At 73.6% G+C, this 187,142-nt stretch carries 171 protein-coding genes, 1 pseudogene and 1 riboswitch (1 of these 173 only partly in view); of the genes and pseudogenes, 102 read left to right on the top strand and 70 right to left on the bottom strand.

What is annotated here, in order from left to right; all coding sequences use genetic code 11:
- Window positions 1-129: 129 nt before the first annotated feature.
- The gene (locus IF83_RS0106730) at window positions 130-1,176 is read right to left on the bottom strand and encodes an extracellular catalytic domain type 1 short-chain-length polyhydroxyalkanoate depolymerase (protein ID WP_051722504.1); all 1,047 of its coding nucleotides are present in this window, start codon (window positions 1,174-1,176) and stop codon (window positions 130-132) included.
- Between the two features lie 26 nt (window positions 1,177-1,202).
- On the opposite strand from IF83_RS0106730, the gene IF83_RS0106725 reads away from it, so the two are divergent.
- The gene (locus IF83_RS0106725; protein ID WP_030543120.1) at window positions 1,203-2,579 is read left to right on the top strand and encodes a PucR family transcriptional regulator; all 1,377 of its coding nucleotides are present in this window, start codon (window positions 1,203-1,205) and stop codon (window positions 2,577-2,579) included.
- A gap of 112 nt (window positions 2,580-2,691) precedes the next feature.
- Here IF83_RS0106725 and IF83_RS0106720 read toward each other — a convergent pair whose 3' ends face one another.
- Window positions 2,692-3,639 (bottom strand): alpha/beta hydrolase, encoded by a 948-nt coding sequence (locus IF83_RS0106720; protein WP_030543119.1) that lies wholly within the window; start codon window positions 3,637-3,639, stop codon window positions 2,692-2,694.
- Window positions 3,640-4,076: 437 nt separating this feature from the next.
- Here IF83_RS0106720 and IF83_RS0106715 point away from each other — a divergent pair, with 437 nt between their 5' ends.
- Both IF83_RS0106715 and IF83_RS35245 read left to right on the top strand, forming a co-directional pair.
- Complete coding sequence (locus IF83_RS0106715; protein WP_078843223.1) at window positions 4,077-4,898, top strand: polysaccharide deacetylase family protein; 822 nt, start codon at window positions 4,077-4,079, stop codon at window positions 4,896-4,898.
- Between the two features lie 88 nt (window positions 4,899-4,986).
- Window positions 4,987-6,342, top strand: a complete 1,356-nt coding sequence (locus tag IF83_RS35245; RefSeq protein WP_030543117.1) for an SGNH/GDSL hydrolase family protein — start codon at window positions 4,987-4,989, stop codon at window positions 6,340-6,342.
- Window positions 6,343-6,780: 438 nt separating this feature from the next.
- Here the strand turns inward: IF83_RS35245 and IF83_RS0106705 are convergent, their stop codons facing one another.
- On the bottom strand, window positions 6,781-7,014 hold the full coding sequence (locus IF83_RS0106705; RefSeq protein ID WP_030543116.1) for a helix-turn-helix domain-containing protein: 234 nt from the start codon (window positions 7,012-7,014) through the stop codon (window positions 6,781-6,783).
- A 202-nt stretch (window positions 7,015-7,216) separates the two neighbouring features.
- Here IF83_RS0106705 and IF83_RS31060 point away from each other — a divergent pair, with 202 nt between their 5' ends.
- The 11 genes from IF83_RS31060 (at window position 7,217) to IF83_RS0106650 (ending at window position 12,983) form a co-directional block, all read left to right on the top strand.
- Window positions 7,217-7,693: a DUF6907 domain-containing protein gene (locus tag IF83_RS31060; protein ID WP_030543115.1), complete on the top strand. Its 477-nt coding sequence runs from the start codon at window positions 7,217-7,219 to the stop codon at window positions 7,691-7,693.
- Window positions 7,690-7,839 (top strand): hypothetical protein, encoded by a 150-nt coding sequence (locus tag IF83_RS33630; protein ID WP_158711007.1) that lies wholly within the window; start codon window positions 7,690-7,692, stop codon window positions 7,837-7,839. The genes IF83_RS31060 and IF83_RS33630 overlap by 4 nt, the downstream gene beginning before the upstream one ends.
- A complete protein-coding gene (locus IF83_RS0106690) occupies window positions 7,836-8,114 on the top strand; it encodes a hypothetical protein (RefSeq protein WP_030543114.1) in 279 nt (92 codons plus the stop codon). Before IF83_RS33630 ends, IF83_RS0106690 begins: the two co-directional genes overlap by 4 nt.
- Window positions 8,111-8,923, top strand: a complete 813-nt coding sequence (locus IF83_RS34565; protein ID WP_078843221.1) for a DUF2637 domain-containing protein — start codon at window positions 8,111-8,113, stop codon at window positions 8,921-8,923. Before IF83_RS0106690 ends, IF83_RS34565 begins: the two co-directional genes overlap by 4 nt.
- On the top strand, window positions 8,920-9,294 hold the full coding sequence (locus IF83_RS0106680) for a DUF6251 family protein (RefSeq protein WP_051722503.1): 375 nt from the start codon (window positions 8,920-8,922) through the stop codon (window positions 9,292-9,294). Before IF83_RS34565 ends, IF83_RS0106680 begins: the two co-directional genes overlap by 4 nt.
- An 82-nt stretch (window positions 9,295-9,376) precedes the next feature.
- Window positions 9,377-9,565 (top strand): hypothetical protein, encoded by a 189-nt coding sequence (locus tag IF83_RS0106675; RefSeq protein WP_030543111.1) that lies wholly within the window; start codon window positions 9,377-9,379, stop codon window positions 9,563-9,565.
- Entirely contained in the window at window positions 9,565-9,939 is a 375-nt protein-coding gene (locus IF83_RS0106670; protein ID WP_030543110.1) for a RapZ C-terminal domain-containing protein, read from the top strand. Before IF83_RS0106675 ends, IF83_RS0106670 begins: the two co-directional genes overlap by 1 nt.
- A gap of 20 nt (window positions 9,940-9,959) precedes the next feature.
- Window positions 9,960-10,160 carry a hypothetical protein gene (locus IF83_RS0106665; protein WP_030543109.1) on the top strand — a complete coding sequence of 67 codons (201 nt, stop codon included), beginning with the start codon at window positions 9,960-9,962 and terminating at the stop codon, window positions 10,158-10,160.
- Window positions 10,161-10,178: 18 nt separating this feature from the next.
- On the top strand, window positions 10,179-10,385 hold the full coding sequence (locus IF83_RS0106660) for a hypothetical protein (protein WP_030543108.1): 207 nt from the start codon (window positions 10,179-10,181) through the stop codon (window positions 10,383-10,385).
- 1 nt (window position 10,386) lies between these two features.
- On the top strand, window positions 10,387-10,710 hold the full coding sequence (locus IF83_RS0106655) for a hypothetical protein (RefSeq protein ID WP_030543107.1): 324 nt from the start codon (window positions 10,387-10,389) through the stop codon (window positions 10,708-10,710).
- Between the two features lie 86 nt (window positions 10,711-10,796).
- Window positions 10,797-12,983, top strand: coding sequence for an FtsK/SpoIIIE domain-containing protein (locus IF83_RS0106650; RefSeq protein WP_030543106.1), 2,187 nt, complete (start codon window positions 10,797-10,799; stop codon window positions 12,981-12,983).
- Between the two features lie 217 nt (window positions 12,984-13,200).
- Here IF83_RS0106650 and IF83_RS0106645 read toward each other — a convergent pair whose 3' ends face one another.
- The 11 genes from IF83_RS0106645 to IF83_RS0106595 all read right to left on the bottom strand — a co-directional run bounded on the left by IF83_RS0106645 (window position 13,201) and on the right by IF83_RS0106595 (window position 20,094).
- On the bottom strand, window positions 13,201-13,434 hold the full coding sequence (locus IF83_RS0106645; RefSeq protein WP_030543105.1) for a hypothetical protein: 234 nt from the start codon (window positions 13,432-13,434) through the stop codon (window positions 13,201-13,203).
- Window positions 13,431-13,889, bottom strand: coding sequence for a hypothetical protein (locus IF83_RS0106640; protein ID WP_030543104.1), 459 nt, complete (start codon window positions 13,887-13,889; stop codon window positions 13,431-13,433). Before IF83_RS0106640 ends, IF83_RS0106645 begins: the two co-directional genes overlap by 4 nt.
- A gap of 486 nt (window positions 13,890-14,375) precedes the next feature.
- Window positions 14,376-15,041, bottom strand: a complete 666-nt coding sequence (locus tag IF83_RS0106635) for a hypothetical protein (protein ID WP_030543103.1) — start codon at window positions 15,039-15,041, stop codon at window positions 14,376-14,378.
- Window positions 15,042-15,049: 8 nt separating this feature from the next.
- Entirely contained in the window at window positions 15,050-15,457 is a 408-nt protein-coding gene (locus tag IF83_RS0106630) for a helix-turn-helix domain-containing protein (protein ID WP_030543102.1), read from the bottom strand.
- An 11-nt stretch (window positions 15,458-15,468) separates the two neighbouring features.
- A complete protein-coding gene (locus tag IF83_RS31055; RefSeq protein WP_051722502.1) occupies window positions 15,469-16,101 on the bottom strand; it encodes a hypothetical protein in 633 nt (210 codons plus the stop codon).
- Complete coding sequence (locus IF83_RS0106620) at window positions 16,098-16,535, bottom strand: NUDIX domain-containing protein (protein ID WP_051722501.1); 438 nt, start codon at window positions 16,533-16,535, stop codon at window positions 16,098-16,100. The genes IF83_RS31055 and IF83_RS0106620 overlap by 4 nt, the downstream gene beginning before the upstream one ends.
- Before the next feature lie 11 nt (window positions 16,536-16,546).
- Window positions 16,547-16,732: a hypothetical protein gene (locus IF83_RS0106615; RefSeq protein ID WP_030543099.1), complete on the bottom strand. Its 186-nt coding sequence runs from the start codon at window positions 16,730-16,732 to the stop codon at window positions 16,547-16,549.
- Window positions 16,729-17,145, bottom strand: a complete 417-nt coding sequence (locus IF83_RS0106610; RefSeq protein ID WP_051722500.1) for a hypothetical protein — start codon at window positions 17,143-17,145, stop codon at window positions 16,729-16,731. Before IF83_RS0106610 ends, IF83_RS0106615 begins: the two co-directional genes overlap by 4 nt.
- Entirely contained in the window at window positions 17,142-19,583 is a 2,442-nt protein-coding gene (locus IF83_RS0106605; RefSeq protein WP_244176880.1) for a DUF3987 domain-containing protein, read from the bottom strand. Before IF83_RS0106605 ends, IF83_RS0106610 begins: the two co-directional genes overlap by 4 nt.
- A complete protein-coding gene (locus IF83_RS0106600; RefSeq protein WP_030543096.1) occupies window positions 19,580-19,885 on the bottom strand; it encodes a hypothetical protein in 306 nt (101 codons plus the stop codon). Before IF83_RS0106600 ends, IF83_RS0106605 begins: the two co-directional genes overlap by 4 nt.
- Entirely contained in the window at window positions 19,882-20,094 is a 213-nt protein-coding gene (locus IF83_RS0106595; RefSeq protein ID WP_158711006.1) for a DNA-binding protein, read from the bottom strand. The genes IF83_RS0106600 and IF83_RS0106595 overlap by 4 nt, the downstream gene beginning before the upstream one ends.
- A 119-nt stretch (window positions 20,095-20,213) precedes the next feature.
- On the opposite strand from IF83_RS0106595, the gene IF83_RS0106590 reads away from it, so the two are divergent.
- Entirely contained in the window at window positions 20,214-20,774 is a 561-nt protein-coding gene (locus tag IF83_RS0106590) for a helix-turn-helix domain-containing protein (RefSeq protein ID WP_030543094.1), read from the top strand.
- Window positions 20,758-21,843 (top strand): site-specific integrase, encoded by a 1,086-nt coding sequence (locus tag IF83_RS0106585; protein WP_037678877.1) that lies wholly within the window; start codon window positions 20,758-20,760, stop codon window positions 21,841-21,843. Before IF83_RS0106590 ends, IF83_RS0106585 begins: the two co-directional genes overlap by 17 nt.
- Before the next feature lie 30 nt (window positions 21,844-21,873).
- Here IF83_RS0106585 and glnA read toward each other — a convergent pair whose 3' ends face one another.
- On the bottom strand, window positions 21,874-23,283 hold the full coding sequence (gene glnA, locus IF83_RS0106580) for a type I glutamate--ammonia ligase (RefSeq protein ID WP_030543092.1): 1,410 nt from the start codon (window positions 23,281-23,283) through the stop codon (window positions 21,874-21,876).
- 274 nt (window positions 23,284-23,557) lie between these two features.
- Between glnA and IF83_RS0106575 the strand changes: the two genes are divergently transcribed.
- Window positions 23,558-24,025 carry an RDD family protein gene (locus tag IF83_RS0106575; RefSeq protein WP_078843220.1) on the top strand — a complete coding sequence of 156 codons (468 nt, stop codon included), beginning with the start codon at window positions 23,558-23,560 and terminating at the stop codon, window positions 24,023-24,025.
- Window positions 24,026-24,250: 225 nt separating this feature from the next.
- On the opposite strand, the gene IF83_RS0106570 is transcribed toward IF83_RS0106575, so the two are convergent.
- From IF83_RS0106570 to lipB, 4 genes are all read right to left on the bottom strand, one after another.
- A complete protein-coding gene (locus tag IF83_RS0106570; protein ID WP_030543090.1) occupies window positions 24,251-24,940 on the bottom strand; it encodes a DUF4191 domain-containing protein in 690 nt (229 codons plus the stop codon).
- A gap of 10 nt (window positions 24,941-24,950) precedes the next feature.
- On the bottom strand, window positions 24,951-25,160 hold the full coding sequence (locus tag IF83_RS0106565; RefSeq protein ID WP_030543089.1) for an SCO2195 family GlnR-regulated protein: 210 nt from the start codon (window positions 25,158-25,160) through the stop codon (window positions 24,951-24,953).
- A 403-nt stretch (window positions 25,161-25,563) separates the two neighbouring features.
- Complete coding sequence (gene lipA / locus IF83_RS0106560) at window positions 25,564-26,535, bottom strand: lipoyl synthase (RefSeq protein WP_030543088.1); 972 nt, start codon at window positions 26,533-26,535, stop codon at window positions 25,564-25,566.
- Between the two features lie 269 nt (window positions 26,536-26,804).
- Entirely contained in the window at window positions 26,805-27,590 is a 786-nt protein-coding gene (lipB, locus tag IF83_RS0106555; RefSeq protein WP_030543087.1) for a lipoyl(octanoyl) transferase LipB, read from the bottom strand.
- A 321-nt stretch (window positions 27,591-27,911) separates the two neighbouring features.
- On the opposite strand from lipB, the gene IF83_RS0106550 reads away from it, so the two are divergent.
- Window positions 27,912-29,591, top strand: coding sequence for a hypothetical protein (locus IF83_RS0106550; RefSeq protein ID WP_030543086.1), 1,680 nt, complete (start codon window positions 27,912-27,914; stop codon window positions 29,589-29,591).
- A gap of 93 nt (window positions 29,592-29,684) precedes the next feature.
- Here IF83_RS0106550 and IF83_RS0106545 read toward each other — a convergent pair whose 3' ends face one another.
- Together IF83_RS0106545 and IF83_RS0106540 are read right to left on the bottom strand one after the other, a co-directional pair.
- A complete protein-coding gene (locus tag IF83_RS0106545; RefSeq protein WP_078843219.1) occupies window positions 29,685-31,184 on the bottom strand; it encodes an FAD-dependent oxidoreductase in 1,500 nt (499 codons plus the stop codon).
- A 130-nt stretch (window positions 31,185-31,314) separates the two neighbouring features.
- Window positions 31,315-32,208, bottom strand: coding sequence for a TIGR01777 family oxidoreductase (locus IF83_RS0106540; protein ID WP_030543084.1), 894 nt, complete (start codon window positions 32,206-32,208; stop codon window positions 31,315-31,317).
- A gap of 66 nt (window positions 32,209-32,274) precedes the next feature.
- On the opposite strand from IF83_RS0106540, the gene IF83_RS0106535 reads away from it, so the two are divergent.
- A complete protein-coding gene (locus tag IF83_RS0106535) occupies window positions 32,275-32,802 on the top strand; it encodes a GNAT family N-acetyltransferase (protein WP_030543083.1) in 528 nt (175 codons plus the stop codon).
- A 98-nt stretch (window positions 32,803-32,900) separates the two neighbouring features.
- Here the strand turns inward: IF83_RS0106535 and IF83_RS0106530 are convergent, their stop codons facing one another.
- A complete protein-coding gene (locus IF83_RS0106530) occupies window positions 32,901-33,425 on the bottom strand; it encodes a DUF4240 domain-containing protein (protein WP_030543082.1) in 525 nt (174 codons plus the stop codon).
- A 266-nt stretch (window positions 33,426-33,691) separates the two neighbouring features.
- Here IF83_RS0106530 and IF83_RS0106525 point away from each other — a divergent pair, with 266 nt between their 5' ends.
- Entirely contained in the window at window positions 33,692-34,609 is a 918-nt protein-coding gene (locus IF83_RS0106525) for an SDR family oxidoreductase (RefSeq protein ID WP_030543081.1), read from the top strand.
- Window positions 34,610-34,666: 57 nt separating this feature from the next.
- Here the strand turns inward: IF83_RS0106525 and IF83_RS29925 are convergent, their stop codons facing one another.
- From IF83_RS29925 to IF83_RS0106480, 7 genes are all read right to left on the bottom strand, one after another.
- Window positions 34,667-35,986, bottom strand: coding sequence for a helix-turn-helix transcriptional regulator (locus IF83_RS29925; RefSeq protein WP_037678943.1), 1,320 nt, complete (start codon window positions 35,984-35,986; stop codon window positions 34,667-34,669).
- Window positions 35,987-36,141: 155 nt separating this feature from the next.
- Window positions 36,142-37,923, bottom strand: coding sequence for a 2-oxoglutarate dehydrogenase, E2 component, dihydrolipoamide succinyltransferase (sucB, locus tag IF83_RS0106505; protein WP_030543080.1), 1,782 nt, complete (start codon window positions 37,921-37,923; stop codon window positions 36,142-36,144).
- A gap of 48 nt (window positions 37,924-37,971) precedes the next feature.
- Window positions 37,972-39,360, bottom strand: coding sequence for a dihydrolipoyl dehydrogenase (lpdA, locus tag IF83_RS0106500; protein WP_030543079.1), 1,389 nt, complete (start codon window positions 39,358-39,360; stop codon window positions 37,972-37,974).
- Between the two features lie 457 nt (window positions 39,361-39,817).
- Window positions 39,818-41,347 carry a leucyl aminopeptidase gene (locus IF83_RS0106495; RefSeq protein ID WP_030543078.1) on the bottom strand — a complete coding sequence of 510 codons (1,530 nt, stop codon included), beginning with the start codon at window positions 41,345-41,347 and terminating at the stop codon, window positions 39,818-39,820.
- A gap of 714 nt (window positions 41,348-42,061) precedes the next feature.
- A complete protein-coding gene (locus tag IF83_RS0106490) occupies window positions 42,062-42,817 on the bottom strand; it encodes an adenosylcobinamide-GDP ribazoletransferase (protein ID WP_037678940.1) in 756 nt (251 codons plus the stop codon).
- 757 nt (window positions 42,818-43,574) lie between these two features.
- Window positions 43,575-44,774, bottom strand: a complete 1,200-nt coding sequence (gene cobT / locus IF83_RS0106485) for a nicotinate-nucleotide--dimethylbenzimidazole phosphoribosyltransferase (protein WP_078843216.1) — start codon at window positions 44,772-44,774, stop codon at window positions 43,575-43,577.
- A gap of 270 nt (window positions 44,775-45,044) precedes the next feature.
- Window positions 45,045-46,247: a bifunctional adenosylcobinamide kinase/adenosylcobinamide-phosphate guanylyltransferase gene (locus IF83_RS0106480; RefSeq protein WP_030543075.1), complete on the bottom strand. Its 1,203-nt coding sequence runs from the start codon at window positions 46,245-46,247 to the stop codon at window positions 45,045-45,047.
- Window positions 46,248-46,444: 197 nt separating this feature from the next.
- Here IF83_RS0106480 and IF83_RS0106475 point away from each other — a divergent pair, with 197 nt between their 5' ends.
- Window positions 46,445-46,654 (top strand): hypothetical protein, encoded by a 210-nt coding sequence (locus IF83_RS0106475; RefSeq protein WP_030543074.1) that lies wholly within the window; start codon window positions 46,445-46,447, stop codon window positions 46,652-46,654.
- A gap of 220 nt (window positions 46,655-46,874) precedes the next feature.
- On the opposite strand, the gene IF83_RS0106470 is transcribed toward IF83_RS0106475, so the two are convergent.
- Complete coding sequence (locus IF83_RS0106470; protein WP_030543073.1) at window positions 46,875-47,612, bottom strand: methyltransferase domain-containing protein; 738 nt, start codon at window positions 47,610-47,612, stop codon at window positions 46,875-46,877.
- A gap of 119 nt (window positions 47,613-47,731) precedes the next feature.
- The gene (locus IF83_RS0106465) at window positions 47,732-48,325 is read right to left on the bottom strand and encodes a DUF3043 domain-containing protein (RefSeq protein ID WP_030543072.1); all 594 of its coding nucleotides are present in this window, start codon (window positions 48,323-48,325) and stop codon (window positions 47,732-47,734) included.
- A gap of 302 nt (window positions 48,326-48,627) precedes the next feature.
- On the opposite strand from IF83_RS0106465, the gene IF83_RS0106460 reads away from it, so the two are divergent.
- The 5 genes from IF83_RS0106460 to IF83_RS0106440 all read left to right on the top strand — a co-directional run bounded on the left by IF83_RS0106460 (window position 48,628) and on the right by IF83_RS0106440 (window position 55,654).
- On the top strand, window positions 48,628-49,461 hold the full coding sequence (locus tag IF83_RS0106460; protein ID WP_051722498.1) for a PspA/IM30 family protein: 834 nt from the start codon (window positions 48,628-48,630) through the stop codon (window positions 49,459-49,461).
- Between the two features lie 104 nt (window positions 49,462-49,565).
- A complete protein-coding gene (gene pspAA, locus IF83_RS0106455) occupies window positions 49,566-49,844 on the top strand; it encodes a PspA-associated protein PspAA (RefSeq protein ID WP_030543070.1) in 279 nt (92 codons plus the stop codon).
- Window positions 49,845-49,976: 132 nt separating this feature from the next.
- A complete protein-coding gene (locus IF83_RS0106450; RefSeq protein ID WP_078843226.1) occupies window positions 49,977-51,464 on the top strand; it encodes a sensor histidine kinase in 1,488 nt (495 codons plus the stop codon).
- A complete protein-coding gene (locus tag IF83_RS0106445) occupies window positions 51,461-52,186 on the top strand; it encodes a response regulator (protein WP_030543068.1) in 726 nt (241 codons plus the stop codon). Before IF83_RS0106450 ends, IF83_RS0106445 begins: the two co-directional genes overlap by 4 nt.
- A gap of 243 nt (window positions 52,187-52,429) precedes the next feature.
- Window positions 52,430-55,654: an efflux RND transporter permease subunit gene (locus IF83_RS0106440; RefSeq protein ID WP_030543067.1), complete on the top strand. Its 3,225-nt coding sequence runs from the start codon at window positions 52,430-52,432 to the stop codon at window positions 55,652-55,654.
- Between the two features lie 113 nt (window positions 55,655-55,767).
- Here the strand turns inward: IF83_RS0106440 and nadA are convergent, their stop codons facing one another.
- Entirely contained in the window at window positions 55,768-56,946 is a 1,179-nt protein-coding gene (gene nadA / locus IF83_RS0106435; protein ID WP_030543066.1) for a quinolinate synthase NadA, read from the bottom strand.
- 278 nt (window positions 56,947-57,224) lie between these two features.
- Here nadA and IF83_RS0106430 point away from each other — a divergent pair, with 278 nt between their 5' ends.
- A complete protein-coding gene (locus IF83_RS0106430; RefSeq protein ID WP_030543065.1) occupies window positions 57,225-57,581 on the top strand; it encodes a HesB/IscA family protein in 357 nt (118 codons plus the stop codon).
- Between the two features lie 151 nt (window positions 57,582-57,732).
- Here IF83_RS0106430 and IF83_RS0106425 read toward each other — a convergent pair whose 3' ends face one another.
- Both IF83_RS0106425 and IF83_RS0106420 read right to left on the bottom strand, forming a co-directional pair.
- Entirely contained in the window at window positions 57,733-59,406 is a 1,674-nt protein-coding gene (locus IF83_RS0106425) for a hypothetical protein (RefSeq protein WP_037678873.1), read from the bottom strand.
- Between the two features lie 155 nt (window positions 59,407-59,561).
- Entirely contained in the window at window positions 59,562-59,801 is a 240-nt protein-coding gene (locus IF83_RS0106420) for a hypothetical protein (RefSeq protein WP_051722497.1), read from the bottom strand.
- Window positions 59,802-59,978: 177 nt separating this feature from the next.
- On the opposite strand from IF83_RS0106420, the gene IF83_RS0106415 reads away from it, so the two are divergent.
- Complete coding sequence (locus IF83_RS0106415) at window positions 59,979-60,953, top strand: carbohydrate kinase family protein (protein WP_030543062.1); 975 nt, start codon at window positions 59,979-59,981, stop codon at window positions 60,951-60,953.
- A 206-nt stretch (window positions 60,954-61,159) separates the two neighbouring features.
- Here the strand turns inward: IF83_RS0106415 and IF83_RS0106410 are convergent, their stop codons facing one another.
- On the bottom strand, window positions 61,160-62,698 hold the full coding sequence (locus IF83_RS0106410) for a cysteine desulfurase/sulfurtransferase TusA family protein (protein ID WP_030543061.1): 1,539 nt from the start codon (window positions 62,696-62,698) through the stop codon (window positions 61,160-61,162).
- A gap of 300 nt (window positions 62,699-62,998) precedes the next feature.
- Between IF83_RS0106410 and ctaC the strand changes: the two genes are divergently transcribed.
- From ctaC to IF83_RS0106390, 4 genes are all read left to right on the top strand, one after another.
- On the top strand, window positions 62,999-63,961 hold the full coding sequence (ctaC, locus tag IF83_RS0106405; RefSeq protein WP_030543060.1) for an aa3-type cytochrome oxidase subunit II: 963 nt from the start codon (window positions 62,999-63,001) through the stop codon (window positions 63,959-63,961).
- Window positions 63,958-65,694, top strand: coding sequence for an aa3-type cytochrome oxidase subunit I (ctaD, locus tag IF83_RS0106400; protein WP_030543059.1), 1,737 nt, complete (start codon window positions 63,958-63,960; stop codon window positions 65,692-65,694). Before ctaC ends, ctaD begins: the two co-directional genes overlap by 4 nt.
- Window positions 65,691-66,089, top strand: a complete 399-nt coding sequence (locus IF83_RS0106395; protein WP_030543058.1) for a cytochrome c oxidase subunit 4 — start codon at window positions 65,691-65,693, stop codon at window positions 66,087-66,089. Before ctaD ends, IF83_RS0106395 begins: the two co-directional genes overlap by 4 nt.
- Before the next feature lie 110 nt (window positions 66,090-66,199).
- Window positions 66,200-67,453 carry a L,D-transpeptidase gene (locus IF83_RS0106390; protein WP_030543057.1) on the top strand — a complete coding sequence of 418 codons (1,254 nt, stop codon included), beginning with the start codon at window positions 66,200-66,202 and terminating at the stop codon, window positions 67,451-67,453.
- 10 nt (window positions 67,454-67,463) lie between these two features.
- On the opposite strand, the gene IF83_RS0106385 is transcribed toward IF83_RS0106390, so the two are convergent.
- Window positions 67,464-67,865, bottom strand: coding sequence for a hypothetical protein (locus IF83_RS0106385; protein WP_030543056.1), 402 nt, complete (start codon window positions 67,863-67,865; stop codon window positions 67,464-67,466).
- Window positions 67,866-68,163: 298 nt separating this feature from the next.
- Between IF83_RS0106385 and ctaE the strand changes: the two genes are divergently transcribed.
- The 5 genes from ctaE to trpD all read left to right on the top strand — a co-directional run bounded on the left by ctaE (window position 68,164) and on the right by trpD (window position 73,675).
- On the top strand, window positions 68,164-68,784 hold the full coding sequence (gene ctaE, locus IF83_RS0106380; RefSeq protein ID WP_030543055.1) for an aa3-type cytochrome oxidase subunit III: 621 nt from the start codon (window positions 68,164-68,166) through the stop codon (window positions 68,782-68,784).
- A gap of 71 nt (window positions 68,785-68,855) precedes the next feature.
- On the top strand, window positions 68,856-69,665 hold the full coding sequence (gene qcrC, locus IF83_RS0106375) for a cytochrome bc1 complex diheme cytochrome c subunit (protein ID WP_030543054.1): 810 nt from the start codon (window positions 68,856-68,858) through the stop codon (window positions 69,663-69,665).
- Window positions 69,662-70,729: a cytochrome bc1 complex Rieske iron-sulfur subunit gene (gene qcrA / locus IF83_RS0106370; protein WP_030543053.1), complete on the top strand. Its 1,068-nt coding sequence runs from the start codon at window positions 69,662-69,664 to the stop codon at window positions 70,727-70,729. The genes qcrC and qcrA overlap by 4 nt, the downstream gene beginning before the upstream one ends.
- The gene (gene qcrB, locus IF83_RS0106365) at window positions 70,726-72,357 is read left to right on the top strand and encodes a cytochrome bc1 complex cytochrome b subunit (protein ID WP_030543052.1); all 1,632 of its coding nucleotides are present in this window, start codon (window positions 70,726-70,728) and stop codon (window positions 72,355-72,357) included. The genes qcrA and qcrB overlap by 4 nt, the downstream gene beginning before the upstream one ends.
- A gap of 253 nt (window positions 72,358-72,610) precedes the next feature.
- A complete protein-coding gene (gene trpD / locus IF83_RS0106360) occupies window positions 72,611-73,675 on the top strand; it encodes an anthranilate phosphoribosyltransferase (protein ID WP_030543051.1) in 1,065 nt (354 codons plus the stop codon).
- 69 nt (window positions 73,676-73,744) lie between these two features.
- Here the strand turns inward: trpD and IF83_RS0106355 are convergent, their stop codons facing one another.
- Both IF83_RS0106355 and IF83_RS0106350 read right to left on the bottom strand, forming a co-directional pair.
- Window positions 73,745-74,026 (bottom strand): Lrp/AsnC family transcriptional regulator, encoded by a 282-nt coding sequence (locus tag IF83_RS0106355; protein ID WP_030543050.1) that lies wholly within the window; start codon window positions 74,024-74,026, stop codon window positions 73,745-73,747.
- Window positions 74,023-74,784: a rhomboid family intramembrane serine protease gene (locus IF83_RS0106350; RefSeq protein WP_030543049.1), complete on the bottom strand. Its 762-nt coding sequence runs from the start codon at window positions 74,782-74,784 to the stop codon at window positions 74,023-74,025. Before IF83_RS0106350 ends, IF83_RS0106355 begins: the two co-directional genes overlap by 4 nt.
- A gap of 195 nt (window positions 74,785-74,979) precedes the next feature.
- Between IF83_RS0106350 and IF83_RS0106345 the strand changes: the two genes are divergently transcribed.
- From IF83_RS0106345 to IF83_RS0106320, 6 genes are all read left to right on the top strand, one after another.
- On the top strand, window positions 74,980-75,219 hold the full coding sequence (locus tag IF83_RS0106345; RefSeq protein WP_030543048.1) for a hypothetical protein: 240 nt from the start codon (window positions 74,980-74,982) through the stop codon (window positions 75,217-75,219).
- A 19-nt stretch (window positions 75,220-75,238) separates the two neighbouring features.
- Window positions 75,239-76,606 carry an NYN domain-containing protein gene (locus IF83_RS0106340; protein WP_030543047.1) on the top strand — a complete coding sequence of 456 codons (1,368 nt, stop codon included), beginning with the start codon at window positions 75,239-75,241 and terminating at the stop codon, window positions 76,604-76,606.
- Window positions 76,607-76,927: 321 nt separating this feature from the next.
- On the top strand, window positions 76,928-77,956 hold the full coding sequence (locus IF83_RS0106335; RefSeq protein ID WP_030543046.1) for a C40 family peptidase: 1,029 nt from the start codon (window positions 76,928-76,930) through the stop codon (window positions 77,954-77,956).
- 203 nt (window positions 77,957-78,159) lie between these two features.
- A complete protein-coding gene (locus IF83_RS0106330; protein ID WP_030543045.1) occupies window positions 78,160-79,185 on the top strand; it encodes a C40 family peptidase in 1,026 nt (341 codons plus the stop codon).
- Window positions 79,186-79,275: 90 nt separating this feature from the next.
- Window positions 79,276-80,508, top strand: coding sequence for a hypothetical protein (locus IF83_RS0106325; RefSeq protein ID WP_051722511.1), 1,233 nt, complete (start codon window positions 79,276-79,278; stop codon window positions 80,506-80,508).
- 454 nt (window positions 80,509-80,962) lie between these two features.
- Window positions 80,963-82,093: a glycosyltransferase family 4 protein gene (locus IF83_RS0106320; protein WP_030543043.1), complete on the top strand. Its 1,131-nt coding sequence runs from the start codon at window positions 80,963-80,965 to the stop codon at window positions 82,091-82,093.
- A gap of 307 nt (window positions 82,094-82,400) precedes the next feature.
- Here IF83_RS0106320 and IF83_RS0106315 read toward each other — a convergent pair whose 3' ends face one another.
- Window positions 82,401-84,197, bottom strand: a complete 1,797-nt coding sequence (locus IF83_RS0106315; protein WP_030543042.1) for an AMP-dependent synthetase/ligase — start codon at window positions 84,195-84,197, stop codon at window positions 82,401-82,403.
- 293 nt (window positions 84,198-84,490) lie between these two features.
- On the opposite strand from IF83_RS0106315, the gene IF83_RS0106310 reads away from it, so the two are divergent.
- From IF83_RS0106310 to IF83_RS0106285, 6 genes are all read left to right on the top strand, one after another.
- On the top strand, window positions 84,491-85,270 hold the full coding sequence (locus tag IF83_RS0106310) for a metallophosphoesterase family protein (RefSeq protein ID WP_078843215.1): 780 nt from the start codon (window positions 84,491-84,493) through the stop codon (window positions 85,268-85,270).
- A 146-nt stretch (window positions 85,271-85,416) separates the two neighbouring features.
- Complete coding sequence (locus tag IF83_RS0106305; RefSeq protein WP_030543040.1) at window positions 85,417-85,866, top strand: SRPBCC family protein; 450 nt, start codon at window positions 85,417-85,419, stop codon at window positions 85,864-85,866.
- A 1-nt stretch (window position 85,867) separates the two neighbouring features.
- On the top strand, window positions 85,868-87,451 hold the full coding sequence (locus IF83_RS0106300; RefSeq protein WP_030543039.1) for an ArsA-related P-loop ATPase: 1,584 nt from the start codon (window positions 85,868-85,870) through the stop codon (window positions 87,449-87,451).
- Window positions 87,452-87,609: 158 nt separating this feature from the next.
- Window positions 87,610-88,149: a DUF5304 domain-containing protein gene (locus IF83_RS0106295; RefSeq protein ID WP_030543038.1), complete on the top strand. Its 540-nt coding sequence runs from the start codon at window positions 87,610-87,612 to the stop codon at window positions 88,147-88,149.
- 58 nt (window positions 88,150-88,207) lie between these two features.
- Entirely contained in the window at window positions 88,208-89,149 is a 942-nt protein-coding gene (locus tag IF83_RS0106290) for an ROK family glucokinase (RefSeq protein ID WP_030543037.1), read from the top strand.
- Window positions 89,150-89,182: 33 nt separating this feature from the next.
- Entirely contained in the window at window positions 89,183-90,058 is an 876-nt protein-coding gene (locus IF83_RS0106285; RefSeq protein WP_158711005.1) for an endonuclease/exonuclease/phosphatase family protein, read from the top strand.
- Window positions 90,059-90,319: 261 nt separating this feature from the next.
- Here IF83_RS0106285 and IF83_RS0106280 read toward each other — a convergent pair whose 3' ends face one another.
- Window positions 90,320-91,150, bottom strand: coding sequence for a hypothetical protein (locus IF83_RS0106280; protein ID WP_030543035.1), 831 nt, complete (start codon window positions 91,148-91,150; stop codon window positions 90,320-90,322).
- Entirely contained in the window at window positions 91,143-91,925 is a 783-nt protein-coding gene (locus tag IF83_RS0106275) for an alpha/beta hydrolase (RefSeq protein ID WP_030543034.1), read from the bottom strand. Before IF83_RS0106275 ends, IF83_RS0106280 begins: the two co-directional genes overlap by 8 nt.
- A 189-nt stretch (window positions 91,926-92,114) precedes the next feature.
- Here IF83_RS0106275 and IF83_RS0106270 point away from each other — a divergent pair, with 189 nt between their 5' ends.
- The 7 genes from IF83_RS0106270 to IF83_RS0106240 all read left to right on the top strand — a co-directional run bounded on the left by IF83_RS0106270 (window position 92,115) and on the right by IF83_RS0106240 (window position 98,758).
- A complete protein-coding gene (locus IF83_RS0106270; protein ID WP_244176877.1) occupies window positions 92,115-92,930 on the top strand; it encodes a lysophospholipid acyltransferase family protein in 816 nt (271 codons plus the stop codon).
- A 115-nt stretch (window positions 92,931-93,045) separates the two neighbouring features.
- Entirely contained in the window at window positions 93,046-94,332 is a 1,287-nt protein-coding gene (gene macS / locus IF83_RS0106265; RefSeq protein WP_030543032.1) for a MacS family sensor histidine kinase, read from the top strand.
- A complete protein-coding gene (locus tag IF83_RS0106260) occupies window positions 94,329-95,003 on the top strand; it encodes a response regulator (protein WP_030543031.1) in 675 nt (224 codons plus the stop codon). Before macS ends, IF83_RS0106260 begins: the two co-directional genes overlap by 4 nt.
- A gap of 212 nt (window positions 95,004-95,215) precedes the next feature.
- A complete protein-coding gene (locus tag IF83_RS0106255) occupies window positions 95,216-96,244 on the top strand; it encodes a 6-phosphofructokinase (RefSeq protein ID WP_030543030.1) in 1,029 nt (342 codons plus the stop codon).
- A 209-nt stretch (window positions 96,245-96,453) separates the two neighbouring features.
- Entirely contained in the window at window positions 96,454-97,476 is a 1,023-nt protein-coding gene (locus tag IF83_RS0106250; RefSeq protein ID WP_030543029.1) for a 2-hydroxyacid dehydrogenase, read from the top strand.
- A 161-nt stretch (window positions 97,477-97,637) separates the two neighbouring features.
- Window positions 97,638-98,333 (top strand): TNT domain-containing protein, encoded by a 696-nt coding sequence (locus IF83_RS0106245; protein WP_030543028.1) that lies wholly within the window; start codon window positions 97,638-97,640, stop codon window positions 98,331-98,333.
- 47 nt (window positions 98,334-98,380) lie between these two features.
- Complete coding sequence (locus tag IF83_RS0106240; RefSeq protein ID WP_030543027.1) at window positions 98,381-98,758, top strand: hypothetical protein; 378 nt, start codon at window positions 98,381-98,383, stop codon at window positions 98,756-98,758.
- Window positions 98,759-98,826: 68 nt separating this feature from the next.
- Here IF83_RS0106240 and IF83_RS0106235 read toward each other — a convergent pair whose 3' ends face one another.
- On the bottom strand, window positions 98,827-99,348 hold the full coding sequence (locus IF83_RS0106235; RefSeq protein ID WP_030543026.1) for a GNAT family N-acetyltransferase: 522 nt from the start codon (window positions 99,346-99,348) through the stop codon (window positions 98,827-98,829).
- A 278-nt stretch (window positions 99,349-99,626) separates the two neighbouring features.
- Between IF83_RS0106235 and IF83_RS0106230 the strand changes: the two genes are divergently transcribed.
- From IF83_RS0106230 to IF83_RS0106205, 6 genes are all read left to right on the top strand, one after another.
- Complete coding sequence (locus IF83_RS0106230; protein WP_037678865.1) at window positions 99,627-100,424, top strand: SCO2525 family SAM-dependent methyltransferase; 798 nt, start codon at window positions 99,627-99,629, stop codon at window positions 100,422-100,424.
- Window positions 100,425-100,514: 90 nt separating this feature from the next.
- Window positions 100,515-102,356 (top strand): SCO2524 family protein, encoded by a 1,842-nt coding sequence (locus tag IF83_RS0106225; RefSeq protein WP_030543024.1) that lies wholly within the window; start codon window positions 100,515-100,517, stop codon window positions 102,354-102,356.
- Window position 102,357: 1 nt separating this feature from the next.
- Complete coding sequence (locus tag IF83_RS0106220) at window positions 102,358-103,275, top strand: SCO2523 family variant P-loop protein (RefSeq protein WP_030543023.1); 918 nt, start codon at window positions 102,358-102,360, stop codon at window positions 103,273-103,275.
- On the top strand, window positions 103,272-104,237 hold the full coding sequence (locus tag IF83_RS0106215) for an SCO2522 family protein (RefSeq protein WP_030543022.1): 966 nt from the start codon (window positions 103,272-103,274) through the stop codon (window positions 104,235-104,237). Before IF83_RS0106220 ends, IF83_RS0106215 begins: the two co-directional genes overlap by 4 nt.
- Window position 104,238: 1 nt before the next feature.
- Window positions 104,239-105,210, top strand: coding sequence for an SCO2521 family protein (locus IF83_RS0106210; RefSeq protein ID WP_030543021.1), 972 nt, complete (start codon window positions 104,239-104,241; stop codon window positions 105,208-105,210).
- 47 nt (window positions 105,211-105,257) lie between these two features.
- On the top strand, window positions 105,258-106,235 hold the full coding sequence (locus tag IF83_RS0106205) for a DUF6879 family protein (protein ID WP_051722495.1): 978 nt from the start codon (window positions 105,258-105,260) through the stop codon (window positions 106,233-106,235).
- A gap of 254 nt (window positions 106,236-106,489) precedes the next feature.
- On the opposite strand, the gene IF83_RS0106200 is transcribed toward IF83_RS0106205, so the two are convergent.
- Window positions 106,490-108,568 (bottom strand): anthranilate synthase family protein, encoded by a 2,079-nt coding sequence (locus tag IF83_RS0106200; protein WP_078843213.1) that lies wholly within the window; start codon window positions 108,566-108,568, stop codon window positions 106,490-106,492.
- Between the two features lie 91 nt (window positions 108,569-108,659).
- On the bottom strand, window positions 108,660-108,734 hold the full coding sequence (locus IF83_RS35540) for a trp operon leader peptide (RefSeq protein WP_369404421.1): 75 nt from the start codon (window positions 108,732-108,734) through the stop codon (window positions 108,660-108,662).
- Window positions 108,735-108,868: 134 nt separating this feature from the next.
- On the opposite strand from IF83_RS35540, the gene IF83_RS0106195 reads away from it, so the two are divergent.
- Together IF83_RS0106195 and IF83_RS0106190 are read left to right on the top strand one after the other, a co-directional pair.
- Window positions 108,869-109,171 carry a hypothetical protein gene (locus IF83_RS0106195; RefSeq protein WP_030543018.1) on the top strand — a complete coding sequence of 101 codons (303 nt, stop codon included), beginning with the start codon at window positions 108,869-108,871 and terminating at the stop codon, window positions 109,169-109,171.
- Complete coding sequence (locus IF83_RS0106190; protein ID WP_030543017.1) at window positions 109,168-109,548, top strand: PIN domain-containing protein; 381 nt, start codon at window positions 109,168-109,170, stop codon at window positions 109,546-109,548. The genes IF83_RS0106195 and IF83_RS0106190 overlap by 4 nt, the downstream gene beginning before the upstream one ends.
- A 132-nt stretch (window positions 109,549-109,680) precedes the next feature.
- On the opposite strand, the gene IF83_RS0106185 is transcribed toward IF83_RS0106190, so the two are convergent.
- On the bottom strand, window positions 109,681-112,563 hold the full coding sequence (locus IF83_RS0106185; protein ID WP_030543016.1) for a glycosyl hydrolase: 2,883 nt from the start codon (window positions 112,561-112,563) through the stop codon (window positions 109,681-109,683).
- Between the two features lie 399 nt (window positions 112,564-112,962).
- Between IF83_RS0106185 and IF83_RS0106175 the strand changes: the two genes are divergently transcribed.
- Together IF83_RS0106175 and IF83_RS0106170 are read left to right on the top strand one after the other, a co-directional pair.
- Window positions 112,963-114,312, top strand: coding sequence for a class II 3-deoxy-7-phosphoheptulonate synthase (locus IF83_RS0106175; RefSeq protein WP_037678861.1), 1,350 nt, complete (start codon window positions 112,963-112,965; stop codon window positions 114,310-114,312).
- 272 nt (window positions 114,313-114,584) lie between these two features.
- Window positions 114,585-115,211: a sulfite oxidase-like oxidoreductase gene (locus tag IF83_RS0106170; protein WP_030543013.1), complete on the top strand. Its 627-nt coding sequence runs from the start codon at window positions 114,585-114,587 to the stop codon at window positions 115,209-115,211.
- Between the two features lie 89 nt (window positions 115,212-115,300).
- On the opposite strand, the gene IF83_RS0106165 is transcribed toward IF83_RS0106170, so the two are convergent.
- The 7 genes from IF83_RS0106165 to thiO form a co-directional block, all read right to left on the bottom strand.
- Complete coding sequence (locus tag IF83_RS0106165; protein WP_037678859.1) at window positions 115,301-116,224, bottom strand: deoxyribonuclease IV; 924 nt, start codon at window positions 116,222-116,224, stop codon at window positions 115,301-115,303.
- 132 nt (window positions 116,225-116,356) lie between these two features.
- A complete protein-coding gene (locus IF83_RS0106160; RefSeq protein WP_030543011.1) occupies window positions 116,357-117,541 on the bottom strand; it encodes a GDSL-type esterase/lipase family protein in 1,185 nt (394 codons plus the stop codon).
- A 75-nt stretch (window positions 117,542-117,616) separates the two neighbouring features.
- Window positions 117,617-118,240, bottom strand: a complete 624-nt coding sequence (locus tag IF83_RS0106155) for a TetR/AcrR family transcriptional regulator (RefSeq protein ID WP_051722494.1) — start codon at window positions 118,238-118,240, stop codon at window positions 117,617-117,619.
- A gap of 159 nt (window positions 118,241-118,399) precedes the next feature.
- Complete coding sequence (gene pknB / locus IF83_RS0106150; protein WP_030543009.1) at window positions 118,400-120,421, bottom strand: Stk1 family PASTA domain-containing Ser/Thr kinase; 2,022 nt, start codon at window positions 120,419-120,421, stop codon at window positions 118,400-118,402.
- Window positions 120,422-120,862: 441 nt separating this feature from the next.
- Window positions 120,863-121,606 (bottom strand): thiazole synthase, encoded by a 744-nt coding sequence (locus IF83_RS0106145; protein ID WP_051722509.1) that lies wholly within the window; start codon window positions 121,604-121,606, stop codon window positions 120,863-120,865.
- A 159-nt stretch (window positions 121,607-121,765) separates the two neighbouring features.
- On the bottom strand, window positions 121,766-121,966 hold the full coding sequence (gene thiS, locus IF83_RS0106140; RefSeq protein WP_030543007.1) for a sulfur carrier protein ThiS: 201 nt from the start codon (window positions 121,964-121,966) through the stop codon (window positions 121,766-121,768).
- A gap of 80 nt (window positions 121,967-122,046) precedes the next feature.
- The gene (thiO, locus tag IF83_RS0106135) at window positions 122,047-123,321 is read right to left on the bottom strand and encodes a glycine oxidase ThiO (RefSeq protein ID WP_078843211.1); all 1,275 of its coding nucleotides are present in this window, start codon (window positions 123,319-123,321) and stop codon (window positions 122,047-122,049) included.
- Window positions 123,318-123,430, bottom strand: a riboswitch (TPP riboswitch). Its footprint overlaps the gene before it by 4 nt.
- Window positions 123,431-123,686: 256 nt before the next feature.
- Here thiO and IF83_RS0106130 point away from each other — a divergent pair.
- The 5 genes from IF83_RS0106130 (at window position 123,687) to IF83_RS0106110 (ending at window position 128,549) form a co-directional block, all read left to right on the top strand.
- Window positions 123,687-124,958 carry an NAD(P)/FAD-dependent oxidoreductase gene (locus IF83_RS0106130; RefSeq protein ID WP_030543005.1) on the top strand — a complete coding sequence of 424 codons (1,272 nt, stop codon included), beginning with the start codon at window positions 123,687-123,689 and terminating at the stop codon, window positions 124,956-124,958.
- Between the two features lie 68 nt (window positions 124,959-125,026).
- Complete coding sequence (locus IF83_RS0106125; RefSeq protein ID WP_030543004.1) at window positions 125,027-125,392, top strand: Rv2175c family DNA-binding protein; 366 nt, start codon at window positions 125,027-125,029, stop codon at window positions 125,390-125,392.
- A 441-nt stretch (window positions 125,393-125,833) separates the two neighbouring features.
- On the top strand, window positions 125,834-126,502 hold the full coding sequence (thiE, locus tag IF83_RS0106120; protein ID WP_030543003.1) for a thiamine phosphate synthase: 669 nt from the start codon (window positions 125,834-125,836) through the stop codon (window positions 126,500-126,502).
- 142 nt (window positions 126,503-126,644) lie between these two features.
- Window positions 126,645-127,565: a methylenetetrahydrofolate reductase [NAD(P)H] gene (metF, locus tag IF83_RS0106115; RefSeq protein WP_030543002.1), complete on the top strand. Its 921-nt coding sequence runs from the start codon at window positions 126,645-126,647 to the stop codon at window positions 127,563-127,565.
- A gap of 30 nt (window positions 127,566-127,595) precedes the next feature.
- The gene (locus IF83_RS0106110; protein WP_030543001.1) at window positions 127,596-128,549 is read left to right on the top strand and encodes a hypothetical protein; all 954 of its coding nucleotides are present in this window, start codon (window positions 127,596-127,598) and stop codon (window positions 128,547-128,549) included.
- 43 nt (window positions 128,550-128,592) lie between these two features.
- On the opposite strand, the gene IF83_RS0106105 is transcribed toward IF83_RS0106110, so the two are convergent.
- The 4 genes from IF83_RS0106105 to IF83_RS0106090 all read right to left on the bottom strand — a co-directional run bounded on the left by IF83_RS0106105 (window position 128,593) and on the right by IF83_RS0106090 (window position 134,277).
- Window positions 128,593-130,146: a phytoene desaturase family protein gene (locus tag IF83_RS0106105; protein ID WP_030543000.1), complete on the bottom strand. Its 1,554-nt coding sequence runs from the start codon at window positions 130,144-130,146 to the stop codon at window positions 128,593-128,595.
- 468 nt (window positions 130,147-130,614) lie between these two features.
- On the bottom strand, window positions 130,615-131,241 hold the full coding sequence (locus IF83_RS0106100) for a TetR/AcrR family transcriptional regulator (protein ID WP_030542999.1): 627 nt from the start codon (window positions 131,239-131,241) through the stop codon (window positions 130,615-130,617).
- 47 nt (window positions 131,242-131,288) lie between these two features.
- Window positions 131,289-133,382 (bottom strand): YhgE/Pip family protein, encoded by a 2,094-nt coding sequence (locus IF83_RS0106095; protein ID WP_030542998.1) that lies wholly within the window; start codon window positions 133,380-133,382, stop codon window positions 131,289-131,291.
- A complete protein-coding gene (locus IF83_RS0106090; protein ID WP_030542997.1) occupies window positions 133,354-134,277 on the bottom strand; it encodes an ATP-binding cassette domain-containing protein in 924 nt (307 codons plus the stop codon). The genes IF83_RS0106095 and IF83_RS0106090 overlap by 29 nt, the downstream gene beginning before the upstream one ends.
- A gap of 290 nt (window positions 134,278-134,567) precedes the next feature.
- On the opposite strand from IF83_RS0106090, the gene IF83_RS0106085 reads away from it, so the two are divergent.
- From IF83_RS0106085 to IF83_RS0106075, 3 genes are all read left to right on the top strand, one after another.
- Window positions 134,568-135,110, top strand: a complete 543-nt coding sequence (locus IF83_RS0106085; RefSeq protein ID WP_030542996.1) for an SAV_6107 family HEPN domain-containing protein — start codon at window positions 134,568-134,570, stop codon at window positions 135,108-135,110.
- A gap of 84 nt (window positions 135,111-135,194) precedes the next feature.
- A complete protein-coding gene (locus tag IF83_RS0106080) occupies window positions 135,195-135,974 on the top strand; it encodes a methyltransferase (protein WP_030542995.1) in 780 nt (259 codons plus the stop codon).
- 276 nt (window positions 135,975-136,250) lie between these two features.
- The gene (locus tag IF83_RS0106075; protein ID WP_030542994.1) at window positions 136,251-136,649 is read left to right on the top strand and encodes a DUF3040 domain-containing protein; all 399 of its coding nucleotides are present in this window, start codon (window positions 136,251-136,253) and stop codon (window positions 136,647-136,649) included.
- Window positions 136,650-136,808: 159 nt separating this feature from the next.
- Here the strand turns inward: IF83_RS0106075 and IF83_RS0106070 are convergent, their stop codons facing one another.
- The 4 genes from IF83_RS0106070 to IF83_RS0106055 all read right to left on the bottom strand — a co-directional run bounded on the left by IF83_RS0106070 (window position 136,809) and on the right by IF83_RS0106055 (window position 142,436).
- Window positions 136,809-139,229 carry a transglutaminase TgpA family protein gene (locus IF83_RS0106070; protein WP_030542993.1) on the bottom strand — a complete coding sequence of 807 codons (2,421 nt, stop codon included), beginning with the start codon at window positions 139,227-139,229 and terminating at the stop codon, window positions 136,809-136,811.
- 27 nt (window positions 139,230-139,256) lie between these two features.
- Window positions 139,257-140,615 (bottom strand): DUF58 domain-containing protein, encoded by a 1,359-nt coding sequence (locus tag IF83_RS0106065; RefSeq protein ID WP_030542992.1) that lies wholly within the window; start codon window positions 140,613-140,615, stop codon window positions 139,257-139,259.
- Window positions 140,615-141,637, bottom strand: a complete 1,023-nt coding sequence (locus IF83_RS0106060) for an AAA family ATPase (protein ID WP_030542991.1) — start codon at window positions 141,635-141,637, stop codon at window positions 140,615-140,617. The genes IF83_RS0106065 and IF83_RS0106060 overlap by 1 nt, the downstream gene beginning before the upstream one ends.
- 256 nt (window positions 141,638-141,893) lie before the next feature.
- Window positions 141,894-142,436: a beta-class carbonic anhydrase gene (locus tag IF83_RS0106055; RefSeq protein WP_030542990.1), complete on the bottom strand. Its 543-nt coding sequence runs from the start codon at window positions 142,434-142,436 to the stop codon at window positions 141,894-141,896.
- A gap of 358 nt (window positions 142,437-142,794) precedes the next feature.
- Here IF83_RS0106055 and rsmH point away from each other — a divergent pair, with 358 nt between their 5' ends.
- The 16 genes from rsmH (at window position 142,795) to IF83_RS31705 (ending at window position 160,846) form a co-directional block, all read left to right on the top strand.
- Window positions 142,795-143,751 carry a 16S rRNA (cytosine(1402)-N(4))-methyltransferase RsmH gene (gene rsmH, locus IF83_RS0106050; protein ID WP_030542989.1) on the top strand — a complete coding sequence of 319 codons (957 nt, stop codon included), beginning with the start codon at window positions 142,795-142,797 and terminating at the stop codon, window positions 143,749-143,751.
- Window positions 143,748-144,233, top strand: coding sequence for a cell division protein FtsL (ftsL, locus tag IF83_RS0106045; protein WP_030542988.1), 486 nt, complete (start codon window positions 143,748-143,750; stop codon window positions 144,231-144,233). The genes rsmH and ftsL overlap by 4 nt, the downstream gene beginning before the upstream one ends.
- Before the next feature lie 31 nt (window positions 144,234-144,264).
- Window positions 144,265-146,250: a peptidoglycan D,D-transpeptidase FtsI family protein gene (locus tag IF83_RS0106040; protein WP_030542987.1), complete on the top strand. Its 1,986-nt coding sequence runs from the start codon at window positions 144,265-144,267 to the stop codon at window positions 146,248-146,250.
- Between the two features lie 178 nt (window positions 146,251-146,428).
- Complete coding sequence (locus IF83_RS0106035; RefSeq protein WP_051722493.1) at window positions 146,429-148,249, top strand: UDP-N-acetylmuramoyl-L-alanyl-D-glutamate--2,6-diaminopimelate ligase; 1,821 nt, start codon at window positions 146,429-146,431, stop codon at window positions 148,247-148,249.
- 62 nt (window positions 148,250-148,311) lie between these two features.
- Entirely contained in the window at window positions 148,312-149,739 is a 1,428-nt protein-coding gene (locus tag IF83_RS0106030; protein ID WP_030542985.1) for a UDP-N-acetylmuramoyl-tripeptide--D-alanyl-D-alanine ligase, read from the top strand.
- Window positions 149,736-150,806 (top strand): phospho-N-acetylmuramoyl-pentapeptide-transferase, encoded by a 1,071-nt coding sequence (gene mraY, locus IF83_RS0106025; RefSeq protein WP_030542984.1) that lies wholly within the window; start codon window positions 149,736-149,738, stop codon window positions 150,804-150,806. The genes IF83_RS0106030 and mraY overlap by 4 nt, the downstream gene beginning before the upstream one ends.
- Complete coding sequence (gene murD, locus IF83_RS0106020) at window positions 150,788-152,239, top strand: UDP-N-acetylmuramoyl-L-alanine--D-glutamate ligase (RefSeq protein WP_037678916.1); 1,452 nt, start codon at window positions 150,788-150,790, stop codon at window positions 152,237-152,239. The genes mraY and murD overlap by 19 nt, the downstream gene beginning before the upstream one ends.
- A 60-nt stretch (window positions 152,240-152,299) precedes the next feature.
- Complete coding sequence (gene ftsW, locus IF83_RS0106015; protein WP_030542982.1) at window positions 152,300-153,724, top strand: putative lipid II flippase FtsW; 1,425 nt, start codon at window positions 152,300-152,302, stop codon at window positions 153,722-153,724.
- Between the two features lie 6 nt (window positions 153,725-153,730).
- Entirely contained in the window at window positions 153,731-154,825 is a 1,095-nt protein-coding gene (murG, locus tag IF83_RS0106010; protein ID WP_030542981.1) for an undecaprenyldiphospho-muramoylpentapeptide beta-N-acetylglucosaminyltransferase, read from the top strand.
- A 46-nt stretch (window positions 154,826-154,871) separates the two neighbouring features.
- Window positions 154,872-155,672, top strand: coding sequence for a cell division protein FtsQ/DivIB (locus IF83_RS0106005; protein WP_030542980.1), 801 nt, complete (start codon window positions 154,872-154,874; stop codon window positions 155,670-155,672).
- A gap of 239 nt (window positions 155,673-155,911) precedes the next feature.
- Window positions 155,912-157,129 carry a cell division protein FtsZ gene (ftsZ, locus tag IF83_RS0106000; RefSeq protein WP_030542979.1) on the top strand — a complete coding sequence of 406 codons (1,218 nt, stop codon included), beginning with the start codon at window positions 155,912-155,914 and terminating at the stop codon, window positions 157,127-157,129.
- 13 nt (window positions 157,130-157,142) lie between these two features.
- Window positions 157,143-157,874 carry a peptidoglycan editing factor PgeF gene (gene pgeF / locus IF83_RS0105995; RefSeq protein ID WP_030542978.1) on the top strand — a complete coding sequence of 244 codons (732 nt, stop codon included), beginning with the start codon at window positions 157,143-157,145 and terminating at the stop codon, window positions 157,872-157,874.
- 2 nt (window positions 157,875-157,876) lie between these two features.
- A complete protein-coding gene (locus IF83_RS0105990; protein WP_030542977.1) occupies window positions 157,877-158,596 on the top strand; it encodes a YggS family pyridoxal phosphate-dependent enzyme in 720 nt (239 codons plus the stop codon).
- 123 nt (window positions 158,597-158,719) lie between these two features.
- Window positions 158,720-159,340 (top strand): cell division protein SepF, encoded by a 621-nt coding sequence (locus tag IF83_RS0105985; RefSeq protein WP_030542976.1) that lies wholly within the window; start codon window positions 158,720-158,722, stop codon window positions 159,338-159,340.
- A 58-nt stretch (window positions 159,341-159,398) separates the two neighbouring features.
- Window positions 159,399-159,683, top strand: coding sequence for a YggT family protein (locus IF83_RS0105980; protein ID WP_030542975.1), 285 nt, complete (start codon window positions 159,399-159,401; stop codon window positions 159,681-159,683).
- Window positions 159,684-159,730: 47 nt separating this feature from the next.
- On the top strand, window positions 159,731-160,846 hold the full coding sequence (locus IF83_RS31705; protein WP_030542974.1) for a DivIVA domain-containing protein: 1,116 nt from the start codon (window positions 159,731-159,733) through the stop codon (window positions 160,844-160,846).
- Window positions 160,847-161,092: 246 nt separating this feature from the next.
- Here the strand turns inward: IF83_RS31705 and ileS are convergent, their stop codons facing one another.
- The gene (gene ileS, locus IF83_RS0105970; protein ID WP_030542973.1) at window positions 161,093-164,275 is read right to left on the bottom strand and encodes an isoleucine--tRNA ligase; all 3,183 of its coding nucleotides are present in this window, start codon (window positions 164,273-164,275) and stop codon (window positions 161,093-161,095) included.
- A 627-nt stretch (window positions 164,276-164,902) separates the two neighbouring features.
- Between ileS and IF83_RS29915 the strand changes: the two genes are divergently transcribed.
- The 3 genes from IF83_RS29915 to IF83_RS0105955 all read left to right on the top strand — a co-directional run bounded on the left by IF83_RS29915 (window position 164,903) and on the right by IF83_RS0105955 (window position 167,457).
- Window positions 164,903-165,562, top strand: coding sequence for a TraR/DksA family transcriptional regulator (locus tag IF83_RS29915; RefSeq protein ID WP_078843208.1), 660 nt, complete (start codon window positions 164,903-164,905; stop codon window positions 165,560-165,562).
- 271 nt (window positions 165,563-165,833) lie between these two features.
- Window positions 165,834-166,436: a signal peptidase II gene (gene lspA / locus IF83_RS0105960; protein ID WP_030542971.1), complete on the top strand. Its 603-nt coding sequence runs from the start codon at window positions 165,834-165,836 to the stop codon at window positions 166,434-166,436.
- 79 nt (window positions 166,437-166,515) lie between these two features.
- Window positions 166,516-167,457: an RluA family pseudouridine synthase gene (locus IF83_RS0105955; RefSeq protein WP_030542970.1), complete on the top strand. Its 942-nt coding sequence runs from the start codon at window positions 166,516-166,518 to the stop codon at window positions 167,455-167,457.
- 92 nt (window positions 167,458-167,549) lie between these two features.
- Here IF83_RS0105955 and IF83_RS0105950 read toward each other — a convergent pair whose 3' ends face one another.
- Window positions 167,550-168,815 carry a mechanosensitive ion channel family protein gene (locus IF83_RS0105950; protein WP_078843207.1) on the bottom strand — a complete coding sequence of 422 codons (1,266 nt, stop codon included), beginning with the start codon at window positions 168,813-168,815 and terminating at the stop codon, window positions 167,550-167,552.
- A gap of 80 nt (window positions 168,816-168,895) precedes the next feature.
- On the opposite strand from IF83_RS0105950, the gene IF83_RS0105945 reads away from it, so the two are divergent.
- The 4 genes from IF83_RS0105945 (at window position 168,896) to IF83_RS31045 (ending at window position 172,123) form a co-directional block, all read left to right on the top strand.
- Complete coding sequence (locus IF83_RS0105945) at window positions 168,896-169,516, top strand: dienelactone hydrolase family protein (protein WP_051722491.1); 621 nt, start codon at window positions 168,896-168,898, stop codon at window positions 169,514-169,516.
- A gap of 432 nt (window positions 169,517-169,948) precedes the next feature.
- On the top strand, window positions 169,949-170,764 hold the full coding sequence (locus tag IF83_RS33625; RefSeq protein WP_030542967.1) for a hypothetical protein: 816 nt from the start codon (window positions 169,949-169,951) through the stop codon (window positions 170,762-170,764).
- Window positions 170,748-171,554 (top strand): radical SAM protein, encoded by an 807-nt coding sequence (locus IF83_RS0105935; RefSeq protein ID WP_158711003.1) that lies wholly within the window; start codon window positions 170,748-170,750, stop codon window positions 171,552-171,554. Before IF83_RS33625 ends, IF83_RS0105935 begins: the two co-directional genes overlap by 17 nt.
- The gene (locus IF83_RS31045) at window positions 171,554-172,123 is read left to right on the top strand and encodes a nucleoside deaminase (protein ID WP_078843205.1); all 570 of its coding nucleotides are present in this window, start codon (window positions 171,554-171,556) and stop codon (window positions 172,121-172,123) included. Before IF83_RS0105935 ends, IF83_RS31045 begins: the two co-directional genes overlap by 1 nt.
- A 7-nt stretch (window positions 172,124-172,130) precedes the next feature.
- On the opposite strand, the gene IF83_RS0105925 is transcribed toward IF83_RS31045, so the two are convergent.
- From IF83_RS0105925 to IF83_RS0105910, 4 genes are all read right to left on the bottom strand, one after another.
- Entirely contained in the window at window positions 172,131-173,729 is a 1,599-nt protein-coding gene (locus tag IF83_RS0105925) for a serine/threonine-protein kinase (protein ID WP_078843204.1), read from the bottom strand.
- Window positions 173,730-173,954: 225 nt separating this feature from the next.
- Window positions 173,955-175,556 (bottom strand): alkaline phosphatase D family protein, encoded by a 1,602-nt coding sequence (locus IF83_RS0105920; RefSeq protein ID WP_051722489.1) that lies wholly within the window; start codon window positions 175,554-175,556, stop codon window positions 173,955-173,957.
- Window positions 175,557-175,704: 148 nt separating this feature from the next.
- A complete protein-coding gene (locus IF83_RS0105915; protein WP_030542963.1) occupies window positions 175,705-176,547 on the bottom strand; it encodes a thioredoxin domain-containing protein in 843 nt (280 codons plus the stop codon).
- Between the two features lie 75 nt (window positions 176,548-176,622).
- Entirely contained in the window at window positions 176,623-177,306 is a 684-nt protein-coding gene (locus IF83_RS0105910; RefSeq protein ID WP_030542962.1) for a hypothetical protein, read from the bottom strand.
- 377 nt (window positions 177,307-177,683) lie between these two features.
- Here IF83_RS0105910 and dnaE point away from each other — a divergent pair, with 377 nt between their 5' ends.
- Window positions 177,684-181,226 (top strand): DNA polymerase III subunit alpha, encoded by a 3,543-nt coding sequence (dnaE, locus tag IF83_RS0105905; RefSeq protein ID WP_030542961.1) that lies wholly within the window; start codon window positions 177,684-177,686, stop codon window positions 181,224-181,226.
- Between the two features lie 99 nt (window positions 181,227-181,325).
- Here dnaE and IF83_RS34025 read toward each other — a convergent pair whose 3' ends face one another.
- Window positions 181,326-181,499: a hypothetical protein gene (locus tag IF83_RS34025; protein WP_167343573.1), complete on the bottom strand. Its 174-nt coding sequence runs from the start codon at window positions 181,497-181,499 to the stop codon at window positions 181,326-181,328.
- 261 nt (window positions 181,500-181,760) lie between these two features.
- On the opposite strand from IF83_RS34025, the gene IF83_RS0105895 reads away from it, so the two are divergent.
- The 4 genes and pseudogenes from IF83_RS0105895 (at window position 181,761) to IF83_RS0105880 (ending at window position 185,733) form a co-directional block, all read left to right on the top strand.
- Window positions 181,761-183,116, top strand: coding sequence for an NYN domain-containing protein (locus tag IF83_RS0105895; RefSeq protein WP_030542960.1), 1,356 nt, complete (start codon window positions 181,761-181,763; stop codon window positions 183,114-183,116).
- A 190-nt stretch (window positions 183,117-183,306) separates the two neighbouring features.
- A pseudogene (locus IF83_RS0105890) lies at window positions 183,307-184,182 on the top strand (ABC transporter ATP-binding protein); the annotation flags it as partial.
- 55 nt (window positions 184,183-184,237) lie between these two features.
- On the top strand, window positions 184,238-185,071 hold the full coding sequence (locus IF83_RS0105885) for an ABC transporter permease (RefSeq protein WP_394297301.1): 834 nt from the start codon (window positions 184,238-184,240) through the stop codon (window positions 185,069-185,071).
- Window positions 185,072-185,130: 59 nt separating this feature from the next.
- Window positions 185,131-185,733 carry a hypothetical protein gene (locus IF83_RS0105880; RefSeq protein ID WP_030542957.1) on the top strand — a complete coding sequence of 201 codons (603 nt, stop codon included), beginning with the start codon at window positions 185,131-185,133 and terminating at the stop codon, window positions 185,731-185,733.
- Between the two features lie 39 nt (window positions 185,734-185,772).
- Here IF83_RS0105880 and ybaK read toward each other — a convergent pair whose 3' ends face one another.
- The 3 genes from ybaK to IF83_RS0105865 form a co-directional block, all read right to left on the bottom strand.
- Complete coding sequence (ybaK, locus tag IF83_RS0105875) at window positions 185,773-186,291, bottom strand: Cys-tRNA(Pro) deacylase (RefSeq protein WP_030542956.1); 519 nt, start codon at window positions 186,289-186,291, stop codon at window positions 185,773-185,775.
- 87 nt (window positions 186,292-186,378) lie between these two features.
- A complete protein-coding gene (locus IF83_RS0105870) occupies window positions 186,379-187,116 on the bottom strand; it encodes an LON peptidase substrate-binding domain-containing protein (RefSeq protein WP_030542955.1) in 738 nt (245 codons plus the stop codon).
- An 11-nt stretch (window positions 187,117-187,127) separates the two neighbouring features.
- Window positions 187,128-187,142, bottom strand: partial view of a hypothetical protein gene (locus IF83_RS0105865; RefSeq protein WP_030542954.1) — the 3' portion only. Its footprint extends 1,188 nt past the window's final position; 15 of the gene's 1,203 nt are visible here — the last part of the coding sequence; its start codon lies off the right edge, out of view — the gene reads right to left on this strand; the stop codon is at window positions 187,128-187,130.

Raw genomic sequence — 187,142 nt, 5'->3', positions numbered from 1 at the left:
CTCCGCGGCGTCTGGTGCGTGCGATCGCAAGGCGGAGGAGGAGAGCGCAGCGTGCTGCGCCGACGATCGACAACGCGGCGAGCGTGCGTGCCAGACGCCACGGAGCAGGCGGGATTCGCCAGACAGGGCCTAGCGGGCGGAGGCGGCTCCGGTGCCGTCCAGGCCGAAGAAGGTGATCGCCCGCGCGGCCTGCCCGCCCTGCGGCAGGTTGTGGCCGGTGTTCGCGATGCTGATCGCCTCGACGGGGGCCTGGTCGCCGGTGCCGCCGTAGCGGGTGCGGGTCCAGCCGTTCTGCGGCTGGTCGGTGGACGACGGGTTCTCGCTCACCCCGTGGACGTTGGTCCACTGCTTGATCTGCTCCCCGAAATTCGGGTAGCGCAGGGTGCTGTCCTGGGTGCCGTGCCAGATCTGCACCCGCGGCCGGGCCCCGTCGTAGCCGGGGTACGCGCCGCGCACCAGGTCGCCCCACTGCTGTCCGCTGCGGTTGATCTGCCCGTTGGCGCAGGCGCTGTTCCAGCTGGAGCCGTCGGTGGTGGCGAAGCAGCTGTGCGGTACGCCCGCGAAGGAGGCACCGGCCGCGAAGACGTCCGGGTAGTTGCCGAGCAGGACGTTGGTCATCATCGCGCCGGACGAGGCGCCGACGACGAACACCCGGTCCGGGTCGACGTTGTTGCGCTGCTTCACGTAGTCGATCATGGACTTGATGCCCACCGGGTCGCTGCCGCCGTCGCGGCGCAGTGCCTGCTGCGAGGAGACGTCGAAGCACTGGCCGCTGCGGGTCGCGGACGGGTAGACGATGATGAAGCCGTACCGGTCGGCCAGGGTCTTGAACTCGGTGCCGTTGTGGAACGCCGGTCCGGAGCCGGTGCAGTAGTGCACGGCGACCAGCAGGGCCGGCCGGTCCGCGACGCGGTCCGGCACGTACTGGTGCATCCGCAGACCCGTCGGGTTGTTGCCGAAGTTGTTCACCTCGACGAGCTGCGCGGCCGGGGCGGCGGGCGCGGTGCCGGCCGCCGTCGCGGCGGGGGCGCCGGCGAGGAACAGGGCCGCCAGCAGCGGCAGGACGCCGCCGAACAGGGCGGCGACGAGCGTGCGCGGAGAGGTGCCGCGCGGCCGTCCTCGGCGTAACGGTCCTCCGCGGGACGGGACCGCGGGCGACGTGGGGGTGTCGGGCATGCCGTTCTCCTTTCTAGACTGCGGCTGTGAAGGGCTTGCTGCTGCGCTTGTCGGCACTGGACGCGGACGCGGCCACCGCGGTGCGGGTGATCGCCCACTTCGAGGCGCTGATGAGCGCGGGTTGCGACGCCGCGTCGCTGGTGCGGTCCACCGCCGGACTCGCGCAGTGCGCGGCCGGACTGGAGCGGACCGGCGGGCGCAGGGTGCGGTTCGGGCCCGGCGGAGCCGCGCTCCCCGGGGAGCCCGAACGGGTGTCCGGCAGCGCCCTGTTCGGCGACGCGGACTCCGGACCCGGCGGGCGGGTCTGGCTCGAGCGCCCGGGTGCTCCGGGCCCGTTCGACGAGCTGGTGCTGGAGTGGATGGCCATCGCCGCCCGGATGCTGGACGGACGGCGCCGCGCGGCCGAACCGCCCCACGCGGCCGATCCCGCGCTCGTCGAACTCGTGCTCTCCGAACGGGAGGCCGTCGAGGACCGTGCCCGGGCGCTGCGACTGCTGGGCCTGGTCCCCGAACTGCCGCTGCGGGTGGTGGCGGTGGCGTCGGCGGAGACCGGGGCGGCAGGCGCGCCGGGCGCACGTGCCGCCGCCGGTTCGCCGTGGGCCGCGCCCGGTTCCGCGGGCGGGCGGGGCTTCCAGGTGGCCGGCGGGGCCAACGGCGCGGGCGGAGTGAGCGGGGCGGGCGGCGTCCCGGACCCGCCGGGCGCGCTCCCCGGCCCCGGCCCCGTCCACGGAGCCGGCCCGGGCACCGGCCGGGGCCCCGCCCCCGACATCGGAGTGGAGACGGTCGCCCTGCTCGGGCGGACCGGTCTGCGGAGCTCCGTACGGATCGCGCGGCTGGGCCCGCTGGGAGCGGTGCTGGTGCAGCGTCCCGACGGCGACACCACCTCACCGGCGGAGGAGCTGCGGGCGGCGGCCGGCGCGCGCCCGGCCGGCCCGGACGCGGCGGGGGAGCCCGCGGGGCGGCCGGGATGGAGCGTACGGGCCGGGGTCGGCGGCCTCACCGACGCCCTGGACGCCGGCGTCTCCTGGCAGCAGGCGCGGGTGGCGCTGCGGTTCGCGGTGCCGGAGCCGCCCGGGGAAGCCGTGACGGACCACGACGCGCTCGGCCCCGTCGCGCTGCTGGCCGAGATCCCGGCGGATCGGCTGCGCGCCCGGCCGGAGGTCCGGGCCCTGTCGGAGCTGGCGGCGGGGGAGGGCGGCGGGGCGGGCATCGCGGCGCTGGCCGCGTTCTGCCGCACCGGCTCGCTGCGGCAGGCCGCCGCGGAACTCCATCTGCACCACAGCTCCGTGGCGGCGCGGCTGGCGCATGTCGAGGAGGTGCTGGGCCGGCGGCTGCGCGACCCGGAGGACCGGTTCCGCGCCCATCTGGCGCTGTACGCCTGGCGGTTGTCCGGCACGGAGTGAGTGCGGGCGGCCGCGCTGCCGCCCGTGCCGGAGCCCGCCGGCCCCGGGGCGTCCGGGGCATCTGACGGGGGCTCCGGGGAGACCGTCCGGCCGCTCGTCGTCCGGCCGCCCATCAGGCGAGGGCCCGGCCGAGCACGGCGGTGACCTCGGCGGTGATCCGCCGGATGACGGCGGCGTGCTCGACCGCGCTCGCGCCGTGGAAGGTCCCCGGGAGGACGTGCAGTTCGGTCGGCACCCCGGCGGCCAGCAGCGAGCGGGCGTAGTCGATGCCCTCGTCCCGCAGCGGGTCGAACTGCATCACCGTGATGTGCGCGGGCGGCAGCCCCGCCAGCCGGGTGATCCCGGCCCGCGCCGGGGCCGCGTACGGGGAGACGTCCTCGGAGCCGGGCGTGCCGGGGCCCAGGTAGGCCTCCCAGCTCAGCTGGGCGTTGCGCCGGTTCCACACCGGGGTGTCGGTGTAGAGCTGGGCGCTGGCGGTGCGCAGCCGGTCGTCGAGCGCGGGGGCGGCCAGGCACTGGAAGCGGATGTCCGGGCCGCCGCGGTCGTGGGCGAGCAGGGTGAGCGCGGCGGCCAGGCAGGCTCCGGCGCTGTCGCCCCAGAGCGCGGTCCGGTCGGGCAGGATGCCGAGTTCGGCCGAGTTCTTGGCGAGCCAGACCAGGCCCGCGTAGCAGTCGTCCAGCCCGGCGGGGAAAGGGTGTTCGGGAGCCAGCCGGTAGCCCGGGGAGACGACGAGCGCGCCGAGCTCGCGGCAGAACCGCAGGTTGCCCTCGTGGTCGGCGTCCGGCGAGCCCACGACGAAGCCGCCGCCGTGGATCGCGTAGACGACGGGCAGCGGGCCCCACGCGTCCCGGGGCCGGTAGAGCCGCAGCAGCAGGTCCGGGGCGCCTTCGGGGCCGGGGACGGAGACGTCCTCGACCACGACCCCGGTGGTGTCGGCCGCGGCGACGGTGGCGGACAGCTGCTCCGCCTGCGCGGCACGGGCCGCGGCCACATCGCTGATGTCGACCTCCGGCATCATCGCGACCGCCGCGGCGAGCTCCGGGTCGAAGGCGTAACGCATCCCTGGTCCCTTCGGTCCGTGCGGGTGTGGGGGGTGGGGTCGCACGGAACCCCCAGAACGGTGCCACGGAGGGTCCGGCGCGGTCATCAGACAGGCGTCGGAAGAACCGCCTCCGCCGCCCGACATCCGCGCGTGCCGCCCGATGCGACCGAAAATTTTTCGCCGCCCTGCGACCTGCCCCTTCCAGTGAAAGCCCAAGTCTGCTCGGAGATTGTCCATTCTCCAGCCCTTGACGTGGGGAAAGCCTCTTCCTAAGGTCTGCCCCGCCCGATCAGAAAATTCCGGAAAGTTTCGGAGCGGTCATCTGATCAGGTGGTGGCATGGGAGCAGGGGCCGACGGAGCCGCGTCCCGCTGTCCCTCCCGCCCGCGTCCCGCGCGGTCCGGGCCGGGACCGGGGACCGCCACGCGCCCACGGAGCGTCAGAAAGGGGTCAGCGATGACCAGATCCGCGACCCGGAACGAAGCCGGCGGGCCCGGCCGGAACGAGACCCGGGGGCCCGGCACGCCCCGGCGGACGGGACGTCCGCGCGCACGGCGCCGCCCGGCGGGCCCGCTGCCGCTCGTCACCGCACTCTGCCTGACCGCCGTGGCGGTGACCGCGGCCACCGCGCCGGCCGCGCAGGCCCACCGGTCCGGCCCGTCGCACGGCGGCAAGGCCACGGCGGCGATCGTGGACTCCACCCGGCACGGCGGCGACACCGTCGCCCTCACGTTCGACGACGGGCCGGATCCGGACGACACCCCGAGGCTGCTGCGGGTGCTGCGCGAGCAGCGCGTCAAGGCGGTGTTCTGCCTCTGGGGCGACCATGTCGAGGAACACCCCGAGCTCGTACGGAAGATCGTCGCGGGCGGCCACACGCTCTGCAACCACAGCATGCACCACGACGACATGGGTGCCTGGTCCGAGGAGGAGATCCGCGCCGACCTGCTGCGCACCTCCGCCGCCATCCGCAAGGCCGCCCCGGGCGCCCGCATTCCGTACTTCCGTGCGCCGTACGGCAGTTGGGGCAAGAGCCCGGAGGTCGCGGCGGGGCTGGGGATGCAGCCGCTGGGGTGGCGGCTCGCGGTCGGGGACTGGGACCCGCCGGGGACCGAGGAGCTGGTCAGCCGTCTGGAGGAAGGCATCACACCCGGGGCCGTCGTTCTTCTCCACGACGGCGGCGGCGACCGCAGCCAGACCGTGGAGGCCGTCGAACGGATCATCCCGAAGCTCCGCTCCGAGGGCTGGCGCTTCGACCGGCCCGCCCGGCGCGGCTGACCGCTGATCCGCCGCCCGCGGGCCCGCCGTCCGGCGGACCCGCGGGCCGTCCGGCGCTCCGCGCTCCCGATCCCCTGGAGAGAGACTCATGAACGACACCACCACCCGGCCCCGCGGGCCCCGGGGCGGCAGCCGGACCGGACCCTGGAGACGGGTACGGGCCGGGGCCCTGGCCCTGCTCGCCGGCACCCTGCTGATGGGCTCGGCGCCCGCCGCCCCGGCCGCCCCGGGGCCGCACGGCGGCGGCAGCGGCCCGGCCCGCACCGCGCCCGGCTGGACCGGCACCTGGGGCGCCGCCCCCACGACCGTACCGGCCTCGGACAACACGGTCTTCGAGGACCAGACGCTCCGTCAGATCGTCCGGGTCAGCCGGGCCGGCGAGACCCTGCGCGTCCGCTTCTCCAACGAGTTCGGCACCGAACGGCTGCACATCGGTGAGGCCCGCCTCGCCCGCCGGGCCGCCGGAGACCCCGGCTCGTCCATCGACCCGGCCACCGACCGGAAGCTCACCTTCGGCGGCAAGCGCTCCGTCACCGTCCCGCCGGGCGCCCCCCTGCTCAGCGACCCGGTGAAGCTTCGGGTGCCGGCCGGCACCGACCTCGTCGTCAGCATCCACCTCCCGCACCGCACCCCGGGCTCGACGGTGGCCGCCTTCGCCAACCAGACGAACTACGTCGCCGACGGCAACGTCACCGGCCGCCCGCACCTCGGCGCCACCGCGACCAACGACCGCTGGTACTTCCTCACCGGCGTCAGCGTGGCCACCCACCGGCCCGCCGCCGCCGTGGCCCTCGGCGACTCCATCACCGCGGGCACGAGCCGCGACGCCAACAACCGCTGGTCCGACGTCCTGGCCCGGCGCCTCCAGCAGACGCCCGCGCTGCGCGGCACCGGCGTCGTCAACAAGGGCATCAGCGGCAACCGCCTCCTCCACGACCCCAACCCGCCCGAGGGCAACCCGGCGGAGGCCTACGCGGCCTACTTCGGCGAGAGCGGCCTGGCGCGCTTCGACCGCGACGTGCTCGCCCAGCCCGGCGCGCGCTACGCGATGGTGCTGCTCGGCGTCAACGACCTCGGGCACCCCGGGAACACCGCCCCGGAGTCCGAGCGGGTCACGGCGGACGATCTGATCAACGGCCACCGCCAGCTCATCGCCCGCGCCCACGAGCGCGGACTGAAGATCTACGGCGGCACGATCACCCCGTTCAAGAACGACACCCTCGGCTTCTACAGCGAGGAGAACGAGGCCGCGCGGCAGCGGCTCAACCACTGGATCCGCACCAGCGGCGAATACGACGCGGTCATCGACTTCGACCGGGCCGTCCGCGACCCGGAGGACCCGGAGCGACTGCTCCCGGCCTACGACAGCGGCGACCACCTTCACCCGAACGACGCGGGACTGACCGCCATGGGACGCGCCGTCCCGCTGCGGCTCTTCCGCTGACGGGGCGCCCCGCCCGGCGGGCCGGCGCGCAGCCGCGCCGGCGCCCGTCCGCGGGGACGCCCGCACCGATGTCCTCGGGCGCCGGTGCCCGCGGGTGCCGACGAACCCGCGGTCCGAAGCCCGAGGCACAGGCCGAGACCCCCACCGTCTCCGGGGGTCTCAGGGGCCGCCACCCCCGCCCCCGGGGTGGCGGCCCCGTGGCCTTTCCCGGTCCCGGCTCTCCGGCTCCCCTGCTCCCCTGCGGACAAAGAAGACCGCCGCCCGCGCGGAGTGCGCGGACGGCGGTCGGGGACCGGAGGGCCGTGGAGGCCGGCCGTTCTAGATGTCGAAGTACATCTCGAACTTTTGCACTCTCTGATGAGCCTGCGGAAACGCCGCTCTATCGCTGTGACCTGCGGATTTGGTGTCTGATCCTGTCCCGTTGTAGCCGAACGTGTCCTATGATTCTGCGGACTCGCTGCGGACTGGGGGATCGTCACCGGTTGTGCTCGCCTTAACGATCCGCCGGACCTGCTGCCGGGTGTATCCCGTTGCATCGCAGATGTCCTTCTGTGGAACGCCGTCCGCGTCCGCTTGGCGGATCGCCACGGCGAGTTCTTGGCGCAGGACTTCCGCCCGGGCCTCGGCCTCTCTGAACCGGCGCGCCATCTGCGCCAGTGATCGCTTGTCCATGGCACACAGTGTTCCATTCGCTGTCATGGAACATGACGTTACAGAGATCGACGCCATTTTCCTAGCTCAAGCCACATTGACAATGGAACACGATGTTCCCTACGGTGAGTGCGTCGCCCCGAAAACGGGGCGGCCCCGGTCGGTGCGTCAACACCGGCTCCGGGGCCTAGATCCGAACCCCTCCAAGACAGGGAGTCGAACCATGTCCCACACCGTACCTGCCCGTGTCGACGGGCTTCCGGCCGTGCCGCTGCAGCGGTCGGCCGCCGACTGTGAGCCCATCCCGTTCGTGTTGACGGAGGCCGCCGAGCTGCTGCCGCGCCGGGTGCCGGTCGTCGTCCGCCGCCAGGTCGTGACGGTGGACTGCCCGCCGTGGTGCGTCGCCGGCCACACCGAAGAGCTGGTGAGCCTCACGGACCTGTGCCACGAGGGCGAGTCCATCGCCCTGGCGGCGCCGACGTTCTCCGCCGGCGCGCCGTCCTCGGTGCGGATCCTGTCGGCGTACATCGCGCAGTACCCGTTCTCTTCGGAGGCCGCGCCGCGGCTGGTGCTGGACGCGAACGACGACGGGGAGTGCGCCGAGCTCGACGAGGCCGCCGCGGTGGCGTTCGTTGACCAGCTGGTGGCGCACGGCGCCGGGCTCCGCCGCATGGCGCGTGTCCTCGGTGGCCTGTCGTGAGCGCCCGGGACTGGGCGGCCCGTGCCGCCGAGACGACGCAGGACGAGATGGCGCAGCAGCACGTCGACGCCGCGCAGCAGGCCGCCGAGGACGCCGAGACCGCCCGCCTGCAGCGCGAAGCACTGGAGCGGGGTGAGGGTCAGTGAACGCCCACGAGATTCCCGAGCCGGTGCGCGAGCTGCTCGCCGCCCTTGCCGACGCCGTCGACCTGCCGCTGCCCGACATCACCGACGCCGACGAACGCCGCGCCGGGAACGTCCTCCGCGACCGGGCCCGCACCGCCGTCGCCGTGGCGCGCGGCGTCCTCGACGACGACCACGACCCGGCCCGCGCCGCCGCGTACCTGCGGGAGCAGACCGCGGCCACCCCGGCCAACTACCGGCCCTGGCGCGACCCGCTGAACGGTGGTGAAGGCCGATGAACCGCCGCGTTACGCCGCTCTCCGCCCTCGCCGCCGGCGCGGCCGTCGTCACGGTCGCGCTCACCGCCGCCGCGTTCTGGCTCTCCTACGAGCACTTGCACGACGTCGCCGCGGCGCACGGCCTCGGGCACGCTCCCGAGCGGGCGTGGGCGTGGCCGGCCACCGTCGACCTGTTCATCGTCGCCGGGGAGCTGCTGATCCTCCGGGCGTCGCTGCGCGGCACCGTGGACCGGTGGGCTATCGCCCTGGCCGCCACCGGGTCGCTCGGCTCGATCGCCCTCAACGTCGCCGGGGTCGGGCAGCACGCGCACCCGCTCGACTACGTCGTCGCCGCGGTCCCGCCGGTCGCCGCGCTGCTCGCGTTCGGCGCCCTCATGAGGCAGGTGCACGACGCCCTGTCGCGGGCGGTCGTCACCACGCCCGAGGAGCCCGTCGAGGTGACGCTGCAGGTGACGCCCGAGCCCCGGCGGGAGCTCGCGCCGGCAGCAGCGGAATCGCTGGTCATCTGTGGTGGACAGACGGCGTTCACCCCGGCCGTCCCGCCCCGGGAGGTGGACAGCGAGGAGGACACCCCGCCGGACCGTCTCCCGGCCGACGAGGCACTGAACCGCATCCGGGTGTCGTGGGTGATGGGCAAGCCCGTCACCGAGGCGGCCGCGTGGTCCACCCGGTCCCGGTCCTACGTGCACAAGGTGTACACCCGCCTCGACGAGGAGCGGCAGGCCCGCGGCGACACCGACCGTGCCGAGGACGACGCATGGATGCGGGAGCAGGTCGCCGCCGAGCGGTCCGAGGCGGTGGCGTCATGAGCGAGCACGTTCACCACGCCGGATGCGGCTGCTACTCGCCCGACGCGCTGCCGGTGCACCGCCCGCAGCCGCTCCCCACCGAGCCGCAGCAGCAAGCCGTGCCGCAGGTCGTCCACGTGCACCAGGCGCCGCCCGACCGCACGCTGCAGCGGGTCGCACTCGGGGCCGGCGCCGGGGCTGGTGCGGTGGCGGCCGGGGTGTACTTCGGCCCGCTCCTGGTGGCCGCCATGACGTCGATGGCCATCAGCCTGGCCGTCGTCGCCCTGGTGGTCGGCGTCGTCGGCTGGACGGTCGTCTCCGTCGTCCGCGCGGTCGGCGGGCCGGAGGGCACGCAGGCCGCGAAGAACCTCAGCAAGCGCCGGAAGGGCTGACGGCTGCCTGTCCGCCCCGGGCCACCACCGGGGCGGGCGGGGAGCCGGGACAGACCCGGACCACCACCGAGAGGAGCCCGTCATGGGCCTGTTCAAGAAGACCAACAACATCGACGACCTGCCCGCCGACAAGGCCACGTGGGAGTCCCGCATCGGCCACCGGGCCGAGGTCCTCAAGGACGCCCGCGCGGAGGGTGACCAGACGTGGGTGGCCCGTGCCGAGCAGCGGCTCGACTCCGCCCTCGACGGCTACAACCGGGACGCCCGCTGATGGCCGCCGTCACCATCACCAGCTTCGGCTACCTCCACGCCGAGCCGCCGTCCGCGCACCTGGTGCTCGACCTCCGCCACCACTTCCGCGACCCGCACGTCGACCCGGCCCTGCGGCAGCAGACCGCGGCCGACCGGGCCGTCCGGGACGCCGTGATGCACACGCCCGGGGTGCTGGAGCTGACCGAGGCCACCGCCGCGGCGGTCCGCGCCTACCAGGCCGGCCCCACCGCCGGGCCCGTCACGGTCGCCGTCGGCTGCGCCGGTGGCCGGCACCGTGCCCCCACCGTCGCCCTCGCCCTGGCCGAGCTCCTCCACGGCCAGGACGTCGCCGTCCACCACCGGGACCTGTCCCGGCCCGTCGTCAACCGCTGACCCAACCAGAGGAGAACCCGATGTTCGGCAAGAAGAAGACGGCCCGCTACGAGGCCGAGGTCGACCTGCAGACCGCCGACGGCCGCCGCGTCACCTACCGCGGCGACGGGATCGGCCCGGCCGACAAGCCCGGCGCCGAGCTGCTCGACGGCGCCGAGGCCGCCGCCCTGGCCGCCGAGCCCGGCGCCCGCATCCTCCGCTCCCGCGCCCGCAAGGCCTGACCCCGGAAGGGACACGACATGGACCGTCACCACCTGCCGACCGGCCTCGACCTGCCGAACATGACCGGCCTGCAGCTGCAACACCTGCCCGCCGGCGTCTGCAAGGCGAAGGCCGCCGCGCTGCTGCTCAAAGCCGAGCACCCCGCGGAGAGCCACCGCCGCCCCGAGCTGGTGGCCGCGGCCGACGTCTGGGCCCGGCTCGCCACCGTCCCCCAGGAGAGCTGACATGCCACTGCCCGAACGCACCTACACCCCGGCCGAACGCCGCCGCCGCGCCGTGCTGCTGGCCCGCACCACCCGGCAGGCCCTGGCCGACGCCGTGAGCCCGCGGCTCGACGCCGAGATCGACCGCATCGACGCCGCGGCCGAGGAACGGGCCCTGCGCGAACGGCTCGCGATGGGCCGGGAGCTGGAAGCCGCGAAGGAAGAGCTGGCCGCCGCCCGGGTCAAGGAGCGGTGCGCCGCCCGGACCGACCGGCCCGCCGCGAAGCAGGCCCGGAAGACCGCCGAGGACCGGCTGCGCCGCGCCGAGCGGGCCGCCCGCAGGTAGAGACCCCCGGGGCGGGCGCACGGCCTGGCAGCTTGCCGCCCGCCCCGGGCCCCTGCCACCCGATTACGAGCACAGGAGATATCAGCATGACCGAGACCATCGCCGAGCACGTCAACGGCACCGCGGCCGCCGTCCCGCCGCCGACCGTGCCGCTCACCAAGCCGCCCGCCCCGGAGCCGCCGGCCGTCGACGTCGACGAGCACCAGGAGCCGCCGGTTCTCGAGAACCCGCGGCCTGTCGACGACCCGGAGCAGCAGCAGCCGCGGCTCGTCGACCTGCCCGAGACGACCGCCCCGGCCGGGGCGTGGCTGGAGCAGCGCCGCGCCTACATGGCCGAGGCGCCGCCGGTCGTCCCGTCGTGGCTGCGCCGCGGCGCCGAGCTGCGCGACGCGGTGAAGTGGACGACCGCCTACTACAGCCACGTTGCCGCGTTCCACACCGTGCGCACGCCGGTCTATCTGCTGCGGCTGGTGGTGCGCTCCCCGCGCGGCGCGGCCCGTCTGATCAGCCGGTGGGTGCGGTGGGTTGTCGACGCCGAGGCCCGGCCGGTGGAGGCGAAGGCGGCCGCGTCGGCGGACATCGAAGCGTGGCTGTCCCTGTCCCGGGAGCACTCCCGCCGGGTGCGGCCGCGCCGCGTCCTCTCGGCAGTCCTCGCCGCGGCCGGGGCCGTGGGCGGCGCGGTGGCCGCGTTCGCCCTGCCCGCCTGGTCCCTCGGTTCCATCGGCTGCGGTGCCCTGGCGCTCCTCGGCCTGGCTGGCACCCAGGAGGACAAGCCCGTCGTCACCCGGTACGTGTCCGTGACGCACCTGCGCGCGCTGGACAGTACCGAGGTCTTCGAGGCCCTGGCCGCCATCGGCATCGGCGGCGGACCCAAGGGCCGGACCGGTGTCTCCTTCGCTGCGGAAATCCAGCGGGACGGGCCCGGCTGGCGCGCCGAAGTCGACCTGCCGCGCGGCGTGGAAGCCACCAAGGTTCTCGACAAGCGCGCGGCCCTGGCCGCGGCCATGCGCCGGCCGATCTCGACGGTGTGGCCGGAGGCCGACCGGGACGCGCACCCCGGCCGCCTGGTGCTGTGGGTCGCCCAGCAGGACCCCGCGAAGGCCCCGCGCAGGCTGTGGCCGCTGATGAAGGCCGGCACCGCGGACGTCTTCCGCCCGCTGCCGTTCGGGTTCGACCCGCGCGGCAACCTCGTCTCCATCACGCTCATGTACTCGAACCTGCTGGTGGGCGGCATCCCCGGCTCGGGCAAGACCAGTTGTGCCCTGGCCATCGTTCTCGGTGTCGCGCTCGACCCCACGGCTGAGCTGTGGATTTACGAGCTCAAGGGCTCCGGCGACTTGGACGCGGTGAAGCCGATCTGTCACCGGTACGTGTCCGGGGACGACGACGAGGACATCGAGGCGACCGTGGCCGGCCTGCGCGCGGGGATCGCGGAGCAGCGGCGCCGGGCGAAGTTCATCAAGTCGCTGCCTGCAGAGGAGACGCCCGACGGGCGCCGCGTCACCCGGGAACTAGCGGAGCGGTACCCGGAGCAGCAGCTCGGGCCGCGCGTCATCGTCGTGGACGAGGCGCAGGAGCTGTTCACGCACCCGGAGCACGGGGACGAGGCCGCGGACCTGTGCACCAAGCTCATCAAGAAGGGCCGCGCCTACGGGGTGATCCTGATCCTGCTGACGCAGAACCCCGACGCCAGCTCGCTGCCGACGTCGGTGTCGTCGTCGGTCGGGACGCGGCTGTGCCTGGCCGTCATGGACTGGCGGGCCAACAACAACGTGCTCGGCACCGGCGCCCACGAACGCGGGCTGCGGGCCACGGACATCAGCGCCGGAGAGCAGGGAACCGGCATCCTCGCCCGGGGCCGCGAAGGGCTCACGGTCCGCGCGGCGTTCATCAAGCAGACCGAGGCCGAAGAGGTCGGCCGCCGCGCCCTGGCGCTGCGCACCGCGGCCGGCACCCTGTCCGGGCAGGCAGCCGGGCAGACCGTGACCGAAGAGGACGCCACCACCATCGTCGACCACCTGCGGGCCGTCTGGCCCGACGGTGCCGAGGCGGTCCACTCGCACCGCCTGGTGGACGCGCTGGCCGCGTACCGGGCCGATCTGTACGGGGTGTGGCTGGAGGAGACCGACGCCGCGGCCCGCTCCACGGCCCTCTCAGCCGCGCTCAAGCCGTACAAGGTCCCGACCCGTCAGCTCACCATCCGGGAGTGCTGCGGCGGCGCCAAGGGCGTCCGCCTGGCCGACCTCCCCGAGTCCGCCGAGGACGCCGACTAGGACCCGCGGGGCCGGTTTCGGCAAGGGTCGGTGGTTTCACCCCGACCCGAAACCGGTTTCGGCCCCGATATCGGCCCCGACCTGCGGTGATATCGAGTTTCGGGGGTCGGCCCGCAGGCCCCGGAACGGCCCTCAGAGGCCGTCTCAGAGTCACCCCGCACGCCACGACGGCCCCGCCCCGGGAAGCACCAGGGCGGGGCCGTTCCGCGTTCCCGGGTCAGCCGTACAAGCCCGGCCCGGGCGGGCGGACCTCCCGCGGCAGCGACCGCTCCGGCACCCCCCGCTCGGCCGCCCAAGCCCGCCGGGCCTCTATCCAGTCGCCGAGCCCGAGATACCACGTGCTGTACCAGGGGGACGGGTCGCCCGGCTCGGCCGGCGGCCGCCACTCCCGCCAGTCGAACCGGGCCAGATGCTCGGGCAGCCCGCCCCGGGCCGCCGTGCGGCGCCTCACGACACGTCACCGCCGAACGCGCGGCGGTAGTCCTCCAGCGCCGTAGTCGACGCCAGGCCCTGCCGTCCCGCGCCGGCCGCCCGCGGCCCGTGATGACGGATCACCGCCGCCCGCCGGCCCCGCTGCGAAGGCGTCAACCGCTCGCCCTCCTCCTCGGCCGGGGCCGCCGCCATCAACTGCCGCAGGATCCGCGTCACCGCCAGGCGGTGCGCCCGGATCTCCCGCAGCAGCGGAGACGCCGCCGGCTGCCCGCGCGAACCCTTCACCACCGGGCCCTGCTCGGCGAGCGCCGCCTCCATCACGTCGACGTGATCCACCAGGCGGCACGCAGCCTCCAGCAGCACCAGCTCCCCGGGCTCCAGCTCGTTCTCTGCGACGGTCCCAGACCACAGCTCCAGAGCCCTCGGGCCAAGCCCGTCAGGGGCCGGATGCGGGGCTTCCTGGCCGTTCTCCATGGTGTCCTCCCGATGGTCACCCTGACGTTTCTGCGATGCATGGACGGTCGCCTGCTATACCCGGCCGATGACTGAGAGGGGGGTATGGGGGCTATTCCCCCTATGCCCCTATCTGTCCGTTTCGGGTTGGTGGTTGGTGTCGGTCGTCCTGGCCCGCTGCTGCCCCGTCGTCCTGGTGCCGAGCGGACCGCCGAGCGGTGCGTGGCCGGCCGTCGTGGTGCTCTCGTTCGCTGCTGCTGTGTCGCTTGCTTCGCTTGATCGTTTCGCTTCGTTCTCTTCGATCACTTCGCGTTGATCGTTGCTCTGTCGGCGTTCGCTGGTGCTTGTGGTCCACATGCCGTGTGCCCCGACCCCCGGCCCCGGGGTGGGGTAGGGGGTCGGGGCGGCCGGCGCTGGCGTGCTCGGGTGTGGGCTTCCCTCACGCCATGGGTCCGCGTTCGCCATGGCTCGACGCGGTGCCGTTGACGCCGGGTCGGTGGTGCCTGGTCAGGGCACGTCCATGTCGCTGTCGGCGAGGGCGTCGATGGAGTAGTCGTGCATGCCGCCGAGCTGGGGTGGCTGGGCGACGCTGTAGGTCATGGCGTGCTGCAGCTTGAACGATGGGTCGCTGGTGTCGGGGAGCTGCCGCAGCTGGGTGATGGTGTCGGCGGTGTCGGGCCTGCTGCCGACGTACTCGCCGAGGACGTCACTCCATCCGAGTTCCGCGGCGTGTGCGGCGATGGCCCGCGCGAGGTGCTCGTCTCCGTTGCGTTCGGCCCGGGCCAGGAGCCGCGCGGCTTCGGCCGGCTTCTCCAACTGGGCGGCGCGGGTGTCGGCGTCGCGCCGGCTGATGGCCGCGGTCGGGTCGGCGGTGCCTTCCTGCCCGAACGCGCGGCGGGTGAGGGTGCGCCGCTGGGTCTCGATCTGCTCGATGGCCTGCTGGCCGGCGGCGGTGATGTGGTCGCGGGCTTCCCGGTAGGCGCGGGCGATGGCTACCCGCTTGGCCTGGTCGGAGAGTTCGCGCCGGGCTTCGATGCGCTGCACCGCGTCGGCGAGCCGCTGCTGTGCGTCGGCCACGCTGGTGGTGGTGTAGGTGGCGCCTTTCTGCCGCCACCGGCCGCCGCCGATGTATTCGGCGGCCACGGTCGGATCGTCGGCGTAGGGGTTGGACATGTGGGCTCCTATGCGGCTCGGGCCTGGTAGTGGGCGGCGGCTTCGCGGCTGACGCGCCACCGGCCGCCGACGTGTTCGGCATCGAGGCGCCCGGTTTCGCAGGCGAGCCGGACGGCCCGGTCGGTGATCCCGAGGACAGCCGCGGCTTCGGTGGTGGACAGCCATGGGCAGGGTGGCGCGGCTTCCGGCACGGGGGCGAGCGGGCTTCCGGTGGCGGAAGTGCGCCACGCTGCGGCGGCGGTGGCCAGGGCGACGAGCACGGAGTCGAGTTCGGCGTCTTGGCCGCGAACGCTGGTGCGCAGCTGGCGGAGGCTGAGGAGCTTGTCGAGCTGGGCTGCGATGCGGGCGGGGACGAGGACGACGGGCCCGCCGTCGTGCCCGTGGAGGTAGGCCGTGGGCGGCCGCGGGTGGGGCATGGGCTGGCCTTTCAGGCGGCGGCGGTGGCCGGGGTGTGCTCGGTGATGCGCAGCCCGCGGGTGTCGATGACCCACTCGACTTCCCGCGGGTGGGCGAGTGCTTCGTCGTTGATGCACAGCACCCGCTCGGGCGGGACGACGACGGCCCACAGCTTCCCGCCGCGTACCCGGGCGTAGCGCTCGGCCACGTACCGGGACGGGGTCCAGGACATGCCGCCCCGGTGCTTGTCGACGGCCCCGCGCCACAGTTGCTGGGGCACGGCCGGGGGGTCGGCCGGCTGGCCGTCCTCGGTGAACCCGGCCGCGCGGAACAGGGTGAACCACTTCTTCGCGGGCAGTCGGCGTTCGGGTTCCTGCGCCATGACCCACGCGGTCCCGACGTGAGCGGCGAGGGTTTCGGCGGGGATGCGGAAGCGCTGCCAGGCCGCGTACAGGACGACGGGCCAGGCGCGGCGTTCGGTGCGCGACAGGAGCGTGGCGAACACGTCGTCGGCGATGGGCCCGTGGCCGCGGGTGACGTACCGGCGGATCTCCTGCTGGAGTTCGCGGTCCGTCCAGTACCGCTCGCGCAGGTAGTCCTCTTGCCGGTGCGGGGGGATGGTGGCCGGGTCTATCCATTCGAGTAGGGCGTCTTCGAGGTTCACGTCTCCTCCGTTTCCAGGGCGGTGAGGATGGCGGGCCAGGCCGCGGCCAAGCCGGGGTGCAGCGGCAGGGTGGGGAGTTCGGCCGGGGTGCACCAGCGGTGTGCGAGGGCTTCGCCGTTGCCGGGGCGCGGCCGGAAGGGTTCGAGGGTGCGGGCGATGACGGTGTGGAACGTCCACCCGCCGTGCTCGTCGGCGAGCGTGGCCACGTGCTCGATGCGGGGCAGGCAGCCGAGTTCTTCCGCAGCTTCCCGGTGGGCGGCCCGCCGGGGGGTTTCCCCGGGCTCCATGGCGCCGCCGGGCAGGCTCCAGGTGCGTGCGTGCTGGACGCCGGGCGCCCGCTGCTGCAGGAGGAAGCGGCCCCGGTCGTACAGGAGGAGGCCGGCGGCGCGCGGGCCCCAGTGGCGGCAGCCGCGGGCACAGAAGACGTAGGGCACGGCACGGCCCCTCAGGCGGCCGGCGGCGGGCCGTCGTCGTCCCGCTCGGCCAGGTGCCGCAGCTTCTCCGCGTGCCGAGCCGGGAGCCCGTGCTCGCGCGCCTGGTCCAGCTCCTCGCGCTCCCGCTGCCGGCGGCGGCGCCGGGCCGCCGCCGCGGCGATGCGGCGGCGCACCAGCTCGTCTATGTACTCGCTCACGGGGCCTCCTCGGTCTCGGTCGGGTGGTAGATACGGGTGAAGTTGCTGACGGTCGTGGGGAAGTCCACGTAGGCGTCGCCGTCGGTGTCGGCCGGCTTCACGCTGCCGTCGTCGTAGACGAGCCAGGCGACGATGGGCGACGAGTGGACGCTGCCGTCGTCGTTGCGGTACTCGGCCCGCCAGCCGTTGCCCGGGAGAGCAGCGATGACCGCGGGTTCGCCTTCGTGTACTCCGGCGTAGTTCCGCCAGCTGCTGGCGTCCCGGAGCCTGCCGGTCTTCTCGTCGACGACGAGGGGGGTCCCGTCGTCGTCCCAGCCGACGACGGCCTTGCTCGTGTAGTGGGTGTGGGTCTTGCCGTCCGCGCTGCCTTCGTGGCGGTAGGCGGCTGCGAAGCGCTGATTAGGGACGATCACGGGGTCTCCTTCGGCGGGTTGTAGATCCAGGGGTGGACGTCGTACTGCGGGGAGGGCTTCTGTCCGCGCTGTCCGGGCTTGCGGGGCGGGGTGGGGATCTCGGCAACCCAGCCGAGTTCTTCGAGTTCGTCCATGGCGTCTTTGATGGCCTCGGCGTCGACGGCGCCGGCGGATCCGGTGGCGCGGCGCCCCTTGAACGATTCGCGGATCTTCCGCAGGGTCACGGTCTTGTCGTTGGCGAGGAGCTTCGGCAGGCGGTCGAGAATGTCCCGCAGGAGCTTGCGGCCGCCGTCTCCGTCGCGGGACATGAGGGCGAACGCGGCCCGGGCGTGCGCGGTGAGGTACGGGGCCAGGGCGACGCTGCGGGCCATGGCGTCTTCGCCGATCTCCGCTGCGGCCGGGTTGTCGTACAGGGTCAGGCAGGCGGCCAGGCGGGCGACTTGGCCGCACAGCTTGCCCGCCCACTCGGCGACGTCGTGCAGCGCGCCGCCGTCGGCCTTGTCCAGCTCGGTCTGGTTGTAGAACTCGGCGAACACCTTCCGGGCGCCCTCGGTGAGCGTGAGGGTGCGCACGTTCTCCGACGTCCAGACGTCATCGACCAGGTGGACGATGCGGTCGGCGTATTCGCGGGCGACGTCGGGCGGCACTTCGGGGGTGTCGAACGATCCGGGCGGCATGGGCGCCGGGAGTCCGTACAGGAAGCGAGCGAGGAACCCGGACGTCTTGAACTCCGGGTTCTCCTTCTCCATGTGCTCGACGATCCCCGGCTGAATGATCAGCGTCAGGGTCAGGGAGGTGCGTTCCATCCAGGAGTGCCCGCGCCCGACGCGGTCGATCTCGTGTCCGGTGCCGCTGTACGCCTTGAGGACAAGGCTGATGTCCGCGCCCCCGTTGCCGTAGAGGCCGGCGCAGGCCTTGAAGAACCCGGCCTCGGACTCCATGAGGGCCATGCGGCCGCCGTTCTCGCCCATCACTTTGCCGAGGGCTTCGAGGGTGACGTCTCCGACGAACGCTTTGGGCAGGCCCGGCTTGTCCTTGAGGTCCCGCAGGCGGGCCAGGGCGTCCCGTGCGGCTTCCTTCGGGTCCGCCGGGGGTGTGCTGGCCGCCCGGCTCCTGCGCTTCCTGCCTCCGGGGACCTCCTTGTCGTCGAACATGGGCGCCGTCTTCTCCTCGGCCTTTGGGGTGTGCTTGGCCGCGGCGTTCTCCAGGTTGATCAGTTCGCGCTCAGTGATCCGGATCAGCTGCTCGTTCTCTTCGACCCCGGCCTTCAGCTCCTCGCGCAGCAGGCCGACGCGCTCCCGCATGGGGGCGGTCGCCGCATCGAGGGCGGGTGTCTTGCGGGCCGAGGAGTCGGCCAAGCCCAGGCAGTAGAGACAGACGTTCTCCGACCAACCCGGCTTGACCGCCACGGCGGCGCGGCCACCCAGAGCCGCCGAGATGGTGCCGAGGGCGGAGAAGGCCAGCAGGTCCTCGGAGACGTTCAGCGACTCGCTGTACGCGCTCACCCAAGCGGCCAGGGACTCGCCGAGGAGATCCGTGGGGAAGGGCGGCAGGGTGTGCTGCGGCACGGGGATTGGGGGGTCCCAACACGGACCGCCCCCCTCTTTTTCCGTTCCACTTATTCCAGCGGACGCCTCTTCCGACCCCCGCACGGCTTCGCTGGAATTACTGGAATCGTTTTCCAGGGGGGCGGTCCGTGCTGCGGGCACCAAGTCGTCGTAGCCGAGCCCGGCGGCCAGGTGGTCGGAGACGTCCTTGCCCTTGGCCGGCTCCAGCACGCGCACGGGGATACCGGCACGGCTGACGGACGCGACAACGGCCGCCGCGTGCTGGCGGCCGGGCTCGTCGCGGTCGGCGATGACGACGACTTCCTTGGCCCCGCGCAGGGCAGTGGTGTAGTCGTCGCGCCAGCCCATGCCGACGCCGCCGACGTTGCAGGTGGCGGTGAAGCCGGTCCGCTCGCGCAGGTTGTCGACGTCCTTCTCGCCCTCGACCACCAGGACGGTCCCACCGGCCTGCGCGGTGGCCAGGACTTCCGGGAGCCGGTACAGCACCCGCCGGATGCCCTTGATGCCCGGGGTGCCGTCCGGCCGGAACTGGCGGAACGTCTTGCGCTGTCCGTCGTATCCGGGCTCCAGCCGGCGGACGACGTACAGCACCTGGCCGTGCTCGTCGCAGTACGGGTACTCCGCGACGACCTGCGGCCGCTGCGGACGCTCCAGCGGCTCGTCGAACAGATCGGCCATGGTGAGGCCGAGGGCGGCCACCACGTCCTCGGTGGCACAGCCGGCGTGGCAGTTCACCAGGACGCCCTTGGGGCCGCGGGTGACGGACAGGGACGGCGCCCGGTCTTCGTGGGCGGGGCACTGCCAGTTGGGGCCGCGCCCACGGCTGCCGTGGGTCTGCAGGGCCTCGGTGATGGTGTCGAGCGCGGTCACGCTGCCACCGCCTCGGTGCGCAGCTGCACGACGTACACGGCGCCGCACGGGGCGGTCTTGAGTACGGACCGCACGAGGGGCAGGGGTGCGCGGTGCAGGTGCGGGTGCCCGCAGCCGGGGCAGTGCTCGACCTTCACCTGCCGGTGCCACTTGCGGGACCGGGAGCGGTACGTGTCGAGCCTGCCCGCTACGCGCGGCGGGTCGCCCTGCGCTACGGTGGCAACAGACCCGCCGCCTTGCTGGTCGCCTTGCACAGAAGCCTCGGGGTGCGCGCCCCGGGGCTTCTTCATGTCCTGGCTCATGCGGCCCGCCTGTTCTGTACCTGGTCGGCGTCGTAGCTGTCGATGTCCTCCCAGCGGGCACGCAGGTACCGCCCGACCCTGAACATCAGCGGGCCGACGAATGTCTGTGTGTGGTGCCAGTACCGAACGGTCTTCTCCGGCACGCTGTAGTGCTCGGCAAGCTCCGGGACCGTGGCCAGGGGGCGCCGTGGCGGTGATGCCTGAGACACAGTGATCTCCAATCGCGCTGAAAGTTCTACAGGAGAACATCTTGATCCATGACGGATCTAGGTGTGGCCGATGATGCCCGAACGTTGAACGTTCCGCAAGCAACGCATACTGTTCCCGCATGGAACATTCCGAAGGGGAGAACCCTGTAACGGTCGTCGCTCGGAGGGTCAAGGAGCTGAGGGGCCGCAACGGCTTCACTGCCCAGCAGCTCGCCGAACGCCTCAAGAAGGACCAGGGCTTGTCGTGGGACCGCGGCACGGTCACGAAGCTGGAAACGGGGCGCCGGCAGAGTATTTCCGCCGTGGAGCTGTTGGCCCTGGCCCGCGCGCTCAACGTCGCGCCCGTGCACCTGCTCGTACCGCTGGATGACAGGCCCTATGAGGTCACCCCGCACGAGACCTACCCGGCGGGCCGAGTGCGCGACTGGCTCCGCGGTACGGCCCCGCTTCCTGGCGTGGACACCCGCATCTTCCGTAGCGAGGCGCCAGAGGACGAGTGGAGAGACCCGGACCTGCCTGACCAGGCGCAGGCAGAGAACGAGGTAAGCCGGCACCTGCTCGCCGGTATGTCGGCGGCCCGCCGCGCCGGCCTCACCGAGGAGCAGGTTGTCGAGTGGATCCGCGGGGCCTGGCGCCTCGCGGACAAGCTGGAGAAGGGGCCCGATGGCGAGCATCGCTAAGAGGCCGAACGGGAAGTACCGGGCCCGATACCGGGACGCCACCGGCCGGGAGCACGCGCGGCACTTCGTGCGGAAGCTGGACGCCCAGCGCTGGCTGGACGAGGAGACGGCGAGCCTGGTCACCGGGCGGTATGTCGACCCGAAGTCGCGGAAGGTCACCGTGGACGAGTGGTGCGACACCTGGCTGGCCGGCTACGCGACGAACCGGCCGTCCACGGTGCGGCAGGCGCGCGTCCATCTGGAGCGCATCCGGAAGGAGTTCGGCCCGCTGCCGCTCGGCTCCGTCAAGCCGAGCATGGTCCGGGCCTGGCTCGCCAGGCTGCGGAAGGAGGGGCGGAAGGAGTCCTACGTCTACGCCCTGCACAACCGGCTGGCGCAGCTGATGACGGACGCGGTGCACGACAACCTCGTGACCTCGAACCCGTGCTCGCGCCGGACGACGCCCGGGGGCGGGAAGCAGCGGCCGTATGTGGCGACCACTGAGCAGGTGTGGCAGATGCACGCCGCGTTCGATGAGCGCTACCGCCTGGCCGTGCTGCTCGGTGCGTTCGCCGGCCTGCGGGTGGGGGAGGTCTGCGGCCTGCGGCGCGCGGACGTCGACCACGACACCCGGGAGGTCCGGCCCGCGGTGCAGTACCCGGCCGAGCCGCTGAAGACGGAGATGAGCCGGACCGCCGTCCCCATCCCCGGCGCCCTGGCGGACGTGCTGCCGCGGCCGGCCGACGGCGGCCCGGTGACGGTCCTCGCTCACGACGGGGGAGAGCAGGTGAGCCCGTGGGCGATCGAGCGGCAGATGCGGGCGGTGCGCTCGAAGGTGCCGGGACTGCCGGAGGCGTTCCGTTTCCACGACCTGCGGCACTACTACGCTTCGCTGCTCATCGCCTCCGGGGCGGACGTGAAGGTGGTGCAGCACCGGCTGCGGCACTCGTCGGCGAAGACGACACTGGACACATACGGTCACCTCTGGCCGGACTCGGATGAGTCCACCCGGACCGCGGTGGAGGCCGCCATGCTGGGCAAGATCACAAAAGCTGCGGACCCCCTGCGGACTGGCAGGGGGTCCGAATAGCTCTCGCGCTGGTCAGCGCAACCGAACGGCTTAGATGTCGAAGTACATCTCGAACTCGTGCGGGTGCGGGCGGAGGGCCATGGGGGCGATCTCCTGGGTCCGCTTGTAGTCGATCCAGGTCTCGATCAGGTCGGCCGTGAAGACGCCGCCCGCCTGCAGGTACTCGTTGTCCGCCTCCAGGGCGTCGAGGACCGCGGGGAGGGAGGTCGGGACCTGGGCCACGTTGGCGTGCTCGTCGGGGGCGAGCTCGTAGAGGTCCTTGTCGATCGGCTCGGCCGGCTCGATCTTGTTCTTGACGCCGTCGAGGCCCGCCAGGAGGAGCGCGGAGAAGGCGAGGTACGGGTTCGAGGACGGGTCCGGGGCGCGGAACTCGACGCGCTTCGCCTTCGGGTTGGAGCCCGTGATCGGGATGCGCATCGCGGCGGAGCGGTTGCGCTGCGAGTAGACCAGGTTGACCGGGGCCTCGAAGCCGGGCACCAGGCGGTGGTAGGAGTTCACCGTCGGGTTGGTGAACGCCAGCAGCGACGGGGCGTGCTTGAGGATGCCGCCGATGTAGTAGCGGGCGATGTCCGAGAGGCCCGCGTAGCCCTGCTCGTCGTAGAACAGCGGCTCGCCGCCGGCCCACAGGGACTGGTGGACGTGCATGCCGGAGCCGTTGTCACCGAAGATCGGCTTGGGCATGAAGGTCGCGGTCTTGCCGTTGCGCCAGGCGACGTTCTTCACGATGTACTTGAAGAGCATCAGGTCGTCGGCCGCGGCGAGCAGCGTGTTGAACTTGTAGTTGATCTCGGCCTGGCCGGCGGTGCCGACCTCGTGGTGCTGGCGCTCGACCTGCAGGCCGGCCTTGTCCAGCTCCAGGGAGATCTCCGCACGCAGGTCGGCGAAGTGGTCGACCGGCGGGGCCGGGAAGTAGCCGCCCTTGTAACGGACCTTGTACCCGCGGTTGTCCTCCAGGGCACCGGTGTTCCAGGCGCCCGCCTCGGAGTCGATGTGGTAGAAGGACTCGTTCGCGGCGGTGCTGAACCGCACGCTGTCGAAGACGTAGAACTCGGCCTCGGGGCCGAAGAACGCCGTGTCGGCGATACCGGTGGAGGCGAGGTAGGCCTCGGCCTTCTTGGCGATGTTGCGCGGGTCACGGCTGTACTGCTCGCCCGTGATCGGGTCGTGGATGAAGAAGTTGATGTTGACCGTCTTGTCCCGGCGGAACGGGTCGACACGAGCCGTGCTGAGGTCGGCGCGGAGCGCCATGTCGGACTCGTGGATCGCCTGGAAGCCGCGGATCGACGAGCCGTCGAACGCGAGCTCCTCGGCCGGGTCGAAGACCGCGGCCGGGATCGTGAAGTGCTGCATCACGCCGGGCAGATCGCAGAACCGGACGTCGATGAATTTGACGTCCTCGTCCGCGATGAACTTCTTCGCATCGTCGGCGTTCTGGAACATGCAACTCCTCCTAGCCCGCCGTCCGGGGGGTGGCGGGATTGCCTGAAACGCGGCCAGTGCGGTGGCACGCTGGCATCGACCTTAGGTTTGGGGGATTTCCCGAGCGTGACCCATTTGTTTCGCCGAGGTTAACCGGCCGGTGGCCCGTTCTGCCTGTTGAAACCCGGGCCCGTGCTCGTCGCGACGGCGGTCCTGCGCCCTTCCGGGCCCGGCCCGCGCGGCGGGGAACGTATGCGGTCCCGGGCCCGCCGGCGGCCCGCAGTACCGTGGACGGGTGGACAACAGGCAAGCAATCGGATCGTGGATCTCGGGCCCCCGCGCGGCGGCCGAGGACATGGGTGTGGACTTCGGCTACCGGGGCGAGCGCCTCGGCCTGCCCAAGGCGGGGCCGGGCTCGGTCGCCGGCGTGGGGCGCCGGTACGGCGCCCTCCTCATCGACTGGGCGCTCTGCGTCCTGATCGCCTACGGGCTGCTCTCGGGCGGCGAGCTCAGGGCCGCGAACAACTGGGCGCTCGCCCTCTTCGCGGTGCTCAGCCTCACCACCCTCACCACGGTCGGGAGCACGCCCGGCAAGCGGCTGATGGGCCTGCGGGTCATCGCCGAGGACGGCGACCGGCTGGGCGCCGTACGGGTCGCCGTGCGGACGGTGCTGCTCCTGCTGGTCATCCCCGCGCTGATCTGGGACCGCGACGGCCGCGGCCTCCACGACCGGCTCGCCCGGTCGGTCCAGGTACGCATCTGACCGGCGGCCGCACGGTCCGCGAGGCGACGGCCCGGCCCGAACGGTGGTGTGAAGCCCCGAGCGGTGGCTGAGCGGTACGGAGCGGTATGCGCGAAGGGCCCGGATCTCCTGGAACACAGGAGATCCGGGCCCTTCGGCTGTACGAGTCGGCTGTACGGGTTCGGGCGTGTGCGGTGGGCCCGCCCCGGTGCGACCGGAGGCGTGGGACGGCCGCGGCGCGCCGGCTCAGCGCATCCGGCCGCCCTTGGGCATCCGCATGCCCTTCGGCAGGGGCCCCTTCGGCATCGGCATGTTGCTCATCAGGTCGCCCATCGCGCGCAGCCGGTCGTTGACGGTGGTGACCTGCGGGCCGGTCAGCACCCGGGGAAGCTTCAGCAGGTGGGTGCGGACCTTCTTCAGCGGCACCTGGCCCTCGCCGTTGCCCACCGTCACATCGTGCACCGGGACGTCCGAGACGATGCGGGCCATCTTCCGCTTCTCGGCGGCCAGCAGGCCCTTGAGCCGGTTCGGGTTGCCCTCGGCCACCAGCACGATGCCCGCCTTGCCGACGGCCCGGTGGATGACGTCCTGCTGGCGGTTCATCGCCACCGCGGGCGTCACCGTCCAGCCGCGCTTCACGTTCTCCAGGACCGCCGCGGCCGCCCCCGGCTGGCCCTCCATCTGCCCGAAGGCCGCCGCCTCGGCGCGCCGCCCGAAGACGATCGCCATGGCGAGGAAGGCCAGCAGGGCCCCCAGGATGCCCAGGTACACCGGGTGGTCGATCAGGAAGCCGATCGCGAGGAGGACACCGAAGGTGACAAGTCCCACAGCCGCGACGACGAGTCCGACCTTGGAGTCGGACCGCTTGGTCATCTTGTAGGTCAGGGCGATCTGCTTGAGCCGCCCGGGGTTCTCGGATGTTGCCTTCCTCGCCATGGCTCCGAGTTTACGTGGCCTGCGGAGCGCCGGTCGCCGCGGCCTCCAGTACGTGCTCCGCCTCGGACCGCGCCCTGGCGCGGCGGCGGTCCTCCAGGACGGCGGTCCAGGCGTTGCGGCGGGCGGTGAGCTGGCCGCGGCGCAGCAGAACGGACTCCACGGCCCGCAGTGCGCCGGTGACGGACGGGATCGCGGTGGCGTGGACGGGAGAGCCCTGCATGGTCTCGTTTCCCCTCGGAGCGTCGGACGGGAGGACGGTGGCGCGGGCGGTGCGGCGGCGCCGGGGGTTCACGCGGGCGGGCGCGGCGGGCGGTGGTCCGGCGGGCGGGGAAGGCGGCCGCGCCGGACCGGCGCGTGTGCGTTCGCGGTGCGTAAATCCAGCGTCATCCCTAGGTGTTACCAGGGGGTGACCGATCGGTCAAACGCAGCGAAACAATGTTCCGAAGCGGACGAACAGTGGTCCCGGCGCGGGGTCGTACGGCCCTTCGAGTGATGCCGCACGACCCCTTGACTTCGCGATCGGGAACGCGTGTGTGCGTCAGTGAACCCCCAGGGGCGGGGACGGGAGGGCGGGACGCCCCGGGCCGGCGCCGGGAGCACCGGCCCGGGGCGCGGCGCGCCGCTCAGGCGGACTGCCGGTCCGCGGCGGCGCCACCGCGCGCCGGGGCCTCGCCGCGCCGCTCCATCGCCTGCTGGTAGAGGCGGCCGGCGCGGTACGAGGAGCGGACGAGCGGGCCGGACATGACACCGGCGTAGCCGATCTCCTCCGCCTCCTGCTGCAGCTCCACGAACTCCTGCGGCTTCACCCAGCGCACCACGGGGTGGTGGCGCGGCGTCGGCCGCAGGTACTGGGTGATCGTGATCAGCTCGCAGCCGGCCTCGTGCAGATCGCGCAGCGCCTCGGTGATCTCCGCGCGCTCCTCGCCCATGCCCAGGATCAGATTCGACTTGGTGACCAGCCCGTCCGCGCGGGCCTGCCGGATGACGTCGAGGGAGCGCTCGTAGCGGAAGCCGGGGCGGATGCGCTTGAAGATCCGGGGGACCGTCTCGACGTTGTGCGCGAGCACCTCGGGACGGCTGGAGAAGACCTCGGCGAGCTGTTCGGGGACCGCGTTGAAGTCCGGGATCAGCAGCTCGACACCGGTGCCCGGCATCAGCGCGTGGATCTGCCGCACGGTCTCCGCGTAGAGCCAGGCGCCGCCGTCGTCCAGGTCGTCGCGGGCCACGCCCGTGATCGTGGCGTACTTCAGCTCCATGGACTGTACGGATTCGGCCACGCGCCGGGGCTCGTCGCGGTCCAGCGCCTGCGGCTTGCCGGTGTCGATCTGGCAGAAGTCGCAGCGCCGGGTGCACTGGTCGCCGCCGATGAGGAAGGTCGCCTCGCGGTCCTCCCAGCACTCGTAGATGTTGGGGCAGCCGGCCTCCTGGCACACCGTGTGCAGGCCCTCGCGCTTCACCAGGCCCTGGAGTTCGGTGTACTCGGGGCCCATCTTGGCCCGGGTCTTGATCCACTCCGGCTTGCGCTCGATGGGGGTCTGGCTGTTCCGGACCTCCAGACGGAGCATCTTCCGGCCGTCGGGTGCGACTGCGGACACGTCCGGCACTCCCCTTTTCTCAGCGTTGCCTTGCGTGGCTTTTCGAATCTTCGGCGAACACCAGGGTACGCCCGTAATTTCCACGGCCGCCGCGCCGGGGGGCCCGCTGCCCTCCGCACCGCCGTGCCCGCTCCCGGCGGTGCGCCGGGGAAGCGGTCCCGTTCCTTCGCCAACCGCCGCCGAGGGGGCGGGCATTCCCGGGTTCCCGGAAGGGCCGGGAGGGCGCGGCGGCGGCCCGGGAAGCCTGTCGGACGGCCCGCGCGAGCGCGTCAGACGGCCCGGGGGAGCGGCTCGGCCGACTCCAGCACCTCGCGCAGCCTCTTCTCCACCACCGGCAGCACCTCGGAGACCGGCACCGTGCGCCCCAGTTCGGCGGAGAGCGAGGTGACGCCCGCGTCCCGGATGCCGCAGGGCACGATCCGGTCGAACGAGGTGTTGTCCGGCTCGCAGTTGAGCGCGAAGCCGTGCATGGTGACGCCCTTGGCCACGCGGATGCCGATCGCGGCCAGCTTGCGGTCCTCCCCGCGCTGCCCGGCGTTGGACGGGGCGTACTCCGGGCCGGCCAGCCGGGGATCGAACTGGTCGTCGTTGAGCCGGGGGTCGAAGTCCAGGGAGAGCCCGCCGAGGGCGGCCGCCGGGGCGTCCGCCGGGTCGCCGAGCACCCAGACACCGCTGCGGCCCTCGATCCGGGAGGTCTCCAGCCCGAAGTCCGCGCAGACGCGGATCAGCGCCTCCTCCAGCCGGCGCACATGGGCGACGACGTCCACCGGGCGGGGCAGCTTCAGGATCGGATAGCCGACGAGCTGGCCCGGGCCGTGCCAGGTGATCTTGCCGCCGCGGTCGACGTCGACGACCGGGGTGCCGTCCAGCGGGCGCTCGCTGTCCTCGGTCCGGCGGCCCGCCGTGTAGACGGCCTGGTGTTCCAGGAGCAGACAGGTGTCGGGGATCTCGTCCGCGAACCTCGCCGCGTGCACCCGGCGCTGCTCCTGCCACGCGGCCTGGTACTCGACGGCGTCCGCCCCGAAGCCGAGGTGGACAAAGCGCAGCTCACTCACGGTGGCTCCTCTTCGAACAGCGGTACGGCACTGATGGCGCCCTCAGTCACTGTACGACCGGCACGGCACCGCGCCGCGCCGGGTGGCTCGCACGGGCTTCCGGATGCGGTCGGCTCTTAGCGGGCCACCGGGGGGTTCGTACCGGAATTCCGGTTCCGCTCACACGATCGGATGAACAAGGCGACGAGATGTCCGAAAACACCCTGTCTCCCGCTAAATTCGCGCCGGTCCAAGGAGGGCGATCGGGCGAGCGCGGGCTCCTCGGGCCTGTCGCGCCCCGCTCCGCTCCACGGGTCCGGAAGGCAGGAGACCGCACAACCGATGACGGATCGACCCTCCCCCGGGCTGCGTGACGGGACCATCCCCCAGCGCATCCCCAACCGCCGCCTGGCCGCTCTCATCGCCGAGGCCGGCTTCTCCAACGCGGGGCTGGCCCGCCGGGTCGACCAGCTCGGCCTGGAGCACGGCCTCGACCTGCGCTACGACAAGACGTCGGTGACCCGCTGGCTGCGCGGCCAGCAGCCGCGCGGCACGACCCCCGCGCTGATCGCGGAGGTCTTCACCCGCCGGCTGGGGCGCCGGCTCACCGCGCAGGACCTCGGGCTGGACGCCTGCGCGCCGGTCTACGCCGGCCTGGAGTTCGCGGAGACGCCCGCCGAGGCGGTGGACATCGTCAGCGGGCTGTGGCGGAAGGACTCCGGCAGCCACGCCGAGCTGCGGAAGATCGCCTTCACCCCGGCCGGGCTGGTGGTGCCGAGCCGCGACTGGCTGATCGGGCGGACGGACGAGAGGGTCGCCCGCCCCGGACGGCAGCCCGGGGGGAAGGACTCCGCCGAGTCCGGAGGGGGCGAGGGAGCGGCCGTGCCCGGGCCGCGCACCGGCCCGGCGCCGGGTTCCGCGCCCGGCTCCCCGTCCGGCGCGGCGCGGCTCCGCCCCGGCGCCGTCCCGGGGCCCCGCGCCGCTCTGCGTTCCGGCACCGGCACCGCGGTTCCCGCCGCCCCGGGCGTCCCCGGCGGACCGGGGACCGACGGCCGCGCGGTCACCGCACCCGGCCGGACGCCGCCGCTCCGCGGCCGTGAACGGCCGGCAGCCGGACCCGGAACCAAGGTGACCGCGGGGGACATCGCGGCCCTGCGCTCGGTGGGCGAACTCTTCCGCTCGCTCGACCACGCCTACGGCGGCGGCCACGCCCGGCAGGCCCTGGTCCGCTACCTCGAACACGAGGCCGAGCCCATGCTGCGCGGTTCCTACGGCGAGACCACGGGGCGGCAGCTCTTCGGAGCCGTGGCCGATCTGACCCGGCTCGCGGGCTGGACCTCGTACGACATCGCGGCGCACGGTCTCGCCCAGCGGTACTTCGTCCAGGCCCTGCGGCTCTCGCAGGCCGCCGACGACCGCGTCTACGGCAGCTACGTGCTGGTCACCATGAGCCGGCAAGCGGTCTATCTGGGCCACGGCCGGGAGGCGGCCCAGCTCGCCCGGGTCGCGCAGCAGGGCGTGGGCTGCGGCGCGCCCCCGGTGGTGCAGTCCCTGCTGCACGCGGCCGAGGCCCGGGCCCACGGCCTGCTGGGCGACGTCCGGGCCTGCACCGGGGCCCTGGCGCGGGCGGAACGCGCGCTGGAGTCGGCGCGCCCGGGCGACGAGGTGCCGTACTGGGCGCGCTTCTTCGACGAGGCGCAGCTCGCCGACGAGTTCGGGCACTGCCACCGCGACCTCGGCCAGTACCGGGCCGCCGCCCAGCACGCCGAGCGGTCGCTGCAGCTGCGCGACGCCGGCTACGCCCGGAGCCGGCTGTTCTGCCGGGTGGTGCTCGCCTCGGCGCGGCTGGGCCTGGGCGATCTGGACCAGGCGTGCGCGCTGGGCGCCGAGTCGGCGCGGCAGGCGGCGGAGATGCGGTCGGTGCGGGCGACGGAGTACGTCCGCGACTTCGAACGCCGGCTGGAGCCCTTCAAGGACGCCGCCGCCGTGCGCGGCTACCGGGAGCGCGTCGCCGCGCTCTGAGCCCGGCACGGCGGATGGGTCGCCCCCTGCCCGGAGAGCTCGGGGCAGGGGGCGCCGGGCGCCGCGAGCCGGTGAACCCTCCCGGCGGGAGGGCTACGCCGCGGAGGCCACCGGTTCGGCGGTGGAGCCGGGGCGGAGGCCGAAGTCGCGCAGCACGGCCGCGGCGGCCCGGCATCCCGAGCCGTACGCGCCCTGGGCGGTGCTCGTGTCGCGGTGGTCGCCGCACACGTACAGCCCGTGCAGCAGCCGGACCGGCCGCTGGTGGTCGTGCGGCGCGGGCATGGCGGGCACGGCCTCCGGATCGTGCCGGACGGCGACGAGCTCCCAGTCCTCCGCCGGGGTGCCGTAGAGCTCGCCGAGCTGCGCGCGGGCGCTCTTGTCGAGCAGCGCGGGCGATTCGCCGGCGGCCGCACCGAGGACCGTGGACGTGACGAGCGAACGGCCCGCCGGGCTGCGCCGGGGGTCCGCCGCGCTGACCACGACGGTGTGCGCCACGGGCCCGGTCCGGTCGGCGTCGAGCAGGAGTACCGGCTCCGGGCACGGCGGCTCGGGGGCGGCGTGGTGCAGCACGGTCACCGGATGGAAGCCGGGCAGCCGCAGCCCGGGCAGCAGCTCGGCGGCGGCACGGGCGCCGGTGGCCACGACGACGGCGCGGCAGGCGATCTCGCCCTGTGTGTCGGTGGTGACGGAGCTGGTGGCGGCGGACACGGCCCGCACCCCCGTCCGCACGGTGCCCGGCGGGAGGGCCGCGGCGAGGAGACCGGTCAGGGCGGCCGTGCCGCCCTCGACGAGGCCGAGCCGGCCCCGGGCGTAGCCGCGCAGCGCGAGATCGGCGCAGCGGCCGGAGGTGGTCAGCTCCGGGTCGTTGAGAAGCGCGGTGAGCAGCGGACGGAGGTAGCCGTCGACGGTGCGGGGCGGCAGACCGCGGCTGCCGGGAAACGCGGCGGCGGGCAGCTCCGGCCGGGCCAGCAGCCGCTCGGTGGAGGTGCCGGCCAGCCGGTTGAGGTAACCGGCGAGCCGGGCCTGGTCAAGGGCGTTCGCGCGGGCGGTCCGTGGCGCGCGGGGCGCACGGAGGGCGCGCGGGGCGCGTGCGGCACCGGCCAGGGCACGGGCCGCGGCTCGGGTGCCCCGCGCGATCCGGGGCTCGGCGTACCGGTGGACGCGGCCCCCGCTGCGCACCAGCAGACCGGGGGAGAGCGGACGCAGGACGAGATCCGTCAGTTCGGGGGCGCACGCCAGCGCGGGCAGCGAGGAATCCAGCAGCCGCCCCGGGCGGTCGAGCCGGAAGCCGCCGGTCTCCTCGGTGGCCATCCGGCCGCCGATCCGGGGCGACGCCTCCAGGACCGTCACCTCCAGGCCCGCGCGGCTGAGCCGGGCCGCCGCCGTGAGCCCCGCCAGTCCGGCGCCGACCACGACGACGTCCGTCCGGTCCGCGCCGCCGTGTCCACTGCCGTTCCGCGCGCTGCTCCGCTGTGCGGTGTCCTGCCGCGCGGTGCTCTGCTGTGCGCTCTGATGTGCGGTGCTGAGCACGTGCCCTCCCCGAGGTCGGCTGTGTCCCCTCACCGGGTCACCTGCGGTCGCTGGAGACCTCATGCCCTCAACCGGCGACGGCAATACCCGGCTTCCCCTTCGACCCGAGCCTAGGAACGATCGCCGTCCGGCGCAGTCGCGCACCAACCGGGCACAGGTGCACGGGTGTTGGGGGAAGAGCGCCGGTGGGTGCTCAGCGCAGCGCGGCCCGGATCGCGCCCTCCACGGTCGGGTGGGCGAAGGTGAAGCCGGAGCCGAGCAGTCTGCGCGGCACCACGCGCTGGCTGCTCAGCACGTCCTCGGCGAACTCGCCCAGGGCCAGGCGCAGGGCGGGCGCGGGGGCGGTGGCGAGCGTCGGCCGCCGCAGCACCCGGCCCATCGCGGCCGTCACCTCCCGGTTGGTGACGGGCTCGGGCGCGGTGAGGTTGACGGGACCGGAGAGCGAGCCGGTGCCGATGATGTGCCGCAGCGCGGCGATGTGGTCGTCCAGGGCGATGAAGCTCCAGTACTGCCGGCCGCTGCCGAGGCGCCCGCCGAGGCCGGCTCTGAAGAGCGGGAACAGCCGCCCCCAGGCGCCGCCCTCGCGTGCCACCACCAGTCCGGTCCGGGCGAACGCCGTCCGGACGCCGGCCTCCTCGGCGGGCGCCGCCGCGGCCTCCCACTCCTGGCAGACGTCCGCCAGGAAGCCCTCACCGGGCGGCGCGCTCTCGTCGGTCACGCGGTCGCCCGTGTCGCCGTAGTAGCCGATGGCGGTGCCGCAGACGAGGACGGGCGGCGGGGTGTCCAGCGCGGCCAGGGCGCGGGCGATCGTGGCGGTGCCGAGCACGCGGCTGTCCCGGATCGTCTTCTTGTAGCCCTCCGTCCACCGGTGCCCGGCGACTCCCGCGCCCGCGAGGTGCACCACGGCGTCGCAGCCGCTGAACGCGCCGGCGTCCACGGAGCCCCCTTCCGGGTCCCACCGCGCCTCGTCCGGCGCCCGGGGAGGCCGGCGCACCAGCCGTACGGTCTCGTGCCCTCCCTCGGCGCGCAGGGAGCGGAGCAGGGCCGAACCGATGAGACCGGACGCGCCGGTGATCGCGATACGCATGGGCCCATCCTGCCCCCGCAACAAGGGTGGTGACGGGTATTGGGCGGCGGTGGCACAGTGACGTCCATGTCCGAACCGCTCATACGTCCGGTTCACCCGGTGACCGTCCGCCCCGCCGTTCCCGTCGACGGCGCGGCGCTCGGCGACCTCGACCGCCGCGTCTGGTCGCGGCTGCACTCCGTACAGCCGGAACCTCCCGCTCGGGGCGCACCCTTCTTCGACGCGGCCCATCCGCCGGAGGACCTGCTCGTCGCCGAGATCCAGGCGCGGATCGCCGGCTACATCCGGCTGGTGCCGCCGACCCGGCTGCCGTCCAACGCCCACGTCCGGCAGATCCAGGGCCTGGCCGTCGACACCTGGGCGCGCGGCCGGGGGGTCGCCCGGACGCTCCTCGACGCGGCCTGCGACGAGGCGCGGCGGCAGGGCGCGGTCCGGATCACGCTGCGGGTGCTGGGCCACAACACACCGGCCCGGCGGCTGTACGCGTCAGCGGGGTTCGCCGTGGAGGGCGTGCTGCCGGGCGAGTTCCTGCTGGGCGGGGAGTACGCCGACGACGTCCTGATGGGGCGCTCACTGCGGCCGGAGGACGGCTGAGAGCGGCGCGGGACGGCCGGGGCGGCTGAGCGCGGCGCGGGGCGGCCGGCCGCCGGGCCGTCGCCCTCACCCTGACCCCCTCACCCTCACCCTCACCCTCACCCTCCGGGCGGGAACCGCTCGGTGAGGGCCGGCAAGCGCTCCGCCGGCGCCGCGGGGTCCCGGAAGTCGATGGGGGTGCCCTCGGGCTCGGCCGGCTGTTCGGGCAGCCCGAGGTCCGGCAGCTCGACCGCGGTGAGCTGCTCGTACGCCTCGTAGGGCGCGTAGCCGAGCTCCTCCCCGTCCCCGTCGAGCTCGGCGTCGAAGTCGTCCAGCAGCTCCGCCAGAGCGTCCGGATCGTGCAGCGCGCCCTCGAACACCTGCCGCCCCTGGCCGATCAGCCAGCAGCGGAAGCCGTCGAACGCCTCCTCGCCGGTGTCGCCCAGCAGCAGCCAGGCGGCGGCCCACAGATCCCAGTGGTATGCGCGGGCCAGCCGGGACTCGAAGTGCCGGGCGAAGTCCACCACCGATTCCGGGTCCAGCAGCACCAGCCGTTCCACCAGTGCGTCCGCCTGCTCCACCGGGTCCCCGCCGGCGGCCTCGCGGGAGCTGTCGACGATCGCCCAGAACTCCGTCTCGTCCATCACCGGACCAGCATCGGCCCTGGCCACCCGCCGCGCACGCGCAGCATGCCGGATGCGGCCGTGTCGTTACAGGCCGGGCGGATCAGCCGGTAATCGGGGCAGGCACGGCCGGGCCGTTCGGGGGGCCCGGGGCGCCCGGAGCAGGACACGGCGCGGCCGCCCGGGAAAAGACGACAGGAGATGTCCGCATTGCCTGTCAGGGTCGTGCCGTCCGTACGGAGACGGAACCCGTGCGGACGGTACGGACAGCGAGAGGACCGGCACAGGTGAACGAACAGGGCAGACTGGCGGGCCGGGTGGCGCTCGTCGCGGGAGCCACCCGCGGCGCGGGACGCGCCATCGCCGTACAACTGGGGGCCGAGGGCGCGACGGTCTATGTGACCGGCCGCACCACGCGGGAGCGGCGCAGCGAGGTGGGCCGCCCGGAGACCATCGAGGAGACCGCCGAACTCGTGACCGCCGCGGGCGGCCGGGGCGTCGCGGTACCCACCGACCACTTGGAGCGGGAGCAGGTCCGCGCGCTGACCGAGCGCGTCGACCGGGAGCAGGGGCGGCTGGACGTCCTCGTCAACGACATCTGGGGCGGCGAGCACCTGATCGACTTCGGGAAGAAGATGTGGGAGATCGGGCTGGACCGCGGTCTGCGCATGCTGCGGCTGGGCGTCGAGAGCCACCTCGTCACCAGCCACTACGCGCTGCCGCTGCTGATCCGCCGCCCCGGCGGGCTGCTGGTGGAGATCACCGACGGCACCGCCGAGACCAACAAGGACTACCGCGAGAGCCTCTACTACGACCTCACCAAGTACGCGCCCCTGCGGATGGCCCTCGGCCTCGGCACGGAGCTGGAGGAGTACGGCTGCACGGCGGTCGCCGTCACGCCCGGCTTCCTCCGCTCCGAGCAGATGCTCGACCACTTCGGGGTGACGGAGGAGAACTGGCGGGACGGGGTGGCGAAGGAACCGGCTTTCGCCATCTCGGAGTCCCCCGTGTTCGTCGGCCGGGCCGTCGCCGCGCTGGCCGCCGACCCGGAGATGGCGCGCTGGAACGGGCAGTCGCTCTCCAGCGGGCAGCTCTCCCGGGTCTACGGCTTCACGGACGCCGACGGCACCCGGCCGGACGCCTGGCGGTACATCGAGGAGGTGACGAAGGGCGGCCGGAAGGCGGACGACGCTGAGTACCGCTGAGCGGCGGCTGCGGCTGCGGCCGGGGTCCGATGCCCCCAGCCCGGGGCCGGCCCCCGGCTACCGTCCGTACAGCGCCGCCGCGGCGGCCGCCGCCTCCGCGAAGCGGGCGCGCAGCTCCGGCGGCTCCAGCAGTTCCGCCTCCGGGCCCAGGGCGAGCAGTTGGTCGTGGGCGACGTCGAGCGACTCCACGGGCAGGGTGACGGTGATCCGGCCCTGCCCGTCGGGCTGCCCGGCCGCGGCGAGGGCCTCCCGCGCCGCGGCCCGGTCCGTGACGTGGGGCAGCTTCCGCGCCCCGGCCGCGGAGAGCCGCAGGACGACCGTGTCGCGCAGGATCGCCCGGGCGAATTCGGCGGCCCGCTCCCGCCAGAAGCCCGGCAGGTCGAACTCCTCGTCCCGGACGAACCGTTCCTCCGAGACGGTGACGGAGCCGAAGCGCTCCACGCGGTAGACCCGGTACGCCCGGTCTCCGGCCGCCGCACCCGGGTCCGGCTCCGCCCCCGGCTTCGTATGCGCTTCCGCGCGGGGCTTCTCGCCGGACGTCGGGGCCCCCTTGCCACCGGGACCGGGGCCGGGGCCCGGGCCGGGTTCCGCACCGCTCCCGTCACCGGTGCCCGCACCCGGAGTCTCGTCATCCGGTACGCCCGGGCTCCCGCCCGGCGTGCGGTCCGGCTCGCTGCCGCGGCCCCCGACCGCTCTCGCGCCGGCCCCCGCGGCCCCGCCGCCGGTCTCCGCGCCCGGGGCCCCGGGCAGCCCGGGGCGGGGCGCCGGGACCGCCCTCGGCGGCAGGGAGCGGCCCCCGGCCGCCGGCCGGGCCGCCAGGTACCAGACGCCCGCCTTGAGGACGAGCCCGTACGGCTCCAGGGTGCGTTCCACCTCGGTGCCGCCGGCCTCCGCCCGGCGCCGGTAGCGGGCCGTCAGCAGCCGGTCGCCCCACACCGCCTCCGCGATCAGCGGGAGCGCGTCCGGGGTGGCGGGCTCCTGCCACCAGCCCGGCGCGTCCAGATGGAAGCGCTGCGCCGCGCTCGCGGGGGCGTCGCTCAGGTCGGGCAGCAGGGCGGCGGCCACCTTCAGCCGGGCCGCCGAGGCGGTGTCCGCCAGGCCCATGTCACGGAGCGCGGAGGGCACCCCGGAGAGGAACAGCGTCTCCGCCTCGCCGCGGCCGAGGCCGGTCAGCCGGGTGCGGTAGCCGCCGATGAGCCGGTAGCCGCCGACCCGGCCCCGCGCCGCGTAGACGGGGACCCCGGCCTCCGAGAGCGCCAGCACGTCCCGGCCGACAGTCCGTTCGGACACCTCCAGCTCCCGCGCCAGTTCGGCCCCCGTCATCGACGGCCGGGACTGGAGGAGCAGCACCATGCGGATCAACCGGGCGGCACGCATGGGCGCCATCATGCCGGGGGGCTCGCGGCCGGTCACGGGGGCCCGCGCCGTCCGCGCCGCGACGGCGGCCCCGCGCCCGGGTACGACGGCGCCCCCGCCCGGGCGGACCGGGACGGGGGCGCCGTCGTAGCGGCGGCCGGAGGGCCGCTGAGCCCTTACAGGCCGAGGTCGCTCTCGAACGCGCCTTCTTCCAGGCGGGTCTTGAGGGTCCCCAGGAAGCGGGCCGCGTCGGCACCGTCCACCAGCCGGTGGTCGTACGTCAGGGCGAGGTAGACCATGTCGCGGATGGCGATGGACTCGCCCTCCGGGGTGTCCACCACGACCGGGCGCCGGACCGTCGCCCCGATGGCCAGCATCCCGACCTGCGGCTGGTTGAGGATCGGGGTGTCGAACAGCGCGCCGCGCGAGCCGGTGTTGGTCACCGTGAAGGTGCCGCCCGACAGCTCGTCCGGCTTGAGGCCGCCGTTGCGGGTGCGGTGGGCCAGGTCGGCGGTCTTCTTGGCGATGCCGGCCAGGTTCAGGTCACCCGCGTTGTCGATGACCGGGACGAAGAGGCCCTTCTCCGTGTCCACCGCGATGCCGATGTTCTCGGTGTCGTGGTAGGTGATGGTCTCGTCGTCGTTGATCCTGGCGTTGACGGCCGGGTGGACCTTCAGCGCCTCGGTGACGGCCTTCACGAAGAACGGCATCGGGGAGAGCTTGACGCCCTCGCGCGCCAGGAACTGCTCCTTGGCCCGCGCCCGGAGCCGCATGACGCGGGTGACGTCCGCCTCGATCACGGTCGTCAGCTGCGCCGAGACCTTCAGGGACTCGGTCATGTGCTTGGCCGTGGCCTTGCGGATCCGGCTCATCTTCACCGTCTGGCCGCGCAGCGGCGACGGCTCCACCGGGGCGGCGGCCTTCGGGGCCGGCGCGGCGGCGGCCGGAGCCGCGGCCTTGGCGGCCTCGGCGGCGGCGATGACGTCCTGCTTGCGGATCCGGCCACCGACACCGGTGCCCTTGACCGAGGACAGGTCCACACCGTGCTCGGCGGCGAGCTTGCGCACCAGCGGGGTGACGTACGCGCCCTCACCGCCGGCCGGGGCGGCGGCCTGCGGAGCCGGCGCGGGGGCCGGGGCCGGCGCGGGGGCGGCCGGCTGCGGTTCCGGAGCCGGGGCCTCGGCGCGCTGCGGGGCGGGGGCCTGCGGGGCCTGCGGAGCCGGGGCGGGCTCCGGCGCGGGCTCGGGAGCCGGGGCCGGGGCGGGAGCGGGGGCCTCCTGCTTCGGGGCCTCCTGCGCCGGCGCGGGGGCCGGGGCGGGGGCGGCGGCCGGGGCCTGGCCGGCCGCACCGATGACGGCCAGCTTGGCGCCGACCTCAGCGGTCTCGTCCTCGCCGACCAGGATCTCCAGCAGGGTGCCGGCGGCGGGCGACGGGATCTCGGTGTCGACCTTGTCCGTGGAGACCTCCAGCAGCGGCTCGTCGGCCTCGACCGACTCGCCGACCTCCTTCAGCCACCGGGTGACGGTGCCCTCGGTCACGGACTCGCCCAGGGCGGGCAGCGTGACCGGGGTGCCCTCGGCGGCCCCGCCGGACGGCGCCGGAGCGGCCTGCTGCTGCGGGGCCTCGGCCTGCGGAGCCGGGGCCGGCTCGGGCTCCGGCTGCGCCTCGGCCGCCGGGGCGGCCTCGGCGGCCGGGGCCGCGGTCTCGGCCGGGGCGCCGGAACCGTCGTCGATGACGGCCAGTTCGGCGCCGACCTCGACGGTCTCGTCCTCGGCCACCTTGATGGAGGAGAGAACACCGGCCGCCGGGGCCGGGATCTCGGTGTCGACCTTGTCGGTCGAGACCTCGAGCAGCGGCTCGTCGGCCTCGACACGTTCACCCTCGGCCTTCAGCCATCGGGTGACGGTGCCCTCGGTCACGCTCTCGCCGAGCGCCGGGAGGGTTACGGAAACCGCCATGGTTTCGGTTGCTCCTATCGAATGGTGCGGATGTGGGCGCGCCCGGGATCAGTCGTGGGAGTGCAGCGGCTTGCCGGCCAGTGCCAGGTGGGCCTCGCCGAGCGCCTCGTTCTGCGTGGGGTGGGCGTGGACCAGCTGGGCGACCTCGGCCGGCAGCGCCTCCCAGTTGTAGATCAGCTGCGCTTCCCCGATCTGTTCGCCCATCCGGTCACCGACCATGTGGACGCCGACCACGGCGCCGTCCCGCACCTGGACGAGCTTGATCTCGCCCGCGGTCTTCAGGATCTTGCTCTTGCCGTTGCCGCCGAGGTTGTACTTGAGGGCGACGACCTTGTCGGCACCGTACATCTCCTTGGCCTTCGCCTCGGTGACGCCGACGGAGGCGACCTCGGGGTGGGAGTAGGTGACGCGCGGCACGCCGTCGTAGTCGATCGGCACGGTCTTCAGCCCGGCCAGCCGCTCCGCGACGAGGATGCCCTCGGCGAAGCCCACGTGCGCCAGCTGGAGGGTCGGGACGAGGTCGCCGACGGCGGAGATCGTGGGGACGTTGGTCCGCATGTACTCGTCGACGAGGACGTAGCCGCGGTCCATGTTGACCCCGGCCTCCTCGTAGCCGAGGCCCTGCGAGACCGGGCCGCGGCCGACGGCGACGAGCAGCAGCTCGGCCTCGAACGTCTTGCCGTTCTCCAGGGAGACCTTCACGCCGTCGTTCGTGTACTCGACGCCCGAGAAGCGGGAGCCGAGCGAGAAGTTGATGCCGCGCTTGCGGAAGGCGCGCTCCAGCAGCTTGGAGCTGTTCTCGTCCTCGACGGGGACGAGGTGCGGGAGCGCCTCGACGATGGTCACGTCCGTGCCGAAGGACTTCCACGCGGAGGCGAACTCACAGCCGATGACGCCGCCGCCGAGGACGACCACCGACTTGGGCACCCGGTCCAGGCCCAGCGCGTGGTCCGAGGAGATGACGCGGTTGCCGTCGATCTCCAGGCCCGGCAGGGACTTCGGCACCGAGCCGGTCGCCAGCAGCACGTGCCGGCCCTCGTAGCGCTGCCCGTCCACGTCCACCGAGGTGGGCGACGACAGCCGGCCCTCGCCGGTGACGTACGTCACCTTGCGGGAGGCGACCAGGCCCTGCAGGCCCTTGTACAGGCCGGAGACCACACCGTCCTTGTACTTGTTCACGCCCGCCATGTCGATGCCGTCGAACGAGGTCCGGACACCGAACGAGGCGCCGTCGCGGGCCTGGTCGGCGATCTCACCGGCGTGCAGCAGAGCCTTCGTGGGGATGCAGCCGCGGTGCAGACAGGTGCCGCCGAGCTTGTCCTTCTCGATGAGTGCGACGTCCAGGCCCAGCTGCGCCCCGCGCAGGGCGGCGGCGTAGCCACCGCTGCCGCCGCCGAGGATCACTAGGTCGAAAACGGTGCTGGCGTCGTTCGCCACGTCACGTCCTCCATGCATGGGTGCGCCGGAGCCGGTCTTCCGAGACCGGGCGGCGGCTGTTGTTCGGCCGCTGAGTTCTCAAGCCCGTCCGTCTGGCTCGCTCGGTATGTGAGCCGGGGCCCTGTCCTGCCGAGACAACATCTTCGCATTTGTTGACGGCCGACGGGACGCGGGGCCGGTCCTCGGGACGCCCGTCCGGCCGAGGCGGGAGGTTACTCGCGCGTAGGGCCGGTGGGGGCGGGCCGCGGCGCCCGGTGGACACTGGTTGGTTGCCCGGACACCTGCCCCGGAGGGGCCGGGGGATGCCCCCGCGGATTTCGTTCAGGGCGAACGGACGGGCGAACGCGGGGCCGTCCCGGAACGGCGCCGGCCGCCGCCGGACCGGGGGTGCCGGTCCGGCGGCGGCCGGTGGTGCCCGGCGCGGAGCGGGCGCCGGGTGCGGAGTGCGCGCGTGCCGTCAGCCCAGGTCGCCCGCCGCGGTGTGCTCGGCCAGCCGCACCAGCGTGCGGACCGCCGAACCCGTGCCGCCCTTCGGGGTGTAGCCGTACGGGGCGCCTTCGTGGAAGGCGGGGCCCGCGATGTCCAGGTGCGCCCAGGTGATGCCCTCGCCCACGAACTCCTTCAGGAAGAGACCGGCGACGAGGCCGCCGCCCATCCGCTCGCCCATGTTGGCGATGTCGGCCACCGGGGAGTCCATCCCCTTGCGGAGCTCCGCCGGCATCGGCATCGGCCAGGACTGTTCGCCGGCCTCCTGGGAGATCTCGTGCAGCGAGGTCCGGAAGGCGTCGTCGTTCGCCATGATCCCGAAGGTGCGGCTGCCCAGCGCCAGCATCATCGCGCCGGTGAGCGTCGCCACGTCCACGATCGCGTCCGGCTTCTCCTCCGAGGCGCGGGCCAGCGCGTCCGCCAGCACCAGCCGGCCCTCGGCGTCGGTGTTCAGCACCTCGACGGTCTTGCCGCTGTACATCCGCAGCACGTCGCCGGGGCGGGTCGCGGAGCCCGACGGCATGTTCTCGGCCAGCGCCAGCCAGCCGGTGACGTTGACCGCGAGGCCCAGCCGCGCGGCCGCCACGACGGCGGCGAACACGGCGGCCGCACCGCTCATGTCGCACTTCATCGTCTCGTTGTGGCCGGCCGGCTTGAGGGAGATGCCGCCCGAGTCGTAGGTGATCCCCTTGCCGACCAGGGCGAGGGTCTTCTTGGCCTTGCCGTGCGTGTACGCGACCCGGACCAGCCGCGGCGGGTTCTCCGAGCCCTTGCCGACGCCGAGGATGCCGCCGTAGCCGCCCTTGGCGAGCGCCTTCTCGTCCAGTACCTCGACCTTCAGGCCGTGCTCCTTGGCCGCTTCCTGCACGGAGGCGGTGAAGGACTTCGGGTGGAGGTCGTTGGGCGGCATGTTGATCAGGTCGCGTGCCCGGTTGACCTCGGCGGCCAGCGCCGTCGCGCGCTCCGCCGCCGCCTTGAACGCCTTGTCGCGCGGCTTGCCGCCGAGCAGGGTCACCTCGGCGAGGGGGGTGCTCTTGTCGTCCTTCTTCCGGCCGCCGGCCGGGGCGGAGCGGTAGGCGGTGAAGGTGTACGCGCCGAGCAGCGCGCCCTCCGCCACGGCCGCCGCGTCGTCCGCGTCCTCCATGGGCAGGGCGAACCCGCCCTTCTTGGCACCGGCCAGCGCGCGGGCCGCCGCACCCGCGGCCCGGCGGAGCACCTCGCCGTCGAAGCGGTCGCCCTCGGCCGGGGCGTCGCCGAGGCCGACCGCCAGCACGACCGGGGACTTGAGACCGGACGGCGCGGGGAGCTTCGTCACCTCGCCCTCGCCGCCGGTGGCGCCGAGCGTCTCCAGGACGGCGGCCAGCTTGCCGTCGTAGGCCTTCACCACGGCCTCGGCTCCGGCCGTGGTGACGGGCCCCTTGGCGCCCTTGGCCACGCCGACGACGATGGCGTCCGCGCGGAGCGCGGCCGGGGACGAAGTGCTGAGAGTCAGTGCAGTCACGGTGGTGGGGTCTCTCTCTTCCGTTGAGTTCCTCGGCCGATGGATGGGCCGGCCGCGCCCGGGGCATCGTATGCGCCGGGTGGATCCCGGCCGCCGATGGACGGGCGTGGGGGGTGCTTCTCCGGGAACCCTAGCCCGCACCGGCGGGCCCGTTCAGCGCCCGGACACGGCCGCCGGGGCCCGGCCGGCCCTCCCGCCGCCGGGCCCCGGGCCGCGCGGGGCGGGGGAGCGGAGCGGTGCGGCACCGTACGGCAGTTGACGCCCCGGCGGGAGACGGCGCGACCGCCCGGCGGGGCGGCTGCCCGGCCGCCCCGCCGCCCGGTGGTGCGGTGGGGCGGCGTGTCCGGTGGGGCGGCGGTTGGTGCGTCCCGCGGTCCGGCGGTGCGTGCGGTGGTCCGGCGGTGCGTGCGGTGGTTCGGCGGTGCGTGCGGTGGTTCGGCGGTGCGTGCGGTGGTTCGGCGGTGCGGTGCGGTGGTGCGGCGGTCCGGCGGTGCCGTGCGGTGGTCCGGCGGTGCGGTGTCCGGTGGTGCGGCGGCGGAGCCGGACGGCCGCCCGGCGGCCGCTGAACGGCCCGCGGCGGGCGGTCCGTTGGTGGTGCGTCCCGGTGCGTCCCGGTGCGTCCCGGTGCGGGCGGTGCCGGGCAGCCGCGGAGGCCGCGTCCGGGACGGCTGTCCGGCCGGTGGCGCCGCGCGGGCACGGGCCCCGGACGGCTGGTCAGCCCAGGACGAGCACGATCAGGGCCACCGTCGCGGCCGTCTCGGCGAGGGCCCCGAAGACATCGCCCGTCACCCCGCCGAACCGTGACCGGCAGTGGCGGAGCAGGAGTTCGGCCGCGCCGAGACCCGCCAGGACGGCGAGCGCGGTCTGCGCGGCCGCCCACGGCCCGAAGACCGCCCCGGCCACCGCGCACACCGTCGTGGAGACCGCCGCCACCGTGAGCGCCGTCCGTACGGGGACCACGCCGGCGACCGCCGCGCCCAGCCCGTCCGGGCGGGCCGCGGGCACCCCGGCGCGGGAGGCGAGGGTGAGCGCGCAGCGGGCCGCCACGGCGGCCACGGCCGCGGCGGCCGCGCCGTGCGCCCAGCCGTCCGCGTACAGCTCGGCGAGGGCCGCGGTCTGCGCGAACAGCAGCAGGACGAGCGTGACGACCCCGAACGGGCCGATGTCCGGCTGCTTCATGATCCGCAGGGCGTCCTCGGCGGGTTTGCCGCTGCCCAGGCCGTCGGCGGTGTCGGCGAGGCCGTCCAGATGCAGCCCGCGGGTGAGCGCCGCCGGCAGGGCGACGGCGGCGACCGCGGCGAGCAGCGGGCCCGCGCCCAGCAGGAGCAGGATCCCGCCGAGCGCCCCCGCGCAGAGACCGAGGACGGCGCCGGCGACCGGGGCGCACACCATGCCGCCCCGCGCGGCGTCCCGGTCCCAGCGGGTGACGCGCACCGGCAGTGCCGTGAGTGTGCCGAAGGCGAACCGCAGGGCGTCCTCCGGAGTGGCCGGCCCGCCGGCGGGGGAGGGCGGCGGACCGGACGGGGGCGGAGGTGTGCCGGGCGGGAGTGCCGGATTCCCGTCCGGGGGGACCGGGTTCCCACCGGGCTGGGCGCTCTCGTCCCGCGGCTCCCGGGAGGCCGGCCTCTCGTCCGGGACGGCGGACTCCCGGTCCGGGGACGGGGAGTCACCGGCCGGGGAAGAAGTCTTGGCTGCCCGGGGGGCGGACAGCCCCGGGGTGTCCGGGGAGACGGGGTCCCCGCCGGGAGGTGCCGGCTCCATCTCCGAGGGCGCGGAGCCCCCGGCCGGGGAGACGGGAGCAGGGCCGCCGCCCGGGGGCGCGGGGCGGCGCGGGTCGTCGGCAGTCGGCTCGGTCACGGGGCGCAGGCTATCCGGCGCCCGGCCGCCCGCCAACGGCCGGTCTCGCACGGGGGAGCGGCCGGGGCCGTGCCTGGCGGGTGCGCCGGGGCGGGGCGACCGGGCCGGTGGAGGGCGTGGGGGTCACGGTCCGGCGCGCTGCGCGGTTCCGTCCCGATGCCCCGGCGCTCGTCGCCGTTCCGGACCGGGGCCGCGCTACGGGTGTCGCGGCGGCTTCTCCCGCCCGCGGCGCCGGCCGGGGCGTGCACGACAGGAGCGGAGGGTGGCGTGCGAGGCACCGCCCGGCCCTCCGGCGTCCGTTCCCGCGCGACAGACACCGTCGGGTCACCCCGGCGGGCGCGAGGCGCCGGCGGTTCCGGCTCGCCGTCCGTCAGGCCGTCCCGCCACCGGACGGTTCCCGGGCGGCCGGTGCCGCGTCGGGGGCCGGCGTGGAGCCGGGGTCCGAGTCCGGCTGGGATCCGGGGCCCGGGCCGGGTGCGGGACCCGGGGCGGGCTCCGGGGCCTCCGCCGGGTCCGGCCGCTCCTCGCGCCGTTCGGGGAGTTCCGCCAGCAGGGCGGCCGCCGCCTGCACCATCGGCAGGGCGAGCAGGCCGCCGGTGCCCTCGCCCGCCGTCACGCCGTGGTCCAGCAGCGGGTCCATGGCCATCCGGTCCAGCGCCTTCTCCTGCGCGGGCTCGCCGCTCGCCTGGCCCGCCAGCCACCAGTCCGGGGCCCGGAAGGCAACCCGCTGACCGACCAGCGCGCAGGCGGCCGAGACGACCCCGTCCAGGATCACCGGTGTGCGGCGCACGGCGCACTGGAGCAGGAAGCCGGTCATGGCGGCGAGGTCCGCGCCGCCGGTGGCGGCCAGCAGTTCGAGCTGGTCGCCGAGGACGGGCCGGGCGCGGCGCAGCGCGTCGCGGATCGCCGCGCACTTGCGCATCCACGCCAGGTCGTCGATGCCCGCGCCGCCGCGGCCGGTCACCACGGAGGCGTCGGTGCCGCAGAGGGCGGCGATCAGGGTGCTCGCCGCGGTGGTGCCGCCGACGCTGAGGTCGCCGAGGACCACGAGGTCGGTGCCGGAGTCGGCCTCCTCGTCGGCGACGGCCATCCCGGCGCGGAACGCCTGTTCGGCCTCCTCGGAGGTGAGCGCGTTCTCGACGTCGATCCGGCCCGAGCCGCGCCGCACCCGGTGGCGTACGACCTCCTCGGGGAAGGCGCCGGGATCGCAGTCCAGGGACATGTCCACGACCCGTATCCCGGCACCGAAGCGCCGGGCCAGGACGGCCGCCGGGCTCTCCCCGTCGAGGACGGCGCGCACGAGGCGGTGCGCGCTCCCGGCGGGCCGGCCGGAGACGCCCAGCGCGGCCACTCCGTGGTCCCCGGCGAAGAGCACGAGGCGGGGGCGTTCGACCGGCCTGACGGTGACGGAGTGCTGAGCGGCGGCGAGCCACTCGCCGAGATCGTCCAGCCGTCCGAGGGCCCCGGGCCGGACGGCCAGCCGCTCCCTGCGCTCTTCGGCGTCGCGCCGTACGCCGGAGTCGGGGCGCTCGATCAGATTGCCGAAGTCATCGAGATTCAGACCGCTCATCCGCCGAACCCTACCCTCGCCGGGCGCACGCCAGGGCGCCGCGGGGCGAGGTCCCGCCACGGGTGCGGAACGGCGGCGCGGACGGCGCCCGAGCGGCTGGTGCGGGCAGTGTCGCGCGCCGTGTCACCCGACCGGTGAGAGGCGGCTGCCGGCCCCCGCCCACGACACGGAAGGCGGCGCCGGGCGACCTGCCCGGCCGCGTCCCCGCCGCGCTCCCGGCCGGGCGCACGGGAACCCCGGTGCCGTGCCCTTGGGGACGCCGGCCGCGCCTCAGCCGCGCAGGGGCAGGGCCTGGCCGGCGACCACCAGCAGCACGTGCTCGCACTCCGCCGCCACGGCCGCGTTGAGCCGGCCCAGTTCGTCCCGGAAGCGCCGCCCCGAGGCGGTGGCCGGTACGACGCCCGAGCCCACCTCGTTCGAGACGGCCACGACGGTGCGCCGGGTGGCGCGGAGGGCGGACACCAGTTCCTCCGTCCGCTCCCCCAGGGCGCGTTGGGCGCCGCCGGCGGCCCAGGCCCCGTCGTCCCAGGCGTTCACCGCGTCCATCGTGTGCGTCAGCCACAGCGCGAGGCAGTCGATCAGCAGCGGGGGGCCGTCACCCGCCAGCAGCGGCACCAGGTCGCAGGTCTCGGTGGTCCGCCAGCCGTCCGGCCGGCGCTCGCGGTGCAGCGCCACCCGCTCCGCCCACTCCCGGTCCCCGGCGCGGGTGCCGCCCGTCGCGACGTACAGCACCTCCGGGAACGACTCCAGCCGCCGCTCCGCCTCCGCCGACTTGCCGGACCGGGCGCCGCCCAGCACGAGCGTGCGCCGCGGCGGGGCGGTGAGCGCGGGGTGCTCGCCGGCGCTGAGCGTCGTGCCGTCCGGTACGGTCCGGGCGCCCGCCGCCGCCAGCCGCCGGTGCAGCTCGGCGCCCGGCGGCGTCCCGTGGCCGAGGTGCACGCCGATGACGTCGGTGCCGGCCGCGACCGCCCCGGCCGCCCGCAGCCGCGCCAGCGCCCCGGGCCGGCCCAGGACGTCGAGCAGCACCACGTCGTACGGAGCCGCGCGCGGCGGCGGTTCCGCCGGTGCCGCGCCCGGCGGCAGGTACAGCAGCCCGTCGCCGTCCGGCCCCGTCACCGAGTAGCCGGTGCCCGGGGCGTCCACCGCGACCGCCCGCACCCGGTGCCCGCTGATCAGCGCCAGCTCGCGGCCCTCCGGCACCCGCCCGGGAGCGGGCAGGCCGGCGGGCACCCCGGCGGCCGGGCCGGTGCGCGGATGCGAGAGCAGCACCTGCCGTACGCCGCGCAGGGAGTGACCGGCACGGGCGGCGGCCGGCACGGCGTCCGGGGTCAGGTCGAGCAGGAGGGCGCCGTCGACGAAAACCGAGGTGGCGGTCCGGGCGTCCGCGCGGACGGCGCTCGCGCAGGACGCGCAGGGGCAGCCTGGGAGCGGCAGTCCGTCCGGGGCACCGGTGCCGAGGAGAGTGAGTTCCACGCCCTGATCCTCTCGCCTCCCCGGACCGGTGGCGCGCGTGGCCTGCCGGGAGCGCCCCGGCGCGCCCCCGCCCGTCCCACGATGGGGCGAGGCACCCCGGCGGCCGGGCCGCCCGGGGCAGGGGAGGGCACCGGCACGGCCGCCGCATAGGGTGGGCGCAGCACCTCATCACAGGAGCCGGCAGCCGGGAGGCGTACATGGCGTGGACGTGGCGGTTCGAGAAGTCCGACGGGACGGAGACGGCACCCGCGGTCGAGCCGGGCGAGTTCAGCACCCAGGGCGACGCGGAGTCCTGGATCGGCGAAGTGTGGAAGGAACTCCTGGAGGGCGGCACCGAGCAGGTGACCCTCTTCGAGGACGGCACGGAGGTCTACGGCCCGATGAGCCTCAGCGCCGCCGAGGGCTGACCGGGCACGGCGGCGCGGGCCCCGGGCACGCCGGCGGCGTACCCGGTGGGCCGTGCCGTCAACCGGCCGGGGCCGCCCGGCGGACCGGACCCTGCGGCCGGGCCCACGTTCTCCGGGGGCGGGAGGCGGGGGTTTGTAACAAGCCGGGCCTCGGGCAACCGCCAAGTCGTTCTCGCCCCCACCGGCACCCCGCCCCGGACCGCGCGGCGCGCCCAGCGGACTACGCGTCCGTCACCGCTTCCCAGCCCGGCGCCCCGCGGACCCCGCACAGATGCAGCAGCGCCGCCACCGAGCGGTAGGGGTCCGTGCGCCCCGCCCGGTCCTCGGCGGCCAGCATCAGTTCCAGCTCCCGGACATCGCCGGGATGCGCGTTGTCGGCCACCTGGTCGGTGAGGACCCGTACCCCGTACCAGGCGTGCAGCGGGGCCCCGATCCCGGAGAGCGTGGCGGTGACCGCGTCGAGCCGGTCGGCGCGGGCCGTGCGGCCGGCCCGGGTGGCGTAGGTGCCGGCGTTGAACGAGGCGAGCGCGGTCTCCCAGTCGCCCGCCAGCCCCGGGCGCATGGCCAGCGCGTCGGCGTTCCGTACGAGGAGCGACAGCAGGCCGCCGGGTGCCAGCACCCGGGCGAGGCCGGCGAGTAACGGATCGGGCTGCTCCGTGTACATCAGCACCCCGTGGCAGAGCACCACGTCGAAACTGCCGGGCAGGAAGTGCACGCCGGTCTCCCGGCTGTCGCCCTCGATCAGCTTGAACCGCTCGCGTATGCCCTCGGGTTCGGCGGCCAGCGCGGTGCGCACGGCCTTGATCAGCGGCGCGTGGGACTCCAGGCCGGTGATCCGGTGGCCGGCCCGGGCCAGCCGCAGCGCCTGCGTGCCGTGCCCGAGGCCCACGTCGAGCACCCGGAGCCGCTGCCCGACCGGGAAGCGCGCGGCGATCTGCTCCTCCAGCTGCCGGGCCACGAGCTCCCGGCGGACGATGGTGCGGATCCCCTCCGGACCGCCGAGCCAGTTCGCCGCCCCCTCGGGCTGCCAGCCGGCCTCGGCCGTCGTCCGCCCCGCCCCCGTGGCACTGTCCGTGCTCAGGGCCGCTCTCCGCGCTTGACCTGCGGCTTCGGCAGCCGGAGCCGCCGCATCTGCAGGCTGCGCATCAGGGCGTAGGCCACGGCTCCGCGGCGGGGCTGGTCCGGGAAGCGGGCGGCCAGCTGCTTGCGCAGGCGGATCCCGATGCCGATGGAGTCGATCACGATCATCACGATGACGCCCATCCACAGCAGCAGCGAGGCGTTCTTGACCTGCATCGACGGGAGCATGCTCAGAATGAGGATGATCACCGCCAGCGGCAGGAAGAACTCCGCGACGCAGAACCGGGAGTCGACGAAGTCACGGGCGAAGCGCCGGACCGGGCCCTTGTCCCGGGCGGGCAGATAGCGCTCGTCACCACTGGCGAGGGCCTCGCGCTGCCGGGCGAGGTCCGCGCGGCGGGCCTCGCGGGCGCGCTTGGCGGCCTCCTTGCGGTTGGCCGGCGTCGTGGCCACGGTGCGGCGCTGCGACTGGGCGACCGCGCGCTTGGGCGTGGGCCGGCCCTTGGGGGCCTGCGGGTCGCGGGGCTGCTTGGAGCTCGCGGCCACCCGGGGGGTGGCGGCCTGCTCATCCTTGGAACGGCTACGGAACACGAAACCCAAGGGTACGGGGTCCCCGGGGGCGGGCCCCAGCCCGCACCGGGCACGATCCGGCAACGGTCGGCCGGCGGGGCCGCGAAGCCGGGATGCCGGGCCGTCCTCCCGGGGGCGCGGCGGACGGGGTACCAGACCCCTGGGGCCACGGTCTACTCCCTGCGCCGGAGAAGGCCGTCCCGTGATCGTCCTGCAGGATGAGCGCATCCGCGGCCGATCAATGCGGTAATGGATGCAGGGCCCTTACTGTGGGTCCGAGGACTGCCCGAGGACGAGCCCGGAGAAGGGGGCGCGCGAGACCCATGAGCGGTGTCATGAAGCGGATGGGGATGTTGTTCCGCGCGAAGGCCAACAAAGCCCTGGACCGGGCGGAGGACCCGCGCGAGACCCTCGACTACTCGTATCAGAAGCAGCTGGAGCTGCTGCAGAAGGTCCGCCGCGGCGTCGCGGACGTCGCCACCTCCCGCAAGCGGCTGGAGCTGCAGCTCGGCCAGCTGCAGAACCAGTCGGGCAAGCTGGAGGACCAGGGCCGCAAGGCGCTCGCCCTCGGCCGGGAGGACCTCGCCCGCGAGGCGCTGTCCCGCCGGGCCGCGCTCCAGCAGCAGGTGACGGATCTGGAGACCCAGCACCAGACCCTGCAGAGCGAGGAGGAGAAGCTCACCCTCGCCGCCCAGCGGCTGCAGGCCAAGGTCGACGCCTTCCGTACGAAGAAGGAGACCATCAAGGCCACCTACACCGCGGCCCAGGCGCAGACCCGGATCGGTGAGGCCTTCTCGGGCATCTCCGAGGAGATGGGCGACGTCGGCCTGGCGATCCAGCGCGCCGAGGACAAGACCGCGCAGCTCCAGGCGCGGGCCGGAGCGATCGACGAGCTGATGGCGTCCGGGGCCCTCGACGACCCGACGGGCATGGCGAAGGACGACATCGCGGCCGAGCTGGACCGGCTCTCCGGCGGCACGGACGTGGAGCTGGAGCTCCAGCGGATGAAGGCGGAGCTGGCCGGCGGCAGCGCCCAGCAGCAGGCCATCGAGAGCGGCCAGGCCCAGGGGCAGCAGACTCAGCAGCCCCAGCAGGCGCCGCAGGCCCAGCAGCCGCAGAATCAGCAGCAGACCCCGCCGGACTTCGGCAAGCACTGACCAGCGGGGCACGCACAGCGGGGCACGGACAGCAGGGCACCGGACAGCAGGCGCCGGGAACCGGGAGCGGCCCCGGCGGGCCGGCAGCGGCAGAGGAGGCCGTCGTGATCGTACGGATCATGGGTGAGGGGCAGGTGAGGCTGGCCGACAGCCACTTCGCCGAGCTCGACAAGCTGGACGACGAGCTGCTCGCGGAGATGGAGGGCGGCGACGAACCGGGCTTCCGCCGCACCCTCCACGCACTGCTCGACGCCGTACGGCAGTTCGGCGAGCCGCTGCCGGACGACGCCCTGGAGCCCTCCGAGCTGATCCTTCCGTCGCCCGACGCGACCCTGGACGAGGTCCGGGAGATGCTGGGCGACGAAGGGCTCATCCCGACCTGATCCGGGGGCGGGTCCCCGCTGGCCCCCCGGCCGCCGGCCCCGGTGCCACGGGTACCGGGACCGGGCCGGTCCTGGGCGGCCGCCGGACCCCGTACGGTTCCTGTTGTGACAACCCTCGCCGCCGGTCCGGGCATGGCCCGTTCGCAGCGCTGGCTGCGCTCGCACCCCCTCGCGTTCGACGCCGCGCTCGCCGGTGTCGTCCTCGTCCTCGTCCTCGTCAGCCTCGCGGTGGACCACAAGCCGTACGGGCAGCCCCGGTTCGGGGAGCGCACCCCCGAGGTCTCCAGCGTCCTCATCGCCGTGCTCGCCTGCTCGGCGCTGATCCTGCGCCGCCGGATGCCGGCCCGCGTCCTCGGCTGCACCAGCGCGCTCACCCTCCTCGAACTGGTCACCGGACCGGGTGAGGAGGGCACGCCCGTCGCGCTGACCGCGGCCGTCGCCCTGTACACCGTCGGCTCCCGCACCGACCGCTCGACGACCTGGCGGGCCGGGGCCGTGGCCGTCCTCGCGCTCACCACGGCGGCCGCGGTGTTCGGGCCCCGCCCCTGGTACGGGCAGCAGAACCTGGCCATCTCCGCCTGGATGGGCATGGCCGCGGCCGCCGGTGACGCCGTCCGCAGCCGCCGTGCCGTCGTCGACGCCATCCGGGAGCGCGCCGAACGGGCCGAGCGGACCCGCGAGGAGGAGGCCCGCCGCCGGGTGGCCGAGGAGCGCATGCGGATCGCCCGCGAGCTGCACGACGTGGTCGCCCACCACATCGCCCTGGTCAATGTGCAGGCGGGGGTCGCCGCACACGTCATGGACAGCCGCCCCGACCAGGCCAAGGAGGCGCTGGCCCACGTACGGGAGGCGAGCCGGTCGGCGCTGAACGAGCTGCGCAGCACCGTCGGCCTGCTCCGGCAGTACGGCGACCCGGCGGCGCCCACCGAGCCCGCCCCCGGCCTGGGCGTGCTGGACCAGCTGGTCGGCGGCTTCGCCCGGACGGGGCTGGCGGTGGAGGTGGAGGTGTCCTCGACCGAGCCGCGCGGCCCCTGGTTCAGCCGCCGCGCGGAGCAGGCCGCGGCCGTGACCGGGGAGCTGCCCGCGGCGGTGGACCTCACCGCCTACCGGGTGGTGCAGGAGGCGCTGACCAATACGCACAAGCACGCCGGGGAGGGGGCCGCCGCCCTGGTCCGGATAGCGCGGGGCGCGGGGGTCCTGGAGGTGAGCGTCCTCGACGACGGGGCGTGCGCCCCAGGCGCGCCCGGCGCCGCCCACTCCGGCTCCGCGCATCCCGGCTCCGCGCATCCCGGCTCCGCGAACCCCGGCGCTGCGGAACAGGGCAGGCGGCCGGGGACGGAGCGCGGAGCGGACCGCGGGACGCCGCACCCGGACCGGCCGGGCCCGGACGGCGGGGTGCCCGCCCCCGGTCCGCCCGGCGGCCACGGTCTGCTCGGGATGCGGGAGCGGGTGGCGGCGCTCGGCGGGGTGTGCGAGACCGGCCCGCGCCGCGGAGGCGGCTTCCGGGTCCACGTACGCCTGCCGCTCACCGCCGGCGGGATATCCGCCGCGGACGCCGCGGCGAAGGCGTCCGCCGACGCCGCCTGCCGACGCGCGCGGCGGAGGGAGGGGGCCGTATGACCATCCGCGTGCTGCTCGCCGACGACCAGGCTCTGCTGCGCAGCGCCTTCCGGATCCTCGTCGACTCCGAGCCGGGCATGGAGGTCGTCGGCGAGGCGTCCGACGGCGCGGAGGCCGTCCGGCTGGCGGGGGAGCTCCGGGCCGACATCGTCCTGATGGACATCCGGATGCCCGGTACCGACGGGCTCGCCGCCACCCGCCTGATCAGCGCCGATCCGGAGCTGTCGGGGGTGCGGGTGGTGATGCTGACAACGTTCGAGGTGGACGAGTACGTGGTGGAGTCGCTCCGGGCGGGCGCCTCCGGCTTCCTCGGCAAGGGCGCGGAACCCGAGGAACTGCTGGCGGCGATCCGCACCGTCGCGGCGGGGGAGTCGCTGCTGTCGCCGGCGGCGACCACCGCCCTCATCGCCTCCTTCCTCTCCCAGGGCGCGCCCCCGGGTGAGCCGTCCGCGAAGGGCTCCGGCGGAGGCGGTGACGGCGATGACGGTGACGGGCGCGCCGCGGGCGCCGGCCGGCTGGACGTCCTGACCGGCCGGGAGCGGGAGGTGCTGGGCCTGGTCGCGGCGGGGCTCTCGAACGGCGAGATCGCCGAGCGCCTCACCGTCAGCCCGCTGACCGTGAAGACCCATGTGAACCGGGCGATGGCCAAGCTCGGCGCCCGCGACCGGGCCCAACTGGTCGTCATCGCCTATGAGTCGGGCCTGGTACGGCCGAGGGTGTAGGGCCTGGCGGTCCGGATCGGGCCGGGCACGCCCCCCGCGCGTACTGCGTCCGTGGTACGCGCGGCCGGCGGAACCGTCCAGGCGGCTGACGAGGCCGCCGCCGGCATGGGGGATCGTGGGGACGGGCCACAGACGCCCTCTCCGCCGGCCGGCCGTGCCCGTCCGGCGCCGTCCGGCGTGCCCTCCCGGGACGTGCCCCGGGAGCCGGATCCGACGAATCTCCGGAAAGCGAGACCCGCACCCATGTCCTGGCTGTCCCGTATCAGCCTCGTCCAACGGGGACTGGTCGCCCTCATGGCGATCGTCGCGGTGGTCTTCGGGACCATCGCGATACCCCAGCTCAAGCAGCAGCTGCTGCCCTCGATCGAACTGCCGATGGTGTCGGTGATCGCCCCGTACCCGGGCGCGGCCCCCGATGTGGTGGAGAAGCAGGTCGTCGTCCCGCTGGAGGACGGCGTCCAGGCGGTCGACGGGATCACCGGCGTCACCTCCACGGCCGGTGAGGGCTCCGCGGTGATCATGGCCCAGTTCGACTACGGGGACGGCACCGACCGGATCGTCGCCGACGTCCAGCAGGCCGTGAACCGGGTCCGCTCCCAGCTCCCGGACGGCGTCGACCCGCAGGTCGTCGCGGGGTCCACGGACGACATCCCGGCCGTCGTGCTCGCCGCCACCTCCGAGGAGGACGACCAGCAGGCGCTGGCCGGCCGCCTGGAGCGCTCGGTGCTGCCGGTGCTGGCGGACATCGAGGGCGTCGGCCAGGTCACCCTGGACGGCGTACGCGACCGCGTCGTCGCCGTCACCCCGGACGAGAAGAAGCTCGCCCGGGCCGGGCTGAGCACGGCCGCGCTGACCCAGGCCCTGCAGGCGAACGGCGCCACGATGCCCGCCGGCGCGTTCGACGAGGACGGAAAGAACCGGACGGTACGGGTCGGCGGCGGCTACACGAGCCTGAAGGAGATCGAGGAGCTGCGCCTCACCCCGGCGGCGGCCGGGCAGGGCGGCCCGGCCGCGGCGGGGGCCGCGAGCGCCGCCGGAGCGGAGCGGGCGGCGAAGCCGGTCCGCCTCGGTGACGTCGCGGAGGTCGGGGAACAGCCGGCCGAGGCCACCTCCCTCACCCGCACCAACGGCGAGCCCAGCCTCGGCGTCGTGCTCACCATGGGCCAGGACGGCAGCGCCGTCGCCATCTCGGAGGCCGTCGCGGAGAAACTCCCCGAGCTGGAGCGGAGCCTCGGCTCCGGCGCCGGGCTGACCGTCGTCAGCGACCAGGGCCCCGCGGTGTCGAAGTCCATCGAGAGCCTGACCACCGAAGGACTCCTCGGCCTCGTCATGGCCGTGATCGTCATCCTCGTCTTCCTGGTGTCGCTGCGCTCGACGCTGGTGACGGCGGTGTCCATCCCGCTCTCCGTGGTGGTCACCCTGGTCGTGCTCTGGACCGGCGACTTCTCGCTCAACATGCTCACCCTCGGCGCGCTGACCATCGCCATCGGCCGGGTCGTCGACGACTCGATCGTCGTCCTGGAGAACATCAAACGGCACCTCGGCTACGGCGAGGAGCGGGAACGGGCCATCATCGGCGCGGTCCGCGAGGTGTCCGGGGCCATCACCTCCTCGACCCTCACCACGGTCGCGGTCTTCCTGCCGGTCGGGCTGGTCGGCGGCATGGTCGGCGCGCTGTTCGGCGAGTTCTCGCTGACGGTCACGGTCGCCCTGCTCGCCTCGCTGATCGTCTCGCTGACGATCGTGCCCGTGCTCTCGTACTGGTTCCTGCGCGCCCCGGAGGCCGCGGACGGCGGCGCGGGGCCCGATCCGGAGGAGCTGCGCCGCGCGGCCGAGGAGAAGGAGGCGGGCAGCCTGCTGCAGCGCGCCTATGTGCCGGTGCTGCGCTTCGCCACCCGTCGCCGGGTCACCAGCCTGGTCATCGCCGCGGTGGTGCTCGTCGGCACCTTCGGCATCACCCCGCTGCTCAAGACCAACTTCTTCGACCCCGGGAACACCGACACGGTCTCGATCAAGCAGGAACTGCCGCCCGGCACCGCCCTGTCCGCCTCGGACGAGGCCGCGGGGAAGATCGAGCGGATGCTCGACGGCATCGACGAGGTCGCCGACCACCAGGTCACCGTCGGCTCCTCCGGCATCATGGCGGCCTTCGGCGGCGGCCGGGACGCCAACCAGGCGACGTATCAGGTCCGGCTGAAGGACTCGGACGGATCCGCCGAGGTCGTCGACGAGATCCGCCGCGGCCTGGCGGACCTCGGGGACGGCATCGGGGAGACCACCGTCTCCGCCGGTGACGGCTTCGGCAACCAGAACCTGAGCGTCGTCGTCAAGGCGGCCGACGCCGAGGTGCTGCGCGAGGCGGCGGGCCAGGTGCGCGACGCGGTGGCGGAGCTCGACGGCGTCACGGACGTCCAGAGCGACCTCTCGCGGTCCGTGCCCCGGATCTCCGTCTCCGCCAAGCCGGAGGCCGCCGCGTACGGCTTCACGGAGAGCACGCTCGGCCAGGCGGTCACCCAGGCCGTGCGCGGCACCACCGCGGGCACGGCCGTGCTCGGCAGCGCCGAACGCGACGTCGTGGTGAAGTCCGCGCGGCCCGTCACCACCGAGGACGGGCTGCGGAAGCTCCAGCTGCCCACCCCCGCGGGCACGGTGCGGCTGGGGAGGATCGCCGAGATCGAGTCGGTGCCCGGCCCCGTCAGCACCACCCGGATCGACGGCGCCCGCGCCGCGACCGTCACCGCCAAGCCGACCGGCGACAACACGGGGGCGGTGAGCGCCGAGCTCCAGACCACGCTCGACGCCCTGGACCTGCCCGAGGGCGCCGAGGCCGAGATCGGCGGTGTCTCGCAGGACCAGGACGAGGCGTTCTCCGCGCTGGGGCTGGCCATGCTGGCGGCCGTCGCGATCGTCTTCATGCTGCTGGTGGCGACCTTCAAGTCGCTGGTGCAGCCGCTGATCCTGCTGGTGTCCGTGCCGTTCGCGGCCACCGGCGCGCTCGGCCTGCTGGTGCTCACCGGCACCCCGATGGGCGTCCCGGCGCTGATCGGCATGCTGATGCTGATCGGCATCGTGGTCACCAACGCGATCGTGCTGATCGACCTCGTCAACCAGTACCGCGCCCAGGGGTACGGGATCGTCGACGCGGTGATCGAGGGCGGCCGGCACCGGCTGCGGCCCATCCTGATGACGGCGCTCGCCACGATCTTCGCGCTGCTGCCGATGGCCCTCGCGGTCACCGGCGACGGCGGATTCATCTCGCAGCCGCTGGCCGTGGTCGTGATCGGCGGCCTGGTCACCTCGACGCTGCTGACGCTGCTGCTGGTGCCGACCCTCTACGCGATGGTCGAACTCCGCAAGGAGCGCCGCGCGGCGAAGCGGGCCGCCAAGCGGGAGCGGTCCGCAGGGGGCCCGGCGGAGGAACCCGGCTCGCGGGACGGCGCCCGGGAGGCCGAACCGGCCGGCGTCTGACGCCGGCGGACGCCCGGCTCGGCGCACGGTTCGGCGCCCGGCTCGACGCACGAGGGCCCGTCCCGCACCTCTCCGGTGCGGGACGGGCCCTCGTCCTTGCCCTCGCCCGCCGACTACGGCAGCGCGAGCATGCGCTCCAGCGCGACCTTCGCGTACTTCTCGGTCTCCGGGTCCACCTGGATGCGGTTGACGACCGTGCCGTCCGCCAGGGACTCCAGCGCCCACACCAGATGCGGCAGGTCGATCCGGTTCATCGTCGAGCAGAAGCAGACCGTCTTGTCCAGGAAGGAGATCTGCTTGTCCTCGGCCGCGAAACGGTTCGCCAGCCGGCGGACGAGGTTGAGCTCCGTGCCGATCGCCCACTTCGAGCCGGCGGGCGCGGCCTCCAGGGTCTTGATGATGTATTCCGTGGACCCGACGTAGTCGGCCGCGGCGACGACCTCGTGCCGGCACTCCGGGTGCACCAGGACGTTGACGCCCGGCACCCGCTCCCGCACCTCGTTGACGGAGTCCAGCGAGAAGCGGCCGTGCACGGAGCAGTGGCCGCGCCACAGGATCATCTTCGCGGCGCGCAGTTCCTCGGTGGTCAGCCCGCCGTTCGGCTTGTGCGGGTTGTAGACCACGCAGTCGTCCAGGGACAGGCCGAGGTCCCGTACGGCGGTGTTGCGGCCGAGGTGCTGGTCGGGGAGGAAGAGCACCCGCTCGCCCTGCTCGAACGCCCAGTTGAGCGCCCGCTCGGCGTTGGAGGAGGTGCAGATCGTGCCGCCGTTGCGCCCGGTGAAGGCCTTGATGTCGGCGGAGGAGTTCATGTACGACACGGGCACGGTCGAGCCGGCTATGCCCGCGTCGGTCAGCACGTCCCAGCACTCGGCGACCTGCTCGGCGCTGGCCATGTCGGCCATCGAGCAGCCGGCGGCGAGGTCGGGGAGGACGACCTGCTGGGTGTCGCCGGTCAGGATGTCCGCGGACTCGGCCATGAAGTGCACACCGCAGAAGACGATGTACTCCGCCTGCGGCCGGGCGGCGGCCTCCCGGGCGAGCTTGAAGGAGTCACCGGTCACGTCGGCGAACTGGATGACCTCGTCCCGCTGGTAGTGGTGGCCGAGGACGAAGACCTTGTCCCCGAGCTTCGCCTTGGCCGCGGCGGCGCGGGCCACGAGGTCCGGGTCGGACGGCGCGGGCAGGTCGCCGGGGCATTCCACACCGCGTTCGCTCCGGGCGTCGGCCTCGCGGCCGAGCAGGAGGAGAGCGAGCGGTGTCGGAGACACGTCGAGAGGCTGGGCGGTGGTCACTGCGCACCTTTTCCTGTTCTACAGACACCCTTTTCGTCTGAATGACGCTATCTATCATAACCGCTTCACGTCATGTTGACGATGCCGCTTGTGTCGATGTGACGCATCCGTCCGCGGGGTGGCGTGCCGCCGGAGGGCGGCGGGAACTGTCTCCCCACCGGGCGGGTGTGCGAGCATGAACAGCGGAAGTGAAGGCGATATCGCCCGCCCGGAATGAATCCGGGGCGCCGTGGGTTGAGCCGACGGCAAGCGATCCGTACAACCCGGGAGAGAAGCAGATGTCCGTTCAGGACGAGAAGACCACCGCGAGCGACGGCATCCTCCTGTCCGACGCGGCCGCGAGCAAGGTCAAGGCCCTGCTGGAGCAGGAGGGCCGGGACGACCTCGCGCTGCGGGTCGCGGTGCAGCCCGGTGGCTGTTCCGGTCTCCGCTACCAGCTCTTCTTCGACGAGCGTTCCCTCGACGGCGACGTCGTGAAGGACTTCGACGGGGTCAAGGTCGTCACCGACCGGATGAGCGCTCCCTACCTGGGCGGTGCCTCCATCGACTTCGTCGACACCATCGAGAAGCAGGGCTTCACCATCGACAACCCCAACGCCACCGGCTCCTGCGCCTGCGGCGACTCCTTCAGCTGACCCGTTTGGCCGGGCGGCCGTCCGGCTGACCGGCGGACCGGCCCGGACGCGGGACATACCGGAGGCGGCGGACCGCGCGGTCCGCCGCCTCCGGTATGTCCGGTGCCCCGCGTCTTCAGGAGGGACCGGGGACGCTCACCCGCTCACCCGCTCACTTCCGCTTCGGGACGCGCTCGCCGTCCGCGGCGTCCACGACCTCGCGGTCGCCCAGCGGCTCCGCCAGCTCCACCGTCTCCTCCATCAGCTCCGCGATCTTGACGCAGGCCCGGCCGGGCTCCTTCTCGGTGCCCGTGATCCGGACGGTGACCCGCTTCCCGGTGGCCTCGGCCTTCAGCGCGTAATCCGTGCAGACCCCGCCCCAGAAGCGGACCGTCAGCTCCCGGCCGTCGGTGCTGTAGGTCTCCACCTGGGTCAGGGCCTTGTCCCGGCCGGGTTCACCCGGTTCGGCCGGCCCGGAGGTCGGCTCGTCCCCGGGGGCGGAGCTGCCGCCGTTGCCCGCGATGTACTCCGGCTTCACCGCCGGATAGGTCACCGTGAAGGTGTCCCCCTCGCCGGCGCCCGGGACCTCCACCTCGAACAGCCAGGCGGGCACCAGAGCCTGCTTCCCGGCCACGAAGTGCGTCGCGTAACCGAAGACGGCCTCGCGCACCACGGCCGGCTCGGGCTTCGCGGGCTTCGTCCGCCCCGGCTCGTCGCTCCGCGGCGTCTCCTTGCCGCCGGAGCCCTGCTCCGGGGCGGGGCCGTCCTGCGCGGGATCGTCCTGCGCGGGCCCGTCGGGCGCGGGCAGGGTACTCGGCGTGGTGACGGGCTCGTCGCAGGACGGGTCCGCCGGCTCGGCGCCGTCCGTGTGCGGCACCGCCGAGGCGCAGCCGCCGATGCCGACCCGTCCGCCGCCGGCGGACCGGTTGAGCCGTTCCAGCGCCTCCTCCGCGTTCAGCACCGGATACTCGGGCCCCTTCTCCGGCTTCGCCAGATGGCCGCTGCCGCCGACCACATCACCCTCCGGCCCGATCCGCAGACCGGTGTGCCAGCCGTAGGTGGGCAGGCCGTCCACCACCGGGTTCGCGTTCACCACCCGGACCGCGCCCATGGTGGTGCCGGCGTCCAGACCGGCGTCCGCCAGGCCGGCGGCCTTCAGGACGGGCCCGGCGGCCCGCTTCGCCCCCGCCGCGGAGACGGGCTTGCCGCCATCGCCGTCGCGGTCGGGCGGGGCGGGGCAGGCGGGGGAGGAGGAGCTGTCCGAGCCGGAGCCCTTCCCGGGCTCACCCTTCTCCTCCTTCTCCTTCGGCCCGGTCGGCGCGTCCGCGCAGTTGTCGCTGCCGCCCGGGCCGTAGCGCTGGTACGTCCAGGTGCCGGGGGCGTTCCGGGCGACGTCCAGCTTCGGGCCCGTCGCGTCGCGGAGCGGGCCGAACTTCCAGGTGTCACCGGCCAGTCGCGCCCGGCCCGGCACATCCAGGGCCCGCGCCAGCCGCTCGGCGGCGGCACGGCCGACCTCACCCTGCGGCCGGTACACGGCGGCGGCGTCCGGTCCGTCCGGAAGCTCGCCCTTCGCGACGTAGGAACGCCCGGCGGGGTCCGGCTCGCCGGGCGCGATCCCCGGCCCCTCCGCCGCCTCGCCGTATCCGTCCAGCCGCAGCGGCGGGGGGTCGGCCGCCGCCGGGGCGCCGCCGCCGTCGCCCGCGGTGGAGGCCCAGTACGCCCCGCCGCCGCTGGCGAGCAGGACCGCCGCCGCGACCGAGGCCGCGATGATCGTGGAACGCCGCTGCCGCGGCCTGTCCGGGGCGTGCTGCTCCGGTGCGTCCTCCGGGGATCGCTCGGTGGTCACCGCATCGCTCCTATCGCTCCGCTCGACGCGGGACGACGGCGATGCCGCCCCGCGGGTCCATCTCGGGCCCCTTGACCGGGACACGCCGATGGGACGGAGCGGAGGAGCGTACGGTTCCCCCTTTCGGGTTCCGGGATTCCGCTATCCGGACAGGGTCAGTCGCCGTACTCCGACATTCCGTCCAGCAGCCGCGCGGAGGAGGCCGGGACCCGGACGCCGTGGATCCGCGACGGCGGTACGGGCTCGGCGGCGGCCGCGACGCCCGTCCGCCAGTGCGGGGCCATCCGCGAGCAGTCGCCGCGCAGCTCGGCCAGGCCGCCGTCCAGTTCCAGCGGCGTGGGGTCGGCCGTGGCCGGCAGCGCGGGGGATCCGGGGTGGTTCGGTGTGATCGGCATGGTGACTCCTGGGCCGGGCTGTGAACCGCACAGGCGGAACGCCTGTCTCCCCGCACCGTATGCAGCCCGCCCCGGCGAAGAAAGCCCTACTATCGGGTAGTTTTCCCCGGTCGGAGATGCTCCCCGGAGCGGGTAGCGTGAACCGTCCCCTTCCGCCGCCCGCAGGAGAAGCCCGCCGTGCGTATCGCCGTCACCGGATCCATCGCCACCGACCATCTGATGACCTTCCCCGGCCGCTTCGCCGACCAACTGGTCGCCGACCAGCTCCACACGGTCTCCCTCTCCTTCCTGGTGGACGCCCTGGAGGTGCGGCGCGGCGGGGTCGGCGCCAACATCTCCTTCGGCATGGGCCAGCTCGGCGTCCGCCCCGTCCTGGTCGGCGCCGCCGGACCGGACTTCGACGAGTACCGCGCCTGGCTGGAGCGGCACGGCGTGGACACCGGCTCGGTGCGGATCTCCGAGATGCTGCACACCGCCCGCTTCGTCTGCACCACGGACACCGACCACAACCAGATCGGTTCCTTCTACACCGGCGCCATGAGCGAGGCCCGCCTGATCGAGCTGAAGTCGGTCGCCGACCGGGTCGGCGGGCTGGACCTCGTCCTCATCGGCGCGAACGACCCCGAGGCGATGCTCCGCCACACCGAGGAGTGCCGGACCCGGAACATCCCCTTCGCCGCCGACTTCTCGCAGCAGATCGCGCGGATGACCGGCGAGGACATCCGGATACTGCTCGACGGCGCCACCTATCTCTTCGCCAACGAGTACGAGAAGGGGCTCATCGAGTCCAAGACCGGCTGGACCTCCGAGGAGATCCTCGGCCGGGTCGGCACCCGCGTCACCACCCTCGGGCCGGGCGGCGTGCGGATCGAGCGCACGGGGGAGGAGCCGATCGAGGTCGGCACCGCCGAGGAGGAGACCAAGGCCGACCCGACCGGCGTCGGCGACGCCTTCCGCGCCGGCTTCCTGGCGGGCGTCGCCTGGGGCGTCGGTCTGGAGCGCGCCGCCCAGATCGGCTGCATGCTGGCGACCCTCGTCATCGAGACCGTCGGAACCCAGGAGTACGAACTGCGGCGCGCCCACTTCATGGACCGTTTCACCAAGGCGTACGGCCACGAGGCCGCGGCCGAGGTCCGGGCCCACCTGTCCTGAGCCGGCGGGCTCCCGCCAGGGACTGTCCGGCACATCCCACCGGGGTCGCGCCGCCCGGCACCGCACCCCCGCGCGTGCCGGGCAGGTCCGCGTACACCCTGGTACGCGGACACCCCTGGGCCCCGCGCCGCACGGGCACCCTGCCCCGCGCCGCACGGGCACCTTCGCACCGCGGCCGGATCCGGCGTGTGCCGCCGGACGGCTCCTCATGCCCGGCGGCGCACCAGGTACACCGAACCGCGCTCGGCCGGGCGTTCGCCCACGTACTCCTGGTCCCGCATGGCGCACCAGGCCGGGATGTCCAGCCGCGCCGCCTCGTCGTCGGCGAGGACGGCGACCACCCGGCCGTCCGGCACCTCCCCGATGACCTTCGCCAGCTCGATCACCGGGACCGGGCACCGCCGGCCCAGGGCGTCCACGGTGAGCGCGGGTTCCTCCGCCTCCGTTCCCGCCGCGGCCGGGGCCTTTGGGCTCTGCTCCGCCGCGGCGGCTCCGTCCGTCCCGGCTCCCTCCGGCGCGGGGCCGTCCGGAGCGGGCTCTTCCGGCGCCGCGCCGGAGGCGGTGCCGGCCGCGCCCCGCCCGGCGCCCGCCGGGGCGGTGGCCTCGTCACCCGGCAGGGGCGCGCCCAGCCGGCCGCGCACCTCGGCCACCGTCTCCGGCAGGACGGCGAGGAACCGCTCGATGTCCTCCGCGGCGGTCCCGGCGGGCAGGGACACCCGCACATTGCCCTCGGACAACACACCCATGGCGCGCAGCACATGACTGGGCACCAGGGTGCTCGCCGTGCAGGAGGAGCCCGAGGAGACCGAGAAGCCCCGCCGGTCCAGCCCGTGCAGCAGGGCCTCCCCGTCGACATAGAGACAGGAGAAGGTGACGAGATGCGGCAGCCGCCGCGCCGGATCGCCCACCACCTCGACGTCGGGCACCAGCTCCGGCACCCGGGACCGGATCCGGTCCACCAGGGCCCGCAGCCGCGCCGCCTCCTCCTCCGCCTCCTGCCGCACGGCGCGCAGCGAAGCGGCCGCGGCCAGCACCGCGGGGATGTTCGGGAAGCCCGGGGCGCGGCCGGACTCCCGCTCGTCCGCCGGCCCGCGCGGCGCGCAGCGTACGCCCTTCCGTACGGCGAGCAGCCCGACCCCTGGCGGCCCGCCCCACTTGTGGGCGCTCGCCGTCAGCAGCGACCAGCCGCCGGCCACCGGGCCCCACGCCAGCGACTGCGCGGCGTCCACCAGCAGCGGCACCCCGGCGGCCCGGCACGCCTCGGCGACCTCCGCCACCGGCTGTTCGGTGCCCACCTCGTGGTTGGCCGACTGGAGGCAGGCCAGCGCGGTGTCCGCGCGCAGCGCGCCGGCGTAGCGGCCGGCGTCCACCCGGCCCGTGCGGTCCACACCGATCTCCTCCACGGTGCCGCCGTCCGCCGTGTGGGCGGCGGCCGCCTGGAGGACGCAGGAGTGTTCGACGGCCGACACCAGCAGATGGCGCCCGGCGCGCCGCCGGCCCGCCAGCGCGCCGGCGATCCCGTCGTGGACGGCCCGGGTGCCGGAGGAGGTGAAGGCCAGCTCGTCGGGGCGGCAGCCGGCCGCCTCGGCGGCGGTCTCCCGGGCCGCGTCGAGCAGCAGCCGGGCGCGCCGGCCCTCGCGGTGGAGCCGGGCGGGGTCGGCCCAGCCCTCGTCGAGCGCGGCGATCAGGGCCTGCCGCGCGACGGGGTGGAGCGGCAGGGAGGAGGCGGAGTCGAAGTAGGCCACGCCGAGACGCTAACTCCTGCCGGGCGGGCCCGACACGCCCGCTGCGAACAGCCGCCCGAACGGGGCCGCGCCGGGGCGGGGGACGGCCCCGGAGGCCCGGATTCCGGGGGTGCGGAGGGCCGCGTTCCCCACCTTCGGGGAGTCGTGCGGCGCGTTGGGCACCCTCCCCGCGCGACGTGAAATGGCGTCCAGTAGGGTTTGGTCCGCATAAACATCCAAACCCCTGCCCGCGACAAGGGCCGGCGACCGAACGCAGAGACGGCCGCAGGTCGGCGGGCGAGACTCTCGGGAAGGCGCTACGTGAGTCCCAACGGCTCCGACCGCTCGTCGCGGCGCCCGATGCGGCGGAAGCTGCCGCAGGCGCTTGCCGCGGGCCTGGTCCTGGTGACCGCCACCGGTTGCACATACGAGGACTTCCCCCGCCTCGGAATGCCCACCCCCATCACAGAAGAGGCGCCGCGGATCCTCTCCCTGTGGCAGGGATCCTGGGCCGCCGCGCTCGCCGTGGGCGCGCTCGTCTGGGGCCTGATCCTGTGGAGTGTCATCTTCCACCGGCGTTCCAGGACCAAGGTCGAGGTTCCCCGGCAGACCCGGTACAACATGCCGATCGAGGCCCTCTACACGGTGGTCCCGCTGATCATCGTCTCCGTGCTCTTCTACTTCACCGCGCGTGACGAGACCGAGCTCCTGAAGACCTCCAAGGAGCCCGACCACGTCATCAACGTGGTGGGCTACCAGTGGAGCTGGGGCTTCAACTACATGGAGGACGTGGACGGCGACCCGGCGACGCCCGGCAAGCTGCCCGAGGAGGTCTCCTCCATCGCGGAGAAGAAGCTGGAGGGCGTCCCCGCGGGCGCCGAAGGCGTCTACGACGCCGGCGTCCCCGGCGACCGCAACCCCCAGAACGGCAACCCCGGGCCCACCCTGTGGCTGCCCAAGGGCGAGTCGGTCAAGTTCATCCTGACCTCGCGGGACGTCATCCACTCCTTCTGGGTCGTGCCGTTCCTGATGAAGCAGGACGCCATCCCCGGCCACACCAACCACTTCCAGGTGACTCCGGAGAAGGAGGGCACCTACATGGGCAAGTGCGCCGAGCTGTGCGGCGTCGACCACGCCCGGATGCTCTTCAACGTGAAGATCGTTTCTCCGGAGCGCTACCAGCAGCACCTGAAGGACCTGGCGGAGAAGGGCCAGACCGGCTACATCCCTGCGGGTATCACCCAGTCTGATGCCGCCAAGAACGCGGAGACGAACAACCCATGAGCATCCTCAACGAACCCCAGGGTGCCGCTGCCGCAGCGACGGCTGAGGCCGCACCGCCCGTGCGCCGCAGGAGCCCCGGCAATCAAGTGGTGAAGTGGCTGACGACCACCGACCACAAGACGATCGGCACGCTCTACCTCGTCACGTCGTTCTTCTTCTTCTGTGTCGGCGGTGTCCTGGCGCTCGTCATGCGCGCCGAACTCGCCCGCCCGGGCACGCAGCTCGTCTCGAACGAGCAGTTCAACCAGGCGTTCACGATGCACGGCACGATCATGCTGCTGATGTTCGCGACGCCGCTGTTCGCCGGCTTCGCGAACTGGATCATGCCGCTGCAGATCGGCGCGCCCGACGTGGCGTTCCCGCGGCTGAACATGTTCGCGTACTGGCTGTACCTCTTCGGTTCGCTGATCGCGCTGGGCGGTTTCCTCACCCCGCAGGGCGCCGCGGACTTCGGCTGGTTCGCCTACACCCCGCTGTCGGACGCCGTCCGCTCGCCGGGTGTCGGCGGTGACATGTGGATCATGGGCCTCGGTCTCGGTGGCTTCGGCACCATCCTCGGTTCCGTCAACTTCATCACCACGATCATCTGCATGCGGGCTCCCGGCATGACGATGTTCCGGATGCCGATCTTCACCTGGAACGTGCTGCTGACGGCAGTGCTGGCGATCATCGTCTTCCCGGTGCTGGCCGCCGCGTTCTTCGCCCTGGAGGCGGACCGCCAGTTCGGCTCGCACATCTTCGACGCGGCCAACGGCGGAGCGCTGCTGTGGCAGCACCTCTTCTGGTTCTTCGGCCACCCCGAGGTGTACATCATCGCCCTGCCGTTCTTCGGCATCGTCTCGGAGATCATCCCGGTCTTCAGCCGCAAGCCGATGTTCGGTTACATCGGCCTGATCGGCGCGACGATGGCGATCGCGGGCCTCTCGGTGACCGTCTGGGCGCACCACATGTACGTCACGGGCGGTGTGCTGCTCCCGTTCTTCTCCTTCATGACGCTGCTGATCGCGGTGCCGACCGGTGTGAAGTTCTTCAACTGGATCGGCACCATGTGGAAGGGCAGCCTGAGCTTCGAGACCCCGATGCTCTGGACGGCCGGTTTCCTGATCACCTTCGTCTTCGGTGGTCTGACCGGCGTCATTCTGGCCTCCCCGCCGCTGGACTTCCACGTGTCCGACTCGTACTTCGTGGTGGCGCACTTCCACTACGTGATCTTCGGAACCGTCGTCTTCGCGATGTTCGCCGGCTTCCACTTCTGGTGGCCGAAGTTCACCGGCAAGATGCTCGACGAGCGGCTGGGCAAGATCACCTTCTGGACGCTGTTCGTGGGCTTCCACGGCACGTTCCTGGTGCAGCACTGGCTGGGCGTGGAGGGTATGCCGCGGCGTTACGCGGACTACCTCCACGCGGACGGCTTCACCGCGCTGAACACGGTCTCGACGATCGCCTCGTTCCTGCTCGGCCTGTCGCTCCTGCCGTTCTTCTACAACGTCTGGAAGACCGCCAAGTACGCGCCGAAGATCGAGGTCGACGATCCCTGGGGCTACGGCCGTTCGCTCGAATGGGCGACGTCCTGCCCGCCGCCGCGGCACAACTTCCTCAGCCTGCCGCGGATCCGCTCCGAATCCCCGGCCTTCGACCTCCACCACCCGGAGATCGCGGAGATCGACCAGCTCGAAGCCCGGGAAGCGGTGGCCGGCAAGGCCCTTGCCGGTGACAAGGAGGCCGCGAAGTGAAGATCCAGGGTCACGTCTTCCTCTGGCTGTCGCTCTTCTTCCTCTCCGTCACCATCGTCTACGGCGTCTGGTCGAGGGAGCCGGTCGGCACCACGGCGCTCTTCCTCTCCTTCGGCCTGACCGTCATGGTCGGCTTCTACCTGGCCTTCACGGCCCGCCGCGTGGACACCGGCGCCCAGGACAACCTGGACGCCGATGTCGCGGACGACGCCGGGGAGCTGGGCTTCTTCAGCCCGCACAGCTGGCAGCCGCTCTCGCTGGCCATCGGTGCGTCGCTCGCCTTCCTGGGAGTCATCTTCGGCTGGTGGCTGCTGTACTTCTCGGCACCGATCCTCCTCATCGGCCTCTTCGGCTGGGTGTTCGAGTACTACCGCGGCGAGAACGCCAACCAGTAGCGCACCACCGCACCACAGCGGTAAGGGCCCGGAAGCAGCCGCTTCCGGGCCCTTACCCGTTTGGCTCATCCGCCGCGCCGTACCGCCCGGCTTTTCGTAGCTTGTGGCTCATGAACCACAACCCGCGCATACGCACCGTTCTGGGCAGCGGCCTGCTGATAGGCGGGCTGGTCACGGGCACCGCCGCCTGCGGCGACTCCGGTCCCTCCCTGACCGCCAAGCCCTACGACGCCACCGACCGGATAGCCTTCAGCGGCGACGGGAACGAGGGGCGCGCCCTCGACCCGGACAAGCCGCTGGAGATCACCGCGAGGAGCGGCGGCGGCCGGATCACCGACGTGACGGCCACCGACACCGCCGGCCACCGAATACGCGGCGAGCTCAACGACGACGGAACCCGCTGGCGCAGCACCTCACAGCTGACCGCCGGCGTCCGGTACACCCTCCGGGTGAGCACCGAGGACCGCGGCGGCGCCCCGGGCCTGCGCGTCATCCACTTCGAGACCGCCCCCGCCGACCGCCGGCTGCGGGTCACCTTCGGCCCGGACAGCGGCACCTACGGCGTCGGCCAGCCCATCACCGCCGAACTCAGCCGTCCCGTCCGGGACCGCGCGGCGCGTGGCCGCGTCGAGAGCTCCCTGCAGGTCATCTCCAGGCCCCGGGTGACCGGCGCCTGGCACTGGGTGGACGAGAAGACGCTGCACTACCGGCCGCGCGATTTCTGGCCCGCTCACGCCACCATCGAGGTGCGCAGCGCCCTGGGCCGCGCCGACGCGAAAAGGCCGAGCGGCGGCTCCTCGAAGCCGCTGCGGATCCGTACCGGCCCCCGGGTGGAGGCGATCACCGACGCCCGCACCCACACTCTGACCTTCAAGCGCGACGGCAAGGTCGTCCGCCGCATCCCGGTCACCACCGGCAAGCCCGGCTTCGAGACGCGCAACGGCACCAAGATCGTTCTGGCCAAGGAGGCCTTCGTCCGGATGCGGGGCACCAGCGTGGGCATCGCGGCGGGCAGCGCCGAGTCCTACGACCTGCCCGTGCACTGGGCCGTCCGGGTGACCTGGAGCGGCGAATACGTGCACGCGGCACCGTGGTCCGTCGGCTCGCAGGGCTCGGCCAACGTCAGCCACGGCTGCACGGGTATGAGCATGGCCAACGCCAAGTGGTTCTTCGACCATGTGCGGCTCGGCGACATCGTCAAGGTCGTCGGCAGCGAGGGCGAGACGATGACACCGTTCGACAACGGTTTCGGTGACTGGAACCTGGACTGGGCGAAGTGGTCCGCGGGCAGCGCCCTCCACGGCCCCGCCGAACGGGAGGACGCCGGTCCGGCCGAACCGGCCCGGCTGCGCCCCCAGTGGTGAGCCTCCGGGCTCAGGCGTCCACGGCGGGCCGGGCGCGGAGCAGGCCCGCCAGGGCGCCGGCGAACTCGACCGGGTCGACCGGGTGGGTCACCGCGGCCTCGGCCCGGCTCCAGGTGGCCAGCCAGGCGTCCTGCGGACGGCCGATCAGCAGCAGGACGGGCGGGCAGCCGAAGATCTCGTCCTTGATCTGCCGGCAGACGCCCATGCCGCCCGCGGGCGCCGTCTCGCCGTCCAGCACGCAGACGTCGATCCCGCCGGCGTCCAGGGCGCTCAGCACGGCCGGCAGCGTGGCGCACTCCAAGAACTCCACCGGGGGCACGTCGGCGGCCGGGCGCTTGCCCGCCGCCAGGCGCACCTGCTCGCGCGTCCTCGCGTTGTCGCTGTAGACCAGGACCGTGGCGGTCGGCTGCATCGTTCCTCCAGGCTTGCGGCGTACGGACGGCACGGCGGGTGTGGGGAGCCGCTCGGGCGGATGCTACTCCGCCGCGGCCGCCGGGGAGGAGGGCCGGGCGGATCCAAGATCCCGGCCGGGCCTGAACCGGCCCCGGCCCGGCCCTTCCCCGGCCGCGGAACCCAGCCGTCCGGTGTCCGCGGAAGCATCCGTTCCCCGGCCCCGCGGCGCCCCCGCGATGGGCCGTACGAGCAGCGTGTACGGCCTTGACACACCGAACGGCACCCCCGGGGTGAGCGCTGGATAAGCGACCGACATAATGTCGGTCGTGGCGACAGCAACGACAGTAGACACCGGGCACGCGCACCCGTCGGTCAATCGACCGAATCTCACCAGCGTCGGAACCATCATCTGGCTGAGTTCCGAGCTGATGTTCTTCGCGGCCCTCTTCGCGATGTACTTCACCCTGCGATCGGTGACCGGAACCGAGTTCTGGTCGGAAAAGGCGGACACGCTCAACTTTCCGTTCGCGGCGGCCAACACCACGATCCTGGTGCTCTCCTCCCTCACCTGCCAGCTCGGCGTCTTCGCCGCCGAGCGCGGTGACGTGAAGAAGCTCCGCTCGTGGTTCGTGGTCACCTTCATCATGGGCGCCGTCTTCATCGGCGGCCAGATCTTCGAGTACACCGAGCTGGTGAAGCACGAGGGCCTCTCGCTCTCGTCGGACCCGTACGGCTCGGTGTTCTACCTGACCACCGGCTTCCACGGACTGCACGTCACGGGCGGACTCATCGCCTTCCTGCTGGTCCTGGCCCGGACTTACGCGGCCAAGAGGTTCACCCACGAGCAGGCCACGTCGGCCATCGTCGTGTCGTACTACTGGCACTTCGTCGACGTCGTCTGGATCGGCCTCTTCGCCACGATCTACATGATCAAGTAATCGGTCCGACGGACCCGCAGCACACCAAGCCAGAAGCATCGACGCAGAAGATCCTGACACCGGGGTAATCCGTGAAAAAGCTCTCCGCACGACGGCGCCATCCGCTGGCGGCGCTTGTCGTCCTACTCTTCGCGCTGGCGGTCACCGGGGGGCTGTACGCGGCGTTCGCACCCGCGGACAAGGCCCAGGCCGACACCACCGCTCAGTCCCTTGCCATCAAGGAGGGCAAGCAGCTCTACACCACCGGCTGCGCGAGCTGCCACGGCACGGGCGGTCAGGGCACCACCGACGGCCCGCAGCTGGTCGGCGTCGGCGCCGCCGCCGTTGACTTCCAGGTCGGCACCGGCCGGATGCCCATGCAGCAGCCGGGCGCCCAGGCGCCGAAGAAGCCGGTGGTCTACACGCAGGCCGAGATCGACCAGCTGGCCGCGTACATCGCCTCCCTCGGCCCCGGCCCGGCCGTGCCGGCCAAGGAGGCGTACAACCCCGAGGGCGCGGACATCGCGAACGGCGGAGAGCTCTTCCGCACCAACTGCGCGCAGTGCCACAACTTCACCGGCAAGGGCGGTGCCCTCACCGAGGGGAAGTACGCGCCCAAGCTGGAAGGCGTCAGCCCGAAGCACATCTACGAGGCGATGCTGACCGGCCCTCAGGCCATGCCCGTCTTCCCGGACACCACGATGCCGGAGCAGGAGAAGCGGGACATCATCGCCTACCTCGACGCGGTCAACAGCGACGACTCCCCGAACCCCGGCGGTCTCGACCTCGGCGGCTTCGGCCCGGTCAGTGAGGGCCTGTTCGCCTGGACCTTCGGTCTCGGCGCGATGATCGCCGTCGCCATCTGGGTCGCCGCCCGGACCGCAAAGGCCAGGAAGTCATGAGTCAGACTGGATCCAACAAAGACGTGTCCCAAGAATCCCTGCCGAGTGAGCAGGCAACGGCTCACGACGGCGCGGTGACCACCGCGGACAACCCGTTCGCGGACCCGGGGCTGCCGCCCCACCAGCACCGCGTCCAGGACATCGACGAGCGGGCCGCCAAGCGCTCCGAGCGCACCATCGCGCTGCTCTTCGTCGTGTCGATGCTGGCCACCATCGGCTTCATCGCCAGCTACGTGATCTTCCCGATCGACAAGATCGTGTACGTGTTCCCGTTCGGGCACGTCAGCGCGCTGAACTTCGCCCTGGGTCTCACCCTCGGTGTCGCGCTGTTCTGCATCGGCGCCGGCGCGGTCCACTGGGCCCGCACGCTGATGTCGGACGTGGAGGTCGCCGACGACCGGCACCCGATCGCCGCCGAGCCCGAGGTCAAGGCCAAGGTCCTGGCCGACTTCCGGCAGGGTGCCGCCGAGTCCGGCTTCGGCCGCCGCAAGCTGATCCGCAACACGATGTTCGGCGCGATGGCGATGGTGCCGCTCTCCGGTGTGGTGCTGCTGCGCGACCTCGGCCCGCTGCCGGAGGACAAGCTCCGGCACACGCTGTGGGGCAAGGGCAAGCTGCTCGTCAACCAGAACACCAATGAGCCGCTGCGGCCGGAGGACATCCCGGTCGGCTCGCTGACGTTCGCGAAGCCGGACGGCCTGGCGGACGACGACCACGATTTCCAGAAGGAGATCGCCAAGGCGGCTCTGATGATCGTCCGGATCGAGCCGGAGGACATCAAGGACAAGCGGGAACTCGACTGGTCCCACGAGGGCATCGTGGCCTACTCGAGGATCTGCACCCACGTCGGTTGCCCGGTCACCCTGTACGAGCAGTCGACGCACCACGTGCTGTGCCCGTGCCACCAGTCCACCTTCGACCTGTCCGACGGCGCGCGGGTGATCTTCGGCCCGGCCGGCCACCCCCTGCCGCAGCTGCGGATCGGTGTCAATGAGGACGGCTACCTCGAAGCCCTCGGGGACTTCGCGGAGCCCGTCGGCCCGAGTTTCTGGGAGCGCGGATGAGTACGGCGACCGACAACCGGCGCAAGGCGCCCGCGGGAGAGCGGGTCGCCGACTGGGCGGACGGCCGGCTGGGCATCTACAGCCTGGCCAAGGCCAATATGCGCAAGATCTTCCCGGACCACTGGTCCTTCATGCTGGGTGAGGTCGCGCTCTACAGCTTCATCATCATCATCCTCACGGGTGTGTATCTGACGCTGTTCTTCGTGCCCAGCATGGCCGAGGTGGAGTACCACGGCGCCTATGTCCCGATGCAGGGCGTCCGGATGTCCGAGGCGTACGCCTCGACCCTCGACATCAACTTCGACGTGCGCGGCGGTCTGCTCATCCGGCAGATCCACCACTGGGCGGCCCTGATCTTCCTGGCCTCCATGTTCGTGCACATGATGCGGGTGTTCTTCACCGGCGCGTTCCGCAAGCCGCGCGAGATCAACTGGCTCTTCGGCTTCCTGCTGTTCGTGCTCGGCATGTTCACCGGCTTCACCGGCTACTCGCTCCCGGACGACCTGCTCTCCGGCACCGGTGTCCGGTTCATGGAGGGCGCAATCCTGTCGGTGCCGATCGTCGGCACCTACATGGCGATGTTCCTGTTCGGCGGGGAGTTCCCGGGCCACGACGTGATCCCGCGGTTCTTCGCGGCCCACGTGCTGCTGCTGCCGGGCATCATGCTGGGTCTGCTGGTGGCGCACCTGATCCTGGTCTTCTACCACAAGCACACGCAGTTCCCCGGCCCCGGCAAGACCAACAAGAACGTGGTCGGCATGCCGCTGCTGCCGGTCTACATGGCCAAGGCCGGAGGCTTCTTCTTCCTGGTCTTCGGTGTGATCGCGGTGCTGTCCGCGCTCTTCACCATCAACCCGATCTGGGCGCTCGGCCCCTACCGGGCCGACCAGGTGTCCACCGGAGCGCAGCCCGACTGGTACATGGGCTTCTCCGAGGGCCTCATCCGGGCCATGCCCGCCTGGGAGTTCGTCCTGCCGGGCGGCTACACGCTCAACCTCGGTGTGGCCATCCCGCTGGTGGTGGTCTTCCCGCTGGTGCTGACCGTGATCGCGGTCTACCCGTTCATCGAGTCCTGGGTCACCGGCGACAAGCGGGAGCACCACATCCTGGACCGGCCGCGGAACGCCCCGACGCGTACCGCGATCGGCGCGGCCTGGATCAGCTGGTACCTGGTGATGCTGCTGGGTGGCGGCAACGACATCTTCGCCATCCACTTCGACATGTCGATCAACGCGGTCACCTGGTTCGTGCGGATCGCCTTCTTCGCGGTGCCGGTTCTCGTGTTCATCGTCACCAAGCGGATCTGCCTCGGCCTCCAGCGCCGGGACCGGGACAAGGTGCTGCACGGCCGCGAGGCGGGCATCATCAAGCGCCTGCCGCACGGTGAGTTCGTCGAGGTGCACGAGCCGCTCTCGCAGGAGCAGCTCTACACCCTGACCCAGCACGAGCAGCCCAAGCCGCTGGAGACCGGCCCGGAGGTCGACGAGAACGGCGTCCGGCGCAAGGTGCCGCGGACCCAGAAGCTCCGGGCCCGCCTCTCGCGCGGCTGGTACGGCGAGGGCACCCAGATCCCGAAGGCGACCCCGGAGGAGTTCAAGGAGATCCAGAGCGGCCACGGCCACCACTGAGGCCGTATCCGCGGTCGCCACACAGCCCAGGGCCCCGGCCCGTCCCCTCGGGGGAGGACCGGGGCCCTCGGGCTGTCCGCGGCGGACGCACCGCGGCGGGATGGCGCGGCGGGACGGCACGGGCGGGTGCGCGACCGGACTGTCCGGAGTGCGGGCAGCGGCCCGTGCCGGGCGCCCCGCCCCGTTAGGCTGGCCCAGGGCCCGCCGAGGCCGGCCCCCAGGCCCTCATTCCCGTGGATTCCAGGAGCGGACCATGAACGTTGTGACCCCGGCAGGCGGCGGCAGCGTGGCGGCCCGCACCTGGCCCGACGTGCTGACCTCACTCCTCGAGGGCCGGGACCTCGGCGCCGACGACACCGCCTGGGCCATGGACCGGATCATGCGGGGCGAGGCCACCGACGCCCAGATCGCCGGCTTCGCGGTCGCGCTGCGCGCCAAGGGCGAGACGGTCGCCGAGCTGTCCGGGCTGGTCCGCGCCATGTACGAGCATGCGCGGCTGATCGAGGTGCCCGGGAACACGGTGGACATCGTCGGCACCGGCGGTGACCGCGCCCGGACCGTCAACATCTCCACCATGTCCGCGATCGTGGTCGCGGGCACCGGCGCCAAGGTGGTCAAGCACGGCAACCGCGCCGCCTCCTCGGCGAGCGGCGCCTCCGACGTGCTGGAGAAGCTCGGGGTCAACCTCGAACTCACGCCGCGGCGGGTGGCCGAGGTGGCCGAGGAGGCCGGGATCACCTTCTGCTTCGCGGTGAAGTTCCACCCGTCGCTCCGTCATGTGGCGGCCGCCCGGCGCGAGCTGGGGATCCCCACCACCTTCAACTTCCTCGGCCCGCTGACCAACCCGGCGCGCGTGACCGCGCAGGCGACCGGGGTGGCCAGCGCCCGGATGGCGCCCATCATGGCGGGCGTCCTCGCTGAACGGGGCTCCTCCGCGCTGGTGTTCCGGGGCGAGGACGGGCTGGACGAGCTGACGGTCACCGCCACCTCGCAGGTGTGGACCGTGCGGGACGGCACGGTGCGTCAGGAGTCCTTCGACCCGCGGGACGTGGGCGTCGAGCTGGTGCCCGTCGAGGCGCTGCGCGGGGCGGACGCCTCGCACAACGCGGATGTGGCGCGCCGGCTGCTGGCGGGCGAGCGGGGCCCCGTGCGGGACGCGGTGCTGCTCAACGCGGCCGCCGCACTGGCCGCCCTCCACCCGGCGGACACACCGCTCACCGAGCAGATCGCCGGGGGCATGGCGCGGGCGGCCGAGTCGATCGACTCCGGCGCCGCCCTCCGGACGCTGGAGCGCTGGGTCGCGGCGACCAACGCGTGATCCCGGGAGGGGCGCCGGTCCGCGGGGCCCCGCGGACCGGCGCCCCCCGGCCGGAAACGCAGTCCCCCGTCAGGAATCCAGGCCGATGGCGAACGCGGCCTCCAGATCGTGCTGCGAGTAGGTGCGGAACGCCACATGGGTGTCCGTCGCCTCGACGCCCTCGACCTTGTTGATCCGGCCGGGGATCACATCGGCGAGATCGTCGTGCCGGGCCACCCGCACCATCGCCACCAGGTCGTAGGTGCCGGTGACGGAGTAGACCTCGCTGACGCTCTCCAGGGCGGCGATCGATTCGGCGATCTCCGGGATCCGGTCCACGCTGGTCTTGATGAGCACGATCGCGGTGATCACGGCTGGCTGTCTCCCTCGGTCGCCCGGTCTGCGCTGCTCACTCTAGTCCCACCCCCGTAGCGGGCCCACGCCCACAGGAAACCGGTCAGGAAGCCGGTCAGATGGGCCAGGTACGCCACTCCGGACCCCTCCGCCGCGCCGCGGGCCGCCGGCCACTGGAGGGCGAACCAGAAGGGCAGCACCACCCAGGCCGGGAAGCGCAGCGGCAGAAAGAAGAGGAACGGGAAGAGGCTGGTGACCCGGGCCCGGGGAAAGAGCAGCAGAAAGGCGCCCAGCACCCCGGAGACGGCCCCCGAGGCCCCCACCAGGGGCTGGTCGGAGGCCGGGTCCGCCGCGGCGAAGGCGGCCAGCGCGAGGTAGCCCGTACCGGCGTGCAGCAGGAGGTAGCGCGCCGGGCCCAGCCGGGCCTCCAGCAGAGGGCCGAAGACATGGAGGAAGAGCAGGTTGCCCAGCAGATGCAGCCAGCCGCCGTGGACGAAGAACGCGGTCAGCGGGGTGAGCAGGGCCTCCGGCGAGCCGCCGAACAGCTCGGCCGGCACCACGCCCCAGAGCCGGAAGTGGTCATTCCGTGCCGTGATGAGCTCGGCACCGGTTCCGTGTGCGGGGTTGAGACCGGAGACGGGCCCGAGTACGAAGAACAGGAAGCACAGGCCGATCAGGGTGCGGGTCACCACGGCGGGACCCCCGTCCGCCGCCGCGCCGCCTGCCACGCCCCCGGGGGTGCGGCCGCCGAGGAGCCCGCGCGCCTTTCTCAGCATGGGCAGATCATGGCGTAACGGGCGCCGGCGGACGGAACGCCTCGCCGTGCGTCCGCCCCGGTACGGGCCCCGGCGGCGGGCCCCGGGCAGGCCGTAGGGTTGCGGGAGAGCGACCCGCAGTTCGACGGCGCACCGCGGACCAGAACGTGCAGACGGCGCAAAAGCGCAGAAGACGCAGAAAACGAGGACGACACGATGGGCGTTCCCCAGCCGACGGCCGAGACCCGGTGGCGCTGCACCCTGTGCGGCAACCTGACCCGGTTCGACGTGACCCGCACCAGCAGAGCGGTCGAGTACGTGCATCTGGACCTCGCGGGGGAACCCACGGTCGAGGAGCGGGACGTGCTCAGTGAGACGATCGAGTCGGTCCGCTGCCGCTGGTGCAACGCGGTGGACCAGATCGAACTGGTGGACCGCCCCGGTGTGAGCGGCTGAGATCGGAGCGCGACAGGTGGTGGAGGCGGAGCACACGGGCGACGGTGCCGGGGACGCGGAAGAGTCCGCCGGTGCCGAAGAGGTGCTCGACCGGCCGCTGCCGGAGGGTGTGCGGCGCCGGGTCGTCGCCCTCGTCGCGGATGCCTTCGGCAGTCTGACGATGGCGGAACTGCCGCCCCAGCTGCGGCAGTACGCCCGGTTCACTCCCAGCCGCCGGGCCAGGTTCGGGGGCAACGCCATGGCGGCCGCCCTGGAGAGCCATCCGCTCTTCCGGCAGCGGGTCGGCGAACGGCTGCGCGAGACCCAGCCCGAGCTCTCGGGAGCCCTGGAGTCCGGCGCCCCGCCGGCCGCCGCCGACCCGGCGGAGGTGGCCGCGCTCGCGTACATACTGCGGCCCGCGGGCTGGGCCAAGCTGGTCGCCGCGGCCGGCGAGGAGGTGCAGCGGGCCAGGGCCGAGCGGGCCGACGAGGAGGCCGGCCGCGAGGTGCGGCGGCTCCGCGAGGAGCTGGCCGAGGCCCGCTCCGCCGCCCGCGCCGAGGCCGACCGGGCGCGTGCCGAGCTGGAGAGCGCGCGCAAGGAGGCCGACGTCCTCCACCGCAAGCTGCGCAGCGCGGTGAGCGACGTGCGCCGCGGTGAGGCCGCGCTCCGCAAGGCCGCGGCCGAGCTGGAGTCCGTACGGGCCGCCGCCGCGGCCGAGAAGGCGGCGGCGGACAGCGAGGCGCGGCGGCTGCGGGCCCGGCTCGCGGAGGCCGAGTCGGCCCTGGAGGCGGGCCGGCGGGCCGTGCGCGAGGGCCGCAGCGTCGAGGACATGCGGGTGCGCCTGCTGCTCGACACGGTGCTGGACGCGGCGCAGGGGCTCCGCCGGGAACTGGCCCTGCCGCCGGCCGCGCAGCGTCCCGCCGACACCGTGGACGCGGTGGAGCCGGGGCGGATGACACCGAAGGACATCGCCACCCGCGCGCTCTCCGAGACCGACCCGGCGCTGCTCGACCAGCTCCTCGCCCTGCCGCAGGCGCATCTGGTGGTCGACGGCTACAACGTCACCAAGACCGGCTATCCGACGATGCCGCTGGACAAGCAGCGGCTGCGGCTGCTGGGCGGGCTGGCGGTGCTGGCCGCGCAGACCGGCGCCGAGATGACCTGTGTGTTCGACGGGGCGGAGCTGGCCGCGCCGGTGCTGCTGGCGCCGCCGCGCGGTGTGCGCGTGCTGTTCAGCAAGCCGGGGCAGACCGCCGACGAGCTGATCCGCCGCATCGTGCGCGCCGAGCCGCCGGGGCGCCCGGTGGTCGTGGTCTCCGCCGACCGCGAGGTTGCGGACGGAGTGGCGCGCGCCGGCGCGCGCCCTGTGGCCTCGACGCTGCTGCTGAGGCGGCTCGCGCGCACCTGACCCGTCAGGAGCCGCTGGGCCCGTCGGGGCGGCAGCGGGGCCTTGCGTGGCACGCAGTGTCAGACGGCTGTCACCGACTGTGTGACTTCGGGTAAAAAAACCTTCTCCGCGGGAATTTTTTCGCATCACCCTTTGAACCGATCATGGGAGGGTCACTAGGGTCGGCCCCGAACCTCCGCGCGGTTGATCATCCATCCGGGATATCCGCGGGGGAACCGCCGAATCCGGCATGTTCGGGCAGGACCCGGAAGCCGAACACCGGAGCCGGGGCCGCGTCCCATCCTCCCGGCAGGCGGCTGGAGGAAGAAGGAGATCGCCTCCGTGGCGTCCCACCGTCGACCCAGGCAGCCCGGCCGGGCGCGCGTCAGCGTGCTCACGGCCACCGCGGCCGCAGCCGTCGCCATCACCTCGCAGGCCGCACAGGCCGCACCGCAGCCTTCCAAGAACGAAGTGAAGGCCAAGGTCGACAAGCTGTACGAAGAGGCCGAGGTGGCCACCGAGAAGTACAACGGTGCCAAGGAGAAGCAGGAGAAGCTCGAAGAAGAGGTCTCCAACCTCCAGGACAAGGTGGCCCGCGGCCAGGAGGACCTGAACGACCTGCGCAACGGCCTCGGTTCGATGGCCACCGCCCAGTACCGTTCCGGCGGCATCGACCCGTCCGTGCAACTGCTGCTCTCCTCCGACCCGGACACGTATCTGGAACGGGCCTCCACGCTCAACCAGTTGAGCGGCAAGCAGGCCGAGGCCCTCGGCAGGATCGCCGAGAAGCAGCGCACGCTCCAGCAGCAGCGCGCCGAGGCCGCCGGCAAGCTGGAGGACCTCGACACCACTCGTGAGGCGCTGGGGGAGAAGAAGCGCGAGATCCAGGGGAAGCTGGCCAAGGCCCGCGACCTGCTCAACACCCTGACGGCCGCGGAGCGCGCCGAGCTCGCCGCCAAGGAGGACCGCGCCAACCGCACCGCCGGCCAGCGGGTCGACCTCGGCAGCGACGTCCCGGAGTCGCAGCGTGCCGCAGCCGCCCTCTCCGCCGCGCAGTCCAAGATCGGCGCACCGTACGTCTGGGGCGCCACCGGCCCCAGCTCCTTCGACTGCTCCGGGCTGACGTCCTGGGCCTACTCCCAGGCCGGCGTCGGCATCTCCCGCACCTCGCAGGCCCAGGCCAACGACGGCACCCGGATCGGCCAGAGCGCCCTCAAGCCCGGCGACCTGGTCTTCTTCTACGGCGATCTGCACCACGTCGGCCTCTACGCCGGCAACGGCCAGATCCTCCACGCCCCGAAGCCCGGCGCCAATGTGCGCTACGAGTCGATCAACAACATGCCGTTCCAGTTCGGCGTCCGGATCGGCTAGTTACGACACACCGCCCGTTCGAGCGAATCGAGCGGCGGCCGGCTCCCTCCGCCCCACCGGTGACCTGCGTCTCCGGTGGGGCGCGGCGCGTCCGGCCCCCGTTCGGTCCTTTCACCCTGCGCTGTCATCTGGTTACTCTCTGCCCGCAGTTCTCCGGCCCCGGTTGCCTCCGGGGCCTTCAGCGGAAGGGAGCACGGCCACCAGTGGCATCCCATCGCCGGGCCGGCAAGGCCGGCCTCACGCAGTCCAACCGCATCACCATGCTGCCCGCCGCGGCGGCGACGGCCGCGGTGGCGCTGTCCATCGCCCCGGCGGCCGCCGAGCCGCAGGACAGCCCGGGGGAGATCCGGTCCGCGGTCGGCAGGCTCCACGTCGAGGCCGAGCGGGCCACCGAGAAGTACCACGCCGCGGGTGAGCGGTACCGGCGGCTGAGCGCGGAGGCCGAACGGCTCTCCGGCCGCGTCGCCCGGGGCCAGGAGCGGGTCAACCGGCTCCGCGGCGTCCTCGGCTCCATCGCCGGCGCCCAGTACCGCACCGGCGGTGTGGACCCGGGTCTGCGGCTGCTGCTCTCCTCCGACCCGGACACGTATCTGGCCAGGGCCGTCGCCCTCAACCGCGTCAGCGAACGCCAGGCCGGCCAACTGCGCTCCCTGCGGCGGGCGCAGACCGAGCTGCGGAAGGAGCGGGCCCGCGCCGCCGGCCGGCTCGCGGAGGCGGAGCGCAGCCGGGAGGCCGTCAGCCGCCACAAGCGGACCGTCGAGTCGAGGCTCGTCCGTGCGCGGCGCCTGCTGGACTCCCTCGGGCCGGAGCAGCGCGAGGAGCACCGCCGGGCCGCCCGCGACGGCGGCCGCACGGAATTCCCCGGCGGCGGCACCGCGGCGTCCGGCCGCGCGGCGGCGGCCGTGGCCGCGGCCCGGGCGGCCGTGGGGCGGCCCTACGTCTGGGGCGCCACGGGCCCGGGCGCCTTCGACTGCTCCGGTCTCACCTACTGGTCGTACCAACAGGCGGGGGTGACCCTCCCGCGCACCTCCCAGGCGCAGCGGCTCGCCGGCCGCCGGGTGCCGCTGAGCGAGGCCCGCCCCGGCGACCTGGTGACGTACCGGACGGACGCCAGCCATGTCGGCATGTACGTCGGCAACGGCCAGATCGTGCACGCCCCGCATCCCGGCGCCGCCGTCCGCTACGACCCGGTCGGCCTGATGCCGAACGCCACCGTCACCCGCGTCTGAGCCCCGGCGCCGCCCGGAACGCGGCGCCGTCGTGCCCGGATCCGGGCGGCATCGGGCGCCGGTCGCGGCCGTACGATCGGGAGCGTGGTGCTGCCGGGGCGGTACGGGAGAGCGGGCGCCGCCGCGCTGGGTGTCGTGGCGGTGCTCGCGCTGCTGCCCGGGTGCGGCCGGGCCGATCCCGGCGACCGGTCCGTGCAGGGTTTGCTGGACCGGCGGGCGGCCGCCGTCCTCGACCGGGACGAACGCGGGTTCCTCGCGGACGTGGACCCCTCGGCCGGCCGGCTCCGCGCCCGCCAGCGGGAGGTGCTGCGGAACCTCGCCGACGTCCCCTTCTCCTCCTGGGAATACCAGCTCACCGGCACCGGCGGTTTCGAGCCCGCGCCGGGTGAGGGCCGCCGCCTCGCCGTCCGGGTCCGGCTGAGCTACCGGCTCGGCGGGCACGACGCCGGGCCGGCCACCGCCGACCAGCGGCTGACCCTCGCCGAACGCGGTGGCCGCTGGTACATCGCCGCGGAGCACCCCGCCGGCGACGGGCCCGAACCGCTGTGGGAGCAGGGCCGGGTCGCCACCGTCCGCGGCGGCCGCAGCCTCGTGCTCGGCGTCGGCCAGGACCGCCGCCGGCTGCGGGACATCGCCCGCGCGGCCGACCGGGCCGTTCCCGCCGTCGACGCGGCCTGGCGCGGCCCCTGGGCCCGCCGGGTCGTCGTCCTCGTGCCGCGCTCCCCGGCGGAGATGGCGGAGCTGCTCGGCGACCCACCGGGGAGCTACCGCGGGATAGCGGCCGTGACCACCGGACGGACCGGTGGCACGCCCGGCAGCGGACCTGCCGACCGCGTCATCGTCAACCCGGACGCCTACGGCATCCTCGGCGAGGCCGGGCAGGACGTGGTCCTCACCCATGAGACGACCCACGTCGCCACCCGTGCCCACACCTCGCCGGCCACTCCGCTCTGGCTCTCCGAGGGCTTCGCCGACTGGGCCGGCTACCGGGGCACGGAGCGCCCCGCGGCCCGGATCGCCCCCGGACTGGCCGGCGAAGCCGCCGCGGGCCGCACCCCCGAGGCCCTCCCGGACGACGAGGACTTCGCCTTCACCGGAGACGCCGGCCGGCTGGCCCGCGCGTACGAGGCCGGATGGCTCGCCTGCCGGATGATCGCGGAGGAGTGGGGCGAGGAGACGCTGGTCTCCTTCTACCGGGCCGTGGGCGAGGCCGGACCGGACCGGTCCCGCGCCCTGGAGTCGGCGCTGCGCGAGCGGCTGGGGCTCGGCCCCGACGCCTTCACCGCGCGCTGGCGTGCGTACGTGACGGAGCGGCTCGGCTGAGCGGGGGCCGCGGGGTTCCGCGGTTTCTGCGGGGTTCCGCAGGTGTTCGGAGTTCCCGCCCCGGTGTACGGGTTTCCGCCCCAGGCGTACGGGCTGTGAGCCCGGGCCCGGTGCCGGCCGCCTTCGGCGGTTGTGTTCGGCCTCCGCGCTGCGCGCGGGGTGCTGCCCTCCCACCCGCCCGGTTGCCGTACACCAGCGGCCTGGTGTGGTGCGCCGCGGTGCGGGACGCACGACGAGGCCGGAGCGGTCCCGGGCACCCCGGAGCCCCGTCCCGGCCGGCCCGTGGCGGGGCCGGGGCACGCTGGGCGGTTCCGTGCCGGGGGTTCCCTCGGCCAGGTTGCCCGGCTGCCCGACTGCCCGGCGTCCTGACTCCGCTTCCCGTCCCGCAGGCCCGGCTCCCGGGGTCCCGGGCACCCCGGAGGGCGCTGCGGGGGACCCGGTACTGTCGGCCGGGATGGACAAGACCCTGGTCGTCACGAACGACTTCCCGCCCCGCCCCGGCGGCATCCAGTCCTTTCTGCACAGCATGGCGCTGCGCCTGGACCCGGCCCGCCTCGTCGTCTACGCCTCCACCTGGAAGGACGGCACCGAGGTGGCCCGGTTCGACGCGGAGCAGCCCTTCCCCGTCATCCGGGACCGCACGAGCGTGCTGCTGCCCACCCCGCGCGTGACCCGCCGGGCGGCGGAACTGCTGCGGGAGCACGGCTGCACCTCGGTGTGGTTCGGCGCCGCCGCCCCGCTCGGGCTGATGGCGCCGGCGCTGCGCGGGGCCGGCGCCCGCCGCTTGGTCGCGACCACGCACGGGCACGAGGCCGGCTGGGCCCAGCTGCCCGCCGCCCGGCGGCTGCTGCGCAGGATCGGCGAGGGCACCGACACGATGACGTATCTGGGGGAGTACACCCGTTCCCGGATCGCCGCCGTCCTCACCCCGGAGGCGGCGGACCGCATGGTGCAACTGCCGCCGGGCGTCGACGAGAAGACGTTCCACCCGGGCTCGGGGGGCGACGAGGTGCGGGCGCGGCTGGGGCTCACCGGCCGGCCCGTGGTGGTGTGCGTGTCGCGGCTCGTCCCGCGCAAGGGGCAGGACACGCTGATCCGGGCGATGCCGGCGATCCGGGCTGCCGTACCGGACACGGTGCTGCTGATCGTGGGCGGCGGACCGTACCGCAAGGATCTGGAGAAGCTCGCCGGTACCTGTGGGGTGGCGGACTCGGTGCTCTTCACCGGCTCGGTGCCCTGGGAGGAACTGCCGGCCCACTACGGCGCGGGGGACGTCTTCGCGATGCCGTGCCGTACACGGCGGGGCGGGCTGGACGTCGAAGGGCTCGGCATCGTCTACCTGGAGGCCTCCGCGACGGGACTGCCGGTGGTGGCCGGGGACTCGGGCGGGGCGCCGGACGCGGTCCTCGACGGGGAGACCGGCTGGGTGGTGCGCGGGGAGTCCGTGCCGGACGCGGCGGAGCGGATCGTGACGCTGCTGCGGGATCCGGAGCTGCGGCGGCGGATGGGGGAGCGGGGGCGCGCCTGGATCGAGGAGCGCTGGCGCCGCGACCTGCTGGCGGACCGCCTGGCCTCCCTGCTCTGACGACGGCCGCCCGCCGCTCGGGGCGACGGGAGGCGCCCGGACCGCCGGGGCCTCCCGGACCGGGGGGCCTCCCGGACCGGCGGGGGCCGCCGGGCCGGAGCGGGACCGCCGCCCGGACGGGGCCGTGCGGGTGGCGGGAGCCTGCCTCCCCGTCCGGGATCCGGCCTGTCTCCGTGTGTGTCCGTCCGCGCGCGAGCAGGCATCGCGTCGGAGCCGGCCCGATCCCCGCGGACCCGGCCGGCCAACCGCGGTTCGGGTGAACTCCCCGGGAAAGCGGCCGGGCCCGCCGGGCCTGCTGGGCGTACGCCTACTTCGTGTACAGGGCTTCGATCTCGTGGGCGAAGTCCTTCGCCACCACGGCCCGCTTCAGCTTCATGGACGGCGTGACGTGCCCGGAGTCCTCCGAGAACTGGGCGGGCAGGATGCGGAACTTGCGCACCGACTCGGCCTTCGACACGGCCGCGTTGCCGTCGTCCACGGCCTTCTGGACGGCGGCCAGCAGCTCCGGGTCGTCCCGCAGTCCGGCGGCCGTGGTGCCGGCGGGCTTGCCGTGCTCCGCCAGCCAGCGCGGCAGGAACTCCTCGTCCAGGGTGATGAGCGCGCCGACGAAGGGCCGGCCGTCCCCGACGACCATGCACTCGGCGACCAGCGCGTGCGCCCGGATGCGGTCCTCGATGACGGCGGGGGCGACGTTCTTGCCGCCGGCCGTCACGATGATCTCCTTCTTCCGGCCGGTGATCGCGAGGTAGCCGTCCTCGTCGAGGGTGCCGATGTCGCCGGTGTGGAACCAGCCGTCGGAGAGGGCCTCGCGGGTCGCGGCCTCGTTGTTCCAGTAGCCGGTGAAGATGTGCTCGCCGTGGAGCAGCACCTCGCCGTCGTCGGCGATCCGGATGACGGAGCCGGGCAGCGGCTGGCCGACCGTGCCGATCTTCTGCCGGTCCCAGGGGTTGAACGCCGTCGCGGCACAGGACTCGGTGAGGCCGTAGCCCTCCAGGACCGTGAAGCCGATGCCGCGGTAGAAGTGGCCCAGCCGCTCGCCGAGCGGGGCGCCGCCGGAGATGGCGTGCCGCGCGCGGCCGCCGAGCACCGAGCGGAGCTTGCTGTAGACCAGCTTGTCGAAGGCCTTGTGCTTGATCCGCAGGCCGAGCGACGGGCCGGAGGGGGTCTCCAGGGCGCGGCTGTAGGCGATGGCGGCGTCCGCGGCCTTGTCGAAGATCCCGCCCTTGCCGTCGGCCTGGGCCTTGGCCCGCGCGGAGTTGTAGACCTTCTCGAAGACGCGCGGGACACCGAGGACCATCGTCGGCCGGAAGGAGGCCAGTTCCTCGGTGAGGTTCTTGATGTCGGCGCAGTGGCCGAGGCGGATCGGCGCGAGGACGGCGGCGATCTCGACGAGCCGGCCGAAGACGTGGGCGACGGGGAGGAAGAGCAGGACGGAGCATTCGCCGGTGCGGAACAGCGGGCGCAGCCGCTCCACGACGTTGCCGGCCTCGGCGAAGAAGTTGCGGTGCGTCAGGACGCAGCCCTTGGGGCGGCCCGTGGTGCCGGAGGTGTAGACGATGGTGGCGGGGGAGTCGGCGTCCGCCAGCGAGGTGCGCTCCTCGACCTCCGCGTCGGTGATCCCCGCGCCCTCGGTCCGCAGTTGCGCCACGGCGTCGCGCTCGATCTGCCAGACGTGCAGCAGCTCCGGCAGCCGGTCCCGTACGGAGTTGACCGCGCCGGCGTGCGTGTCGGTCTCGACGAGGCAGGCCACGGCACCGGAGTCGCTGAGGATCCAGGCGATCTGCTCGGGCGAACTGGTCTCGTAGACGGGGACGCTGACGGCGCCGGCGCTCCAGATCGCGAAGTCCAGCAGGGTCCACTCGTAGCGGGTGCGGGACATGAGGGCCACGCGGTCGCCGGGACGGACCCCGGCGGCGATGAGGCCCTTGGCGGTCTCGCGGACCTCGGCCAGGAACTCCCGCGCGGTCACGTCCTCCCACTGGCCGTCCCGCTTGCGCGCGACGACGGCCACCTCGGGATGCTGCGTGGCATTGCGCCGGATGAGATCCGTCAGGTTTCCGTCCGCGGGGACCTCGTACAGGGCCGGAAGGCTGAACTCACGCAAGACTGCTGCTCCTCATTGGGCGCCGGTGCTGCCACGTCGTAACCGGCGTGCTGCCGCGGCCGCGGTCCTTGATCAGGGGGAAGGGGACGACGACCTTGGACGTTACCCACCGGTATTGGTTCCCCGATAGGGGGGCCGCCCAGATGTTTTACGCGTCACACAGTGCGTCACGCATACCGGACCGCGGCACGGGGGTGCTGCCCGAAGCGTAGTCCAGTTCTTCCGCCGTCCGTAAGGAACCGCAGGTCGCGGCCGTCTCCCCGGGATGCTGCGGACGGCGTAGGGTCCAGCGCATGCGAGTCCATGTGGTCAGTGACGTACACGGGAACAGCGAGGACCTCGCCAGGGCGGGCGACGGGGCCGACGCCCTGCTCTGCCTCGGCGACCTCGTGCTGTTCCTGGACTACAGGGATCGCTCCCGGGGGATATTCCCGCGGCTTTTCGGGACGGAGAACGCCGAGCGCATCGTCGAACTCCGCACCGCCCGCCGCTTCCGGGAGGCCCGCGAGTTCGGCGCCCGGCTGTGGGCCGGGCTGGGCGGCGGGGAGGGGGAGCGCCGCCGCGTCATCGAGTCCGCGGTGCGCGAGCAGTACGCGGAGCTGTTCGCCGCCTTCCCGCGGCCGACGTACGCCACCTACGGCAATGTCGACATCCCGGCGCTCTGGCCGGAGTACGCCGGCGCGCACGGGGTCACGGTGCTCGACGGCGAGCGGGCCGAGATCGGCGGCCGGGTCTTCGGCTTCGTCGGCGGCGGACTGCACAGCCCGATGCGCACCCCGTACGAGATCGACGACGAGACCTATGCCGCCAAGGTGGCCGCCCTCGGTGAGGTGGACGTGCTGTGCTCGCACATCCCCCCGGAGGTCCCCGAGCTCTGCTACGACACCGTGGCCCGCCGCTTCGAACGGGGCAGTCCGGCCCTGCTGGAGGCGATCCGCGAACTCCGCCCGCGCTACGCCCTGTTCGGGCATGTGCACCAGCCGCTGGCGCGCCGGATGCGTGTCGGCGCCACGGAGTGCGTCAACGTCGGCCATTTCGCCGCGACCGGGACGCCGTGGGCGCTGGAGTGGTGACCGGCGGCGGGCAACCCCCGCCCGGCGGGGCGGAGGAGGGTGCGGACGGCCGGCGGGAGGGGCCCGCCGGGGCCGGTCACGGCGCGCGGTAGCCTTCACCAGCAGGGGCGCAGGCCGGAGCCGACCGCAGTGAAGGAGCCACCGCGATGGCGGAACACACCAGCTCGAACATCACGATCGAGGCGGCACCGGGCGAGGTCATGTCGGTGATCTCCGACTTCGACCGCTACCCGGAGTGGACCGGGGAGGTCAAGGAGGCCGAGGTGCTGGCCAAGGACGACCGGGGCCGGGCCGAGCAGGTCCGGCTGGTGCTCGACGCCGGTGCGATCAAGGACGACCACACCCTCGCCTACACCTGGACCGGCGAGCACGAGGTGAGCTGGACGCTGGTGAAGTCGCAGATGCTGCGCTCCCTGGACGGCACCTACCGGCTGACTCCCCTCGACGGCGGCGCCCGTACCGAGGTCACGTACCAGCTGACCGTCGACGTCAAGATCCCGATGCTCGGCATGATCAAGCGCAAGGCCGAGAAGGTCATCATCGACCGGGCCCTGGCGGGCTTGAAGAAGCGCGTCGAGAGCGGCGCGCAGGCCTGAGGTGACGCGCCCCCTCGTCCGCACGGTCCTGGTGACCGGCCCCGGCGGGGCGGGCCGTACCACCGCCGCCGCGGCCTCCGCCCTCGCCGCGGCCCGGTGCGGGCGGCGCGTCCTGCTGCTGACCACCGGCCGGCCCGGCCCGCTGGACGCGGTACTGGGGCGCGCGCTCCCGGCGCCCGCCGCGGCCACCCGCGCTCCGGAGCCCGGAGCGGCGCCGCACGCCCCGGCGGATGCCGCGTACACCCCGGGCGCCCCCTGGACCGTGCCCGTGTCCGCCGCGCCCGGTCTCTGGGCGGCCCGCGTCGAGGGCGGGGAACACCTGCGGGAACGCCTCCTTGCCCTCCAGGAGCGCGGTGGACCGGCACTCGACCTGCTGGGCGCCTCTCCGCTCCACCGGGACGAGCTCGCGATCCTGCCGGATGCCGGGCGGCTCGCCGTCCTCCGCGCCCTCCGCGCGGTCCGCGATCTGCCGGCGCGCGCCCCCGGATCGGCCGCCTCCGCATCCGCCCCCGCGTCCACCGCCGCTTCCGTCTCCGGCAGCGTGCCGGCCACCGCACCCGCCTCCGGCGCGGGCACGGCGGGCGGCCCGTCCGGGGCGGAGCATCCGGCGGCGGGGACCGGGTTTCCGGACGCCTGGGACCTGGTCGTCGTCGATCTGCCGCCCGCCGAGGAGGCGCTGGCCGTCCTGGCGCTCCCCGAACAGCTGAGCTGGTATCTGGACCGGCTGCTGCCCCCGCGGCGGCAGGCCGCCCGGGCCCTGCGGCCGGTGCTCGCGCAGCTCGCGGGGGTGCCGATGCCGGCCCCCTGGCTCTACGAGGCCGCCGACCGGGCCCGCGCCGAACTCGCCGCCGCGAAGGAGGTGCTGAGCGCTCCGACGACCACACTGCGGCTGGTCGCCGAGCCCGGTCCGGCGGCCGTCGACACGCTCCGCCGGCTCCGCCCGGGACTCGCCCTGCACGGCCACCGTGTCGACGCGGTCGTCGCCGGAAAGGTGCTGCCCACCGGTTCGGCCGACCCCTGGCTGGCGGCCCTCTCCGGCGAGCAGCAGACCGCCCTGAAAGCCCTGTACGAGGAGTGGGCGGACCCGGACACCGGCTCGGCCGTGTACGAACTGCCGCACCTCGGCCGCGAACCGCGCGGCCCGGAGGACCTCACCGCGCTGGCCGCCGCACTCGGGCACCGGCCGCCCGGGAGCCCCGGACACCACCCCGGCGCACCGGTGGTACCGGCCCCGTACGGCCGGGCACCGCGGGGCGAGGCCGTGCACGGCGCCGTACCGGTCCCCGCGCCGGAGCGCACTCCCGCGCCCACTCCGGCGCCGGGCGCCCCCGGCTGGCCCGTGGAGGACCGGCGGGCCGAGGAGGGGGTGCTCGTCTGGCGCGTCCCGCTGGCCGGAGCCGAGCGCGGGGACCTCGAACTGGTGCGGCGCGGGGACGAACTCCTCGTCGCCGCCGGTCCGTTCCGCCGCATCGTCCCGCTGCCGCCGGCGCTGCGCCGCTGCACCGTGGCCGGCGCCGGGCTGTCCGGGGGCGAGCTGCGGGTCCGCTTCGTGCCCGAGCCCGGGCTCTGGCCCCGCACCCCCTGAGAGCCGGCGCGGCGCGGCCGGGAGCGGCGTGCCGTGAAGGGCCGGACAGCCCCGGGGTCCATGCCGCTAAGACGGCCATCGGCGGCGGTTCCGGTACCGTCGAAGGCGGGGGTGCCCGCAGAGGCGCCTGACCGCCGATCCCGCAGCAGGAGCCCGCAATGAGCGATCCCACCGAGCGCCCGGCCGCCGAACCCGCCGGGACCCCGGCCCCGAGTCCGGCCCCGGCCACCGACGCCGACGCCTGGTCCACGGCCTGTGCCGAGGACCTCGCGGCCGAGAAGGCGCGCCGCCGCGCCCAGCACGGCAGGCCGCCCGGCAGCGCCGCCGAGGAACTGCGCAAACTGGCCGACGCCGTGACGGACAAGCTCTCCTCGCTGCAGCTCCCGGTCGCGGGCCTGGCCGCGCAGAGCGCCGTGCAGCAGCTGGTCGACCGGGCCAAGGCCGCCGTGGAACCGGTCGTGGAGCGCAACCCGGACGTCTTCGACCACCTCGCCGCCGCCGGCTCCGAGCTCCTCGCCGCCTACCGCTCCGCCGTGGAGCGCCAGGAGAGCCGCTGGACCCGGGACGGCGGAGCGGCCTCCGGTGCCGGCCCCGGGAGCCCCGGCAGCCCCGAGAGCAGGGAGGAGACCGGAGAGGCCCGCGAGGGGCGGGAGGGTCCCGAGGGTCCGTCCGGAAGCCAGCGCATCGACCTCGACTGACCACAGCTCCGGTACGGTTGGTCACGCAGCGGGGATCGACCGGACAACTGAGGGACACATGGGACTCACCATCGGCGTCGACATCGGCGGCACGAAGATCGCAGCTGGCGTGGTCGACGAAGAGGGCTCGATTCTCGAAACGAGCAAGGTCGCGACCCCACCGACCTCCGAGGGCGTCATCGACGCCATCGCGGAAGCGGTCCGCACGGTCAGCACCGGCCACGAGATCTCGGCCGTCGGCATCGGCGCGGCGGGGTACGTCGACGAGAAGCGGGCCACCGTGCTCTTCGCCCCCAACATCAACTGGCGCCACGAGGCGCTCAAGGACAAGGTCGAGCAGCGGGTGGGGCTCCCGGTCGTCGTCGAGAACGACGCCAACGCCGCCGCCTGGGGCGAGTACAAGTTCGGCGCCGGCGCCGGCCACGACGACGTCATCTGCATCACGCTCGGCACCGGCCTCGGCGGCGGCATCATCATCGGGAACAAGCTCCGCCGCGGCCGTTTCGGCGTCGCGGGCGAGTTCGGGCACGTCCGGGTCGTGCCGGACGGCCTGCTGTGCGGCTGCGGCAGCCAGGGCTGCTGGGAGCAGTACGCCTCCGGGCGCGCCCTCGTCCGCTACGCCCGCCAGCGCTCCGTGGCCACCCCCGAGAACGCGGAGATCCTGCTCTCGCTCGGCGACGGAACGCCCGAGGGCATCGAGGGCCGGCACGTCAGCCAGGCGGCGCGGCGCGGCGACCCGGTCGCCGTCGACTCGTTCCGCGAACTCGCCCGCTGGGCCGGCGCCGGGCTGGCCGATCTGGCCTCGCTCTTCGACCCCTCGGCGTTCATCATCGGCGGCGGGGTCTCGGACGAGGGCGACCTGGTCCTGGAGCCGATCCGCAAGTCCTTCCGGCGCTGGCTGGTCGGCAGCCAGTGGCGGCCGCACGCGCAGGTGCTCGCCGCGCAACTCGGCGGCAAGGCCGGTCTGGTGGGTGCCGCCGACCTGGCGCGCCAGGGCTGACCCGCGGCGGAGCCGCAGGGAGGAACGGGGCGGATGAACACGGCGGGGACGGGCGGAGCGGGGACGGCCGGGGCGGAGCACGGTCCGGGCCCCGGCGGCGCGGCGGAGGACCGGACGGACCTGCCCGCCTCCCGCACCGAGCCGGACGGCTCCGCCGTGATCCGCGTGCTCAGCTACAACATCCGCTCGATGCGCGACGATCAGGAGGCGCTGGCCCGGGTCATCCGGGCCTGCGCCCCCGATCTCGTCCTGATCCAGGAGGCGCCGCGGTTCTTCCGCTGGCGCAAGGCGGTGGCACGGCTCGCCCGCGCCGCCGGGCTGGTGTACGTCACGGGCGGGGCCACCGCCACCGGCCCGCTGATCCTCTCCTCGCTTCGCGCGCACGTGGAGCGCACCGAGGACATCCTGCTGCCGCTCACCCCCGGGCTGCACCGGCGCGGTTTCGCCACCGCGGTGCTGCGGTTCGGGGGCGCCCGGCTGGTGGCGGCGAGCTGCCATCTCAGCCTGGCGGCGGCCGAACGCACGGCACAGGCCGGAATGCTGCTGGAGGTGCTGGACCGGCAGACGCGGGAGGCCGGGGTGCCGTACGCGGTCGTGGGCGGCGACCTCAACGACCGGCCGGACGGACGCGCGTTCCGCCGGCTCACCGGCGGGCTGCGGGACGCCTGGGCCGAAGCCCCCTGGGGCGGCGAGTACACCTCGACCCCCGCCGAACCGCACCAGCGCATCGACGCGGTGCTGGCCACGGAGGGCGTGGAGATCCTGGGCTGCGGGGTTCCCCTCGGCCTCGCCGGCGTCCGCCATGCCGACCTCGGGGCCGCCACGGATCATCTCCCCGTCCTGGCCGCCCTCAGAGTCCCCGCGGCGCCGCCCGCCGCCGGGCGGAGCGGTGCGCCGGCGCGTCCCTGAACGCCGCCCGCCCGCACGGCGGATGGCGCGCCGGGACTCCGGTACCGGCGCCGGGCCGGCGCGGGCCCCGGCACGGGGAAAGCCCCCGGCATTGGCGAAGACCCCCGTGCGACGGAGGTACCCACCTCGATCGCACGGAGGCCTTCGGGGAACACCGTAGGCGCGGCGGGCCGTTTTCGGAAGGCTCCGGTCCGCCGATGTTCGGCCTCCCGGCTTCCCGGCTTGCCGGCTCCCCGGCGGGCCCGGGGCCGGGGCCCGGGCTCAGACGACGGCGCCCCGGCCCGGGTCGTCGTCCTCCTCGTCGTCCTCCCGCATCCGGGCGACGAGGGTGGCGAAGCCGCCCAGGAAGCCGCCGACCCCGAGGACCGCGATCCACCAGGTGACCGGCTGCTGGAACAGCACCGTCACGATGAGCAGCAGGGGACCGCCGAGCACCGCGAGCCAGGCGAACTTGGTGGGGGTGTCCGCCTGCGGGAGCGGCGGCGGCTCGGGCGGTACGAAGTGGTCCTCGTCCGCGCCCTCCGCGCCTCCCCGACCCTCGGCGGGCTCCTTCGGGCTCCAGTCCCGGGGGCCCATGCCGGCCGGGAAGATCACGCTCGACCCCAGCGGCCGGTCCGCCCCGGCCGCCGGCCCGGAGCCGCCGGAGCCGCCCCCGCCGGAGGGGTCGGACGAGGCGGAGGAGCCGGTCTCGGCCCCGGAGGCACCTGCCGCCCCCGGCGTTGCCGTCTCCCCGGTGCCGGTGCCGGTGCCGGCCCCGGCTTCCCGCTCCGCGGAGGCCGGCCCCGCGCCTCCGCTCCGCCGGCCGGCCCCGGAGGGCCCGGGATCTCCGGCAGCCGTCTCCGCCGCGCCCCGCCCCGGTCCGTCCGTCCCGGCCTCCGCCCCCGCGTCCGGCGGGAACGGCTTCAGCGGCTTGTCCGTCTCCAGGAAGCCGGGCAGCGCGCCCGGTCCGGCCACCGGTTCGCGCGCGGGCGGGTCGTCCCCGGGGAACTGGGGCTCCTCGCCGTATCCGGCCACGATCGCCGCCCAGGCGGCCTCCTCGTCGAACGGTTCGGGGCCGTCCTCGTGCCCGGTGCCGGTACCGCGCTCAGCCACCGGTCGCCGTCCCTTCCCGCTGGGCGTCGCCCGCCGTGAGCCGGCCGATGAAGTCGTGGGAGTCCTGGAAGATCCGCTCGGCGTCGTAGTCGAGCGTGGCCACGTGGTAGCTGCGCTCCAGCAGGGTCTCGGTGACGTCCGTGGACGAGACCCTGCTGAGGATGCGGGCGGAGTCGGCCGGGGAGACCACATGGTCCCGCGGGCTGTGCAGCAGCAGCAACGGCTGGGTGACCTGCGGAAGTTCGGCGTCGAGCAACGAGAGGAAGCGGCGCAGCGAGTGCGCGGCGTGCAGCGGCACCCGGTCGTAGGCGGCCTCCTGGACGCCGCCCTTGGCGATGTCGCTCGCCAGGCCCTTGGTGGTGCGCACGAGATGCCGGGCGACGGGCAGGGCGTACGCCGACAGCCCGTGCACCCGGTTCACCGGGTTGACCACGACGAGGCCGCTGATCTCGTCGCCGTGCTTGGCGGCGAGCCGCAGCGCGAGCGCGCCGCCCATGGAGAGGCCGCAGACGAAGACCTTCCGGCACCGGGCGGTGAGGCCGCGCAGACCCCGGTCGACCTCGGCGTACCAGTCCTGCCAGCCGGTGAGCTGCATGTCCTGCCAGCGGGTGCCGTGGCCCGGCAGCAGCGGCAGGGACACCGTGTATCCGCGCCCGGCCAGGAAGTCGGCCCAGGGACGCATGGACTGCGGGGAACCGGTGAAGCCGTGGCAGAGCAGGACGCCGATGTCCCCGCCTTCGTGGTGGAACGGTTCGGCTCCGGGGAGGACCTGCACCGGAGGTCTCCTGTTCGTCGTCGTTTCGCGAGGTCCGGCAGGGGCTGCCGGGTGATGCCGGGCCGGTGGCGCGGCCGGTTTTCACCGTACGCGACGGCGCCGGTACCGGGTAGGTCCGAAGCCCGCCTCCGGGCGGGACCGCCCGCGGCGGCAGGCTAGAGTCGAGGCGCACACACAGGAGGTCCTCGGTTGCTTTACGGCGCAATGAAGCTGTCCATCGGCGGGACGCTGAAACTCGCCTTCCGTCCCTGGGCGGAAGGGCTGGAGAACATCCCGGCGGAGGGTCCGGCGATCCTCGCCAGCAACCATCTCTCCTTCTCGGACTCCTTCTTCTTCCCCGCCATGGTGGACCGGAAGGTCACCTTCATCGCCAAGGCGGAGTACTTCACCTCCCCGGGGGTCAAGGGCAAGCTGACCGCGGCTTTCTTCAAGGGCGTCGGGCAGCTGCCGGTGGACCGCTCGGGCGGCCGCGCCGCGGGGGAGGCAGCGGTCCGCAGCGGCGTCGGGGTGATCGAGCGCGGCGAACTGTTCGGGATATACCCGGAGGGCACCCGCTCGCCCGACGGGCGGCTGTACCGCGGCAAGCCCGGTGTCGCCCGGGTCGCGCTCGCCACCGGGGCTCCGGTGATCCCCGTCGCCATGATCGACACGGAGAAGATCCAGCCGCCGGGCAAGGTCGTACCGAAGCTGATGCGCCCCGGGATGCGGATCGGCAGGCCGCTGGACTTCAGCCGCTACCACGGTATGGAGAACGACCGGTTCATCCTCCGTTCGGTGACCGACGAGATCATGTACGAGATCATGAAGCTGTCCGGCCAGGAGTACGTCGACGTCTACGCCAATGTCGCCAAGCGGCAGCTCGCCGAGGAGGCGAAGCGGCGGAGGGACGAGGAGAAGGCGGCGGCGGACGGCGCGGAGAGCGCCCGGCGGGCCGGGGAGGCCCGGGGGGCACAGGGGGCCGGGAGCGCCGGGGAGACCGGCGCACCGGGAGATTCCGGGACGTAATCCGTCCCGGGCGAGGGGGATTGGGGAGATGGCACCGAGCGTGCGGTCACGCGTACGGCCCGGCGGCGGGGCGGCGGGGGAGGGGAAGCCGCCCGGCGGGCGGGTCCGGCCCCGGATGTCCGTGGAACAGCCGCTCTGGCGGGCCCTGACCGGCTACCGGGTGCTGACCATGCTCTACGCCCTCGCTCTCTTCGGCTACGACCACGACGAGTACGCGCACCCGCTCGGCGCCGCCGCCTATCTCGCCGTGCTCGCCGCCTGGACGCTGGCGACCGTCGGCCGGGTCTCCTCCGCCGAGCGCTGCACCCTGCGCTTCCTGGTCGTCGATCTGACCATGGCGGTCACCGGCATTCTGCTGACGGCCGTCCTCGACACCGCGGAGCGCATCGACACCGGCGGCCCCACCCTGCCGTCCATCTGGACGGCCGGCGCGGTGCTGGGCTTCGCCCTCAAGGGCGGCTGGCGCTGGGCGGCGGTGGCCTCCGCGATCGTCGGCGCCGCCAATCTGATCGAGCGCGGCGCCCCGGCTCAGGACACCGTGCACAACGTCCTGCTGGTGTGGATCGCCAGTGTCGCCATCGGCTACGTGGTGGAGGTGGCCCGGGCCAGTGAGCGCACCCTCGCCCGGGCCCTGGAGGTCGACGCCGCGACCCGCGAACGGGAGCGGCTGGCCCGCGACATCCACGACAGCGTCCTCCAGGTGCTCGCGATGGTGCAGCGGCGCGGCGCGGAGATCGGCGGCGAGGCGGCCGAGCTGGGGCGGATGGCGGGCGAACAGGAGGTGGCGCTGCGCACCCTGGTGGCCGGCGGCCTCGTCCCCGCGGCCCGGCGTTCCGCCGCGAACGCGTCCGGGGGAGCCGCGGAGCCGGATCCGGGCCCGGAGGGCGCCCGCCCCGCGGCCGCGGGTGAGACCGGCCCGGCGCGCGGAGCCGTCCGGGGTGCCCGGGTGCGTACCGGGGCGCCCGGAGGCCCGGACGCCGTGGCGGCGGACGGGAGGTGCGATCTGCGCACCCTGCTCGCCGCCCGCGCCACCTCCCGCGTCTCCTTCGCCGAGCCGGGCGCGCCCGTCCTGCTCCGGACCCGCGCGGCGGAGGAACTGGACGCCGCCGTGGGCGCCGCCCTGGACAATGTGGACCGCCACGCGGGCGCGGAGGCGCGGGCGTGGATCCTGCTGGAGGACGAGCCGGACGAGGTGATCGTGACCGTCCGGGACGACGGCCCGGGCATCCCGGAGGGGCGCCTCGCGGACGCGGAGCGGGAGGGGCGGCTCGGTGTCGCCCTCTCCATCCGCGGCCGGCTGCGCGATCTGGGTGGCAGCGCCGAGCTGTTGTCCGTACCGGGGCAGGGCACGGAAGTGGAATTGCGGATGCCGCGCACGGCACGGGGGAGTGAGGACGCATGACGACGGAACCGGCGGCGGTGACGGTGATGGTGGTCGACGACCACCCGATGTGGCGGGACGCGGTCGCGCGCGACCTGGCGGCGGCCGGGTACAGCGTGGTCGCCACCGCGGGGGACGGCCCGCAGGCGGTGCGGCGCGCCCGTGCGGCGCGGCCCGACGTCCTGGTCCTCGACCTCAACCTGCCCGGGCTGCCGGGCGTCGAGGTCTGCCGGCAACTCGTCGGCTCCCAGCCCGGGCTGCGGGTGCTCGTGCTCTCCGCGAGCGGCGAGCACGCGGACGTCCTGGAGGCGGTGAAGTCCGGCGCCACCGGCTATCTGCTCAAGTCCGCCGGGGCGGAGGAACTGCTGGACGCGGTGGCCCGGACGGCGGCCGGCGACCCGGTCTTCACCCCCGGCCTGGCCGGGCTGGTGCTCGGCGAGTACCGGCGGCTGGCCTCCGATCCCGAGCCGCCCTCCGCCGGCGCCCCGGACACTCCCCGGCTGACGGACCGGGAGACCGAGGTCCTGCGGCTCGTCGCCAAGGGCCTCTCGTACAAGCAGATCGCCGAGCGGCTGGTCATCTCGCACCGCACGGTGCAGAACCACGTGCAGAACACCCTGGGCAAACTCCAGCTCCACAACCGGGTGGAGCTGGTCCGGTACGCCATCGAGCGCGGGCTCGACGACGCCTGACGTTTCGTCAGCCCTTCCGTCACCCCTTCCGTCGCTTTCCTTCGCTCCTTCCGTCACCCCTCGCCGTCACTCCATACGAGTGAAGCCGGAGGCCGGTCTCCCCGGGAAAGTGCGAAATCTCCCGATTGCTCCCATCCCCTGTGATCTGAATCACTACTACCGTGAGCGAGTAATGGCGCGACTACGGAGAATGATCACGAAGGGAAGATCCCATGCGGGTCGGAGTACTGACCGGTGGCGGTGACTGCCCCGGACTGAACGCCGTGATCCGGGGCGTCGTCCGCAAAGGCGTCCAGACTTACGGGTACGAGTTCGTCGGGTTCCGCGACGGCTGGCGGGGCCCCCTGGAAGCCGACACGGTTCCGCTCGACATCCCGGCGGTCCGCGGCATCCTGCCGCGCGGCGGGACCATCCTCGGCTCCTCGCGGACCAATCCGCTCAAGGCCGAGCACGGCATCCGCCGGATCAAGGAGAATCTGGCCAAGCTGGAGGTCGAGGCGCTCATCACCATCGGCGGGGAGGACACCCTCGGGGTGGCCGCCCAACTGGCCGACGAATACGGCGTCCACTGCGTCGGGGTGCCGAAGACGATCGACAACGACCTCTCCGCCACCGACTACACCTTCGGCTTCGACACGGCCGTCAACATCGCCACCGAGGCGATCGACCGGCTGCACACCACCGCCGAGTCCCACATGCGGGTGCTCGTCGTCGAGGTGATGGGCCGTCACGCCGGCTGGATCGCACTGCACTCCGGGCTCGCCGGCGGCGCCAACGTCATCCTCATCCCGGAGCAGCGCTTCGACCTGGAGAAGGTGTGCGCCTGGGTCGAATCCCGGTTCAAGATCCGCTACGCCCCGATCGTGGTCGTCTCCGAGGGGGCCATGCCCCTCGACGGCGACATGGTCCTCAAGGACGGCTCGCAGGACGCCTTCGGCCACGTCCGGCTGTCGGGCGTCGGCGAATGGCTGGCCAAGGAGATCGAGGCCCGCACCGGCCAGGAGGCGCGGACCACCGTCCTCGGCCATGTCCAGCGCGGCGGCACCCCCAGCGCGTACGACCGCTGGCTCGCCACCCGCTTCGGGCTGCACGCCATCGACGCCGTCCGCGACGGGGACTTCGGCAAGATGGTCGCCCTGCGCGGCACCGACATCGTGCGGGTGCCCATCCATGACGCGACGGCGAAGCTGAAGACCGTGCGCCCGGAACTGTACGCCGAGGCGGGCGTCTTCTTCGGCTGACGGCGGCCACAGGAGCACCGGCCGGCCCCGGACCGGAGCCGGAGCGGCGGCCGCCACCGCGGCCCGCCGCTCCGGCTCCCTCCTCCCGGCCCCTTCCCGGGCGCCTGCCTCTCCCGTCCCGGTCCCGTCGGCGGCAACGAGCCCCGTCCGGACGGCTTGTAGCATCAAGGGCGTTGCCGTCAGCCGCTGCTGCTCGTACCGGGAGAATCGTGGACATCCTCGCCTTCGGCGTTCAGAACGACGAGAAGCCGATGATCGAGCGGGCCTTCGCCGGCCGGCACACCGTCCGCTGCGTGGACGTCTTCCTCAACCGGGACACCGCCCCCATCGCCGCCGATCACGAGATCGTCAGCGTCAGCGTCAACGCCCAGCTCGACGCCGACGTCCTGCGCACCCTCGCCGCCGGCGGCACCCGGATGATCGCCCAGCGGGCCACCGGCTTCAACAACATCGACCTGGAGGTGGCCGCGGAGCTCGGCATGACCGTCGCCCGGGTCTCCCACTACTCGCCGTACTCCGTCGCCGAGTTCGCCTGGACCCTGGCCATGGCCGTCAACCGGCGCGTGGTCCGGGCCGCCACCCGCACCCGCGACTTCGACTTCCGTCTCGACGGGCTGATGGGCCGCGATCTGCACGGCCGCACCGCCGGGGTGATCGGCACCGGCAAGATCGGCGAGTGCTTCGCGCGGATCGCCCACGGCTTCGGGATGAGACTGCTCGGCTGGGACGTCGCGGAGAACCCGGCCTGCACCGAGCTGGGCATGGAGTACCGGGAGGACCTGCCCGAACTGCTCGCCGAGGCCGACCTCGTCAGCCTCCACGTGCCGCTGCTGCCCGCGACCGAGCATCTGCTGGACCGGCACGGCCTGTCCGTGATGAAGGACGACGCGATCCTCGTCAACACGAGCCGCGGCGGACTCATCGACACCGGCGCGCTCATCGCGCAGCTGAAGGCGGGCCGCTTCACGGGCGTCGGGCTGGACGTCTACGAGGCCGAGGCCGGGCTCTTCTACCTCGACAAATCGCTCGACGTGGTCACCGACGACACCCTCGCCCGGCTGATGACCTTCAGCAACGTCCTGGTCACCTCCCACCAGGCGTACTACACGCGCGACGCCACCGCCCAGATCATCGGCACCACCGTCGGCAACATCGACGACTACCTGGCCGGCCGCACCAGCGAGAACGTCCTGGTCCCGGCGGGTGGCGCCGCCGGCGGCACCGGCCGGTAAGTGTTCCCCCGCCCGGGTGGCCCGCCGGGGCCACCGGGTTTGGCCCGCCCGTGGGGCGGCGCTGCTCCGACCGGTTGACGCCGGTGCGGGGCACCCCGCCCGGCCGGTGAAAACGGCGATGTATCCCCGTGTCAGCCCCCCACACGACACACGGGACACCCATGCGCCCCCTCCGGCATCTCCTCGTCCTTCTCGGGACGCTCCTCTCGCTCTGCGCCGCCACCCCGGCGTCCGCGCTGGCCGGCCCGCCGGCCGCCACCGGGGCCCCGGCGTCCGGCACTCACGCGTACCACCACCCCGTCTGCCCGACCACGGACCGGGTCGCGGGCACCACGCGACCGCCGGACCCCCGGCTCCAGCGCTACTACCTCGGCGACTGGCGGTTCGGCCCCCGCCACCTTCCGCACCACGGCCCCATCGGCCGGATGCTCCGCGGCTACGACCGGCTGGGCGGCCTGTCCCCCGAGCGCTTCCTCGCCTGCTACTGGAACGAGCCGACGGCCGGCTGGTGGTACCCGGACCCGGACGGCTGGGTCCTGGTCAACGGCCGGCCGCTGAAGATCGGCATCGAGCTGCGGGCCGGGCAGAAGGTCGACCTCTTCGGCAGCGGCTTCGGCAACTTCCTCGCCCCGGCGGGCACCCCCTTCGCGGAGCGCGCGATTCCGCCGAGCAATCTCAACACCATTGATCCGCGGTACCCCTTCGGGTACCACCTCTACGAGGTGGCGGAGCCGTTCACGGTCGAGGCCGGCCCGGCGCGGGCCTGGTTCGGGCAGCCCGGCGGCGGCCTCCAGTACAAGACGGGCCTCTCCGTCCCGGACCTCGTGGCCGCCGGGAAGCTCCGGCCGCTCAACTGACGCCGACGACCGTACGGAACGGGCAACCCGACGAAAGGACCGGCATCGTGGACAGGCGGGAACTCGTCCGGACGCTGCGGGAGGAGCGGGTTCCGGACGCCTTCTATGACATCCCCGGCGTACACGACATCCCGTTCCAGTCGGACGCGTACTTCTTCCTGCGGCCCGGGTCGGACGGCTGGGCGGTCGGCCTCCGCCAGCGCTCCCGCGACCAGGACGTGCGCGCGTATCTCTCGGAGGACGACGCCTGCCGCGACCTGCTCGGCCGGCTGACCACCCTGCCGTCCCCGCCCCCGGAGGGCGGGGCGCGGACCGAGGAGGTCCTGGCCGACGCGGAGGAGATCCAGCGCGAAGCCCGGGAGGACTTCGACGAGGCCCTGCGCAGACAGGGCCGCCCGGACGGGCCGCCGGCCGAGGATTCCTGACGGCGGACCGGCACCACGCACGGCGGGGGCGCGCACCGCGCATCGCGGAGCGCGCCCCCGCCGCCGTGTCATCTCCGCAGGGGCAGCATCATCACCAGCCGGGCGTCGCCGGGGCCGAAGTAGTTCTCGTGGTGGTCGAGCCGGGTGAAGCCCATCGACTCGTACAGTTCCACCGCGGCGGTGTTGGCGGGCTCGACGGTCAGCCGGACCTCGCGCACCCCCGCCGCGCGCAGCCGGCGCAAGGCCTCCGCCATGAGCTGCCGCCCGAAGCCGCGGCCGCGCGACCTCCGGTCGATGCCGAGCCCGAGGATCCAGCTGCGGCTCTTGTCGGACTGGGTGCCGACGAGGACGTACCCCACGAGCGCGTCGCCGTCGTCCAGCACCAGGAGCTGGTCCCCGTGCAGGTCGTAGAGCTGGCGCAGCACGAAGTAGGGGTAGGCGTGCTCGGCGAAGACGGCCTCGTCGAGCCGGGACAGCGGCGGCAGATCCTCCTCGGTGATCGTTCTCACCCATGGCGGCCGGTTCTCCGGGGCCAGAGACACCGCCGAGGCGGCGGACAGCGGTAATCGATCTCCGGAAAGAGCAGTCATGCGCCACTTCCTGGTGAAAGAGTCTGGGACAACGCGTCGTCACCCGTACAGGTGGAACGCGGTTGGACGGCGTGCGCCTTCCGGCGGGGTGGCCGACGGCCGGCGGTCAGACCAGGATTCCCGCGCCGAACAGGACGTTCAAGGCCGGAACGGGCCAGACGCCGCATTGCGCCGACGCGCCCCCCGTGCTCCCTCCGGGCCGGTTCCGTGCTTCCGCGGACCCCGTATGGCTTGTTCAAAGCGAAGACCGCGCCGGAGTTTCTCGCTACGCTTGGCAGATGGTTCTGAGAACGTTTGATCCCGGGCGCGGGAAATCGCAATCGCAAGAGCTCAATGGTGAGACCGACTGGAACGCGTTTGACTCCGACGCGTACGTCGAGCACAACTACCGTCACCTGCGCTCCGACGACGAGCAGATCATCCGCATCGTCCGGGATCACTTCCGGGACCACTTCGGGCGCCACCCGGCGGCCGGGCCCGTGCCGGGGATCGACGTCGGATCGGGTGCCAACCTGTACCCCGCGCTCACTCTGCTCCCCTGGTGCTCGGAGGTCACGCTCTTCGAGCGGGCCGCGACCAACGTGCAGTGGCTGGAGCGCCAGATCCCCGGCTACGAGACCAACTGGGACGCCTTCTGGGGCGTCCTGCGCGAGGTGGAGCCGTACGCGGGGATCGAGGACCCCCGGGCGAGACTGCGGCTGGCGGCCCGTGCGAAGCAGGGCAATCTGTTCGATCTCCCCGAGCGGCGCTGGGGCATCGGCACGATGTTCTTCGTGGCCGAGTCGATGACGACGTCCCTCGAGGAGTTCCGGGAAGGGGTGCGGCGGTTCGCGGAGTGCCTGCTGCCGGGAGCGCCCTTCGCGGCCGCCTTCATGGAGGGCTCCACGGGTTACACGGTCGGCGGGGAGTCCTTCCCGGCCTGCAGCGTGGAGGAGGAGCAGGTGCGGGGCGCACTGGCTCCCTTCGCCGAGGGGGAAATCCGGATCACCCGCATCGGAATTCCGGGAAACCGCCCTCTTCGCAAGGGGTACAAGGGAATGATCGTCGCATGCGGACGGCGTCATTCTCCTTCTTGATGTTCCGCTGAATCACGCGCACGTCGGTGAAGGGCGGCCCGCTTTCCGGTGAACAATGCGGGGGCGGGCCCCGGGTGAGGGGTATGGGGGATGCAGATCAAGCCGCGCCAGCAATTGCTGGACATCTGGCGCGCCATCGCGCGTTATTCATTCGTGGACGGGGAATGGGACTGGGGTAAATCAGGGGGGCGCAGCACGGTCGCGGACGCCGAACGCCTGCTCTGCATCCTGTACCCGGCCACGGAGTTCCCCGCGTTCCGCCTGGACGATCCGGACACCACGGACCGTGACGTCCGGGACGCCCTCCAGGCCGCGGGCAGCCGTCTGGAGATCCCGGCGAAGATCCTTTCGGCTGTAGCCGAATTCATGAGGACCCACACCACCGACGACAAGAGACCCAGTTTCGCCGGTGGCCACTACTTCAACGCCAGGGACTCCGCAGACGAACTCACCCCGGAACAGCGGGAGTTGGGGGTCGTCGACTCCTTTTCGCTGTCGATCACGCTCTCCCTGGCGACCCTCGGTTTTCTCAAGGTCTATCTCAGCAAACCCCGCCGCGCGGAAGTCCAGGCGCTCGCCGAGGAACTGAGGACCGCCACCGAAGCCCGGCTCACCGCCGCGATGGTGAGCCTGCTCCGCTCCTTCACGGTCAACGTGTTCGACGCCGAGGCGCCCCAGGGCCGCACCCTCTGCAAGCTCCTCGGGCAGGGGCAGGTCTCCGAGCGGATCGCCGCCCAGCAGTTCCAGCGCCGCTTCAAGGCCCTGCGCGCCACGATCCGGGACAGCATCTCCCTCGGCGTCGAGGTCGCCGACGGCCTCGACGACGACAACCAGCTCTTCGAGTGCGGCTGGGCCTGGAGCCTGGTCAAGGACGCCCCGCCGGTCGAGATCGAGAGCGAGATCGGGCCGCAGCCCGACGGCATCGCCCGGCCCACCCCGTACCTCTACTTCACCGTCGTCGCCCTCGACGGCATCCAGGACCTCTTCTCCGACCGCACCCTCACCCTGGGACTGCTCAACACCGAACAGCAGCGCCTCGCCGACGCGCTGCGGCTCCGGTGGGAGATCACCCAGCAGTACTGGTCGGGCATCGCCCGGTTCGGGGACGGCAGCTGGCCCCTGGAGGACATCCCCTGGCGCACCACCGGCCAGCGGCAGGAGTCGGAGTACTTCTCGCTCTCCGTCGCCGCCATCCTGGTCCACGACCTGGTGCGCCGCCGCGCCACCGACGACGACCTCACCCGCACCGTCGACGTCATGCAGCGGCTCGCCGAACGCGGCCGCATCACCAGCCGCATGAAGGTGGGCGACGCGGCCGTCGAGCTGCACAACCCGGGTGTGGCCATGCCCCTCCAGGGCAGTGAGGCGCTCGGCCCGCCCATGCAGTGGTCGATGCCGGACTTCTCCGCCCAGCTGCTCAAGCGGACCATCCAGCTGTGCTCCCTGTCCCGCAGCATCTCCTCCCACGACCGGCTGCTGCGGCTGGCCGAGCGGATCTTCGACCATCTGTGGCAGCGCCGTATCCGGGGCGGCGAGACCGCGGGACTCTGGGACAACATCCACGCCGTCTATCCCGACTCGCCGGACCGCAACTGGGCGATGTCCTGGAGCATCACCGAGCGCGTCACCGAGTGCATGGTCGCCGCGCGCCAGCTCTACACCCAGCCGCCGATCCGCAGCGGCACGCTCACCACCCTCGCCCGCGACCTGCTCAGCGAGGCGACCCACCTCCTCGGCAACGAGCAGCTCGAACCCACCTCGACGGCCGACGGATCGCGCGGCATGGCGCTGAAGGGCATCGAGGTCAAACTCGCCCGCGCCCGGCGCATCCTGGAGGAACAGCCCGGCACCTCCTGCGCGCTCAGCACGGAGGTCCTCGGCGAACTCGACACCCTGGCCCTGGCCCGGCAGACCGCCTCCCGGGGCGTGTGACGTGATCGTCTTCGCGGCCTCCGACAAGGGGGGCACCGGCCGCTCCGTCACCAGCGCGAACCTGGCCTACCGCCGCGCGCTCGCCGGGGACGACGTCTGCTATCTCGACTTCGACTTCGGCTCCCCCACCGCGGCCGCCGTCTTCGACGTGCCCGGAGCGCTGCGCGGCGTCGAGACGGGCGGGCTCCACTCCTACCTCCAGGGCAGGAACACCGAGCCGGTACGGATCGACGTCTGGGCCGACACCGAGCACGAGCTGCTGCGCCACCGCCCGGCCGGCTCCGGCAACCTCGTCCTGCTGCCCGGCGACCGCAGCGGCGGCGAGTTCACCGTCGGCCGGGAGACCCTGCGCCGCTGCGTCGATCTCCTCCTCCGGCTGAACGGCGAGTTCGACGTCGTGGTGGTCGACCTGAGCGCCGGCCGCAGTTACGCCGTGGACCTCGCCCTGGAGGCCACCTCGCGGCGCGAGATGCGCTCGGTCCCGGCCCGCTGGCTCGTCTACCACCGCTGGACCCGCCAGCATGTGATCGCCGCCGCCGGGCTGGTCTTCGGCGGCCGGGGCATCGTCGCCGGCGGCGTCGCCCGCGGGCACGACGAGGCGCGGCTCACCGGCTCCATCCGCTTCGTCCGGGCCGCGGTGCCCGATCCCGAGTCACCGCTGTGGTCCCAGGTGCCGCCCGCCCAGTCCGCCTGGATGCGCAAGTGCGACCAGGACCTCGACGTGCTCGCCGCGGACCTCGACATCGGCTACACCCGGCTGCTCGGCTCCGTACCGCTGGAACCCGTCCTGCAGTGGCGGGAGCAGCTCATCACCGACGAGGACGTCCTCGCCAGCCGGATCGCCAACATCGAGACCCTGCAGGCCCTCGAAGAGCTCGCCGGGAAGCTCACCGACGACGAGTTCTGGGGGCAGCCGTGACGGACGCTGTCTTCCGGGAGACGACGGCCGACCCGCGCACGAAGTCCGTGCCGTTCTCCCATGTCTCGCTGGAGATCGGCCACTTGTACATGGAGGACTTCGAGGCGGGCCCGGAACGGCTGCGCGCGCACTTCGCCCAGGTGCGGCCCTGGGTGGACGCGGTCCGCGCCTCCGCCGCGAACGGCGGGGGCGCGCGGCCGCGGATCAGCACCTGCTTCCTCGTCGACGACTACTTCAGCCGCTTCTCCTCGCCCGCCGAGCTCGTCCCCCTCCTGCTGACCGAGGCCGAGCGCTGCGGACTGACCATCGACTACCTGGCCCGGGAGTCCGCCTGCGACGTGGCCGACGGCGTGCGTCTCGCCGAAGCCGTCGAGCACCGGCTCGTCGAGTCGCCGCCGCCCGGCAGCGACGGCTCCCGCCCACCGGTGAAGGAGATCGGCTGGCTCGCCAACGGGGAGCGCACCCCCGGAGTGGAGCGGCTGGAGGCGATGGCCAACGACCTCCCGGCCTCGTGGCGGCCGCCGGCCGAGACCGCCGCCCGCCGCCACTCCGTCTTCATGGACGTCGAGCTGTGGGACGACCGCGACGGCCGCCGCACCTGGTCCTGCCCGTTCCTCGCCGCCGTCTGGCACCTGGCCCGGCTCGGGCTCCTCCGCCACCGCGGCGAGCCCGTGCTCCGGGCACGGCCCCGGCCGGACGGCGGCTTTCCGCGGGACTGGGCCGACCTGGCGCCGCTGACCCGGCTCAACCCCGCGGCCCAGCCGTTCGCCGCCTACCGCACCTGGTCCGTGCTGCCCTCCCGCTTCCTGCCGGTCGAGCACGCCGTCCGCGTCATCCTCGGCCAGGTCGAAGTGGACTCCGGTGCGCTCCGCCAGGTCGCCGAGCGCTCCGCCGGGGAGAAGGTCACGCTCCCGGACGAGATCGCCGACCGCGTCAGCCACGTCTTCTGCGCGGGGCCCTGAGATGCGGGCGCCCGGAGACCCCGGGGAGACCGTGCTGATCTGTGGTGAGGTCCGCACCTGCCTCCTCCAGACCTTCGCGTCGCTGCCCGCGGCGGCCGCGGGCGAACTGCTCCGCATCCGGGCGGACGAGCGGGTGCGGATCTCCGAGCGGCCCAATCTGCACGCCGTCTCCCCGGACGTCCTCACCGGTGTGGACTGCCGGCTGCCCGCGGCCACCGGCGCCAAGGTGCGCGCCGTCGGCACGGTCGCCGCCCGCGCCGTGCTCACCGAGGGCCGGGTGCTCCAGAGCACCGCGTACTTCCGCTCCCCGGGCCGGGGCGCGGAGCCGCGCCGCCCCTGGGGGCACTACCTCGTCCGGCCCGGTGTGGTGGAACCCCTGGGCCGGCTGCCCGAACGGGCCGTCGCCGACGGCGTCCTGGCCGACCGCAGGGAGCCCGGCGAGCTCGATCTGGGGGCGATCGCCGAACGGCTCCTCGGCGATCTGCTGCGGCATCCGCTGCTGGACCAGCGGCCCCCCTTCAAATCCCGGCGCACACGGCTGCGCTGGGCCGCGTTACGGGCCCGGGACGGCGACGGCCCGTCGATCGAACGCTTCACCCTCGCCGAGGACGGGCTCCGCACCGTGGAGCTGCGGCTGCCGGAGCACGTGGAACCTTCCCGCTGCGCCGGCCTCTGTGAGGATCTGGCCCTGCACGACTGGCTGCTCACGACCCTCGTACGGATGGTCGAGCGCAGCCGGCTGGGATCGGCGGACGGGCACGAGGCCGTGATGGCGCTCCGCCCGGCCGTGGACCATCTGTTGCACCTGTGGATGCCGAGAGCACGAGTGGACACGACCCTGGGCCCGCTGTGGGAGGTGCTTGAGCGGGAGCCCGGATTCACCCGGCAGTGGCAGACGCTGGTCCAGCGCATCAGGGACCAGCTCGCCCTGCAGGCCATTCCGTTGCTGCGCGAAGCCCTGACGGCACGCTGACGGGGGTGCGGGCACGCGCAAACCCGACCGGGGGAGTTGGACGACAGATGCACGCATCGACGAGAACACCGGGAGCACCGGCCGCCGCGGCGGCCCTGGACCCGCCGCGGCAGGCCGGCATTCCGCCATTCCTGCTGAAGACCCTCATCACCGCGTTGATCGGCGGTTTCACCTACGCCCTGACCAACGCCGTCGAGCAACCGGAGGTCTGGAAGCTGACGGTCTCCGTCTTCGTCGCCGGAGCGGCCATGATCGTGCAGTACATGGTCGACTTCGAGCGGCGGCTCGGCGCCGTGGAGCACAGCCTCACCGTCCACAACGCCGAGATGAAGGAGCTGGTCGCCGAGGGCTTCGCCAAGATCAACCACGCCACCGAGCTGTTCGGCCTGGTCGAGGGCTCGGCCCTGCGGGCCGACGGGGTGACCCGGCTGGTGCGCAACGCCACGACCGTCGGCTCCGAGGGGCCCGACATCGTGAAGGCGTTCGCCCAGGCCGAGGTCACCCGCGTCGGCACCCTGATGGCCAACCTCCATCAGAAACACGCCGACTACGACGGGGAGGACCACGACTGGATCGTGACGCTCACCCAGTGCGCCTCCCGCACCATCGACGCCACCAGCACCTCCGTGGACCACGACTTCTGGCCCACCGAGCTGGGGCAGCGCTATCTGCGGGCCCAGCGGGACGCGATCCACGAGCACGGGGTGAGCATCCGCCGGCTGTTCATCGTCAACACACCGCAGGAGATCGACGAAGAACTGCTGCAAGTGGTGGAGCACCAGAAGGGCCTGGGCATCGAGGTGCGCGTCCTCGCGCTGTCCGAGCTGCCCCCGACGGCCGGGATCGACACCACGAACGACTTCATCGTCTTCGACCACTCGCTGTCCTACGAGGTCGAGCCGGACCTGCGCGGGATGAACGCCAAGACCACGCTGGACCTGCGCGAGGACCGGGTGGCCCGGCGCATCAAGCGCTTCGAGGAGCTGTGGAAGGCCGGGGAGGAGGAACCGGAACCGGACGATTAGCCGGGCCTTCGCCGGGCCCGGTCCCCGGGGCGCGGCAGGCGACCGCGTGACCGCGGCGGCCGCGGGGGGCGCCGTTCGTCCGCCGGACGGCTGCCCGCCGCGCCCGCCGCACTTGCCGCCGGGGCGCGGCATGGCCGGGTCTCGGTCCCGTTCCGTACGGACCTCTGGGTCCGGGGACGCCGGGGCGGGCCCGCGGACCCCGGCGCTCCCGGTGACCAGCTCCCCGCGGCCGCTGTGGCCGCACCGGAGCGGCCCTACACGCGCACGGCCGCCAGCAGGCCGGTGACGACGGACCTCCCGTCGAGGGTCAGCACCGACTCCGGGTGGAACTGCACCCCCGCGAAGCCGGGACCGCGCAGCGCGTGGATGTCGCCGGTGACCGGATCGCGGCTCAGCTCCACCTGCCGCAGGGCCAGCTCTCGTGCCGCCGCCTCCCCGCAGCGCGCGGTGAAGGTGTTGTAGAAGCCGACGGTCTCCTCGCGGCCGAAGAAGTCGATCCGCTCCTGCGCGCCCTGGTGGGGCACGTCCTTCCGGACGGTCTCCAGCCCCAGTTCCGCGGCGAGCAGTTCGTGACCGAGACAGACGCCCAGCAGCCCGTGCCGGTGCTCCCGCAGCAGTTCGGCGGCGAGGGCGCGCAGAAAGCGCATCTTGGGGTCGGCCGCGTCGGCCGGGTCGCCCGGGCCGGGGCCGAGGACCACCGGGCCGCGGTGGGCGAGCGCCGCCTCGCGCAGCCCCGGCTCGTCGTAGCGGCGTACGGTCACCGCGAGACCGGTGGAGTGCAGCAGGTGCGCCAGCATGGCCGTGAAGGTGTCCTCGCCGTCGACGACCAGGGCGTGGTGGCCGGAGAGGGCGGGGCCGAGCGGGGCGGCGGACGCCGCCGGGTCCTCCGCCGTCCGCATGCGCAGCCAGAACGGTGCCAGGGAGGCGCGGCGGGCGTCGAGCGCGGCCCGCACCCGCGGATCGTCCGCGAGCCGCCGCGGCGCGGCGCCGTCCGGGCCGCCCCGGCCGTCCGGGCCGCCGGGCGCGGGACGCACGCCCAGCGCGGCGAGGACGCCGGCCGCCTTGGCGTGCGTCTCGGCCACCTCGCTCCGCGGGTCGGAGTGGCGGACGAGGGTGGCGCCGACCGGCACCCGCAGCCGGCCGTCCGGGGCGATGTCGGCGGTCCGGATGAGGATGGGGGAGTCCAGGGTCTGCGCGCCGCCCGCGTCCCGTCCGATGAGCGCGAGCGCGCCCGCGTAGTAGCCGCGCCCGCGGCCGTCCGGGTCCGCCGCGCTCATGGGTTCGTACCGTTCGATGACGCGGCAGGCGTTCTGGACCGGTGAGCCGGTGACCGTCGCCGCGAACATGGTGTCCCGCAGCACCTCCCGGACGTCCCGGGAGCTGCGGCCGCGCAACTCGTACTCGGTGTGCGCGAGATGCGCCATCTCCTTCAGCCTCGGCCCGATGACGGCGCCGCCGCGGTCGCCGACGGCGCACATCATCTTCAGCTCCTCGTCCACGACCATGGACAGCTCCTCCACCTCCTTGCGGTCGTGCAGGAAGCGCAGCAGGCCCTCGGCGTCCGGCCCGCCGGGCGGGTAGCGGTAGGTGCCGCTGATGGGGTTCATCACGACCGTTCCGCCGGACATCCGCACATGCGCCTCCGGACTGGCGCCGACCAGGGTGCGCTCGCCGGTGTGCACGGCGTACGTCCAGTAGGCGCCGCGCTCCCCGGCGAGCAGCCGCCGGAAGAGGGCGAGGGCGTCGGCGGGGCCGAAGCCGGGGATCTCACCGCGGAAGGTGCGGCGGATGACGAAGTTGGCGCCCTCGCCGCGGCCGATCTCGTCCCGGACGACGCGCTCCACGATCTCCGCGTAGGCGTCGTCGGTCACGTCGAAGGCCCCGTTCTCCACCCGCACCGGATGCCGGGGCAGGGCGTCCAGGAGGGCGGCGAGCGGCAGTTCGAGGGTTTGCTCGGGGCGGAGGACGGCCAGCGGCGTCCCGTCGTCCCGGACGTCGAAGCCGCGCTCGCGGATCTGGCGGAAGGGGATGAGGGCGAGCGCGTCGGTGACGGGCCGTCCGTCCGCGGCCGGCCCCTCGCCGAGCGGGATGTCGGCCAGCCGCTCGACGTGCTCGACGGGACCGGTGAGGATCTCGACCACGTCCTCCTCCCGTCCCGGCGACCGGCGGCGCAGCAGCGCGAAGGGCGGGCCGCCCGGGCTCAGCAGCCGCGCCACGACGGCGGCGGGGGAGGCGAGGAAGCCGTCGGGGCCGGGAGCGGCGGGGGACGGGCTCGGGGAGGCGGGAGAGACGGGGGAAGCGGAGGTGCGGGCGGTGCCGGGTGATCGTTCCATGGCGGGCGGTTCCTTCCGTCAGCTGCGGAGGGACGGCCGTCCGTGAAAACGCCGAAGGCCGCCCCCGGGGGCGGCCTTCGCGGTGAGAGGTTCAGTGGGTACGCGCGAGGAGGTGGGCCGCCGTCTCAGCGGGCCACCACCAGTTCTGGGTCAGAGGCGCGAACATGCCGGCCACTCTATCCGAACGGCACCGGGCGCACCGCTCCGTTCCGGCCACGTGCGCGAGGGCCCGGCGAGTGCGCGACGGCCCTTCCGGCGACCATGCGAGGGAATCGCATGGGGTTCGTATAGCATCGTGTCATGACTGAGAAGGCGCCGAAGAAGCCCGTTTCCGTGACTCTGGATCCCGAACTTCTGCACGCGGTGCAGGATCTGGTGGCCAGTGGTCAGACGTCCTCGGTCTCCGCCTGGCTCAACGAAACAGCGCGTTACCGCATAGAGCGTGACCGGCAAGCGGAAAGAGTCCGGGCCTATGTGGAGGAGAATCTTCTCGGAGGCGCCCGTCTCAGCGACGAGGAACTCATCGAGGCCGAAGGCATGATCGCGGCCAGCATCGCCCGCACCGAGGCTCGGCGCTCAGCCGGGGGCGCGGGTGCCGCATGAGCAACGGCATCATCTTCGACCACCACGCCCTGACCGCCGCGGGCTCCGGCAACCGGCTTCTCTCGGCTTATATCGTCCGGGCCCACAGCCGCCCCGACTACACCATCGCGGCCCCCGCGATGTGTGTCGCGGAAGCCGTCCGGCACCGTGCCGGCATCTCCTTGCACCTCGCGCAGCTCCCCGGGGTGGACGTCCACACCCTCGACCGGATCACGGCTGACGCCTGTGGCCGGCTGGCTCAGGCACTCTGGCCCGCCGATGGCTGGCCGGCGGTTCACGCTGCCATGCTCGCCACCACCACCGGTTGGGAGATCGCGACGACGCGGCCCGGCACCTACAAGGGATTCGGTGTGGCGATCATGCCGGTCGCGGAGTAGCCGGAAGTGCTGCGTGCGCTTTTCGGGCGCGGCGTCGTGTACGGGCCGCGCCCGGGATCACCCGCCTGACACCGGGTGATCCCGGGCGCTCACCGCCGGCCCGGGGCCGCGGGGCCGCCGCCGGGCCGTGGTCTAACGGAAGGGGATGGTCAGGACCGAGCCGGTGCCGACCTGGAGCGTGGCCGGGGCGTTGCCGATGGCGCTCCAGACCTCGGCGCGGACGGTCCCTCCCCGGAGGTTGCCCAGGGTGCCGGAGGAGGAGAGCAGTCCGGTGCGGGCGGGGGTGTAGTCCTCGTAGCCGGGGAGGGGGTCGGTGGCGAAGTAGCGGTACGTCTCGACGCGGTCGAAGGAACCGTCGCCGGTCAGGTCGTAGGAGATCCGGACCTGCTGGCCGAGGCCGACGTACACACCGGCGTCGACCTTGAGCCGGAAGTCGGTGGAAGCGCCGTCCTTCACGGTGCCGTCCACGTTCCGCACCTCGTACACCAGCGGCTTGTGCGGGGTGCCGTCGTAATTGCCGCCCTCGGCGGAGGCGATGGTGTCGGTGGCCGGGGCCGTGGCCGCGGTGGTGCCGAGCGTGCCGCCCGGACGCAGGTGGAAGGTGTCACCGGTCACCGGCGAGGGGGAGGGGTCCGTCGGGGTGGGTTCGGGATCGGTCGGGGTGGGTTCCGGGTCCGTGGGGGTGGGCTCCGGGTCGGTGGGTGTGGGTGTGGGGGTGGGCGTGGGGTCCGGGTCGCCCGGCAGCGGGGTGTCGGTTCCGTCGCCGGAGGCGGAGGAGTGGGCGGGGACGTTGAGGACCGCGCCGTCGGAGAAGGTGACCGTCCGGGCGGTGCCGGTGTCGTTGCGGGCCGCGTAGGTGCGGCGGTCGCCCTTGGCGAACGCGGCGGCGGTGGGGCTGTCCGCGGTGACGGAGGTGTCGGGGGTCCCGATCGCGTCCAGCGTGGTGATCCAGTGGTAGGTGTGGGCCTTGGTCTCGCCCTCCTCCGGGGTGTAGGCGCCACCGTTGGCGTCCCAGGCGGCCTTGGCCTTCGCCGGGTCGGCCAGGGCCTGGAACTCCCACAGCAGGTCGCGCCACTCCGTCGCCGGGCCGCCGTTCTCCTTCTCCATCTCGGCGATGCTGCGCCGGATGGCGTCCTTCTCGCGGGCCAGGTGGAGCGAACCGCCCGTCACGGGGAGGACGTTGATGCCGTGGATCTCCTCCGGGTTGGCGGTCCACCAGGTGGCGTAGGCGGCGCCGCTGCTCCACACCATGCCGACGATGTCGTGGGTGTAGTCGCCGGGGTAGACCTCCTCGTCGGCGTCGAACCAGTACTGGGCGATGGCCTCCGACTCCGTGGTGAGGAGGTGGACGCCGAGGTCGCGCAGCGAGGTGTTGCCGGTCGCCGAGCCCCACAGGATGAGTCCGGCGCTGAGGTTGACGGACTCGGAGGACGACTCCTGGTTGTTGCCGGCCGCGAAGGAGGCGTGTCCGGCGGCCCAGCTGTGCCCGGCGTAGACGTCGAAGCCGCGCAGGAAGGGGAACATCGCGTCGGTCCGGCTGGGGTTGGCGGTGTCCCGTACGAGCAGGTCGACCATGCCGCCCCAGGCGGAGTCCGCCGCCCACGCCGGGTCGTGCTGGGCGACGACGGCCGCAGCCAGCACGAAGTAGCCGTAGTGGAAGTGGTGGTCGTTGAGCTCCTTGTCGCTGCCGTAGGAGGCGGGGTAGCCGGTGAGGGTGCGCCAGTCCGCGTCGTAGGAGAACTCGGCCTCCCCGCCGGCGGTGAACCACGCCTCCAGCCGTCCCTTGATCAGCTCCAGCAGCTTGTCCCGGGAGGCCGTCTCCCCCAGCTGGTCCGCGATGGGGACGAGCTGGGCGAGCTTGCCCAGGGCCTTGCCGGTCCAGTACGTGTCCCGGGCTCCGCTGAACGGATCGCCGGCGTTGACGGCCTCGTCGAGGTAGGTCTTGAGCCGGGCGGTGTCGGGGCCGGAGGTCTTCGGCAGACCGGGCAGGACGCCGGTCACCTTCTGCTCGGTGGTAAAGCTCTTCCCCTCGCGCACCTTCATGGTGCCGCGGGGCGAGACGTAGGTGTGGGGAGTGAGCGGATCGGTGGTGTGCAGCCACTGGTGGCGGTAGAGGGCCTGGAGGGTGCCGGTCTCCGTGCCCTCCTTGGCGGTGGTGGTGAGGGTGTAGCCGGCGCGCACCCGGCCGGCCTTCTCGTCGTAGTCCCAGGTCGCCTTGGAGCCGGTGACGAAGCTGAAGGCGTAGGCGCGGTAGTCCGCCAGGGCGTCGGTGTCGGGCAGGACGGCCAGCGAGAAGTAGTCCTTGGAGCCCAGGCCGGCCCGGATGTCGTTCCCCGAGACCGTCCAGTCGCTGCCGGTGGGCGCGAAGAGCGCGTAGTGGTGGCCGGCGACGGTGACGCCGAGCACGTTGCCGTCGTCGGCGAAGACCTCGGGCGTGCTCGCGGTGGTGATCCGCGCGGCGCCGCCGCTGCCCTGGGCGTAGACGAAGGGCATGCCGTGGCCGATGGTGGCGCGGAACGTCCGGGAGCCGTCGGACCACTGGGGCGTGACGGTCCAGTCGCTCCAGTCGTGGGCCTTGGCGTCGGGGGAGTTGAGGCCGTCGAGGCCGACGGTGAGATCCCGCTGGTGCGGGAATTCGTACTGGCGGCCGTCGCCGACGATCGCCGAGGCGGTGGGGTAGCCGACCTCCAGTCCGCCGGAGACCGCCTTGTAGGTGAGGGGGTGGCCGTACATGTTCTCGGAGTACGGGTTGTCCGCGAAGCGCTGGAAGGCCAGGGACGACCACCAGTCGTTGGTCGGCACGGGCCGGTCCTCGGCGGCGGCCGTGACCTTGGGGGTGACGGGGGCGCCGCTGTTGTTCTGCGGTCCGGCGGCGCCGGCCGGACGGGTGTCGCTGTAACTGCCCTGTCCGACGGGGACGGTGGCCGCGGCGGCGCTGTTCGCCCCGGCCGCGACGAGGCCCGTGGCTGTTAAGCCGGCGGCCGTGGTGACGGCCAGAAGTCTGCGAAGACGCATGGACTCTCCTTTTTGAGAGCGCTCTCAAAGAATGTCGTCAACGTAGAGAGCTGTCGGTACACCGTCAATACTTGAAGCGGTGCGGGATCCCCGCCGGTTCCGGCCGGCGGCCCGGGCCGCGCGGGGGCCGTCTCGCCGGGCCGCGGGATACGCCCAGGCGGCGGCCGGTGCGGGCCGTCATGGCCATGGTCGGCGGGGTGGCGGGGAGGACGGCCGGGAAGGGGCGGCGTCCTTCGGTTTCTGGAGCCTCGGCGGCGGGCGGCCGGGCCGCCGCTCCCACAACCCGGCGGCGCTCCCGCAGCGGACGGTCCGGCGGGGAGGGGAGGGGGGAGGCGGGATTTTGTCTCAGATTCCGGGCGCGGGATGGGCGGCGCGGCGGAGCGTCGTAGGGTTGACGCCGTGACCGTGAACGCTGAATCCACCGCCGGTGTCAACACCTGGCGAGACCTGCCCGCGGCGCAGCAGCCCGAGTGGCCCGACTCCGAGGCTCTGCGCGATGTGATCGCGGACCTCGAGTCCTATCCTCCGCTCGTCTTCGCCGGCGAGTGCGACCAGCTGCGGGCCCAGCTGGGTGCCGTAGCCAGGGGTGAGGCGTTCCTGCTCCAGGGCGGTGACTGCGCCGAGGCGTTCGACGCCGTGGGCGCGGACCAGATCCGCAACAAGCTGAAGACGCTCCTCCAGATGGGCGCCGTGCTCACCTACGCCGGTTCCGTGCCGGTCGTGAAGGTGGGCCGGATCGCCGGCCAGTACAGCAAGCCGCGGTCCAAGTCGACCGAGACCCGCGACGGCGTGACGCTGCCCTCGTACCGGGGCGACTCCGTCAACGGCTTCGAGTTCACCGAGAAGGCCCGGGTCCCGGACCCGGAGCGGCTGAAGCGGATGTACCACGCCTCCGCCTCGACGCTGAACCTCGTGCGCGCCTTCACCACCGGCGGCTACGCCGACCTGCGGCAGGTGCACGCCTGGAACCAGGACTTCGTGAAGAACTCCCCGTCCGGGCAGCGCTACGAGGCGCTGGCCCGCGAGATCGACCGGGCGCTGAACTTCATGAACGCCTGCGGCGCGGACCCGGAGGAGTTCAAGACCGTCGAGTTCTACTCCTCGCACGAGGCGCTGATCCTCGACTACGAGTCGGCGCTCACCCGCACCGACTCCCGGACGGGGCAGCTCTACGACGTCTCCGGCCACATGGTCTGGATCGGTGAGCGGACCCGGCAGCTCGACGGGGCGCACATCGAGTTCGCCTCCCGGGTGCGCAACCCCGTGGGCGTCAAGCTCGGCCCGTCCACGACGCCCGAGGACGCGCTGGCGCTGATCGACCGGCTCGACCCGGACCGCGAGCCGGGCCGGCTGACCTTCATCACCCGGATGGGCGCGGACAAGGTCCGCGACAAGCTCCCCAACCTGGTGGAGAAGGTCACCGCCTCCGGTGCCCAGGTGGTCTGGGCCTGCGACCCGATGCACGGCAACACCTTCGAGGCGGCCTCCGGGCACAAGACCCGCCGCTTCGACGACGTGCTGGACGAGGTCAAGGGCTTCTTCGAGGTCCACAAGGGCCTCGGCACCCACCCGGGCGGCATCCACATAGAGCTCACCGGCGACGACGTCACCGAGTGCGTCGGCGGCGGCCACGAGATCTTCGTGGACGACCTGCACCAGCGGTACGAGACGGCCTGTGACCCGCGGCTCAACCGCAGCCAGTCGCTGGACCTGGCGTTTCTGGTCGCGGAGATGTACCGGGAGCAGTGAGCCGGGGCCGCCCGGTGGTGAGCCGGGCCCGGGCTCACCACCGGGCGGCTTTCCGGACATGACGTGCGCGAGGGGCGCGGATCGCATCGATCCGCGCCCCTCGCGCACGCGTACCGGAACCGGCGGGCCGGGGTGCGGTGCAGGGGGGCACCGCGGCCGGCCCGGCCGGGCCTCCGGAGAATTGATCCGGAACGTCCTCGCCGGCCCGCGTTCACCCCCTTCGTCCCCGCCCCGGTCACGATCCGCGGCCGGGGTCTGTCACCATGGACCTCATGGGTCAGCCGGAAAGCCGCGAAGGGGAACAGTCGGTCCTTCCTCCCGGCCAGCGGCTACAGCGCGGCTGGCCGGTCACCCACTACGGGCCGGTGCCCAAGTTCAGACCCGAGCGCTGGGAGTTCCGGATCTTCGGCGCCCTGGCCGACCCGGCCGGCAAGGACCGCTGGAACCACGAGGAATTCTCGGCGCTGCCCTACACGACGGTCACCGCCGATCTCCACTGCGTCACGAAGTTCTCCATGACGGGCGCGGAGTGGGGCGGCGTGGCGGCCCGTACGATCCTGGAGCTCGCGCCCCCCGCGCCCGCCGTCACCCATGTCATGGCCTGGGCGGAGTACGGCTACAGCGCCAATATGCGGCTCTCCGATTTCGCGTCCGAGCGGACCCTCCTCGCCACCCACAAGGACGGCGAGCTCCTCACCGCCGAACACGGCTTCCCGGTGCGGCTGATCGTGCCGCACCTGTACGGCTGGAAGGGGCCGAAGTGGCTCCGGGGGATCGAATACATGACCACCGACCGCCGCGGCTTCTGGGAGGAGCGGGGCTACCACAACCTCGGTGACCCCTGGCGCGAGCAGCGCTATTCCTACCAGGAGGAGCCGGGCGAGGGCCCGGAGCTGTAGCCCTGCCGGCGGCGCCTTCGGGCGGACCGGCGCACGGTGAGCGCCCCGCCGTGCCCCCGCTCCGGCGCCCGCCCCGGCTTCCGCCTCCGCTACGGGCCGGTGACGCCGTCCCGGAGCTCTTTCAGAAGGGCCACGTCCGCCGCGTGCCCCTCCCGGCCGCCCGGGGTCTCGATGACCAGCGGTACGCCCTCGGCCGCCGGGTGCGTGAACAGCTCGCGGAACGGCTCCGCCCCGATGTGGCCCCGGCCGATGTTCTCGTGCCGGTCCTTGTGCGCCCCGGAGACGTCCTTGGAGTCATTGGCGTGAATCAGCTTCAGCCGGCCCGGGCCGGCCGTCTCCACGAGCTCGTCCAGCAGCGCCTTGGTGCCGCCCGGCGCCGCCAGGTCGTGCCCGGCGGCGAAGGCGTGGCAGGTGTCCAGGCAGACGCCGAGCCGGGGATGGCGGTCCAGCACCTCGAAGTACGGGCCCAGGTCCTCGGCGAGCGCGCAGAGCGAGGCACCCTGGCCGGCGGTCGGCTCCAGCAGCAGCCACGGGTCGTCGTCGTGCGTCAGCTCGTCCAGCAGCGGCAGCACCCGCTCCCGCACCTGCGCGAGGGCCGTGGCGCGCTCCCGGCCTCCGGTGGCCGAGCCGGTGTGGACGACGACGCCCAGTGCGCCGATCGCCCGGCCGCGCCGGAGCGAGTGCCGCAGGGACTCCGCGGAGCGCTCGGCGGTCGCCTCCGTGTGCGAGCCGAAGTTGATGAGGTAGGGCGCGTGGACGTACGCGGGCAGCGCCTCGGCGGCGCAGGCGGCGCGGAACGCCTCGTCCTGCGCCGGGGAGCCGGCCGGGGTCGCCCAGCCGCGCGGATTGGCCACGAACACCTGTACGGTCTCGGCGCCGATCTCCCGGGCGTAGGCCAGCCCTTTGGCGGCGAGCCCGCCGGCCACGGGGACATGGCTGCCGACGGGGTTCCGGGTGCGGGCGGGGGAATGGTCCGGGGCGGTGACGGGGGCGCGGGCGTACGGGGCGTTCACCCCTCCAGGGTGCCAGGCGGCCGCGGCGGCCCGGCCGCCGGGCCGCCGCGGCCCGCATGCTCCCGGCCCGGGTCCGGAGCACGCGGGTCCCGGGCCGGAGCGGGACGGGGAGCCGGCGCCGGAGCGGGCGGTTCAGGCCCCTTCGGCGCCGAAGGGGCCTCCCGGAGCGAAGGCCAGGGCGGCGAAGCGTTCGCCGATGCGGCGGTGCGTGGCGGCGTCCGGGTGGAGTTCGTCGGGCAGGGGCAGTTCGGCGGAGTCCGCCTCTCCGTAGAGCTCGCGGCCGTCGAGGTGGTGCAGATGCGGGTCGTCGGCGGCCCGCCGCTCCACGAGGCGGCGCAGCTCCTCCCGTATGACGCCCAGGGTCAGCTTCCCCGCGGCGCGCTCGGCGGGGTCGCCCGTCGCCCGGAAGCGGAGCCTCCCCTCCGCGAGGCCGTCGAAGTCCGGCGCGCTCGGGCCGGGGGTGTCCTCGTGAATGGGGCAGAGGACGGGCGAGACGACGAGGAGCGGCACGGTGGGGTGGCCCTCGCGGATGGTGTCGAGGAAGCCGTGCACCGCGGGGCCGAAGGCGCGCAGCCGCATCAGGTCGGCGTTGACGACATTGATGCCGATCTTGACGCTGATCAGGTCCGCCGGGGTGTCGCGCAGGGCGCGGGCGGTGAACGGATCGAGCAGGGCGCCGCCGCCCAGGCCCAGGTTGACCAGGTCCACGCCGCCGAGCGAGGCGGCCAGCGCCGGCCAGGTGGTGGTGGGGCTCGCGGCGTCGGAGCCGTGGCTGATCGAACTGCCGTGGTGCAGCCACACCCTGCGGCTCCCGGCCGGCAGCGGCTCGACGGGGGCGTCGGTGCGCAGGGCGAGGAGCTCGGTGGTCTCGTTGTGCGGCAGCCAGATCTCGACGTCCTTGACGCCGTCGGGCAGGCCGTCGAAGCGGACGGTGCCGGGCGGGCCGGGCCGCTTCTCGGCGGTCCCGGCGGCCATGTCGATGAGCAGGGTGTTCCCGCCCGCCACACGCCCCTGCCCGGCCGGGCGGCCGTCGACGAGCAGGTCGTACAGACCGTCCGGGCGGGGCGGGGCGCCCTGGTAGACGCGCTTGGTGGGCAGCGTGTCCAGCTCGACGGCGGTGGCGCGGGTACGGAAGACCAGCCGTACGCCCGAGGGCTGGGACTCGGCCATGGCCAGCTGTCCGTCGTCGCACTGGGCGCGGGCCCGGGCGGGCAGCCGGTGCGGCAGCAGCCCGTGCTCGGTGCGCTCCAGATCGAGGGCGCCGCGCACGAGGTCCGCGGTGATGGGGGTGGTGATCCGGGGGTGCTCGGTGAGCATTGGCCTGCCTCTTGGGGGTGGGGATGCGGATGGCCGGGCTTCGCGGGATGCCGCGGCAGCGGTCTCCCGGCCGGGTCAGGGGGCGGACGGGGGCGGGGGCGCGGAGGCGGGCGCGGACGATGGCGCGGACGATGGCGCGGGCCAGTTCCGCAGCAGGGCGTCGAGGGCGTCGAGGATCCTCGGCCAGGTCTCCTCGGTGCCGGGGGCGCTGTGGCTGAACGCTCCCGCCGTCTCCAGGGTGACGTAGCCGTGGAAGACGCTGCCCAGCAGCCGGACCGCGTGCGTCTGGTCCGGCTCCGCCAGGTCGTAGCCGCGCAGGATCGCCCGCGTCATCGCGGAGTGCCGGGGGCCGGCGCTCGCGGCGGCCGTCTCCGGGTCGAGCCGCAGCCGGGCCGCGGCGTAGCGGCCGGGGTGCTCCCTCGCGTAGTCGCGGTAGACGTCCGCCAGGGCGGTCAGGGCGTCCTTCCCGGCCCGCCCGGCGAGGGCGGCGGCGCCCCGGTCGGCGAGTTCCTCCAGGGCGAGGAGGGTGATCCTCGTCCGGAGGTCCCGGGAGTTCCTCACGTGCGAGTACAGGCTCGCCACCTTGACGTCGAACCGCCGGGCGAGCGCCGAGAGGGTCACCTGGTCGAGCCCGGCCTCGTCGGCCAGCTCCGCTCCGGCCCGGGTCAGCCGCTCCGTGGTCAGCCCTGCGCGTGCCACTGCCTCACCTCCTGTTTCCAGAAGGCATCATGCCTTTGCCTAACGCCTTTAGGCAAATGGGCATGTTCTTCAGGAATCCGCCGACCGGGCGAGAAGTCCGCGCCGCGTTCGTGAACCGCACGAAGAGCGAGGGCCGTACCGCCGTACGGCCCTTTCGCCCTACCGCACGCGGAGTGTGATCGTGCTGCCCTTCGGAGCCTCGTCGCCCGGATCGACCGACTGGTCGAAGACCGTGTCGCCAAAGAAGAACCGGCTGACCTTCACCTCGAAGCCCAGCTCCTCCAGCTCGCGCCGTGCGTCCCCGGCGTCCTGGCCCTCGACGTCCGGGACCGCGATCATCTCCGGGCCCCGGGACAGGGTGAGCGTGACGGTGTCGCCCTGCGCCAGGGTGGCACCCTCGGCGGGCGACTGCCCGGCCACCGCGCCCTTCTCCTCCTCGGAGAAGACGCGCTCCGGGGCGATCCTCACCTTGAGACCCGCGTCCTCCAGCGTCTGCCGGGCGTCGGCCGCGGGCTCGCCGGTCACATCGGGCGTCTCCACGGGCTCGCCCCGGGAGACGGTGAGCGCGACGGCCGTGTCGGGCTTCCGCTGGGTGCCGGCCTTCGGGCTGCTGCGGACCACCGCGCCGCGGGCCACCGTGTCGTGGAAGGTCTCGGTGACGACGCCGGGCACCAGGCCCAGCTCCTTGAGCCGGTCCTTCGCCCGGCCCAGCGGTACGCCCTTGAGATCCGGGATCTCCACCACGTCCGGGCCCTTGGAGACGAGGAGGGTCACCGTGCCGGTGTCGCGGATGCGGGCCCCGCGCTCCGGCTTGGTGCTGATGACGCGTCCGCGCTCCACGACGTCGCTGAAGCCCTGCCGCACCTCGACGTCCAGCCCGGCGGAGCGCAGGGTCTTCTCGGCCGCAGCCCGGGGCTCGCCCAGTACGCCCGGGACCCGCGTGAACTGGCCGGAGTTGATGTACCAGACCCCCAGGACGCCGCCGAGGAGCAGCAGTCCGGCCGTGATCAGCGGCAGCAGCCGGCGGCGCCGCAGCGCGCGCCCGGCGGGCGCGGTGGGAACGGCGGAGGAGCCGGGCCCCGGGGTCTCCGGCGGCGGCACCTCCAGACGGCTGGTGCGCTCCATGCCGTCCTCGCGGTGCAGGGCGGTGGTGCTCTCGTACGGCTCGCGGCGCGCCCCGCCGCGGTGGGCCGGGGCCCCCGCCGCGGCCGCCGCGGCCCGGGTACGGGGCAGGACGCTCGTGCGGTCCTCGCTGCCGGCGGCCGCGGGCGTCAGCGCCTGCGGCGGCACCGCGTCCAGCTCCGCCTCGGTGAGCCCGGCGCGCACCTCGCGGACCACCGCGAGCATCGCGGCCGCGTCCGCCGGGCGCGCTCCGGGGACGCGCGCGGTGGCGTCGCACACCAGGCGGTCCAGCCCCGCGGCCAGGCCGGGCACGGCGGCGGACGGCGGCGGTACGTCCTCGTGGAGGTGCTGGTAGAGCACCTGGGCGGGGGTGCCGCCGGCGTGCGGCTTGGCGCCGGTCAGCATCTCGTACAGCACGATGCCGCAGGCGTAGACGTCGACGCGGGGGTCGGCGGTGCCGTGCTCGATCTGCTCGGGCGCAAGATACGAGACCGTGCCGAGCAGGGTGCCGGGGGAGGCCGTGGTGTCGGTGTCCACGGCGCGCACCAGGCCGAAGTCGGCGACCTTGACCCGGCCGTCGTCACCGATCAGGACGTTCTCCGGCTTCATGTCGCGGTGGACGAGCCCGCCGAGATGCGCGGCGCCGAGCGCGGCGAGGACGGGCTCCAGGATGTCCAGCGCGGCCCGGGGGCGCAGGGCGCCGCGCTCGCGCAGCACGTCGCGCAGCGTGCAGCCGGCGACGTACTCCATGGCGAGGAAGACGTGGCGGCCGTCGTCGCCCTGGTCGTACACCCCGACGACGTTGGGGTGGTCCAGCCGCGCCACGGCCTTCGCCTCGCGGATGAAGCGCTCGACGAAGGAGGCGTCGGCCGCGAGCCCGGGGTGCATCACCTTGAGCGCGAGCACACGGTCGAGCCGGGTGTCGAGGCCCCGGTAGACGGTGGCCATGCCGCCGGTGGCGATCCGCGCGTCGATCCGGTAGCGGCCGTCGAGCACCTGCCCGACCAGGGGGTCCTCCCGGCGCGGGCCGGACGAGGGGTCCTGCAGGGTCGTATCCACGCTGGTGAGTCTACGAGCCGGGGAGCGCGGTGCGGGCCGTCCCCGGCGCCCTTATGACCGTACCGCTACCGGAATGTGACAGCGGGTGGGAAACGGGCCGGGGGTACGCGCCGGGGGACGCGGCGGCCGTGCCGGGGGCGCCTGTTGGGGCGTACGGACCGGGGCCGCCACGGGCGCGGGGCGGAGGCCGGCCGGGCGGCCGGGCGTGAGAACGATCACAGCCGGGGCGGCCGTGCCGTCACGGTGGCGGGGGCCACCGGAGACGCGGCGGTGCCGGCGATCCGTAGCGCCGGAGACCTGCGGCGAGAACCACCCTGCGGATCTCGCCGGCCGGCACCGCAGCCCTGGTACGCGGGCTTCGCCGCCGCTGGTTGCCGCCGGACGCCCCCGGTCCGGCCTCCCGGGCCTGCCGGCCCGTCCGGACTCCCGTGCTCCGGGCCCTCAGCCGAAGGCCGGGCGCTCCGGGTCCAGGGTGGCGCGGCCCTCGGCGGGCGAGGACGCCTCGGCGAAGTGGCGGCGCGGGATGCGGCCCGCGCGGTGCGCCAGCCGCCCGGCCTCCACGGCGTGGCGCATGGCGTGCGCCATGAGCACCGGCTCCTGCGCGCGGGTCACCGCCGAGGCGAGCATCACGGCGGCGCAGCCCAGCTCCATGGCCAGGGCCGCGTCGGAGGCCGTGCCCGCGCCCGCGTCGAGGATGACGGGCACCCCGGCCCTCTCGGTGATCAGCTGGAAGTTGTGCGGGTTGCGGATGCCGAGGCCGGAGCCAATGGGGGAGCCCAGCGGCATGATCGCGGCACAGCCCGCCTCCTCCAGTCTCCGCGCCAGCACGGGGTCGTCGTTGGTGTAGGGCAGGACGGTGAAGCCGTCGTCGACCAAGGTCTCGGCGGCGTCCAGCAGTTCGACCGGATCGGGCAGCAGCGTGCGTTCGTCGGCGACGACCTCCAGCTTCACCCAGTCCGTGCCGAGCGCCTCACGGGCGAGGCGGGCGGTGAGGACGGCTTCCCCGGCGGTGAAGCACCCGGCGGTGTTGGGCAGCGCGCGGATACCGAGCCGGTCCAGGACGGAGAGGACGGAGCCCTGGACGGTCGGGTCGAGCCGGCGCATCGCCACGGTCGTCAGTTCGGTTCCCGAGGCGGCGAGGGAGCGTTCCAGGACGTCCAGGCTGGAGGCGCCGCCGGTGCCCATGATCAGCCGGGAGGCGAACGGGACCCCGGCGATGACCAGCGGATCGGCGGCGGTCGCGGAGGCGGGTGCGGTCACGGACAAGCCGGGGGACGGTGCGGTGCCGTCGTCCGCGGAGCTGTCCTGCACGGAGCTGTCCTGCACGGTGGTGTCGGCCATGGGTCAGCCTCCCTGGACGGCGGTGAGGATCTCGACGCGGTCGCCCTCGCCGAGCCGGGTCGCGGGCCAGTCGCCGCGTGGGACGACGGCCTCGTTGACGGCGGCGGCGACCCCGGTGCGCGCCCGGGTGAAGCCGTCGACCAGCCGGTCCAGCGTGGTGCCGGCGGGCAGCTCCCGGGGCGCCCCGTTGACGGAAACGGTCACGGTGGCGGTCGCGTTGGCGCCGGACTCCGCGGCGGCGTCCGCGCCGGCGTGTGCGCCGGCGTGTGTGTTGGCGTCGGCGGTCACGCGGGCTGCTCCTGTCGGACGGAAGCCGGTGCGGCGGTGCCCGGGCCGGTGGCGCCGCCCGCGAACCGCAGCGGGGAGAAGGCGCGGGCCTCTTCCGGCAGCGCACCGGTGGTCAGCGCCTCGGCCATCGCGTCCCCGGTGACCGGGGTGAGCAGAACGCCGTTGCGGTGGTGGCCGGTCGCCAGATGCAGACCGGGCAGCGCGGACGGGCCGAGCAGCGGGGCGTTGTCCGGCGAGCAGGGGCGCAGGCCCGCGCGGGTCTCGGTGAGCGGCAGTTCGGTCAGGCCGGGCACCAGCTCGTGGGCGTCGCGCAGCAGTTCGTACACCCCGCCCGCGGTGACGGTGGTGTCCCAGCCGAGTTCCTCACTGGTCGCGCCGATCACCAGTTCGCCGTTCTCGCGCGGCACCAGATAGACCTGCCCGCCGCGCACCACGGCCCGGACGGTCCGCGAGAGGAAGGGCGCGTACCGCTCGGGCACCCGCAGCCGCAGCACCTGCCCCTTGACCGGCCGCACCGGCGGCAGCACGTCCTCCGGCAGGCCCGGCAGCAGTCCGCTCGTGCTCCCGGCGGCCAGCACGGTCAGCCCCGCGGCGACGCCCGTGCCGTCGTCCAGGACGGCGCCGGTCGCGCGGTCCGCCGGCACGGACAGCCGTTCGGCGCGCTGCCGGTGGAAGACGACTCCCGCGCGTTCGCAGGCGCGCACCAGGGCCGCCGCCAGCCGGCGCGGGTCGCACTGGTGGTCGCCGTCCACCCGCAGGCCGCCGCGCACCCCCGGCGCGAGCATGGGCTCCAGGCGACGGCACTCGCGGCCCGTCAGCCACTGCGCGTCCAGTCCCGACGCCAGTTGCAGGGCGTGCAGTTCGCGCAGATGGGCGCGGTCGTCGGCGTCCAGGGCGACCGCGAGGGTGCCGCAGGCCCGGTAACCGATGTCCTGGCCGCTCGCCTCCTTCAGCTCGGCCGCGAACGCCGGATAGCGCGCGGCGGAGGCCAGGTTGAGACCCAGCAGCGTCTGCTCGCCGTAGTGGAGTTCGGTGACGGCGGCCAGCATCCCGGCGGCCACCTGCGCGGCGCCGCCGCCCGGCGCGGGATCGGCGACGGCGGTGTCCAGGCCGCGCTGGGCCGCCCGCCAGGCGGTGACCAGGCCGATGATGCCGCCCCCGACGACCAGGACGTCATGGGTGTGCCGGGCGGTACCGCGCCCGCCTCCGCCCGCTCGCCCGTTCCCGCCGGTGTCCCTGCCGCCGTGCGTGTTCCCCGGTGACGTGTGCATGGGCGTCCAGCTCCTCCCTTCGCCGGCATGACCCGGATCAGGTTCGTACGGTCGGAGGCGGTCCGGCCTCCCTCTCAGCCCGGTCCTCCGGGCTCCCGCGAGTGCTTGTGCCCGCCAGCCTAACGCCACCGCGCCGACCGCTGTAAAGGCCCGGCCCCGCCGGAGGCCCCACCGCCCACCCGCCGTCCAGGGGCGTTGCGGGCACGGTCCGTTCGCCCGGCGCACGCGCGTGCTCGTACCCGTCACCGGCCGGCCGGCCGGGCGCGGCGGCCACCCGCCCGCGGTGCCCCGTCCGGCGGCCCTAGAGTGAGCGCGTGAGCGAGGACAGGCGGGCAGCGGAACGAGTCGTGATCGTCGGCGCGGGCATGGCGGGGGCGCGGACCGCGGTCGCGCTCCGCGAGGAGGGCTGGCCGGGCGCCATCACCCTCCTCGGCGCCGAACCCCACCAGCCGTACGACCGGCCGCCGTTGTCGAAGGCGCTGCTCCAGGCCGCGCCCGCCGGGAACGCCGGCGGGCCCGGCGGCACCGCGGACGGCACGCCCCCCGGAACGTCCACGGGCGCGTCCGCGGCCACCCCCGCCGGCCCGGCCGGAGCCGCCGGAGACACCGGCCTCGGCATCGACTTCGCGGCCCTGGACGTCGAACTGCTGCTCGGTCACTCGGCGAACGCGCTCCGGGCCGGCGACCGGCTCGTCGTCGCCGGGGACACCGTCCTCCCGTACGACCACCTCGTCATCGCCACGGGTGCCGAGCCGATCGGTCTCCCCGGCAGCGAGACCACGCCCGGCGTGCACGTCCTGCGCACGGTCGACGACGCCGAGCGGCTGCGCCCGGTGCTCGCCGCGGGCCGCCGGATCGTCGTCGTCGGCGCGGGCTGGATCGGCGCCGAACTCACCACCGCCGCACGCGAGGCCGGCTGCCCCGTCACCGTCGTCGAGGCCACCGGCCGGCCGCTGGCCGACGCCCTCCCGGCCGAGGTCACCGCCCCCATGGCCGGCTGGTACGAGGAGGCGGGCGCGCGTCTCCTCACCGACGCCCGGGTCGCCGCCGTGGAGCCCGGCGGCGTACTCCTCGGGGACGGCAGCCGGCTCCGCGCGGACGCCGTCGTCGTCGGCATCGGCGCCCGGCCCGCCACCGGGTGGCTCGGAGGCTCCGGCGTCGAGCTCTGCGCGGACGGCTCCGTACGGGCCGACGAACGGCTGCGCACCTCGCTGCCGGACGTCTACGCGGTCGGCGACTGCGCGTCCTTCCCCTCCGCCCGCTACGGCCGACGGCTGCTGATCCACCACTGGGACAACGCCTTCCGGGGGCCGGTCACCGTGGCGGCGCACATCGCGCGCGGCGCCGAGGAAACCCCCGTGTACGACCCGGTGCCGTACTTCTGGTCGGAGCAGTTCGGCCGTTTCCTGCAGTACGCGGGGCACCACACGGGCGGTGAGCGCCTGCTGTGGCGCGGTGACCCGGCCGGCGTCTCCTGGTCGGTCTGCTGGCTGCGGGACGGGGTGCTGACCGCCCTGCTCGCCGTGGGGCGCCCGCGGGACCTGGCGCAGGGCCGCCGGCTGATCGAACGGGCGGCGCGGCTCGATCCGGAACGGGCCGCCGACCCCTCCGTGCCGCTCAAGTCGGCCGCCGTCTGAGCGGGTGGGCACGCCCGCCCGGCGGTGCCGCGCTTCCGGCTGTCGGTCCCGGATGGCACGCTTGACCTGTGACCGAGATTGACACGAAGACCGAAGCGCTCGTCTCCGACTGGCTCACCCTCCCCGACGTGGCCGAACGCCTCGGCGTCGAAGTGACCCGCGTCCGGCAGCTCGTCAAGGAGGGCCAGCTGATCGCGGTGCGCCGTGGCGAGAACCGCGTGCTCCAGGTGCCCGCCGCCTTCATCGGCGACGGCAAGGTGATCAAGGGTCTCGTCGGAACGCTGACGCTCCTGCGGGACGACGGCTTCACCGACGAGGAAATGCTGGAATGGCTCTTCACCCCGGACCCCAGCCTGCCCGGCACCCCGGCCCAGGCCCTGGGCGAGAACCGCGGTACGGAGGTGAAGCGCCGCGCCCAGGCGCTCGCCGTCTGACCCGGCCCGGACGGAGCCGGACGACCGTACCGGGCGGCCCGCAGGCCGGCGGCCGATAGCCGCGCGCCCGCCGGTCCCGTCCCACGCCGGACAGCCACTCCGCCCGCCGGCCGGGCTCCGCCGGGAGACCGGCGCGGGCCGGCCGGCGGCGCGCGGGCGGGCCCGGTAGCGCGGCGGTGGCCCGGCCGGCTCCCCTCCCGCGGAACGCCCCGGCCGCGCGCCGTCCCGGACATCCGCACGGGGCCCGGCCCCACGGCCGTCCGGCGGCCCGTACCGTACGCACCACCGGGCGCGCGCCGGCGCGCCCGCACCAGGCGTCCGGACAACCGCGACACCTGAACAACCGCACCGCCTGAACAACCGCACAGCCTGAACGACCGCAATGGTGTACGGGTCCGGGGGCAAACCGGGCCCGTACACCGACGACACGGGGGGACCGCCATGGCCCATGCCCATGCCCGCACCGAAGCCGCCGCGCGGCTCGCCGCCGCCCGGCTCTATCTGTGCACCGACGCCCGCACCCACCGGGGCGACCTGCCCGCCTTCCTCGACGCGGTGCTCTCCTCGGGCGTGGACGTCGTGCAACTGCGCGACAAGGGCATCGAGGCCCGCGAGGAGCTGGAGCACCTGGAGGTGATGGCCGACGCCTGCCGCCGCCACGGCAAGCTGCTCGCCGTCAACGACCGCGCCGACATAGCCCACGCCGCCGGCGCCGACATCCTCCACCTGGGCCAGGGCGACCTGCCCGTCCCCGCCGCCCGGGCCATCCTCGGCGACGGCCCGCTGATCGGCCGGTCCACCCACTCCGGGGCCGAGGCCGCCGCGGCCGCCGCCGAACCGGGCGCCGACTACTTCTGCACTGGCCCCTGCTGGCCCACCCCCACCAAGCCCGGACGGCCCGCCCCCGGCCTGGACCTGGTCCGTTCCACCGCGGCCCTCGGCACCGGCCGCCCGTGGTTCGCCATCGGCGGGATCGACGCGGGCAATCTGGAGCAGGTACTGGACGCGGGAGCCCGGCGGGTCGTCGTGGTCCGCGCCATCACGGAGGCCGCCGACCCGGCCGCGGCCGCCGCGGACCTCGCCCGCAGGCTCCGCGAACGCCCGCTCTGACCCCGGGGCCGGCCGGTTCCGGGGCGAGCGGCCCGGCCCGCTGTGGCGGGCCCCACACCGCGCGCCCGTCCGCCCGTCCGCCTGCTGTCCGCCTGCTGGACAAGGCTGGGGGCCGGGTGCGCCGGCTGGTTAACCTGCCGGTATGGCCCTTGGTATCCCCTCCACCCGGACGGATCACGCCCGTACCGTGCGCGACCTTCTCGCGTCCGGCGCGCAGTCGTACTCGTTCGAGTTCGCCGCCCCCAAGACGGAGAAGGGCGAGCGGACGCTGTGGAACGCCATCCGGCGGATCGAGGCCGTCGCCCCCACCTTCGTCTCCGTGACCTACGGGGCGGGCGGCTCCTCCCGCGACGGCACCGTGCGGGCCACCGAGCGGATCGCCACCGACACCACGCTCACCCCCGTCGCCCACCTCACGGCGGTGAACCACTCCATCGCCGAACTGCGCAACGTCATCGGCAGCTATGCGGGCGCCGGGATCCGGAACATGCTCGCGCTCCGCGGCGACCCGCCCGGCGACCCGATGGGCGAGTGGGTCCCGCACCCCCGGGGTGTCCGGTACGCCGCCGACCTGGTCCGGCTGATCAAGGAGTCCGGCGACTTCTGCGTGGGCGTCGCGGCCTTCCCCGAGATGCATCCGCGCTCCCCGGACTGGGAGAGCGACATACGGCACTTCGTCGACAAGTGCCGGGCCGGCGCCGACTTCGCCATCACCCAGATGTTCTTCTACCCCGAGGACTATCTGCGGCTGCGGGACCGGGTGGCCGCGGCCGGCTGCGAGACCCCGATCATCCCCGAGATCATGCCGGTCACCAACGTCCGGCAGATCGAGAGATTCGCCCAGCTCAGCAACGCGGCCTTCCCGCCGGAGCTCGCCGAACGGATCCTCGCCGTCAAAGACGACGCGGCCGCTGTACGCTCCATTGGGATCGAATACGCCACGGAGCTGTGCGCGCGGTTGATGGGAGAGGGCATCCCGGGGTTGCACTTCATCACCCTGAACCACTCGACGGCGACGCTGGAGATCTACGAAAATCTGGGGCTGCACCAGCGGCCCCGATGACGGCCGAAAGCGGCGGAAGCGGGGCGGCACATGGGCTGGACAGTCCTCTACATCGCATTCGGGGTCGTCGCCCTCTGGCTGCTCGGTGAAGTGCTGCTGCAGTACAAGGCGCGGCTGCGCTGGCGGCTCCTCGCCTTCGCGGGCTTCTCCTGCGTGGTCGTCGGCGTCCTGCTCATCCCCTCCGTGATCCTGATCGGGATCGGGGCGATGGCCTTCGCCGTCGGGCAGACGTTCGTCACGCTCTCCTTCCGGCGCGGCTTCTCCACCGGGTGGGCCATCGGCGGCAAGCCGGGCGCGAGCAAGCGCCGCAAGGGCGACCCCGGGCACCGGTCGGAGCCCACGCTGGAGGTCTCGGAGCTCGAAGCGCTGCCCGACGGCGGCGAGTTCGCGGACGGCGGCGGGTTCCCCGGCGCCGGCGCACGCCCGGAACGGGAGCCGGAGCCGGAGGTCTACCGGCCCGAGCCGCTGCCCGACGACACCGGCGAGTACGGCATCTACGGCGACACCCGCTACGGCGATCCCGGACGCGACACGGGCCGGGGCGGCTACGACGAGTACGCCGGCTACGACGACGGCTACGGCTCCTACGCGGGAACCGGCGCCACCACGGGGCAGGCGGGCGGCCAGACCGGCTACGGCGAGGGCACGTACGACTACCAGGCGGCGCAGTACGGCGACTACTCCGACCCGTACGCGGGCGCGCAGAACCAGGGCTACGGTCAGGACTACGCCCAGGGCGGCACGGCCTACGGAGCGGCCGACCCGTACGCGGGCGCGCCGTACCAGGCGGCGGACCCGTACGCGGCGGACCCGTACGCGCAGCCGTACTCCGAGACCCCGCCCGGTGGCGTCTGGGTGCCCCAGCCGCGGGACGGCGGAGCGCCCCTTCCGCCCGAGGAGGCCCCGGCGGACCAGCAGCCCTACCCGTACCAGGCGCCTCCCGGCTACAACAGCGGCTTCGACGAGCAGCAGTACCGCTACTGACCCGGCGGAACCCGGCCCGGCTCCGCCGCGCCGCCGGCGCGGCCTACTGCGAGCCGCGCCAGTCGTCGCCGTTCACGATCAGGCCCGCGGCCAGGGCGCCCGACATACCGGTGTGGGCGAGCCCGCCGCCGGGATGAGCGGAACCGCCCACCAGGTACAGCCCGCCGACAGCGGCGCGGTTGCCGGCGCGCAGGAACGCCCCGCCGGCGCCCGCCAGCGCGGGGCCCGGCACCGAGCCCCCGGGCGCCCCCGTCTCGCGCTCCGTGTCGGCCGGGGTCCGGATCTCCCGCCACAGCATCCGGCTCTCCAGATCGAGCCCGGCCTTGCCGGCGGCGGCCAGGACGGCGTCGGCGAACCGCTCGGCCCGGTCCCCGGCGGTCCAGTCCAGCGTGCCCCCCGCCGCGCCCTCCCCGGAGGCGTGCGGCGGGACGGTCACGGACAGCACCGCGGTCTCATGGCCGTCGTCCGGGAGCAGCCCGGGATCGCCGGGGCGCAGCACCGTCACCGTCGGCCGGTCGCAGAGGCCGCCGAAGTCTCCGTCCAGACCGGCCCGTTCGGCCGCCGGATCGGCGGCGTGCAGCACCGTGCGGTGGGCCGTCCCGTCCGGGCGCGGGCCACGCAGCGCCAGCAGCAGGCTGAACCGGCCGTAACCGGGCGAGGAGGTGGCCGGCGGCGGCGAGGGCGGCGCGCCCGCCTCCGGCGGCAGCAGCCCGCCGTACAGCAGCCGGGCGTCGACGCCGGAGACCACGGCGTCGGCCTCCACCGGGCCGCCGTTCCGTATCTCCAGGCCGGCCGCCCGCCCGTCCCGCACGGACACGCCCGTCACCTCCGCGCCGAAGGTGAACTCCACGCCCCGCGCGCGGCAGCGCTCGTACAGGGCCTCCGCGAGGGCCCGCATTCCGCCGCGTACGTACCAGCTGCCGAAGGTGTGCTCCACATACGGCAGCACGGCCGCGCTCGCGGGCACGGTCCGCGGGTCGAAGCCGTAGGCCAGGGCGTGGCTCTCCAGGAGGGCGGCCAGCCGCGGATCGCGCAGCTCGCGCCGGGCCAGCTCGGCGAGGCTGCGGGGCGGCCGCGCCCGCCGCAGGCCGAGCAGCCCCCGGCCGGCCCGCGCAGGGTACGGATCGCGCTCCAGGGAGGCCGCCCGTTCGCGCGGCAGGGGCTCCTCCAGCAGCGGGCGCCGGGTGACCTCCCAGGTCTCCCGGGCGCGGCCCAGCAGCTCGCTCCAGCGCTCACCGGCGCCGGCGCCGAGCGCCGTGTCGAGAGCCCGGATCACACCGGCCCGGGAGGCGCCCGGCAGGGAGAGGTCCGTACCGTCCGCGAAGAGATGCCGGCTCGCCGGGTCGACCTGGCTCAGCCCGACGCACGACTCCAGCGGCTCCTTGCCGGTCTTGAGGAACAAGTCGCGGAAGACGGCGGGCAGATGGAGCAGCCCGGGGCCGGTGTCGAGTCCGAACCCGTCGCGCTCGAAGCGGCGGAGGGCGCCGCCGTACGTCTCCGCGCGCTCGTACACCGCCACCCGGTGGCCTGCCACGGCCAGCCGGGCGGCCGCCGCCATCGCGCCCGTGCCGGCGCCGATCACCGCAATCCGTGCCATGGGCGAGACCTTAGCCGGGGGGACCGACGGCCGTGCCGGTGCCCCGTCCGCCCGCCCGGCCGGGGCCTTCGCCGGGTTGCGGAGGTGCCGCCGTACCCGGCCGTGAGTATCCGGCGCGTGGTCTGAGTATCTGTACCCAGACGGCGGATGAGTAGCCGCGCGGATGGGACGGGACGGCCGCGAACGGAAGAGTGAGGGGCGCGAGGGGAGCCCGCCGGCACCGCCGGCACGGGGCGGCGGAACGGCGCGGCACCCCGGAACGGCCCGGAGGAGCACCACGGGGGAGCTCGTCCGGGCGGCACGGGGAGGCCCCGGAACACGGGGAGACCCCGGGCACGGGGGCACGGGGGAACGCTGTCCTGGCGGGGTACGACGGGGGATCGCACCACGCCAGGGCAGCGCCTTTTCACGCGCTCACGCCCGCCGGCACCCGGGCGCGCCGCGCCCCGCGCCGCGCGCGCGAGCCGCTCACTCGCGCGGCGCGCACCGCTCTCCGCCGACCCGCCCCTGCAGCAGCCGGGACAGCGCGGCGTGGACGTCGTCGAGGGTCCGCTCCTGCTGGAACGCCTTCCAGTCCAGCGCCGCCACCAGCACCATCCCGACCAGGGCCGCCGCCGTCAGCTGGACATCGACCTCCCGGCTCACCTCGCCGCGCTCCACGGCCTCCCGGATCACCGTCTCCACGACCGCGACCGCCTGCTGCCGCAGCACCAGCAGGGTGTCCTGCCAGGCCCGGTTGGTGCGCCACAGCTCGGCCACGTAGAGCTGGGTGAAGGCCGGGTAGCGGTCGATGAAGGCCAGCCCGGCGCGGACCATGGCGTCCAGCGCGTCCACCCGGCTGCCGCCGCGCCGCGCGGTCTCGTCTGCGGCCCGCTGGAGCGAGGCGGTGAGCATCCCCACCCCGTGCCGGAGCAGTTCCTCGAACAGTTCGCTCTTGCTGGCGAAGTTGTAGTAGACGGTGCCCTTGGCCACCCCGGCGCGCTCGGCGATCTCCTCCACCGTGGTGGCCGAGAAGCCCTGCTCCGCGATGAGCGTGACGGCCGCCTCGTAGAGCTTGGTGCGGGTGGCCCGGCGGCGGGTGCTCGTGCTCTCCATACCGGTGATTCTCCTGGTTACCGGGCGGTCTACCGACTGGTCGGAGCTCACAGGCTCAGCTCCGGGTGCAGCCGGTCCACCGTCCACACCTGGCGGCGCCGGGCCGACCAGGCGGTGAGCGCCAGCGCGCCCAGGGTGTACGCGGCGAGTACGGCGGTGCCCTGCCAGACCGGTTCCAGCCCGCCGCCGGTGATCAGCCGGCGCAGCCCCTCGACGACATGGGTCATCGGCAGGAAGGGGTGGACGGCGTTGAAGAACCCGGGGCTGGTCTGGACGGGGTAGGTGCCGCCCGCGGAGGTGAGCTGAAGCATGAGCAGCGCCAGCACGAGGATGCGGCCGGCCGGACCGAAGCGCGCGTTCAGCCACTGGACGACGGCCGCGAAGCAGGCGGTGACCAGCAGCAGGAAGCCGATGGTGCCCGCCGCCCGCGCCATCCGCAGCCCGAGTCCCCAGTGGAGTACGGACATCAGGGCCGCCGTCTGCAGTACTCCCAGGGCGGCGACGGGCAGCCAGCCGGCCACCGCGATGCGCCAGGAGGAGGCGCCCGTGGCCAGGGCGCGCCGGTTGAGCGGCTGGATCAGCATGTACGCGACCATGGCACCCACCCAGAGGGAGAGCGGGATGAAGTACGGGGCGAAGCCCGTGCCGTAGTTCGGCGCCGTGTGCAGCGAGCGGTTGGCGAGCTGGACCGGATCGGCCATGACCTCCGTTCGCGCGTCGCGCTCGTCGCGGTCGTAGTCCGGGATCTTCCGCGCGCCGTCGTGGAGGCCGCCGGCCAGCTTCTCCGATCCGTCCGCCAGCCGGAACAGACCGCCGTCCAGATCGTCCGCGCCCTCGGAGAGCTTCCCGATGCCGCGGTCGAGGCTCTCCGAGCCCTTCTTGACGGTGGTCAGACCGGTGTGCAGGGAGTGCGCGCCCCGGGCGACCTTCTTCGCGCCCGCGTCCAGCTTCTCGATCCCCTTGACGGCGGTGTCGACGTCCTTCCAGAGCAGCGGGGCCTTCCGCTCCAGGGTCCGGGCGTACCGCTGCACGGAGGCCAGGTCGCGGTCCAGCCGGTCCAGTTCGCCGTTCTCGCCGCGCACCAGGGACTCGACGGTCTCCGCGGCGTCCGCGGCCTTGCCGGCCGCCTCGGCGGCCTTCTCCAGCCGCGGGCAGGCGTCGTCGCCCGGCGCCGGGGCCGGCTCGCAGCGCTCCTTGTGGTCGGCCGCGAGGAAGTCCGCGGCCTCGCGGCTCTCCCGGGCCAGCTCGGCCGAGGTCGTGGGGGAGGGGAGGTCACCGAGATGGCCGCGGACGGTCCCGGCGGTGTCGGCGACCAGGCCGGCGGTGCGCCCGATCTCGTCCCCGTGCTCCTTGAGGAAGGGGACGAGACGGCCCATCCGTTCCGCCTCGGCGGCGAGCTTCCCGGTGCCCTCGGCCACGCCGGCGGCGCCGGAGTCCAGGCGGCGGGAGCCGTCGTGGAGCTTCCGCAGGCCGGTCCTGAGGTCGCCGCTGCCCTTCTCGGCCCTGGTCAGGCCGTCCGCGAGATCCGTGGCGCCCCGGTGTGCCCTGCCCACCCCCTTGTCCACCTTGTCGGCGCCCTTGGCGGCCTTCTCGGTGGCTCCGTGGATGTCGGAGAAGGAGAGGAAGATCTTGTCCAGGTAGGAGCGGGCGGTGTCCGCCGAAGCGGCGGAGCGCACCTCCGCGAAGACGGTCCGGGAGATCTGCCCGACGACGTAGTTGTTGGCGTCGTTGGTGCGCACCCGGAGCGCGCCGCTCACCGGGCGCCGGCCGCCGGAGCCGGAGGCGAGGCGCTCGCTGAAGTCCTCCGGTACGGACAGCGAGAGGTAGTAGCGGCCGCTCTCCACCCCCGCACGGGCCTCGGCGGCACTGACCTCGTGCCACTCGAACGTGTGACTGTCGCGGAGGCCGTCGGCGATCCTGTCTCCCGCGGCGAGCCGCTCACCCGCGACGGTGGCGCCGCGGTCGGCGTTGACCAGGGCGGCCGGGACCTTGTCGAGCCGGCCGTACGGGTCCCAGAACGACCAGAGGTAGAGCGCTCCGTAGAGCAGCGGCAGCAGGAGCAGGGCGACGAGTGCCGCCCGCGGCATCCGGCCCCGGCCGAAGCGCCGCAGCTCAAGCGCGGCGAGTCGTGGCGAACGCATCCGCCGTCCCCTTCCCGTCCGTTGGTGCGCCGGTCGGCCCGTCCGTCGTTTCCTCCGCGGACCCGTCCGCCGGCCTGCCCGCCGTTCCGTTCCCGGAGTCCGCGCGGGTGTCCGGAGGCCCGGCGGCCGCGTCGTCCCCGGCCGTGTCCCCGGCCGTGTCCCCGGCCGTGTCCGTGGCCGTGGTGCGGACGACGACGGAGCCGGGCGGAGCCTGGCTGCACACGGCGAGGACGGTCGTCCCCGCGGCGGCCACCCCGGCCAGCAGGTCCCATACGGCGGCCCGTTCCTCGCCGTGCAGCTTGAGATCGGTGTCGTCGACGGCCAGCAGCCGCGGCCGGCCGATCAGCGCGAGCGCGACCGACAGCCGCAGCGACTCCAGCCGCTCCAGATCCCGCACCGTCGTACGGGAGCCCTTGGGCAGGGTCTCGGGCGCCAGCCCGGCGCCATCCAGCGCCCTCTCGACCCGTTGCCGCAGGTCCGCCGCCCGTGCTGCGCGCGGGCGCAGCAGCTCGCGGGGCGGGGCGCCGAACCGGCGTTCCATCAGGGCGCGTTCGCGCAGGTGCTCGGCGACCGTCAGGGACGGCTCGAGTTCGGAGACGCCCGGGACCGGGCCCAGGGCGCTGATCCGCCGTACGGCGGCCATGTGCCCCCGCCGGGCCCCGCGGCCGGTCGGCAGCCGGAGGCCGGCGACCTCCGCCTGTCCGGCGTGGGCCCGCATCCGCCCGGTGAGGGCGAGCAGCAGACAGGTGCGGCCCGTGCCCGACGGTCCCTCGACGGCGATGAGCGCTCCGGGTTCCGCCGTGACGGCGATGTCGCGGAAGGCCCAGCCGCGGGGGCCCCGCAGGCCGAAACCCGTGGCCGTGACCGCCGCTCCCGCCGGGGTGGTGTCCGTCACCCTCGTGTCCCCTCTCCCGTTTCCGTGCCGCGGTCGCCCGGGGGCGACGCGGAACGATCACGGCGTCATTTCTTGAACTGACTGGTCAGTGCAAAAACTATCGGTCGCGGGCCGGTGGCCCGCGGCCGGGGGTCCCCGTCTCGCGCGGGCCGGGGAGTCCGCGGGCAGGGACGGCCCGGTAAGCGGCCGGAAAGAGGGAAAATCGCAGGTCAGGACGGATTGTCAGTGGTGTGCCCGACGATATGCACATACGGCCCCTACAGCCGTTCCGCGACGACAGGAGGTTCGTCATGGCGACCACGTCCGCCGCAGCGCGCCGACGCCGCAGCAACCGGACCACCCCCGCACACGCCGGCTCCCCGGCCGACGTTCACCCCGTGGTGCGCCGGGCCGGCGCACCGCCCGAAGCTCTGGGCCTGCTTTCCCAGGCCCGTGCCGGACTGGACGAAGCCGCCGGACTCCGGGAGCCGAACGAGCGGTACGCCACCGCACACCTCGCCGCCCTGCGGACCGCCGCGGCCGTGCTCGCGGTCCGCGGCCGGCCCGAGAGCACCCCGCGCCGCCGGCAGCGCATCCGCAGCGCGTGGGAGGTACTGCCCGAGGTGGCTCCCGAACTGACCGAGTGGAGCATGCTGTTCGCCTCCGGAGCCGCCCGCCGGGCCCGCGCCGAGGCGGGCATACGCGACGCGGCGGGCAGCCGCGACGCCGACGATCTGCTGCGCGACGCCGGGATGTTCCTCCGCATCGTGGAGCGGATGCTGGTGCTCCAGCCGGTGCTTCCGCAGGCCCGTCACCCCGAGCCCCGGCCGGAGGCGGAGCCCGACGCGAGCTGAGCGGGAGAGGCAATAGGGTGGAGGGCGCCTGCACCGACTGCGACCGCCGACCCCCGGCGGTCCCGCGCCGAGGAGTCACCCGCCGTGTCCGACCCGATGCGCCCCCGAGCCTCTCTCCGCACCGCCGTGGTCTGGGATGTGCTCCGGGAGGCACTGGACCGCCGGATGAAGAGCGCGGACCCGGGCGGGCACGGTGCCCGCCCTGTGCTCGACGTGCTCGACACCGGCGGCGGCACCGGCAATTTCGCGGTGCCCGTAGCCCGCCAGGGCCACCGCGTCACCGTGGTCGACCCCAGCCCCAACGCCCTCTTCGCCCTGGAGCGGCGGGCCGCCGAAGCCGGAGTCGCCGACCGCGTGCGCGGAGTCCAGGGCGACGCGCACGGCCTGTTCGAGGTGGTCGAGCCGGGCGGCTTCGACGCCGTTCTCTGCCACGGCGTCCTGGAGTACATGGAGGACGCGGCGGAGGGCGTGCGCAACGCCGTCGCGGCGCTCCGTCCGTCCGGCACGCTCAGTCTGCTCGCCGCCGGGATGGGCGGTGCCGTGCTCGCCCGCGCGCTCGCCGGGCACTTCGCCGAGGCGCAGCAGGTCCTGGCCGATCCGCGCGGGCGCTGGGGCGAGGGGGACCCGGTGCCCCGCCGCTTCACCCCCGACGAGCTGACCGCGCTCGTCGCCGACGCCGGCCTGGCCGTCGAGGCGGTGCACGGCGTCCGGGTCTTCGCCGACCTGGTGCCCGGCGCCCTGGTCGACAGCGAGCCCGGCGCCCTGGAAGCCCTGCTCCGGCTGGAGGCGGCCGCGGCCGAGGTCCCGGCCCTCCAGTCCGTCGCCACCCAGCTCCACGTGCTGGGTGAACGGGAGTCCGGCTGACGCCGTACGGCATACCGTCCGGAGTCGTCCCGCTCCGGTTGGCGCATGCTCTGGGCCACAGCCTCACCCAATCGGACGCATTGCCCCGTATGATCGAGGGAACACGGTCGGCATCGTCGGACGGGCCGGCAGGGGAGAGTCACCCGGATCCTGACCCGATGTGCCCTCACGTCTGGGAAATGACGGAGGGGAGCGGGTTTCACGGGGGCGAATCCCTGCCTATCCTTGAAAGCGTCGCACCCGGTCGCTCCCGCGACCGACGAGTAGGAGGACTCCGTGCCGCTCTCGGAGCACGAGCAGCGCATGCTCGAGCAGATGGAGCGAGCGCTGTACGCCGAAGATCCCAAGTTCGCGACAGCGCTTGAGGGAAGCGGGCTGCGCACGTACACCCGTCGCCGGGTGTACCAGGCGGTCGCGGGTTTTCTGGTGGGTATCGCGCTTCTCATGGCGGGCATGGTTGCCCAGCAGATCTGGATCAGCGTGGTGGGGTTCCTCGTCATGCTCGGGTGCGCCGCGCTCGCCGTCACCAGCTGGCGCAAGGCGCCCCAGCCGGGTGAGCCGCAGCCGAGCGACGCCGGCGCCCCGGCAGGCCGCAGACAGGGCAGGCAGCGCCGCTCCATGATGAACCGCATCGAGGAGCGCTGGCAGCGCCGCCGCGACGAGCCGGGACACTGATCCTCCGCCGGGAGGCGGCTGAGCCGGACGGAGCCCGGCACACGGACTCACACCTTGAGGGGTGACCTCGCGAGAGGTCACCCCTCAAGTCGTGCCCGCGAGCGGACTGTTCGGCCCCGGCCTCCCCCGTGGCCTCCCCGTTTCCCGGCGGGCCCGGCCTCAGCCCCGCTGCCGGGTGGGAACGCGCCGGGCGACCCGCAGCGCGGCCGTGCGCCAGGCGATGTTCCACCGCTCGGCCAGCGCCGACCACCCGCGCGAACAGGCCCACACCACCCGCACCGCCGAGCGCGGTGCGAACCGGGCCCGCAGCCGCGCGCCCCGCCCGGCCGAGGCGTGCAGGGCCGCCCGCACCCGCCGTACGTCCTCGGCGATTCCGGGCACCGGACGCGGCACCGGCGCGTACAGCACCTGCTCGACGGCCCCGGCCACCCGGCGCACCGATGCGGCCGCGGGCTCCTCCAGCCCGCCGGCCGCCACGATCCGCTCGGCGGCCCGGCGCGGAGTCTGCGAGTCGTCGGGCGGGAAGCCGTGGTCCCAGGCCGAGTCGATCAGTTCCCGCCAGGCGGCGAGGACCCCCTCGGCCGGGTCCTGCGGCTCCTTCCCCGCCACGGCGAGCCGGCGTCCGCGCACCCGGGTCCGCCACAGCAGGGGCAGCAGCGGCAGTCCCAGCAGCAGAACGGCGGCCCCGGCGGAGAGCAGGATCGTGCGCAGCGGCAGCCCGCCACCGCCGGCTCCACCGCCGGCATCGGCCGGGGGCGTCTCGCACTCCCCGAGGAAACGCTGGTCCGCCGGGCAGTCGTCCCGGTCGGAGGGAGCGGCCGACGGCTCCGAGGACTCGACGGCCTCCGGCTCCTCCGGATCCGTGGTGCCGCTCTCCGGGGCGTCCGGCACGGTGTAGTCGGGCACCGTCCCCCGGGAGGGCGTCGGCTCGAAGCGGACCCAGCCGATGTTCTCGAAGTACAGCTCGGGCCAGGCGTGCGCGTCGCGGAGGCCGACGGACATGGCGCCGTTCGCACTCGCCGTGCCGGGGGTGAAGCCGACCGCCACCCGCGCCGGGATGTCCAGGGTCCGCGCCATGGCGGCCATGGAGAACGAGAAGTGGACGCAGAAGCCCTCCTTCTGGTCCAGGAAGTTGGCGATGGCCTGGCTGCCGCTCCCGGCCTCCACCTGGGTGTCGTAGACGAAGCCGCCCTCGGAGGCGAACCAGTCCTGCAGCCGCACCGCCTTCTCGTACGCGGTGCCGGCGCCCCGGGTCACGTCACGGGCCGTGCGGGCCACCACCGGGGGCAGCGAGTCCGGCACCTCGGTGTATTCGCGCAGCAGATCCGCGGGCGGCGGGCCCGCTGCCGCGAGCTGCGCCGCGGTCGGCCGCACCAGCAGGCTCGACACCTGGTATTCCGCCCCGCGGGTGGTCTGCCGGCGGTTGCCGACCAGGGTGCGGCCCTCCGGCTCGAAGCTCCAGCGCCCGCCGATCTTCACCCGGGTGGCCGGATACGGCATCGGAAGCCAGCTCTGCCGGTAGGAGTCGGATGCCGAGACGGAGGTGTCGACCCTGGTCGTGGCGATCTCCGGGCTCAGTCCGGCCGGCGGCGGCAGTTCGTCGGGCACCGGGCGTATCGGCCGTTCCGAGGATTTCCAGGAGGCACCGTCGAACTGGTCCAGGGCGACGATCCGCAGATAGAGGTCGCGGGTGTTCTCCGCGTTGGTCCGGTAGGAGAGCACCTCCCGGTTCTCCGGCTGGTTGAGGCTGTTCTGCAGGGACACCAGCGGATTGACGGTGGTGATCGTGCCCGCGCCGGGGCCCGAGCCCGCGGTGCCCCGCTGCGCGTCGAGCAGCCCGTCGCCCAGCGACGGCATGACGGCGGGCAGCAGCATCGCGATGCCCAGGGTCACCGCGCCGATCCGGCGGCCGGTGCGGAGCGGGGCGGCGGCCCGGCCGCCGCCGGACTCCAGCCCGGCACCCAGCCTGCTGGGCGCGGGCGGCGCGCCACTGAAGACCCGTCCCCACTGGGAGAGCCGGTCCCGGCCCTCGGCCAGCAGGAGCAGCAGATAGCCGACCGCCGCGAGCAGGAACCACAGCCAGCGCGAGCCGCCCTGGTCCAGCCCGGCCGCCACGGAGTACAGGGCCAGCAGCGGCAGGCCGGCGGGGGCCGCCGTCCGGTACGTCACCGCGAGCACGTCCACCAGCAGGCCGATCGCCAGCACGCCGCCGACCAGCATCAGCCGGATACCGGGCGTCACGGGCGCCGGTATGGAGTACTCGCCGACGTCCTGCCCGCCCTCCGACAGCAGCATGGCGAACTCGCGGAAGGCGTCCGGGCCCGGCAGCAGTCCGGCCACGGCCTGCCCTCGCGCGAAGGACCAGGTCAGCAGGGCGAGGGCCGCCACCAGCTGGGCGAGTACGGTGAGCGGGCGCGGCAGCGGCGCCCGGCGCGCCAGCGCACCCGCCCCGGACACGGCCGCCAGCAGGAAGGCCGCTTGCAGCAGCCACCCGGCCTCCTTCACCAGCGGCAGCAGGGAGCAGGCCGCCAGCAGGGTGGCCAGCGCCGCGCTCACCGCCAGCCGTCCGCGTCCGCTCATCGCCCCTCCTCGGTCCGCCGCGTCATGTCAACCCTCCGCCCGGCCGCCCGCGGGCGCCCCCGCCCGCGGCCGTTCGGCCATCCGCCAGAGGTCGGGCAGCGACGCGCCCGGGGCGACCGGGACCACGGACCAGCCGGCCTCGCGCAGCAGCCGCAGCCGGCCGGCGAAGCCGCCGGGGTCCGCGTCCGGCTCCCGCGCCCAGGCGCCGGCGTCCAGGACGAACGCGACGGCGCGGCCGGTCCGGTGCCGCAGCCGCGCCACCACCGCCGTCTGCTCCTCGTCCAGCGCGCCGAGCAGCGCCACCAGCAGCCCCTCGTGACCGCCGCGCAGCACCTCGTAGGCGGCGGAGAGCCCCGGTTCGTCGGAGTGGTCCACCACCGCGAGGGTGTCCAGGATCAGCCCGGCCGTGTCCGCGAAGTCGCCCGGTGATCCCGCGCCGCCGTCGGTACCGGGCACCGTGTCACCGGTGTCGGTCAACAACCGTACCGAGAAGCCCCGTTCCAGCATGTGTGCCGAGATGGAGGCCGCCGCGGACACGGCCCATTCGAACCCGGAGTCGGGCCCCGCGCCCCGGTGGGCGACACGGCGGGTGTCGAGGAGCACCGTGCAGCGCGGCTGCTGCGGCTGCTCCTCCCGGCGCACCATCAGCTCGCCGTAGCGCGCGGTGGAACGCCAGTGCACCCGGCGCAGATCGTCCCCGTGCCGGTAGCCGCGGGGGATGACGTCGTCCTCGCCGGCCAGCGCGAGCGAACGGTGCCGCCCCTCGCCGTAACCGGGAGTGTCCCCGGAGAGCCGTACCGGCGGCAGCGGGTCCGTGCGCGGCACCACGGTCAGGGTGTCCCGCGCGCTGAACGCGCGGGTCAGCTCGCACATCCCGAAGGGATCGGTCAGCCGCAGCTGGAGCGGCCCGAGGGGATAGCGGCCGCGCAGATCCGAACGCACCCGGTACGACACCTCACGCCGTCCGCCCGGCTCCACCCGGTCCAGGACGAACCGGGGGCGCGGCCCGAGGACGTACGGCACGCCGTCCTGCAGCATCAGCAGCCCCGTGGGCAGCCGGGAGACGTTGTCGACCCGCAGACGCACCCGCGCCTCCGAGCCGGCAGGAACCCGCGCGGGGGCCAGCCGCCGGCTGCCCGCCACCTGGTAGCGCGTGCGGTACAGCACCGCGACGCACACCAGCGGCAGGACGGACAGGAGCAGCCCGACCCGCAGCAGGTCGTCCTGGCCGAGGACGTACGCGCACGCGGCCGCGGCGAAACCGGCGGCCAGGAAGGACCGGCCCCGGGTGGTGAGCCCGGCCAGCGCGCTCCGCAGCGTGCCCCGGTGCTCCCCGTCCGCCCCGTCCTCCGCGGGCGCCGAGGCCCGGCCCGGCGCGGCGGACATCACAGCCCCCGGAGGCCCGGCGGCCGGCCCTGCGGCGTCCGGCCCCACTGCGGCGCGGAGGGGTCGGGCACCGGGGTCTGCCGGAGGATGTCGGCGACGACCTGCTCGGACGTGCGCCGCCCCAGCTGGGCCTGGGCGGTGGGCAGCAGCCGGTGCGCGAGCACCGGGACGGCCAGGGCCTGCACGTCGTCCGGCAGCGCGTAGTCCCGGCCGTGGAGGGCCGCCGACGCCTTCGCCGCCCGCAGCAGATGGAGCGTCGCCCGCGGCGAGGCGCCCAGCCGCAGCTCGGGGTGGCTGCGGGTGGCCGCCACCAGATCGACGGTGTAGCGCCGGACGGAGTCCGCGACGTGCACCGTGCGGACCGCTTCGATCAGCTTCACGATGTCGTGGGCGTGCGCCACCGGCTGCAGGTCGTCGAGCGGTGAGACGCCGCCGTGCACGTCCAGCATCTCCAGCTCGGCCTCGGCGCTCGGGTAGCCGATGGACACCCGGGCCATGAAGCGGTCCCGCTGTGCCTCCGGCAGCGGGTAGGTGCCCTCCATCTCGACCGGGTTCTGGGTGGCCACCACCATGAAGGGGCTGGGCAGCTCGTACGTCTGCCCGTCCGCGGTGACCTGCCGCTCCTCCATTGACTCCAGCAGCGCCGACTGGGTCTTCGGCGAGGCGCGGTTGATCTCGTCACCGATCACGATCTGGGCGAAGATCGCACCGGGCTTGAACTCGAAGTCCCGCCGCTGCTGGTCGAAGACGCTCACCCCGGTGATGTCCGAGGGGAGCAGGTCGGGGGTGAACTGGATGCGGCGCACCGAGCAGTCGATCGACCGTGCCAGCGCCTTCGCCAGCATGGTCTTGCCGACCCCCGGTACGTCCTCGATGAGCAGATGGCCCTCGGCGAGCAGCACGGTCAGCGAGAGCCGTACGACCTCCGGCTTGCCCTCGATCACGTTCTCCACCGACCGGCGCACACGCTCCGCGGTGGTGGTCAGATCAGTGAGGCTCGCTCGATCGTCATAGGTCGTCACCCAGCCCTCCTCGGCCCGTTCTCCGGGCCGGCGCACCCCCACGGCGGGCCGGCCACACATCACACGCGCGTCATACGCGCACACCGCGTCCGGCGTTCGCCGGCGACGGTGCCACACTGCGCATTCTTGCCGCCCCCGCCGCTTCGCGTCACACGCCTGTGGACAACCCGGGGCCATTTGTCGCCATCTGTCCCGGCTTGTCTGTCCGGGCAGGGTGGCCCCGGGGTGTCCCCGCGTACCGGGCGGCCGCCCGGGCTCAGGACTCCGGGCCGGCGGGGTCGATCTCCCGCAGCAGTCCGGTGGTCACGTCGAAGACGAAGCCGCGGACGTCGTCGGTGGCCAGAAGGAACGGCGAGGTCCGGACCCGCTGCATCGACTGGCGGACGTCCTGGTCGACGTCCCGGAAGGCCTCCACCGCCCAGTTCGGCCGCTGGCCGACCTCCATCTCCAGGTCGTGCCGGAACTCCTCGGTGATGCTCTCCAGACCGCAGTTCGTGTGGTGGACCAGAGCGATGCTGCGGGTGCCCAGGGCGCGCTGGCTGATGGTCAGGGAACGGATGGTGTCATCGGTGACCACACCGCCGGCGTTGCGGATGGTGTGGGCGTCGCCCAGTTCCAGGCCGAGGGCGGCGTGCAGGTCCAGCCGGGCGTCCATGCACGCCACCACGGCGACCTTCTGAACGGGTCGGGCATCCATGCCCGGGTCGGTGAACCCGGCGGCGTACTTCCGGTTGGCGGCCACCAGCCGGTCGATGACGCTGTCGGTGGCGGGACGGGGTGCGGGAGTAGATGTCGACATACTCCGACGTTATCCGGCGCGCCCGGCCGTGGCCCGCTGTGAGAGGGGGGCAAAGCCGCCCAACAAGCGGGATGTGAGCGGATCCACACCGTCCGCGGACCGCTCTCCGGAGGACCGGGAGCCGGTCCGCGCGGCGCGCAGGCCCGTTGATTGACCGCGGGGAGGAGTGGACTAAAGTGACGCGAAGTGGGAGGCGCGGAGCTCCCCCGGACCGAAAATCCCCGCGTGCGCGGCCTGTACGTACGGCTCGGCCTCCTCCCGCTCCCCGGTCGGCTGACGCTCCTTCCCCGGTGCCAGCGGTTCGCAGAGCGGGCGGGGACCCGGCGGTGTGTACGGCGGCGCCGATCTGAGAGGGCGCATGAGCGAGACCCGACATGTCCCGGTGATGCTCCAGCGGTGCCTGGACCTGTTGGCCCCGGCCCTGGCGGAGCCGGGCGCCGTCGCCGTCGACTGCACCCTCGGCCTCGGCGGACACAGCGAGGCCCTGCTGAAGGCCTTCCCGGGCGTCCGGCTCGTCGCCCTCGACCGCGACCCGGTGGCGCTGCGGCTCGCCGGTGAGCGGCTCGCCCCCCACGCGGACCGGGCCACGCTGGTGCACGCGGTCTACGACGAGCTGCCCGAGGTGCTGGACCGCCTCGGCGTTCCGCGCGTCCAGGGCATCCTCTTCGACCTCGGCGTCTCCTCCATGCAGCTGGACGAGGCCGAACGTGGGTTCGCCTACGCCCAGGACGCGCCGCTCGACATGCGGATGGACCAGACGACCGGTATGAGCGCGGCCGAGGTCCTCAACACCTATCCGCCCGGCGACCTGGTCCGCATCCTGCGGACCTACGGCGAGGAGAAGTTCGCCCGGAAGATCGTGGACGCCGTCGTCAGGGCCCGGGCCGAGGAGCCCTTCACCACCAGTGCCCGGCTCGTGGAGCTGATCCGGAACGCCCTGCCGCAGGCGGCGAAGCGCACCGGCGGGAACCCGGCCAAGCGCACCTTCCAGGCGCTGCGCATCGAGGTCAACGGCGAACTGTCCGTCCTCGAACGGGCGATCCCCGCCGCGGTGTCCCGGCTCGCCGTCGGCGGCCGGATCGCCGTCCTGTCGTACCACTCGCTGGAGGACCGGCTGGTCAAACAGGTGTTCGTCGCCGGAGCGGGCAATACGGCGCCCCCCGGCCTGCCCGTCGTCCCCGAGCAGTACCAGCCGCGGCTGAAGCTCCTGACCCGCGGCGCGGAGCTGCCCGGCGAGGAGGAGCTCGCGGAGAACAAGCGCGCCGCGCCCGCCCGGCTGCGCGGCGCGCAGCGGATCAGGGAGGACCGGCGGTGAAGAGGGCGCTCCGCGGCAGGGCCGCCCGGCTGGCGGGGCTGATGCCGGCCGGCCAGAGCACGGCGGCCCGTACGCCGTTCGTCCTTCTGGTGGTGCTGCTGCTCGCCGGCGGGCTGATCAGCCTGCTCCTCCTCAACGCCTCGCTCAACCAGGGCTCCTTCCGGCTCAGCGAGCTGAGGAAGGAGACCACCGAGCTGACGGACCAGCAGCAGGCCCTGCAGGAGGAGGTCGACGCCTTCACGGCGCCCGACGCGCTGGCGGAGCGCGCCCGCGAGCTCGGCATGGTCCCCGGCGGAAGCCCGGCGTTCCTGTACCCGGACGGCACGGTGCGCGGCGTCCCGTCCGAGGCCGCCGCCCCGCCGTCCCCGGCGCCGAGCCCCTCCGGCGGCGCACGTCCCTCCGGGCTCGCGGGGCTCACCGAGCTCCCCGGGCCGGCGGACGCGCCCCTCCCGGAGCCGCCCGCCCACCGCTCCGGCGGCTGACCGCCCGCCCCCGCACCGGAAAGGCCAGCGCATGAGTGATCCCCAGCAGCCGCGCCGGCGGGTGCCCGGCCCCGCCGCCTCCCGCGGCCGCCGGCCGGCACCGGCGGGCCGGGCCGCGCGGTCCGGCGGTACCAGGAGCCGCGGCCCGGGCGCTCCCGGCCGCGGCCCGCGCCCCGGCCGCCCGGCGCAGCGGCCGATCCGGCTCGGCAATCCCCGGCCCCGCCTCCGGCTGGTCGGCCTCGGGCTGGCCCTCGTCATGCTGGCGTTCGTGGTCCGCCTGCTCCAGGTGCAGGCCGTGGAGGCGGACACCTACGCGGCCAAGAGCAAGGTCAACCGGTACATCACCCATGAGATCGCGGCCGAGCGCGGCTCCATCACCGACCGCTCCGGCGGCGAGCTGGCCACCACCGTCGACGCCTACGACATCATCGGCGACCCGTATTTGTTCACCCCGGAGCAGAGCGAGACCGGGGACGCCCCCGAGCGGGCCGCCGAACTGCTCGCGCCCATCCTCGGGGAGGACGAGGACACGCTGGCGGAGAAGCTCTCCGCGGGCGATTCCCGTTACGCGGTCCTGGCGCGCCGCCGGTCACCGCAGGTCTGGCAGCAGATCAAGGACCTCAAGGACGGCTTCGCCGGGAAATCCGGTTCCGGCGGCGAACCGAACCCGCTGGCCGGGATCTACCAGGAGCCGCACAGCAAGCGGGTCTACCCGAACCGGGAACTGGCCGCCGGGATACTGGGCTTCGTCAACGCCGAGGGCACGGGCGGCGGGGGCCTGGAGGCCAAGCTCGACAAGGAGCTGGCCGGCGAGCCCGGCAAGATCACGTACGCCCACTCCGGCGGCCGCCGGGTGCCCACGGAGAGCGCCCGGGAGCAGCCCGCCGTGCCCGGCTCCGACGTCCGGCTGACCATCGACCGCGATCTGCAGTGGGCCGCCCAGCGGGCCATCACCGACCGAGTCCGGAAGTCGGGGGCCGAACGCGGCTACGTCGTCGTACAGGACGCCCGGACCGGCGAGATCCTGGCCCTGGCCAACGCCCCCGGGTTCGACCCGAACGACATCTCCGCCGCCGGCACGAACCTCGGCAACCCGGCCCTCCAGGACGCCTACGAGCCCGGCAGCACCAGCAAGGTGATGTCGATGGCCGCCGTCCTGGAGGAGGGCGCCGCCACTCCGGGGACCCATGTGACGGTGCCCAACCGGCTGCACCGGGCCGACCGGCTCTTCGCCGACGACGTCGACCACCCCACCTGGTACCTGACGCTCAACGGCGTGCTCGCCAAGTCCAGCAACCTCGGCACGATCCTCGCGGTCGAACAGCTCGGTGCGACGCAGAAGGAGGCCAACAAGGTCCTTCACTCCTATCTGCGGAAGTTCGGCATCGGCCGGCCCACCGGCCTCGGCTACCCCGGCGAGACCCCGGGCATCCTGGCGAAGCCGGAGGACTGGAACGCTTCGCAGCAGTACACGATCCCCTTCGGTCAAGGGCTCTCGATCAACGCCGTCCAGGCCGCGTCCGTCTACTCGACCATCGCCAACGGCGGGCTGCGCGTGGAGCCCACGCTCGTCCGCGGCACCACCGGTCCCGACGGCCGCTTCACCCCGGCGCCCGAGCCCGAGACCACTCGTGTCATCAGCGAGAAGACGGCCAAGACGCTCGCCAGGATGCTGGAGTCCGTCGTCGGCAGCGAGGAGGGGACGGGCACCAAGGCGCGGATCCCCGGCTACCGCGTCGCGGGTAAGACCGGCACCTCCAACCGGGTGGACCCGGACACCGGCCGCTACAACGGCTACACCGCCTCGTTCGCCGGATTCGCACCCGCGGACAAACCGAGGATCACCGTCTACTGCGCGGTCCAGGACCCGGACCCCGCGAAGGGGAGCTACTTCGGCGGCCAGACCTGCGGCCCCGTGTACAAGCAGGTCATGGAGTTCGCGCTGAAAAGCCTCAAGGTGCCCCCCACCGGCGCCGAACCGGCGAAACTTCCGGTGACCTTCGAGCCACGCGGCTGAACACGCACGGAACCGGGCGGAATCACGCGGAACGACGCACCACATGGCGGGACAACGGGGAACAACAGCCCAGACCGGAAGAACCGGAGGAAGAACCGGAGGAGCGGCCCGGCAGGCCGGGAGGCGCCGGAAACCCAGGAAATCCCAGAAACCGAGCAAAAGATTGAGGCCGGATCCCGTGACGTCGATCACCCCGGGCGGCGAGGAGCGGAATGCCTCCCACCCCTTGTTTCGCGACCGGCCCGGTGGGCCGGGTACGCTCACCGCCGTGCCACATGCTGATCAGTCCCACACCCCGTCCCCCGACGCGCCGCCCACGGGGGAGGCCCCCAGGCGAGTGCCCGCGAACCCCCCGGGCGCGCCCCGCCCCGAGCGGGTCCACCCCACGCCGGTGGCGAAGCTGGCGGATCAGCTGGGCGCCGAGGTCCCCCCGGGCGCCGCGGACGTGGCGGTCACGGGCATCACCCACGACTCCCGCGCGGTGCGCCCCGGCGACATCTACGCGGCGCTCGCCGGAGCCCGCCTGCACGGCGCCGACTTCGCCGGCCAGGCCGCCGGCCTCGGCGCCGCGGCCGTCCTCACCGACCCGTCCGGTGCCGAACGGGCCGCCGCGACCGGCCTCCCGGTGCTCGTCGTGGACGACCCCCGCGGCCGGATGGGCGAACTGGCCGTCACCGTCTACGGCGACCCCGGCCGTGATCTGCTCCAGATCGGCATCACCGGCACCTCCGGCAAGACCACCACCGCGTACATGATCGACGGCGGTCTCCGGGCCGCGGCCGCCGCCCGCCGGCAGCACGCGGCCACCGGCGCGGAGGGCGCCGGCGAGGAGGGCGGTGCCCCCGAACCCACCGGCCTCATCGGCACCGTCGAGTCCCGTATCGGCGACGAACGCCTGAAGAGCGAGCGCACCACCCCGGAGGCCACCGACCTCCAGGCCCTCTTCGCCGTGATGCGCGAGCGCGGGGTCCGCTCGGTCACCATGGAGGTCTCCAGCCACGCCCTGGTCCTCGGACGGGTCGACGGCTGCGTGTTCGACGTCGCCGTCTTCAACAACCTCAGCCCCGAACACCTGGACTTCCACCCGGACATGGAGGACTACTTCCGGGCGAAGGCGCAGCTGTTCACCGCCCGCCGCAGCCGCGCGGGCGTCGTCAACCTCGACGACGAGTACGGCCGCCGGCTGGTCCAGGAGTCCGAGGTCCCGGTCACCACCTTCTCCGCGGAGGGCCACCCGGACGCCGACTGGCGCGCCGAGGAGATCGAGGTCGGCCCGCTCGGCTCCCGCTTCACCGCCGTGGGCCCCAAGGGCGAGTCGGTGCGGGCCGCCGCGCCGCTGCCGGGCCCGTTCAACGTCGCCAACGCCCTCGCCGCGATCACCGCCCTGGTCGTCGCCGGCGTCGATCCGCAGACCGCGGCCGACGGCGTCGCGGGGATCCCCGGTGTCCCCGGCCGGCTGGAGCGGGTCGACGAGGGCCAGCCCTATCTCGCCCTGGTCGACTACGCGCACAAGCCCGACGCCGTGGAATCCGTCCTCCGCGCGGTCCGCCGGGTCACCGACGGCAGGATCCACGCGGTACTCGGCTGCGGCGGCGACCGCGACCCGCACAAGCGCCGCCCGATGGGCGCGGCGCTGGCGCGGCTCTCCGACACCGCCGTGCTCACCTCCGACAACCCGCGCTCCGAGGACCCCCTGGCGATCCTCGCCGTGATGCTCACCGGCGCCTCCGAGGTCCCGGTCCACGAGCGCGGCGACGTCCTGCTGCACGCCGACCGCGCCGAGGCCATCGCCGCGGCCGTCGCCCGGGCCGAGCCCGGCGACGCGGTGCTGGTCCTCGGCAAGGGGCACGAACTGGGCCAGCACATCGCGGGCGTGGTCCGCGCCTTCGACGACCGCGAGGTGCTGGGCGAGGCCATCCGCTCCCGTGCCGCCGCGGAGCGCGCCACCCCGGCGGAAGCCGGTGGCGCGCTCGCTCCGCACTCCACCGACCAGGGATGACAGACCGCCATGCGCGCACATGCCTTCACCCGGCAGCCTTCCGGCCCCAGCGGGGGTGACCGGTGATCGACCTCTCGCTCGCCGAGATCACCGCCGCCGTCTCCGGCCGTCCGCACGACATACCGGACCCCGGCGCCCGGGTCACCGGCTCCGTCGAGATCGACTCGCGGAAGGCGGGCCCCGGCGGCTTGTTCGCCGCGTTCGCCGGTGAGAACGCGGACGGCCACGACTTCGCGCGCCAGGCCGTCGAGCAGGGGGCGGTCGCCGTCCTCGCCGCCCGGCCCGTCGGCGTCCCGGCGATCGTCGTCGACGACGTCACGGCCGCGCTCGGCGCGCTGGCCCGGGAGGTCGTCCGGCGCCTGGGCACCACCGTCGTGGCGCTCACCGGCTCGGCCGGCAAGACCAGCACCAAGGACCTGCTCGCCCAGCTCCTGCAGCGGATCGGTCCCACGGTCTGGCCGCCCGGCTCCCTCAACAACGAGATCGGGCTGCCGCTGACCGCCCTGCGCGCCGAGGCGAGCACTCGTCACCTCGTCCTGGAGATGGGCGCCCGCGGCAAGGGGCACATCCGGTACCTCGCGGAGCTCACCCCGCCGCGGGTCGGGGTGGTGCTCAACGTCGGGACCGCGCACGTCGGCGAGTTCGGCGGCAAGGAGCGGATCGCCGAGGCGAAGGGCGAACTGGTGGAGGCCCTGCCGCCGGCCGCGGAGGGCGGCCTGGCCGTCCTCAACGCCGACGACCCGCTGGTACGGGCCATGGCGGGCCGCACCCGGGCCCGCATCGTCCTGTTCGGTGAGTCCGCGGAGGCCGACGTCCGGGCCGAGGACGTGCGCCTCACGGACACCGGACAGCCCGCCTTCACACTTCGCACCCCCACCGGGTGCAGTGCCGTGACCCTGCGGCTGTACGGTGAGCACCACGTGTCGAACGCGCTCGCCGCGGCCGCCGTCGCCCATGAGTTGGGCATGCCTGCCGACGAGATCGCCACCGCGCTCTCCGAGGCCGGCCAGCTCTCCCGCTGGCGCATGGAGGTCACCGAGCGCCCGGACGGCGTGACGGTCGTCAACGACGCCTACAACGCGAACCCCGACTCCGTGCGGGCGGCGCTCCGTGCGCTCGTCGCCATGGGCAAGGGGCGTCGTACGTGGGCCGTGCTCGGTGAGATGGCGGAGCTCGGTGAGGAGTCGCTCGCCGAGCACGACGCGGTCGGGCGGCTGGCCGTCCGACTCAACGTCAGCAAGCTTGTGGCGGTCGGGGGCCGGGAGGCCGCCTGGCTCGACATGGGTGCCAAGAACGAGGGTTCGTGGGGTGAGGAGTCGGTGCACGTGTCCGACGCACGGGCGGCGGTCGACCTTATGCGCAGAGAACTGCGCCCGGGAGACGTCGTGCTGGTGAAGGCGTCCCGGTCGGTGGGGCTGGAGCGGGTGGCGCAGGAGCTGCTCGCCGACGGCGGCGCGGCCGCGGGCGAGGGTGAGGTCGCCGGCCGATGAGGCAGATCCTCTTCTCCGGAGTCATCGGGCTCTTCCTGACCCTGGTCGGCACTCCGCTGCTGATCAAACTCCTGGCCCGCAAGGGCTACGGGCAGTACATCCGGGACGACGGCCCGCGCGGGCACCACGGCAAGCGCGGCACCCCCACCATGGGTGGTATCGCCTTCATCCTGGCCACGCTCATCGCGTACGCCCTCACCAAGGTGATCACCGCCGAGAACCCCACCTTCTCGGGTCTCCTGGTGCTCTTCCTGATGGCGGGCATGGGCCTGGTCGGCTTCCTGGACGACTACATCAAGATCGTCAAGCAGCGGAGCCTCGGTCTGCGCGCCAAGGCGAAGATGGCCGGCCAGCTGATCGTCGGCATCGCCTTCGCGATCCTGTCGCTCAACTTCGCCGACAGCCGGGGCCAGACACCGGCCTCCGACAAGCTGTCCTTCACCCAGGACTTCGGCTGGTCGCTGGGCCCGGTCATCTTCGTGATCTGGGCGCTGTTCATGATCCTCGCGATGTCGAACGGCGTGAACCTGACCGACGGCCTCGACGGCCTGGCCACCGGTGCCTCCGTGATGGTCTTCGGCGCCTACACCTTCATCGGCGTCTGGCAGCACCAGGAGTCCTGCGCCTACGCCGAGCGGCTGACCAACCCCGCCGCCTGCTTCGAGGTCCGCGACCCGCTGGACCTGGCCGTGGTGGCCTCCGCCCTGATGGGTGCCTGCTTCGGCTTCCTGTGGTGGAACACCTCACCCGCCAAGATCTTCATGGGCGACACCGGTTCGCTGGCCCTCGGCGGCGCGCTCGCCGGCCTGGCGATCGTCTCCCGCACGGAACTCCTGCTCGCCCTGCTCGGCGGCCTCTTCGTCCTGATCACGATGTCCGTCGTCATCCAGGTCGGCTCCTTCCGGCTCACCGGGAAGCGGGTCTTCCGGATGGCGCCGCTCCAGCACCACTTCGAGCTCAAGGGCTGGAGCGAGGTGCTGGTCGTGGTCAGATTCTGGATCATCCAGGGCATGTGCGTGATCGTCGGTCTCGGTCTCTTCTACGCGGGCTGGGCGGCGGGCAAGTGAACTGGACCGGCACCCGTGTCACCGTCGCCGGACTCGGTGTCTCCGGGGTCCCCGCAGCGCGCGTGCTGCGGGGCCTCGGCGCCCGGGTCACCGTGGTCAACGACGGCGACGACGAACGGTCGCGGCAGCAGGCCGCCGAACTGGAGGCGCTCGGCGTCACGGTCCGCCTCGGCGACGGCGCCACCCTCCCCGAGGGCACCGAACTCGTCGTCACGGCCCCCGGCTGGCAGCCGGACAAACCGCTCTTCCGGGCCGCGGCCGGGGCCGGCGTCCCGGTCTGGGGCGACGTGGAGCTGGCCTGGCGCCTGCGCGGCCCCGGCGCCGCGCCCTGGCTTGCCGTCACCGGCACCAACGGCAAGACCACGACGGTCCGCATGCTCGCGGCCATCCTGGAGGCCGCCGGACTGCGCACCGCCGCCGTCGGCAACATCGGCGTCTCCGTCCTGGACGCCGTCCTCGCCGAACAGCGGGAGGACGCCGCGCCGTACGACGTCCTGGCCGTCGAACTCTCCAGCTACCAGCTGCACTGGGCGCCCAGCCTGCGCGCGCACTCCGCCGCCGTTCTCAACCTGGCGCCCGACCACCTCGACTGGCACGGCTCGATGGAGGCGTACGCCGCCGACAAGGGCCGGATCTACGAGGGCAACACGGTCGCCTGCGTCTACAACGCGGCCGACAAGGCCACCGAGGAGCTGGTCCGCGCCGCCGACGTGGAGGAGGGCTGCCGGGCCATCGGCTTCACCCTCGGCCCGCCGGCGCCCTCGCAACTCGGCGTCGTCGACGGCATCCTCGTCGACCGCGCCTTTGTGAAGGACCGTCAGAAGCAGGCCCAGGAGCTGGCCGAGGTCTCCGACGTCAATCCGCCGGTCCCGCACAACATCGCCAACGCCCTCGCCGCCGCGGCCCTGGCCCGCGCCTACGGCGTCGAGCCGCGCGCGGTACGGGACGGCCTGCGGGCGTTCCGGCCCGAGCCGCACCGCATCGCCCGGGTCGCGGAGATCGGCGGCGTCACGTACATCGACGACTCCAAGGCGACCAACACCCATGCCGCCGAGGCCTCCCTGACCGCCTACGACCACGTCGTCTGGATCGCCGGCGGCCTCGCCAAGGGCGCCACCTTCGACGAGCTGGTGACGGCGGCCTCGGGACGGCTGCGCGGGGTCGTCCTGATGGGCGCCGACCGGGCTCTGATCCGCGAAGCCCTGACGCGACACGCCCCCGATGTCCCGGTCGCCGAGCTCGACCGGACCGACACTGGGGCGATGGCGGCGGCGGTCCGGGAAGCGGCGGCGCTCGCCCGGCCGGGAGACACCGTTCTGCTGGCCCCCGCCTGCGCCTCGATGGACATGTTCGTCAACTACGGCAAGCGCGGCGAGGCCTTCGCCGAGGCCGTGTGCGCACTCGGGGCCGGCCATGGGGGACAGGGACGCTGACCGGGCTGCCCCCTGTGCCCGACCGGCCGCCCGGCACCCGGCAGCCCGACTGGAGGGGACATGACGGCCGAGCGGCCCCGCATCCCGACACGTGAGCGCGCCACGGCCCGGCCCCGCCCGGCACGGGCCGGCGGGGCCGCGGGCGGCCGGAGCCGCACCGCGCCGCCCCGCCGCCCCGCCCCCGGCCGCGGCCCGTCGGGACACTCCGGCCCGGTGCGCCGGCTGCGGCGTCTCCAGGGCCGCCTGCGGCGCGCCTGGGACCGTCCGCTGACGGCCTATTACCTGATCCTGGGCAGCGGGCTGCTGCTGACCGTACTGGGCCTGGTCATGGTCTTCTCCGCCTCCCAGATCCAGGCCCTCCGCTCCGACCTGCCCTCCACCTACTTCTTCGGCAAGCAACTGCTGGCCGCCGGCATCGGCGGGGGTCTGCTCCTGCTGGCCTCCCGCATGCCGGTGCGGCTGCACCGCGCCCTGGCGTACCCGCTGCTCGCCGTGTGCCTGGTACTGCTGCTCATGGTGCAGATCCCCGGCATCGGACACGAGGTGAAGGGCAATCAGAACTGGATCCAGCTCGGCGGCCCGTTCCAGCTCCAGCCCAGCGAGTTCGGCAAGCTGGCCCTCGTCCTCTGGGGTGCCGACCTGCTCGCGCGCAAGCGGGAGAAGAAGCTGCTGACCCAGTGGAAGCATCTGCTGGTGCCGCTGGTCCCGGTCGCCTTCCTGCTGCTCGGACTGATCATGCTCGGCGGCGACATGGGCACGGCCGTCATCCTCACCGCGATCCTCTTCGGCCTGCTCTGGCTGGCCGGCGCCCCCACCCGGCTGTTCGCCGGGGTGCTCGCCGTCGCCGGGCTGATCGGCACCCTGTTCATCGGGACCAATCCCAACCGGATGGCCCGGCTGGAGTGCATCGGTGCCACCGACCCCGGCCCACGGGACCAGTGCTGGCAGGCCGTCCACGGGATATACGCTCTGGCCAACGGCAACTGGTTCGGTGCCGGCCTCGGCGCCAGTGTGGAGAAATGGGGCGAACTACCCGAACCACACACCGACTTCATCTTCGCCGTGACAGGGGAGGAACTCGGCCTGGCGGGGACGCTGTCGGTGCTCGCCCTCTACGCGGCTCTAGGCTATGCGGGTATCCGCGTGGCCGGACGCACGGAGGACCCCTTCGTCAGGTACGCCGCGGGAGGTGTGACCACCTGGATCACGGCCCAGGCCGTGGTCAACATCGGTGCGGTGCTCGGTCTGCTGCCGATCGCCGGAGTCCCGCTCCCGCTGGTGTCCTACGGGGGGTCGGCCCTGCTGCCGACCCTGTTCGCCGTCGGGCTGATGATCGCGTTCGCGCGCAGTGAGCCCGCTGCCCGGGCGGCCCTGGCCATGCGGCAGCCTCGGATGAGGCAGTTTTACCCGGGTAAGCGGCTGGCCCGGGCGAGAAGGAACACGATGAGACGGCGCGCGGAGCGGCCGCCGTCCGGAGAGCGGTGAATTTCGGTGCATGTCGTACTCGCCGGTGGGGGGACCGCCGGCCACATCGAGCCCGCGCTCGCCCTCGCGGATGCCCTGCGGAGGCGCGACCCGGCCGTGGGAATCACGGCCCTGGGGACGGAGCGCGGACTCGAGACCCGGCTCGTACCCGAGCGGGGCTACGAACTCGGGCTGATCCCGGCCGTACCGCTGCCGCGCAAGCCCACACCGGAACTGATCACCGTTCCCGGCCGGCTGCGCGGCACGATCAAGGCCGCGGAGCAGATCCTGGAGCGCACCAAGGCCGACTGCGTGGTCGGGTTCGGCGGCTATGTGGCCCTGCCCGGCTATCTCGCGGCCAAGCGGCTGGGCGTGCCGATCATCGTCCACGAGGCCAACGCGCGCCCCGGCCTCGCCAACAAGATCGGCTCGCGGTACGCCGCGGCCGTCGCGGTGAGCACCCCGGACAGCAAGCTGCGCGGCGCCCGTTACGTCGGCATTCCGCTGCGCCGCTCCATCGCCACCCTCGACCGGGCGGCGGCCCGTCCGGAGGCCCGTGCCGCGTTCGGCCTGGACCAGAATCTGCCCACCCTGCTGGTCTCCGGCGGATCGCAGGGCGCCCGGCGGCTGAACGAGGTCGTGCAGACGGTGGCCCCGGCGCTCCAGCGCGCGGGCGTCCAGATCCTGCACGCGGTCGGTCCGAAGAACGAACTGCCGCGGGCCGACAACATGCCCGGCATGCCGCCGTACATCCCCGTCTCCTACGTGGACCGGATGGATCTGGCCTACGCGGCAGCCGACATGATGCTCTGCCGCGCGGGAGCGATGACGGTCGCCGAGCTGTCGGCCGTCGGACTGCCCGCCGCCTATGTGCCGCTGCCCATCGGCAACGGCGAACAGCGCCTCAACGCCCAGCCGGTGGTGAAGGCGGGCGGCGGACTGCTGGTGGACGACGCGGAACTGACCCCCGAGTGGGTGCAGCAGCAAGTGCTTCCGGTCCTCACCGACCCGCACCGGCTGTACGAGATGTCCCGCGCCGCCGCCGACTTCGGCCGCCGGGACGCCGACGAACTGCTGGTCGGCATGGTCTACGAGGCGATCGCCGCACACCGGGCCGGCTGACGGCCACCGGAGAACAGCGCGCACGGGCGCGGGAAAGCAGGGGAGCGTGGCCGGACCGACGACCGCCCCGCGCGGCGACAGCGGACTGTCGCCGTCCGGCCCGCCCCCGGAGCCGTCCGGGCGGGAGCGCCCGCGCGGGTGGCGCCCGCGTGCCGACCGGCTCGTCTTCTGGGTGACCGGTCTGGCCCTGTTCGCGGCCGGTGTCTTCTGGGTCCTCAACGGCTCGGCCTGGGTCCGGGTGGAGCGCGTGACGGTCGACGGCACCCGCGTCCTGACCCCGGAGGAGGTCCGCCGGGCCGCCGCCGTGCCGCGCGGCGCCCCGCTCGTCTCCGTCGACACCGACGCGGTCGCCGGCCGGCTGCGGGAAAAACTCCCGCGCATCGACTCGGTCGCCGTCGTACGCTCATGGCCGCACGAGGTCGAACTGAAGGTGACCGAGCGGAAATCCGCAGTGCTTATCGAAAAGGGCGGAAAGTTCATCGAAGTGGACGGTGAGGGTGTGCCTTTCGCCACGGTGAGCCAACGGCCCAAGGGCGTGCCGCTGCTGGAAATGGATGCCGCCGGATCGCCGAGCCGGCATCGTTTCGGAGCGGAACGGCTGCGGCGGGAGGCCGCCGGCGTCGTGGCCGGACTGCCTGCCCCGGTCCACCGGGAGACCCGCGCCCTCCTGGTCCGTTCCTATGACTCCCTCACACTGGAACTGACGGGTGGCCGGACCGTGGTGTGGGGTTCGCCCGAGCGCTCGGAACAGAAGGCGAGGACTCTCCGGGCTTTGCTGAAAACCGCCCGCGGAGCCGGGCACTTCGACGTGAGCTCTCCCAGCGCCCCGGCGGTCTCGGGGAGTTGACCCCCGCTCACCCGGCGCGCACCCTGGTGCCCCACCACTGCGCGCGATCACATAGGGTGAAAAGAAAAGCGGGAGGTTCGGCGTGTTCATTGAACGCGCGGCGCTTGTCGACTTAGTGTCTCGTTCGAAGGCTCCAAGGGGCAGACACACTGGTAACCCTAAACTTCACGGTTAGGGTTCGGGTCGGCACTTCGAACCGGCCCTCAGGCATACGTAACTCGAGGCGAGAGGCCTTCGACGTGGCAGCACCGCAGAACTACCTCGCAGTCATCAAGGTCGTCGGCATCGGCGGCGGTGGCGTCAACGCCATCAACCGGATGATCGAGGTCGGTCTCAAGGGCGTCGAGTTCATCGCGATCAACACGGACGCACAGGCCCTGCTGATGAGCGACGCGGACGTCAAACTCGACGTCGGCCGTGAGCTCACCCGGGGCCTCGGCGCCGGCGCCAACCCCGATGTCGGCCGCAAGGCGGCCGAGGACCACCGCGAGGAGATCGAGGAGGTCCTCAAGGGGGCCGACATGGTCTTCGTCACCGCGGGCGAGGGCGGTGGCACGGGCACCGGCGGCGCCCCCGTGGTCGCCGGCATCGCCCGCTCCCTGGGCGCACTGACCATCGGTGTGGTCACCCGCCCCTTCACCTTCGAGGGCCGGCGTCGCGCGAACCAGGCCGAGGACGGCATCGCCGGCCTGCGCGACGAGGTCGACACCCTCATCGTGATCCCCAACGACCGGCTGCTGTCGATCTCCGACCGCCAGGTCAGCGTGCTCGACGCCTTCAAGTCCGCGGACCAGGTCCTGCTGTCGGGTGTCCAGGGCATCACCGATCTCATCACCACCCCGGGGCTCATCAACCTCGACTTCGCGGATGTGAAGTCCGTGATGTCCGAGGCCGGTTCGGCGCTCATGGGGATCGGCTCGGCGCGCGGCGACGACCGCGCGGTGGCAGCAGCCGAGATGGCCATCTCCTCGCCCCTGCTGGAGGCGTCCATCGACGGCGCCCGCGGGGTGCTGCTCTCCATCTCCGGCGGCTCCGACCTCGGCCTGTTCGAGATCAACGAGGCCGCGCAGCTGGTCAGCGAGGCGGCCCACCCCGAGGCCAACATCATCTTCGGCGCGGTCATCGACGACGCCCTCGGCGATGAGGTCCGGGTCACCGTCATCGCGGCCGGGTTCGACGGCGGCCAGCCGCCGTCCAAGAGCCAGAGCCGGGACAAGGTGCTCGGCTCCTACGGCGCCCGCGAGGAGACCCCCGCGCCCGCTCCGGCGGAGAACCGCCCGTCCTTCGGCGGGCTCGGCAGCGTCACCCCCTCCCGTGAGGAGGAGCCCGAGCCGGCCGGGACCGCGCCGGTCGCCGACGTTCCCTCGCCGCCGGTCGCGCCCCCGCAGGTGCCGCCGGCCCGTCCGTACTCGGACAGCCAGGCCGAGGAGCTCGACGTGCCGGACTTCCTCAAGTAGGCCTGGCGCACACGTGATAGGGGAACAGTACGAGACGGGCGGCGCCCGCTTCGCCTTCACCGACCGGTGGGGCGGGGTGAGCGCCGCTCCGTATGCCGAGCTGAATCTCGGCGGCGCGGTGGGCGACGACCCCGCGGCCGTCCGCAAGAACCGCGAGCTCGCCGCGGAGTCGCTGGGCCTCGCCGCGGAGCGGGTGGTCTGGATGAACCAGGTGCACGGCCGGGACGTGGCCGTCGTCGACGGCCCCCGGAACGGCAGCGCGGACGACGCCGTCGACGCGGTGGTCACCGCCCGCCGCGGGCTCGCCCTCGCGGTGCTCACCGCGGACTGCGTCCCCGTCCTGCTGGCCGACCCGGCCGCCGGTGTCGCGGGCGCCGCCCACGCGGGCCGCCCCGGTCTCGCGGCCGGAGTGGTCCCGGCGCTGGTCGGGGCCATGGTGCGGCTCGGTGCCGAACCCTCCCGGCTCGTCGCGCGCACCGGCCCCGCCATCTGCGGCCGCTGCTACGAGGTCCCGGAGACGATGCGGGACGAGGTCGCGGGCCTGGTCCCGGAGGCCCGGGCCGTCACGGCCTGGGGCACCCCCGCCCTCGACGTGCCGGCCGGAGTCCGGGCCCAGTTGGCCGGGCTCGGGGTGGAGCGGGTGGCATCGTCAAGTGTCTGCACCCGCGAATCCGCCGATCACTTCTCCTACCGGGGCGAGCGCACCACCGGGCGCCTGGCCTCCTATGTCTGGCTGGACGGATGAGCGTGACCGATCGCAGGGCCGAACTGGCCGCCAATCTCGGACGGGTTGAGGAACGCATCGCCTCCGCCTGTGCCGCGGCCGGCCGCAAGCGGGAGGAGGTGACCCTGATCGTGGTCACCAAGACCTACCCGGCCTCGGACGTTCGCCTCCTCGCCGAACTGGGCGTCCGGCACGTCGCGGAGAACCGGGACCAGGACGCCGCGCCGAAGGCGGCGGAATGCGCGGATCTGCCGCTCAACTGGCACTTTGTCGGCCAGTTGCAGACCAACAAAGTCCGCTCTGTGGCCGGTTATGCCGATGCGGTGCACTCCGTGGACCGTCTCCGGCTCGTCGGGGCGCTGTCCGGCGCCGCTGTCCGGGCCGGACGCGAACTGGGCTGCCTCATCCAGGTCGCGCTGGACGCCGGCTCCGGCGAGGCGGCGGGCAGGGGCGGTGCCGCGCCGGACGCGGTACCGGAGTTGGGGGACGCGATCGCGGCCGCCGAGGGCCTGCGGCTCGACGGCGTGATGACCGTGGCACCGCTCACCGGCCCCTACGCCGGGCGTCAACGGGCGGCTTTCGACCGGCTGTTGGAAATCTCATCCGGCCTGCGGACGCGTCATCCTGCTGCGAACATGGTCTCAGCGGGTATGAGTACGGATCTCGAGGACGCCATCGGGGCCGGAGCGACACATGTGCGCGTCGGTACTGCGGTACTCGGAGTCAGGCCCGGCCTCCGGTAACGTCGCCAAGAAGTCGGACCACAGCAGAAAATATGGTCGGTTCCGCTCCCGGCGGACGGACCGAGTGGATCCAGGGCGGCCGGTTGACGGAGCCGATCCACCACAGAGCGGAGGACGCAGAACATGGCCGGCGCGATGCGCAAGATGGCGGTCTACCTCGGCCTCGTGGAGGACGATGGGTACGACGGCCGGGGATTCGACCCCGATGACGAATTCGAACCCGAGCCGGAGCCCGAGCGGGCCCACCGGCAGCACCAGCCGCACCAGCCGGACCGGATGGAACGGGTTGAACCGGACGAACCGGTAAGAGTCGCCCAACCCCCCGCGCAGCGCGAACCGGTGGCCGCAGTGGCCGAAAGCGGACGTCCCGCCCGTATCGCCCCCGTGGCATCCATCACACCCGAACGCCAGAGCCTGGAGAAGAACGCACCGGTGATCATGCCCAAGGTCGTGTCCGAGCGCGAGCCCTACCGCATCACGACGCTCCACCCCCGGACCTACAACGAGGCCCGTACCATCGGGGAACACTTCCGTGAAGGCACTCCGGTGATCATGAATCTGACGGAGATGGACGACACCGACGCGAAGCGACTTGTCGACTTCGCGGCCGGTCTGGTCTTCGGCCTGCATGGCAGCATTGAGCGGGTGACGCAGAAGGTGTTCCTCCTGTCGCCTGCTAACGTCGATGTCACGGCGGAGGACAAAGCCCGTATCGCAGAGGGCGGGTTCTTCAACCAGAGCTGAGACGCAACAACCGGCCGTACGGCCCGAGACGAAGTGCAAGGGGAGAGGGAAGCGCGGGATGGACATCGCACTGCAGGTGATCTACATCGCGCTGATGTGCTTCCTGATTGTGCTGATTTTCCGGTTGGTCATGGATTATGTCTTCCAGTTCGCCCGGTCGTGGCAACCCGGCAAGGCGATGGTCGTGGTCCTGGAAGCGACCTACACTGTGACCGATCCGCCACTCAAGCTTCTGCGGCGGTTCATTCCGCCGCTGCGTCTCGGGGGCGTGGCGCTCGACCTGTCCTTCTTCGTACTGATGATCATCGTCTACATCCTGATCTCCGTCGTGAGGCAGCTGTGAACGATACGGTCTTGCCGATATGCCGACGACTACGTTGAGGTGAAGAGATGCCGTTGACCCCTGAGGACGTTCGGAACAAGCAGTTCACGACCGTCCGCCTCCGAGAGGGCTATGACGAGGACGAGGTCGATGCCTTCCTCGACGAGGTCGAAGCCGAGCTGACCCGGCTGCTGCGCGAGAACGAGGACCTGCGGGCCAAGCTCGCCGCCGCGACGCGCGCCGCCGCCCAGAACCAGCAACAACAGAACATGCGCAAACCGCCGGAGCAGCAGGAGAGGCCCGGCGGGCCGGTGCCCGCCGCCATATCGGGCCCGCAGCCGGTGCCGCCGCAGCAGATGGGTCCGCCCCAGCTGCCCGGTGGAGCACCCCAGCTGCCCGCAGGTCCCGGTGGCCACGGCCCGCAGGGCGGCCCCGGCATGCACGGTCCCGGCCCGATGCAGGGCGGTCCCGGTCACATGGGCGGTCCTATGGGCGGCCCCGGCGGCCCCGGCCAGCACATGCAGCAGCACCAGGGCCCCGGCGGCCACATGGGCCACGGTCACGGCCCCGGTCCCGGCGGACCGGGTGACGGCGGTGCCGCGCGCGTGCTGTCGCTCGCGCAGCAGACCGCGGACCAGGCGATCGCGGAGGCCCGTTCCGAGGCCAACAAGATCGTCGGTGAGGCCCGCAGCCGTGCCGAGGGCCTGGAGCGGGATGCCCGCGCCAAGGCCGACGCCCTGGAGCGGGACGCCCAGGAGAAGCACCGTGTCGCGATGGGCTCGCTGGAGTCCGCGCGCGCCACGCTGGAGCGCAAGGTCGAGGACCTGCGCGGCTTCGAGCGGGAGTACCGAACCCGTCTGAAGTCGTACCTGGAGAGCCAGCTGCGCCAGCTCGAGAACCAGGCCGACGACTCGCTGGCCCCGCCGCGCAGCGCCCCGGCGGCCCCGTCGCTGCCCCCGTCGCCCTCGATGGCCGGTGCCGGCTCGATGGGTGGGCACACCATGGGCAACCAGTCCATGGGCGGTCCCTCCGGTGGTAACGGCGGCCCGTCGTACGGCGGCCAGCAGCAGATGTCCCCGGCCATGACGCAGCCGATGGCGCCGGTGCGGCCGCAGGGCCCGTCGCCGATGCAGCAGGCGCCGTCGCCGATGCGCGGCTTCCTCATCGACGAGGACGACAACTGACCGCGGCGCCTTAGGGCGCGCGTACGTCGGCATATCGCAGGGCCGGGCCCGGAGGACTCCTCCGGGCCCGGCCCTGTGTGTGCCTCCGGTCCTCCCGGCGGGCGGGGATCGGTGTCGGCGGTGACATCGCTCACGTCCGGCTCCCGTCCGCGATCCGCGGCCTCGCGACCTCGCGGACCCTCGGAGCGGCGAAGGCCCCGTACGCCGCAGCTGCCGCTGCCGCGTACGGGGCCCGAGGGGTACGGCTCAGACCTCCGTCTTGCGGAGCCGGAAGGTCAGGGCCAGGCCCTCGTCGGTGAAGGGCTCGCCGTACGCCTCGTCCGGCCCCGGGGCCGCCTCGGCGGGGGCGAAGTCGGTCGCCAGCACTTCGTCCGCGATCAGGGACGCGTGCTCGGTGAGCGCCGCCCGGGTCTCCGGCTCCGTGGACTCCCAGCGCAGGGCGATCCGGTCCGCCACGTCCAGGCCGCTGTTCTTGCGGGCCTCCTGGATCAGCCGGATCGCGTCGCGGGCCAGGCCCGCGCGGCGCAGCTCCGGGGTGATCTCCAGGTCCAGGGCCACGGTGGCGCCCGCGTCGGAGGCCACCGACCAGCCCTCGCGCGGGGTTTCGGTGATGATGACCTCGTCCGGGGCGAGGGCGACCGTCTCGCCGTCCACCTCGACCGACGCGGTGCCCTCGCGCAGGGCGCGGGAGAGGGCCGCGGCGTCCGCCTGGGCGATCGCCTTGGCCACCGCCTGGACCCCCTTGCCGAACCGCTTGCCCAGGGCCCGGAAGTTGGCCTTCGCCGTGGTGTCGACGAGGGAGCCGCCGACGGCCGAGAGGGAGTCGAGGGAGCTGACGTTCAGCTCCTCGGTGATCTGGGCCCGCAGCTCCGGCGAGAGGGCGTCGAAGCCCGCGGCGGCGACCAGCGCGCGCGACAGCGGCTGCCGGGTCTTGACCCCCGACTCGGCGCGGGTCGCCCGGCCCAGCTCCACCAGCCGCCGGACCAGCAGCATCCGCTCCGAGAGCTCCCGGTCGACGAGCGCGGCCTCCGGCTCGGGCCAGGTGGACAGGTGCACCGAGTCCGGGGCGTCCGGGGTGACCGGGACGACCAGGTCCTGCCAGACCCGCTCGGTGATGAACGGGACGAGCGGGGCCATCAGCCGGGTCACGGTCTCGACGACCTCGTGGAGGGTGCGCAGCGCCGCGGCGTCGCCCTGCCAGAAGCGGCGGCGGGAGCGGCGGACGTACCAATTCGAGAGGTCGTCGACGAAGGCCGAGACCAGCTTTCCGGCGCGCTGGGTGTCGTAGCCCTCCAGCGCCTCGGTGACCTCGCCGACCAGGGTGTTGAGCTCGCTCAGCAGCCAGCGGTCGAGGACCGGGCGGTCCGCCGGGGCCGGGTCCGAGGCGCTCGGCGCCCAGCCCGAGGTGCGGGCGTAGAGGGCCTGGAAGGCGACCGTGTTCCAGTAGGTGAGGAGCGTCTTGCGGACGACCTCCTGGATGGTGCCGTGGCCCACGCGGCGCGCGGCCCAGGGGGAGCCTCCGGCGGCCATGAACCAGCGCACGGCGTCGGCCCCGTGCCGGTCCATGAGCGGGATCGGCTGGAGGATGTTGCCCAGGTGCTTGGACATCTTCCGGCCGTCCTCGGCGAGGATGTGGCCCAGGCAGACCACGTTCTCGTAGGAGGACTTGTCGAACACCAGGGTGCCGACGGCCATGAGCGTGTAGAACCAGCCGCGGGTCTGGTCGATGGCCTCCGAGATGAACTGCGCCGGATAGCGCTTCTCGAAGATCTCCTTGTTCTTGTACGGGTAGCCCCACTGCGCGAAGGGCATCGAGCCGGAGTCGTACCAGGCGTCGATGACCTCCGGCACGCGAGCGGCCTCCAGTGAGCAGCCCTCGGCGGTGCAGGGGAAGACGACCTCGTCGATGTACGGGCGGTGCGGGTCGAGTTCCGACTGGTCGGTGCCGGTGAGCTCGGTGAGTTCGGCCAGTGAGCCGACGCAGGTGAGGTGGTTCTCCGCGCAGCGCCAGACGGGCAGCGGGGTGCCCCAGTAGCGGTTGCGGGAGAGCGCCCAGTCGATGTTGTTGTTCAGCCAGTCGCCGAAGCGGCCGTACTTGACCGACTCCGGGTACCAGTTGGTGCGGTCGTTCTCGCGGAGCAGGGCGTCCTTGACCTGGGTGGTGTGGATGTACCAGGACGGCTGCGCGTAGTAGAGCAGCGCGGTGTGGCAGCGCCAGCAGTGCGGGTAACTGTGCTCGTACGGCAGGTGCCGGAAGAGGAGGCCGCGGCTGTCGAGGTCGGCGACCAGGTCCTCGTCGGCCTTCTTGAAGAACTGGCCGCCCACGAGCGGCATTTCCTCCTCGAAGGTGCCGTCGGGGCGGACCGGGTTGACGACCGGCAGGCCGTAGGAGCGGCAGACCTTGAGGTCGTCCTCACCGAAGGCGGGGGACTGGTGGACCAGACCCGTGCCGTCCTCGGTGGTGACGTACTCGGCGTTGACCACGAAGTGCGGGGCCGGCTCGCCCTCCCCGGGCGCGGGGAACTCCAGCAGCGCGAACGGGCGTTCGTACGTCCAGCGCTCCATCTCGGCCCCGGTGAAGGACTGCCCGGTGGCCTCCCAGCCCTCACCCAGCGCCTTCTCCAGCAGCGGTTCGGCGACGACGAGCTTCTCGCTGCCGTCCGTGGCGACGACGTAGCGCACGCCGGGATGGGCGGCCACGGCCGTGTTGGACACCAGCGTCCACGGGGTCGTCGTCCAGACCAGCAGGGCCGCCTCGCCGGCGAGCGGGCCGGAGGTCAGCGGGAAACGGACGTAGACCGAGGGGTCGACGACGGTCTCGTACCCCTGGGCGAGTTCGTGGTCGGAGAGACCGGTGCCGCAGCGCGGGCACCAGGGCGCGACACGGTGGTCCTGCACCAGCAGGCCCTTGGTGAAGATCTCCTTCAGCGACCACCAGACGCTCTGCACGTACTCGGGGTCCATGGTGCGGTAGGCGTCGTCGAGATCGACCCAGTAGCCCATGCGCGTGGTCAGCTCGGCGAAGGCGTCGGTGTGGCGGGTCACCGACTCGCGGCACTTGGCGTTGAACTCCGCGATGCCGTACGCCTCGATGTCCTTCTTGCCGTTGAAGCCCAGCTCCTTCTCGACCGCCAGCTCCACCGGCAGGCCGTGGCAGTCCCAGCCGGCCTTGCGGGCGACGTGGTAGCCGCGCATCGTGCGGAAGCGGGGGAAGACGTCCTTGAAGACCCGGGCCTCGATGTGGTGGGCGCCGGGCATGCCGTTCGCGGTCGGCGGGCCCTCGTAGAAGACCCACTCGGGCCGCCCCTCGGACTGCTCGAGGGAGCGGGCGAAGACCTTGTTCTCGCGCCAGAAGTCGAGCACGGCGTGCTCCAGCGCGGGCAGGTCGACCTGGGCGGGGACCTGGCGGTACTGCGGCTGTGGACTCATCGGGGTCTGCCTCCGGCGGACACATGCGGGTCGTGATCGTGCTGTCCGTCGGAGGGACGAGAGCCTGCGGCTCCCGCGGTACCACCCTCCTTGACCGGGGAGTCACCGGCCGGCGCTCCTCGGTCCCCTCATTGGGGTGCGCTGCCGGTTCTACTCGCTCCCGCCGCGCGCGGGGGCTTTCCTCCGGCGGCTCCGGGGTGATCTTCGCACCGCGCACACCCCCGGGCTCGCACCGTCCCCGGGTCGCTCATGGCTGCGTACGGAACTACTCGTCCCCATCCACGCCTCACGCTGCGCCCAGTGTACGGGCCCGGGCGGGCGGCGGCCGACCGGTTTCCGGGGGGCGGCCCGCCCCGAGGCGGCCCCACCCGAATGGCCATACGCGGGGGCCCGGGGTTCGGGGAAGGCCGCGGGAGGTGCCCCGGCGTCTCCGGGCGCACCGGATTACCCGCTGGAGAGCGGGGCACAACGGATGCAGGCTCGCTCCCGGCCGGCACCGGCGGAGGCGGGCCGCGGGCGGTGGGAGATCCAGACGGTCGGCGTGCCCCGTTGCCGCGACCCCGGAGTCGACTTATCGTCCGAGCACGATTAACGACAAGATCACAATATGGTGAGGGGGCCGCTGCGATGGTGGCGAAGAAGCCCGTCGTCCCGACGGTGGAGCCGGCCGGTACGGCGGCCCCGGACAACCGCGCCGGTACGGCCGGCGCGGCGGCCGTGGTGAGCGGGACGGCCGCCGCTGAGACGGCCGTACGCAGGCCGCCCGCGAAGAGGACGGCCGCGCCGGAGCGGACCGCGAAGGCGGCACCGGTCGCCGGGAAGCCCGCAGAGAAGACGGGAGCCAAGACGGTGGTTGCGAAGAAGACCCCGGCCGGCACGGCCGCGGCCGTGCCCGGGGAACTGGCGGTACGGCCCGGTGAGGACCCGTGGACCGCCGAAGAGGCCGACGAGGCGCGGAACGAGCTGCACAGCGAGGCCGAACGGCTGCGCACCGAGATCGCCTCCTCCCAGGAGGCGATCGCCGGGCTGATGCGGGACTCGGGCGACGGCGCCGGCGACGACCAGGCGGACACCGGCACCAAGAACATCACCCGCGAGCACGAACTGGCCCTCAACGCCAACGCCCGGGAGATGCTCGACCAGACGGAGCGGGCACTGGAGCGGCTGGACACGGGCACGTACGGCCGCTGCGAGTCCTGCGGCAACCCCATCGGCAAGGCCCGGATGCAGGCCTTCCCGCGGGCCACGCTCTGTGTGGAGTGCAAGCAGCGGCAGGAACGGCGCTGACGGGTCCGGCTGCCCTTTCCCGGCCCCTTTCCCACCGCACTCCCGCCGCGTTGTCCGGCCCGCCCGCGCACGGCCCTTGCGCGGGCGGCGCCGCGTCATGCGGCACCCGTGCGACCGGAGACCGCCGTCCGGAGCGGGGTGAGGGGCGGACAACCCCGGGGCGGGCCGGTGGCGGGGTGCCCCCGGCACGGTCCGGGGCCGCCGGGCCGTGCCGTACCCTCGTCCTCAGCCGGGTGGGGCCCGGCGGCGGACCAGAGGCTGAGGGACTCACGTGGCAGAGGCGGAGCGGATCATCGACACCCCGGATTCCGAGGGGGAGCGCCCGGAGGACGGGCCGGCCGGCGAGCGGGAGGCGGACTCCGCCGCGGGCGCGACCCCGCAGACCCGGGGCAGGCGGCGGATCGCCGTCCTGCTCGCGGTGGCCGCGATCGCCTACCTCTTCGACCTGGGCACGAAGATGCTCGTGGTCGCGAAGCTGGAGCACCACCAGGCCATTCCGGTGATCGGGGAGTGGCTGCGCTTCGAGGCCGTGCGCAACCCCGGTGCCGCCTTCGGTATCGGGGAGGCGCTGACCGTGGTCTTCACGGTCATCGCGGCCGTCGTGATCGTGGTCATCGCCCGGATCGCGCGCAAGCTCTACAGCCTGCCCTGGGCGATCGCGCTGGGGCTGCTGCTCGGCGGCGCCCTCGGCAACCTCACCGACCGGCTCTTCCGGAGCCCCGGCTTCTTCCGGGGCGAGGTCGTGGACTTCATCGCTCCCAAGGGCTTCGCGGTGTTCAACCTCGCCGACACGGCGATCGTGTGCGGCGGCATCCTCATCGTGCTGCTGTCCTTCCGCGGGCTCGACCCCGACGGCACCGTCCACAAGGACTGACCTCCGGGCACCCGGGGAGCGCGGCCGGCCGGGGGACCGGCCGGGGCGGGTGGCGTTGCGCGTCCGGCATACTCGACGGGTGAGCACCCTTCCCGAAATCCGCACGCTGCCCGTACCCGACGGCCTCGAAGGCGAACGCGTCGACGCCGCGATAGCCCGTATGTTCGGCTTCTCCCGCACCAAGGCGGCCGAGCTGGCCGCCGCCGGGAAGGTACTGGTGGACGGCAGCCTCGCCGGGAAGTCCGACCGGGTCACCGGGGGTGCCTGGCTGGAGGTCGAACTGCCGCGGGCCGCACCGCCGGTGGAGATCGTCGCCGAGCCCGTCGAGGGCATGGAGATCGTTCATGACGACGACGACATCGTCGTGATCGACAAGCCGGTCGGGGTGGCCGCGCACCCCAGCCCCGGCTGGACCGGCACCACCGTGATCGGCGGGCTGGCCGCCGCGGGCTTCCGGATCTCCACCTCCGGAGCCGCCGAGCGCCAGGGCATCGTGCACCGTCTGGACGTGGGCACCTCCGGGCTGATGGTGGTGGCCAAGTCCGAGCGCGCGTACAGCCTGCTGAAGCAGCAGTTCCGGGAGCGCACGGTCGACAAGCGCTACCACACGCTCGTCCAGGGCCACCCCGACCCGCTGAGCGGCACCATCGACGCCCCCATCGGCCGGCACCCGGTCCACGACTACAAGTGGGCCGTGACCGCCGAGGGCAAGCCCAGCGTCACGCACTACGACCTCATCGAGGCCTTCCGCGCCGCCAGCCTGCTCGACGTCAAGCTGGAGACCGGCCGCACCCACCAGATCCGGGTGCACATGGCCGCGCACCGCCACCCCTGCGTCGGCGACCTCACCTACGGCGCCGACCCGACCCTCGCCAAGCGGCTGAAGCTCGGCCGGCAGTGGCTGCACGCGATGCGGCTGGGCTTCGAGCACCCGGCCGACGGACAGTGGGTGGAGTTCGCCAGCGCCTACCCCGAGGATCTGCAGCGGGCGCTGGACATCGTGCGCTCCGAGAGCGCGTAGCGGGAGGCGGCCCCTCGGCGGAGAGCCCCTCCCGCTGAGTCCCCTCTCGCGGAGGAGCCTTACGCGGGAGGGGGCCGGGTCCGGCCCGGGGCTCAGCGGCGGTGGAGCCGGGGGCCGCGGCCGAAGTGGTTCTTGCCGGCGGCCCTGCCGGTCTTCTCCGAACCCCCGGTCTTCTCCGGTTTCGCGGTCTTCTCCGGGCTCCCGGTCCTCTCCGCCGTCTCCGGCCGGGCCGTCGCCGCCCCGTCCTCCGGTGACTCCGTTCGCTGGGCGGCCACGGTCCCGTCGACGCCCGTCGGCAGACCGTCCCGCTCCCGGCTCCGGGGCGGCGGGAAGAGCGCCGGGGCGGTGTTGATGCGCGGCAGGGCGTACGGATGCTCCTCGCGCAGCCAGGTCAGCAGTTTCTCCCGGACCTCGACCCGTACGGTCCACAGGGTGTCCCCGTCCCGCGCGGTCACCAGCGCCCGTACCTCCATGGTGCTCGGGGTGGAGTCGGTGACGGTGAGATTCCAGTTCCGGCCGTCCCAGGCGTCGATCGTCTGCACGATCTCGCCCAGCTTCTCCCGCATGAGCTGCACCGGCGCGGAGTGGTCGACATGGAAGAAGACGGTGCCGGTCATCTGCGGGCTGTTGCGCGACCAGTTCTCGAACGGCTGGCTGGTGAAATACGAGACGGGCATGGTGAAGCGGCGCTCGTCCCAGGTCTTCACGGTCAGGAAGGTGAGGGTGATCTCCTCGACGGTGCCCCACTCGCCGTTGACCACGACCGTGTCGCCGATCCGCACCATGTCACCGAAGGCGATCTGCAGTCCGGCGAACAGGTTGCCCAGCGTGGACTGCGCGGCGATGCCGGCCACGATGCCGAGCAGACCGGCGGACGCCAGCAGCGAGGTGCCGACGGCGCGCATCGCGGGGAACGTCAGCAGCATCGCGGCACCGGCGACCACGGCGACCACGGCGGTCGCCACCCGCTGGATCAGTGTGATCTGCGTGCGCACCCGGCGGACCCGGGCGCGTTCGTTGGTCGTCGCCGAGTAGCGGGCGAACGAGGCCTCGACGACGGCCGTGACCACCCGCAGCACCAGCCAGGCGGTGGCACCGATCAGCACGAGGGTCAGCAGCCGCCCGATGGCCACCGTGTGGTCCCGGGCGAGGTGTGCCTGGTCGTACGAGCCGCGCAGCAGCGCCGCGCCCAGCACCAGTTGCAGCGGGACCAGCGCCCGGCTCAGCATGTCCCACAGCGGCGTCTCCGGGTGCCGGGCGTCGCTCCTGCGGAGCGCCACCCGCACGGCCCAGCCGACGGCGAGCGAGATGACCAGCGCACCGCCGAACACGATCAGCGGGCGCAGCACAGCCTCCATCGGCACGATGTGTCTCCTCCTCGGGGCGGGCTTCCGGCGGCCTCCGGGCCGCGGGCCTCCGACCGACCGTAACTGGCACGATGAGGAGACTGCTAACCGCTCTCAGGGAAGTGACACCGGTGCCGGGCTCTCCGACAGTTGTTCTTTTTCACAGTTCCTACGGTCTGCGACCGGCCGTGCACGCCGCGGCCGACCGCCTGCGGGCCGCCGGGCACGAGGTCCACGTACCGGATCTCTACGACGGCCGCACCGCCGGCACCGTGGAGGAGGGCATGGACCTGGGGGACGAGATCGGCGGCGACGAGCTGCTGAAGCGGGCGATCGCGGCCGCCGCGCCACTGTCCGACCGCGGTGTGGTCTACGCGGGCTTCTCGCTCGGCGGTTCCCTGGCCCAGAACCTCGCCCTGGCGGACGAGAAGGCCCGCGGGCTGCTGCTGCTCCACGGCACCTCGGACCTGGCCGAGGACGCGGCCGCGGACGGGCTGCCGGTCCAGCTCCACGTGGCCGACCCTGACCCCTTCGAACCGCACGACTGGCTGAACGCCTGGTATCTGCGGATGCGCCGGGCCGGTGCGGAGGTGGAGGTCTTCCGCTATCCGGGCGCGGGCCACCTCTACACCGACCCGGACCTCCCGGACCACGACCCCGAGGCCGCGGAGAAGACCTGGTCGGTGGCGCTGTCGTTCCTGGCGGAGCTGTAGCGGCGGTACGGAGCCCCGACCGGGCGCGGTGGTGCGCCGTGGTGCGCGGGCCGCGCGGCGGCGTCCGCGTACGCCGGTTCGTTTCGCGCCATCCGCCGGCCGTTCCGCCCGGTGCCGATGTGCCCCGCCGTCCGCGCGTCCGCGGCGGGGCGGCGCCGCCTCCGCGCGGGGGCGTACGCATGAGGGTCTCGGACGCCTGCCAGGTCAGGCCGCTGCCGGGACGGTTACGGGTACCGGTGGGAAAGGCCGAAAATACCTGTATGGGGCGTGCTTTCACTGCACATTTCCCCTTGGTGCCGATCGTGCCCGGTGTTGCGGAAGTTGACTCTTTTACCGGCTCCCGGCCCTCCGGGGTGGCGTGATATCCGCAGGCCGTCTGGTGGGGCGTGGGAGTGCCTGCTGCACTGGGTAGGTCTACCCGGGGGAGTGGCCGTGCCGCACATGCTGACGTCCGTGAGACTTGCCGCTTCGGTCGCCTCCGTTGTCATGATCGGATGCTGGGTCAACTTCTATACGGAAAAGATTGCGCAGGGCGGCTATGTGGAGTCGGCCCTGGGGCTCGGCTGGGATAATTCATTGCTGGTCCTGGGTATCTTTTCCCTGGTTGCCGGTGAGAGCGCTACCCGAAGGTGGGCCATGTTGGAACACGACGAGTTCAGGCAGCGCTACTTGATGCTGCAACAGCGCCAACGGCGCCTGTTGGAAAGCACCTTGGAGCTGGTCTGCGAACTGATCGCCAAAACTCTCCAGGTGCGGTGCAATGCGCGGTATTTCGTGGCCGAGGAGGACGGGGAAGGGCGCTATTACATCAGGCAGGACCGTGATCTCGCCGTGCTGAACATCAGCATGCCGCGCGAATTCGGTTTCACGCGGATCCATGTGGACACGCCACACATCGTCAGCGGGCGGGCCTTCCGGGAGAGGGTGCCGCTGTTCCAGGAACTCCCGGCCGCCCACAGCGAACTGTACGACCCCGAGGTCGGCCGTATGATCGAGCCCGCGCAACGCTGGGTGCTCGCCTGCCCGGTGCTGCGCCTGGACGCGGTCACGGGCAGCCATGCCCCAGACGCGCCACCGCACGGCGTCATCGTCTTCTACGGCACCGAGGTGCCCGGAGGGCCGGACGGCGGGGACCGCGTCCGCACGAGCCTCGACTACGCCCAGCGCTTCGCCGAGCAGATGTCCCACATGCTCAACATGCTGGAGCTCTCCACGGAAACGGAGCCGGCCGGTGCCCCCGTGGTATGAGGACTTACCGGCGTCCGTCTGCGTCCGGCTGACCCGGCGCTGCAATGCCGCGTGTTCGTTCTGCCAGGCCCCGCCGACGAGCCGGGCGGAGCTCCCTGCCGCCGATATCGGACGGATGGCGCGGTTCTTCGCACGGCAGGGGGTCCGTTCGATGAAGCTGTCCGGCGGGGAACCCACCGTGCGCGAGGATCTGCCCGAGATCGTCACCCTGATCGCCGCCGCGGGGCTGAAGCCGGTCGTCATCACCAACGGCATCACCCTCTCCGGGGAATTACTCGAAGCCTGTGCCGCCGCCGGCGGGGAGTTCAAGTTCAGCGTCCACCGGCCCTCTTCCGACAACGATCTCGTCCTGCGGAGGCGCTCCTTCGGCGAGGTGCGGAGGAATATGGCGCTCGTCGGCGGCCGCGGCACACGGCTGTCGGTCAACTCGGTGATAACGCCGGGATCGCTGTCCCTGATGCCGGAACTGGTCGAGTTCAGCCGGGAAGCCGGTGCCGGGAAGATCAGTTTCATCCCCGTCGTGTCCCGGGGCCGGGCCCGCCGCAGGAATGAATTCTGCTTCTCTCCCGCCGAACTGGATGCGGTCATCGGGCGTACGGCGGAACTCGCGGACCAATACCACGGCCGCATCACGGTCCGCTGTATAGATTTCCGCAGTCACGCCTACTGGATCGTGGAGAACGACGGCTCCCTGTGGGCCGAGACAGCGAGCGAAGAAGCCGACCGGAAAATCTGCGGGCGGGAAGAACTGCTGATGCTGGACGACACTGTCGCCGAAAGGGGCCTCTGATGGGCACAGCCGGTCATGACCGGTTCGAAGCGGTCATGCGGAAATGCGTGAGCCTGGGCAGGGAGGCGGCCGCATCCGGGAACTACGGGCTGGGTGCCATGGTGGTCAGGGAGGGCGCCGTCCTGGGAGCGTCGGGCAGCGGGCTCGTCGAGGGAACGGACCCGACGGCGCATCCGGAGATCGTGGCCATCAGGACGGCCGCGGAACGGGCCGGCTCGCGGTATCTCCCCGGCGCCTACCTGGTCACGACGCTTGAACCCTGTCCCATGTGCACCGCCGCCGCCATCTGGGCGAAGATGGGGGGAATCGTCTACGGAGCCGCTCAGCCGGACGCGCTGCGCTGGGCGGCCGAGCACCCCGACCCGACCTTCACCTGGCGTCAGATCACGATGCGCGCGAAAGACGTCGTGCGGGCCGGCCGGCCGCTGATCGAGTTGCACGAAGGGGTGTGCCGCGAGGACTGCCTGGCCCTCTTCCCCCTCACGGGTTTCCGCTCCCGGAAGCCAGGGCCGGACGGCCGGCAGGCTGAGGGGGGTGGCCGGCCCGCGGCGGTGGCGAGAGCGCGGTAGCGGCCGGTCACGGCTTGGTGCAGCGGCCGCGGGAGCCGCCGTCCGGGGTGGGGAGGCACAGCAGGTCCCGGTCCTTCTCCTCATGGCTCAGGTAGCGGCCCACGCACTCGTTCTCGGTGGTCCGGCCGTGTTCCGCGCAGAACGCGAGGGCCGCCTCACCGTCGGCGAACGGGCCCGGGACGTAGATCACCCAGTAGCCGGGCCGCAGCGAGGCGAAGTCGCTGCTGTGCAGCAGCAGTGCCTCCGGGATCTCCTCGCGCAGCTCCGCCAGTTGCCGCCGCGGGGCGGGCTCTCCGGCCACCACCGCCTCGGAGAAGAGCTGGGCGATCCAGGTGCCGGGACGCGGGTCCGTCGCGGACGGGGCGGTCCGCGACGGTGACGACGCCGAGGTCCCCGGCGGCGACGCGGACGCCCCGGTGCTCCCGCTCGGCGGGGTGGTGGACGCCGGCGGGGAGGACGGGGACTTCTCCGGCGGTGTGCCGGAGGCGGTGGCCGTGGACGCGCTCGTGGTGCGCGTGGGGGGCGGAGGGGGCCTGCCGCCGTCGGCGGTCAGGGCCCAGTAGACGCCGGCCGCCGCGAGCCCGGCTCCGGCGACCGCGGCGGCGGCCAGCCCCGCCACCGTACGGCGGCCCCGGCGGCCGGGGGCGGGCTGCGCGGGACCGGCCGCGGCCACGGTGGGGCGGGCGTCCTCCGGCCCGGCAGGGGGCGGGGTGCCCGGCAGCGTCGGGGACGGGGAACCGGGCGGAGGCGGAGGCGGCGGGGGCGGGGGCGCGCCGCTGTCGCGGGCGGCGGCCAGCAGCCGGTCGAGCCGCGCCGCGTCCGGCCGGGCGGCGGGGTCCCGTACGAGCAGCTCCGCGAGCACGGGGGCGAGCCGGCCCGCGCGCCGCGGGGGCGGCACCGGCTCGTCGAGCACGGCGGCGAGGGTGGCCACGGCCGTGGCGCGGCGCACCGGGTTGACGCCCTCCACGGCGACGTACAGCAGCATGCCGAGCGACCAGAGGTCCGAGGCCGGGAGGTCGTCGCGGCCCCGGAGGCGCTCGGGGGCGATGTACTCGGGAGAGCCGATCACGTCGCCGACGGCGGTGAGGGACACGGAGCCCCGCAGCGCGGCGATGCCGAAGTCGGTGAGCACCGCGCCGCCGTCGGGCCGCAGCAGGACGTTGGCCGGTTTGACGTCGCGGTGGTGGATGCCCGCGGCGTGCGCGGCGGACAGGGCGGAGAGGAGTTCACGGCCGATGCGGGCGGCTTCGGGAGGCGGCAGCGGGCCGCCGGCGTCGAGCCGGTCCTGGAGGGTGCCGCCGGACAGCAGTTCCATGACGAGCCAGGGATACGGGCCCTCGTCGTCCACGATGTGATGGATCGTCACCACGTGGGGGTGGCTGAGCCGGGCCAGCGCCCGGGCCTCCCGCCACACCCGTTCCCGGAGCACGCGCACGGCCTCCGGACCGGCGCCGGCCGCCGCCGGATCCGGGGGCCGCACCTCCTTGAGGGCGACCTCCCGCCGCAGAGCCCGGTCCCGCGCCCGCCACACCGCGCCCATACCGCCGCTGCCGAGCCGTTCCAGCAGCTCGAAGCGGCCGCCGATGATGTCTCCGGACTCGCTCAACTCGCCGTCCCCCAGCCGCCGTACCGCTGCCGTCCATGCCAGGTGCAGCAGCAGGGTATCCAGCCCGCCGCCTCCCGGGGGCCCGCCGCGGGAGGGAGAACGGGGCCGGGAGGGAGCGGTACGCGCCGCCGCCCGCCCGCCGCGGCCGGGACCGCGGCGGGCGGGATGGGTGACGCGGGTGGCGGCCACCGACGGCCGGGGCCGGCGGCCGGAGCGGGTGACGGGTCAGCGGACCGGCTGGTCCACCCGCTCCAGCTTCTGCGCGCCGGAGTGGGTCCGGTAGGAGCGCAGCCATTCCGTGCCGGCGGCGCGGTCGGTCTTCTCGGTGATGGCGTAGTAGTCCATCTGCGCCCGCTCGGCGGTGACGTCCAGGACGCCGTAGCCGTGCGAGTCCATGTCCACCCACTTCACATGGCGGTTGGCGGCGCGCACGGCGGCCGTCGCGACCAGGGAGGCGGTCTGCGGCGGCACGTTGAGGATGTCGTCGATGTTGTCCGAGGTCACCGAGGTCACCACGAACTCCGTGGCGGCGGTGGCCGAGAGCGGGTAGGTGGCGGCCTTGACGGGGACGTCGTTGGCCCAGGCGGTGTGGATGTCACCGGTGAGGAAGACGGTGTTCTCGATGCCCGACTCCCGCAGATGGGTGAGGAGTTCGCGCCGGTCGTCGGTGTAGCCGTCCCACTGGTCGACGTTGACGGCCAGGCCCTCGCGGGGCAGACCGAGCAGTTCGGCGAGCGGGCCCAGCAGATGCGCGGGGACGGAGCCGAAGGCCACCGGGGAGATCATCACCGAGGTGCCGACCAGCTTCCAGGAGGCGTCGGAGGAGGCCAGTCCGCTCTTCAGCCAGTCGAGCTGCTTGCGGCCGGTGATGGTGCGGTCCGGGTCGTCCACGTCGCCGTTGCCGATGGAGGTCTGCTGCGAGCGGAACGAGCGCAGGTCGAGCAGGTGGAGGTCGGCGAGCCGGCCGAAGCGCAGCCGGCGGTAGGTGGTGCCGGCGATCGAGGGGCGCACCGGCATCCACTCGAAGTACGCCTGCTTGGCGGCGGCCACGCGCGCCGCCCAGTCGCCCTCGGTGCCGGGCGTGTGGTTCTCGGCGCCGCCGGACCAGGCGTCGTTGGCCACCTCGTGGTCGTCCCAGATGGCGATGACCGGGTGGGTGGCGTGCAGGTTCCGCAGGTCCTCGTCGGTCTTGTAGTTGCCGTGCCGGGCGCGGTAGTCGGCGAGGGTGAGGATCTCGTGAGCGGGGACGTGCGAGCGGATCACGCCGTCCGCGCCGGGGAAGCCGCCGCTGCCGTACTCGTAGATGTAGTCGCCGAGGTGGAGCACCGCGTCGAGGTCGGTGCGGGCGGCGAGGTGCCGGTAGGCGGAGAACCAGCCGGCCTCCCAGTCGGCGCAGGAGACGACGCCGAAGCGGACGGCGGGGGCGGTGGCGTCGTGCGCGGCGGTGGTGCGGGTGCGGCCGGTGGGGGAGACGGTGCCGCCGGCGGTGAAGCGGTAGAAGTACTGGGTGGCCGGGCGCAGTCCGCGGACGTCCGCCTTCACGGTGTGGTCGGACGCGGCGGTGGCGGTCGCGGTGCCGCGGGCGACGACGGAGGCGAACGAACGGTCCTCGGCGACCTCCCAGCCGACCGGGGTGTCCGGCCCCTTGCCGGAGCCGGGTACGGCGTCGGCGGTCGGCGTGACCCGGGTCCACAGCAGGACACCGTCGGGGAGCGGGTCGCCGGAGGCGACGCCGTGCAGGAACGCGGGGGCGTTCTCGGCCGCCACGGCACGCTGGGCGCCGGTGAGCGGGATCATCGCGGCGCCCGCTCCGGCGGCCGCGGCCATGACGACCGTGCGGCGGGAGTGGCGTGCGGGGCGGGGGGCGGTCTCGGTCTTCGTAAGGTCCGTCACGGGCCGACAGATTACTGCCGGGTACGGCGAACGGGCAGACGTACGACGGAAGTTCGTCTGCCCGTTGCCGTTCCGGCGGTGATTATTCCGCTGTGAGGGCCTTGTCGATGGCGGCCTTGAACTGATCCGGGGCCATCGGGGTGTTCTCGGTGCCCTCGACGACGAGCTTCTCGCCGTTCATCTTGAGGGTCGGGGTGCCCTGGACGTTGCTCTTGTCGAACTTCTTGGCCATCTCCTGGGCCCACTTGTCGAAGGTGCCGTCCTTGACGTCCTTCTCGAAGTCCGCGTTGCCCTTGAGCTCCTTGATCTCGCCGGCGACCTCCAGGAGGTAGTCGTCGTCGGCGAACTTGTCCTCGGACTCCTCCGGGTGGTTCTTCTGCGAGTACAGCGCGTGCTTGTAGTCCATGAACGCCTGCGGGCTGACGTCCAGGGCCGCGCCCAGGGCGCTCAGGGAGTTCTTCGAACCCGAGCCCTGGGCCATGTTGTCGATGAAGGTGGCCATGACGAACTCGGCCTTGTACTTGCCCTCCTCGACGTCCTGGATCAGGATCTCGCCGGCGCCCTGCTCGAAGGCGGCACAGGCCGGGCAGCGCATGTCCTCGTAGACCTGGAGGGTCTTCTTCGCGTCCTTCTCGCCGATGATCACATCGGTGCCCTTGGCGCCGGAGGTGTTGGCGGGCTTCACGAACTTCTTGTCCTTGGCGGCGTCGTTCCACTCTTTCGAGCTCACCGTGCCGCTGCCGCCGCCGTCACCCATCTGGCTGACGGCGAAGCCGATGCCGGCCGCGATCGCCAGGACACCCACGATCGAGCCGCCGACGACGAGCTGGCGGCGGAGCTTGTCCTTCTTCGCCTGCCGCTCACGCTCCTCGCGCAGCCGCTCGCGGGCGTTTCTCTTGGCTTCCTGGCTGTTGCGCTTGCTCATGGTGATTCCCTGCTCCGTGGTCTCGGGGGTCGCGGATCGCTGTGCCGGGACGGAGCCCGGCGGCTGTCGGGACTGTCAGCGGACAGCCGCGACGGCGGGCGGTCCGCGCCGTACGACGGAGTACACCAGCATGGGGAGCCGGCCCGCAGCCACGGGGTGCCGCGGACCGTGTGGCGCGCGGCGCGGCGCGGGACCCGCGGGGACGAGCGCGGCGACGGCGAGGAGCAGCGGCCGGAAGGCGAAGGCGGCCAGCGCCCGCAGCAGCCGGCCGAGGGCCGCCTCGCCGCGCCACAGCCAGACGGCGGCGGCCAGGCCGACCGCGGTGTGCGCGGCGAGCAGCAGCCAGGGGGTGGCCGGGCCGCCGGGCACCGGCAGCGCGGCGGCGCCGTCCGGGGACGCCATCCGCGCCAGCGGCGTCCCGAGGGGGCCGCCGCCGCAGAGCAGATCGACGCCCAGGGAGCGGAGCGGGCCGGCGACCGGGCCGCCGCTCTCGCCGTAACAGGCGTGCCGGCCGGTGGTGAAGACCGTGTCCGCCGCCAGCTCCAGGGGGACGAGCAGCGCCGCGATCGACCAGAAGCCGCGCTCGCGGCCGGCCAGCGCGTACGCGATCAGGAAGACGCCGGCGGCGACCGCCGCCACCGGGCCGACGGGCAGCGGCACTCCGGACAGGGCCACGTGCGCGGCCGTGGACAGCGTGAGGCAGAGCGCCGTGAACAGCGCCGCCCGCAGCGTCCTCAGCTGAGCTCCCGATACGTCCATCGCCGGAAAGTGTGCCACGGCCCCGGCTAAGCGGGACCTAAACGGAAAGCTTCCGGCCGCAGCCCCGGACCCCTGCCGGAACCCTGCCGTCCGGGCCGGACCCCGGCGGTCCCGGGCGGTCCGGAGCGGGCCGCCCCCGCCCGGTCCGGTCCGCCGGGGGACACGCCCGCGCGGCGCTTTCCCGTACCGTTCCGGCGGCTCGCGGCGCCCGCCCGGCCGGTCCCGGCGGGCGGCGGGAAACCCGTCCCGGGGAAGCCGGGAGAGGGCTCCCGGGTGCCCTCCGGCCACGCTCCCCGGGCATAGACTTCGGTGCTGTCGCCGCACGCGTTTCCCACGCGTCCCAGCCGTCACCGACCCGCGCCCGGAGGTCTTCCACCGTGACCAAGCCGCCCTTCACGCACCTGCACGTCCACACCCAGTACTCGCTGCTGGACGGTGCCGCGCGGCTCAAGGACATGTTCGCGGCCTGCCAGGACATGGGCATGTCGCACATCGCGATGACGGACCACGGCAACCTCCACGGCGCCTACGACTTCTACCAGCAGGCCACCAAGGCCGGGGTCACGCCGATCATCGGCATCGAGGCCTACGTCGCCCCCGAGTCGCGGCGCAACAAGCGGCGCATCACCTGGGGCCAGCCGCACCAGAAGCGGGACGACGTCTCCGGCTCCGGCGGTTACACCCACAAGACGATCTGGGCGAGCAACAGGACCGGTCTGCACAACCTCTTCCGGCTCTCCTCCGACGCCTACGCCGAGGGCTGGCTCACCAAGTGGCCCCGGATGGACAAGGAGGTCATCGCCGAGCACGCCGAGGGCCTGATCGCCTCCACCGGCTGCCCCTCCGGCGAGGTGCAGACCCGCATCCGGCTCGGCCACTTCGACGAGGCGCTCAAGGCCGCCGCCGACTACCAGGAGATCTTCGGCAAGGACCGCTACTTCCTGGAGCTGATGGACCACGGTCTGGAGCTGGAGAAGCGGGTCCGCGACGACCTCCTGCGGATCGGGAAGAAGCTCGGCATCCCGCCGCTCGTCACCAACGACTCGCACTACACCCACGCGGGCGAGGCCGACGCGCACGACGCCCTGCTGTGCATCCAGACCGGCAAGAACCTCTCCGACCCCGACCGCTTCCGGTTCGGCGGCACCGGCTACTACCTCAAGTCGACCGAGGAGATGTACGCCATCGACTCCTCGGACGCCTGGCAGGAGGGATGCGCCAACACCCTGCTGGTCGCCGAGCAGATCGACACCGACGGCTGGTTCGAGAAGCGCGACCTGATGCCCCGCTTCGAGGTCCCCGAGGGCTACACCGAGGTGACCTGGTTCCGCGAGGAGGTCAAGCGGGGCATGGAGCGCCGCTACCCGGGCGGCGTCCCCGACGACCGGCAGCGGCAGGCCGAGTACGAGATGGACGTCATCATCCAGATGGGGTTCCCCGGCTACTTCCTCGTCGTCGCCGACTTCATCATGTGGGCCAAGAACAACGGCATCGCCGTCGGCCCCGGCCGCGGTTCGGCGGCCGGCTCGATCGTCGCCTACGCCATGGGGATCACCGACCTCGACCCCATCGAACACGGCCTGATTTTCGAGCGGTTCCTCAACCCCGAGCGCGTCTCCATGCCCGATGTCGACATCGACTTCGACGAGCGTCGGCGCGGTGAGGTCATCCGGTACGTCACGGAGAAGTACGGCGCCGACAAGGTCTGCATGATCGGCACCTACGGCACCATCAAGGCCAAGAACGCCATCAAGGACTCCGCCCGGGTGCTCGGTTACCCGTACGCCATGGGCGACCGGCTCACCAAGGCCATGCCCGCCGACGTCCTCGGCAAGGGCATCCCGCTCTCCGGCATCACCGACCCCTCGCACCCCCGGTACAGCGAGGCCGGCGAGATCCGCGCGATGTACGAGAACGAGCCCGACGTCAAGAAGGTCATCGACACCGCGCGCGGCGTCGAGGGCCTGGTGCGGCAGATGGGCGTGCACGCGGCCGGCGTCATCATGTCCAGCGAGAAGATCACCGACCATGTCCCGGTCTGGGTCCGGCACACCGACGGCGTCACCATCACGCAGTGGGACTACCCCACCTGTGAGTCGCTCGGCCTGCTCAAGATGGACTTCCTGGGCCTGCGCAACCTCACGATCATGGACGACGCCGTCAAGCTCGTGAAGGCCAACAAGGGCATCGACATCACCCTGCTCGACCTCTCGCTGGACGACCCCAAGACCTTCGAGTTGCTCCAGCGCGGCGACACCCTCGGCGTCTTCCAGTTCGACGGCGGCCCCATGCGCTCCCTGCTGCGCATGATGAAGCCGGACAACTTCGAGGACATCTCCGCCGTCTCGGCCCTCTACCGGCCCGGCCCGATGGGCATGAACAGCCACATCAACTACGCGCTGCGGAAGAACGGCCAGCAGGAGATCACCCCGATCCACCCGGAGCTGGAGGAGCCTCTCAAGGAGGTCCTCGACATCACCTACGGCCTCATCGTGTACCAGGAGCAGGTGCAGAAGGCCGCCCAGGTGCTCGCCGGGTACTCGCTCGGCCAGGCCGACCTGCTGCGCCGCGCGATGGGCAAGAAGAAGAAGGAAGTCCTCGACGCGGAGTTCGTCAACTTCCAGAAGGGCGCCCGCGACAAGGGCTTCTCCGACGAGGCCATCCAGGCCGTGTGGGACGTCCTGGTGCCCTTCGCCGGCTACGCCTTCAACAAGGCGCACTCCTCCGCGTACGGCCTGGTCTCCTACTGGACCGCCTACCTCAAGGCCAACTACCCGGCCGAGTACATGGCGGCGCTGCTCACCTCGGTGCGCGACGACAAGGACAAGTCGGCGATCTACCTCAACGAGTGCCGCAGGATGGGCATCAAGGTCCTCCCGCCGGACGTCAATGAGTCCGACGCCAACTTCACCCCGCGCGGTGACAGCACGATCGTCTTCGGATTGACCGCCGTCCGCAACGTCGGGCAGAACGTCGTGGACTCGATCGTGCGCTGCCGCAAGTCCAAGGGGAAGTACGCCTCCTTCCCGGACTTCCTGGACAAGGTGGAGGCGGTGGTCTGCAACAAGCGGACCGTCGAGTCCCTGATCAAGGCCGGCGCCTTCGACGAGCTGGGCCACACCCGCAAGGGCCTGACGGCGCACTACGAGTCGATGATCGACAACGTGGTGCAGGTCAAGCGGAAGGAGGCCGAAGGGCAGTTCGACCTCTTCGGCGGCATGGGGGAGGACGAGGGCGACGACACCCCGGGCTTCGGCCTCGACGTCGAGTTCTCCGATATCGAGTGGGACAAGGCCTATCTCCTCGCCCAGGAGCGGGAGATGCTCGGCCTCTACGTCTCCGACCACCCGCTCTTCGGCATCGAGCACGTCCTCAGCGAGAAGGCCGACGCGGCGATCTCCGCGCTGACCGGCGGGGACTACCCCGACGGCACCATCGTCACCATCGGCGGCATCATCTCCAGCCTCCAGCGGAAGATGACCAAGCAGGGCAACGCCTGGGCCATCGCCACCGTCGAGGACCTGGCGGGCTCCCTCGACTGCATGTTCTTCCCCGCCACCTACCAGCTGGTGTCCACCCAGCTCGTCGAGGACGCCGTGGTCTTCGTCAAGGGCCGGCTCGACAAGCGGGAGGACGTGCCCCGGCTGGTCGCGATGGAGCTGATGGTCCCCGACCTCTCGGAGGCCTCCGCCAACGCGCCCGTGACGATCACCATCCCGACGGTGCGGGTGACTCCGCCGCTGGTGGAGAAGCTCGGTGAGGTGCTCACCCACCACCGGGGCGCCACCGAGGTCCGGATCAAGCTCCAGGGCGCGCGCAAGACCACCGTGCTGCGCCTCGACCGGCACCGGGTCACCGCCGACCCCGCCCTGTTCGGGGATCTCAAGGTGCTGCTCGGGCCGTCCTGCCTGGCCGGCTGAGGCCCGGGGCTCCCGCCGTACGGCGGGCCGCCGGGGCCGTACGAACGCGGGGGCGCGCCCGGGAGACCGGGCGCGCCCCTTGTGCGCCGGGTGGCGCCGTCAGTTGTGCCCGAAGCGCCGCTGGTGCTTCTTCGAACCGCCCCGGGAAGGCTCCGGGGACTCCGCTCTCTGCCGCTCCTGGGCTTCCATGGAACCGGCCTTGCCCTGCTCCTCGCCGGCCCCGGCGGCGGAGCGGGCCTGCTGCTTGCGGTCCCGGTTCTTGTTCTTCGCCATGGTGGTGCCTCCTCCCGGCGCTCCGGACCGGCGGCCCGGCAGGGGACGGGAGCGCCGTCGCCCTCACTGTGACATGCCCTGACAAAGGCCGCATGTCGGGCAATTACCGTCCGTGAGTGGTGAGATCACGGCACGGCGGCGCCGAAGCGCCACGCCGGTGATCCAGTTCGGCAGATAACCCCCGGGCGGTCGGGCAGACTCGGGGGGAAACCCGACAGCACACCGTTCCGGGGGGCGGCGAATCAGGAAAGAGGGTGGACCGTGGAGCGCTGCGTCGTTCTGGTGGACGCCGGTTACCTGCTGGGGGCCGCCGCGAGTCTGCTCGCCGGGGAGCCCGCCCGGTCCCGTATCACCGTGGACCACGCCGCCCTCATCCAGGCCCTGCGGGAGCGCGCCGAGGCGGACACGGAGCGGCAGTTGCTCCGCATCTACTGGTTCGACGGCGCCCCCGACCGCGTACCCCAGCCCGAGCACCGGCGGTTGCGCGTCATGCCGCGGGTCACCGTCCGGCTGGGCGCGCTGACCCGGAGCGACGGCCGCTGGGCGCAGAAGGGCGTCGACGCGGCGATGCACGCCGAACTCACCGAACTCGCCCGCAACCGCGCCTGCTCCGACATCGTGCTCGTCACGGGCGACGGCGATCTGCTGCCCGGGCTGATGTCCGCCAAGGAGCACGGCGTCGCCGTCCACCTCTGGGCGGTGCAGGCGGCCGACGGTGACTACAACCAGTCCGAGGACCTCGTCGCGGAGGCCGACGAACGACGGGTCCTGGACCGCAGCTGGATCACCCGGGCCGTCCGCGCCCGGGACGCCGTCACCGCCTGCCCGCCGCGGCCCGAGTCGCAGCCGGAGATCGCGGCGATCCTCTCCGCCCCGCTGCCCGAGTCCGACGGCGACCGGCCCCGCGAGAGCCGGGTGGCGGCCCCGCGCAACGGCTCCCCGGCCGCGCCGGACAGCTCCGCCCCGGCCCCCGCCCCCGGCGTTCCCGGCGCGGCCCCGGACGGCACGCAGGACGGCGCCGCCGGCGGGCGGGACGGGCGGGCCGCCGGGAACACCGGCCCGGCGGACGGCTCCGCGGACGGGGCGGCGGACGGCGCGGCCAGAGGCGTACCGACCCCCAAGGACCTGGCCGGTCTCGGCCGCGGGCCGGCCGCCCCCGCCGGGCCGCCCCCGCCGGTCCCCGCCGCGACCCTGCGCTGGTCCTCCGACCGCGGCTGGATCGACCGCGGCGGCGGCCCCGCCGACCCCCCGGAGAGCGCGGCGCTGCCCACCCTCGCCCAGCTCACCAGCGCCGAGCAGCGCTGGGCCGACCGGGAGGAGGACATCACGGCCGTCAGCGGCGACCCCTTCGAGGTCGGCCAGGTCTTCGCCCGCCGCTGGAAGGACCGGCTGCCCTCCCCGGCCCCGCTGCGGCAGCTCACCGCCGAGTACCCGCGCATCCCGCACCGCATCGACGGCGAACTGCTGCGGTACGCGGCCCGGTTCGGGCTGCTGGCGCACAAGGACGACCAGATCGACGAGCGCGACCGCTACGCGATCCGCGCCGGTTTCTGGCGCGAGGCCGGCGCCCCGGCCGCGTCCCCGGCCGCCGCCGAGCCCTCCCCGGCCACCGACTGAGACGGGCGGGCGCGTAGTCTCGTTCACCGTGAGCACGGGCACAGCACAGGCGGAACACGGCGCCGGCGGCGCGGCGGCGGCCGCCCCGCCGGTCTGCTCGGTCCGGGGCCTGGTCAAGACCTACCCGGCCGCCCGCGCCCGCCGCGGCGCCCCGGCCCATCCGGCCGTCCGGGCCAGCGACGGCATCGACCTGACGGTGCGGCGCGGCGAGATCTTCGGCCTGCTCGGGCCCAACGGCGCCGGCAAGTCCACCCTCGTCCGCCAGCTCACCGGGCTCATGCGCCCCGACGCGGGCGAGGTCCGGGTGCTCGGCCACGACCTCGTACGGCATCCCGAGCGCGCCGCCCGGCTCATCGGCTACCTCGGCCAGGAGTCCACGGCCCTCGACGAGCTGACGGTCGCCCTGGCCGCCGAGACCACGGGGCGGCTGCGCGGCCTGGACCGGCGCACCGCCCGCGCCGAGCGGGACGCCGTCCTCGACGAACTCGGCCTGGCCGCGCTCGCCGGCAAGCCGCTGAGCCGGCTCTCCGGCGGGCAGCGGCGGCTCGCCTGCTTCGCCGCCGCGCTCGTCGGCGACCGTCCCCTGCTCGTCCTCGACGAGCCCACCACCGGCATGGACCCGGTGGCGCGGCGCGCCGTCTGGGCCGCCGTGGACCGCCGCCGCGCCGAGCGGGGGGCCACCGTCCTGCTGGTGACGCACAACGTCATGGAGGCCGAGACCGTCCTCCACCGGGTCGCGGTGCTGGAACACGGCCGCGTCATCGCCTGCGACACCCCGGCCGGGCTCAAGGCCCTGGTGGACGGCGAGGTGCGGCTGGAGCTGGTGTGGCGGGACCGGCCGCCGCTGAACGTCCCGGAGGTCGCGGCCGTACGGGAGGGCGCGACGGAGACCGGCCGGCACTGGACGCTGCGGCTTCCGCAGGAGCGGGCCCGGGCGCTGGTCGCCGCCGTCACCGGCGGCCCGGCGTTCGCGGCGCTCGACGATTTCACGCTGGCCACCCCGAGCCTGGAGGATGTGTATCTCGCGCTCGGCGGAAACGGCACGGAAGGGCTGGTGAAGGGGTGACCGGCGGCACACGACGGGCCACGGCGGCGGACGGGAGCGGTACGAGGTGAGCGCCGTGTCCGCGCGGGCCGTGCCCGGCGCGGCCCCCGCCACCGCGGCCGGAGCGCCCGGGTCCGGAACGCCCGGTGCGGAGCGGGCGCCGCTCGCGCCCCGCGCGCGGCTGCTGCCCGCGCTGGCCGCGGTCTACCGGGCGCAGCTCTCGCGGGCCCGGGTGGCCCGGATTCCGCTGCTGTTCGTGGCGACCTTCCAGTCGCTGGGGATCATGGTGCTGATGCGCGGCATCGTCCACAGCGGCGAGGAGGCGCGGGCCGTGGTGGCCGGGTCGAGCGTCCTGGTTGTCGCCTTCGTCGGGCTCAATCTGCTCGCCCAGTACTTCGGGCGGCTGCGGGCCGGCGGTGGGCTGGACCACTACGCCACGCTGCCGGTGCCGCCCGCCGCCGTGGTGCTGGGGGCCGCCGGGGCGTACGCCTCGTTCACGGTGCCCGGGACGGTCTTCGTCGCCGTGGCCGGCAGTGTGATGTTCCAGCTTCCGATGGGACAGCTGTGGGTTCTCGCCGCGGTGATCCCGTTGGCCGGCGCCGCGCTGGCCGGTCTGGGCGCGGCGCTCGGGCTGCTGGCGCCCCGGCAGGAGATCGCCACGCTGCTGGGGCAGCTGGGCATGTCGGCGGCGCTGCTGCTGGGTGTGCTGCCCGCGTCGCGGCTGCCTGAGCCGGTCGCCTGGGCCCGGGACCTGCTGCCCTCCACCTACGGGGTGGAGGCGCTGGCCCGGGCCTTCGAGACCCGTCCCGACTGGACCGCCCTGGGGCTCGATCTCGCCGTCTGCGCCGGGGTGGGCGTGGTCTCGCTGGCCGCGGCGACCTGGGCCTACCGCAGGGCGGCGCTGCGGTGAGCCGCCCCGACGGCCCTCCGGTGCGGGGGAGCCGGTACGGCACCTGGCACGATGGCGGGGTGACCGCACCGCTGACACCGCCGCCCCATGGCCGTCCCCCCGAAGACCCCGTGTCGCAGCCGCCCTTCGGCGCCTCCCCGGCTCCGCGTCTCGTCGAGCCCGGGGAACTGCGCAGAGCCGCCCTGGTGGCCCTCGTCGTCGCCGTCACCGGGGCGCTGCTGGGGCTCGCCTGGGTGTGGCTGGCGCCGCGCGTGCCGCTGGTCTCCGACGGCAAGGCCGTCTACCTGGAGAACACCGAGGGCGAGCAGGCGGTCGGCGCGGACGGCACCTTCGTGCTGCTGGGCCTGGCCTTCGGCGCGGTGTGGGCGCTGCTGGTGTTCCTGCTCTTCCGGCGCGGCGGCGTGCCGCTGGTGGTCTCCCTGGCGCTGGGCGGGCTGCTCGGCTCGGTGATCGCCTGGCGGCTGGGCATCGCCCTCGGGCCGACCACGGACGTCGTCGCGCACGCCCGCGAGGTGGGCAAGGGCGTCACCTTCGACGGGCCGCTGCAGTTGCGGGCGAAGGGGGCGCTGCTGGCGTGGCCCACCGCCGCCATGCTCGTCCATCTCGCGCTGACCGGCCTGTTCGGCCCGCGCGACCCCGAACCGCCGCTGCCACCGCTCTGAGCGGGGCGGAGCCGTGCCGGGGCCCCGCGCCGCCCCGGCTCAGGGCCGGGCGATCGGGGCCAGGACGGCGCCGGTGAGGGCGGCGAGATCGGCCGGGGCCAGCTCCACCTCCAGGCCGCGGCGCCCCGCCGAGACGCAGATCGTGGCGTGCTCCGAAGCCGAGGCGTCCAGCACGGTGGGCAGCCGGCGCCGCTGGCCCAGCGGGGAGATGCCGCCGCGGACGTAGCCGGTGGCCCGCTCCGCCGCGGCCGGGTCGGCCATCGCCGCCCGTTTCCCGCCCCTGGCCGCGGCCAGGGCCTTGAGGTCCAGGGAGCCGGACACCGGGACCACGGCGACCGTCAGCGCCCCGTCCACCTCGGCGAGCAGCGTCTTGAAGACCCGGGCCGGCTCCACGCCCATCGCCTCGGCCGCCTCCGCGCCGTAGGAGGCCGCGGCCGGGTCGTGCTCGTAGGCGTGCACCGTGAACGCCGTGCCGGCCTCGGTGAGGGCGACCGTGGCGGGGGTGCCGCCGGCACCGGCCGCCGCCCCGCCGCCCCGCCGCTGCTTCTTCTTCGCCACCGTCTCCGTGCCTCCGTCCGCTGTTCCGCCGCCCGGCACGTCCGCCCGGCCGGCGCTCCGCCGGCTTCTCCGCCGTGCGCGGTTCCCTCAGTTCTGGCTCATCGGCTGCCGGGTCAGATCGACCGCGGGCAGCGAGGGAAGGCTACGGATCACCGCGCTCTCCGCGCGAAGGAGTCTCAGCTCGGCCGCGAGCCGGGTGGCGGTGTCGGGCGCCTCCAGCAGCCGCTGCTTGGCCGGGGTGTCGAGCACCGCCGCCGCGGCGACCAGGTACGACAGCACGGACGGCTCCCCGGGCAGCTCCTGCTCGCCCGCCAGCGACCGCTCGCTCGCCCCGGCCAGCCGCTTCTGGTACGTGCGGAACGCCCGGACCACCCCGGAGGCCAGCGCGCCCGCGCCCTCGCCCGCAGCTTCCGGCAGCTCCTCGCACTCGCCGGTCAGATACGGGCCGGAGGCGTCGACGGAGTGCAGCCGGACCCGGGTGGTGCCGGTGGCCAGCACCTCGTAGCCGCCGTCCTCCTTCTCGCGGATGGTCGCCGCGTCGGCGACACAGCCCACGGAGTGGAAGGCGGCGAGCGGGTCGCCGCCGAAGCCCGCGCCGGCGCCGCGCTCCGGCAGCACGGTGGCGTCCGGCAGCCCCGGTACGGAAGGCGCCGTCTCGTGACCGTCGCGGATGGCGACGACGACGAAGCGCCGCGCGTCCTCGTCGAGTTTCAGCAGGTCGCGCATGAGGGCCCGGTACCGCTGCTCGAAGACGTTGAGCGGCAGGACGAGGCCCGGGAAGAGCACCGTGTTGAGCGGGAAGAGCGGAAGGCGCGCGATGGTCACAACGGACAAGCCTACTGGCCGGGCGG

The sequence above is a fragment of the Streptomyces albus subsp. albus genome (assembly GCF_000719865.1).
In the GTDB taxonomy this organism is placed as follows: domain Bacteria; phylum Actinomycetota; class Actinomycetes; order Streptomycetales; family Streptomycetaceae; genus Streptomyces; species Streptomyces albus_E.
This window is presented reverse-complemented; position numbering and strand designations above follow the sequence as displayed.

Excerpts from the sequence above, each read along its gene's own strand:
- IF83_RS0106445 (WP_030543068.1), top strand. The coding sequence starts at position 51,461 with ATGACCATCCGCGTGCTGCTCGCCGACGACCAGGCTCTGCTGCGCAGC.
- IF83_RS0106350 (WP_030543049.1), bottom strand. The coding sequence starts at position 74,784 with ATGCTGAGAAAGGCGCGCGGGCTCCTCGGCGGCCGCACCCCCGGGGGC.
- IF83_RS0106160 (WP_030543011.1), bottom strand. The coding sequence starts at position 117,541 with ATGCTCACCGAGCACCCCCGGATCACCACCCCCATCACCGCGGACCTC.
- IF83_RS0106285 (WP_158711005.1), top strand. The coding sequence starts at position 89,183 with ATGAACACGGCGGGGACGGGCGGAGCGGGGACGGCCGGGGCGGAGCAC.
- IF83_RS0106235 (WP_030543026.1), bottom strand. The coding sequence starts at position 99,348 with ATGACTGCTCTTTCCGGAGATCGATTACCGCTGTCCGCCGCCTCGGCG.
- IF83_RS31045 (WP_078843205.1), top strand. The coding sequence starts at position 171,554 with ATGGGCACAGCCGGTCATGACCGGTTCGAAGCGGTCATGCGGAAATGC.
- IF83_RS0106260 (WP_030543031.1), top strand. The coding sequence starts at position 94,329 with ATGACGACGGAACCGGCGGCGGTGACGGTGATGGTGGTCGACGACCAC.
- IF83_RS0106040 (WP_030542987.1), top strand. The coding sequence starts at position 144,265 with ATGAGTGATCCCCAGCAGCCGCGCCGGCGGGTGCCCGGCCCCGCCGCC.
- IF83_RS0106640 (WP_030543104.1), bottom strand. The coding sequence starts at position 13,889 with ATGGAGAACGGCCAGGAAGCCCCGCATCCGGCCCCTGACGGGCTTGGC.
- IF83_RS0106230 (WP_037678865.1), top strand. The coding sequence starts at position 99,627 with ATGGTTCTGAGAACGTTTGATCCCGGGCGCGGGAAATCGCAATCGCAA.
- rsmH (WP_030542989.1), top strand. The coding sequence starts at position 142,795 with ATGAGCGAGACCCGACATGTCCCGGTGATGCTCCAGCGGTGCCTGGAC.
- IF83_RS0106070 (WP_030542993.1), bottom strand. The coding sequence starts at position 139,229 with ATGAGCGGACGCGGACGGCTGGCGGTGAGCGCGGCGCTGGCCACCCTG.
- IF83_RS0106195 (WP_030543018.1), top strand. The coding sequence starts at position 108,869 with ATGACTGAGAAGGCGCCGAAGAAGCCCGTTTCCGTGACTCTGGATCCC.
- IF83_RS0106205 (WP_051722495.1), top strand. The coding sequence starts at position 105,258 with ATGCACGCATCGACGAGAACACCGGGAGCACCGGCCGCCGCGGCGGCC.
- IF83_RS0106320 (WP_030543043.1), top strand. The coding sequence starts at position 80,963 with ATGGACAAGACCCTGGTCGTCACGAACGACTTCCCGCCCCGCCCCGGC.
- IF83_RS0106705 (WP_030543116.1), bottom strand. The coding sequence starts at position 7,014 with ATGGACAAGCGATCACTGGCGCAGATGGCGCGCCGGTTCAGAGAGGCC.
- IF83_RS29915 (WP_078843208.1), top strand. The coding sequence starts at position 164,903 with ATGGTGGCGAAGAAGCCCGTCGTCCCGACGGTGGAGCCGGCCGGTACG.
- IF83_RS0106145 (WP_051722509.1), bottom strand. The coding sequence starts at position 121,606 with ATGGGCACCGGCGGCGCCTCCAGCCTGGACGTCCTGGAACGCTCCCTC.
- metF (WP_030543002.1), top strand. The coding sequence starts at position 126,645 with ATGGCCCTTGGTATCCCCTCCACCCGGACGGATCACGCCCGTACCGTG.
- IF83_RS0106170 (WP_030543013.1), top strand. The coding sequence starts at position 114,585 with ATGGGTCAGCCGGAAAGCCGCGAAGGGGAACAGTCGGTCCTTCCTCCC.
- IF83_RS0106590 (WP_030543094.1), top strand. The coding sequence starts at position 20,214 with ATGGAACATTCCGAAGGGGAGAACCCTGTAACGGTCGTCGCTCGGAGG.
- IF83_RS0106225 (WP_030543024.1), top strand. The coding sequence starts at position 100,515 with ATGCAGATCAAGCCGCGCCAGCAATTGCTGGACATCTGGCGCGCCATC.
- IF83_RS0106475 (WP_030543074.1), top strand. The coding sequence starts at position 46,445 with ATGGCGTGGACGTGGCGGTTCGAGAAGTCCGACGGGACGGAGACGGCA.
- IF83_RS0106420 (WP_051722497.1), bottom strand. The coding sequence starts at position 59,801 with ATGCCGATCACACCGAACCACCCCGGATCCCCCGCGCTGCCGGCCACG.
- IF83_RS0106190 (WP_030543017.1), top strand. The coding sequence starts at position 109,168 with ATGAGCAACGGCATCATCTTCGACCACCACGCCCTGACCGCCGCGGGC.
- ileS (WP_030542973.1), bottom strand. The coding sequence starts at position 164,275 with ATGAGTCCACAGCCGCAGTACCGCCAGGTCCCCGCCCAGGTCGACCTG.
- IF83_RS0106430 (WP_030543065.1), top strand. The coding sequence starts at position 57,225 with ATGTCCGTTCAGGACGAGAAGACCACCGCGAGCGACGGCATCCTCCTG.
- IF83_RS0106385 (WP_030543056.1), bottom strand. The coding sequence starts at position 67,865 with ATGCAGCCGACCGCCACGGTCCTGGTCTACAGCGACAACGCGAGGACG.
- mraY (WP_030542984.1), top strand. The coding sequence starts at position 149,736 with ATGAGGCAGATCCTCTTCTCCGGAGTCATCGGGCTCTTCCTGACCCTG.
- thiO (WP_078843211.1), bottom strand. The coding sequence starts at position 123,321 with ATGCACACGTCACCGGGGAACACGCACGGCGGCAGGGACACCGGCGGG.
- IF83_RS0105985 (WP_030542976.1), top strand. The coding sequence starts at position 158,720 with ATGGCCGGCGCGATGCGCAAGATGGCGGTCTACCTCGGCCTCGTGGAG.
- sucB (WP_030543080.1), bottom strand. The coding sequence starts at position 37,923 with ATGGCGGTTTCCGTAACCCTCCCGGCGCTCGGCGAGAGCGTGACCGAG.
- IF83_RS0105945 (WP_051722491.1), top strand. The coding sequence starts at position 168,896 with ATGAGGAGACTGCTAACCGCTCTCAGGGAAGTGACACCGGTGCCGGGC.
- IF83_RS0106310 (WP_078843215.1), top strand. The coding sequence starts at position 84,491 with ATGCGAGTCCATGTGGTCAGTGACGTACACGGGAACAGCGAGGACCTC.
- macS (WP_030543032.1), top strand. The coding sequence starts at position 93,046 with ATGTCCGTGGAACAGCCGCTCTGGCGGGCCCTGACCGGCTACCGGGTG.
- IF83_RS34565 (WP_078843221.1), top strand. The coding sequence starts at position 8,111 with ATGAACCGCCGCGTTACGCCGCTCTCCGCCCTCGCCGCCGGCGCGGCC.
- IF83_RS0106570 (WP_030543090.1), bottom strand. The coding sequence starts at position 24,940 with ATGGCGAGGAAGGCAACATCCGAGAACCCCGGGCGGCTCAAGCAGATC.
- IF83_RS0106450 (WP_078843226.1), top strand. The coding sequence starts at position 49,977 with ATGGCCCGTTCGCAGCGCTGGCTGCGCTCGCACCCCCTCGCGTTCGAC.
- IF83_RS0106565 (WP_030543089.1), bottom strand. The coding sequence starts at position 25,160 with ATGCAGGGCTCTCCCGTCCACGCCACCGCGATCCCGTCCGTCACCGGC.
- IF83_RS0106540 (WP_030543084.1), bottom strand. The coding sequence starts at position 32,208 with ATGCGTATCGCGATCACCGGCGCGTCCGGTCTCATCGGTTCGGCCCTG.
- IF83_RS0106460 (WP_051722498.1), top strand. The coding sequence starts at position 48,628 with ATGAGCGGTGTCATGAAGCGGATGGGGATGTTGTTCCGCGCGAAGGCC.
- IF83_RS0106055 (WP_030542990.1), bottom strand. The coding sequence starts at position 142,436 with ATGTCGACATCTACTCCCGCACCCCGTCCCGCCACCGACAGCGTCATC.
- IF83_RS0106630 (WP_030543102.1), bottom strand. The coding sequence starts at position 15,457 with ATGCCCCACCCGCGGCCGCCCACGGCCTACCTCCACGGGCACGACGGC.
- IF83_RS0106065 (WP_030542992.1), bottom strand. The coding sequence starts at position 140,615 with ATGTCCGCCGCGCCGGGCCGGGCCTCGGCGCCCGCGGAGGACGGGGCG.
- IF83_RS0106670 (WP_030543110.1), top strand. The coding sequence starts at position 9,565 with ATGGCCGCCGTCACCATCACCAGCTTCGGCTACCTCCACGCCGAGCCG.
- IF83_RS0106255 (WP_030543030.1), top strand. The coding sequence starts at position 95,216 with ATGCGGGTCGGAGTACTGACCGGTGGCGGTGACTGCCCCGGACTGAAC.
- IF83_RS0106105 (WP_030543000.1), bottom strand. The coding sequence starts at position 130,146 with ATGGCACGGATTGCGGTGATCGGCGCCGGCACGGGCGCGATGGCGGCG.
- IF83_RS0106635 (WP_030543103.1), bottom strand. The coding sequence starts at position 15,041 with ATGTCCAACCCCTACGCCGACGATCCGACCGTGGCCGCCGAATACATC.
- IF83_RS0106100 (WP_030542999.1), bottom strand. The coding sequence starts at position 131,241 with ATGGAGAGCACGAGCACCCGCCGCCGGGCCACCCGCACCAAGCTCTAC.
- IF83_RS0106185 (WP_030543016.1), bottom strand. The coding sequence starts at position 112,563 with ATGCGTCTTCGCAGACTTCTGGCCGTCACCACGGCCGCCGGCTTAACA.
- glnA (WP_030543092.1), bottom strand. The coding sequence starts at position 23,283 with ATGTTCCAGAACGCCGACGATGCGAAGAAGTTCATCGCGGACGAGGAC.
- IF83_RS0106545 (WP_078843219.1), bottom strand. The coding sequence starts at position 31,184 with ATGAGGTCTCCAGCGACCGCAGGTGACCCGGTGAGGGGACACAGCCGA.
- IF83_RS31705 (WP_030542974.1), top strand. The coding sequence starts at position 159,731 with ATGCCGTTGACCCCTGAGGACGTTCGGAACAAGCAGTTCACGACCGTC.
- IF83_RS0106085 (WP_030542996.1), top strand. The coding sequence starts at position 134,568 with ATGGCGACCACGTCCGCCGCAGCGCGCCGACGCCGCAGCAACCGGACC.
- IF83_RS0105920 (WP_051722489.1), bottom strand. The coding sequence starts at position 175,556 with ATGGCCGCGGCCGCCGGAGCGGGCGCCGCGATGATCCCGCTCACCGGC.
- IF83_RS0105910 (WP_030542962.1), bottom strand. The coding sequence starts at position 177,306 with ATGGACGTATCGGGAGCTCAGCTGAGGACGCTGCGGGCGGCGCTGTTC.
- IF83_RS0105950 (WP_078843207.1), bottom strand. The coding sequence starts at position 168,815 with ATGGAGGCTGTGCTGCGCCCGCTGATCGTGTTCGGCGGTGCGCTGGTC.
- cobT (WP_078843216.1), bottom strand. The coding sequence starts at position 44,774 with ATGAGCGGTCTGAATCTCGATGACTTCGGCAATCTGATCGAGCGCCCC.
- thiE (WP_030543003.1), top strand. The coding sequence starts at position 125,834 with ATGGCCCATGCCCATGCCCGCACCGAAGCCGCCGCGCGGCTCGCCGCC.
- IF83_RS0106290 (WP_030543037.1), top strand. The coding sequence starts at position 88,208 with ATGGGACTCACCATCGGCGTCGACATCGGCGGCACGAAGATCGCAGCT.
- IF83_RS0106440 (WP_030543067.1), top strand. The coding sequence starts at position 52,430 with ATGTCCTGGCTGTCCCGTATCAGCCTCGTCCAACGGGGACTGGTCGCC.
- IF83_RS29925 (WP_037678943.1), bottom strand. The coding sequence starts at position 35,986 with ATGCGTGCCGCCCGGTTGATCCGCATGGTGCTGCTCCTCCAGTCCCGG.
- IF83_RS0106130 (WP_030543005.1), top strand. The coding sequence starts at position 123,687 with ATGGCGGGGGCGCGGACCGCGGTCGCGCTCCGCGAGGAGGGCTGGCCG.
- IF83_RS34025 (WP_167343573.1), bottom strand. The coding sequence starts at position 181,499 with ATGGCGAAGAACAAGAACCGGGACCGCAAGCAGCAGGCCCGCTCCGCC.
- IF83_RS0106305 (WP_030543040.1), top strand. The coding sequence starts at position 85,417 with ATGGCGGAACACACCAGCTCGAACATCACGATCGAGGCGGCACCGGGC.
- IF83_RS0106720 (WP_030543119.1), bottom strand. The coding sequence starts at position 3,639 with ATGCGTTACGCCTTCGACCCGGAGCTCGCCGCGGCGGTCGCGATGATG.
- IF83_RS0106730 (WP_051722504.1), bottom strand. The coding sequence starts at position 1,176 with ATGCCCGACACCCCCACGTCGCCCGCGGTCCCGTCCCGCGGAGGACCG.
- IF83_RS0105980 (WP_030542975.1), top strand. The coding sequence starts at position 159,399 with ATGGACATCGCACTGCAGGTGATCTACATCGCGCTGATGTGCTTCCTG.
- IF83_RS0106200 (WP_078843213.1), bottom strand. The coding sequence starts at position 108,568 with ATGGAACGATCACCCGGCACCGCCCGCACCTCCGCTTCCCCCGTCTCT.
- IF83_RS0106345 (WP_030543048.1), top strand. The coding sequence starts at position 74,980 with ATGGGCGTTCCCCAGCCGACGGCCGAGACCCGGTGGCGCTGCACCCTG.
- IF83_RS0106210 (WP_030543021.1), top strand. The coding sequence starts at position 104,239 with ATGCGGGCGCCCGGAGACCCCGGGGAGACCGTGCTGATCTGTGGTGAG.
- IF83_RS35245 (WP_030543117.1), top strand. The coding sequence starts at position 4,987 with ATGAACGACACCACCACCCGGCCCCGCGGGCCCCGGGGCGGCAGCCGG.
- ctaE (WP_030543055.1), top strand. The coding sequence starts at position 68,164 with ATGTCGGTCGTGGCGACAGCAACGACAGTAGACACCGGGCACGCGCAC.
- IF83_RS0106660 (WP_030543108.1), top strand. The coding sequence starts at position 10,179 with ATGGACCGTCACCACCTGCCGACCGGCCTCGACCTGCCGAACATGACC.
- IF83_RS0106295 (WP_030543038.1), top strand. The coding sequence starts at position 87,610 with ATGAGCGATCCCACCGAGCGCCCGGCCGCCGAACCCGCCGGGACCCCG.
- IF83_RS0106245 (WP_030543028.1), top strand. The coding sequence starts at position 97,638 with ATGCGCCCCCTCCGGCATCTCCTCGTCCTTCTCGGGACGCTCCTCTCG.
- ctaD (WP_030543059.1), top strand. The coding sequence starts at position 63,958 with ATGAGCATCCTCAACGAACCCCAGGGTGCCGCTGCCGCAGCGACGGCT.
- IF83_RS0106585 (WP_037678877.1), top strand. The coding sequence starts at position 20,758 with ATGGCGAGCATCGCTAAGAGGCCGAACGGGAAGTACCGGGCCCGATAC.
- IF83_RS0106675 (WP_030543111.1), top strand. The coding sequence starts at position 9,377 with ATGGGCCTGTTCAAGAAGACCAACAACATCGACGACCTGCCCGCCGAC.
- IF83_RS0106665 (WP_030543109.1), top strand. The coding sequence starts at position 9,960 with ATGTTCGGCAAGAAGAAGACGGCCCGCTACGAGGCCGAGGTCGACCTG.
- IF83_RS0106535 (WP_030543083.1), top strand. The coding sequence starts at position 32,275 with ATGTCCGAACCGCTCATACGTCCGGTTCACCCGGTGACCGTCCGCCCC.
- IF83_RS0106550 (WP_030543086.1), top strand. The coding sequence starts at position 27,912 with ATGACGGATCGACCCTCCCCCGGGCTGCGTGACGGGACCATCCCCCAG.
- IF83_RS0106095 (WP_030542998.1), bottom strand. The coding sequence starts at position 133,382 with ATGCGTTCGCCACGACTCGCCGCGCTTGAGCTGCGGCGCTTCGGCCGG.
- qcrA (WP_030543053.1), top strand. The coding sequence starts at position 69,662 with ATGAGTCAGACTGGATCCAACAAAGACGTGTCCCAAGAATCCCTGCCG.
- IF83_RS0105915 (WP_030542963.1), bottom strand. The coding sequence starts at position 176,547 with ATGAGCAAGCGCAACAGCCAGGAAGCCAAGAGAAACGCCCGCGAGCGG.
- IF83_RS0106530 (WP_030543082.1), bottom strand. The coding sequence starts at position 33,425 with ATGGACGAGACGGAGTTCTGGGCGATCGTCGACAGCTCCCGCGAGGCC.
- IF83_RS0106715 (WP_078843223.1), top strand. The coding sequence starts at position 4,077 with ATGACCAGATCCGCGACCCGGAACGAAGCCGGCGGGCCCGGCCGGAAC.
- qcrB (WP_030543052.1), top strand. The coding sequence starts at position 70,726 with ATGAGTACGGCGACCGACAACCGGCGCAAGGCGCCCGCGGGAGAGCGG.
- trpD (WP_030543051.1), top strand. The coding sequence starts at position 72,611 with ATGAACGTTGTGACCCCGGCAGGCGGCGGCAGCGTGGCGGCCCGCACC.
- IF83_RS31060 (WP_030543115.1), top strand. The coding sequence starts at position 7,217 with ATGTCCCACACCGTACCTGCCCGTGTCGACGGGCTTCCGGCCGTGCCG.
- IF83_RS0106110 (WP_030543001.1), top strand. The coding sequence starts at position 127,596 with ATGGGCTGGACAGTCCTCTACATCGCATTCGGGGTCGTCGCCCTCTGG.
- IF83_RS0106390 (WP_030543057.1), top strand. The coding sequence starts at position 66,200 with ATGAACCACAACCCGCGCATACGCACCGTTCTGGGCAGCGGCCTGCTG.
- IF83_RS0106655 (WP_030543107.1), top strand. The coding sequence starts at position 10,387 with ATGCCACTGCCCGAACGCACCTACACCCCGGCCGAACGCCGCCGCCGC.
- IF83_RS0106680 (WP_051722503.1), top strand. The coding sequence starts at position 8,920 with ATGAGCGAGCACGTTCACCACGCCGGATGCGGCTGCTACTCGCCCGAC.
- ftsW (WP_030542982.1), top strand. The coding sequence starts at position 152,300 with ATGACGGCCGAGCGGCCCCGCATCCCGACACGTGAGCGCGCCACGGCC.
- IF83_RS0106600 (WP_030543096.1), bottom strand. The coding sequence starts at position 19,885 with ATGAGCCAGGACATGAAGAAGCCCCGGGGCGCGCACCCCGAGGCTTCT.
- IF83_RS0106650 (WP_030543106.1), top strand. The coding sequence starts at position 10,797 with ATGACCGAGACCATCGCCGAGCACGTCAACGGCACCGCGGCCGCCGTC.